The sequence below is a fragment of the Arthrobacter bambusae genome (genome assembly GCF_030812595.1).
In the GTDB taxonomy this organism is placed as follows: Bacteria; Actinomycetota; Actinomycetes; order Actinomycetales; family Micrococcaceae; genus Arthrobacter; species Arthrobacter bambusae_B.
In genome coordinates, this window is sequence record NZ_JAUSSZ010000004.1 from 1 (window position 1) to 230,686 (window position 230,686).

General features: G+C 62.7%; 206 protein-coding genes, 2 tRNA genes, 1 other RNA gene, 3 pseudogenes and 2 riboswitches (1 of these 214 cut by a window edge). Of the genes and pseudogenes, 93 read left to right on the top strand and 119 right to left on the bottom strand.

What is annotated here, in order from left to right; translation table 11 throughout:
* Nucleotides 1-341 precede the first annotated feature (341 nt).
* From J2S96_RS07140 to J2S96_RS07150, 3 genes are all read right to left on the bottom strand, one after another.
* Complete coding sequence (locus tag J2S96_RS07140; protein ID WP_306861324.1) at nt 342-770, bottom strand: HIT family protein; 429 nt, start codon at nt 768-770, stop codon at nt 342-344.
* On the bottom strand, nt 767-1,969 hold the full coding sequence (locus tag J2S96_RS07145; protein WP_306861326.1) for an NAD(P)-dependent alcohol dehydrogenase: 1,203 nt from the start codon (nt 1,967-1,969) through the stop codon (nt 767-769). Before J2S96_RS07145 ends, J2S96_RS07140 begins: the two co-directional genes overlap by 4 nt.
* Nucleotides 1,970-2,056: 87 nt before the next feature.
* Nucleotides 2,057-2,911 carry a sulfurtransferase gene (locus J2S96_RS07150; protein ID WP_306861328.1) on the bottom strand — a complete coding sequence of 285 codons (855 nt, stop codon included), beginning with the start codon at nt 2,909-2,911 and terminating at the stop codon, nt 2,057-2,059.
* 115 nt (nt 2,912-3,026) lie between these two features.
* Between J2S96_RS07150 and J2S96_RS07155 the strand changes: the two genes are divergently transcribed.
* Nucleotides 3,027-4,115, top strand: a complete 1,089-nt coding sequence (locus tag J2S96_RS07155) for a PLP-dependent cysteine synthase family protein (RefSeq protein ID WP_306861330.1) — start codon at nt 3,027-3,029, stop codon at nt 4,113-4,115.
* A 96-nt stretch (nt 4,116-4,211) separates the two neighbouring features.
* On the opposite strand, the gene J2S96_RS07160 is transcribed toward J2S96_RS07155, so the two are convergent.
* Nucleotides 4,212-4,868 carry an MBL fold metallo-hydrolase gene (locus J2S96_RS07160; RefSeq protein WP_306861332.1) on the bottom strand — a complete coding sequence of 219 codons (657 nt, stop codon included), beginning with the start codon at nt 4,866-4,868 and terminating at the stop codon, nt 4,212-4,214.
* 108 nt (nt 4,869-4,976) lie between these two features.
* Between J2S96_RS07160 and J2S96_RS07165 the strand changes: the two genes are divergently transcribed.
* Nucleotides 4,977-5,459, top strand: coding sequence for a Fur family transcriptional regulator (locus J2S96_RS07165; protein WP_306861752.1), 483 nt, complete (start codon nt 4,977-4,979; stop codon nt 5,457-5,459).
* On the opposite strand, the gene J2S96_RS07170 is transcribed toward J2S96_RS07165, so the two are convergent.
* The 5 genes from J2S96_RS07170 to J2S96_RS07190 form a co-directional block, all read right to left on the bottom strand.
* Nucleotides 5,456-6,373, bottom strand: coding sequence for a metal ABC transporter permease (locus tag J2S96_RS07170; RefSeq protein ID WP_306861334.1), 918 nt, complete (start codon nt 6,371-6,373; stop codon nt 5,456-5,458). The genes J2S96_RS07165 and J2S96_RS07170 overlap by 4 nt on opposite strands.
* Nucleotides 6,374-7,207, bottom strand: coding sequence for a metal ABC transporter ATP-binding protein (locus tag J2S96_RS07175; RefSeq protein ID WP_370873035.1), 834 nt, complete (start codon nt 7,205-7,207; stop codon nt 6,374-6,376).
* 122 nt (nt 7,208-7,329) lie between these two features.
* Complete coding sequence (locus J2S96_RS07180; protein WP_306861338.1) at nt 7,330-8,253, bottom strand: metal ABC transporter solute-binding protein, Zn/Mn family; 924 nt, start codon at nt 8,251-8,253, stop codon at nt 7,330-7,332.
* 167 nt (nt 8,254-8,420) lie between these two features.
* Nucleotides 8,421-9,491 (bottom strand): hemolysin family protein, encoded by a 1,071-nt coding sequence (locus J2S96_RS07185; RefSeq protein WP_306861340.1) that lies wholly within the window; start codon nt 9,489-9,491, stop codon nt 8,421-8,423.
* Nucleotides 9,488-10,945, bottom strand: coding sequence for a hemolysin family protein (locus tag J2S96_RS07190; protein ID WP_306861342.1), 1,458 nt, complete (start codon nt 10,943-10,945; stop codon nt 9,488-9,490). Before J2S96_RS07190 ends, J2S96_RS07185 begins: the two co-directional genes overlap by 4 nt.
* Nucleotides 10,946-11,489: 544 nt before the next feature.
* Here J2S96_RS07190 and J2S96_RS07195 point away from each other — a divergent pair.
* The 5 genes from J2S96_RS07195 (at nt 11,490) to J2S96_RS20170 (ending at nt 17,813) form a co-directional block, all read left to right on the top strand.
* A complete protein-coding gene (locus J2S96_RS07195; protein WP_306861344.1) occupies nt 11,490-15,302 on the top strand; it encodes a multifunctional oxoglutarate decarboxylase/oxoglutarate dehydrogenase thiamine pyrophosphate-binding subunit/dihydrolipoyllysine-residue succinyltransferase subunit in 3,813 nt (1,270 codons plus the stop codon).
* Between the two features lie 135 nt (nt 15,303-15,437).
* The gene (locus J2S96_RS07200) at nt 15,438-16,037 is read left to right on the top strand and encodes a GDSL-type esterase/lipase family protein (RefSeq protein WP_306861346.1); all 600 of its coding nucleotides are present in this window, start codon (nt 15,438-15,440) and stop codon (nt 16,035-16,037) included.
* Between the two features lie 106 nt (nt 16,038-16,143).
* Entirely contained in the window at nt 16,144-16,992 is an 849-nt protein-coding gene (locus J2S96_RS07205) for a DUF4097 family beta strand repeat-containing protein (RefSeq protein ID WP_306861348.1), read from the top strand.
* Nucleotides 16,992-17,606 (top strand): PadR family transcriptional regulator, encoded by a 615-nt coding sequence (locus tag J2S96_RS07210; protein WP_306861350.1) that lies wholly within the window; start codon nt 16,992-16,994, stop codon nt 17,604-17,606. The genes J2S96_RS07205 and J2S96_RS07210 overlap by 1 nt, the downstream gene beginning before the upstream one ends.
* Before the next feature lie 132 nt (nt 17,607-17,738).
* On the top strand, nt 17,739-17,813 hold the full coding sequence (locus J2S96_RS20170; RefSeq protein ID WP_369299106.1) for a 50S ribosomal protein bL37: 75 nt from the start codon (nt 17,739-17,741) through the stop codon (nt 17,811-17,813).
* A 95-nt stretch (nt 17,814-17,908) separates the two neighbouring features.
* Here J2S96_RS20170 and rsrA read toward each other — a convergent pair whose 3' ends face one another.
* Entirely contained in the window at nt 17,909-18,166 is a 258-nt protein-coding gene (rsrA, locus tag J2S96_RS07215) for a mycothiol system anti-sigma-R factor (RefSeq protein WP_306861353.1), read from the bottom strand.
* The gene (locus J2S96_RS07220; RefSeq protein WP_370873036.1) at nt 18,163-18,996 is read right to left on the bottom strand and encodes a sigma-70 family RNA polymerase sigma factor; all 834 of its coding nucleotides are present in this window, start codon (nt 18,994-18,996) and stop codon (nt 18,163-18,165) included. The genes rsrA and J2S96_RS07220 overlap by 4 nt, the downstream gene beginning before the upstream one ends.
* Nucleotides 18,997-19,225: 229 nt before the next feature.
* On the opposite strand from J2S96_RS07220, the gene J2S96_RS07225 reads away from it, so the two are divergent.
* The 7 genes from J2S96_RS07225 to J2S96_RS07255 all read left to right on the top strand — a co-directional run bounded on the left by J2S96_RS07225 (nt 19,226) and on the right by J2S96_RS07255 (nt 26,464).
* Nucleotides 19,226-19,741, top strand: a complete 516-nt coding sequence (locus J2S96_RS07225; protein WP_306861357.1) for a DoxX family protein — start codon at nt 19,226-19,228, stop codon at nt 19,739-19,741.
* Nucleotides 19,742-19,747: 6 nt separating this feature from the next.
* On the top strand, nt 19,748-21,157 hold the full coding sequence (gene aroA, locus J2S96_RS07230; RefSeq protein ID WP_306861359.1) for a 3-phosphoshikimate 1-carboxyvinyltransferase: 1,410 nt from the start codon (nt 19,748-19,750) through the stop codon (nt 21,155-21,157).
* A 2-nt stretch (nt 21,158-21,159) separates the two neighbouring features.
* A complete protein-coding gene (gene rsgA / locus J2S96_RS07235) occupies nt 21,160-22,275 on the top strand; it encodes a ribosome small subunit-dependent GTPase A (RefSeq protein WP_306861361.1) in 1,116 nt (371 codons plus the stop codon).
* A 71-nt stretch (nt 22,276-22,346) separates the two neighbouring features.
* Nucleotides 22,347-23,159 (top strand): histidinol-phosphatase, encoded by an 813-nt coding sequence (hisN, locus tag J2S96_RS07240; protein ID WP_306861363.1) that lies wholly within the window; start codon nt 22,347-22,349, stop codon nt 23,157-23,159.
* Nucleotides 23,160-23,320: 161 nt separating this feature from the next.
* A riboswitch (SAM riboswitch) is annotated at nt 23,321-23,433 on the top strand.
* A gap of 35 nt (nt 23,434-23,468) precedes the next feature.
* Nucleotides 23,469-24,893, top strand: coding sequence for an aminotransferase class V-fold PLP-dependent enzyme (locus tag J2S96_RS07245; protein WP_306861365.1), 1,425 nt, complete (start codon nt 23,469-23,471; stop codon nt 24,891-24,893).
* Between the two features lie 51 nt (nt 24,894-24,944).
* On the top strand, nt 24,945-25,721 hold the full coding sequence (locus J2S96_RS07250) for a class I SAM-dependent methyltransferase (RefSeq protein WP_306861367.1): 777 nt from the start codon (nt 24,945-24,947) through the stop codon (nt 25,719-25,721).
* A gap of 29 nt (nt 25,722-25,750) precedes the next feature.
* A complete protein-coding gene (locus J2S96_RS07255; RefSeq protein ID WP_306861370.1) occupies nt 25,751-26,464 on the top strand; it encodes a metal-dependent transcriptional regulator in 714 nt (237 codons plus the stop codon).
* Between the two features lie 54 nt (nt 26,465-26,518).
* On the opposite strand, the gene J2S96_RS07260 is transcribed toward J2S96_RS07255, so the two are convergent.
* Nucleotides 26,519-27,970: an MFS transporter gene (locus J2S96_RS07260; RefSeq protein WP_370873038.1), complete on the bottom strand. Its 1,452-nt coding sequence runs from the start codon at nt 27,968-27,970 to the stop codon at nt 26,519-26,521.
* A 74-nt stretch (nt 27,971-28,044) separates the two neighbouring features.
* Between J2S96_RS07260 and J2S96_RS07265 the strand changes: the two genes are divergently transcribed.
* Nucleotides 28,045-28,419, top strand: coding sequence for a hypothetical protein (locus J2S96_RS07265; RefSeq protein WP_306861374.1), 375 nt, complete (start codon nt 28,045-28,047; stop codon nt 28,417-28,419).
* 121 nt (nt 28,420-28,540) lie between these two features.
* Entirely contained in the window at nt 28,541-28,678 is a 138-nt protein-coding gene (locus J2S96_RS07270) for a hypothetical protein (RefSeq protein ID WP_306861376.1), read from the top strand.
* A gap of 65 nt (nt 28,679-28,743) precedes the next feature.
* Here J2S96_RS07270 and J2S96_RS07275 read toward each other — a convergent pair whose 3' ends face one another.
* Complete coding sequence (locus tag J2S96_RS07275; protein WP_306861378.1) at nt 28,744-29,742, bottom strand: S1C family serine protease; 999 nt, start codon at nt 29,740-29,742, stop codon at nt 28,744-28,746.
* 111 nt (nt 29,743-29,853) lie between these two features.
* Entirely contained in the window at nt 29,854-30,324 is a 471-nt protein-coding gene (locus J2S96_RS07280) for a MarR family winged helix-turn-helix transcriptional regulator (protein WP_306861380.1), read from the bottom strand.
* Nucleotides 30,325-30,447: 123 nt separating this feature from the next.
* Here J2S96_RS07280 and J2S96_RS07285 point away from each other — a divergent pair, with 123 nt between their 5' ends.
* From J2S96_RS07285 to menE, 6 genes are all read left to right on the top strand, one after another.
* The gene (locus tag J2S96_RS07285) at nt 30,448-31,389 is read left to right on the top strand and encodes an SDR family NAD(P)-dependent oxidoreductase (protein WP_306861381.1); all 942 of its coding nucleotides are present in this window, start codon (nt 30,448-30,450) and stop codon (nt 31,387-31,389) included.
* A 1-nt stretch (nt 31,390) separates the two neighbouring features.
* Nucleotides 31,391-32,284, top strand: a complete 894-nt coding sequence (locus J2S96_RS07290) for an amidohydrolase family protein (protein WP_306861383.1) — start codon at nt 31,391-31,393, stop codon at nt 32,282-32,284.
* Nucleotide 32,285: 1 nt separating this feature from the next.
* Nucleotides 32,286-33,509, top strand: a complete 1,224-nt coding sequence (locus tag J2S96_RS07295) for an acyl-CoA dehydrogenase family protein (protein ID WP_306861385.1) — start codon at nt 32,286-32,288, stop codon at nt 33,507-33,509.
* Nucleotides 33,510-33,549: 40 nt separating this feature from the next.
* Nucleotides 33,550-34,005: a MaoC family dehydratase gene (locus tag J2S96_RS07300; protein WP_306861387.1), complete on the top strand. Its 456-nt coding sequence runs from the start codon at nt 33,550-33,552 to the stop codon at nt 34,003-34,005.
* Nucleotides 34,006-34,066: 61 nt separating this feature from the next.
* Nucleotides 34,067-35,434, top strand: a complete 1,368-nt coding sequence (locus J2S96_RS07305; protein WP_306861389.1) for an MFS transporter — start codon at nt 34,067-34,069, stop codon at nt 35,432-35,434.
* 40 nt (nt 35,435-35,474) lie between these two features.
* Complete coding sequence (gene menE, locus J2S96_RS07310; protein WP_306861391.1) at nt 35,475-37,043, top strand: o-succinylbenzoate--CoA ligase; 1,569 nt, start codon at nt 35,475-35,477, stop codon at nt 37,041-37,043.
* Between the two features lie 803 nt (nt 37,044-37,846).
* On the opposite strand, the gene ssrA is transcribed toward menE, so the two are convergent.
* The 9 genes from ssrA to J2S96_RS07355 form a co-directional block, all read right to left on the bottom strand.
* Nucleotides 37,847-38,215, bottom strand: a transfer-messenger RNA (tmRNA) gene (gene ssrA / locus J2S96_RS07315).
* A 150-nt stretch (nt 38,216-38,365) separates the two neighbouring features.
* Nucleotides 38,366-38,836, bottom strand: a complete 471-nt coding sequence (gene smpB, locus J2S96_RS07320) for an SsrA-binding protein SmpB (protein ID WP_028264808.1) — start codon at nt 38,834-38,836, stop codon at nt 38,366-38,368.
* Between the two features lie 65 nt (nt 38,837-38,901).
* Nucleotides 38,902-40,329 carry a peptidoglycan DD-metalloendopeptidase family protein gene (locus tag J2S96_RS07325; RefSeq protein ID WP_370873039.1) on the bottom strand — a complete coding sequence of 476 codons (1,428 nt, stop codon included), beginning with the start codon at nt 40,327-40,329 and terminating at the stop codon, nt 38,902-38,904.
* A 2-nt stretch (nt 40,330-40,331) separates the two neighbouring features.
* Nucleotides 40,332-41,246 (bottom strand): permease-like cell division protein FtsX, encoded by a 915-nt coding sequence (ftsX, locus tag J2S96_RS07330; RefSeq protein WP_306861394.1) that lies wholly within the window; start codon nt 41,244-41,246, stop codon nt 40,332-40,334.
* Nucleotides 41,243-42,007 (bottom strand): cell division ATP-binding protein FtsE, encoded by a 765-nt coding sequence (ftsE, locus tag J2S96_RS07335; RefSeq protein WP_306861397.1) that lies wholly within the window; start codon nt 42,005-42,007, stop codon nt 41,243-41,245. The genes ftsX and ftsE overlap by 4 nt, the downstream gene beginning before the upstream one ends.
* Before the next feature lie 163 nt (nt 42,008-42,170).
* Nucleotides 42,171-43,286, bottom strand: coding sequence for a peptide chain release factor 2 (prfB, locus tag J2S96_RS07340; RefSeq protein WP_306861399.1), 1,116 nt, complete (start codon nt 43,284-43,286; stop codon nt 42,171-42,173).
* A 66-nt stretch (nt 43,287-43,352) separates the two neighbouring features.
* Nucleotides 43,353-43,763 (bottom strand): hypothetical protein, encoded by a 411-nt coding sequence (locus J2S96_RS07345; RefSeq protein WP_306861401.1) that lies wholly within the window; start codon nt 43,761-43,763, stop codon nt 43,353-43,355.
* A gap of 65 nt (nt 43,764-43,828) precedes the next feature.
* On the bottom strand, nt 43,829-44,311 hold the full coding sequence (locus J2S96_RS07350) for a hypothetical protein (RefSeq protein WP_306861404.1): 483 nt from the start codon (nt 44,309-44,311) through the stop codon (nt 43,829-43,831).
* The gene (locus J2S96_RS07355) at nt 44,292-44,693 is read right to left on the bottom strand and encodes a TadE family protein (RefSeq protein ID WP_306861756.1); all 402 of its coding nucleotides are present in this window, start codon (nt 44,691-44,693) and stop codon (nt 44,292-44,294) included. Before J2S96_RS07355 ends, J2S96_RS07350 begins: the two co-directional genes overlap by 20 nt.
* Nucleotides 44,694-44,888: 195 nt before the next feature.
* On the opposite strand from J2S96_RS07355, the gene J2S96_RS07360 reads away from it, so the two are divergent.
* From J2S96_RS07360 to J2S96_RS07375, 4 genes are all read left to right on the top strand, one after another.
* On the top strand, nt 44,889-46,370 hold the full coding sequence (locus J2S96_RS07360) for a recombinase family protein (protein ID WP_306861407.1): 1,482 nt from the start codon (nt 44,889-44,891) through the stop codon (nt 46,368-46,370).
* A gap of 177 nt (nt 46,371-46,547) precedes the next feature.
* Entirely contained in the window at nt 46,548-46,754 is a 207-nt protein-coding gene (locus tag J2S96_RS07365; protein WP_306861408.1) for a hypothetical protein, read from the top strand.
* Nucleotides 46,755-46,828: 74 nt separating this feature from the next.
* Nucleotides 46,829-48,226, top strand: a complete 1,398-nt coding sequence (locus J2S96_RS07370; protein ID WP_306861409.1) for an AAA family ATPase — start codon at nt 46,829-46,831, stop codon at nt 48,224-48,226.
* Between the two features lie 258 nt (nt 48,227-48,484).
* The gene (locus J2S96_RS07375; protein ID WP_306861411.1) at nt 48,485-48,892 is read left to right on the top strand and encodes a hypothetical protein; all 408 of its coding nucleotides are present in this window, start codon (nt 48,485-48,487) and stop codon (nt 48,890-48,892) included.
* 297 nt (nt 48,893-49,189) lie between these two features.
* Here J2S96_RS07375 and J2S96_RS07380 read toward each other — a convergent pair whose 3' ends face one another.
* Together J2S96_RS07380 and J2S96_RS07385 are read right to left on the bottom strand one after the other, a co-directional pair.
* Nucleotides 49,190-50,191, bottom strand: a complete 1,002-nt coding sequence (locus tag J2S96_RS07380) for a hypothetical protein (protein ID WP_306861413.1) — start codon at nt 50,189-50,191, stop codon at nt 49,190-49,192.
* Nucleotides 50,188-50,739 carry a restriction endonuclease gene (locus tag J2S96_RS07385; protein ID WP_306861415.1) on the bottom strand — a complete coding sequence of 184 codons (552 nt, stop codon included), beginning with the start codon at nt 50,737-50,739 and terminating at the stop codon, nt 50,188-50,190. The genes J2S96_RS07380 and J2S96_RS07385 overlap by 4 nt, the downstream gene beginning before the upstream one ends.
* 813 nt (nt 50,740-51,552) lie before the next feature.
* Here J2S96_RS07385 and J2S96_RS20175 point away from each other — a divergent pair.
* From J2S96_RS20175 to J2S96_RS07410, 3 genes are all read left to right on the top strand, one after another.
* Entirely contained in the window at nt 51,553-52,425 is an 873-nt protein-coding gene (locus tag J2S96_RS20175) for an ARPP-1 family domain-containing protein (RefSeq protein WP_370873045.1), read from the top strand.
* Between the two features lie 280 nt (nt 52,426-52,705).
* Entirely contained in the window at nt 52,706-53,431 is a 726-nt protein-coding gene (locus J2S96_RS07405; RefSeq protein WP_306861422.1) for an Ltp family lipoprotein, read from the top strand.
* A 236-nt stretch (nt 53,432-53,667) separates the two neighbouring features.
* On the top strand, nt 53,668-54,321 hold the full coding sequence (locus J2S96_RS07410) for a hypothetical protein (protein ID WP_306861424.1): 654 nt from the start codon (nt 53,668-53,670) through the stop codon (nt 54,319-54,321).
* 115 nt (nt 54,322-54,436) lie between these two features.
* On the opposite strand, the gene J2S96_RS07415 is transcribed toward J2S96_RS07410, so the two are convergent.
* Together J2S96_RS07415 and J2S96_RS07420 are read right to left on the bottom strand one after the other, a co-directional pair.
* On the bottom strand, nt 54,437-55,000 hold the full coding sequence (locus J2S96_RS07415; protein ID WP_306861426.1) for a recombinase family protein: 564 nt from the start codon (nt 54,998-55,000) through the stop codon (nt 54,437-54,439).
* A 1,497-nt stretch (nt 55,001-56,497) separates the two neighbouring features.
* Nucleotides 56,498-57,139, bottom strand: a complete 642-nt coding sequence (locus J2S96_RS07420) for a hypothetical protein (protein WP_306861428.1) — start codon at nt 57,137-57,139, stop codon at nt 56,498-56,500.
* Nucleotides 57,140-58,502: 1,363 nt separating this feature from the next.
* Between J2S96_RS07420 and J2S96_RS07425 the strand changes: the two genes are divergently transcribed.
* Nucleotides 58,503-58,841, top strand: coding sequence for a hypothetical protein (locus J2S96_RS07425; RefSeq protein WP_306861430.1), 339 nt, complete (start codon nt 58,503-58,505; stop codon nt 58,839-58,841).
* 199 nt (nt 58,842-59,040) lie between these two features.
* Entirely contained in the window at nt 59,041-59,730 is a 690-nt protein-coding gene (locus J2S96_RS07430) for a hypothetical protein (protein ID WP_306861432.1), read from the top strand.
* A gap of 107 nt (nt 59,731-59,837) precedes the next feature.
* Here the strand turns inward: J2S96_RS07430 and J2S96_RS07435 are convergent, their stop codons facing one another.
* The 6 genes and pseudogenes from J2S96_RS07435 to J2S96_RS07460 form a co-directional block, all read right to left on the bottom strand.
* Nucleotides 59,838-60,242, bottom strand: coding sequence for a hypothetical protein (locus J2S96_RS07435; RefSeq protein WP_306861434.1), 405 nt, complete (start codon nt 60,240-60,242; stop codon nt 59,838-59,840).
* Between the two features lie 159 nt (nt 60,243-60,401).
* The gene (locus J2S96_RS07440; protein WP_306861758.1) at nt 60,402-61,172 is read right to left on the bottom strand and encodes an Ltp family lipoprotein; all 771 of its coding nucleotides are present in this window, start codon (nt 61,170-61,172) and stop codon (nt 60,402-60,404) included.
* Between the two features lie 186 nt (nt 61,173-61,358).
* Nucleotides 61,359-61,670 (bottom strand): hypothetical protein, encoded by a 312-nt coding sequence (locus J2S96_RS07445; RefSeq protein WP_306861436.1) that lies wholly within the window; start codon nt 61,668-61,670, stop codon nt 61,359-61,361.
* A complete protein-coding gene (locus J2S96_RS07450; protein ID WP_306861437.1) occupies nt 61,670-62,608 on the bottom strand; it encodes a type II secretion system F family protein in 939 nt (312 codons plus the stop codon). Before J2S96_RS07450 ends, J2S96_RS07445 begins: the two co-directional genes overlap by 1 nt.
* Complete coding sequence (locus tag J2S96_RS07455; RefSeq protein ID WP_306861439.1) at nt 62,605-63,456, bottom strand: type II secretion system F family protein; 852 nt, start codon at nt 63,454-63,456, stop codon at nt 62,605-62,607. Before J2S96_RS07455 ends, J2S96_RS07450 begins: the two co-directional genes overlap by 4 nt.
* Nucleotides 63,456-63,707 (bottom strand): annotated as a pseudogene (locus J2S96_RS07460) (CpaF family protein); the annotation flags it as partial. The pseudogene J2S96_RS07460 and the gene J2S96_RS07455, both read right to left, overlap by 1 nt.
* A 316-nt stretch (nt 63,708-64,023) precedes the next feature.
* On the opposite strand from J2S96_RS07460, the gene J2S96_RS07465 reads away from it, so the two are divergent.
* The 10 genes and pseudogenes from J2S96_RS07465 to J2S96_RS20180 all read left to right on the top strand — a co-directional run.
* Entirely contained in the window at nt 64,024-64,557 is a 534-nt protein-coding gene (locus J2S96_RS07465; protein ID WP_306861442.1) for a hypothetical protein, read from the top strand.
* 19 nt (nt 64,558-64,576) lie between these two features.
* Complete coding sequence (locus J2S96_RS07470; protein WP_306861444.1) at nt 64,577-64,747, top strand: hypothetical protein; 171 nt, start codon at nt 64,577-64,579, stop codon at nt 64,745-64,747.
* Nucleotides 64,731-64,985, top strand: coding sequence for a hypothetical protein (locus J2S96_RS07475; protein WP_306861446.1), 255 nt, complete (start codon nt 64,731-64,733; stop codon nt 64,983-64,985). Before J2S96_RS07470 ends, J2S96_RS07475 begins: the two co-directional genes overlap by 17 nt.
* Nucleotides 64,986-65,233: 248 nt before the next feature.
* Complete coding sequence (locus J2S96_RS07480; RefSeq protein ID WP_306861448.1) at nt 65,234-65,710, top strand: hypothetical protein; 477 nt, start codon at nt 65,234-65,236, stop codon at nt 65,708-65,710.
* 70 nt (nt 65,711-65,780) lie between these two features.
* Nucleotides 65,781-66,137 (top strand): DUF2510 domain-containing protein, encoded by a 357-nt coding sequence (locus J2S96_RS07485; protein ID WP_306861450.1) that lies wholly within the window; start codon nt 65,781-65,783, stop codon nt 66,135-66,137.
* A gap of 19 nt (nt 66,138-66,156) precedes the next feature.
* On the top strand, nt 66,157-66,525 hold the full coding sequence (locus J2S96_RS07490; RefSeq protein ID WP_306861452.1) for a hypothetical protein: 369 nt from the start codon (nt 66,157-66,159) through the stop codon (nt 66,523-66,525).
* A gap of 171 nt (nt 66,526-66,696) precedes the next feature.
* Nucleotides 66,697-67,113 (top strand): hypothetical protein, encoded by a 417-nt coding sequence (locus J2S96_RS07495; RefSeq protein WP_306861454.1) that lies wholly within the window; start codon nt 66,697-66,699, stop codon nt 67,111-67,113.
* A gap of 64 nt (nt 67,114-67,177) precedes the next feature.
* Nucleotides 67,178-67,702, top strand: a complete 525-nt coding sequence (locus J2S96_RS07500; protein ID WP_306861456.1) for a hypothetical protein — start codon at nt 67,178-67,180, stop codon at nt 67,700-67,702.
* A 219-nt stretch (nt 67,703-67,921) separates the two neighbouring features.
* Nucleotides 67,922-68,179: a hypothetical protein gene (locus J2S96_RS07505; protein WP_306861459.1), complete on the top strand. Its 258-nt coding sequence runs from the start codon at nt 67,922-67,924 to the stop codon at nt 68,177-68,179.
* A 365-nt stretch (nt 68,180-68,544) separates the two neighbouring features.
* Nucleotides 68,545-68,634 (top strand): annotated as a pseudogene (locus J2S96_RS20180) (DUF2510 domain-containing protein); the annotation flags it as partial.
* A 140-nt stretch (nt 68,635-68,774) separates the two neighbouring features.
* On the opposite strand, the gene J2S96_RS07510 reads toward J2S96_RS20180, so the two are convergent.
* Nucleotides 68,775-68,945 (bottom strand): hypothetical protein, encoded by a 171-nt coding sequence (locus J2S96_RS07510; RefSeq protein ID WP_306861461.1) that lies wholly within the window; start codon nt 68,943-68,945, stop codon nt 68,775-68,777.
* Between the two features lie 40 nt (nt 68,946-68,985).
* Here J2S96_RS07510 and J2S96_RS07515 point away from each other — a divergent pair, with 40 nt between their 5' ends.
* A complete protein-coding gene (locus J2S96_RS07515; RefSeq protein WP_306861462.1) occupies nt 68,986-69,459 on the top strand; it encodes a hypothetical protein in 474 nt (157 codons plus the stop codon).
* Nucleotides 69,460-69,552: 93 nt separating this feature from the next.
* Here the strand turns inward: J2S96_RS07515 and J2S96_RS07520 are convergent, their stop codons facing one another.
* Nucleotides 69,553-70,218 (bottom strand): recombinase family protein, encoded by a 666-nt coding sequence (locus J2S96_RS07520; RefSeq protein ID WP_306861463.1) that lies wholly within the window; start codon nt 70,216-70,218, stop codon nt 69,553-69,555.
* Nucleotides 70,219-70,363: 145 nt separating this feature from the next.
* On the opposite strand from J2S96_RS07520, the gene J2S96_RS07525 reads away from it, so the two are divergent.
* A complete protein-coding gene (locus tag J2S96_RS07525) occupies nt 70,364-72,181 on the top strand; it encodes an AAA family ATPase (protein WP_306861464.1) in 1,818 nt (605 codons plus the stop codon).
* Between the two features lie 81 nt (nt 72,182-72,262).
* On the opposite strand, the gene J2S96_RS07530 is transcribed toward J2S96_RS07525, so the two are convergent.
* The 14 genes and pseudogenes from J2S96_RS07530 to J2S96_RS07595 form a co-directional block, all read right to left on the bottom strand.
* Nucleotides 72,263-72,502: a hypothetical protein gene (locus J2S96_RS07530; RefSeq protein ID WP_306861465.1), complete on the bottom strand. Its 240-nt coding sequence runs from the start codon at nt 72,500-72,502 to the stop codon at nt 72,263-72,265.
* A gap of 151 nt (nt 72,503-72,653) precedes the next feature.
* On the bottom strand, nt 72,654-72,941 hold the full coding sequence (locus tag J2S96_RS07535; protein ID WP_306861466.1) for a hypothetical protein: 288 nt from the start codon (nt 72,939-72,941) through the stop codon (nt 72,654-72,656).
* Nucleotides 72,942-72,952: 11 nt separating this feature from the next.
* Nucleotides 72,953-73,921: a hypothetical protein gene (locus J2S96_RS07540; protein WP_306861468.1), complete on the bottom strand. Its 969-nt coding sequence runs from the start codon at nt 73,919-73,921 to the stop codon at nt 72,953-72,955.
* Between the two features lie 85 nt (nt 73,922-74,006).
* On the bottom strand, nt 74,007-75,557 hold the full coding sequence (locus J2S96_RS07545) for a hypothetical protein (RefSeq protein ID WP_306861470.1): 1,551 nt from the start codon (nt 75,555-75,557) through the stop codon (nt 74,007-74,009).
* Nucleotides 75,554-75,922 (bottom strand): hypothetical protein, encoded by a 369-nt coding sequence (locus tag J2S96_RS07550; RefSeq protein ID WP_306861472.1) that lies wholly within the window; start codon nt 75,920-75,922, stop codon nt 75,554-75,556. The genes J2S96_RS07545 and J2S96_RS07550 overlap by 4 nt, the downstream gene beginning before the upstream one ends.
* Before the next feature lie 3 nt (nt 75,923-75,925).
* Nucleotides 75,926-76,324 (bottom strand): hypothetical protein, encoded by a 399-nt coding sequence (locus J2S96_RS07555; protein WP_306861474.1) that lies wholly within the window; start codon nt 76,322-76,324, stop codon nt 75,926-75,928.
* Entirely contained in the window at nt 76,321-76,569 is a 249-nt protein-coding gene (locus J2S96_RS07560; protein ID WP_306861476.1) for a hypothetical protein, read from the bottom strand. Before J2S96_RS07560 ends, J2S96_RS07555 begins: the two co-directional genes overlap by 4 nt.
* A gap of 147 nt (nt 76,570-76,716) precedes the next feature.
* Nucleotides 76,717-77,268, bottom strand: coding sequence for an HGGxSTG domain-containing protein (locus J2S96_RS07565; RefSeq protein ID WP_306861478.1), 552 nt, complete (start codon nt 77,266-77,268; stop codon nt 76,717-76,719).
* A gap of 44 nt (nt 77,269-77,312) precedes the next feature.
* Nucleotides 77,313-78,617, bottom strand: a complete 1,305-nt coding sequence (locus J2S96_RS07570) for a replicative DNA helicase (protein WP_306861480.1) — start codon at nt 78,615-78,617, stop codon at nt 77,313-77,315.
* The gene (locus tag J2S96_RS07575) at nt 78,614-79,426 is read right to left on the bottom strand and encodes a hypothetical protein (protein ID WP_306861482.1); all 813 of its coding nucleotides are present in this window, start codon (nt 79,424-79,426) and stop codon (nt 78,614-78,616) included. The genes J2S96_RS07570 and J2S96_RS07575 overlap by 4 nt, the downstream gene beginning before the upstream one ends.
* Nucleotides 79,419-79,697 carry a hypothetical protein gene (locus tag J2S96_RS07580; RefSeq protein ID WP_306861484.1) on the bottom strand — a complete coding sequence of 93 codons (279 nt, stop codon included), beginning with the start codon at nt 79,695-79,697 and terminating at the stop codon, nt 79,419-79,421. Before J2S96_RS07580 ends, J2S96_RS07575 begins: the two co-directional genes overlap by 8 nt.
* A 267-nt stretch (nt 79,698-79,964) precedes the next feature.
* Complete coding sequence (locus tag J2S96_RS07585) at nt 79,965-80,171, bottom strand: helix-turn-helix domain-containing protein (protein ID WP_306861485.1); 207 nt, start codon at nt 80,169-80,171, stop codon at nt 79,965-79,967.
* Nucleotides 80,172-80,517: 346 nt separating this feature from the next.
* A complete protein-coding gene (locus J2S96_RS07590; RefSeq protein WP_306861487.1) occupies nt 80,518-81,957 on the bottom strand; it encodes a recombinase family protein in 1,440 nt (479 codons plus the stop codon).
* A pseudogene (locus J2S96_RS07595) lies at nt 81,902-82,975 on the bottom strand (CpaF family protein); the annotation flags it as partial. The pseudogene J2S96_RS07595 and the gene J2S96_RS07590, both read right to left, overlap by 56 nt.
* Before the next feature lie 769 nt (nt 82,976-83,744).
* Here J2S96_RS07595 and J2S96_RS07600 point away from each other — a divergent pair.
* The 3 genes from J2S96_RS07600 (at nt 83,745) to J2S96_RS07610 (ending at nt 89,342) form a co-directional block, all read left to right on the top strand.
* On the top strand, nt 83,745-85,070 hold the full coding sequence (locus tag J2S96_RS07600; RefSeq protein WP_306861488.1) for an S-layer homology domain-containing protein: 1,326 nt from the start codon (nt 83,745-83,747) through the stop codon (nt 85,068-85,070).
* A gap of 348 nt (nt 85,071-85,418) precedes the next feature.
* Nucleotides 85,419-87,905, top strand: coding sequence for a lysozyme (locus J2S96_RS07605; RefSeq protein ID WP_306861490.1), 2,487 nt, complete (start codon nt 85,419-85,421; stop codon nt 87,903-87,905).
* Between the two features lie 249 nt (nt 87,906-88,154).
* Nucleotides 88,155-89,342 (top strand): lipopolysaccharide biosynthesis protein, encoded by a 1,188-nt coding sequence (locus J2S96_RS07610; RefSeq protein ID WP_306861492.1) that lies wholly within the window; start codon nt 88,155-88,157, stop codon nt 89,340-89,342.
* Here the strand turns inward: J2S96_RS07610 and J2S96_RS07615 are convergent, their stop codons facing one another.
* The 4 genes from J2S96_RS07615 to J2S96_RS07630 form a co-directional block, all read right to left on the bottom strand.
* Nucleotides 89,343-90,344: a glycosyltransferase gene (locus J2S96_RS07615; protein ID WP_306861494.1), complete on the bottom strand. Its 1,002-nt coding sequence runs from the start codon at nt 90,342-90,344 to the stop codon at nt 89,343-89,345. It lies immediately after the preceding gene.
* Nucleotides 90,345-90,356: 12 nt separating this feature from the next.
* Entirely contained in the window at nt 90,357-91,781 is a 1,425-nt protein-coding gene (locus tag J2S96_RS07620; RefSeq protein WP_306861496.1) for a bifunctional dTDP-4-dehydrorhamnose 3,5-epimerase family protein/NAD(P)-dependent oxidoreductase, read from the bottom strand.
* 3 nt (nt 91,782-91,784) lie between these two features.
* Nucleotides 91,785-92,783, bottom strand: a complete 999-nt coding sequence (gene rfbB, locus J2S96_RS07625) for a dTDP-glucose 4,6-dehydratase (protein ID WP_306861498.1) — start codon at nt 92,781-92,783, stop codon at nt 91,785-91,787.
* 68 nt (nt 92,784-92,851) lie between these two features.
* Entirely contained in the window at nt 92,852-93,610 is a 759-nt protein-coding gene (locus tag J2S96_RS07630) for a glycosyltransferase (protein WP_306861500.1), read from the bottom strand.
* Nucleotides 93,611-93,766: 156 nt separating this feature from the next.
* Between J2S96_RS07630 and J2S96_RS07635 the strand changes: the two genes are divergently transcribed.
* The 5 genes from J2S96_RS07635 to J2S96_RS07655 are packed head-to-tail and all read left to right on the top strand — an operon-like array spanning nt 93,767 to nt 97,907.
* Nucleotides 93,767-94,525 (top strand): glycosyltransferase family 2 protein, encoded by a 759-nt coding sequence (locus tag J2S96_RS07635; protein ID WP_306861502.1) that lies wholly within the window; start codon nt 93,767-93,769, stop codon nt 94,523-94,525.
* A gap of 1 nt (nt 94,526) precedes the next feature.
* Nucleotides 94,527-94,964 carry a DUF2304 domain-containing protein gene (locus tag J2S96_RS07640; RefSeq protein ID WP_306861504.1) on the top strand — a complete coding sequence of 146 codons (438 nt, stop codon included), beginning with the start codon at nt 94,527-94,529 and terminating at the stop codon, nt 94,962-94,964.
* Nucleotides 94,965-95,852, top strand: a complete 888-nt coding sequence (locus J2S96_RS07645; RefSeq protein ID WP_306861507.1) for a glycosyltransferase family 2 protein — start codon at nt 94,965-94,967, stop codon at nt 95,850-95,852.
* A gap of 20 nt (nt 95,853-95,872) precedes the next feature.
* Entirely contained in the window at nt 95,873-96,970 is a 1,098-nt protein-coding gene (locus J2S96_RS07650; RefSeq protein ID WP_306861509.1) for an NAD-dependent epimerase/dehydratase family protein, read from the top strand.
* Between the two features lie 16 nt (nt 96,971-96,986).
* Nucleotides 96,987-97,907 (top strand): glycosyltransferase, encoded by a 921-nt coding sequence (locus J2S96_RS07655; protein ID WP_306861511.1) that lies wholly within the window; start codon nt 96,987-96,989, stop codon nt 97,905-97,907.
* A gap of 26 nt (nt 97,908-97,933) precedes the next feature.
* On the opposite strand, the gene J2S96_RS07660 is transcribed toward J2S96_RS07655, so the two are convergent.
* Nucleotides 97,934-100,132 (bottom strand): acyltransferase family protein, encoded by a 2,199-nt coding sequence (locus J2S96_RS07660; protein ID WP_306861760.1) that lies wholly within the window; start codon nt 100,130-100,132, stop codon nt 97,934-97,936.
* 102 nt (nt 100,133-100,234) lie between these two features.
* Here J2S96_RS07660 and rfbA point away from each other — a divergent pair, with 102 nt between their 5' ends.
* On the top strand, nt 100,235-101,098 hold the full coding sequence (gene rfbA / locus J2S96_RS07665; protein ID WP_306861513.1) for a glucose-1-phosphate thymidylyltransferase RfbA: 864 nt from the start codon (nt 100,235-100,237) through the stop codon (nt 101,096-101,098).
* A gap of 91 nt (nt 101,099-101,189) precedes the next feature.
* The gene (locus J2S96_RS07670; protein ID WP_306861515.1) at nt 101,190-103,136 is read left to right on the top strand and encodes a DUF6541 family protein; all 1,947 of its coding nucleotides are present in this window, start codon (nt 101,190-101,192) and stop codon (nt 103,134-103,136) included.
* Nucleotides 103,137-103,345: 209 nt separating this feature from the next.
* On the opposite strand, the gene J2S96_RS07675 is transcribed toward J2S96_RS07670, so the two are convergent.
* Genes J2S96_RS07675 through glf form a run of 4 tightly spaced genes read right to left on the bottom strand, consistent with a single transcriptional unit; the run spans nt 103,346 to nt 108,181 of the window.
* Nucleotides 103,346-104,077 carry an ABC transporter ATP-binding protein gene (locus J2S96_RS07675; protein WP_269992734.1) on the bottom strand — a complete coding sequence of 244 codons (732 nt, stop codon included), beginning with the start codon at nt 104,075-104,077 and terminating at the stop codon, nt 103,346-103,348.
* Between the two features lie 2 nt (nt 104,078-104,079).
* Complete coding sequence (locus J2S96_RS07680; protein WP_306861518.1) at nt 104,080-104,973, bottom strand: ABC transporter permease; 894 nt, start codon at nt 104,971-104,973, stop codon at nt 104,080-104,082.
* Nucleotides 104,970-106,997 carry a glycosyltransferase gene (locus J2S96_RS07685; protein ID WP_306861520.1) on the bottom strand — a complete coding sequence of 676 codons (2,028 nt, stop codon included), beginning with the start codon at nt 106,995-106,997 and terminating at the stop codon, nt 104,970-104,972. Before J2S96_RS07685 ends, J2S96_RS07680 begins: the two co-directional genes overlap by 4 nt.
* Nucleotides 106,994-108,181 carry a UDP-galactopyranose mutase gene (gene glf, locus J2S96_RS07690; RefSeq protein WP_306861522.1) on the bottom strand — a complete coding sequence of 396 codons (1,188 nt, stop codon included), beginning with the start codon at nt 108,179-108,181 and terminating at the stop codon, nt 106,994-106,996. Before glf ends, J2S96_RS07685 begins: the two co-directional genes overlap by 4 nt.
* A 210-nt stretch (nt 108,182-108,391) precedes the next feature.
* On the opposite strand from glf, the gene J2S96_RS07695 reads away from it, so the two are divergent.
* Nucleotides 108,392-112,453 carry an FtsK/SpoIIIE domain-containing protein gene (locus J2S96_RS07695; protein WP_306861524.1) on the top strand — a complete coding sequence of 1,354 codons (4,062 nt, stop codon included), beginning with the start codon at nt 108,392-108,394 and terminating at the stop codon, nt 112,451-112,453.
* 25 nt (nt 112,454-112,478) lie between these two features.
* Here J2S96_RS07695 and J2S96_RS07700 read toward each other — a convergent pair whose 3' ends face one another.
* Nucleotides 112,479-112,865, bottom strand: a complete 387-nt coding sequence (locus tag J2S96_RS07700; RefSeq protein ID WP_306861762.1) for a hypothetical protein — start codon at nt 112,863-112,865, stop codon at nt 112,479-112,481.
* A gap of 336 nt (nt 112,866-113,201) precedes the next feature.
* On the opposite strand from J2S96_RS07700, the gene J2S96_RS07705 reads away from it, so the two are divergent.
* The gene (locus tag J2S96_RS07705; RefSeq protein ID WP_003804966.1) at nt 113,202-113,450 is read left to right on the top strand and encodes a WhiB family transcriptional regulator; all 249 of its coding nucleotides are present in this window, start codon (nt 113,202-113,204) and stop codon (nt 113,448-113,450) included.
* Nucleotides 113,451-113,598: 148 nt separating this feature from the next.
* Here J2S96_RS07705 and J2S96_RS07710 read toward each other — a convergent pair whose 3' ends face one another.
* Genes J2S96_RS07710 through J2S96_RS07725 form a run of 4 tightly spaced genes read right to left on the bottom strand, consistent with a single transcriptional unit; the run spans nt 113,599 to nt 121,960 of the window.
* On the bottom strand, nt 113,599-115,068 hold the full coding sequence (locus tag J2S96_RS07710; RefSeq protein WP_306861525.1) for a sensor histidine kinase: 1,470 nt from the start codon (nt 115,066-115,068) through the stop codon (nt 113,599-113,601).
* Nucleotides 115,069-115,100: 32 nt separating this feature from the next.
* Nucleotides 115,101-119,948, bottom strand: a complete 4,848-nt coding sequence (locus J2S96_RS07715) for an NAD-glutamate dehydrogenase (RefSeq protein ID WP_306861526.1) — start codon at nt 119,946-119,948, stop codon at nt 115,101-115,103.
* A gap of 57 nt (nt 119,949-120,005) precedes the next feature.
* The gene (locus J2S96_RS07720) at nt 120,006-121,319 is read right to left on the bottom strand and encodes an AAA family ATPase (RefSeq protein ID WP_306861527.1); all 1,314 of its coding nucleotides are present in this window, start codon (nt 121,317-121,319) and stop codon (nt 120,006-120,008) included.
* A complete protein-coding gene (locus J2S96_RS07725; protein ID WP_306861528.1) occupies nt 121,316-121,960 on the bottom strand; it encodes an SAF domain-containing protein in 645 nt (214 codons plus the stop codon). The genes J2S96_RS07720 and J2S96_RS07725 overlap by 4 nt, the downstream gene beginning before the upstream one ends.
* A 150-nt stretch (nt 121,961-122,110) precedes the next feature.
* On the opposite strand from J2S96_RS07725, the gene J2S96_RS07730 reads away from it, so the two are divergent.
* On the top strand, nt 122,111-122,326 hold the full coding sequence (locus tag J2S96_RS07730) for a helix-turn-helix domain-containing protein (protein ID WP_306861529.1): 216 nt from the start codon (nt 122,111-122,113) through the stop codon (nt 122,324-122,326).
* A gap of 47 nt (nt 122,327-122,373) precedes the next feature.
* Here the strand turns inward: J2S96_RS07730 and J2S96_RS07735 are convergent, their stop codons facing one another.
* Complete coding sequence (locus tag J2S96_RS07735) at nt 122,374-122,946, bottom strand: hypothetical protein (RefSeq protein ID WP_306861530.1); 573 nt, start codon at nt 122,944-122,946, stop codon at nt 122,374-122,376.
* A 213-nt stretch (nt 122,947-123,159) separates the two neighbouring features.
* Here J2S96_RS07735 and J2S96_RS07740 point away from each other — a divergent pair, with 213 nt between their 5' ends.
* Nucleotides 123,160-123,900 (top strand): LysM peptidoglycan-binding domain-containing protein, encoded by a 741-nt coding sequence (locus J2S96_RS07740; RefSeq protein WP_306861531.1) that lies wholly within the window; start codon nt 123,160-123,162, stop codon nt 123,898-123,900.
* 61 nt (nt 123,901-123,961) lie between these two features.
* On the top strand, nt 123,962-124,471 hold the full coding sequence (locus J2S96_RS07745; protein ID WP_306861532.1) for an Rv3235 family protein: 510 nt from the start codon (nt 123,962-123,964) through the stop codon (nt 124,469-124,471).
* A gap of 40 nt (nt 124,472-124,511) precedes the next feature.
* Here J2S96_RS07745 and secA read toward each other — a convergent pair whose 3' ends face one another.
* From secA to mtrA, 7 genes are all read right to left on the bottom strand, one after another.
* Entirely contained in the window at nt 124,512-127,256 is a 2,745-nt protein-coding gene (secA, locus tag J2S96_RS07750; protein ID WP_306861533.1) for a preprotein translocase subunit SecA, read from the bottom strand.
* Nucleotides 127,257-127,379: 123 nt separating this feature from the next.
* Nucleotides 127,380-128,621, bottom strand: coding sequence for a winged helix-turn-helix domain-containing protein (locus J2S96_RS07755; protein WP_306861534.1), 1,242 nt, complete (start codon nt 128,619-128,621; stop codon nt 127,380-127,382).
* A gap of 32 nt (nt 128,622-128,653) precedes the next feature.
* Entirely contained in the window at nt 128,654-129,379 is a 726-nt protein-coding gene (hpf, locus tag J2S96_RS07760) for a ribosome hibernation-promoting factor, HPF/YfiA family (protein ID WP_306861535.1), read from the bottom strand.
* 162 nt (nt 129,380-129,541) lie between these two features.
* Nucleotides 129,542-130,393 carry a ComF family protein gene (locus J2S96_RS07765; protein WP_306861537.1) on the bottom strand — a complete coding sequence of 284 codons (852 nt, stop codon included), beginning with the start codon at nt 130,391-130,393 and terminating at the stop codon, nt 129,542-129,544.
* Between the two features lie 154 nt (nt 130,394-130,547).
* Nucleotides 130,548-132,233: an LpqB family beta-propeller domain-containing protein gene (locus tag J2S96_RS07770; protein ID WP_306861764.1), complete on the bottom strand. Its 1,686-nt coding sequence runs from the start codon at nt 132,231-132,233 to the stop codon at nt 130,548-130,550.
* A 47-nt stretch (nt 132,234-132,280) separates the two neighbouring features.
* Entirely contained in the window at nt 132,281-134,146 is a 1,866-nt protein-coding gene (gene mtrB, locus J2S96_RS07775; RefSeq protein WP_306861766.1) for an MtrAB system histidine kinase MtrB, read from the bottom strand.
* Nucleotides 134,147-134,246: 100 nt separating this feature from the next.
* Nucleotides 134,247-134,921 (bottom strand): MtrAB system response regulator MtrA, encoded by a 675-nt coding sequence (mtrA, locus tag J2S96_RS07780; protein ID WP_059387541.1) that lies wholly within the window; start codon nt 134,919-134,921, stop codon nt 134,247-134,249.
* A 176-nt stretch (nt 134,922-135,097) separates the two neighbouring features.
* Between mtrA and J2S96_RS07785 the strand changes: the two genes are divergently transcribed.
* From J2S96_RS07785 to J2S96_RS07810, 6 genes are read left to right on the top strand one after another with little or no spacing between them, the layout of a single operon-like run.
* Nucleotides 135,098-136,381 carry a proline-rich domain-containing protein gene (locus J2S96_RS07785; RefSeq protein WP_306861538.1) on the top strand — a complete coding sequence of 428 codons (1,284 nt, stop codon included), beginning with the start codon at nt 135,098-135,100 and terminating at the stop codon, nt 136,379-136,381.
* Nucleotides 136,378-137,064, top strand: a complete 687-nt coding sequence (locus tag J2S96_RS07790) for a DUF4129 domain-containing protein (protein WP_306861540.1) — start codon at nt 136,378-136,380, stop codon at nt 137,062-137,064. The genes J2S96_RS07785 and J2S96_RS07790 overlap by 4 nt, the downstream gene beginning before the upstream one ends.
* Nucleotides 137,061-138,284, top strand: coding sequence for a DUF4350 domain-containing protein (locus J2S96_RS07795; protein WP_306861541.1), 1,224 nt, complete (start codon nt 137,061-137,063; stop codon nt 138,282-138,284). The genes J2S96_RS07790 and J2S96_RS07795 overlap by 4 nt, the downstream gene beginning before the upstream one ends.
* A gap of 26 nt (nt 138,285-138,310) precedes the next feature.
* Entirely contained in the window at nt 138,311-139,354 is a 1,044-nt protein-coding gene (locus tag J2S96_RS07800; protein ID WP_306861768.1) for an AAA family ATPase, read from the top strand.
* A 39-nt stretch (nt 139,355-139,393) separates the two neighbouring features.
* Nucleotides 139,394-140,686: a DUF58 domain-containing protein gene (locus J2S96_RS07805; RefSeq protein WP_306861543.1), complete on the top strand. Its 1,293-nt coding sequence runs from the start codon at nt 139,394-139,396 to the stop codon at nt 140,684-140,686.
* A 53-nt stretch (nt 140,687-140,739) separates the two neighbouring features.
* Complete coding sequence (locus J2S96_RS07810; RefSeq protein ID WP_306861545.1) at nt 140,740-141,474, top strand: DUF4166 domain-containing protein; 735 nt, start codon at nt 140,740-140,742, stop codon at nt 141,472-141,474.
* Nucleotides 141,475-141,522: 48 nt separating this feature from the next.
* On the opposite strand, the gene J2S96_RS07815 is transcribed toward J2S96_RS07810, so the two are convergent.
* The gene (locus tag J2S96_RS07815) at nt 141,523-142,578 is read right to left on the bottom strand and encodes a hypothetical protein (RefSeq protein WP_306861547.1); all 1,056 of its coding nucleotides are present in this window, start codon (nt 142,576-142,578) and stop codon (nt 141,523-141,525) included.
* A 4-nt stretch (nt 142,579-142,582) separates the two neighbouring features.
* Entirely contained in the window at nt 142,583-142,969 is a 387-nt protein-coding gene (locus J2S96_RS07820) for a chorismate mutase (RefSeq protein WP_306861549.1), read from the bottom strand.
* 78 nt (nt 142,970-143,047) lie between these two features.
* Between J2S96_RS07820 and J2S96_RS07825 the strand changes: the two genes are divergently transcribed.
* Nucleotides 143,048-143,707, top strand: coding sequence for an NADPH-dependent F420 reductase (locus J2S96_RS07825; protein ID WP_306861551.1), 660 nt, complete (start codon nt 143,048-143,050; stop codon nt 143,705-143,707).
* Between the two features lie 69 nt (nt 143,708-143,776).
* Here J2S96_RS07825 and J2S96_RS07830 read toward each other — a convergent pair whose 3' ends face one another.
* The 5 genes from J2S96_RS07830 to mnmA form a co-directional block, all read right to left on the bottom strand.
* On the bottom strand, nt 143,777-145,486 hold the full coding sequence (locus tag J2S96_RS07830; RefSeq protein ID WP_306861552.1) for an ABC transporter ATP-binding protein: 1,710 nt from the start codon (nt 145,484-145,486) through the stop codon (nt 143,777-143,779).
* Entirely contained in the window at nt 145,483-146,502 is a 1,020-nt protein-coding gene (locus J2S96_RS07835; protein WP_306861554.1) for an ABC transporter permease, read from the bottom strand. Before J2S96_RS07835 ends, J2S96_RS07830 begins: the two co-directional genes overlap by 4 nt.
* A 1-nt stretch (nt 146,503) precedes the next feature.
* Nucleotides 146,504-147,592 carry an ABC transporter permease gene (locus J2S96_RS07840; RefSeq protein ID WP_306861556.1) on the bottom strand — a complete coding sequence of 363 codons (1,089 nt, stop codon included), beginning with the start codon at nt 147,590-147,592 and terminating at the stop codon, nt 146,504-146,506.
* 114 nt (nt 147,593-147,706) lie between these two features.
* Entirely contained in the window at nt 147,707-149,335 is a 1,629-nt protein-coding gene (locus J2S96_RS07845) for an ABC transporter substrate-binding protein (RefSeq protein WP_306861558.1), read from the bottom strand.
* Between the two features lie 326 nt (nt 149,336-149,661).
* Nucleotides 149,662-150,801 carry a tRNA 2-thiouridine(34) synthase MnmA gene (gene mnmA, locus J2S96_RS07850; RefSeq protein ID WP_306861560.1) on the bottom strand — a complete coding sequence of 380 codons (1,140 nt, stop codon included), beginning with the start codon at nt 150,799-150,801 and terminating at the stop codon, nt 149,662-149,664.
* A gap of 223 nt (nt 150,802-151,024) precedes the next feature.
* Here mnmA and J2S96_RS07855 point away from each other — a divergent pair, with 223 nt between their 5' ends.
* Entirely contained in the window at nt 151,025-152,260 is a 1,236-nt protein-coding gene (locus J2S96_RS07855; RefSeq protein ID WP_306861562.1) for an NAD(P)/FAD-dependent oxidoreductase, read from the top strand.
* On the opposite strand, the gene J2S96_RS07860 is transcribed toward J2S96_RS07855, so the two are convergent.
* Both J2S96_RS07860 and J2S96_RS07865 read right to left on the bottom strand, forming a co-directional pair.
* Complete coding sequence (locus J2S96_RS07860) at nt 152,242-153,507, bottom strand: cysteine desulfurase family protein (protein ID WP_306861564.1); 1,266 nt, start codon at nt 153,505-153,507, stop codon at nt 152,242-152,244. The genes J2S96_RS07855 and J2S96_RS07860 overlap by 19 nt on opposite strands.
* Nucleotides 153,508-153,637: 130 nt before the next feature.
* Complete coding sequence (locus J2S96_RS07865) at nt 153,638-154,303, bottom strand: helix-turn-helix transcriptional regulator (protein ID WP_306861566.1); 666 nt, start codon at nt 154,301-154,303, stop codon at nt 153,638-153,640.
* 218 nt (nt 154,304-154,521) lie between these two features.
* Between J2S96_RS07865 and J2S96_RS07870 the strand changes: the two genes are divergently transcribed.
* The 5 genes from J2S96_RS07870 to J2S96_RS07890 all read left to right on the top strand — a co-directional run bounded on the left by J2S96_RS07870 (nt 154,522) and on the right by J2S96_RS07890 (nt 158,557).
* The gene (locus tag J2S96_RS07870; protein WP_306861568.1) at nt 154,522-155,484 is read left to right on the top strand and encodes a J domain-containing protein; all 963 of its coding nucleotides are present in this window, start codon (nt 154,522-154,524) and stop codon (nt 155,482-155,484) included.
* Nucleotides 155,485-155,528: 44 nt separating this feature from the next.
* The gene (locus J2S96_RS07875) at nt 155,529-155,996 is read left to right on the top strand and encodes a tRNA (cytidine(34)-2'-O)-methyltransferase (protein ID WP_306861570.1); all 468 of its coding nucleotides are present in this window, start codon (nt 155,529-155,531) and stop codon (nt 155,994-155,996) included.
* Between the two features lie 245 nt (nt 155,997-156,241).
* Nucleotides 156,242-156,838: an ECF RNA polymerase sigma factor SigK gene (gene sigK, locus J2S96_RS07880; protein ID WP_306861572.1), complete on the top strand. Its 597-nt coding sequence runs from the start codon at nt 156,242-156,244 to the stop codon at nt 156,836-156,838.
* 1 nt (nt 156,839) lies between these two features.
* Complete coding sequence (locus J2S96_RS07885) at nt 156,840-157,706, top strand: anti-sigma factor (protein WP_370873042.1); 867 nt, start codon at nt 156,840-156,842, stop codon at nt 157,704-157,706.
* Between the two features lie 89 nt (nt 157,707-157,795).
* Nucleotides 157,796-158,557, top strand: coding sequence for a MerR family transcriptional regulator (locus tag J2S96_RS07890; protein WP_306861574.1), 762 nt, complete (start codon nt 157,796-157,798; stop codon nt 158,555-158,557).
* 98 nt (nt 158,558-158,655) lie between these two features.
* On the opposite strand, the gene J2S96_RS07895 is transcribed toward J2S96_RS07890, so the two are convergent.
* From J2S96_RS07895 to J2S96_RS07920, 6 genes are all read right to left on the bottom strand, one after another.
* Nucleotides 158,656-160,029 carry a GntT/GntP/DsdX family permease gene (locus J2S96_RS07895; RefSeq protein ID WP_306861576.1) on the bottom strand — a complete coding sequence of 458 codons (1,374 nt, stop codon included), beginning with the start codon at nt 160,027-160,029 and terminating at the stop codon, nt 158,656-158,658.
* Complete coding sequence (locus J2S96_RS07900; RefSeq protein ID WP_306861577.1) at nt 160,026-160,571, bottom strand: gluconokinase; 546 nt, start codon at nt 160,569-160,571, stop codon at nt 160,026-160,028. Before J2S96_RS07900 ends, J2S96_RS07895 begins: the two co-directional genes overlap by 4 nt.
* A gap of 74 nt (nt 160,572-160,645) precedes the next feature.
* Complete coding sequence (locus J2S96_RS07905) at nt 160,646-161,425, bottom strand: PIG-L deacetylase family protein (protein WP_306861579.1); 780 nt, start codon at nt 161,423-161,425, stop codon at nt 160,646-160,648.
* A 5-nt stretch (nt 161,426-161,430) separates the two neighbouring features.
* Nucleotides 161,431-162,384, bottom strand: coding sequence for an electron transfer flavoprotein subunit alpha/FixB family protein (locus J2S96_RS07910; protein WP_306861581.1), 954 nt, complete (start codon nt 162,382-162,384; stop codon nt 161,431-161,433).
* Nucleotides 162,385-162,398: 14 nt separating this feature from the next.
* Nucleotides 162,399-163,199 (bottom strand): electron transfer flavoprotein subunit beta/FixA family protein, encoded by an 801-nt coding sequence (locus J2S96_RS07915; RefSeq protein ID WP_306861583.1) that lies wholly within the window; start codon nt 163,197-163,199, stop codon nt 162,399-162,401.
* Nucleotides 163,200-163,464: 265 nt separating this feature from the next.
* Nucleotides 163,465-165,153 (bottom strand): trypsin-like peptidase domain-containing protein, encoded by a 1,689-nt coding sequence (locus J2S96_RS07920; protein WP_306861585.1) that lies wholly within the window; start codon nt 165,151-165,153, stop codon nt 163,465-163,467.
* A gap of 331 nt (nt 165,154-165,484) precedes the next feature.
* On the opposite strand from J2S96_RS07920, the gene J2S96_RS07925 reads away from it, so the two are divergent.
* Nucleotides 165,485-167,530, top strand: a complete 2,046-nt coding sequence (locus J2S96_RS07925) for a TPM domain-containing protein (protein WP_306861587.1) — start codon at nt 165,485-165,487, stop codon at nt 167,528-167,530.
* Between the two features lie 99 nt (nt 167,531-167,629).
* Entirely contained in the window at nt 167,630-168,418 is a 789-nt protein-coding gene (locus J2S96_RS07930) for a PspA/IM30 family protein (RefSeq protein WP_306861589.1), read from the top strand.
* A gap of 106 nt (nt 168,419-168,524) precedes the next feature.
* Here J2S96_RS07930 and J2S96_RS07935 read toward each other — a convergent pair whose 3' ends face one another.
* From J2S96_RS07935 to J2S96_RS07975, 9 genes are all read right to left on the bottom strand, one after another.
* Nucleotides 168,525-169,661: an acyl-CoA dehydrogenase family protein gene (locus J2S96_RS07935; protein WP_306861591.1), complete on the bottom strand. Its 1,137-nt coding sequence runs from the start codon at nt 169,659-169,661 to the stop codon at nt 168,525-168,527.
* Between the two features lie 77 nt (nt 169,662-169,738).
* A complete protein-coding gene (locus J2S96_RS07940; protein ID WP_306861593.1) occupies nt 169,739-170,671 on the bottom strand; it encodes a cytochrome b/b6 domain-containing protein in 933 nt (310 codons plus the stop codon).
* 90 nt (nt 170,672-170,761) lie between these two features.
* A complete protein-coding gene (locus tag J2S96_RS07945) occupies nt 170,762-171,733 on the bottom strand; it encodes an electron transfer flavoprotein subunit alpha/FixB family protein (protein ID WP_306861595.1) in 972 nt (323 codons plus the stop codon).
* Between the two features lie 13 nt (nt 171,734-171,746).
* Nucleotides 171,747-172,514, bottom strand: a complete 768-nt coding sequence (locus J2S96_RS07950; RefSeq protein ID WP_306861597.1) for an electron transfer flavoprotein subunit beta/FixA family protein — start codon at nt 172,512-172,514, stop codon at nt 171,747-171,749.
* Nucleotides 172,515-172,752: 238 nt separating this feature from the next.
* Complete coding sequence (locus J2S96_RS07955; protein WP_306861598.1) at nt 172,753-173,049, bottom strand: hypothetical protein; 297 nt, start codon at nt 173,047-173,049, stop codon at nt 172,753-172,755.
* A gap of 458 nt (nt 173,050-173,507) precedes the next feature.
* Nucleotides 173,508-173,584, bottom strand: a tRNA-Met gene (locus J2S96_RS07960).
* 253 nt (nt 173,585-173,837) lie between these two features.
* Nucleotides 173,838-173,911: transfer RNA gene (locus J2S96_RS07965), tRNA-Met, on the bottom strand.
* 245 nt (nt 173,912-174,156) lie between these two features.
* The gene (locus J2S96_RS07970; protein WP_306861599.1) at nt 174,157-177,153 is read right to left on the bottom strand and encodes a UPF0182 family membrane protein; all 2,997 of its coding nucleotides are present in this window, start codon (nt 177,151-177,153) and stop codon (nt 174,157-174,159) included.
* A 133-nt stretch (nt 177,154-177,286) separates the two neighbouring features.
* The gene (locus tag J2S96_RS07975) at nt 177,287-178,495 is read right to left on the bottom strand and encodes a YlbL family protein (RefSeq protein ID WP_370873046.1); all 1,209 of its coding nucleotides are present in this window, start codon (nt 178,493-178,495) and stop codon (nt 177,287-177,289) included.
* A 223-nt stretch (nt 178,496-178,718) separates the two neighbouring features.
* Here J2S96_RS07975 and J2S96_RS07980 point away from each other — a divergent pair, with 223 nt between their 5' ends.
* Nucleotides 178,719-180,158, top strand: a complete 1,440-nt coding sequence (locus J2S96_RS07980; protein WP_306861601.1) for a zinc-dependent metalloprotease — start codon at nt 178,719-178,721, stop codon at nt 180,156-180,158.
* A 15-nt stretch (nt 180,159-180,173) separates the two neighbouring features.
* On the opposite strand, the gene J2S96_RS07985 is transcribed toward J2S96_RS07980, so the two are convergent.
* From J2S96_RS07985 to nudC, 3 genes are read right to left on the bottom strand one after another with little or no spacing between them, the layout of a single operon-like run.
* The gene (locus J2S96_RS07985) at nt 180,174-180,776 is read right to left on the bottom strand and encodes a M48 metallopeptidase family protein (protein WP_306861602.1); all 603 of its coding nucleotides are present in this window, start codon (nt 180,774-180,776) and stop codon (nt 180,174-180,176) included.
* A gap of 26 nt (nt 180,777-180,802) precedes the next feature.
* A complete protein-coding gene (locus tag J2S96_RS07990) occupies nt 180,803-182,935 on the bottom strand; it encodes an ATP-dependent DNA helicase UvrD2 (RefSeq protein ID WP_306861603.1) in 2,133 nt (710 codons plus the stop codon).
* Nucleotides 182,932-183,918, bottom strand: coding sequence for an NAD(+) diphosphatase (nudC, locus tag J2S96_RS07995; protein WP_306861604.1), 987 nt, complete (start codon nt 183,916-183,918; stop codon nt 182,932-182,934). Before nudC ends, J2S96_RS07990 begins: the two co-directional genes overlap by 4 nt.
* Nucleotides 183,919-184,061: 143 nt before the next feature.
* On the opposite strand from nudC, the gene J2S96_RS08000 reads away from it, so the two are divergent.
* Nucleotides 184,062-185,357, top strand: coding sequence for a macrolide 2'-phosphotransferase (locus J2S96_RS08000; RefSeq protein WP_306861605.1), 1,296 nt, complete (start codon nt 184,062-184,064; stop codon nt 185,355-185,357).
* Between the two features lie 11 nt (nt 185,358-185,368).
* Here J2S96_RS08000 and J2S96_RS08005 read toward each other — a convergent pair whose 3' ends face one another.
* From J2S96_RS08005 to J2S96_RS08015, 3 genes are all read right to left on the bottom strand, one after another.
* Nucleotides 185,369-188,917 (bottom strand): ATP-dependent helicase, encoded by a 3,549-nt coding sequence (locus tag J2S96_RS08005; RefSeq protein ID WP_306861606.1) that lies wholly within the window; start codon nt 188,915-188,917, stop codon nt 185,369-185,371.
* The gene (locus J2S96_RS08010; RefSeq protein WP_306861772.1) at nt 188,914-192,186 is read right to left on the bottom strand and encodes an ATP-dependent helicase; all 3,273 of its coding nucleotides are present in this window, start codon (nt 192,184-192,186) and stop codon (nt 188,914-188,916) included. Before J2S96_RS08010 ends, J2S96_RS08005 begins: the two co-directional genes overlap by 4 nt.
* Before the next feature lie 131 nt (nt 192,187-192,317).
* Complete coding sequence (locus J2S96_RS08015) at nt 192,318-192,734, bottom strand: MGMT family protein (RefSeq protein WP_306861607.1); 417 nt, start codon at nt 192,732-192,734, stop codon at nt 192,318-192,320.
* Nucleotides 192,735-192,822: 88 nt separating this feature from the next.
* On the opposite strand from J2S96_RS08015, the gene J2S96_RS08020 reads away from it, so the two are divergent.
* The 4 genes from J2S96_RS08020 (at nt 192,823) to J2S96_RS08035 (ending at nt 196,361) form a co-directional block, all read left to right on the top strand.
* Nucleotides 192,823-193,533, top strand: a complete 711-nt coding sequence (locus tag J2S96_RS08020) for a 3'-5' exonuclease (protein WP_306861608.1) — start codon at nt 192,823-192,825, stop codon at nt 193,531-193,533.
* A 354-nt stretch (nt 193,534-193,887) separates the two neighbouring features.
* Nucleotides 193,888-194,841: an ABC transporter substrate-binding protein gene (locus tag J2S96_RS08025; RefSeq protein ID WP_306861609.1), complete on the top strand. Its 954-nt coding sequence runs from the start codon at nt 193,888-193,890 to the stop codon at nt 194,839-194,841.
* A gap of 12 nt (nt 194,842-194,853) precedes the next feature.
* Complete coding sequence (locus tag J2S96_RS08030; RefSeq protein WP_306861610.1) at nt 194,854-195,627, top strand: amino acid ABC transporter permease; 774 nt, start codon at nt 194,854-194,856, stop codon at nt 195,625-195,627.
* Entirely contained in the window at nt 195,624-196,361 is a 738-nt protein-coding gene (locus J2S96_RS08035) for an amino acid ABC transporter ATP-binding protein (RefSeq protein WP_306861611.1), read from the top strand. The genes J2S96_RS08030 and J2S96_RS08035 overlap by 4 nt, the downstream gene beginning before the upstream one ends.
* A gap of 61 nt (nt 196,362-196,422) precedes the next feature.
* Here J2S96_RS08035 and J2S96_RS08040 read toward each other — a convergent pair whose 3' ends face one another.
* The 10 genes from J2S96_RS08040 to hemE all read right to left on the bottom strand — a co-directional run bounded on the left by J2S96_RS08040 (nt 196,423) and on the right by hemE (nt 207,780).
* Nucleotides 196,423-197,730, bottom strand: coding sequence for a glycoside hydrolase family 3 N-terminal domain-containing protein (locus J2S96_RS08040; RefSeq protein WP_306861612.1), 1,308 nt, complete (start codon nt 197,728-197,730; stop codon nt 196,423-196,425).
* Between the two features lie 62 nt (nt 197,731-197,792).
* Nucleotides 197,793-199,115, bottom strand: a complete 1,323-nt coding sequence (gene hemL / locus J2S96_RS08045) for a glutamate-1-semialdehyde 2,1-aminomutase (protein WP_306861613.1) — start codon at nt 199,113-199,115, stop codon at nt 197,793-197,795.
* Nucleotides 199,116-199,156: 41 nt separating this feature from the next.
* Nucleotides 199,157-200,233: an LLM class flavin-dependent oxidoreductase gene (locus J2S96_RS08050; protein WP_306861614.1), complete on the bottom strand. Its 1,077-nt coding sequence runs from the start codon at nt 200,231-200,233 to the stop codon at nt 199,157-199,159.
* Nucleotides 200,233-201,213: a porphobilinogen synthase gene (gene hemB, locus J2S96_RS08055; protein WP_306861615.1), complete on the bottom strand. Its 981-nt coding sequence runs from the start codon at nt 201,211-201,213 to the stop codon at nt 200,233-200,235. The genes J2S96_RS08050 and hemB overlap by 1 nt, the downstream gene beginning before the upstream one ends.
* Complete coding sequence (locus tag J2S96_RS08060) at nt 201,210-202,103, bottom strand: uroporphyrinogen-III synthase (RefSeq protein WP_306861616.1); 894 nt, start codon at nt 202,101-202,103, stop codon at nt 201,210-201,212. Before J2S96_RS08060 ends, hemB begins: the two co-directional genes overlap by 4 nt.
* Before the next feature lie 19 nt (nt 202,104-202,122).
* Entirely contained in the window at nt 202,123-203,124 is a 1,002-nt protein-coding gene (gene hemC / locus J2S96_RS08065) for a hydroxymethylbilane synthase (protein WP_306861617.1), read from the bottom strand.
* Nucleotides 203,121-204,296: a ferrochelatase gene (locus J2S96_RS08070; protein ID WP_306861774.1), complete on the bottom strand. Its 1,176-nt coding sequence runs from the start codon at nt 204,294-204,296 to the stop codon at nt 203,121-203,123. Before J2S96_RS08070 ends, hemC begins: the two co-directional genes overlap by 4 nt.
* 65 nt (nt 204,297-204,361) lie before the next feature.
* Nucleotides 204,362-205,063, bottom strand: coding sequence for a hydrogen peroxide-dependent heme synthase (hemQ, locus tag J2S96_RS08075; protein WP_306861618.1), 702 nt, complete (start codon nt 205,061-205,063; stop codon nt 204,362-204,364).
* A 72-nt stretch (nt 205,064-205,135) separates the two neighbouring features.
* A complete protein-coding gene (gene hemG / locus J2S96_RS08080) occupies nt 205,136-206,647 on the bottom strand; it encodes a protoporphyrinogen oxidase (protein ID WP_306861619.1) in 1,512 nt (503 codons plus the stop codon).
* A gap of 5 nt (nt 206,648-206,652) precedes the next feature.
* Nucleotides 206,653-207,780, bottom strand: coding sequence for a uroporphyrinogen decarboxylase (hemE, locus tag J2S96_RS08085; RefSeq protein ID WP_306861621.1), 1,128 nt, complete (start codon nt 207,778-207,780; stop codon nt 206,653-206,655).
* Nucleotides 207,781-207,928: 148 nt separating this feature from the next.
* Here hemE and J2S96_RS08090 point away from each other — a divergent pair, with 148 nt between their 5' ends.
* The gene (locus J2S96_RS08090; protein WP_306861623.1) at nt 207,929-209,254 is read left to right on the top strand and encodes a glutamyl-tRNA reductase; all 1,326 of its coding nucleotides are present in this window, start codon (nt 207,929-207,931) and stop codon (nt 209,252-209,254) included.
* A gap of 269 nt (nt 209,255-209,523) precedes the next feature.
* On the opposite strand, the gene J2S96_RS08095 is transcribed toward J2S96_RS08090, so the two are convergent.
* Nucleotides 209,524-210,501 carry an SDR family NAD(P)-dependent oxidoreductase gene (locus J2S96_RS08095; protein ID WP_306861624.1) on the bottom strand — a complete coding sequence of 326 codons (978 nt, stop codon included), beginning with the start codon at nt 210,499-210,501 and terminating at the stop codon, nt 209,524-209,526.
* Between the two features lie 49 nt (nt 210,502-210,550).
* Nucleotides 210,551-211,762, bottom strand: coding sequence for a molybdopterin-synthase adenylyltransferase MoeB (gene moeB, locus J2S96_RS08100; protein WP_306861626.1), 1,212 nt, complete (start codon nt 211,760-211,762; stop codon nt 210,551-210,553).
* Between the two features lie 85 nt (nt 211,763-211,847).
* Between moeB and J2S96_RS08105 the strand changes: the two genes are divergently transcribed.
* From J2S96_RS08105 to J2S96_RS08115, 3 genes are read left to right on the top strand one after another with little or no spacing between them, the layout of a single operon-like run.
* Nucleotides 211,848-212,516 carry a TetR/AcrR family transcriptional regulator gene (locus J2S96_RS08105; protein ID WP_370873043.1) on the top strand — a complete coding sequence of 223 codons (669 nt, stop codon included), beginning with the start codon at nt 211,848-211,850 and terminating at the stop codon, nt 212,514-212,516.
* A 50-nt stretch (nt 212,517-212,566) separates the two neighbouring features.
* A complete protein-coding gene (locus J2S96_RS08110; RefSeq protein ID WP_306861628.1) occupies nt 212,567-212,791 on the top strand; it encodes a DUF3107 domain-containing protein in 225 nt (74 codons plus the stop codon).
* Nucleotides 212,792-212,828: 37 nt separating this feature from the next.
* Nucleotides 212,829-213,131, top strand: a complete 303-nt coding sequence (locus J2S96_RS08115) for a hypothetical protein (protein ID WP_306861629.1) — start codon at nt 212,829-212,831, stop codon at nt 213,129-213,131.
* Between the two features lie 74 nt (nt 213,132-213,205).
* Here the strand turns inward: J2S96_RS08115 and J2S96_RS08120 are convergent, their stop codons facing one another.
* The 4 genes from J2S96_RS08120 to thiO all read right to left on the bottom strand — a co-directional run bounded on the left by J2S96_RS08120 (nt 213,206) and on the right by thiO (nt 215,963).
* Entirely contained in the window at nt 213,206-213,538 is a 333-nt protein-coding gene (locus tag J2S96_RS08120; RefSeq protein WP_306861631.1) for a 4a-hydroxytetrahydrobiopterin dehydratase, read from the bottom strand.
* 62 nt (nt 213,539-213,600) lie between these two features.
* Nucleotides 213,601-214,407: a thiazole synthase gene (locus tag J2S96_RS08125; protein WP_306861633.1), complete on the bottom strand. Its 807-nt coding sequence runs from the start codon at nt 214,405-214,407 to the stop codon at nt 213,601-213,603.
* A gap of 3 nt (nt 214,408-214,410) precedes the next feature.
* A complete protein-coding gene (gene thiS, locus J2S96_RS08130) occupies nt 214,411-214,647 on the bottom strand; it encodes a sulfur carrier protein ThiS (protein ID WP_306861635.1) in 237 nt (78 codons plus the stop codon).
* Complete coding sequence (thiO, locus tag J2S96_RS08135) at nt 214,644-215,963, bottom strand: glycine oxidase ThiO (protein ID WP_306861637.1); 1,320 nt, start codon at nt 215,961-215,963, stop codon at nt 214,644-214,646. Before thiO ends, thiS begins: the two co-directional genes overlap by 4 nt.
* Nucleotides 215,955-216,074: riboswitch (TPP riboswitch) on the bottom strand. Its footprint overlaps the gene before it by 9 nt.
* Before the next feature lie 26 nt (nt 216,075-216,100).
* Here thiO and thiE point away from each other — a divergent pair.
* From thiE to J2S96_RS08155, 4 genes are all read left to right on the top strand, one after another.
* Nucleotides 216,101-216,790: a thiamine phosphate synthase gene (thiE, locus tag J2S96_RS08140; protein WP_306861639.1), complete on the top strand. Its 690-nt coding sequence runs from the start codon at nt 216,101-216,103 to the stop codon at nt 216,788-216,790.
* 37 nt (nt 216,791-216,827) lie between these two features.
* Nucleotides 216,828-218,363, top strand: coding sequence for an RNB domain-containing ribonuclease (locus J2S96_RS08145; RefSeq protein ID WP_306861640.1), 1,536 nt, complete (start codon nt 216,828-216,830; stop codon nt 218,361-218,363).
* 288 nt (nt 218,364-218,651) lie between these two features.
* Nucleotides 218,652-220,361: a DEAD/DEAH box helicase gene (locus J2S96_RS08150; protein ID WP_306861643.1), complete on the top strand. Its 1,710-nt coding sequence runs from the start codon at nt 218,652-218,654 to the stop codon at nt 220,359-220,361.
* An 8-nt stretch (nt 220,362-220,369) separates the two neighbouring features.
* On the top strand, nt 220,370-221,260 hold the full coding sequence (locus J2S96_RS08155; RefSeq protein ID WP_306861645.1) for a DNA-methyltransferase: 891 nt from the start codon (nt 220,370-220,372) through the stop codon (nt 221,258-221,260).
* 11 nt (nt 221,261-221,271) lie between these two features.
* Here J2S96_RS08155 and J2S96_RS08160 read toward each other — a convergent pair whose 3' ends face one another.
* On the bottom strand, nt 221,272-222,117 hold the full coding sequence (locus tag J2S96_RS08160) for a PHP domain-containing protein (RefSeq protein WP_306861646.1): 846 nt from the start codon (nt 222,115-222,117) through the stop codon (nt 221,272-221,274).
* Nucleotides 222,118-222,197: 80 nt separating this feature from the next.
* On the opposite strand from J2S96_RS08160, the gene J2S96_RS08165 reads away from it, so the two are divergent.
* The 3 genes from J2S96_RS08165 (at nt 222,198) to J2S96_RS08175 (ending at nt 227,242) form a co-directional block, all read left to right on the top strand.
* Complete coding sequence (locus J2S96_RS08165; protein WP_306861650.1) at nt 222,198-223,781, top strand: aminopeptidase P family protein; 1,584 nt, start codon at nt 222,198-222,200, stop codon at nt 223,779-223,781.
* 238 nt (nt 223,782-224,019) lie between these two features.
* Nucleotides 224,020-224,802 carry an ABC transporter ATP-binding protein gene (locus tag J2S96_RS08170; protein WP_306861652.1) on the top strand — a complete coding sequence of 261 codons (783 nt, stop codon included), beginning with the start codon at nt 224,020-224,022 and terminating at the stop codon, nt 224,800-224,802.
* Nucleotides 224,759-227,242: an FtsX-like permease family protein gene (locus tag J2S96_RS08175; protein ID WP_306861654.1), complete on the top strand. Its 2,484-nt coding sequence runs from the start codon at nt 224,759-224,761 to the stop codon at nt 227,240-227,242. Before J2S96_RS08170 ends, J2S96_RS08175 begins: the two co-directional genes overlap by 44 nt.
* A 57-nt stretch (nt 227,243-227,299) precedes the next feature.
* Here J2S96_RS08175 and J2S96_RS08180 read toward each other — a convergent pair whose 3' ends face one another.
* Nucleotides 227,300-228,118 (bottom strand): general stress protein, encoded by an 819-nt coding sequence (locus J2S96_RS08180; RefSeq protein WP_306861656.1) that lies wholly within the window; start codon nt 228,116-228,118, stop codon nt 227,300-227,302.
* 76 nt (nt 228,119-228,194) lie between these two features.
* On the opposite strand from J2S96_RS08180, the gene J2S96_RS08185 reads away from it, so the two are divergent.
* The 3 genes in view from J2S96_RS08185 to J2S96_RS08195 are tightly spaced (at most 49 nt apart) and all read left to right on the top strand, a layout consistent with a single transcriptional unit that may run on beyond the window.
* Complete coding sequence (locus tag J2S96_RS08185; RefSeq protein ID WP_306861658.1) at nt 228,195-229,478, top strand: magnesium transporter MgtE N-terminal domain-containing protein; 1,284 nt, start codon at nt 228,195-228,197, stop codon at nt 229,476-229,478.
* 49 nt (nt 229,479-229,527) lie between these two features.
* A complete protein-coding gene (locus J2S96_RS08190) occupies nt 229,528-230,154 on the top strand; it encodes a DUF1003 domain-containing protein (protein ID WP_306861778.1) in 627 nt (208 codons plus the stop codon).
* Nucleotides 230,155-230,165: 11 nt separating this feature from the next.
* A protein-coding gene (locus tag J2S96_RS08195) for an Mrp/NBP35 family ATP-binding protein (protein WP_306861660.1) crosses the window boundary here: on the top strand, nt 230,166-230,686 show its 5' end (the start). 607 nt of this gene lie beyond the right edge of the window; the window shows 521 of its 1,128 coding nt (coding positions 1-521); its start codon is at nt 230,166-230,168; the stop codon falls past the right edge of the window.

Consider the following 230,686-nt stretch of genomic DNA (forward strand, 5'->3'; position numbering starts at 1 on the left):
CCTCGGCTGGAAAACACCCGCGCAAGCCCTCGAACAAATACTGGAAGAATCAGCAGCATAAAGGACGCGTTGCAACCACCACTTGAATCCGCCCCCAACGCCCGGTCACCAACAGAGCCCATTCCCCCAACGCCCGGTCACCAACAGAGCCCATTCCAGCCAAAGGTGGACGGTCGTTTGGAAAAACGCGCCCAAAGGTGGACGGGCGTTTGTGAAAACGCGCCCAAAGGTGGCCGGGCGTTTGGAAAAACGCGCCCAAAGGTGGCCGGGCGTTTGGAAAAACGCGCCCAAAGGTGGACGGGCGTTTGGAAAAATGCGCCCAAAGGTGGCCGGGCGTTTCCTCAATCCGCGGGAACGAACTCCCCGTGGCCTTCTTCCACAAGGCCGGCACGGAGCTTGGCCGCATTGGCGTCGAGCCGGGCAGGGTCCGGGTTGTGTTCCACGGTTCCGAAGTCGAAATCGGCCAAGGACGTTGCCGGGAACACGTGCACGTGGAAGTGCTCCACTTCGAATCCCACAACGGACAGGCCCGCCCGGGGTGCGCCGAAAGCCTTCACCTGGGCTTGTCCGATCCGCTGCGCAACGGCCATGACTTTGTTGAGGAGCTCAGGGGCGACGTCGGTCCAGCGATCCACCTCCTGGCGTGGCACCACAAGCGTGTGGCCGTCAGTGAGCGGAGCGATGGTCAGGAAAGCCACCACGTCGTTGTCCTTCCAGACAAAACGTCCGGGAATCTCGCCATTGATGATCTTGGTGAACAGGGTGCTCATACGTCTGCCTTTTCCGAAGCGGGCTGAAGGGTCTTGGTATCGAGGACGAAACGGTATTTGACGTCGCCGGCAACCATGCGGTCGTAGGCTTCATTGAGTTGCCTTGCAGTGACCACTTCGACGTCGCTGACTACGCCGTGTTCGGCGCAGAAGTCCAGCATTTCCTGGGTCTCGGCAATGCCGCCGATCAACGATCCTGCGTAGGAGAGCCTGCGCCGGATCAGCGCACCGGGGCTGACCGGCGGCATATCGGCCGGAGGGAGCCCCAACTGGAAGAGGGCACCGTTCAGCCGCAAGGTACGAAAGTAAGGGTTCAAGTCATGCGGCGCCGCCACCGTATCGATGATGACGTCGATGGAGCGGTTGGCGGCTTCCATGGCTTCGGGATCCTTCGAGAGGATCACGTCGTCGGCGCCAAGTTCTATGGCCGCCTCGAACTTGGCGTCCGAGGTTGTGAAGACCACTACGCGCGCGCCCATGGCCTTCGCGATCTTGACCGCCATGTGGCCCAGTCCGCCGAGCCCGACGACGCCCACCACGTCCCCCTCCTCGACGTCGAAGTAGCGCAGCGGCGAGTAGGTAGTGATGCCCGCGCACAGCAATGGCGCCGCCGCGGCCGGGTCAAGGCCCTCGGGCACGCGCAGCACAAAGCGGCGGTCAACCACCACTGAGGTGGAGTAACCGCCTTGGGTGATGGAGTTGGAGTTCCGGGGATCCCTCGCCCCGTAGGTGCCAACGTTTCCGCGTTCGCAGTACTGCTCCAGTCCTTCGAGGCAGCTATCGCACTCGCGGCAGGAATCCACCAAGCAGCCGACGCCCACCAGGTCTCCCGGCGCGAAGTCGTCGACGGCGGACCCCACGCTGCGGACCCGGCCGACGATTTCGTGGCCTGGGACGAGCGGATAGTTCTGGACTCCCCATTCGCCCCGCGTCGCGTGGACATCTGAGTGGCAGAGGCCGCAGAAATCGATCTCGATCTCGACGTCGTCTTCCTTGGGAACGCGGCGGGCCACGGTCAGCGGGACTAGGCCGCTGACCGCCGAAGTGGCGCCATACGCAGCCGCGAGTGGCGGCGCTCCCTGCGCAGCCGCGTGGGTTGACGGCGCGGTCGCGGGCGTTGACAGCGCGGCATCCGCTGTCTCGTCACTCACGACGAGCGGCTTGCCAAGGGGCGGAGGAACGGGGCGTCCGGGAGTCATGCCTCGACGCTACCCCCGCGAGCTGATCATTTGCCACTCTGCCGGCACTTCCCCGGCTGCACTGCAGCCAAGACTCACTGGCAAGACTCACTGGTCTGGGGAGCCGAGGGGCGCTTCTCCGGCGACGACGGGGTTGGAATCGAGCGAGGACCACTGTGAAAAGGAGCCCGGGAAGAGGGCTGCCCTGAATCCGGCGATTTCGAGGGCAGCGATCTCGTGGGCCGCCGTCACCCCGGAGCCGCAGTAGACGGCAACCTTGCTGTCCTCGTTGATGCCCAGGGCGGCAAATCTATCGCGAAGCCGGGATGCATGGAGGAACGTCCCGTCGGGTGCGAGGTTTCCGGTTGTGGGGGCGCTCAGCGCCCCGGGAATGTGTCCCGCCCGGGGATCGATGGGTTCGAATTCGCCGCGATAGCGCTCCCCGGCCCGTGCATCGAGAAGTATTCCATGGCCGTGCCAGTCGGCCGCCTCGTCCATGCTGATCGCATCCATGTGGCCGTGCCCAAGCACCACGTCGCCCGGGACCGGCGGTTGCTCGTCCTGCGCCAGCGGATATCCGGCCGCGCGCCAGGCGGCCAATCCGCCGTCGAGGAGGAAGACGGAATGGAAACCGGCGTCCCGGAGCAGCCACCACAACCGCGCCGCGGCGGTGCTGCCGCTGTCGTCGTACGCAACCACAGTGTCGCCGTCGTTGATTCCCCAGCCACGGGCGGACCTCTGCAGCGCAGCCGTGGAGGGCAACGGGTGCCTGCCCTGGCCCTCGGCCGTGGGGTCAGCGAGTTCGTTGTGCAGGTCCACGTAGACTGCGCCAGGAATGTGGGCTTGGCGGAAATGCGAATGACCGTGCGGATCGCCCAGCACCCAACGGACGTCGAGCAATACAGTCCGCTTGCCCGCATCCATGCGGTCCTTCAGCGCGGTGACGTTCATGATCGTGGCCATCAAATCTCCTTCGTTTTGCCGGGACTACCAAACGACGTCGAAGCTGCCGCCGTGCAGTTGCCAACCGGCTACCAGCCTATCCTTGGGCGGTGTCCGCCGCCGGTAGGCTGGATCGGTGAGCAATCTACGCAACCAGGACCGGGCATGGGCCAGCGAGGCAATCCGACGCATCGAAGCCGAGAACAACCGCTCGGCGGACACGCACCTCTACGCTGTGCCGCTCCCCGAACACTGGGGCGTCCAGCTTTATCTCAAGGACGAGTCCACGCACCGCTCGGGCAGCCTCAAGCATCGCTTGGCCCGGTCGCTCTTCCTCTATGGCCTGGTCAACGGCTGGATCACGGAAGGGACCACCATAGTCGAGGCTTCCAGCGGCAGCACCGCGGTGTCCGAGGCATACTTCGCCAGGCTGATCGGGCTTCCGTTCATCGCCGTGATGACCCGGACCACCAGCCCTGAAAAGATCGCGCTCATCGAAGAGTTCGGGGGCGCCTGCCTCCTGGTGGACCACGCCTCGGAGGTCTATGCAATGGCAGAGGACGTTGCCCGGACGTCCGGCGGCTACTACATGGACCAATTCACTTTCGCTGAACGCGCCACCGACTGGCGGGGCAACAACAACATCGCTGAATCCATCTTCGAGCAGCTCGCCCTCGAGGAGCATCCGGTGCCCGAGTGGATCGTGGTGGGCGCCGGCACCGGCGGAACCAGTGCGACCATCGGCCGGTACCTGCGGTACCACTGCCACCCGACCCGGCTGGCCGTGGTCGATCCCGAAAATTCCGCGTTCTATCCCGGCTGGCGCGACGGCGTCCCTGACTATTCAACGGGCATGCCGTCCAGGATCGAAGGCATTGGACGGCCGCGCATGGAGCCCAGCTTCGTCCCGGCCGTCATCGACACCATGATCCAGGTTCCCGATGCCGCCTCGGTGGCCGCCATGCGGCACCTCCGCCGGCTGGCAGGGCTGCACGCCGGGCCCTCCACGGGAACCAACCTTTGGGGTGTTTGCCAACTGGTCGCCGAGATGGTGGCCCAGGGGAAACGCGGCAGCATCGTGTCACTCATGTGCGACGCCGGCGACCGATACGCGGGGAGCTACTACAACCCGGACTGGATCGCCGAGCGTGGCTTGGATCCGGCCCCGTACGAGGCCGTGCTGGCTGACTTCTTCGAGACAGGCACATGGCCGGGCAGCGTTTAGGCGGCACGGAGACGGCGCAGCGGTTTAGGCAGCGCAGCGGTTTAAACGGCGCAGCGGTTTAGACAGCGCTGCGGTTTAGACGGCGCAGCGAACCGGCTAGACCTCCACCGATTCCCGCGGCGACAACCTCGCATAGCTGGTACCGTACTTCGCGCCGATCCGCGTCACGTGGCCTTCCACCAATCCGCGTCCGAGCTCGTTGAGCAGCCCATCGTGGACCGGGTAGGCCTTGGGAGCACGGACCGCGATCACGAAGTCAACCACTTCGCCCACCTTTGACCAAGGCGCGTGAATCGGCACCAACAGGGTTTGTACGGCAATGCCGTCAGGGACAACGAACGAGTCCCCGGGGTGGAAGACGTTTTCGTCCACGAGATAGCCGATGTTGGCCACGACCGGGATCTGCGGGTGGATGAGGGCGTGCTGCCCTCCGAAGGAACGGATCTCGAAGCCCCCGGCTTGAAAGGACGTGCCGGGTTCGACGGCGTGGATCCGCTCGCCGTCGTCGCCCGCTTTCGCAGCCAGCTCGGAGGCGACCCCCGAGGGCGCGTGCACCTGCAGTCCGGGGTTTTCCTTGAGGGCCCCGACGACGGCGTCGGCGTCCACATGGTCCGCGTGCTCATGGGTGATCAGCACCGCGTGGGCGCCTGCGAGGGCTTCCTCGGACTCGGAAAAAGTCCCCGGGTCGATCACCAGGATCTGGCTATCCTTTTGCAGTCGGACACAAGAATGGGTGAACTTGGTGAGCTTCATCCAGCCAGCCTAGGACGAGCCTTGAACGGTGTCCACGAGCCGATGTCCGGGCGCGGTCGGCTGGTAACCTTGGTATTTGCGATCATCCTTATCGAAATGAGTCCACGAATGTCACAGGGCGCCAATGCCGCCACGTCCGGGCCCGCGGCCCAGTCGCTTCCGGCTGCGAAGGATCCCGCCGTCAAGGAGCAGCGCGTCACGAAACAGCGGCTGGCCGTTAGCGCCGCCCTGGACCAACTGGACGATTTCGTGAGCACCCAGGAACTCTACCGATTGCTCCAGAACCAGGGCGTCTCGGTGTCCTTGGCCACGGCTTACCGCATTCTGCAGTCGCTTGCCGACGAGGGCCTTATCGATGTGCTTCGAAATGCCGATGGCGAAGCCGTCTACCGCCGCTGCGCTGTCACGGGCCACCACCACCATCTGCTGTGCCGCAATTGCGGCAAGGCCGTTGAGGTGGAGGCTCCGGCCGTTGAGACATGGGCGGCCCGGGTGGCTGCTGAAAACGGCTACACCGAAGTGGCGCACACGGTGGAGATTTTCGGTCTCTGCCCGGAGTGCGCTGCAAAGAAGGCCGCGGGCCGGCTCTAGCCTGCTACGGTCTGGTCTTCCACCGCTTGGCCCATGGCAGCGTGTGGACGGACTATCCGGCCGTTGATCCCCCGTTTGGCGCGTGCGCTGCCGATGATCCGGCACACCACATAGATCAGGAACGACAACGTGGTGACATACGGGCTGATGGGAATCCTGCTGCCAAGCGCCAGCAGGATTCCGCCCACAGTGGCAGTGATCGCGAAGAGCACGCTCAACAAGACCACGAGGCGCGGCGAAGTGGTCACCCGCAGGGCTGCAGCCGCGGGCGTGATGAGCAAGGCCAGCACCAGAAGCGCGCCGACTATCTGGATGGACAGGGCAACGCTGACGCCGAGCAGCACCATGAAGGCAATCGCCAAGCCACGGACGGGCACTCCCCTGGCTTCCGCCATTTCGGGGTCCACGCTGGCGAAGCTGAGCGGGCGCCATATTGCGGCCAGTGCGAGCATGACCACCACGGCCGTGCCCGCCAGGACCTGGAGCTGGACGGTGTCCACCGAAACGATCTGGCCGGTCAGAAGCCCGAACTTGTTGGCCGCGCGGCCTTGGTAGAGGGCCAGGAACAGGATGCCGAGGCCTAGCCCGAACGGCATGATGACGCCGATGATCGAATTCTTGTCCCGCGCGCGGACGCCCATGAGTCCCAGAAGAAGCGCAGCCGCAACGGATCCAGCGAGCGAACCGAAAATGATGTCCGCCCCGATGAGCAGGGCGAAGGAGGCGCCCGCGAAGGACAACTCGGAAATCCCGTGCACCGCGAAAGCAAGGTCCCGCTTCATGACAAAGGTGCCTATGAGGCCGCCGAGCAGGCCGAGGACGGCACCTGCCCAGATGGAATTCTGGACCAATGCGAGCAGCTCGCCATAGTTTTCGAAATTGAAGATGGTGTGCAGGATACTGCCGAGATCCATTTAGTGGCCTTCTTCTACACCGGCGTGGGCGTCGTCGTGGTAATGGGTTGTGGCGTCCGGAAGCCCGACGACCACGATCCTGCCGTTCGCGCGAATGACCTCGACGCGGCTGTTGTACAGCTCGGAGAGGACCTCGGTGGTCATGACTTCCTCCGGGGTTCCCACCCGGAACCTGCCGCCGGCGAGGTAGAGGACGCGGTCTACGTAGTCAATGACCGGGTTGATCTCGTGGGTCACGAACACCACGGCGCTGTTCCGTTCGTGGCATTGCTGGTTGATGAGGGAACTGACGGCCTGCTGGTGGTTCAGGTCCAACGACAGCAGTGGTTCGTCGCAAAGCAGCAGTTCAGGCTCCGTGGCAAGGGCTTGCGCTACACGGAGCCGCTGTTGCTCACCGCCGGACAATTGGCCAACCGGCACACGCGCGTAATCGCTCGCCCCGACGAGGTCCAGGAGGGTGTCGACGCGCTCGTTGACGGCGTTGGCCTTGATCCGCAGGCCCCAGCGGTGGCCGTCGATGCCAAGGGCAACCAAATCCCTGGCACGCAAGGGGGTATCCGGAGCAAAGGATTTCTGCTGCGGTATGTAGCCGATCTTCCGGCTGCCACGTTCCACGGGGTGTCCGGCCACGGTCGCCGTTCCCGAGTGGAGTTGCTGCAAACCCAGGAGGACTTTGAGGAAGCTGGTCTTGCCGCTGCCGTTGGGGCCGAGCACAGCGAAGAACTCGCCCGCCTGGATGTCCACGTCGAGGTCCTTCCAGAGTGCACGTTGGCCGAACTGGAGGCCCGCTCCGCGAAGGCTCACTACCGGTGTCAAAAAGTTTCCTCGATCCATGGGGGTTCGCAAAGCTATGTTGCTGGCGGCCTGCCCTTGGATGAACGGAGAGGGCCCCGCGGCCGCCCTGTCCATCTTAGGACGGCTGCGGAGTCCGCCTGGTCCGTCTTGCCTGTGGGCCGTTACTTTTTCAGCGCGGCAGCAACGTTGCCCACGTTGTCCGTCATCCAGCCGACGTAGTCCTTGCCTTCGGGAAGTGTCTCGGTAAAACCGATCACCGGAACACCGGCAGCGGTCGCCTCGGCCTTCAGCTTTTCCGTCTCGGCGCTGGCCGTCTGCTCGTTGTACGCCAGGAAGCGAACGGACTTCGAGGTAATCAGATCGCTTGTTTCCTTGACTGCAGCGGGCGGAACGTCAGAGCCGACCTCAATGGCGCGGCTGAATTCTTCGGGCGTCTTGTTCTCCAGGCCGGCGGCTTCAAGCAAATAGCCCGGGACGGGCTCGGTGATGGCCACCGGAGCGGAACCTTTGGAAGCCTTGATCCCGGCGACTTTGGCGCTGAGCCCGGTCAGGGAGGACTTGAACTTGCCGGCATTGGCCGTGAAGGTGTTGGCGTCGGCAGGGTCCAGGCTGCCGAGCTTCGCGGCAACGGCATCGGCCACTTTCGCCATCGCGTCGAAGTTGTACCAGACGTGCTCATTGAACCCTTCCGGCACCGCCGCGGGAGATGATCCGGTGCTCGCCGCGGGAAGGAGCCCGGAAACGTTGACGGCAGTGATGGTCTTGTCCGCCGCGATCTTGCCATCATCGGCCAGCTTGGCGAAAAAGTCGTCGTACCCGGCACCATTGTCGATCACCAGTTGGGCCTTGGAGACGGCCAGCTTGTCCTGGGTGCTTGCCTCGTAGGAGTGCGGATCCTGGCTCGTCTTGCTGATGATGGAGGTGACGGACACCTTCCCGCCTCCGACGGTCTTGGCGATGTCGCCATACACGCTGGTGGAGGCGACAACGTCGATCACCCCGGAGGAGGACGACGACGGCGCACTCGCGCCGGGTGCCGCGCATGCGGCAAGCAGGACGGCAACTGCCGCGCAGGCGGAAGGCACTACGGCAAACGAAAAACGGGCGGCGTTACGACGCACGGGGAACCTCGGATCTACTCACATGAGAATCAGGCACGATAGTTGGCCCTCTGAGTGTATCCGTAAATGGGAATGATTCCTATTTAGGATTCCGGCTGGCTCTTGCCGGCCCCTTGGGTGCCGGCAAGAGACTACGCCGTCTCCGGTTCGCCCAACCGCCGGATTCCCCGGGCCTGGGTGGCGTCCCGGATCTCGCCCACAAGCTGCTCGATGACGTCTTCCAGGAACAACACACCCAGCGTCGCGCCGCTTGTCCCCACAACCCGGCCGAGGTGCGAGCCAGTCCGCTGCATGACGGCCATGGCCTCTTCAATCTCATCCTCGGGCGCAAGGTTCACGAGGGACCGGACCCGGCTTTCCGCAATAGGATAGATGCGTCCTTCCTCGGGGATGGACAGCACGTCCTTGATATGCAGGTAACCGGTCAGCTCGCCGTCGTCGTCCAGCACAGGGAAACGGGAGAAACCGGTGCGGCTGACCGCTTTCTCGAGTTGCCGCGGCGTCGAACCCGGCTTGAGGGATACAACTTTGTCCAGCGGCACCATGATGTGCGCCACGGTGTGCTCGGAAAACTCCAGAGCGCCGCTCAGCAGGCCGGCGTCGTCGTCCACCAGTCCGTGGCGGGTCGATTCCTGAACGATCGACTGCACCTCTTCGAGGGTGAAGGAGGAGGTCACCTCATCTTTGGGTACAACCTTCATCAGGCGCAGGATGCGGTTAGCCAGCCAATTCAACGTCCAGATAACGGGTTTCACGAACCAGGCGACGTGTACCAAGGGCGGCGCCAGCAGCAAGGCAGCCTTGTCCGCGACGGAAACAGAGATGTTCTTGGGGACCATCTCACCGAAGGTCACATGCAAGAACGTCACCGCCAGCAAGGCAACCGCGAAGGCGATAACGTCTGCCAATTCGATGGGGACCCCCACGGACCCCAGCGGCGCTCCCAGCAAATGGTGGATGGCGGGCTCGGCCACGAGGAGAATCAGCAGGGAACACACAGTGATGCCCAACTGGGCACACGCCAGCATCAGCGAGACGTGTTCCATCGCATAAAGGGTGGTCTGCGCGCGCTTGGAACCGCGTTGGGCCAAGGGTTCAATCTGGCTGCGGCGGGCGGACATCACGGCAAACTCGGCGCCGACAAAGAAGGCGTTGCCGATCAACAGCACCACGAGCCACAGGATTCCGGCCCAGTCGCTCATGCCGCACGTCCTTTGTGACCGGTTTTGGCCACAGGGTTGCCAACGGCTTCCCCTGCCGAGCCGCCAGAGCCCTTACCCAGCCGCTTGCTGGCCTGCTTCCTGCTCTGCCATCCGCTGGCATCGCTTTCCGCGGTGCCTTCATCGTCATCGTCGGTCTCGGGCGGCGTCGGGTGAAAGCAAATGCGGTCGATCCGGCGGCCGTCCATTCGGGTGACGGCCAGGGTGCCGCCCCCGGCCTCGACCACGTCGCCAACCATCGCGATCCGTCCAAGCTGGCTCATCACGTAACCGCCCACGGTTTCGTAGGCGGGGTCGTCGGGAACCGCCAGGCCCGGGACCTGTTCGCTGACCTCGTCGGGACGCAACAGTCCAGGGAAGTACCAGTCCCCCGAGGCGCTTTGCAGCAACCCGGGGCGGACCTTGTCGTGTTCATCCGCCACTTCGCCGACGATTTCCTCCACGAGGTCCTCGAGGGTCGCGATCCCTGCGGTTCCGCCGTACTCATCAAGCACGACGGCGAGTTGCAGGTTGCCCTCGCGGAGTTCCAAAAGAAGGGCGTCAAGGTGAATGGTCTCGGGGACGCGCAGGACCTCGGACATGATGGCTCCGGCTTCCAGCCGGCTCCTGCGTTCCGGCGGGACGGACACGGCTTTCTTGATATGCACAACGCCGCGGATGTCGTCGGCCGATTCGCCGATGACCGGGAAACGCGAATATCCCGTGCGCCGGGCTGCTTCGATGATGTCCGATACCGGCTGATCCGCGTCGATCGTTTCCATGCGGATGCGCGGAGTCATGACGTCTGCCGCCGTCCGCGCCGAGAAGTTCAGGGTCCGGGCAACAAAGTTGGCTGTCCCGGCGTCAAGGGTTCCGAGCTCTGCCGAACGGCGAACCAGGGACGCCAGTTCGGATGGCGAGCGGGCGCCCGAGATTTCTTCCTTGGCCTCCAACCCCACGAGGTTGAGCACTTTGTTCGAAAAACCGTTGAGCACCACGATTGCGGGCTTGAACACGGCCGTGAACATCAGTTGCGGGCGCGCCAGCGCCCGGCCGAGCGGAAATGCCAAGGCCAACGCCAAGTTCTTGGGAACGAGTTCGCCGATCAGCATCGACAAGCCGGTGGCGAAGGTCATGGCCAGGATGAGGGACACTGACTGCGCCGCAGCTTCAGGCAGCCCTGCCGAGAGCAACGGCCCGTGCAAAAGGGAGCCGACGGATGGCTCCATGACGAAGCCCGTCAGCAAGGTAGTGAGGGTGATCCCCAATTGGCAGCTTGAGAGCTGGGTGGAGAGGGATTTCAGGCACCTGAGCAACGCCGCGGCGGCGTGGTCGCCGCCGTCGACCGCTCTTTGGACTGTCGCCTGGTCGAGTGCCACGAGCGAAAACTCGACGGCCACAAAGAAGCCAGTCCCCAAAATCAGGAGCACGCCGGCGAGGAGGAAAAGCCACTCCATCAGAGGCCGCCGGATTGCGCGAACGGCTTGAGAAGGGCGCCAGCAAGAATAAGGGCTGGTTGACCCGGCGGGGGTTGGTCGGACGCAGCGGATGAATGGTCCGCCGACCGGCCGGCCTGGAGCTCCGGGGTGCGATGGGCATGTGTACGGGCATTGCCGGCTCGGCGGGTGCGCTGCACGGAGATAGCCAAACGGCTTCCCCCGCAACTCCCAGGCCGGCACCTAGAATTACTGTCCATAAGAATCCAAGTCTACAGTCCGGCCGCGGCGCGGCTTCACGCGGCTTCACAGGCGTCGGCCGGGGCCTTGCGAGCCGCCAAACGACTGGAAAATCCCGCTCAAAAAGAGCCCCCTCCAGGCACGGAACCCAAGGCTTACGGCGATTGGCATGATTTAGGTCACCACTATTGGCAGATAGCCGCCGCTCGTCACTAGACTGGCTAGGGTCTGAGTTCGCGGGACCCAGACCCTGGCTCGCCTTTGCACCCCCTGCATTTCTCCGGGCCAGCTGGAAATCAACACTCACGGAAGAGGCGTATTTCAAGTGCCAGAGCAGCCCAGCCACCGTCTACCCGAGGAATTTGGCGGAAACGAGTGGCTCGTTGACGAACTGTACGAGCGGTACCAGCAGGACAGGAATTCGGTCGACGCCAAGTGGTGGCCGCTTTTCGAGTCCTTCGATACCGCTGACGGCACTTCTTCCAACGGAACCTCCGCAGCCCCTGCAAACCCTCCCACTCGCGAACTTCCTGTCGTGGCACAGGCCGCCGCACCGGCAACGACGCCGGTCGCGCCCGCAGCTGCCCCGGCAGCTGCTCCTGCCGCACCCGCTCCGGCTCCGGCTGCTCCCGCAGCACCGGTCAAGAAGGCCCCGGCCACTGTCGCCAAGGACGGCGCGCAGAAGCCATCCGACGGCAGCCAGTCCCAGCCGATCCCGGCTCAGCTTCCCAAGAGCACCAAGGCTCCCACTCCCCCGGAAGAGGACGTCGTCTCCATCCTTCGGGGTCCCGCCAAGGCCATTGCTTCCAACATGGTCACGAGCCTTGCGGTTCCCACCGCAACGAGCGTCAGGGCCGTTCCTGCCAAACTCCTGATCGACAACCGCGTTGTCATCAATTCCAACCTCGCCCGCGCCCGCGGCGGCAAGGTCTCCTTCACCCACCTCATCGGCTACGCAGTGGTTCGTGCCCTGTCCCAGTTCCCGTCGATGAACGTGTACTACGACGAAGTAGACGGCAAGCCCGTTGCCGTGCAGCCCGCACACGTCAACTTCGGCATCGCCATCGACATGCCGAAGCCGGACGGCACCCGCCTCCTGATGGTTCCCAACATCAAGAAGGCTGAGACCATGAACTTCGCGGAGTTCTGGCACACCTACGAAGACCTCATCAAGCGCGCGCGCAACGGAAAGCTGACGGCGGACGACCACGCGGGCACCACTGTTTCCCTGACAAACCCGGGCGGCATCGGTACCGTGCACTCCGTACCCCGGCTCTCCAAGGGCCAGGCCGCCATCATCGGCGTCGGAGCCCTCGACTACCCGGCTGAATGGCAGGGCGCCAGCGAGAAGATCATCGCCCAGAACGCCATCAGCAAGATCCTCACGCTGACGTCCACCTACGACCACCGCGTCATCCAAGGCGCCGGAAGCGGCGAGTTCCTCAAGCTCGTCCACCAGCTCCTCCTTGGTGCCCAGAACTTCTACGACGAGATCTTCGAAGCGCTGCGCATTCCTTACGAGCCCGTCCGTTGGAGCCCCGACCTCCAGGTGGACCCGGCCGACGAGATCAACAAGGTTGCCCGCATCCAGCAGCTGATCCACTCCTACCGGGTCCGTGGCCACCTCATGGCGGACACCAACCCCCTGGAGTACGTCCAGCGCAAGCACCCGGACCTAGACGTTCTGACGTATGGCCTCACCCTGTGGGACCTGGACCGCGAATGGCCCACCGGCGGCTTCGGCGGCAAGTCGATGCTCAAGTTCCGCGACATCCTCGGCGTTCTCCGCGACGCTTACTGCCGCACCACGGGCATTGAGTACATGCACATCCAGGAGCCCGAGGAACGCAAGTGGTTCCAGGACCAGGTGGAGCACCCGTACTCCAAGCCCAGCCGCGAAGAGCAGCTGCGCATCGTTTCCAAGCTCAACGCGGCAGAGGCCTTCGAGACCTTCCTGCAGACCAAGTTCGTGGGCCAGAAGCGCTTCTCCCTCGAAGGCGGCGAATCCCTGATCCCGCTGCTGGACACCATCATTTCGGACGCCGCCGACGACGGACTCGACGAAGTCGCGATCGGCATGGCCCACCGCGGCCGCCTCAACGTGCTCACCAACATCGCGGGCAAGACCTACGCCCAGGTGTTCCGCGAATTCGAAGGCACCCAGGACCCCCGCTCCGTGCAAGGCTCGGGCGACGTCAAGTACCACCTCGGCACCGAGGGCACCTTCCGTTCGGACAGCGGCAATGAGACCAAGGTCTACCTCGCCGCCAACCCGTCCCACCTTGAAGCGGTGGACTCGGTCCTGGAAGGCATCGTCCGGGCCAAGCAGGACCGGCTGGACCAGGGCGAGGCGTTCCCCGTGTTGCCCATCATGGTTCATGGCGACGCCGCCTTTGCCGGCCAGGGCGTTGTGGCGGAAACGCTCAACTTGTCCCAGCTGCGCGGTTACCGTACCGGTGGAACCATCCACATCATCGTGAACAACCAGGTCGGATTCACCACGGCACCGTCTTCGTCGCGTTCCTCGACGTACTCCACCGACGTCGCCAAGATGATCCAGGCCCCCATCTTCCATGTGAACGGTGACGATCCCGAGGCTGTAGTACGCATCGCGCAGCTGGCCTACGAGTTCCGCCAGCGCTTCCACAAGGACGTCATCGTGGACATGGTGTGCTACCGCCGCCGTGGACACAACGAAGGCGACGACCCTTCGATGACGCAGCCGCTCATGTACAACCTCATCGAAGCCAAGCGCTCCGTCCGCAAGCTCTACACGGAATCCCTCATCGGCCGCGGCGACATCACCGAGGACGAAGCCGAACAGTTGCTGCGCGACTACCAGGAACGCCTCGAGCGCGTCTTTGCGGAGACCCACGCCGCGCAGACTTCGCCCATCCCGATCATCACGGCGGACTCCGCCGCGGTTTCGGACATCGAGCGTCCCATTGCCCAGCAGTCAGACTTCGGCACCAACGCGCCGGCCACCACCGCCATTTCCGCGGAAATGCTCCAGAGGATCGGCCAGGCGCACCTCGATATTCCGGAGGGCTTCACGGTCCACTCCAAGCTCAAGCAACTCCTTGAGAAGCGTGAGCAGATGTCCCGCGAAGGCGGCATCGACTGGGGCTTCGGCGAGATCGCGGCCTTTGGTTCGCTCGTCATGGAGGGCGTACCCGTCCGACTCGCCGGCCAGGACTCGCGCCGCGGCACGTTCGTGCAGCGCCACGCCGTCTTCCACGACCGCGCCAACGGCCGCGAATGGATGCCGCTGGGCAACCTGAGCGAAAAGCAGGCCAAGCTGTGGATCTACGACTCCTTGTTGTCGGAATACGCAGCCATGGGCTTCGAATACGGCTACTCCGTGGAACGCCCGGACGCCTTGGTGCTGTGGGAAGCCCAGTTCGGTGACTTCGTCAACGGTGCACAGACCATCATTGACGAATTCATCTCCTCGGCGGAACAGAAGTGGGGCCAGCGCTCCTCGCTCGTACTCATGCTGCCGCACGGCTACGAGGGCCAAGGACCGGACCACTCGTCCGCACGCATCGAGCGCTTCCTGCAGCTTTGCGCCGAGGACAACATGATTGTGGCGAACCCCACCACGGCTGCCTCGCACTTCCACTTGCTGCGCCGGCAGGCCTACAGCCGTCCCCGCAAGCCGCTCATCATCTTCACCCCGAAGCAGCTTTTGCGCCTCAAGGGCGCGGCTTCTGCGGTGGAGGACTTCACCACGGGCGGCTTCAACCCGGTCATTGGCGAACACGAGCCGCTTCAGGCCCAGAACGTCGATCGCGTGATCTTGGTTTCCGGCCGTCTCTACTACGATCTGCTGTCGTACCGCCAGAAGTCCGGCGACACCTCGACCGCGATCATCCGCCTGGAACAGCTGTACCCGTTGCCCCAGGCCCAGATTGAGGCGGAACTGGCCAAGTACCCGAACGCCGACATCGTCTGGGCACAGGACGAGCCCGCCAACCAGGGTCCGTGGCCGTTCATCGGCTTGAATCTGCCGCAGGCACTGGACCGCAAGGTCCGGCTCGTTTCGCGTCCGGCATCGGCCTCCACCGCAGCCGGTTCCATGAAGCGCCACAGCGCCGAACAGGCTACGTTGCTCAAGCAGGTATTCGAACGCAAGTAAGACGGCGGCTGCCCGGCTGGAGGTTCAATACCCGCTTCCAGCCGGGCAGTTCTGTTTAATGGAACAAGTGCCCGGCGATCAAGCCGCCCGGCCGGGCACCGTGCAAGGACCGCAACGTTTGGTGAAGAGGTAACCGTGGAAGACAGGAAGCTGCGCATCGCAGCTGTTGGTGATGAACTACTCGCCGGGCTCGGTGATCCCAGGGCCTTGGGCTGGCTCGGAAGGGTTCTCGCGCGGACTCCCCAGGACGCCCTCCTTGTGGAGAGCTACTCTCTTCCCTGCCCCATGGAGGGCACGGAAGGCCTTGCGGGTCGCTGGCTCGACGAAGCCGGCAGGCGCTTCAGCAACGTCCACGAAAACCGACTCGTGATCGGGCTGTCCGGCCGTGATATCGAATTCGGTGTCTCCACAGCGCGCAGCCGCCTCAACCTGGCCAACATCCTGGACGGGGCATCCCAGAGCAACATCGAAGTATTCGTCGTCGGTCCGCCACCCACGCTGGACCCGGCCAAGAACCGCCGGATCGCGGAACTCAATGCCGCATTCGCAGACGTCACCACGCGACGCAACCACCATTACGTCGACACCTTCTCGCCGCTGCTCAACCACGAGCAATGGCGCACGGACCTCGCCGCCAATGGCGGCACCCCGGGCCAGGCGGGCTATGGGCTCATGGCCTGGCTCGTATTGCACCGCGGCTGGTTCCAGTGGCTGCGGATCGCCCAGCCGGAATAGCACAGCCTGGTTTTCCAAGGCCCCCTTTGCAGGACCCATTGCCACGACGCAATTCACGATATATCGTGACTTCCATACGCGATATATCGCATCCTCTGGAGGGGTCATGTCAGAAGAAAACTGGACCGTTACCGGCCCGCAGACCATCGACGTCGACGGCGTCCGCTCGCTCAAGCTGGGAATCGTCAAGGGCCGCTTCGACGTCGTGACGCACGATGAGGCCACCACCAGGATCGAAGTCTCGGAAATCGGCGGCGATCCGCTGGCTGTCAGCCTCGTTGACGGCCGCCTCGAAGTCCGCCACCAGCTGCACGGCCCGCAGGGTTGGTTCCGCAACCTGATGGGGACGGTCAACAACACCAGCCCCAATACCGTCGTCATCAGCATTGCGCTGCCTGCCGGCGTCGACGTCGAAGCAGGAACCGTGGGCGGTGACGGCATGGTGTCCGGCGTTACCGCCCATATCCGCCTCAGCACAGTCTCCGGTTCCGTCCTCGCGGACCGCACGCGGGGCGAGCTTCACGTCAACACCGTCAGCGGCGAGGTCATCGCCCGTAACCACGACGGCGTCATGACCGCCAAGAGCGTCTCAGGGGAAGTCACGGCTTCTGGCCGCTTCAAGAACATCCGGGCCAATACTGTCAGCGGCGACCTCAGCTTCGACCTCCACGGCTACACCCAGGACTTCGGAGCCAATTCAGTTTCAGGCGACCTCACCATCCGCCTCCCGCGTGACGTTGGCGTGGACATCGTGGCCAAAACGGCCAGTGGCACCGTGATGATCGATGACCAGCTTTACGCACAGTCAGGCGGCAGGGTCCAGACCATCGTCGGTCCCGACGAGCGGCTCATGGTGGCGCGCACAAATTCCGTTTCCGGAAAAACATCCATCATCCATGGCAGTGCGCCGACCCCCGGCACAACCCACTCAGTCCCCGGAGAAGAGGAAATCTGATGCCGCCCGTCTTTGCCCACGGTGCCCTCCGGCTCTATTTGCTGGCACTCCTGGAATCGGGCCCCAAGCACGGCTACGAGCTCATCAAGGCCCTCGGCGAACGCTTCGGCGGGACCTACTCGCCCAGTGCCGGAACCATCTACCCGCGCCTTGGCAAACTCGAGGAAGAAGGACTGGTTGCGACCAGCAGCGGCGGGCGCCGCACCAACTACTCCATCACTGCGGCGGGGCTCGCGGAACTGAACAGCCGGCGGCAGGAACTGGCCGACGTCGAGGAGAACATCTCCGCTTCCGTGCGGCGCTTGGCCGATGGCCTCCGGGAGGACATCCGCAGCAACATGCGCGGCTTGCGGGCAGACCTGGCCGCAACCGCCGAAGCCGCGCGCGCCAATGCGAAATCCCCGGAATTCCAGTCCTGGGCCGGAAGCTACTCTCCGGAGGGGCACCGCATCCTGAAGGAAGCCGAGATGATGGTCCAGTCCTTCCGCGATGACATCCGCGTGGAGCTGCGACAGTACGCCGGCTCCAAGTCCCTGACTCCGATCGCCCTTGAAACCGTCCGTACGGTCTTGGACCAGGCCAGGATCTCCATCCGGAATTCCCTGCGCGAGTAAGTCTGAAAATCCCGGCGGGCGCGGCTCTGCTCTTGCCTTAGGGCCCTGGCGGCACGGTTCGCGGGGCGGCCCCCGGATGTGGGAGACTGGAGGGCAGCTTTATTGAGTATCAAGAATCTAAGGAGGCCAGCTATGAGCAAGCGTGCACGTAAGCGTCGTGACCGTAAGCGCGGCGGCGCAAACCACGGCAAGCGTCCCAACACCTAAGCCAGCGGCTTAGCGTAAGACTTAATGCGGAGGGCCCCGGAAACCATATGGTTTCCGGGGCCCTTGCCGTTCAGACTCTCAGTCTTTTCAGGCTCTTAGACGTCCACGGAATTCATTGCGTGGATCCTGTCCAGGATCGAGTTCTTGAGATTCTCAGGAGCCGCTTCCGTACAGGAGCGCTTGACCACGGTGCGAATGACGCACTCAAGGTCGTATTGCGCGGTGCACTCGGGGCAGTCTTCCAGGTGCACTTTGATCTCTGCGATGTCTTCGCGGGTCAACGCCCCATCGAGGTACTCGTAGATACGCTGCATCCGAGCATCGTCGCAGTCGCCCAATCCTTGGCAGCTCATTTCCTTTTCTCCTGTTTTTTGCTTGTGGGCGCGCCCACGGCCTTTTCTTCCGCGCCGGCGCTGATTCCCCGTTCCGCGGCGTAGTCCGCCAGCAGATCACGCAACATTTTCCTGCCGCGGTGAAGCCGGGACATGACCGTCCCGATCGGGGTATTCATGATGTCTGATATTTCCTTGTATGCGAAGCCCTCGACGTCCGCGAAGTACACCGCCAGCCGGAATTCCTCCGGAATGGACTGCAGGGCGCTCTTCACGTCCGAGTCCGGCAAATGATCCAGAGCCTCCGCCTCCGCAGAGCGCAGCCCCGCGGACGTGTGGGATTCCGCCCGTGCCAGCTGCCAGTCTTCGATGGTGTCCGAATTCGACTGCAACGGTTCGCGCTGCCGCTTCCGGTAGAGGTTGATGTACGTGTTGGTCAGGATGCGGTACAGCCACGCTTTGAGGTTGGTACCCGGCTTGTACTGGTGGAAGGCCGAGAACGCCTTGGTGTAGGCCTCCTGCACCAGGTCCTCGGCGTCGGACGGATTCCTGGCCATGCGCATGGCAGCCGAATACAGCTGGTCGACATACTGCATGGCGTCGCGTTCGAAACGCGCGCGCCGTTGTTCGGGGGTCTCGTTTGCGAAGTCCACTGCAATCTCGACGTCGGCCTCGGCAGAAGCGTCGCCATCGGACTTTGCGTCCGTGACGTCGGTCGCTGCTTTGTACATGGCCGCTGCGGCCGGATCCATGGTGCTCATCGCATCCAAGTCTACTGTCACCATCCGCGAGTCCTTTGGCAGCTCCCGCCCAAGCGCCGAGTGTCCTTCGCGGTCCTTAACCAAGGCCAAAAAACCATCTCCACTCACATGCCGTGAACCAGCGCGGCACAACACACACGCCACACACACGCCACAATCCAAGGTCCGGCCCGTACCGCACCTTCTTCTGACAACGGCAAGCTCCGGGCAAATATTCCGCAAAGATGCAAGACTAGATCCGACTGCACCACCTGAACACCGCACCACTTGAACGCAACACCACTCGAACACCGTGGCAAGCCATCCAGGAGGCAAAAAGATGTCCCTCGTCCGTTTTCTCGCTAGGCCAATGTTGGGTTCCAGCTTCGTCATCCCAGGGCTGGACAAGCTCAAGAACGCGGATGACACGGCCAAGCAGCTCTCTCCGCTGCTCCGCCGCGCTTCCGAGTCCCTGCCTTTCCCGGCGGACGAGAAGATGCTGGCGCGAGTCATCGGCGGCACGCAGGTGGGAGCAGGCGCATTGCTCGCCCTTGGCAAATGTTCCCGCTTCTCGGCCACGCTGCTTGCCGGGATCTCGGTCCTGAACACCTTTGTTGAGTGGCGTTCTGCCGACATCAGCTCGAAGGAAGGCCGGCTCGCGCGTCGCGCCCAGTTGCTCAAGAACATTTCCCTGACGGGCGGAGTCCTGCTTGCCGCCGTCGACACCGCGGGCAAACCGAGCCTCGCTTGGCGCGCCGAACATCTCGCCATCGACGCCAAGAAGGCCACGAGCAAACAGTTCAAGAAGACAGACCGGGCCGTGCGCAAGGCCGTAGACAACGCAGTTGGAGCATAAGGAAGCATGCCAGGAACCCCCGCGACGCAGACCGACGATTCAGGGAGCACCACGGCCTCCGCACTCCCCCTGTGGCCGGCGCCCTTCGCCAGCCACCCTGTGGATGCCACGGTCACGGTTCCTGGTTCGAAGTCGCTGACCAACCGCTATCTGGTCCTGGCGGCATTGGCCAATGGCCCAAGCAGGTTGCGGGCACCCTTGCATTCGCGTGATTCCGCACTGATGGTGGAGGCCCTTCGCGGTCTTGGTGCCACCATCACCGAGGTCCCCGGCGATGGACACTACGGCCCGGATCTTGAAGTCACCCCTATCGATCCGGCGGCTGCCGCATCAGGGACAGCCATCGATTGTGGCCTGGCCGGCACGGTCATGCGCTTTGTTCCGCCGCTCGCGGCCCTCCGCAACGGTGCCTCGGTGTTCGACGGCGATCCGCACGCGCGCCAACGTCCCATGGGCACCATCATCGAGGCCCTCCGGACACTCGGAGTGGAAGTCAGCGCAGTGGACGGGGGAACGGCGAGCTCGCTGCCGTTCAAGGTGTCCGGCACAGGCTCCGTCCGCGGCGGCCACCTGGTGATTGATGCGAGCGCTTCGTCGCAGTTCGTCTCCGCCCTCCTGCTGGTCGGCGCCCGGTTCGTGGAGGGCCTCCACCTGGAGCACGTCGGCAAGCCCGTGCCGAGCCTGGACCACATCAACATGACCGTCTCGGTCCTGCGCGGCGTCGGAGTGCATGTGGATGACTCCGTGCCGAACCATTGGCGCGTGGCCCCCGGCACCATCCAGGCCTTCGACGAGAGGATCGAACAGGATCTCTCGAACGCGGGCCCCTTCCTCGCCGCGGCGCTTGCTACGAAAGGAACTGTCCGGATCCCCAACTGGCCGGCCAACACCACGCAAGTCGGTGACCTCTGGCGGGACATTCTTGCCACCATGGGTGCCACTGTCACGCTGGAGAACGGCACACTGACAGTCACTGGCGGTCCGGAGATCCTGGGCGCCGACTTCGACGAAACCAGCGAACTCGCCCCTACCGTAGCGGCATTGTGCGCCCTGGCCAGCGGCCCTTCCCGGCTCAGCGGCATCGCACATTTGCGTGGACACGAAACGGACAGGCTGGCAGCGCTCGTGGCCGAAATCAACCGGCTGGGCGGCGACGCCGAGGAAACCAGCGACGGCCTGGTGATCCGCCCGGCAACGCTGCACGCCGGCGTCGTGCATAGCTACGCCGACCACCGCATGGCTACCGCTGGTGCCATCCTTGGGCTCGCCGTCGAGGGTGTCCAGGTCGAAGACATCGCGACGACCTCCAAGACAATGCCCGAATTTCCGCAAATCTGGGCATCGATGCTCGGTGCCGGCACGGCGGGCGCGGACTCCGGCACTCCAGCAACCGGTTCTATGGAGACAAGCAACTGACGATGGCCCGCGACGCAAGCTCCTGGGATGAGTCCGATGTTCGGATCCGCCCCAACAAGAAGGGCACACGCCCCCGCACCAAGGACCGGCCCAGCCACGACGACGCCGTCATCGGGCGAATCATCACGGTCGACCGCGGGCGCTACACAGCGATCGTGGGCGAAAGCTCGGACAACGAACGCATTGTCGTTGCGGCCCGCGCGCGGGAACTCCGGCGCTCCCCCGTGGTTCCCGGTGACTTCGTGGCCCTCGTAGGCGACGTGTCCGGAGCCCCGGACACGCTCGCCCGCCTCGTGCGCGTCGAGGAGCGAAAAACCCTCCTGCGCCGAAGCGCCGATGACACGGATCCGATCGAACGGGCCGTCGTCGCCAACGCCGACCAGCTCGTTGTGGTGGTCGCGGCCGCCAACCCCGAGCCGCGGACCGGATTCATCGACCGCGCCTTGGTGGCAGCGTACGACGCCGGAATCGAGCCGCTGCTGCTCGTCACCAAAGCGGACGTCAAAGATCCAACGGAACTGCTCGCCAACTATGTGAGCCTGGGTTTCCCCATCATCATCAGCCGGACGGCCGACGCCGGGGCCTCGGGCATCGACGCCCGTTCCGACGACGGATTGTCCGCCCGCCTCGATGGCGACGCCGTCGGCCAGTTGCGGGACTACCTCGACGGCAAGGTCACCGTGCTCCTGGGCCATTCCGGCGTCGGGAAGTCCACCATGGTGAATGCACTCACTGGCGCCGAACGCGCTACGGGCGGGGTCAACGCGGTGACAGGGCGCGGACGGCACACCTCGTCCTCCGCCCTCGCCCTGAAGCTCAGCGACGCCCCTGGCGGCAGCTGGATCATCGATACCCCCGGCATCCGTTCCTTCGGCCTCGCCCATGTGAACCCGGACCGGATCCTGCATGCCTTCCCGGACCTGGAACCGGGAACGGAACAGTGCGAGCGGGGCTGCAAGCACGATGCCTCCGCTGTTCGATGCGGACTGGATTCGTGGGTCGCCGAAGGCCACGCCGGCGAGTCAGGCCCGGCCCGATTGGCCTCGTTGCGCCGGCTCCTTGGCGCGGACCCGCGCATGGAAGCACAAGAGGCGAAGGAACTGGGTACCGTCAACTGACGGCCAACTAACTGTGCCTCTTACCGTCCTACCTCCCCGGCTCACCAGCGAATAGGCGGTAGTTTGGAACCATGACCCAACCCGATTCGAGCTACAACGACGACCTGCGGCTGGCACATGTCCTGGCCGACTCCGTCGATTCCCTGACAATGGAGCGGTTCAAGGCACTGGACCTTCAGGTGGAGACGAAGCCAGACCTGAGCCCGGTTACCGATGCCGACAAGGCCGCCGAGGAAGCAATCCGCGGGCAGCTCTCCCGTTCCCGCCCCCGCGACGCCGTCCTCGGGGAGGAATTCGGCAGCACGGGCCACGGCTCACGGCGTTGGATCATCGATCCTATCGACGGGACGAAGAACTTTGTGCGTGGGGTACCCGTCTGGGCCACCCTGATCGCCCTCGTGGACGAGGGCGAGGTAGTTGTTGGACTCGTGAGCGCTCCGGCGCTCGGCAAGCGTTGGTGGGCGGCCAAGGGCTCAGGCGCCTACATGGGCCGTTCGCTGGCCGCAGCAACCCGGTTGAGGGTGTCCAACGTGTCCCGGCTTGAAGATGCCTCGCTCTCCTACTCCGAGCTCTCCGAGTGGAAGCAGCATGGTTCGCTGGACACCTTCCTTGGCCTCGAGAATGATGTCTGGCGCAGCCGCGCGTATGGTGACTTCTGGTCCTACTGCCTGGTGGCCGAAGGCGCGGTGGACATCGCCGCCGAGCCGGAACTCCAGGTGTACGACATGGCGGCCTTGGTCCCGATCGTGACCGAAGCCGGCGGACGCTTCACGTCCCTGGACGGCGCCGATGGTCCGTTCGGCGGAAACGCCGTCGCTACTAACTCGATCCTGCACTCAGAGGTACTCAAGAGGCTCAACCCCGAGCTCGACGACCTGCTCTAGCCCACCTCCTTCACTGAATAAACGACGGCGGACGCCCCCTTTTGGGGGCGTCCGCTCCTTTTTGTTCGGCAGAAGATGGATTCTTCAGCCTGTGTAATATTCCGCTTAACAATCGACGCTCGCATTGGAACCGGCCGTGCCCGTGTCCTAGTCTCTTTACAGGTCACGAGTGCCAGCGCGAAACCCCGGTTTGCTGGCCGGCAACCCTCCATCGCGGCGGGGTGCCCCGGGTGACGACCCGGCCGGTCCGGAACGGATGCGGCAAGCGCGGACCCCCTGTACGCAGGGGTCCCTCTTGAGTGAGGTCCCATGAGCACAGCCACATTTACTTCTCCTGCTCTTTCGCAGAACGACGAATCCGCACAGCAGCACGGTGAATCCCTGCCCCGCGCATTGCGCCCCCTGGCCGCGGTCACCGGCGCGGAGTTGCGGGCGCCACTGATCCAGGGCGGCCACGTCCGCTACGCCAACCTCGACTACGGCGCTTCCGCACCCGCCCTGACGGTGGTCTCCGCGTACCTTAACGAAATCCTGCCGTACTATGCGAGCGTCCACCGCGGCGCGGGCTATGCCTCCCAAATCAGCACTTCGGTCTACGAAAATGCCCGCAACATTGTCCGTGACTTCGTTGGCGGCAGGCCGGACGATTCCGTCATTTTCACGCGCAACACTACCGATTCCCTCAATCTTCTGGCCGGCTGCCTGGCGGTCGAACACGGCAAGCACAGCGGCGAAGTCCTTTACCTGGACATCGAGCACCACGCGAACCTGCTGCCGTGGCAAGGAGTCCCCCACCGAAGCATTGTTGCCGCGGACACGTTGTCCGAGACCGTGGCCAATGTCCGCACGGCACTTTCCCATGGGGGCGTCAACCTCCTGGCGGTCACCGGCGCGTCGAACGTGACCGGTGAGATCCTGCCCATTGGAGAACTCGCCGCCCTGGCCCACGAATTCGGGGCGCGGATTGTGGTGGACGCGGCCCAGCTTGCTCCGCACCGCCGTATCGACATCGCCGCCGCGGATGTTGATTACCTGGTGTTCTCAGGGCACAAGCTCTATGCGCCGTTCGGCGCCGGTGTCCTGGTGGGCCGTCCCGACTGGCTCGACGCCGGCACACCGCACCTGGCAGGAGGGGGCGCCGTCCGCGAGGCACGCCTTGATTCCGTCAGCTGGGCCACGGGCCCGGCCAGGCATGAGGGAGGCTCACCGAATGTGTTGGGCGCGGCCACCCTCGCCCGGGCCACACAAGTCATCGCCGGACTCGACCACGATGAATGGCACGCCCACGAGGCTGCCATCCGCACGCACCTGGTCGAGGGCCTCCAGCAGATCGACGGCGTGACCGTGCACCAGATCTTCAGCGACACCGATCCCCGGGACACCATCGGCGTCGTGAACTTCTCGCTCCAGGGCTACGACGCCGGGCTCGTTGCGGCCTATCTTGCGGCCGAGCACGGCATTGGCCTGCGGGACGGACGCTTTTGCGCCCACCCGCTGCTCAAGCGTCTTGGCCTTCCCTCCGGGTCCCTGCGCGCCAGTTTCGGCCTTGGGTCCCGTTTGGAGGACGCCACCCGGCTCATCGCGGGGATCAAGGCGCTCCAGAGCGACGGACTCGGCTGGGACTACGTGGTTGATGCCGGACGTTGGGTGCCGGCGAACGACCACCGCAGCTACCCGGAGTGGGCTCCCAACACCCCCGGGACCGCCGGCGCCGCTCCCTGCAGCACCGACTGATTGCGGTAGATTCGTAGGGTATTTTTTCCTCTCCTACGAAGGAGTTCCTGCGTGGCCCCGCGACCCATAGGCACGTCAACCGGCCCCAAGCTTTATGCGGAACGGCGCCTTGAACTCGGTCAGAGCTTCCAGGACGGCGGAGAACACTATGACCGTGTCCGGCCCGGCTACCCCGCGGATTCGGCTGACTGGCTGCTGCCGGAAGGCGCTCGGGACGCGGCAGACATCGGGGCCGGTACGGGAAAGTTCACGTCGCTCCTCCTTGAGCGCGGGCTCGCCGTGTCTGCCGTGGACCCCTCCATGGACATGCTTTCCCAGCTGCGCAAAACGTATCCACAAGTGATCGCCCTGGAGGGCACGGCCGAGGCAACCGGACTGGCGGACTCAGCATTCGACGTCGTCAGCGTTGCCCAAGCCTGGCACTGGTGCGATCCCCTCGCGGCGAGCACCGAGATCGCCCGGATCCTTCGCCCCCAAGGCGTTATCGGCTTGATCTGGAACCAGTTGGACACTTCAGTGCCCTGGGTCCATCGCCTGTCCCGCATCATGCATGCCGGCGATGTCCACAAGCCGGGCTTCCGGCCTGTCGTGGGGCCGGAGTTCACCGGCCTCGAAAGTCACGTGACGCGATGGGAGGATCCCGTGACTCCGGCGGACCTCCTCGAGCTCGTGAAGTCGCGCAGCTACTACCTGAGGGCAAACGACGCCATCCGCGCCAAGGTCACGGGCAATCTTCAGTGGTACCTCTTCGAGCATCTGGGGCACGCCGAGGGCGAGATCATCCCCTTGCCTTATCTGACCCAGAGCTGGCGGGCGCGGAAGGCCTGACAGGGCCGGTTCACGATAGGCTTGGAACCGTGAAGACCAGTGCGCCCTCCTCCTCGATCGAGGACTACGTCAAGGTCATCTATTCCTTCACGGAGTGGCAGGACAAACCCATCACGTCCTCGCAGCTCGCGCAGCGGCTGGGCGTCGCCAACTCATCCGTCTCGGAGATGGTCCGCAAGCTCAAGGACCAAGGCCTGGTTGACCACCAGCCGTACAGCGCCATTACTTTGACCCCCCAGGGAATGCAGCTTGCACTGGGCATGGTCCGCCGGCACCGCCTGATTGAGACCTATCTCGTGAGGGAACTGGGCTACAGCTGGGATGAAGTCCACGACGAGGCCGAGATGCTCGAGCACGCCGTCTCGGACACCTTCATCGATCGCATGGCCGCAAAGCTGGGCAACCCCGGTCGCGATCCCCACGGCGACCCCATCCCCGCTGCGGACGGTTCGGTGAGCCTGCCGCACGCACACCGGATGATCGAGCTCGACGACGGCCATTCCGGGAGGATCACCCGGATCAGCGACGAAAACCCGGAGCTGCTGCGGTACCTCGCTGCCGAGGAAATCGACCTCGATGCCAGCATCCAGGTGATTCGCCGCAAGCCGTTCGGCGGTGCGTTGGTGGTCCGGATCGGAAAAGGCCCGGGCAGCCGCGACTACGATCTTGCCGATGAGGTTGCCTCCGCGCTCTGGGTAGCCACGGACACCAAACACGAGGGGTGCGTCCTCGCGGAACGCTGAGGAAACTGTCGCTGGACCGCGTATTGGCAAGCGTGCGGCCTTGATAAACACTGCTCAGGCGCGCTGAGCAGCCGTTCCGCCGTCGTCGGACGCTGGACCTTCGGGAGTGTCCGCCGCCGGGGCGGCGAGCACCGGGTTCCGGATCCCGACGGCGGATGCCGCCGCCCCGAGGAAGAACAGCACGGCAGTGACCACCACGGCATTCATCAGACCTTGCCGGCTGAAGACCGGGCCGATGATGAGCCCGGCGAACGCGATGCAGATCAAGCCTGCGATACGGGCCACGGCGTTGTTCACAGCCGAACCGATCCCTGCCTCCTCCGTGGGTACCGCACCGAGGATGGCCGCAGTAAGGGGCGCCACCAAGGTGCTCAGGCCGATACCGAACACGATTTGCCCGGGCAGCACTTGTGTCCAATAGTTCAAGGGCTCCTGGACGGCCAAGGTCATGAGGAAACCGATTCCACAGATGAACGGTCCTGCCGTCATGAACCACCGAGGACCGTATTTGCCCGCCAATCCGCCGAAGAATGAGGCCGTGAGCATCAGGAGGACGGTCGCGGGGAGCAACGCGATCCCCGCCGTGGTGGCTTTCATGCCGCCCACTTGCTGCAAGTAGATGCCTACGGAGAAAAAGCCCAGCGACAGGGCGCCGTAGATGGCGAGCGTGGCGATGTTTCCCCAGCCGAAGTTTCGAATGCCGAAGAGCCTCAGGGGCAGCATCGGTTCCTCGGTCCGGGCTTCGTGGAGCAGGAAGAGAACCAGCCCGACGGCTCCGACGGCGAGCGGCATCCAGACCACCATGTTCCCCCAGCCCATGCGGCCTTGTTCGATGAAGGCGTAGACCGGGCCGCCGAGGCCCACCATGGCCAGGAACGCGCCGAGATAGTCGATCTTCTTGCTCGTGTCCGTGGCGGCATCGGACTTCCGCAACCCGGCGAGGATCGGCCAGACGGCTACGGCCGGAATTACGTTGATGAAGAAGATGACGCGCCAGGACAGCAGATCGACTGACGCGCCGCCGATCAGCGGCGCGACGATTGCGGCGGCGCTGGTCCATCCGGACCATTGGCCGATTGCCTTGGACTGCGCGGGCCCGGAGAAGAAAGTGACGATCATGGCGAGCGAACTCGGGACGAGCAAGGCACCGGCGATTCCCTGCAGGGCCCGCGATATCACCAGCACCTCCCCGTTCCAGGCGAGGCCGCACGTGATCGAGGTGAGGGTGAAGCCGGCGAGTCCCCATTCGAGGATGCGAGCGCGGCCGAAGTGGTCGGACAGCGATCCGGCAACCAGGATCAGCGCGCCAAGGGTCAAAAGGTAGGCATCCACCACCCATTGCTGGATGACAAGGCCGCCACCGAGTTCGCGGCCAATCGCCGGGAGCGCGAGGTTCACCACGAAGCCATCCAAAATGGCGATGAACGAGGCCACGATAGCCACAACAAGGACCCGCTTTTGCAGAGGGGTGCTTGGCAGCAGGGCAGCTGCGTCGGTCATGAGCACAGCTTACGCCTGCTTGAACCCCGCCGGCCGAGCTCCGGGCCGGTCCGGCCACGGCGAAAGTCCCGTATCGTTGAATGGTGATTAGCAGACGTGACGCCGCACTGGCCCTTGATATTTCGATGGAAATGGCCCAACGCCACGGCATCCCCTCCCGGCTTTCGAAAGCCGAGCTGAGCGAGCTGCAGGACAATCCACCGCAATGGCTCCTCCAATCCCGCGCCAACCGCACCGGCAAGCGTCCGGTGTGGGTGCACCTGAGCTGCGTGGTGTGCGGTTACACCGAGGCCGCGCGTCCCAAGAAGTGGTGGCCTGAGTTCACCTACGTTTTTTGTGGTCACCACCGGAACAGCGAGGTTCCAGGAGTCCTGCCCGGAGAGGTCCGGAGCGAGTACGAAGGGATCGGCTCGCGGTTCGTTGGCGTCGTGGACGTCCCGGCCTCAGACGCCTAGCTTCCCGGGCGCATCGCGGCCGGTTGATTTCGCCGGAAACAGGCGTAGCTTACAGAGAGAGGGCCTTTCAGGACCCTCTTTGCAGGATCTTCACGGAAGATCCGTAGTTAGGGAGCATGACATGCCTGACAAAGCGCCGCACCAGCACGAGAAGAAAAGTATGAAGTCCATCAAGGAGAAACGGGCAGTGAAACGTGCCAAGCACGAGTCCGACGCCGCGGCGGATCCGGTGGCCCATTTGAGGATGCGGAAGAAGTAGCAAAAAGCCGGAGCCGACTTGGCCCCGGCTTTTTGGCGGGCTGGTTCCGTCGCAGGCCCGGCTCCTCATGAATCCTCGTCGGTCATTTCGCTGGGCACGGCCACAATTGCGTGGATTTTGCCGTCGCGCAGGACGGTGAGGAGGAACGGTTCCCCGATGGCCTGCGAGAACAAGAGCTTTTGGAGGCTCTCGGCGCTGGAAACCGCCCGCGACTGCGCACTGAGGACCAGGTCTCCCGCGAGCAGTCCTGCCCGCTCGGCCGGAGATCCCGCGATGACTTCCACCACTCGCAGCGCTTCCTTCTGGCCTGTCCGGATCACCGCGCTCGCGTCCAGCGGAATCGGGGTGCTGACCAACCCGAGGTATGCCCGATGGACCCGGCCATCCTTGAGCAGGGCGGCGACGATCCGTTGAGTGGTGGCGTTGATGGGGACGGCGAGTCCGAGGCCCAGCCCGGCCAGTGCGGTGTTGATCCCTACAATCCGCCCCCTGGTGTCGGCCAAGGCTCCCCCGGAGTTGCCCGGGTTAAGCGCCGCGTCGGTTTGGATGACGTCCTCAATGACCCTGCTGTGCCGGCCCGACCTGACCGGGATGGAACGGCCCAGCCCGCTCACGACGCCCGCGGTCACTGATCCTGCCAGCCCCAACGGATTACCCACAGCGATCACCAATTGACCCACGCGCAGGGATTCCGCATTGCCCAGGGTGGCGGGCGGCGGCGTGTGGTGCCCGCGGACAATGGCGAGGTCGGACAAGGGATCCGCACCAACGAGTTCGACGTCGGTATGGGTTCCGTCGGCGAAGATCGCCCGCCCGGAACGGAGGCCGGAAACCACGTGGGCGTTGGTCAGCATATAGCCATCCCCCGTGAACACCACGGCGGAGCCGCTTCCAATCCTGACTTGGCCGTTCCTGCGGGCGCTGCTCATCTCCAAAGCCGCAACGTGCGGCGTGACTGTTTCCGCGACGTGCATCACTGTCCGCGAGTAGGCGTCCAATGCCTCGTCCTCCGACGGGGTGTCAGGGGTGTCCTCGGGAAAGGCTTGTTCCGGCAACGTACTCATCGTGCACCTCCTGTAACCGGTGGTGCCTATATCAACGAATGCGGTGCTGCGGTTAGTCCGTTCCGTCCTACGCCGTGGGTGAACTCCGTCACGCCGCTGATGACTGGGAAGCTAACCCCACAACGCTTTGCGCAGGAGTGCTTTGAGCTGGGCGGCTTCGGCGTCGTCCAGCGCCGCCAGCACTTCGGATTCCGCATCGCGGGCAGCAATGGCTGCTTGGGCGAGGAGTTCGCTTCCCTTCGACGTTGCAGTCACGGTCTTGGCCCGGCGGTCCTGATTCCCCGGCGCCCTGACCACGAGCTTGCGCTTTTCCAGTTCGTCCACCAAGGCGACGATTTGGCTGGGGTCCAGGCTGAGGAAGTCCGCCAACTCCCGCTGGGTTGGCTCCAGGCCGCTGTCGGCCAGGAGCAGCACTGAGTACGACCTCACTTTGAGGTCGAACTCAGCAAGCGCCCGGTTGTTCACGGCCGAGCCGCCGGCGTGGAGCTTGGCCAGAAGGAAACCCACGTCGTGGCTGATCGGAGCGGCGACCAGCCGGTCCTTCGTGGCAGTCCGCTGCTCGTCCTGCGTCTCGATCGTCATAACAAACTCCAATAATCTTCAAAATCAATCGTTGACATTTTCAACTATGCATATTTTCATGGATACAGAACAGCATCCCATGCCGAAGGCTTGGATGCACGGTGATCGAGCAAAGGAGCAGCGATGAGCCTGTCAGGAAAAGTAGCGATTGTCACCGGGAGCGGTCGGGGCCTGGGTCTGGCATACGCCCGGGAACTGGCCCGCCAGGGCGCGGCGGTGGTCATCAACGACGTCGACGCCGAGGTGGCCGGCGAAGCGGTCCGGACCATCGAGGCCGACGGCGGCCGGGCAGTCGCCGTCGTCGCTCCCGTAGGCAGCACCCAAGCAGCGAAACAGCTGGTGGAAGCGGCCGTTACGGAATTTGGCCGCCTGGACATCCTGGTCACCAACGCCGGCATCCTGCGGGACAAGAGCCTGCTGAAGATGACGGACGAGGACTTCGATCTTGTCATCAACGTCCACCTCCGTGGCACCTTCACATGCGCCCGCGAGGCATTCGCTTACTTCAAGGAGAACGGGATCGCCGGCCGCATCATCGCCATCGGCTCTCCCACCGGGCAGCGCGGCAACTTCGGCCAGAGCAACTACGCCGCTGCGAAGGCCGGAATCGTGGGCATGGTCCGGACCTGGGCACTGGAAATGAAGAAGGCCGGCGTCACTGCCAATGCCGTGATACCGGTTGCCGCCACGGCAATGACCAAGACCGTCCCGTACTTCCGGGCTGCGGTCGAGGCGGACGAGCGCGGCGAGGCCATGCCGCACTTCTTCCGCCATGAGCTCGGCTTCGGAACGGCCGACGACGTCGCCGGACTCATTGCCTTCCTCGCCTCGGACGCCGCGGCCGGCATTACCGGCCAGGCGATCGGCGCCGGCGGAGACCGCCTGCAGCTCTGGACCCACCCCGAAGCAGCAGCAACCGAATACCGCGAGGGCGGTTGGGGCTACCAGGATCTGCTGGAGAACTTCGGCCCGCTGTTCGGAGACAAGCTGCAAAGCGTCGGCGAGGAATTCCTGCCGTTGCCCGAGGAACTGCAGCCCGAAGCGGCTGCGGGACAGGTCCGCTGACATGGCCACGCAGCGTTACGAGCTGGGCATCGATCCCGCAAAGCTCGACGCGATCGACATGCACGTCCATCTCGAAGTGGACAGCTGCGGGCACGGCTCGCTTCCTGACGCGCTCACGGAAGCATCAGCCAAGTACTTCAAGGCCGAGGACCGCACGCCGTCGCTGGACCGGATCGCCGAGGTGTACCGCGAACTGGACATGGCCGCCGTCGTCTTCACCGTAGACGCACGGACCCAGCTCAAGCATGAGCCCAACAGCATCCCTGAACTCATCGCCGGGGCCGCCCGGAACAACGACGTCCTGATCCCGTTCGGGAGCGTGGACCCGCGCACCGGTGCCGAGGCCATCCAGGGCGCGAAGCACCAGGCGATCGACCTCGGCGCCCGCGGCTTCAAGTTCCATCCGAGCCTGCAGGGCTTCGACCCCTCCAGCGAACAGTTCTACCCCCTCTGGGAGACCCTGCAGGAACTGGGCCTCCCGGCCATTTTCCACACCGGCCAAAACGGCATGGGCGCCGGACTGCCCGGTGGGTACGGCATCAAACTGGGCTATTCCAACCCGCTCCTGCTGGACGCCGTAGCCGCTGACTTCCCCGAACTGCAGATCATCATGGCCCACCCCTCCGTGCCGTGGCAGGACGAGGCCAACTCGATCGCCATGCACAAAGCGAACGTGTTCATCGACCTCTCGGGATGGTCGCCGAAGTACTTCCCCGAGTCGCTCGTGAAGGCCTCGAACTCGTACCTGCAGGACAAGGTGCTCTTTGGCACGGACTTCCCGCTCATCACCCCGCAGAAGTGGCTGGCCGCGTTCGCCGAACTCCCGCTCAAGGAGGAGGTCCGGCCAAAGATCCTCAAGGACAACGCCGTGCGCCTGCTCGGGTTGGACGGCTGACATGAGCCTGGAGACCCACGTGGAGACAGGGGTGGCGGAGCGCCTCTACGACGTCTGCGACTACTACGACGCCGAGTCCCTCCTCACCGACGACGAACGCGGGGTCCTGGGCCGCCTGCGCGACTTCCTGGACCGCGAAGCGAAACCACTGTTGGCCGACTACTGGGAGCGCGGCGAGTTCCCTGCGCAGTTGGCCCGGCCACTCATCGATCTGGACCTGATGGAACCGGCGGAGCTGGCCATCCACGGTCCGGCACGGGGCATCTACCAAGGCTTCCGGATCTTCGAACTCGCCCGCACGGATGCTTCGCTGGCCACGTGGTACACGGCGCAAGCCGGCCTCTTCCGCACTGCGATCCGCGTCGGTGCTTCCGAGGAGCAGCAGCGCGAGTGGATGCCGCGCGTCGTCGACTTCTCGCTGAAAGGCGTGTTCTCGCTGACCGAACCCGAGCACGGCTCGGACATTGCCGGCGGTCTCTCTACTACGGCACGCTTTGAAGCAGACCACGACGGCGGAACCTGGGTCCTGGACGGCGCCAAGCGGTGGATCGGGGGCGCCTCAACCGCGGACGTGCTGTGCGTGTTCGCCCGCGACGTCGCGGACGGACAGGTCAAGGCGTTCCTCGTGGACCGCGAAGCGCCCGGAGTGACCTTGGAGAAGATCCACCGGAAGACGTCCTTGCGGATGATGCAGAACGCCCACATCACGCTCGATGGCGTCCGCGTCACTGAATCCATGCGCCTGCACAACGTCGGCTCCTTCAAGGACGTGGCGGCGATGCTCCGGGCCATGCGCTCCGACGTCGCCTGGATCGCCACCGGCATCCAGGCCGGCGCTTTCGAAGCGGCCCTTCGCTACGTCCGCGAGCGCCGGCAGTTCGGCCGCCCGCTTGGTTCCTTCCAGCTCGTGCAGGAGAAACTGGCCCGCATGCTTGGCAACCTCACGGCAAGCTTGTCCCTTGTGGTCAGGCTGAGCGAACAGCAGTCCTGCGGGGTCTACCGCGACCAGGACTCCGCGCTCGCCAAGATGCAAAGCTGCGTGGCCATGCGGGAAACAGTCGCCCTCGCCCGCGAGGTGGCAGGCGGCAACGGAATCACGCTTGAGAGTGATGTTGCCAGGTTCCACGCGGACGCCGAAGCGGTCTACTCCTACGAAGGAACACACGAAATCAATGCCCTGATCGTCGGGCGCGCCCTCACGGGGGAGAGCGCCTTCGCGCGCTAAGCCGCACTTTTCCACCCGCCACAATCACCAGGAGGCAACAATGCCCAATCTCGTCGTCGACTTCGACAAACTGCTCACCCTCGCCGGAACAGATCTCGGCGTCACCGAATACCGCGAAATCACCCAGGAACAGATCAACAAGTTCGCGGACGCAACCGGAGACGAGCAGTGGATCCACGTCAATCCGGAACGCGCCAAGGACGGCCCGTTCGGCGCCCCGATCGCCCACGGGTTCCTCACGCTCTCGCTCATCATCCCGTTCTGGGGCGAGCTGTTCGACGTCGAAGGCGTCACCACCAAAGTGAACTACGGCCTGGACAAGGTCCGTTTCACTTCCCCGGTCAAGGTGGGCGCGCGTATCCGCATGCAAGCCACCATTTCCGAAGTCACCGAAGTCAAGGGCGGCGCCCAGATCAAGGTGTCCAACACCATCGAAATCGAAGGCCAGGAACGCCCCGCCGTCGTGGCCGAATTCCTCGCCCGTTTCTACAAATAGCCGTTCCCCCAACAGCCTGCGTCCGCGGGCCCTCCCCCCACCTCTGCTTTAAGGAACAACGATGTCCCAAATATCGCAGCTTCAATCCATGGACGTGGCTACCAGGCGCAAGGAAGCACGCACCGTCATTGCTTCCAGCTACCTGGGCAGCACCATCGAGTACTACGACTTCCTGCTCTATGCCACAGCCGCGGCCGTGGTCTTCCCCAAGGTTTTCTTTTCGGGAATGGACGACTGGGTGGGCGTCGTTGCCGCCTACGGAACTTTCGCCGCGGGATATGTAGCGCGCCCGCTGGGTGGAATCATCTTCGGGCACTTCGGCGACAAGCTCGGACGCAAAGGAATGCTCATTGTGTCCATGTTGGTCATGGGCTTGGCATCCGCGCTGATTGGCCTGATACCCGGCGCCTCCGTGGCCGGACCTTGGGGTGCCGTGATGCTTGTTGTGCTCCGCGTTTTCCAGGGAATCGCGGTGGGCGGCGAGTGGGGCGGGGCCGCCCTGATGGCGTTGGAGCATTCCGAATCGGCCAAGCGCGGCTTCGCCGCGTCGTTCGTCAACGCGGGTGCGCCGTCGGGCGCCGTGCTGGGCACACTGATCATGGGCGCGTTCTCGGCCCTGCCAAACTCCCAGTTCCTCGCTTGGGGCTGGCGCGTTCCCTTCCTGCTCTCGTTTGTCCTGCTTGCGGTGGGCATGTTCGTCCGGCTCAAGGTTTCGGAGAGCCCGATCTTCAAAGCCGCCATCGAACAGGAAAGGGCTGCAAAACACGAAAGGACAGCCTCTGACGCGGACAAGCGGGCCACGACGAAGCCCGTCATCCCGCTCCTCCAGGTGCTGCGTCGGCCCAAGACCCTGGTTTTCACCATGCTCGCCGGAGCCGCCGGTTTTGCGCTCCAAGTGGTGCTGGCAACATTCGCAGTCACCTTCGCCGTCTCCAAAGGCGCCGACCGCCAGGGCGTGCTGTACGCCTTTGCCGCCGCTTCCTTCATTTCCATCGCCTTCGTGATCCTTGGCGGCAGGCTCTCCGACAAGCTGGGCCGCAGGCCCATCATGATCGGCGGGCTCGTACTCTTCATCGCCTATCTGGCACCGATGTTCCAGCTGCTGTCCTCGAACAACGTCTTCCTGGTCTTCGTCGCATTCACCGTCGGCCTGATGATCCACTCAACCCTCTTCGGGCCCCTCGCGGCATTCGTGTCTGAACAGTTCGGCACCACGTCCCGCTACACCGGAGCCTCGCTTGGTTACCAGCTCGCCACGCTTCTCGGTGCGGGTTTCACTCCGGGGATCGTGGCCCAGATTTTCAAGGACTCGGGCCAGAACACTGGCTCGGTGGTCCTCTACCTGGCCGGGATGTCCGTCGTCTCCATCATCTTCATCCTGTTGACCCGGGAACCGAAAAACAACGATTTGCAGGCCGTCCGGCCTTGAAGCCGGAAAAGGTCTAGCTTGGGAATAAGAAAGGACCGTCATGGAGAACTTTGGCATTGGTTCGTGGCTGCAGCGTCGCCGCCCGAAGTCCGGTAGCAAGATTGCCCTGATCTTCGGAGACCGCGAACTCAGCTACGAGGAATTTGCTGAACGATCGGACAGGCTGGCCAACGCTCTGAAAGCCGGGGGCGTCACCAAGGGCGACAGGGTGGCCTATCTCGGTGACAATCATCCCGCTTTCCTGGAAACGCTTATTGCCTGCGGTCAGCTCGGGGCGATCTTCCTACCCCTCAACACGCGATTGGCCCCGCCGGAGATCACCTTCCAGCTCGAGGACTGCGGCGCCGTCGTCCTGATCCACTCCGCGAACCTCAACGGCCTTGCGGCCAGCGGCGCGGAAGGCACGCGGGTGGGCCGGCGCATCGTCGTCGGCGATTCCCGCCCAGGCGAGAGCCCCGCTGCCCTGGCCACGGCCGGAAGCGAGATCCCGACGGCGGTGGAGGACTACGAAGAGGTCGTCGCGTCGGGGGCTTCCCGGCATCTGGACGAGGAAATCGGGCTCGATGACGGGGCCATGATCCTCTACACCTCCGGAACGACGGGACGCCCCAAAGGGGCGCTCCTGACCCATGGCAACATCACCTGGAACTGCATCAACGTGATTGTCGACTTCGATTTCTCTTCCGCCGATGTAGCGCTCATGATCTCGCCGATGTTCCACGTCGCTTCGCTCGACATGGGAGTATTGCCGACACTCCTCAAGGGCGGGACCGTCGTCCTGGAGTCGAGGTTTGATCCGCAACGCACCCTTGAGCTCATCGAACAGCACAGGGCCACCACCATTAGCGGTGTCCCCACCACCTACCAGATGCTCTGCGAGCATCCGGCCTGGCCGACGTCGGACCTTGGCTCCCTCAACAAACTGACCTGCGGAGGATCGGCAGTTCCCATGCGGGTCCTGGAGGCCTACGAAGCGCGCGGGCTGCGTTTCTCCAACGGCTACGGAATGACCGAAACAGCGCCGGGCGCCACTACTCTGCCCGCAGACAGGTCCCGTGACAAAGCGGGCTCGTCCGGGCTCCCGCACTTCTTCAGCGACGTCCGGATAGCCGACATCGCAGGCGGCGTTGCCGAACAGGGCGAGGTGGGCGAAATCCAGATCAAAGGTCCCAACGTGATCCACGAATACTGGAATCGGCCGGATGCCACGGCCGAGTCATACGCCGACGGCGGCTGGTTCAAGTCCGGCGACATGGGCTACAAGGATGCCGACGGATTCGTCTTCGTCTCGGACAGGCTCAAGGACATGATCATTTCGGGCGGCGAGAATATCTACCCTGTCGAGGTGGAACAAGCGATCAGCGAACTCGACGCCGTGGGCAGCGTGGCGGTCATCGGCGTGCCGGATGAGAAGTGGGGAGAGGTGCCCCGCGCCGTGGTGGTGCTCCGCGAGGGCGCCTTCTTGACCGAGGACGAACTCAAGGAGCACCTGGCTGGCAGACTGGCCCGCTACAAAATCCCCAAAACTGTGGTGTTCGTCGACGACATGCCTCGAACGGCCAGCGGAAAGATCCGCAAGAGCGAGCTTCGCCGAAGCACCGTTTCCTGAAGGATCCGTTGCTAAGTTGCCGAGACGTCGGGGCGGCGGGCGACGTGCCGCGGCGCGGCGCGGTGCCGCGGCGCGGCGCGGCAATTGGTTAACAACCATGAACGGGGGAAGGCGCGGGTGTTGCGTAGGTGTCCCTGAAAACAGGTATGGGGTACTCAAGAATGCAAGCGCCCGCAGTCCTATCGTGTCGGTCAGTGTTCATGCCCAAAACAGATGGGCGGAATGCCGCGACTGGGCCCGGACGGACGGGGCCGCGGCCAAGCAACAGGCAAGGAGCCGTGCTGAATGGAGGACCCACATTCCAAGAACCGGGGTCGGCGCATCGCCAACGCAAGCCAGCAGGAGAATGACTGACACTCCTTACCGGGCCTCCCCCGCCAGCCCAGGCCGGCGGAACGAGGGCCTCTTGTAGCAGAACGCAGCAACCAGCCGACGGGCTGAGATCGGGGCGAACGTGGACGGGCAACAATGGATTTGGGTCGTGATGGTCCTTATCGGAGCCGCACTGGTAGCCGCTGTGATGGTCTTTGGGCACCAGAAACGGAGGCAGGATCGCAACCCCGTTGCCAAACATCGCGACGGGCACCCCGGAAGCCCTCCTGACGGCGTCGCCAGCTCGGACGGCGAGCCGGCCGCCCGGAGCCCGAACCGCTGAGACCGCCCACGCCTGGACCAGCGAACCGTTGCACAGCGAACCGTTGCACAGGGCCACCAGCCCGGGCAACGAAAACACCCCGGTCCGAAGACCGGGGTGTCACCGATGACCCGCCTCATCCGTGAAGGATGTATCGACTCATCACAAAAAGTGGAGATGGGGGGAATTGAACCCCCGTCCGATGTCGTGTTGTCAGGGCTTCTCCGGGCGCAGTTCGCGTCGGATTTTCTCGGCCCCAGCTATCCTGCGAACAAGTAGCTGATCCGGGCCCAGTCATCTAAGAGTCCCGCTTGCCTCGATGACGAAGGCAAACAGCAGTGGCTATCTAAATGACGCCAGGATCCGGGGCGATAGCAACCTCGGGCTGACGGACTGTCTTACTGCTTAGGCAGCAAGAGCGAAGTCAGTGCGCTTAGAGTTGGCACTTATTGGTTTGCAGACAGCGTTTACGAGATAATTCTGCATCCTCGGCCCGCTTCACCTGTCGCGACTAACATCGTCGAAACCGATCATCCCCGTATTTTGTTATCAATCCCTGCAGAACGACGATCACTCGAAAGCAACCGCCCAAAACCTGCCGGGTTAATCATCATAACGCATCGCGGCACCCAAACATTCCTGGACACGATCCGGCGGCCGCTGCACGTGGAGGTGCGCTTCGCGAAACTCAGCGCCTGTTGCGCTCGCGCAGTTCACGCAGCGATTCGCGCTTGTCCTGCTGTTCGCGCAAGGTCTGCCGCTTGTCATAATCCTTCTTGCCTCGAGCCAACGCAATCTCCACCTTGGCTCGTCCATCCAGGAAGTAAAGCTGCAGGGGAACCACCGTCAACCCGGTTTCGCGGATCTTGCCGGAGATCTTGTTGAGTTCCTCGCGGTGTAGCAACAGCTTCCGACGGCGGCGCGCGGCATGGTTCGTCCAGCTCCCCTGGTTGTACTCAGGGATATGGATGCCCTCCATCCACAACTCGTCGTTGTAGAAAGTGCAGAACCCATCGACCATCGACGCATGGCCTTCGCGCAGGGACTTTACTTCCGTTCCCATGAGGGCAATGCCAGCCTCATAGGTATCCAATATGTGGTAGTCATGCCGAGCCTTGCGATTGGTGGCCACTACCTTACGGCCACTTTCCTTGGGCACGGTAGAACTCCTTGGTTGTCGAAGAATCACACTAGTCTACGCCAGCAGAACCCTTCTGGTGCGGACTACAGAAGGTTCATCGGGTCAACAGCCTGGCCATTCACCCAAGTTTCAAAGTGCACGTGGCAACCGGTGGAGTTACCTGTGGTGCCCGAATATGCAATGAGCTGACCCTGGCTTACCTGCTGTCCGGAAGAAACCACCACGCTGGTGTTGTGGTAGTAAATCGTGGTCAGGGTATCTCCGTTGATGACTCCGTGCGAGATCTTGACACGGTTGCCACCGCCATCGTTCCCCCAGCCTGCCGAAAATACAGTGCCGGCAGCGGCTGCGTACACGGGCGTTCCACAGGGGGCACCGAAGTCAATGCCCGTATGCATGTAGCCGCCCTGGCCGTAGAAATCGATGGTTCCCGGCGGTGTCGCGCGCCAACCGAAGCCTGAGGTGATCGGGATATTCGCGGGTACCGGGTGAATCAGGCCGAAGTTGCCGCGCGGGTTGCTCGCCGGCGGGACGAAAGGTTGCGGCGCTGCCTGGCCCTGTGCCTGCGCGGCTGCTGCAGCGGCCGCGGCCAGACGCTGCTGTTCAGCCAACCACGCCTCGCGAAGCTTGCGGTCCCGTTCGGCGATGTCCGCGGCGACTGCATCCTGTTGGGCCTTCACCTGCGCAAGCTGAGTCTGGATCCCGGGTTTGGCCGCCTGTAGCTGGCTATTGAGCCGGGTCGTGTCGGAAATAAGCTTGTCGACCTGCGCCTTCTTGGCAGCGGCATCATCGCGGGCTGCCTTTTCGCGCTCAAGTGCAGCGTCCGCTTTCGCCTTGAGGTCGCGGATCTCCTGTTCGACGGCGGCGAGCCGGGCTTGGGAGTTCACGTTCATGGCACTCTGCTGCGTCAGCTTTGTCATCGTGGCGTTCTGGCTACGCATCGCCTGGTTGGCCAGGTCCATTGTTTCCGTGAGGTTGCCGCCGTCGTTCGATCCGAACAGCAAGGCAACGTTCGTGGGAACGCCACCGGATTTATAAGCCTGCGCCGCAATCTGGCCGATGAGCTTCTTGGTGTCGGTGACCTTCTGCTTGTCGTTTTCCAGCTGCTGTGTGATCTGGGCTTTGCTCTGCTGGGCCAGATCAACGCGGGCAGCCAGGGCGTCAGCGTCCTTCACCGCGGTGGCGACCTTGCCTTGGGCGTCGAGGAGCGCCTGTTGGGCACCCGGAAGCTGTCCTTGGTAGACCACGAGGTCACCGGCCGCCTTGGCGATGTTGGCGTCAACGAATTCCAACGACTGCTGCACACGCGCCGATTCGGCGTTAAGGGCGGCTTGCTGGTCATCGAGGTTATCCGCGTGCGCCACGGACGCTGTTCCAAGGCTCGCAGCCAGCGCGATGGCAATCACGGAGCCGGTAACCTTGGCACGGCCACTCACCGTGCGCAGCTGCAAGGCAGCCTGGTGCATCCGGGGCATCGGCTGTCCTGTTCGCTCGGGATCAGTGGTCTTCATGGCTACACCTTGAGATATCGGCGGAGGGTCAGAAGCGAGGAGATCCCAGCCAGGCCGCCGCCCAATGCTATGAGGACCGGAGCGATAACGAGGACCTGGGTCGAAGAAATAAACGGAGTGTTCAGGAACTGCTGCGACAAGTCTCCGTTGAGCCAGAACTGCGCCACCAGCCACAGTGTACCGGAGGCCAGGACCGCACCCACGACGGCGGCGATGACGCCTTCGAGGATGAACGGCAATTGGATGACTGTCTTCGATGCTCCAACCAGGCGCATGATTCCTGTTTCCCGTCGCCTGCTGAACGCGGACAGCCTGATGGTTGTGGTGATGAGCAGGACTGCGCAGAAGATCATGACACCCGCGACCACCATCGCCGCCACGGAAGCGCCGTTCATCCACTCAAAGATCCGTTCAAGGACCTGGCGCTGGTCGCTGACCGATTCCACGCCGGGCTGGGACGAGAAAGTCTCACTGATGATCTGGTACTTCTGGGGGTCCTTCATGTTGATCCGGAAGGACGAAGGAAGCTGGTCCTGGGTTACAGAGTCAACAATCGGAGAGTTGGAGAACTGCTCCTTGAAGTGTTTGAACGCATCGGCTTGTGATTCGAATTGGTAATCGTTGATGTACTGCTTGACTGCCGGCGAGTCGAGCATCTTGGCCAGGTTGGCCTGCTGCTCCTTCGTGACCGCGCCTGAAGCACATCCTGTCGACGTCGAGGAGTCGCTGCAGAGGAAGATGGCAACCTGGACTTTGTCGTACCAGTACCCCTTCATCTGGTTGATCTGCATTTGCAGCATGCCGGCCGCGCCAACAAAGGTGAGGGAAACAAAGGTCACCAGGACCACGGAAATAACCATGGACAGGTTCCGGCGCAGGCCGCTGCCGATTTCGCCCAGGATAAAAGCAAGCCTCACTGCTGGACCCCCTGTGCGCGGTCGATTTCCGCATCGCTCGCGTCCTTCATTCGCCGGGACTCCCCGACCACCGGAATCATTGAGGTGTAGAGGGCACGCGCCTCATCACGGACCACAACTCCGTTCCGGAGCTCCACCACGCGCTTGCGCATCTCGTTCACAATGTCGTCGTCGTGCGTTGCCATGACCACGGTGGTGCCGTTCTGGTTGATCTTGTCGAGTACGCCCATGATGCCCATCGAGGTAATGGGGTCCAGGTTTCCGGTGGGTTCGTCCGCAAGGAGGATCCCGGGGCGGTTGACGACGGCGCGGGCGATGGCCACGCGCTGCTGCTCACCACCGGACAGCTCATGCGGCATGCGGCGTTCCTTGCCCTCAAGCCCGACAGTCTTCAGCACTTCCGGGACTGTCTCCCGGATGATGCTGCGGCTCTTGCCGATCACCTGCATGGCGAAGGCAACGTTGGCGAAGACATTCTTCTGTGGCAACAAGCGGAAGTCTTGGAAAACGACGCCGATTCCGCGGCGAAGCTTGGGCACTCGCCAGCTGGAGATATTGGCTACGTTCTGGCCTGCGACGTAGACCGAACCGGATGTCGCCCGGTCTTCCTTCAGAATGAGTCGTAGAAACGTCGACTTGCCGGAGCCCGAGGCCCCGACGAGGAAGGTGAATTCTCCACGGTCAATCTCAAGGTTGACAGCATCCAGCGCAGGACGGGCATTGGCGTCGTAAACCTTGGTGACATTCTCAAATCGGATCATGACTCTTCAGAACCCCGCCGGACATGCCACGTTCGGCCAGTCCAACCGCCAGCGCACGGGCTTTCGTTGGGGGAGGTTGAGCGCCGGCTCTTCGACTATACGCACGCTCCGCGACGGAATCCCGGGCTTGGGACGGTGTGTCGCCCAATCAGGGAAGGCGCCGTCACCCTTCGGCGTTGCGGTTGCCCGTGCGCCAGCGGATGCCGGCGTCGATGAAGTCGTCGATGTCGCCGTCGAACACCGCTGAGGTGTTGCCCACTTCGTGCTCGGTGCGCAAGTCCTTGACCATCTGGTAAGGATTGAGCACATACGAACGCATCTGGTCCCCCCACGATGCCTTCACGTCACCCGCGAGTGCCTTCTTCTCAGCGTCTTCCTGCTCCTTTTTCAGGAGGAGGAGCCGCGATTGGAGGACGCGCATTGCCGCTGCGCGGTTCTGCAGCTGGGACTTCTCATTCTGCATGGACACCACAATCCCCGAGGGGATGTGGGTCAGCCGTACGGCGGAGTCCGTAGTGTTGACGGATTGCCCGCCAGGACCGGAAGACCGGAAGACATCGACGCGGATCTCATTGTCCGGGATGTCGATCGAGTCGGTCTGCTCAATAAGCGGGATGACCTCGACGGCGGCAAAGGACGTTTGCCGGCGGCCCTGGTTGTCGAAGGGGCTGATTCGGACAAGCCGGTGCGTCCCGGCTTCGACACTGAGGGTACCGAACGCATAAGGCGCCTTGACCTCGAACGTAGCTGACTTAAGACCGGCCTCTTCAGCGTACGAAGTGTCCATGACGGTGGTCGGGTATCCATGGCGTTCCGCCCACCGCAGGTACATGCGCATGAGCATTTCGGCGAAGTCCGCAGCATCCACACCGCCGGCGCCCGCTCGAATCGTGACAACGGCTTCGCGTTCGTCGTATTCGCCCGAGAGCAAGGTCACCACTTCAAGTTCTTTGAGTGCCTTGCGGATGGAGTCGAGTTCCGTGGCGGCTTCCACCATGGAGGCGTCGTCGTCCTCGTCCTGGCCGAGCTCGACCAGGACCTCAAGATCGTCGATGCGGTCCGTCAGCCGGTTCAACCGTTCGAGTGCTGACTGGCGGTGGGACAACTTGGAGGTAATCACCTGGGCAGAGGCCGGATCGTCCCAGAGGTTCGGTTCACCGGCCCGCTCGCTCAGTTCTGCGATCTCTTCCTTGAGCTTCTCGACATCGGAAACCTGTTCGATGGAGCGGTAGATGGCGCGAAGTGCGCGGATTTCTGCGGGAAAGTCAATCTGAGCCATGGTTGTTCCAGAGTACGCCATCCATTGGTCGCCTCGGCACGGGTTTGGACGTATGACGCATGGTAACTAGCGGATGAGCCGGGACCGCGCAGTGGAACGGGCCTCGATCGGAACGCCAACGGGCAACAGGAAGCTGACCACGGGCGGATGGGCGACCGCGCTCAGCACCACTTCCGCCGTGGCGCTGTCCGGACTGCCGGTCCCCCGTGCGACGGCCAGTTGATCGAACCGTGAATGGGCGCCGTTTTGGCTGAGGTATGACTCGGCAACACTGCGAACCCGCTCGCTGTCCAGGACCGCAGACGGGGTTCCAGCACCGCTTTCCACCTGGCCAAGGGAATAGCTATCCGCGGCTGCCACCGAAGCTCCATCCGCCATGGAGAGGAGCTTCTTGTGTTCGATGTAGATGGCGGAGACCGCGGCGACGACCGTGGCCAGCAAAAATGCGATCACCACGTAGCCGATGGTCAAGACCATCAACTGGCCGCCTTCCTTGTCCGTCCCACGCGTCTGCGGTGCGCCCGCCATCGGAGGAAGGCATGTCATCGGAACCGTCCCGCGATTTGTGTGGCCGACGCGCTCAGGTTCGCAGCATCCAGGCTCAGAGCCTCTCCAAAAGGCACCATCGGCAACGGCACCGTGAGCTTGACCGTAACAGTGACCGCAGCCCCTCCAGACAAGCAATCCCCGCGGTCGCAGGCGATGTCCACAATTGCCTGCTCCGCGGCGTGGCCATAGTCGGCCAGGGTCAGAAGAGCGGCCTGTTCAGCAGCGACGCGTCCCTGTGATGTGTCCTTTTGCATGACATAGACCTTGGCGGCTTGGTCCGCGGCCCCCACGACGGCGAAGGAACCACCCTGGATTTGTCCGATCGTGACGATGAAATAGACCAAGGGAGCCATGAGCAGGAGGGAGAGCATGATGAACTCGACCACTGCACTTCCCTTTTCGGAGGCGGCCTGTTCGGAGGTGGCCTCCCTGAAGCGGACAAGCGCACCACCAAAATCAACCGGAAATCGCGGCATGCCCCCTCACCTCCAGCGCTGCACCGGTTCCTATCAACCCGATGACCGGCAAGGGGGCCCGGACTGCCACTTCCAAGGTGCGGATTCCTTGGAAACTGGCCTCCGACGTCGAGACGTCCCGTGCAAAGTCTGCGTTCAGCGCCGTTCTGATCAGGTCTGCGGTGCGCTCACGCGCATCGGCCGGTGTCCGGTCGGCGAGAGTGCCGTAGCGGGCTCCGGACGAGGCCGCGTCAATGAGGGTATTGCGCACGTGCAACACAAGAGTCAGTTGAATGACAGCGAGGAAGAACACCGTCAAGAGGCCGCCCACCAGCACAAAATCCACGACGGCGGAGCCCTGTTCATCGGCGGAGCCCCGTTCATCGTCGGGGCCGGCAATCATGCCACCGTCATCACCCGCTCCCCGGCCACGGAACGGCATGGGCTTACTTTCCGACCTTGCTCATTGCCTGGTTGAAAAGGCCCTCAAGCGCTGGTCCGGCCAGCGCAAGCAGGCCAGCGACAAGTGCGGCGGACATCAGGGTAATCATGACCCAGGCAGGGATATTTAGATACCCATCTGGGCTAAGGTATGGTCATGTCAACTACGACTGCAGCGATATACGCCAGACTCAGCCAAGACAAGCGCCAGGGCACTTCCGAGGAAGGCTCTAGCGTCAAGTCCCAGATCGAGGCATGCAAGCGCTACATCAGCGCTCAGGGATGGATTTTGGGCGAGATCTACCAAGATAACTCGATCAGTGCCACCACCGGAGCCGAGAGGCCAGCTTTTGAAAAGATGATCGAGGACGCACCCGCCGTCGTCGTCGCCTTCAAACAGGACCGCTTAAGCCGTAGCCTCATGGATACCCTACGCATCAAGGCCGCTGGCATCACCGGCCACATGTGCGATGGCGGAAGACTGGACTTCTCCAGCGCGGACTCTGAAATGCTTACGGTCATCCGGACAGCCGTAGACAGTGCGGAAGGCCGCAAGAAGGCAGAGCGCCAAAAGCTCGCCACCCTCCGCGACGCCAAGGCCGGAAAATACCGGGGCAGCATCCGTCCCTTTGGTCAGAAGCGCACTGGAGAATGGGTACCGGCTGAGGCCGAGGCCATACGGGAGGCCGCCAAACGGCTTGCCGAGGAGAAGCAGACCTTCTTTAAGACAGCTGAGATCTGGAACGCTGCCGGTCTGCTGACCCCCGCAACCGGCAAGCAGGGCGGAAAGATGTGGACTTCCGGCACAGTCCTGAACTTCTTCACGCGCCCCCGGCTCTTCGGCTACCAAGCCTATGAGGGAGAGCTATACGAGTTGAAGGGATGGACCCCTCTTTTGGACGAAGACACCTTCAACCAGATCCAGACCCTCATCGTAAAGAATCGCTCCGGTAAGCGCGGAGTCTCGGGAACACGCTCCGACATACACCTTCTGACTAATATCGCACGCTGCATCGACTGTGACCGTGGCATGAACACGGGACAGCGCGGAGGCCCGGGGAGTCCCAGGCTCTACAGGTGCCCAACGGTCAAGCATCAGTCCGTAGCCGCACCGCCGTTTGAAGATGCCGTCAGCCTCCATGCTCTGGATCTCCTGATGCACCATGACGACAGCAGGCAGGAAGCGGAGGAAGCATCAAATGCGCTAGCCGCTCTGATGAGTGAAAAGCGCGTCGCCGAATCCGAGCATGACAAATGGGTGGGCGAAGCTGCCGTTGCCGGACTAAGGCCCTCGATCATCGCCAAGAATGAGGAAGCCCACCGCCAGCGGATGACTGCCATGGATGATGAAATCCTCAGACTCAATCGCGACATGAAGGTTTCTATCTTTCAGCTTCCAGATACCACTGTCGACCGCTCCACGGACATGACCGAGCGGCATCTTTGCGGCTGGCGTTCGGTATCCATTGGGCAGCGCCGAGACCTCCTGAAGACACTGTTCGAGCGCGTGACCATCGAGCGCGCTGGACAGGGAAAGCGCTTCGATGCACAACGCATCAGCTACATTTACACTCCGCTGGGCCGGAAGTTGGTCGATCGTTGGGCCGAAGCGGAGGCAGAATTTTTGACGCTGCATTGATCCAGCAACTCAAAAGAATAACACCCGTCAGCCTACTGGCGGGTTTTTTTTGATCCCATTTCATGAAAAGCGCAGCTTATACCCCACATCATGAGAAGTCAACGCAGGGCTCGTTTTTTCAATGGTAGGATAGGCATATAACAATGCATGGGGCATTTTACATCTAAGGATACACATATGTCAAACACGCCAATAGGCCGCCCGCGCGGTTCCACCCGCTCAGCCCTTGAACGCTCCCGCCAGTCGCTAACCATGCGCCGCAACCGCTACGACGACCTCCCGCACAAGCACGAGAAGGAACGCAGAGCGGTACTCCTCTCCATACTGGAGGCCGAAGCGCTCGTTACACGTCTAGAGGCCGACGACCCGGAAGCCAAGGCCTAGAAAAGCAAATTCCCCGGTGTTGGTCCACCGGGGAATTCGGAAAGTAATCACTACTATTTTATCAGAAAGTAATCATGAAGTTGTCTGATTTCGAATCACTCAAGAGCCGATTTGTCCAGAATGATCCTTGGTTGGCTTCCGTCACTTCCGAGGACTGGGAAAAAGCTGGCCATGTCATCACGACCGTAGCCGGGAAGAACGACAACTCCCGCATGGCCGCAGCCGTGGCGCTACGCAATCAGGGCCTCCCCTGCTACTACGAGTGGAAGGGTGAGCTCCGTTTCTCCGGCGTCGACTTCGTTGAGGAGTACACGCCGGAACTCTCTCCGGAGGACCGTGCTGAAGAGCGGCGCCAGATCAAGGAAATGGAATACTGGAACGAGAACCCGAACCGCCTCAAATCCGTTGCTGACATGATGAAGACTCCTGAGATCCGGTGGATTGTTCAGGATAAGGTGCACGGCACCGGTCTATTTCAGATCTATGGTGCCTCATACACCGGCAAGACACTCCTAGTCCTTGACCTGGTCATGTCGTGGTGCGCAGGTCTTCCGGAATGGCAGGGATACCAGCTCAACAACAATGGCGCACCTCAGGATGCCCTCTACGTAGCCGCTGAAGGTGGAGCCGCCCTGTCCGTGCACGTGGATGCGTGGCTCAAGTACCACTCCGACGTTGACCCTTCGCAGCTTGCCGGTCTTCAGTTCCTCGACGGCGGCGAGGGCGACAACGTGTTCTTGTCCATCGAGACCAAGCGTCGCAGGGACGATGAACCGGAGGTCGACCATGCGGATTCATGGGAACGCCTCTTCAAGGAGGTGACGGACAAGGGGCTGTCCCCGACACTCGTTGTTTTCGATACACAGATCGATCTTGCTCCCGGCGTCGATGAGAACTCCAACACTGAAATGGTGGGTATCCTCCGTCAGGTCAAGCGGCTTGGTGACACTTACGGCTTCATGGCCATTGTTGTCCACCACACAGGCCACGATGGCAACAAGGCGCGTGGAGCATCCGGCATGATGGGCAAAGCAGACGCGCAGGCCAAGCTCAGCAGCATCGGCGAAAAGTCCGGCAAAGCCAAGCTCGAATGGATCAAAGTTAAGGGCCGTCCCGTGCCCCAGGACACGATCAGCTATGAAATCTCCGGGATCGCAAAGCTTCCGGATTTGGACTCGGAAGGGGCTGTCTGCATTCCGCTCGGCAAATACGCAGCGGCACACGCAGAGCTCGCAGTCAAGACCCCAACCCCCGAGATGCAACGCTCCATCATCGGCGCACTCGCTGAAGGCCCGCTCTCGATCCGTGCGCTCTCCGAGGCTGTGGACATCGACCGCAATACAAAGGTGTTCAAGGATGCCTTGGCATGGATGGCCGCCTCCGGCCACCTCACTCAGACCAAGGAGGGCCGTAAGACGATGGTCGGGTTGACCCCCTTTGCCGCGGCTCCGGAAGCGCCGGCCATTGACTAGGGCAGGATCCAACCATAGTCCAACCATAGAAGCCTCAATGCCTCAACTTCCCTAGATCTAGAGGTTTGCATGGTTGGCAACCATACATCCAACCATTCCCCAACCATAGAACCGGGCATGTAGATGGATGGTTGGTTTGGTTGGGGGGGCTTTAGCCCCAACCAATAACCAATCCTTCCAACCATTACCCATCGCATAACGACATAAGACGTACTGACGCAATGACGATCCAAGTAACCGCTAACAAAGGATCGCATCATGCGAGAAGCAACGATATACAACATGCTCGACCGCCAGAAGCTAGACGTCCACTTCCCCGACGGTGGGAAGTGGGTTCGGAGCTGGCTCAAGGAGGAACTGGGAATCAAGTCCGATTGGAGGCGAGACCCTAACACCGGCCTCGTCTGGTGGCAGATCACCAAGACCAAGCAGGAAGCCCTCACAGTCGCCCTACAGCGCCGATACGCCGGAGTGTGGCTCGTACGTCAGTACTCGGAAAAAGTCATCTGCACGGCGGCTTGCCAGGCCGCTAAGCGGGATGAATGCACCTGCTCCTGCGCAGGGGAGTTCCACCGTGGCGGCGGGGATTGGCAGTACGTGACAGACCAGTTCATGGTCAACAACGAAGTCAAGCAGGTTGTCCGTTACTACAAGGGCGCGTTATAACCCCCCCCCCCCCCCGAGACGCAGTTGGCGGCCATCCGGCAACCCTTCAGAGGGCGAAAGGGGCACGGCAAGGGTTGCCTCAGTGCGTTTGGACTCCATAACTCAGAGTATGCGGGGGACCCAATCGGCGAACCGTCGATTTCCCGACGAATGGTTCCAAGCTTCCTAGTTCCATGGGTTCCAAGTACCAAGCGTTTCAAGTACCACGGGAACCCCTATCGAACACGCCCCTCGACCGCGCCTCGCGCACTTCGTACTGGGACTTCATCTTCGAGCGCGGCAACGTTTGTGGGCAGGTTACCCGCAAGATTGTTTGACGAACGCATCTGCCTCAGCCATAGCCGCATCCGACACTGATTTTGCCGTGGCCAACCCGTCCTTCGACGCGGTGACGTTGTCGTTGATCGCCTGCTGGACAGGGGCAATAGCTGCGCTGACTTGCTGTTTTGTAGGAACGGTCCCCGTGTACCCTGGGTACGCTTGGAGTGCCGCTTGAAGGCTCCCGAAGTCGCTACTGAGCGTATCGATGTCGGTTTGCAGGGTCGATGCTATAGATGTAGCAGAATACTGGTTCGACTGAACGGTGTAGAAGTCAGACTGAACCGTGTACGCGTCAGATTGAGCCGTATATGCGCCCGAACAACGCGCGTACTTGTCGGACTCTGCCTTAGCCTTGCCCTCATCTGTACGCATGGTCGCAAGGTCGGTTTGCTGCTTTTGCAGAGCATTGGCAGGAGAGTTATCTCCAAAGCCCGAGGCTTTCTGTAGTTGATCCAGATCTCCATTAGTAGCCTGCGCAGCACGACTCACGGCGGCGTTGAGTTGCACCTGCCGAGCTGCCGCAGCTTGAGACGCCCTTGTATCGTTGGCCGATGTCTGTAGTTGCTGGACAGCAGCGTTATATACGCCCGTGTCTGACGGAGCGAAGGCCATGTTCTCAATTGCACCATCGGATCGCGGGAAATTCAGCGTCAAACCGTCGTTAGTGACGGAACCGCTCATGTTGGTTGAAAAGCCGAGTCCCTGGGCAAAGGTGAGTGTCAGGCTTTGGCCGTTCTCAGACCCTGTGAACGATCCGTGTTGTGTCTTGACATCTGGACCGTTCAGACCGGCAACATCAAGTGTTCCACTTAAGCTCTGGCCTGTAACAGTCAGCTGGATGAACGCTGCCCCATTGGCCGATTTGGATAGGTACCCCCGCGACGCGAGGCCCGAATTACCGCCGTCAGCACTTCGGCCGCTCGATCCACAGCCGGCCAACAACAAGACCAACGACGCGGCGACGATAACTCTCCTCATTGGGGACTCTTCGAGTGCACCAGCTGCTGCATGTAGGTGGTGAGCGTGGTTCCGTCCATCAGAGTAACCCCATGCTGCTTCGCCAGGGCACGTGCAGGTGCAGTGAACGAAGACGTTGTGACAAAGATGCCCTCGGCCGCACCGTAATGCGCGTGCCTCATTCCAATAAACGCCTGAACCTCGGGAGTACCTACTGAATGCCCTGGCCCCCAGCGCTTACATTGGCAAACGACCAGAAGACCCTGTGAGTTCTGGCAGGTTATATCGGCCATGAGGTCGCCAGCCTTACCAGAGACTTTGACTTCCCTATAGCCCAGCGAGGTTAATAGTGCACCGATCGCGTGCTCGAACTGAGTCGGGGTTAAGACTAGTAGCTCGCCGAGGTTGCGAGCGTGAAATCGAGCGCGCTCGATCCTCTTCCTGCGCCGCCAATACCAGAGACCGCCTACCGCAAACGCCAAGATCAGGATGAGGATGCCGAGCATTCCTGCCCCCTCGGGGTTGTTACTAACCCAAGCGACGAAAAGGATGACTCCAATAATGACCACGAGCCCTCCGAGTAGGCTCTGGTCGGCTTTACTCCGCTTCCGGCCTCGGGATCTTCTCGACGCCATTCAATAACCTCCGGGGATCAAGTCATTCACTGTAACCTGCGCGCCAGTCTAGCCCTAGAATGCCTCCGTCTTGGTTCTGGCAACAGATAAAGTCAGCCAGTTACACCCTTTTGCTTAAGACGATCAGTTAGTCGAGACGATCAGTTAGGCGCTGCGGCATGGTCGAGTAGGCATCAGGCCTGTCCTGAGTGTCTGCATGATCTGCCGCCTTCCTCAGGATGGTACTTGATTATCAGCCGCGATGGAGTCGGCGATAGAGACAAATCAACGGGCACCCCACAGCGGTTGAGCCCAAACCTTTGAACACTTGAAGTGAATACCATTCAAATCTCTATGGGTTCCAATCTCCACTGCCACCGTCTAGGAACTACCTGCCTGGAATCCCATGACTCACCGCGCGCCCTCACTGAATTTCGACCAATGGGCGTTCGGGCTACCCGCGGGAGGAAGGCGAACTGCGGCGGAACGACACCCGATTTTTACAAAACTTGCAACGGCGAACGCGAAGCATTTAAAAGAGCTAAATAGATTAATGCAATTAAATAGGGCATATCGCATCAATTTATGTTATAAATGTTTATGCGGAGAATTTGCGGATTCACAAAACAGCTATTTTGAAAGAAATATCGAGAAATACGTCCCGTTTGAACATTTTGCAATTTTTACAACACCGCTTCCCGTGAAAGGCAGCACATGACAATCCCTCAACTCCACATCGGTGCCGGCACGCAGCTCGGCTCCCTGACCATCTTTCCGGTATGGACCAATGCAAGTGGTCAGCTCGGGATCAGCACGGGAACCGGCAGCCAGCTTGAAGTGACAGAGCTTGCGTCGGGCCCCCAAGTCGGCAAGCTCAGCATCAGCAATCACGGCTCCAAGCCTGCACTACTGGTGGAAGGCGAGCTCTTGGAAGGGGGTCACCAACACCGGGTCTGTGCAGCCGATGTCATCCTTGGGGTCGGGGAACGCCGGGAAGTAGAAACCTTTTGCATTGAGCAGGGACGATGGGGTGGCAGCAGCTCTCACAGCCGCACTGCCCGCCGCGCTCCTCTCAGCGTCAGGGCAGAGCTCCACACTCCGGCGAAGGGCAACCGTCAGGGGCGGATATGGGAGCGCATTTCTCGACATCAGGGTGTCAGCGGATCATCCCCAACAGGCTCCTTGGTGGAGCTTCTGAACGCCAGCCGAAATAGGACGATCCCGCAACAGTTCCGCCTGCCACTCCCACTCGAAGGTCAGCGCGGAGTCATCCTTGGGCTTGAAGGAGAAGCTTTGATGATCGAAGTATTTGGGACACACTCGCTATTCTTGCGGCACTACGGTCAGTTGGCCGACGCGGTTGCCATGGATCTCCAGCTCTTCGCCACTGTGCCAGAGGCTGCCACGCCAGCCCAAGAGGTCCGACAGCTGGCAGCGACCCTGGGCGATCTTAGGATCGCGCCATTTGGCGACAACGTTTTTACGGTCCGTGACCACGAGACGCTCAAGAGCGAGTCTTTCTCTGCCCAGAACGGTTGCCAGACGGTTACCGGAATCAGAGTCGCGATCCGGAATCGAACGCCGCAGTTCGCTCACTTGTCCGTCTGGAACATGAAGCATCCCCGTATGGCTTCTATCTGACGTTGGTCCCGAGTCAGGTCCCCGTGATGCCCCAGAACCGCGCACATTCAGGGCTCTCGAGGCGCCCAGACGATAACGGCATTCCACAGAAAAATAACTCTCTTCCGACACGAAACTCTATAACCCGTAGTATTTGCCACGTGCCACACCGGCCACTATCGTCAAGTCTTAGTTGGGGGATCGTGTCAGACGAAATGAACTTGGGGTGCAGCCCAGGAGTCTTTTTCTCAGGGACAAGACCTCCTCTCGCATTCAAGTAGCAATCTAGACAGGATCCGCAATGACAGAAATCAACACTCAAATCGATAAGAAGAGTGCCAAGAGAAACGCCAAAGCCCAAGCAGCAGCTGACAAAGCCCACCGCAAGGCGTCCCGTCCGTGGTTCAAAAAGAAGCGCTTCCTTTTCCCACTGATTCTTTTGGTCATCATAATCATCGTGATCGCTGCTAACTCCGGCAAGAAGGACTCCGCAGCGACGAGCGCTGGGGCCACCTCGGCGGCGAGTGCACAAGCCGCTGGACCCGCTGCACCGAGCGGGACCGCTGCCCAGCTTCAGGCCCTGGCCGCAGCAAAGGGCTACCTGGATTCAGGTATCGGCTTCTCGCAGGCTTCGCTTATCAAGCAACTCACGTCGAGTGCTGGCAATGGGTTCGCGCAGGCCGACGCTCAGTGGGCTGTCGATCACTCCGGTGCAGACTGGAACGGACAGGCCCTCAAAGCGGCGAAAGGGTATCTGGCCTCCGGTATGGGCTTCTCCCAGGCTTCGCTTACCAAGCAGCTCACATCGAGTGCCGGTAACGAATTCACGGCGCCGCAGGCTGAGGCCGCTGTCGCCAACTCTGGTGCGGACTGGAATGCGGAGGCCGTCAAGGCGGCGAAGGGTTACATGTCCTCGGGCATGGGCTTCTCACGCCAGAGCCTGATCGCCCAGCTAACCAGCGCTGCCGGCAACCAGTTCACCGATGCGCAGGCCGGATACGCGGCCGATCAGGTAGGGCTGAAGTAACCGCCAGCCTCCTGCATATAACTAACGATCGCACCGCATCTTTGCAAACAATCGAAAATCGGAACGCGTAGTGCTTACCGGGCCTCCGAGAAGAACCGAAATTGAACTCTTCTTCTCGGAGGCTCTTTGCGTCTCAATGTCGGACCCGGGATGCTAGGCTCCTCCGTTATTGAATGGCTGCATGAGTTCGGGCAGGTCTATGCCCATGGTCACTGATTTTTAGATATAAAGGTTCCATGACAATTTCTTCTGTTGCTACCGTGTATCCGGCGCGCCCTTCTGAAACCGATATTCAGCTACTTCTCCAATACATCCGTCAAGAAGGAATAACTCCCCTTCTTGTGGGTGACGAATGGTCCCACATGGGAGCAGTAATCACCGACGCCTCACTACAGGCCGGCATTGGGTACAAGAACGTCGTGCTACCAAGAGTCCGTGCGCTGAGGCAGGCTTGGCCGGACGCCGACACCACCTCAGGCTTCGTTCAGCGCCTGGGCGGAGGGGACCTACCTTCGGTTCTTAATTGGAAAGGCCGGAAAAAACTGGCCATTATAGAAAATCTAGCTGCCGCATTGCAGGAACTTGGCATCGAGACAACCCAGGACCTGTACGCTGCCTACACAGATCCGGCCAAATCCGAGCCGTTGATCGCCCGCCTGAGGTCCATATCGGGCGTAAAGAACAAGACCGTGGACTATCTTGCGATGCTCGTAGGCATAGAAGAGCGCGTGGCGATTGATAGCCATTTGATTGCATTCGCGTCCGCCGCAGGTGTGGACGACATGGTGTATGAGCAATTAAGTGACATGTACATTGCCGCTGCTGCAAGGCTTGGCTGCACTCCCAGAGCCCTCGATTCAGCGGTTTGGAAGTATATGTCGGGCAAGTAATAGCTGCCAAACGCTGGCGCCTGACGGCGTCCGAGCCGCCCATTTCTGAGCACCTCGGCTCGTTTAGACCCACGCCACTAACTGCGGCTTTCAACGCCATACGTTTGTCCGGGACCTAGACCTGCACGTACCTGTAAACCGTTGCCCTGCTCAGGCCAAGTACCTGGGCTATCTCCTTCGAAGGGTGGCCCTCGGCGAACATCTTTTTGCAAAGAGTCATCTTCGCGTCCGTTGCTTTGCGGGGTCGTCCGCCCAGACGACCGCGCTCCCTCGCCGATTCGAGTCCCGCCTTGGTTCTCTCAACGATCTGGTCCCGTTCCAACTCTGCCAAGGCTCCCATGATGGTAATCATCGCTTTGCCCATCGGGCCCGTGGTGTCAATTCCGTCAGTCACTGAGCGGAAGGTGACTCCTAAGTCTTTGAACTCATCTACCAGGTCAAGCAAATTCCGAGTATTTCGCGCGATTCGATCCAGCTTCCAAACTACAACTTCATCGCCTTCCCGCACGTGCTCCAGCAATTTCCGAAGAGCTGGCCTTTCCGCCTTTGCGCCGCTCATTCCCTGGTCCTCAAAAATCTTGACGGCACCAGCTCCCTTCAGGGCATCGAGCTGGAGTTGAAGATTTTGATCCTGCGTACTGACACGGGCATAACCAATAACTGCCACAATTTCTCTCACATTCTCGTCTCAAAAAGCTATCATCTATGAATAGGTTATGATACGAGTTTTGATATTGTCAATTATCCAAATACAAGCCCAACGCATAATCGAAAAACTCCAGGCCTGAAATTCTCAATTAACCATCGTATATGAGATGGCAGGACGATGACCGCTTGATTCCTGAGCCTCTGGACCGCGATCCACAATGTCCGTCGACTTCGGGTCGGTATCCCAGATTGGGTGCGAAGAAAGAACCAGCGAATCACTGGTAACCGCCATCTGAACTGATAAGCGCCCCCCACTAAGCGGTTGATGTTTCGTCGCGCGCCGTTGCAGGGTCCAGACGGGCGGCCTCGAGTATGCCCCGGGCGAGCGCCGGAAAGTCCTTCGGCCGATAGTGCATCTCGGCGTGATGCCGTCCGCCTGGTTAATCTGGAAGGCCGGCAGGGGCTCGGCGATAGGGCGCCAAACAACCAGCACATCTTCAGGAGGTCCGTATCGAAGTGCTCGTGGGCGATGACCTTTCTCGGCATGGTTTCCGACCTCTGGGACGGCAATCGAAAAGTTTCCAGTCTGGTCAGAGTAGTGAAAGCCATAGGCTGCACCCAAGAACGTCCATGCCTGAGACGCAGGATCCGGTGCCGTGCAACCTCATCCAGCGCTGCAGTCACTTAGCTTAGGCATCCCGTTGACTACGTTGAAGATGCGAGGGATCATCCACTATGAATATCTCCGTGGAAGCGGCTTGGATCGCTTTACTGGGTGTGGTTGTTGCCACGATTTCCAGTGTGTCTGTTACCGCATGGGGTAACCGCCGCCAACGGGAGAACGAATTGGTCGTGTCCGCCCTGACACACCTAGTGGGCGGGTCCCAGGAACGCACGGCCGGTATCGCAGCCCTCACAGTTCTGAGTAGTAGACTGCCGCGGAGACGGTGGGCCAAATACACTCCAGCCGTGGGCCAGTTGTTATATAGCCAGCTCGTATATCTTCTTCTTCATGCTGGCAATCGTGGGCAGGCTCATGAAATTGCGAACATCATAGCGATGGCGGACTGGCTGCTCTCCGAGGGGACCTTCGGATTCGACGAAGCCCGTAAACGAGAACATTTGCTAGGGGCAATGGAGTCGTACACGAAGAATTGGCCACCTTTAATCAAGAATAAGGACGATCCCGAAAAACCCACAAAGCCAGACGATCGGTCAGTGTTTCTACTGCGGAACTTAATCTTGAGAACGTGGAGTGGGCCACTTAAAATTCCAGCCTCGGACTGGTTTGTGTCGCCTGACGTAATTGTGAATCCTCAAGAACCTAGTCCAGGTTCTTGATCAGTCTCGTCGTTGGATCATTTGCTAGACCCGAAGGTTTCTTCCATCTAGCTTTGGGAGTCAGCAATTGGACGCCGTTTTTCCGGATTTGTCAATAAGTCGAAATGCCTCGACCGTTAAACTTGAAGGAATCGGCAGTCAATCTTGGCTTCCCATAGTTGTTCTCGCTGCCCAGCAACAGTTAGACCTAATTCGATTGCTCGGGAATCATGACCGGCGGTTCCAGCGCAGGACACTTTAAAACCATCCAAACACCATGCCCCGTCTTCTCCGCAGTCATGTCAACGTAGTTAGCGTCAAGCACGGGGCTGGTCGCTCCCGTAGGAGACCGCACTTCCACCATATGTGCTCCTGAAAGCCCGTCCCGGAATTCTTGTAGGGACAGCAAGCGCTCCAAGCCTTTCCCCGAAGGAATATCTGGAGAACGCTCGGGGCTGGTCACGTCCCATTGTTGCCCTGGTGGATCGATAACCACCGAAAGCACGTCGCCAGTCCGGACGGTCGACACGGCAGCCGCAACCTGAAGCCCATCCCAGTACACGAGAATGCCGCGGACAGCCGAATGGCCATCAGACGCGAGTACCTCCAAGTATGCTGCTACCTCCCAGCAGTATTCCCGCCACTCTGCCCCTGCAAACTTCTCAATAGCCTTGTCCCCACCGAATAGTCGGACGGCGCTGTCGGGGATTTCGGCGATCTGTTTCAAATTCGCCCATACGGCATCGGGATTTCGATCAACAATATCGATTGAGGATATACGTCCCGTCTCTACAGCGGACGCAACAAGGCCGGCAGTGGAAAGATCTGTCATAGGAAGCGAATATCCCATGAGCACGACCTTGGAAGATCGTCGAAGTGAGCTGTGAGCACTCGACCATATCTCCCTGGTAACAGGATTGCCATAGTAACTAGACTTCAAAGCAGAAGGAGGGACAATGAACGTCTCCCTGCCAGGATGTCGCCAACTTCGCTCAGATTCCGAAACAGGCTTCGCTTCGCCGTATGAACCAGGTAAGCGACCCCGCTGAATTGTGGCTCCTGACATATCACCGGCAGTCCAGAACCAATTCAAAGATCCATGCAATTTGTGAAGTCGAAAGGTCTCCCACGGCGCTCGCCCCTGCATTTCTCCACTGGATTCCGGCGTCGCTGGCTTGGGCACGAAACGCAGCACCGATGCCCACGGCACTCCGCCTCGGTCGTCCAACGCCGGAAGTCGGTACGTATCAACGACGCACTCAACAAGGCAGTCATAGTTAAAGGTGATGACCGGCGATCTCTCCGAATGCCACAGATACACAAGGCGCCGCAGCCACACTGGCGCAGGTTCAGACAGAACCTGCATTTGACGCTCATTTAGACTGTCAGCAATTATTGGAACTGCGCCGGCGAAAATCGCACGTGCCGCCAGATTTTCGGCGGTAGTTCGATAAGGCTGATCCTCAGCGCGGCGAGAAAGCCAAACTTCAAAGTTCGGACGGGCTTGTCCCCCTGGTCCGACAGCTTTGCCCAACACATCGGGGTCTCTACGCACGCAGTCAGCGCCCAGCTCGTCTGTAATCGGCATGTGGCTGCTAACAGCCTTGGAAAACCCCGCACCCAGTATGAAACTCGTGGTTCCGCCCGGCACTTTCAGACGTCTCATCATTCTCCCCAGCGGCAGTCAGGCAGTAGAAAACCGGCTCGAAGCCAGCACCTAGATCATATGTGCCGAAGACCCAGAGTCTTGGAATGGTCGCCGCCGGAGTCATGCAGCCACGGTTGACAACTGTGTATGCTGTGTATTTTTTTGCAGAATCTGTCACGGAGCAAGCGCACTGCGACGCAGAAATGCGGGGAACGAATTGAGAATAGCGGCAACCGCAGCCAACCCTCCTGGCTCCCCGACGATCCTTCTCCTGTGGCAGGGCCTATCCTGTAGGTTTTGGGCATGGACGAGTTGATAAAGCAGGGTCAATGGTGGTGGCTACTCCTGCCGCTCGCAACCGCTGGGTTTGCGCTTGTTGGTAGCTGGCTGGGGTCGAAGCTTGGCAAGACGACAGAACATGAGCAATGGACTCGAACCGAGAAAATCAAGGTATACACAAGTTTTCTCCATGACTTGAATCCTATGTCTATGGGGACTTTCCTTGCTTCTTGTCAAAGAGCACACGGAGCAAGAAAGCTATGACGCCTCAAGGACGAGGGCATATATGAACATCATGCTGGTAGGGAGCGGCGAGGTATTGCACCACGCGGTAGACATGATCAACCTAACAAAGAAGCTGAGCGGTCTTATGCACGATCTTCCGCAGAAAATTGCAGATTCGATTGGGGAAGAAGAATTGGAACGCCTCAGCATAGAAGACGTCAAGCCACTTATCGTCCCTAAGGCCCTAGAAGCAATCGAAGCAATCGAAGCAATCCTGAACCAAATGCATGCGGTACACAAGGTCCTGACCAATGCCATGAGACAAGACCTTGGGCTCCCAAAGATCAAATTCGATGCACTCAATGTAGTAGGTTCGCTACCACTCACGGGGGGTGAATGATGGTTCGAGATGACAGTCAAGCCGCATCGACGCCGACTGATGGTGAGCGAAGATGGCATCCAGACCCTAGGCTAACCAACCCGCAACACAGCTGCTGGGAGGTCTATAGCGCAGAGCACGGAGCTTGGCCGCGCGAATAGTAGACCGAGCATCGAAGACCCTTCCAGAAATGGAAGGGTCTTCTGTGTATCTTGTCCCTATGGACGCGGAGACTATCCGATTGCTAATTACTGCTGGTACGGCCATCGTCGCCGGACTAGGCGGGGCCGGTGTAACCGCGGCAATCAATCGAAAGAACACCAAAGACACCCTCAACTCAACCCGTTCTGCCCAGTTTGAGCAATGGAGGCTAAGCCAGGAGCGGGACCGAGAGATATGGCTAAGGGACCAGAAACTGCAGGCGTATACAGACTTCATGTTGAAGGCTCAGTCGTTGCATGCCTCGCTTGACACGCTGAACTTTCGAACCGCGCCTCAGACTAATCCAAAAGAATTGATCGTCGAACGAGGCAAAGTCAAGATCCTCGGTTCGCCCTCGGTCAGATACACTGCCCGCGACCTCGACAATGCCCTCACATCTCTCTATGCTCACCACCGCCAAACCCACCTCGAATATTTTGCCGACGATGACGATGATCCTTCGGAGTCCGAGGCTGCAATGAGGCGAAGGCATGCACGCATAGGTAGGGCTTTCACCCGACAGCTGGAGTTGAACATGCGCTTTTCCAGTGTGTTGATCCTGTTCGTGGAAGAAGTCCGCAAAGACATAGGAACGCACACGCCCGATGACGAAGGTTTGAACTCCGGAAACCGTGCTCTGATCCGTTCCCCCGAGGAAGACGTGGAAAAAGAAGAACCTGAGATCGTGTTGGATGAAGAACTCGCCTGACGAGTGTCCTTGTTATGTACTTTTAGCCCATGGAATTCTGGATACCCCTCTTAGGCGGCGCACTGGGTGCCTCGCTCATCGGACGCGGCAGCCCGCGCTGCTGGAGGTTATTTGCAGCGAGTGAGAAGGTCTGTTCCCGCGGCCTTGAAGTCGTTCACGTCGGTCGAGAAGAGCGCCGTAATTAGGTTCTTGATCTCAGGGTCGGCCCGCTTGGCGATCTCTTTGATGTCGTCGCGAGCGGCTGCGACCTTGGCCATTCCAACGCTGTCTGACGCGTTACCGGTAGTAATGCCGACAACGTACTTTATGAGTGGCCCGTCTTCGGCCGGCCCGATCAGCTGCGTACAGGTCGCTTTCTCTGACACCGTAATGGTGCTGGGAACGGGGGTAGGAGTGGCCGTCGGCGAAGAGGAAGTCGTTGTTGAAGCGGCTTCGGGGGCCGCGGATGCCCCGCAGCCAGCCAAAGCCAAAGCTGAAGCCGCCAGGACGACAGCGAATACATCTGTTCTCATTTTTCCCTAGTTTGGATTTTAGGCGATCGATACGATTCGAATCGCACATTGAGGCTGGTATTAAAACGCGTGGCCACGGGCTTGTGACTGCGTGAATTAGTGGGATCATAACGCGTTGCGATTGGAATGCTTGGTAACAACTGGAACTGATCCTGACCGTCAGAGACCCGTCTGGCTCGCTCCGTATTCGGCCTGCTCCGGGGTGAAGCCCTCGTAAATCAGTTGGTCGACCAGCCCGCCGCGAGAGAAGGCGGTGAATTTGAGGTACTCCTTGGCGCTTTTGGCTGCCTGCACGTTCCAGTCGACTGTCACACGATCCACGGCCCAAGTCGCATCCTCGGTCGAATACTTCTCGTACTCCAGTTGCCCGATCAGGCCGGTCCGCGAGAAGGCGGAATAATTGAGGTATTGAGCAGCTGTCCTCAGTGCGTTCTGTTGACTGGCCGTCCCAGCCGCAGCTGCAGCGGCGCGCTGCTCCGCTGCAGCCTTGTCAGCGGCGGCCTTGTCAGCTGTCGCTTTGTCGGCCGCTGCTTTGTCAGCGGCGGCCTTGTTGGCGGCGGCCCTGTCGGCTTCGGCCTTGTCAGCGATGGCCTTGTCAGCGGCTTGCTGATCACCTTCGGAGCGGTCGACCGTAATCTGAATATCCCCGGTGTCAGTGACAGTCCCGGAAGCTGGTTGCGTTGAGACGACCCGCGCGGAGCCGTCCGGGAGGATAGACCACTTCTTTCCGTCCTTGCCGACAACGGTGACAAAGAAGCCCACGTCCGTAAGGGATCTACGAGCATCAGGGTACGACTTTCCCGCCACGTCAGGGACAGCGCGGGAGATCTTTGTGTGCGTTGGGGACGGTCTAGTCGACTGGGACGATTGTGATGCTTGGGGAGGCCCTCCCCCACAGCCAGTGAGCCCCAGGATGACTGCAGATGCCACGACGGCAGAGATGTAGCGTTTCAAGGGTCCCCCAACTTAAATATTCTGACGCGATGCGATGCGATGGCCTAACGATATCGCGTGCGTGAGGGTTCCTACTCCGGTGACACGCACTCGCCATCCGGGGACTCCCGGGGCGCCGGGCCTTTTGACCCCCGCCGCCACATTGGGCGCTGACGTGGGTATCTAAATATCCTTGGTCAGCCGGGGACGTCGCCCCGCTCGGGATGATCGTCGGCGAGGACCGAGCTTCGGTGCGGGGCCGTTCCAAGCGCTGATCCGGACGACAGAACAGTGCAGGCTTGCCACAGCAAAAGTCCCAAGACGGGCCAGCCTCGTCGTCCACGCTTGTTTATTTTGCCCATTTCGTTTTCCCCATTTCGTTTTCCCTATTCGGCGTGCAGGCATCCGTTGCGGATATCCGCGCAGTTCCTTGGATTTGGCATTCGAGCGAATGTCCAGGTGATCGAAGTGAATGCGCTCGTCGGTGATCGTCATCAGAAGCCAAGATCCAGCGCGGCCAAGCCCGGATAGACGGCAAAGATCACGGTGAGGGGCAGGACTCCGAACACCAGCGGCACCATCATGGCGATTTCCTTGCGGCCGGCGGCTTCCATCAGCTCCCGCTTGGCTGAATCGCGGACGTCCGCGGCTTGCGCCCGCAAGACATCGGCCAATGGAGTGCCGCGTTCGACGGCAACGACAATTCCATCCACGAATCGGACAAGCGGACCGAGGTCGGTGCGTCCTGAAAATTCGTGCAAGGCTTCGACCAAGGGCGTGCCGGCCCGCGTGGCGGCCAGTACCGAGGCAAACTCCCTCGCCAATTCGCCGCGGGCCGTGCGACACACTCGATCGAGGGCACCGCTGGCGCTCTCCCCCGCCCCTACCGCGAGCGCCATCAGTTCGGCAACACTGGGGAATTCCGCAAGCATCCGGCTTTCCCGCCGTTTGATCCGCACGCGCAGCATGTAGTCGCGGAAGAGAAACCCGCCGAGCGAACAAACCAAGACCCAGACGACCGCAAGCCCGGGACTGAAGCGTCCTCCGGCTGCACTCAAGACCACCACGACAACCGCCGCGGCAAAGCCCGCTGCCGCCCAGAGGAGCTGCTCTGCGCGGAAGTCGATCGCGGACTTTCCACAGCCGGCCTTCGCGAGCCTTTTGTTGAGCGAAGTGGTCCCGAGGTTGAACTTCGCCAGATAGCTGACGGCGTCCCGGAAGACCGGCCGCAGAATGCGTTCCAGAGGGCCGAACGGGGCGATGTCCTGCGGTGCGGACAGCAAACGCGATTCAAGGTTCTGGGACCTGAGTTGCGGGTCGATGCGCTCCGCAAAGGAAGTGGCCCGCATAATTGGCATGCGGACGAGGATGAGCCACAATCCGGCGCCCAGGAGTAATCCGCAGAACACAGTCGGAGCGGTCAGTGCCATCATCGGAGCACCCTTTCGTCTTCAGGAAGGGCGCCGATGCGCAGCATGATCCAGTAGCAGAGGCCCGATACCAGCAATCCGCCTCCCAGCAAGCTGACTCCGGCCGGGGAGTTGTAGGCCGCAACAGCTTCAGGCCTGCTGGCCAGCAGCATCAGGACGATCCACGGGGCGGCAACGGCCAGCCGCGCTCCATTGATGGTCCATGACTGTCGTGCCTCAAGCTCGCTGCGGGTCCTCGCGCTCTCACGAAGGAACTCGGCGAGAGTTCCCAGAAGCCGGCCGAGATCGGATCCGCCGACGTCGCGGGTCAGTCTGAGCGCCTCGATGATCCGGTCGGCGACGGGATCGGCCAAGCGCTCCTTCAGCTTGCTCAACGCTGAATCGAAATTGCCGCCGGAACGGTAATCCGCACCAAACTCGCGGAAGAGGGACCGCAGTTCATCGGGGCCCTTGTCACCGAGCTGGACAAGCGCCTCGGGAAGCGAGAGTCCCGCGCGGATTGCCGAGCGCAAATGGTCGACCACGTCGGGCCAGAGCTCCCTGAGCATGGTGGTCCGTTTGCGCGCCCGCCAGCTGACAATGGCCAAGGGAAGCCACGCACCAAACAGGCCGAAGCACGCTGCGATCGAAAAGGACGCTGTGGCGATGTAGATCGCCAGTGTGGTGAAAAGTCCCAACCCGAGGCACGAAGCGATGAATCCTCCACCACTGACCTTTTCGATCCCTGCCGTGAGCAACAAGGACTCAAGACGTTTCGGTCTGGGTTCCTTGGCTTCGAGCGGCTGCTCCCAAGTAGACCACCACACGAGGAACACGCCAAGCCCGAAGAGAACGCCCAGCACGGCCGCCATCAGCAGTGCTCCAGGAGCGCGGCGACATCAAAACCAGCCCGGGCAAATTTCTCGGTGGCGGGCATGGAATTCGAAATGGGTTGGAGCCTGCCGTCCTGGATCGCGAACACCTTGGACGACTCGATGATGCCGTTCTCCACGCGTCGACCCAATGAAAGGATCTCGGTGACCTGACGGCGTCCGTCCGCGTGGCGGCTGCAATGGACCACGAGATCGATGCAGGATGCGACTGTTGGAACCACGAAGGCACTTGCGCTTAATGTCGAAGCACAGCATGAATCGACGGTAAATACAGACCCGTAAGAGCTCAAGGCGAAGTTCGCCGGTAAGCATGCGCAGTTTGTCGGCATGTCCCGCACCTCTGGCAGGCCAATCGCACCAAATCGGACACACTAACTGGAAGGTCTAACCATGAACACTGGGGAAGTTCGCAGCCAATCCCGGAAGGACCGCAGTAGGCAAGCTCTCACGCCCCCACTAGGATTTGAGCCTGCCAACCCGGATGACTTCACCGACAGATTCGATGGTTGGGTTGGGCCGACCATCGTTGATCCGGAAGGCATGCCGATGGCCTCGGCTACCTGGACGCCAGAGGGTGAACTCAAGCGGTACATCAATGAGGACTTATTTCCGGATCCGGTCTGCCCGAGCGCTAGAGCGGTGCTGGTCTGGTTGGATGCTTTGATCAACGCGGCCGCGGATACGTGCCCTATCGAAGGTTGCACACGCCTGGTTTCCGAGCACGATCAGACGGGAACGCACGTCTTCCAAGGCCAGTGGATCGAGTCAAACAACGAGGCAGTGGGGCCGCTATTGAACATCAGCCCCACAAACGGCACCGCGAGCGCCGGCGCCCACGTTGAAATCCCGCTTGAGCTGTTCGAAAGTCTCGGCGCCACTGTTGCGACGGAGGCGGGCACGCTCAGTCTGCGCGGCTCGATCGATGCCATGGCTGAGATCTTCACCGCCTTGGCTGAAGCCAGCACGAAGGGCTCGGCTCTCCTTGCCGAGGGCAAGCTTCAGGCTCCGGCCCTTACTCCCAGAGCCGGTTATAGCCCTCGCCGCTACGTCCAAAGCGGCATGCCGGCGGAACGTCGTTGACGGCACGGCGCGATAGGCGATGACCGCGATAGCCGACTGCGAACCATCCGCGAGTACGCCAGACGGCGGCACTGAGGCGATCCGCACCGCGATCCAGGCCATTATTGACGCCGACCTCACGCTCACCGAAACCCGGGCCGCGATCTGGGCCCTCATCCCGAAGGAATACCACCATGTCAAACACCACTGATGAACCGAATGCCGGGGCTCCGCGCATTTACACGGCCCAGGAAATCGCCGACATACTCCAAATCAACATCCGCAAGGTCCGCGAAAACGCCAAGACTCGCAAGTGGCCCTCGCTCGACTTAGGCCAACGAAGCATCAGGTTCACTGAGCAGCACCTCCAGGCCATCTTGTCGCTTTCCGAGACCCCACCGCCCTCGCCGCCGTCATTGCGCCGCAGGACGCGCCGGCCTTCGATCTGACGACGACACGAGGGCGCTTAGCCCCTATCGGGCGCACGCCACTTACGATCAATCCGAGCAAACAAAAGCTCATTTCGAAATATGGGGGACCAAAAAACAAACGCAGCGCTCTCGACCGGGCGCGCTTCGCAATCGGCCAGCGGTAGCGCCGCGCCTAGCGAACACGCACTGGCGATCGATCTCAGCTCAGAAAAAGCATTTTCAACCCGTTTCATCAGACACAACTACATCCCATGGGGGACAGAGGCATGACAGAAAACAGCACCGCTCCGAAGACGCCGGCCGATCCGGCCCAGCCGATCTATCAGGCACCCGCCCAGTATGCCCCTTATCAACAGAAGCCGAGAGCCCCGAAAATCAGGAATTGGAAGAGATTCGCCCTTCCCGCGGCGCTGGTCATTGGCGGGATAGCCCTGGGTGCAGGTGTCGGGTTCGCAACTCGACCCGCCCCTGTGGTTGAAGTCCAGACTAATACCGAGACCAAAGACGTGAATGTAGACGTAACGCCCGCATCCTGCCTTGACGCGCTCGATCAGGCCGACAATGTCGTCTTGGACGATGCCAAGGCAATCGGCTTCATGAATGACGCTCTCAAGTCCGCGAGTAGATTGGACGCGGCCGGGATCACCAGCGCCAACGACGGATTGACTCCCCTCCTAGCAGACCAGACGGTCGTCTTGAAGAAGTACACATCGGCCAGGGATTCGTGCCGGGCCTCGAAGTAGAGCAAACGCTGCAAATCGTCTCATCCCGGGCCGTCACAGGCTCATTCACAAGAGAAAATGGGGAAACCTCATGAGCACACCCGCAGGTTGGTATCCGGACCCGTCCAGCGCGCCTCAGACGCGATACTGGGACGGTGATGTCTGGACGGATCAGACGCGACCTTTCGAGCCACCCGCAGCCCTTCCAGGGGGCAAGCAGATCTCCCCAAAAAAGCGCGGCAACGGGTGGATACGTGCCGGCATGATTGTTGGCGGACTTGGCGTAATCTTTGCCATCCTCGCCGCCGGCACAACGCACGTCGATGCCTACGGCAATAGCGTCCAAGGCGGTCCAACACTGGGAACTTTCCTCCTCATCATTCTTGGAGTCCTCCTGGCCGGAATTGGATTTTGTATCCGCATCCTTGCCGCGGTCGAGAAGCGCTAGGGCGATGAGAGGAAAGTCAATGAAAATGAGGAAGGTCGTTCCGGCAATGCTTGCGCTCGCGATGGTGACGGCGTGCGGGGGGCCGCAGAAAGATGCTACCTACGAGAACGCAACGAAGCTGCGTGAGGCGGTGACCGCATCTGGCGTGGAGTGCCCTGGGGACGCGGTGAAGCACGACGACAATTATGGCGAGGACTACATCAAGTGTTCGGAGACGCTGTCGCTGGCTGTCTATGGCAAGGACTCGGAGGCGGACCTGTCCAAGACTGTGCACGATCTCAGCAAGGACACTTACCTGATGGGTACGCGATGGATTATTCAGTCGGCCGATTCCTCGACACTGACCAAGCTGAAAGAAAAACTGGGCGGGACTCTGACGATTTCGTGATTCAAAGTCCTGCGACTTCTCATGGGCAACGATTCATTTCGCAATGACATGACCTAAGCCGCATGAGACGGAGAATCCTTCCGCCCATGGTGTTGGCGGTGCACTAGCCTTTGGTTTTTGAACTGCTGAATGTGCTTGTCAGCCATCGGAGGGTGTGATTTAGTCACGGGCATGGATGAAATCTTGCAGATTCCGGAAATGCACCTTCTTCAGAAGGTCGTCGTGGCCGACAACCCCGAATTCGTCGTCGAACTCGGGGGCCTGCGCTTTCGTGGATATTTCACGAGCTTGGAGATTTGGAACACGATGACCAGGGCGCACGTTCTGTTGCCTGCCACCTCTCTGAATCAGCTCAGTCTGTTAGGGCGACTCGTCGATCAGAATGGCGATGTCTCCGCATTCAAGGGTGGGAACGGTGGAAGCGACGGTTTCATGTCCTCGCAGGCGTTCACCATGGAGCCCATTAGGGATACGGCCACACGGGTGACGCTCCAGATGTGCGACTCCCAGAGGGATAAGTTAACCCCTTTCGAATCCATCAACGACTTCAACTTCCATGACATCGCGACGATCGACGTTCGGCTCTGACCAACGCGGCAAAACTAGAAGCCCTCGCGGCTTTGGACTAACCTCAAGGCGGTAGACGGGCAGTATGACGGACCCCTATGGCATCCCAGACAACATGTTTAGGTACGAGCTCGGAGAATTCCCGGCCCTTGTCGGTCGTGTTGTCATGGTGGCGGCGGTGGTCGAAATGAAGCTTGAACACCTCGTCATGTCGCTGAGTGGCCAACCGCAGGAGGCGCACGCAGGCAAGGGTGCCGGTTCGAGCGTCAAGTTGTGCAGACGATTACTAAGGGCTCGACGGTCTAGCTTCCCCGACGAATCAACCGTTTTCGCAGAACGGGTGGAACCGCTTCTAAACGATGTTGAAAGCGCGCTCTATCTGCGAAACGACGTCGTACACAGTAGCTGGCCCGTGCCAGGCAAGGGCTGGCGGAATCTGCCGGACAATCAGCGCGAGGCGCGGCAGTTAGGAGCAACCCCCGAATGGACCAAATGGGTCACCTTCGACGAGGCCAGGCTTGGCGATCTGCTGCTCGAGTTATGTGGGCTGGTTGACCGCCTGGCTGATGCAATTGCTCTGGCTGGGTCTTTGGAAGTCCAGCGACCATGAGACGTATCAGGCGGCGCCGCACTGCGCGCCCATCCTTGGTTACGCCATCGGCTGGCAGGTTTGAATCAATTCAGCCACGGGAATGGGCGATCTGGACCGTGTCGGCAGGCTTGCTCCGGCTATGAGCTAATAACATCGGAATGTTATTTATTTCAACCGATTTGGGGACATCTTTTGAACAAGCCCAAGGCTTCCGCATATCCAATCATTCTCGGTGTCGTGCTCCAATTCATCGGCATCGTCGTGTTGACCTTCTCGCTCCCGGCAAGTTTTAGCTACTACTCCGGAAGTAGCGCCATGGCCGGAGTTGTCATTGGCGTCATAGTCCTGCTGATTGGCTTGATCGCTCTGCTTGTGGGTATCGGCCGCGCAGCATCGGGGCTTGACTACCTTGTTTCCGTCGCTCCAGACCGACAAATGGGGCATGTTGCCCAAGGCGCCCCTTCGAGCGGGGACGCATCGAACGTTCCTTCGTAGTTCAAAGGCCAGGTCCAGCCCTCACCCTTCACTGGGTGGGGGCTGTTCTATGCACTTATCTATGGCAGGAATACGGACAACACGTTGAGTAGGATCGTGACGCAGAGGAGTGCCAACCCCCTTCCCGAACACGCCGGCGAAGTAGTCGAAGATGCTATCCGTAGCGACCCTTTGAATCGCTGGCTCAATCTTGGAGCTGGGCTAAAGGCGAGGGTGTCCTGGTGTCAGTCGTCGGTGCGACCATGACTTCATGGATCCGATCCGCAGCTCAAGAATTTCAGCAGCAGAGCGCATAAAAAGGTCTAGGATTCGAAGGACTGGTGAAGCCGGATCGTGACCGGCGCCAATGAGCCAAGGGGATGCAAATGAGCTCACCTGCAGGGTGGTATCCGGACCCGTCGGGACACCCGGCGCTTCGATATTGGGACGGCAGTCAATGGACTGAACATTCTCAGCCGTTTCCAAGCAATGGAACGCCAACTGCAACCGGTGGCCCACCAAGATCCAAACACAAGGGCCTGAAGATCGCCGGCCTCGGATGTCTTGGCCTCGTTGCCCTATTCATGATTGTCGGCGTGATTGGCGCGGCGCTGAGTTACTCGCCGACCGGAACGGGATCGAATAGTTCCGGACTTGACCCCGTTTCCGCAGCCGCCCCAAGCGCCTCGCCTCGGCCGTCGACATCGCCCTCGGTAGCTTCCACTACGCCGTCGCCGTCAGTCACCCCCCTGATCAGCCCCAGTCCGGTTGGGCCTTCGACGCCCATCCTCGTTCCGCCGTCTACCCCTGAAGCGCCGCCTTCAACAGTGACTTTGACTGCTTTTGGGGCCTTGGATGCGGACTGGGAGGCCCATCATCGCGCCGATCCGGACTTTCTTCCGGGTTCTGCATACGATGTCAGCCCAGACCTGCCCCCCATCGGACAATACGCCGGGGCTCGGTACACCCAGGTTGAACATATCGGCGGCCGGGTCTTGGTCTATGACATGACCGAGTACCCAGGAGCTGATAGCCAAGAAGCCACAGTTGCCGCCCTGAAGGAACTGCCAGGAGACGCAAAGCTTGTCTGGAGCCAGCAAAAGGACACCTGCATGCAATTGCAGTACCAGTCGGAGACCTTGGCCCGGACTCTAGGTCCACTCGATCCTGATGGCGGCGTCCTGGTTGAACTCACGACCTTTGACAACGCGAGGGGGTACTTCTATTCGCCATCGTCAGTAGGAAAGGCAATATTGTCAGGTCTGTTCGACGCAACGGCGGACACCTCGGGCGGCTGCTAACAAGAACGCCGGAAGCTGAGGCTGGCCGTGGTGGTTTACGTAGGCGATCCACTGGCCCCGCGTCATCCGAGCGGTGTCGATGCAGTCCCCCACTTACTTCGGGCCGAGCTGAGCCGCTGCCGAGCTACCAAGTACCTGCCGAACAGTCGAGGCGTACCACTTCCCGCCCGCAGCAGTGGGCACAGAGGCCATGTTGAGGTTGGCGGCTATCCTAGCAAGGGAGGCGCCGTTTTCGCGCTCAGAAACGATCTGGCGGACGGTGGCCTCGGGCAGCACGCTACGACGGCCCATGTGCTTGCCTGTCGTGGCCTTGATCTTCGCCATGCCATCCTTGGTACGTTCGGCGATCTTCTTGCGCTCCATCTCCGCAAAGGTGCACGTCACCTGAGCCATGGCAGCGCCGGTAATGGTGGAGGTATCAATGCCGAGGTCCAGGCAGATAAGCGCCCAACGCTGACGGCTGGCGGTCTCAAGGATCCCGGAGAAGTCTGCAACGCTGCGGGATAACCGGTCGAGCTTGGAAACTGCCAGCGCGTCAAAGGTGCCGGCCTTCAGGTCTGCGAGCGCCCGCGCCAACATCGGACGATTCTTGAGGCTCTTCGCCGACGCTGCATCTTCCCGGTAGATCGTGAGCGACCAGCCGTTTCGAATGGCTTCAGCCTCGAGAGCGGCAATCTGCACTTCCGGCCCGATGTCCTGCTTGCTCGTGCTGACTCGGATGTATCCGATGACCTTGAGGGCTGGATCTGCATTGCTCATGGTTCGATCTTACATAAAGGGTTCCCTTTATGTATAGAACCAAGTCCGATGTAATCACCAAGTTCGTGGGACAACGCGGACCTCTCCTGAACGCGGCAACCGAGGCCTCACGTCTAGCCCGCGGTTTGGCGGTAGATTCACAGGAATGAGCGCACAACAGTTTCGGCACGACGACCTACTCGCCTCTCTCGGGCTGGCGAGGGGTTCCGCTGAGAATCTGCGGGTGACGATCGACTCAGTCAGGTTGACGAGTGGTTCAGTCATAGAGTTCGAGGCTCAGGGAGTAACCGCAATCGCGGGTGGTAACAATTGCGGAAAGTCAACGCTCTTGACCCAAATCGCCGCCAAATTGACCCAGCCAAACGGAGAGCTCGTGCCCTCGCTTGTTGAAGAACTGAGACCCAGCGTCTCAGGTTCGCACAGCGACTTCCTCGACTGGCTGTGCGAACATGCTGTGCTGACGCCAAATCCTCAAAACCCACCGCTCTCGTCCTTTCTGCGAATGGGCGCGAGTATCGCCCTTAGCGAGTTCCAGTACTGGATAAACACGGGAGGTACGCAGCATCTGGACCTGCAGCGTGCGGCGTACTTTTTTGTGAGGCAGATGGGCGCTGGCGAGCGGAATGTGGCTGGCGCGGGCAGGAAATCGAATGTCCTCGAAGGACCGTCGCATCCTATGCACTACCTGGCAGAAAGCTCAGAGCTCATGGATGAGCTGAATCGCCTCACGCAGAAGATCCTTGGAATCGTCTTATCCCTTGATGACTTGAACCAAGTCATTCAGCTTCGTGTTGGGGCGACGGACGTTCCGTATCCGGCGAGGTTCGGCGATCCCTCCGAATATCAATCGACCCTAGATAGGTTGCCAAGGCTTGAAGATCAGGGCGACGGGATAAGGAGCCTGCTGGGGATCTTGATTCCTCTTATCACCGCCACGTACCCCATCTTCATCATTGACGAGCCGGAAGCGTTCCTGCATCCTCCGCAAGCTTTCGCGCTTGGGCAGGAACTGGGGAGGATTGCCAAGGAGAAAGGTGTGCAGGTCATCCTCGCCACGCATGACCGAAACCTACTAGCGGGTCTACTCAACTCATCTTCACCGCTCTCCGTCGTACGCATGGTGCGTACGGACGATTCCACGGTGGCACATCAGCTCCGGTCCAGTGACCTCAAGAAAGTTTGGGATGACCCGGTATTGAAATACAGCAACGTCTTAGACGGGCTATTCCACCAACTGGTCGTTCTAGCAGAGAACGAGCGCGACTGCCGGTTCTATGAAGCAGCACTTGACGTTTACTCCCCGACCGCCGATGACACCGTCCCCAAACGTACGCTGCCAGCAACAGACGTCCTCTTCGTGCCGACGTCGGGTACTGGAGGCATGCCGAAAGTCGCACGGGCTCTCAGGGCGCTCCAGGTTCCAGTATTGGCATGCCCGGACCTAGATGTTCTGGACAGCGAGTCCGTGGTTAAAAACATAGTCACCGCGTTAGGTTCAGAATGGGACGGCCTGCACGACGACTGGGTCGCGGTGACCGCGCCACTCAACTCTGCGGACACTTCGCAGCTCGTCAGCGAAGTGTTTCGAGATGTGAGCAAAGAAATTCAGAGAATTCTTCAGGACGACCCGATGGCAAAATACGAGGAAGAGAACAGGCGACGGATACGAGAGGCTCTTGGAGCCTCCCTTCGCCCTTGGGAGGAGGTGAAGAAGTATGGCTTGGATGCTCTCACGAGATTGTGCGGAAACCCCGAAGCTGTTAACCGGCTGGTGACCGGCCTTGCCGAACGGAGGCTCGTTGTCGTGCATGAGGGAGAACTAGAAAGCTTCGGTCATCGACTTGGGGTGAAAAAGGGAAAGGCTTGGCTTCCCGCAGCATTGCGTACGGACCTACAGTCCTCGCCGGAAGTCCAGGCTCACATTTCCCGAATCCTCAAGGCGGCCGAGCCGATTCTTGACTGAATTCCGCTCCATGCTCCCGACCGCCGGCGATCGCGATCAAGGTCGACTTTGCCTCAAGCCGCATCCATGCCCGAAAGGTGGTCAATGCCGGTCGCGGTCGGATGGGGACGACCGCAACTCCCAGCCAATTACAAAAGCTTCAATCAGGTTTCGCAGATGAACATCTCTAGCGCTCGCATCGTCCACTGGCAGCGCGTCCAGTACCCCGCGGAGTTTGATCACAACGTCGCCGACGTCTACGCCTTCCAAGATTCGAACAATCTTCGGGATCGAGAGGTTGCTCATGGTCTGATTGTCCTGCATGTCCGATGGGTTGTTCACTGTTGATCCTTCCGGCGTGGGCTGTTTCGGCACACCTGCTCGTGGACCAGTTCGGTGATCGTTGTCATCCAGGTCTCCGAGACAAGCCGAGTTACCGGGACGCAGAGATCGCATTGGCTTGGATAGATCATCGTCAGTGCTGTTTGCCCGGTCAAAGCCGATCACCGATCTTCAGTCCCTCGATGCCGTGCGTTTCGTTAACGGTGAACTCTGCATTGATCCCGTGAGCACGCAGCCACCTCATCTGACTCCTGATGAACTCGACTGCGAGAATCATCTGCCTCTTGGTCATCCCGCTCGGCTGCTGCTTCAAGACGGCGAGATGACTCTGAAATTCCTCCCACACGGCGTAGTGGTGGCCGAGGATCGCGGCTACCCATATCTCGTCCTGCTGGGAAGCTGGCATGACCGCATGGAGGTTTGCATCTTCATTGCTCAAGGTTGGATCTCCTATGGCTGGGCCTGGATCGTGTAGGGCAGCGGCGTCGGTTCGGGGCTTGGCGCTGCGGACGCTGGGACGTGCGCAGTTACGGGTGTGGCGGCCGGCGCTGTGTAGCCCGGCTTGAGTTGCGCCATGGCCGTTTCGAGTGCTGCCAGCCTCGCGTCCTGCTGCTTCACTACATCGAGCAGTGCCACGGCAACAAGGTCGTACCGGATGCCGTCGATTTTGCCGTCGAACCATGTCACGAGCTCAGGGCAGTGCTCGTGGACTTGTTCGGCGATGAGCCCGTATTCATTGGTTGGCGCCTGATTCGGCGCCTCCGGGATCCTGTCGTAAAGGACCGGGATCAGCTTCAGGACGTCGGCGGGGTCTGTGCGGTGCTCGCGGATGTTCTGCTTGTACTGCACCGAGGATGTGTTGCGGCCGAAGGAGAAGTTTGCATCGTTGCCGAGCCATGCGGCCACGAAGCTGGTCCCGCTGACGGTGTTGTTGTAGCCGGAGTTCGAGCCGATGGCGTCCGTTGACGCAGCCACCCGCGATGTGATGTCGCCGCCGGGGTGGGTGTGCGCGTCCGGAGCCCATTTCTGGTTGGTCGCGTTGTACGTGGAGGGGATGCCGGAGAGGGTGGCCCACGTACTGGTTTGTGCGCCGAGTTGAACCCATGTCGAGCCGACGAGGACTTCGGCGCCGTAGGTCCCCGCTGCAGTGTGCGCCAGGAGGCCATAGCGGGCGATTTCAGCCTCGGTCGAGTCATACATGATTAAGGCGCCATCCGTAGTCTCTAGTCGCGCTACCTCCGCTCCGGATGCGTTGAAGACATGCAGTCCGTCAATGTCCGTCGTGAGTCCCTTGCCACCATCTTGACCGGTGGAGGCGTTGAGCAGGATGGGCTGGGTGGAGAGGGCGGCGATCTGCCGCTGCGTGTTTTTGATGGTCTGAACCAAAGCGTGATTCATACCGTAAATGCCATTGACCATGTGCGGTTTTCCTTGGTGAAGTTGCGGGTTCGTCAGGAGGGTGAAGTGGCGCCGGAGGCGGCCTGCCTCCGGCGCCACTTGCGATCTAGGGGAGTGTCAGGGATGGCCGATAGGCGATGTCGGAGCACTTCATGGTGGCAAACTCGAACCCTGCTTGAGCGACCGGTCGGCAGTTCAGCGTGGCCCCGGATGTCACCTGATACTGGATTTTCACCGGCACTGTGATGTTGACTCGTGCGCGGGGAATGACGGCGTTCATGGCGACATTGACGGGCGTGCCGCTTGTGCCGGTGACAGCACCCATGTTGTAGTTGACCGTCACTGGCGATCCGGAGACTTCCGCCGTTGATTGGACCCTGAATTGATAGCGGGTAGTGGTGTCGCCGGAAGGTGTGAATACGCCCTTGAAGTCCACTTCAAAGTCAGTCCCGGTTGGATTCCAGACGGTGGAGAGCCCCGTCAGGTCCGCCCACGCTGATGCGGTTCCGGAGAAGTCCGCGGTGAGCTGCGCGATGACCGGCCGCGTTGGCTGCTGTGTCCCCTCCGTTGGTTGCACCGGTCGGTCTACTGGCTGCCAGACTGAGCCGTCCCAACGTTTACGGGTGGGCATCAGCGGTGTCGCGAGGATCCTTGCGCGGAGCGGTGAGCGGTTGTCTAGGCCGGTGAAAAACGCGTAGACCTGCCCGTTTGGGGCGTGCACGGCTTCAAAGTCGGCGGTCTGGTCGATCTCGTACTTGCCGCTGCGCCTGATGAACTGCTTGCCCTGGTCGAGCACCGTCCAGTTGTCAGAGCCGAGAGTGGGCGCGGTTGCCCGGAAGATCTCGGTGGGCAGGTTGCCGAACGAGCCGTAGCCTCCGTGATAGATCAGCGTCCACGCCCCATTTTCGCGGATGACCCACGGACCGCCAGCCATGGACCACTGAGCGCTGGGGTAGATCGAGGTCATACCCCCGATAAGCCGCGTGAACGCCCCAGTCAGGGATGACGAGCGGGATTGTGCGATCTGCCAGCGGGTAGCCGAGTCCTGGTACTCGATGAACATCACATATGTGCCGTCAGTGTCCTGCACAACGAAGGTGTTGCCGAAGTGCTGAGCGCCGGTTGGCATGTCCGCAAGGGCATGGCTCTGACCCACCATCGTCCAAACGGTCGGTGCCGATTTGTTGGCAGTGTAGACCTTGATCGTGTTGCCTGCTTGGTCGTTGCCGAAGCAGTACACAAGCCCGGCTGTCTGCCCCGGGTTCGGGTCGTAGACGGAGGCGTGGTTGATCTGGGCCACACCGTTGCCCGAGCCGACAACGGGACCCGTGGTGTATTTCGTCCAGTTCGCCAGCACTGTCGGGTCTGCGGTCAGTGGGCAGGACTGGTACCAGAGGCCGTTGCCTGCCGTGTAGAGCATGTTGAAGTTAGTGGCGTCCGTCCAGGTTGATGCTTCCTGGTTGGCGTCGCCGTCTGAGCCGCCAACGGTAGTGATGACCTTGCGGTCTACCGGGTTCGGGGAGACGCGAAGATCCGCCATCGCGGAGGAAAGCCATGTCTGCCCGACGACGGGGTTGGGCGGCGCGGTCGGTGTTGCAGCATAGGTGACGTTCTCGGGAGGCGTCCTTAGCGAGCCGCCCTGAATCAGCGATCTCATGCGTGCACCGTTCCTGTCACTACAAAATCGATCGCGGAAGCCGTGGATGCATATCCGGCGATAGCGTCGCCAGGTCCGAGCATCGCGCCGGAAAGAAGGTCCCGCAGGGAAAGGCTGTCATTCCCCGCCAGCGCGTAGGAATTGATGACGCGATGGGTTCCGTCCCCAATCGTGCCGCCTGACTGCACGAGCGACACCCACACGCTTACCACGCTTGCCGTGGTGTTGCAGATCGAGGCCGTAGCGATCTTTACTGACGTAGCTGCTGGAACGGTGTAGATCGCGGCGTCCGAAGTGCCAAGTTGCGCCGATTTGATGATTTGCGGGGAAATGCTCGCCGCGCCGAGGATGTTCTGACCGGACATGGCTTAGCCTCCGAAGACAATTGAGAGGGCAGCGGCGGTTCCGGCTGCTTGGGCGGGTGTTGCATAGGTGGCAGAAAGCGCCGCTTGGGTGGCGCTGCCGGGCCGGTTGATGTAGTTCGCGACGGCCTGGTCTTGCTGGAGTGCCGGTACCGTCCACGTGTAGGTGCGGGAGGCATCGGCGAGGGTGATGGACTCGAGTGAGGCGTGCTGGAACTGGGGGAACACACCGAAAGTGCCCGAGTTGAGGATGTTCCCGGGGATGGGATTCCCGAACGGGTCGGAGATGGTCAGGGGCGTGGTGAAGCCGGTGTCGGTGGTCGCATACGCCTGGAATGAGACGTTCTTGACGGGCTGCTTCCCAATGGGGTCATAGGCGACCATTGCCGGGTAGGTGAAGCTCATCGGGCTTCACCGCCCTCCGGGAATGCGAAGCCGGCTGCTGTAGCTCGGATCTTCAGGCGTCCGACGAAGTCGATCAGAGTGGCGATGCTTTCCGGCGTCGGCATGATTTCTCCGCGCTCCACGGATAGTGTGATCGCCTCCAAATCGGAAACGATCTGGTGGATTACGACTGCGCTGTAGTTCAGAGGAGTAGGCGCGATGCCGGCGCACTGCTCTGGGTTGAGGATGGTTTCGTTGTTGTTCACGGAAAGGGGTTCCTTTGTTGGGTGAGGTGAAGTTGTGGACTCATAAAAAAAGCCCCAGTTATGGGGCTCGTGACACGAAGCGGTGGGCGACGACCTAGGCTGAATACCAGCGAGGTACCGGCGAGCTGTTCGAAGCCGTGGAAGGTGTCATTTCACTTCCAGGGCGCGGAGCTCCTGGGGAACGACGATCGGGATAAGTGCCTGCTGCTCCGGCGACAGATTGAGCCGCTCGAAGATGGCCTTCAGGACTTGCACCACTAAGCCGGCCGTCCCCTCGGCGACCCGCAATCTCCGCTCTTCGAAGCCGGACTTGGTGAGCATGTCGAGAAACTTGGCTGCGCGGTCCATCGCCCTCTCGTAAAGGGCAACTTCCACGGCGAGTGATTCGACTCCGAGTTTGCTGGTGGTCGAGATGCTGGTGAGGGCGTTCACACGTGCGGCGCTGGCATTTTTGACCGCGAGCGCTTCATTCGCGAGTCTGGAAAGTTCTTCCAGCGGGGATTCAACGCCCGCAAAGCCCTCATGCGCCAGGATCGCTTGAGCCTCGGCTTCTACCGCCTCAGCGGCCTTCCTGCGGGCTGCTGCAGCCTTCACGGCTGGAGCCGATCCGCCGTGCATTCGGCACACGGTTCCACCGCTGATGGGCGGGTTTGAACATTGCTCACCGCTGCGGGCGGTGGCCTTGCATTGCGCTTGCATGGGGTCCTTCGTTGAATGGGGCGTGCATGGGGTCTGCGTGATCTTCATGCCGCCGCCCGCTGGGTCAGAGATGCGCCCTTGTCGAGTGCCATCGAGTAGTGGCCCCAGAAGTCGAGCTGGGCGACGTTGGTGGAGCCGTTTCGGTTCTTTGCAACGAGCATGGCGAGGTCGCCGCGCTTTTCGCCCATGATTTCCCGGTGGAGCAGGATCACGACGTCCGCGTCTTGCTCGACGGCTCCGGACTCGCGGAGGTCGGAGATCTTCGGCATCTGGTCATCCCGTTGTGTCGAGCCTCGGTTCAGCTGGGAGAGGGCCACGACGGGAATCTTCATGTCCATCGCCAGGATCTTCAGTTGCCGGGACATGTCGGCGACGAATTCGTGCCGGGGTCGCTTGTCGCCTGCCGGCTGGGACATCAATTGCAGGTAGTCCACGACCAGCCCGGCAAGAGGTTGCCTACGGTTCACGGATCTGGCGAAGCGTTTGATGTCTGTAATAGTCACGCCGGAGTTGTCGTCGACAAATAGAGGTACGTTCTGCCACGATGCCCGGCGGATACGGATCTTCTCCCAGTCCCCCGGAGTGAGGTCCCGTTCGATAAGGCGCCGCAGCTCAATGCGCAGGTCCGCGGAAACTGCCCGCATCTGCACGTCCACTTCGGACATCTCCAGCGACGAGAACGCCACCGAGCCCTTCGCCGTGAGCGCCTTGGCAAGCTGGAGGGCGATCACCGACTTGCCCACTGACGGTCGAGCCCCGATCACGTAGAGGCCGCCCGGGCGCAGGCCGCCGATGATCGAGTTCAGCGCCGCCCATGGGGTGGGGATGTAGTTGGGCTTCTCGTCCAGCTGCCCCAGCATGGCGTCGATCGTCTCGCCAAAGGACTGCACCGCCGACGTGGCGGCCTTGGATGTCGCATCGACTGCTTTCCGGGCGAGTTCCACAAGTTCGGACTCGTCGCCGGGCTGGTGGGCCATGGACGCAATCTGGTGCCCTGCCGTAGCAATCCGGCGGCGGATGGCCTGCTTCGCCACGATCTCCGCGTAATAGCCTGCATTGGACGCTGAGGGCGTCCCTGCGGCGATTTCGTGGAGCTGCGCGGGTCCTCCGATGTTCGCGAGCTCTCCGGCCCCTGTGAGGGAGCCTGAGACGGTCACGACGTCGATTGGCTCACCGCGGCTTTGCATGTCGAGGATAGCCCGGAAGATCGTTTCGTGCGCGGGCCGGTAGAAGTCCGCGCCGGTGATGATCTCCGATACATCCTGGATCGCATCCCGAGACAGCATCATCGCCCCGAGTACTGACCGTTCCGCCTCGAGGTCCTGCGGCGGTGTCATGAGCTCATTCATGCTTCCACCTGCATCCGGTGGAAGCTAGGGTCCCACGGGCTGTTGACCGGGATCTGCAACTGGCCCGACGGCTCGTCGTCCCAGCGGCCCTCGTTGAGCCATGTGGCCGCGTGCGGCGTGAACTTCTGATCCTTGCCGGCGACTTCCGTCCGGAGGGCTTCCACGCCCGACATGACCGTTTCGACATCGGTGAACTTCAGCGCCTTGGCGAATGCCTTCTGGGCGGCCGCCTTGCCTACTTTTCGCGGATATCCGGCCCAAAACGCATCAAAAGCGGTGGTCGAAGATGAGCTAAATATCTTCTTCTCTTCTCTTCTCTTCTCTGGCATCGCCGGAGCATCCTCCGAGCATTGCTCGCCGGATGCTTGTCCGATGCTCGCGGCATGCTCGGTAGCATGCTCAGTAGCATCCTCGGGCTTTGAATCGGCGGCCCAGCGTGCACGTGCCGCTTTCGTAGCCTTCTCGATACGCGTCTCTGCGGCCCGCGTGGTCCACATCGGGTTGTGTTCCTCGAAGTCGTGAATGTAGACCTCGCCAATGGGAACGGCTGCGGGGCATGTGTTGCAGTCGTGACCAGGGCGGTGCCACATTCCGGCGCTTGCGAGCAAGTCAGCGTCAGCCTGCGAAGCGAAGGATGCACGGACCATGACCTTCTCCTTTGCGAAGCCGTCGGTTACGTGCAGGCACGACGTGAGCACGCTGTGGATGTACAGGACTACCGCGCCGGCCGACTCGGCCAACACCTCCTGCACCTTCGGATTGCTGGTGAATCCGAGGTCCATCTGCGTCCACAAACGCTTGTCAGCCATGATTGGTCACCTCGATTTCTCCGAGGGCCGCCTGCCATGCTCTGGCGACGCTGGGGTGACCCTCGATGCTGTAAAGCAGATCTTCCCGCGCCCACTGGAGGCTCTCTTGGACGGGGGCTGGCGTGAGGTCGCCAACGATCAGACGTACAACGTCGCCCGGTCGAGCAAGCAGGAGTGCTTCGTCAGCGTGGCGCTGAAGCTCGCCTGCGTCGTATGTGTTGCGCCAGCGGAACGCCGTCACGTCGATGATCTGGACCGTGGAGAGAATCATGGGGTCACCGCCGAGTTGCGAACCGAACGTATGCGGCAAGGTACAATGACAGAAGTTTCAAGCATTGATTTTGAAGGCGTCCCGGCTGGCAGGCAGGGGCGCTTTCCCTTTGGCTTCATGGTTACGCTGCCCCCCGCTCAACGAAGGAGGTTGGGGGCCGGAGCAGGACCGCGATGCGGTTTATCTGGTCATCAGTAAGATCCGGAGCCTCCGCGACAACCCTCGAAACGTAAGCCGCAAACTTCTCCCGAGGGCGTGATTCTCGGATCATGCCTGTGCCTTCTCGTTGTTTTCAGCATCGTTGGGGATAGGTGCCAGGAGATCCTCGAGTTCGTTGATATCGACCCGGATCATCCGTGGGCCGACTCGGTATCCGGTGATGCGTCCGGCCGTTATATACCGTCGGATTGATTTCACGGAGACGTCGGCAATTTCGGCCGCGGCGGCTAGGCTGGCGAATTTGGGAGTGGTCAAAGGGGTTCCTTAAATCGAAAGGCCGCAACGGGCTCACGCCGAGAGGGCATGACCGATTACGGCCTTGGTTGTTTTGTTTGGGTGGGCTGCCGAGGTGGTCGGCGGGGAGTGCGCTCAAATTTGGGCACAAAAAAACCCGAGCGGTTTTACCGTTCGGGTTGCTGGCTTGAAGAGATCCTAATTACATACTTCAAGCGTGATTGTAAACAACTTGGCGTGTCAACGTGCAGGAGTCAACTTCTGACCGTGCGCGGCGCGATTTGGCAATAAAAAAACTCGACCGAGATTCCCGTTCGAGTCTTCCTGCTTCAGCATAAAAGACTCTAGGGGGTCAGCGGCACTGAAGTCAAGTCCTGTCCGCAATCGGGGCTCTTTGGTCGGTCCCATCGTTCCTCCATTCGATGCGGATCCTTTCCTCGTCAAAAGTTCGTGGCGCACTCTTGCGGACCGGATCTACGATGGGCACCATGAGCGCATCGATCACGGCCCGCTGACGCTCCAGTCCGGCGGATTCCCACCACGACCTCACGTCGTCGGACGCCGACGCGGGAACCAGGACAGACCGCGCCGCAGCCGCCAAGTCCAGATCAACCCCTTCCAGCTTGCTTTGAATACGGCTCGTGATAGCTTCCATTTGCTTTGCGGTGATCAAGCCGTCGGCGAAGCTGTTGGCGGCTGTGTCTAAGCGCGCCCGCAGCGCAACAGCTTCCTCCTGTAAGCGGTGCTGGTTACAGGAGTCGTATGGTCCGGCGAGCTTGGCAATAACGCCCGGCTGATCCAGCCTTCCCAGTACCGTCTCAGCAATGAGCTCCTCGACCGGCTGTGCTGTTTGGAAGGCATGGCCTTCACCCTTAGTTGGGCACTTGTAGTAGAACTTGGACCGGCCCGCGCCGCCGGCCCGGGATGATGTCTTCATGGCACTTCCGCATGTTCCACAGATCAGGAGTCCCGCTAGGAGATGCTTGACGCGGGAGTCAGTCTGTGTTCGGCGGGATGGGTTTGTGACAATGGCCCTAACGGTGTTCCATTCATCCTCCGAGATGATCGGAGGGAAGGTGGACTTGCCAACGATCTCGCCGCGGTAGGCCGATAACCCTGCATTTGTTGGCCGAAGGAGCATGTTCCTGACCGCTGTGGACGTCCACTTCTGCCCGCGCCGGGTGGGTATGCCGCGGGCATTTAGGTCGGTGACTATGGAGCCGATACTGGCGCCGCTGATGGTCGCTGTAATGGCCTTGCGGATCTCGGCGGCGTCATCTTCGACAATGACAGGGTCGCCGTTTTCCATCTTCCACCCGAACGGCACGGGTCCGCCGCTAAACGCCCCAGTCTGGGCAAGTTGAAGCTTCTTCCTCGTGATTCGCTCCGACTTGTGTTCGGATTCGTAGCGCGCCCACGCCCCGAGCGTGCGGGCCACGGCCCGACCCGATGGTGTGCTTAAGTCGATCTCCCCCGCCTTGACTGTTTGCGTCGTAATGCCCAGCTTTTCAGACACATCGATGTATTCCTCGAGCTCGCGAGGAGAGCGATGCAGGCGGTCGGTGTGCCAAGCAATGACACCTTGAATGGCGCCGGCCCTCATGGTCTCAAGGAGATCCCGGTACTGCGGCCGAACGCGGCCGCTGTAGGCGCTGATGTCGTTGTCTACGAATACCCGGGCGACTCTCCAACCTAGCTTGTGAGCTATTTCGCGACAGTCTTGCTCCTGACGCTGAACGCCCAGCCCCGCACCTTCCTGGTCTTTGGATATGCGGCAATAGATGGCTGCTCGAAAGTCTTCTGTCACAATCTAGACAATAGCGTATCCGTAGTGCCTTGACATCCAACGCACTCGAGATGTTCCCGCCAGCCAACAGTGGCAGGGTGCAGATCTTGGTCACGGCGTCATGGGCAGAGTTGGCATGGACGGTACACATGCCGGGCAGCCCGGAATTCAACGCGATCAGCATGTCCAGGCTTTCAGCTTCCCGGACTTCGCCCACCACAAGGCGATCCGGCCGCATTCGAAGGGCCTCCTTGACGAGCCGCCGTAAGGGGATTTCCCCTTGGCCCTCGAGGTTTTGCTGGCGGCACTGGAGGCCAACCACATCACGCAGCGGGAAGTGGAGTTCAAAGATCTCTTCGACTGTGATGACCCGTTCCCGGGAGCCGATGTTGGCCGCCAGGCAGTTGAGCATCGTGGTCTTTCCAGCCTGCGTGGCTCCTGAGACGAGAATGTTCAGGCCACTGGCCACCGCAGCTCCCAGGAACCGCGCTGATTCGGGCGTCAACGTCCCGAGCTCGACCAGATGCTCGAGGCGGGTCGCCTTGACCACGAATTTGCGGATATTCACCGCCCAATGGCGCCGAGTGATGTCGGGAATGACTACGTGGAGCCTGGAGCCGTCGGGTAGGGCCGCGTCCACAAAAGGTGACGAGAGGTCCAGCCTTCGCCCGGAACGCTTAAGCATCCGCTCAACAAGGTCGCGAACCTGCTGCCCGGTAAGGCTGATAGAGGTAAGTTCGGATTCGCCATTCCGGGCAACGTAAACCTCGTTGGGCGCGTTGAGCCAGATCTCTTCGATCGTGGGGTCGTCCAGAAACGGCTGGAGCGGCCCGAAGCCAGCAACGGCGTCGAACACGTACTTGCGCGCACTGTCCAAATGTCCAAGAGGAGGCAAAGGGCCAAGAAGTGCCCGCTCATCGTAGTCATTCACCGCAGCCTCGACGAGCCGGTGAACTTCAACTGTTTGACTCAGAGGGTCCAGTCCACGCCGACGAATCAGCTCACGGACTTCATCCTCGACAATGCGCAAAGCCTCCATTTTCCCCCAATGCAGCATGCGCCCAGGCGCTGCGGAAAACCTTCGACAAGGTTAAAAGTAGGGGAGTTACAACATGAGACCAAGCCAAATTGAGAGACCTGTGGATAATTATCTTATCCGCTAGTCACACCAGAAACACGTGAATCTCTAGCCACTCCAGAAGCCGAATATCCGTGCAAGGAAGGATCTCATGCCGACAACGCCGCGCGGTTACCCCCGTCGCCGTCGGTTCAGCAGTCTCCGCTTGGCGACCGGCGCTGCGCTCTTGATGCTGCTGACCGGGATAGTCACGCCCGCGCAAGCAGAAGAAAGCTCAACCGACTCCGCGCCTGGAACGTCGTCGGCAACAGTCTCGCCCCCTCAACCCACGCCGGCCGCCCAGACCATGGCGCGGTTGAAGGGTCACCGCCATTCGAAGGTATGCGGGGACGCGCCCCCCGGTTACGCCTCTTGTCACGCGGTAATCGACGATGAAGTCGCCGGTCCCCTCGCCGCCGGGCAGCTTCTTCCTGCCGGGTACGGACCTGCAGACCTGCAGTCCGCCTATAAGCTGCCCTCACTCACAGCCGGCACGGGCAGAACCGTAGCGATTGTCGATCCCTACGATGCACCGACTATCGAGGCTGATCTGGCCATCTACAGGTCCAGGTACGGACAGAGTCCGTGTACCTCAGCCTCAGGATGTTTCCGGAAAGTCGACCAGTCTGGCGGGAACTCTTTACCGCCCGTTGACGCGGCATGGGCGCAGGAAGCCTCCCTGGATGTGCAAATGGTTTCGGCGGCCTGTCCCAATTGCAACATCCTGCTCGTCGAGGCCAATTCCAATTCCCTCACGGATCTGGGTACCGCGGTCAATACCGCGGTCATTCTAGGTGCCAGTGCTGTATCGATGAGCTTCGGCGGCCCCGAGGTCGGCGGGATCACGCGATTCGACAGTGCTTACTTCAACCACCCCGGGATCCCCCTCGTAGCCAGCTCCGGCGACAACGGTTACGCGAACGCCACCGCCCCCGCCACGGTGAACTATCCGGCGTCGTCCCCCAACGTCGTCGCTGCTGGCGGCACCACCCTGAACCTCGACACAAGCAAAGTCCGGGGCTGGACCGAACGCGCTTGGGGGTCCACCGGTTCCGGCGCAGCCGGGCCAGGCAGCGGTTGCTCCGCCTACGAGCCGAAGCCGGCTTGGCAGCACGACCCAGGCTGTTCCAACCGCACTGTCGCCGATCTGGCCTCAGTTGCCGACCCGGGCACCGGCGTCGCCGTCTATGACAGTACCCCCAGCAACGGGATGAGTGGGTGGATGGTCTTCGGCGGAACCAGTGCTGCCGCCCCCGTCATCGCAGCCACCTACGCCCTCGCGGGCCCTGTCCCGTCGGGAGTCTCTCCCGCCCGACTTGCCTACAGCTCACCCTGGGCGCTGAATGACGTTGCGAACGGCGCGAACGGCACGTGCACCGTGCCTTATCTCTGCACGGCCGGCTACGGATACGACGGGCCAACCGGTCTCGGCACCGCGCAAGGTCTGACAGCGTTCACGGCTTCGACCCCGCCTTCATTCACCGATATCCCCGCCAGTTACCCCTTTTACACGGAAGTGACATGGATGGCCTACCAGGGGGTCACGACGGGCTATCCCGACGGTACGTTCCGCCCCGTCCAACCCGTAACCCGTGAGGCAATGGCCGCTTTCCTCTACCGACTCAAAGGAAGCCCGGCCTTCATCCCCCCGGTGATCTCGCCGTTCAGGGACATTGGGCCGCTTTCACCGTTCTACAAGGAGATCACCTGGCTGGCCAACACCGGCATCACCACCGGATACCCTGATGGCACCTACCGCCCCTTGGATCCCGTCAACCGTGACGCCATGGCTGCGTTCCTCTACCGGCTTGCCGGAAAACCCGCGTACAACGCGCCCGGCGTCTCACCGTTCACCGATCTCACGCCGACGAGCGCGTTCTACCTGGAAATCACCTGGCTCGCCTCCACCGGCATCACCACTGGATACCCGGACGGCACCTACCGGCCGCTGAACCCTGTCAACCGAGACGCCATGGCTGCGTTCATGTATCGCTACAGCGCCAAAATCGGACGTTGATTGCTCCCGCCAAGCGCGGCACGGTTCGACGGCGTCGCGGGTGGGAGATGGAACCAGACCGATACCAACGTTGGATTGGCCGTTGGATAACTGTTCAACCACTAGTCACACCAGCAACAGATAAAACTCTGGCCCCTCCTGCCCCCAAATGCTATGGTGTCCCGGTTAGGAGCTGGCTTTATGGTGCACTGCAGAAGTGTTCATTACTGGAGCTGTAGGCGAAGCTTTCACCATGTGCCCTCACAGAGCGGTACCTTGCCGGGATAGAAAATGAAACAAACCACCGCTGTAAAGGCATTCCGATTCCCTGCCACACGCGCTGGCGTCGCGCTAGGAGTCGCGCTTGGCTTGACTCTCACCGTCGCTGTGGCCACCCCATCGGAAAGTGCGACACCCCTTGCTTCAGCACAGACGCAGGCTGTAAAAGCAGGAACACCCGCGGGCACCAAGCCAGGCCTGTCTCCGACGGGTTCCAGCGACTCCCCCGGACCGTCCGCTCCGGCAAATGCGTCGGCTCCGCCGGCCGTCCCCAACGCACTGCCCGCGGCACCAGCCCCCACGCCGCCAGCCCCCGCGCCCCCACCGGTCGCCATGCCAGCAATGCCCGGCGGCGCTCCCATCGTCGGAGACGCGATGAAGCGCGCAATGCTCCAGGCGATTCCCAGCGGTGGAGCCGAAATGGGCCAGCGGTCCCCTCGGGTCCTGGCCAGCAAAAACCTTCCGTTGAGCGCGGCTCCCACCGGATCGCGCGCAGTGGCAGGACCGCTCGCCATGGCCGTCGACACCGGACACTGGTCTCCTTCAATAGGCGTAGCTGGGCAAGATGTCAGCGCATATCAAGGGAGCGTCGACTGGGCGTCCCAGTGGAACCAAGGCTCACGTTTCGCCTACGTCAAGGCCTCGGAGGGCAACTACTACACCAACGGGAATTTCGCTCAGCAATACGACGGCTCGCGCAGTGTCGGCATGATCCGTGGTGCTTATCACTTCGCCATTCCAAACTGGTCCTCGGGTGCTGACCAGGCGCGGTATTTCGTCGCCAACGGCGGGGGGTGGAGCCCGGACGGCTACACACTCCCCCCGGTCCTTGACATCGAATACAACCCCTATGAGGGTCAAACAATCGGCGGCTTCTACTTCGGCGATGTTTGCTATGGCATGTCGGGTGCCCAGATGAGCAGCTGGATAGCGGATTTCGGGAACACCGTGCAAGCCCTGACCGGCCGGTACCCCGTTATCTACAGCACCACCGATTGGTGGGCTCGATGCACAGGAAACTCGGCTTCCTTCAGTGCATACCCACTGTGGATTGCTTCCTACCCCTCTTCCCCGGGCAATTCGCCGGGTATTCTGCCGGCCAGCTGGAACGTCTTCAGCATGTGGCAGTACAGCAGTACGGGTCCGTTCCAAGGGGATTCGAACGTATGGAACGGCTCATACGCCTCGCTCGCGGTGTTTGCGGGTACGACGCCGCAAGGTTCGTTCGATAGCCTCACCGCTGCACGGACCGACACGGCCGCATCAATAAGCGTCAGCGGTTGGGCCGCGGACACGGCACTCCCCCAAAATACAACGGAAGCACACGCCTATGTCACGGCCCCGAATGGCTCCCAGCAGCTCTACAAAATCCCGGCAACAGGCTATAGACCCGATGTGAACCAAGTTCTGGGACTCGGTGACAACCATGGCTTTAGCCAACAAATCCCCGTTACTGTGTCGGGGAACTACCAGGTCTGCGTCTACGCCATCGGAAAATTCACCAACATTGGATTGGGATGCAAGACCGTTTCGGTCGTAGGAGCGGAACCGCCCGTCGGCAACCTGGAACAGGCCTACGAAATCCGCACGCCGGACAACGTGAGCTTCAGGGTCCGTGGATGGGCCGTGGACATGAGCAACACATCATCCACTGCGGCCGCTCACGCGTACCTTTACGCACCTGACGGTTCGACCACGCTCTATCAGATACCCGCGAATGCATATCGGCCTGACGTGAATAGTGTCTTGGGCATTGGAGGCAACCACGGGTTCCAGCAGGACATCAACATCACAAAAGCCGGCGCATACAGGATTTGCTTGTACACTGTGGGCCAGTATCTCCACTCGGACATGGGGTGCAAGTCCTTCACCATCGCTGCAGCAGCCATGCCGGTCGGGTCGCTTGACTCCGTTGACGTCAAGACGACCAGCACCACAGCCTCGCTGACAACGCGTGGCTGGGCCCTGGACTATGGAGACACCACCAGGCAAATTGCGGTGCACATCTACGTACAGGCGCCGGACGGCACCACCCAGCTGTACAAGACCACGGGCTCACAGCCGCGGACGGACGTGAACCAGGTCCTTCAAGTGCCCGGTGACCACGGATACCAGACTGACATACCGCTAAGCGCGCCGGGCGCGTACAGGGTTTGTTCCTGGGCCATCGCGCTTAGTCCCGTCGCTCCAGGAAACACCCTGCTCGGTTGCAAGTCCGTCACGGTCGGCGTCAGTGCCAAGCCGGTCGGGTATCTGGACTCGGTCAAGCTCTCGACGACGAACGGCGTCACGTCCATCACCGCCTCCGGCTGGGCCATGGACCCAACCACCAGTGCGTCAATTGAGGTGCATGTGTACGTGACGCAGCCAGACACCCTGCAGAAGTACTTCCCGATCATCGCCAATCTTCCAAGGCCCGATGTCAACGCCGCGCTGAAGACCACGGGAGATCATGGTTACTCGGTGTCGACAAACATCCTCCAGCGAGGCACGTACAGAGTGTGCGCGCATGGAATCGCCACGTCTCCCTTCTCCTTGGGAAACACGTTCCTGGGGTGCATGAACGTCACGTTCTAGTGCTGCGGCGGCCCCGTCGAGGGGCCGCCGTCGGGATGCGGCAGCTCGGGCTCAGTCTGTGAGGCGCCCTCGCCCAAGGTAAGATTCTGTTCGGCCAAAGAGCCGCGCCGATCGGCGAATCGCAATTACCGACACGAACGGGGAACATCCGTGGCTTTGAGGCCCGCTTCTGCTCTGCTGCGCCGATTCGGAGGCTTTGCAACGTCACTCTTGTTCTCAACTGCCGTAAATCTGCTGGCCATTCCCTTTGTGATATCGACTTTGGGTCCAGGGATATGGGGTGAACTGGCAGTAGCGCAGGCAACGGCGGCAATATTCGGTGTCGTCGTCGCGTTCGGGTGGGGAACCGTTGGCGCAGCCATGGTGGCCTCTGCTCCGGTATCAGGGCGCCCCCAACTGTTCTTGGATTCAGTTGTCAGCCGGGTGTACCTTTTCCTCTTCGCTGCGCCGGTGATGTTTGTCGTGCTCCTCCTCTTAACCCGGGTGGATCCACTTGCCGCTGCGGTCGCTTCGCTGGCCTACGTGATGCCGTTCCTCGGAGCCTCTTGGTATTTCATTGGCCAGGCAAAGCCGTGGTCGCTCCTGTTCTTTGATGTGCTCCCCCAGGGGCTAGGGGTCATCGCCGGTGTGGTTCTGCTGCAGTTCTTCCCGTACGCAATCGTGTTTGCCGGCAGCTTGCTTGCGTTTAATATCGCGGCCATTGTGGCGGGAGCCCTAGCGGCGATGAAGGGTCGGCATGAGACCCCGCTAAAAGCGAACTTGGGGTTTGTTCCCGCCATGCAGCGACTTCGGAATCAAAAGTTCGGCGTCATCGCGGCGGGCACAGGAACCATCAACAGCAACCTGCCGATGATCGCCGTCTCGCTCGTAGTTCCGCCAGCGGTCCCGCTCTATGCCCTCACGGACAAGTTGTTCAGATTTGCCGTAGCGGGGTTTGGGCCGGTGCTACAAGTCGTGCAGGGTTGGATACCGGAAGCCGGACGGTCCCGCAGCTTGGAACGCATACAGTTGGTGGCCAAGTTCGTTCCCGCTCTCGGGGCTCTGGGCGGCGTGCTTTTGGCGGTTCTGATCCCTTGGGCAAGCCCGATTTTTTCGCGCGGCGAGATCACCGTCGGATACGCGTTGAGCGTTCCGTTCGGCTTGATCTTCGCAGCAGTGTTGGTGGCCCAAGTGGTTGGCCTGGCATGTCTTATACCGCTGGGTGAAGGCGCCATCCTGGCAAAGTCGACGGCGTTTGGCGCAATTGTAAACGTGCCGCTGATGTTCGCCATGGGGGCGCTGTACGGCGGTCCGGGCGTGGCCTGGGCCGTCGGAGCGTCCGAAGTTGTCGTGGCGGCCTATCAAGTGCTGGCCGTAAGGCGGCACTTCAGGGAGCAGGCGCTGAAGCCGGTGCCTGAGTCCGTTGAGGATCCAGGCACCGGTCCAACGGCTCCCTAGTCAGCGTCGACGGGCTCCAAATCCGTTGACGAACAGCTCCGCCGGGGCACCCGCAACGAATTCCAAGACGCATGGCGCCGCGATGTCCCCCCTACGGAAGCCTGACCACAATACCCTCAGCGTCGGCCTCCACGCGTGGCCGCTGGAAAAGGCCGCAAGACCGGTCTCCACGTCGCTGGAATTGATGGCAACCCGGGCCTTCAGGCAGTCCATCATGGTCCGCCGCCACCCAAAGCTCAGGTCGTTCGATGTGCGCAGCATCGCCAGCAGGCTCTTGCTGCCATGGTATTTTTCCGACATCGACTCAAGGTGTCGCCATGATGACAGGATGCCTCGGTGGTCTTCCACCTCGCCAAGGACGTTGCCGCCATGTTGGACGTAGTCCTGCAGCACATCCTCAACCACCATGGCACCGCCGGTGGCGGCGGCGCACACTGCCAACCAATGGTCGTGGACCTGTGTGATGGTTTCCAGCCGCGGGAAGGGAAGTGCCAGATCGAGGAGTTCCCTACGGAACACACAGAGGCTGCCGGTCACCTGGTTCTGGGCAACCAGCGCTCCAAAGGGAACGTTCTTTCGGGCGGTTGAATCAGCCACCACCTCATTCCCGGGATTTCGGACGACCCGGGCCTGCCCCGAGACCAGCGCCGCATCATTTAGCTTTGGAATAAGCGTCTCGAGTTTGGAGGGGTACCAACGATCGTCCTGGTCCGCCAACGCCACCCATTGTGCTTCAGGGGGGACGGCCTGGACGACCCTCTCGAAGTTGCCGTAGAAACCGAGCCTTTCCGGGAATCCGAGAACCCGAAACCGGCTATCGTCGTTGAGCTCTGCCTTGACGAAATCGGCGATTTCCTGGTCGCCGCCATCAGCGGAGATCAAGCAGACAAAATCGGTGTGGCTTTGATCTTGGATGGAACGAAGCTGGATTCGGAAAAGATCCCAGTCAGGACGGTATGCGGCTAGTGCGACTACACCGAACGAGGAAGAGTCATAGACCATTTCAGTCAGTCGCTAGCCGATTACGCGGCTGGTTTCGAGGTAAGCGTCGAGAGCCTCCTTGGCGTTCCGCGGCTCGAATCCCGCCGCCCGGATCTTGCCCAGGTCCAAGACGCTGTTGAGCGGGCGGGGTGCGGCGGCCTTGCCGCGGAAGTATTCCTCGGTGGTGACGCCTGTGACGGAGTCCCGTGTCGCACCGCTGAGCTCGTAGACATCGGCGGCGATGTCAGCCCACGACTGCGGCTCACCCGCGTTGCTGAGGTTGTACGTGCCGTAGCTGGCACGGGAGTCAAGCAAGTGTTTGATTCCCGCGGCGATATCTTCGGTGAAGGTCAAGCGGCCGATCTGGTCGTTGACCACGGAGGGTTCAATCCCGCGTGCAGCGAGGGAGGCCATGGTGCGTACGAAATTGTTGCCCTCGCCAATGACCCAGCTGGTGCGCACGATGTAGTGCTTGGGAACGACGCTGACCACGGCGTCGCCGGCGGCCTTCGTCTGGCCGTACACGCCGAGCGGCGAGACAGGCTCGTCTTCACCATGTGTCTCGGCAGCACCGTCGAATACATAGTCCGAGGAGACATGCACCAGGGTCAGATCGTGCTCGACGGCGGTCCGGGCCAGGCGGGCGACGGCAGTGACGTTGGACTCCCAGGCAGCCTGGCGGCCTTCCGGGGTTTCCGCTGCGTCGACGGCGGTGTAAGCGGCCGCGTTGACGATGGCGGAGTAGTTCTTCCAGTTCTTACGCGCAATCGCATCCGGTGAAGTGAGGTCAAACTCAGCGCGGCCGGCAAACTCGACCGAGGCATCGCCGTCGTACAGTTCACGAAGCGCTTTGCCGAGCTGGCCGTTGGCACCCAGAACAAGCGTCTTTTTCGGGGCCATCGGACGCACGTCCGCCAGGCGCGGATGTGCTTTGTCTTTGTCCGAGAGCTCGGCGCGCTCCAGCGCGATGGGCCAGTCGATCGCCGCTGTCTCGTCGGCCAGGTTCAGGAAGGTGTACTGGCCCTGCGCGTCGGCGCTCCAGTGGTCGTTGACCAAGTAGGTGTACGCGGTGTTGTCTTCCAGGGTCTGGAAAGCGTTGCCCACGCCCCTGGGGATGAAAATAGCCTGGCTTGGATCCAACTCGGCGGTGAATACGGCACCGAAGGACGGCCCTTCGCGCAAGTCCACCCAAGCGCCGAAGATCTTGCCTGTGGCCACCGAGATGAATTTGTCCCAAGGTTCGGCGTGGATGCCGCGGGTGGTGCCGGCTTTTTCGTTGAAAGAGATGTTGTTCTGCACGGGCTTGAAGTCCGGAAGCCCCAGGGCCACCATCTTCTCGCGCTGCCAGTTCTCCTTGAACCAACCGCGGTTGTCGCCGTGGACGGGAAGTTCGTAAAGAACGACGCCGGGAATCGGCGTTTCGCGGGCACTCAGTTGCTTGGAAAACTCAATCGACATGGTCTACTGGCCCTGTTCCTTGTACTTGGCTTCGGTCTCGGCCTTCTGCGGACGCCACCAGGATTCGTTGTCGCGGTACCACTTGATGGTGTCTTCGATGCCGGCTTCGAAGTTCGAGAACTCGGGCTTCCAGTCCAGCTCGGTGCGCAGCTTCGTGGAATCGATTGCGTAACGGAGGTCATGGCCTGGCCTGTCCACCACGTGGTCGTATGCGTCGATGTCCTGGCCCATGTGGGTCAGGATCAGCTCCACGACATCCTTGTTGTTCTTCTCGCCGTCAGCCCCGATGAGGTAGGTCTCGCCGATCCGGCCCTTCTCGATGATCGCCAGGACTGCGGAAGAATGATCGTTCGCATGGATCCAGTCGCGTACGTTCTCGCCCTTGCCATAGAGCTTCGGGCGGATCCCGTCGATCACATTCGTGATCTGGCGCGGGATGAACTTTTCCACGTGTTGATAGGGGCCGTAGTTGTTCGAGCAGTTGCTGATGGTGGCCTGCAATCCGAAGGAGCGCACCCACGCGCGGACCAGCAGGTCCGAACCGGCCTTCGTCGAGGAGTAAGGGCTGGAGGGGTTGTAGGGGGTGTTCTCGGTGAACCGTTCCGGGTCATCGAGCTCCAGGTCGCCGTAGACCTCGTCGGTGGAGATGTGGTGGAAGCGCTTGTCGTGCTTCCGCGCGGCCTCGATCAGCGTGTACGTGCCGATGATGTTGGTGTCCAGGAACGGACGCGGGTCATGCAGGGAATTGTCGTTGTGGGACTCTGCGGCGTAATGGACCACGACGTCGGCCGACGCCACAAGGGGCTCGACGACGGACGGGTCCGCAATGTCTCCCTGGACGAACGTGAGCCGCTCGCTCGGCAGGTGCTTGATCGACTCCAGGTTCCCGGCGTAGGTGAGCTTGTCCAGCACCGTGACATGGTGGTCCGTGTTGGCAATGACGTAGTGGACAAAGTTTGAACCAATGAAGCCGGCGCCGCCGGTGACAAGGAGTTTCTGCATGCAGACAGCTTACCGGCTGAATTTCCCGGGCCCGGTGGCCGGCAGTGGGCTTACTACGGGTGCAGCCCTCAACGTTGCGATGCGAGGAACCGCCGTCGCGCCTCAAGCATTAGGCGAATCAAGACCACCCGTGCCGCGAGAATGACACGAAGGGACCTCCAGCCGCGAGGCGTTGCATTGTCCTCATGGAGTCGCCGAAGCAGGGTGCTGCGGTCCAGGTGCGTTATCGATCCCGATACATTGCCGACTATCGCCAGCCATAAGTCGTGCGATTCGCGAAGATACCCAGGGATCGGACTGAACAGCTCAAGGATGTCCCGGCGGAATGCCATGCCGCAGCCATAGTAGGCGCGATAGCCTACGAGGATTCCGAAGAGGTTGGCCAGGTGGCGCTGACTGTCCGCTGAATCCAGCTTGGGAATGCTTGGCCTTGGCCCCCCATTCAGGACGTCAAAGTTGCTGGCGACGACGGCGGACGTCGTCAAGGCCGTCAGCATGGAATCAACGCGGCCTGCTGTCCACACGTCATCCTGATCGGCCAGAAAGATGAACCTGCCTCGGCTCGCGAGGACTGCCTGCCCAAAGGACTTGACGTACCCTTGGTTGGTTTTCGCACGAATCAACCTGATGCGCGGATCGGCAAGAGCCAAGATCTTTGCGACCGTGTCATCCGTTGAAGCATCGTCGACAATGACCACCTCGTCATCCCCAGAGAGCTGGGAAAGGATCGATTCCAGCTGCTCGTGGATAAATTTTGCCCCCATGAACGTAGCCATGCAGACACTGACTCGGGTGCGCGGCGCGGAATCTTCTTCTGCGTAGTTCATGTCCCCACAGTTCAATCGTGTGAAATAGGTGTTTTGGCTGGCGATGGTTGTCGGCCGACCGCAGCACCATCTTAGGCGACGGTCACGGGCACCGCCCGGTCCTGCGCCAACGGTCCAGATGTCGTACAGACGGCAAATTGATATAGTTTGGACAACATGGAACCCTCCCCCACACCGCGCGTCTTGGTGATCATGCCTGCCTGGAACGAGGCTGAAGCCGTTGGCGACACCGTCCTCGAAGTGCTCGCAGCCAGTGACCACTATGACGTACTGGTGGTTAACGACGGCTCCACTGACGACACTGCCGCGATTGCCGAGCAGGCCGGCGCCACAGTGTTGAACCTTCCTTTCAACCTAGGCGTTGGAGGGGCGATGCGAGCCGGCTTCAAATATGCCCGCCGCCTAGGATACGAGAGAGTGATCCAAGTCGACTCGGACGGCCAGCACGACCCCCGCAGCATCGATGAGGTGTTAGCCGGACTGGAGCATGCGGACATCTGCATCGGGGCCCGCTTCGCCGATCGGGGGAACTACAAGGTAGGCGGCCCGCGCAAATGGGCCATGCAGTTCCTTGCGAAGGTCATCTCATCGCTCGCCAAAACTCGCCTGACCGATGTCACGAGCGGGTTCCGCGCGGCGAATGACCGCGCGATCAGCCAGTATTTGGACCACTACCCGGCGGAGTATCTCGGAGACACGATCGATTCCCTGGTCGTTGCAATTCGATCCGGGTGCACGGTAACGCAGGTGCCGGTGGAAATGAGGATCCGCCAGGGCGGAACTCCTAGCCATAATCCAGTCAAAGCAGCAGTCTATTTAGGAAGATCCGTCTTCGCGCTCCTCTTGGCCCTCACCCGGAAGCCCTCGAGAGCGCGCACGGCAGCACCCGGTCTTCCCGAAATCTCAGGAGTCTAGCGTGGCAAATCTCGCCGCTTTCCTGGTAGCGCTCGTTATTGTCGCGCTCGTCGTCGAAATGCTTCGCCGGAAAAAACTTCGCGAAAAGTACGCCGCGCTTTGGCTCCTTGTCGGTGGTGCCACACTTATCCTCGCGGCATTCCCAAGGCTGCTGAATATTGTCGCTGAGCTTGTCGGCGTCCAGCTGCCTTCAAACCTCCTTTTTGCTATGAGCATCCTCATGCTCCTTGGCGTGTGCCTGCACCTGTCCTGGGAAATCTCCGTCGTGGAGGACGAGACAAGGGCCCTTGCCGAGGAAGTGGCCATCCTGCGGACGCAGCTGGAATCGCTCGCTCAAGGCACCTCTTCCCGCGACGCAGGCACCCGCATGGCTGAGGCCAAGGCTGAGTCCCAAGCCATAGACCCGTTGCGAAATCCTACGGAAAGTTCAGACGCTTAAATGCCACTAGACATCTTTATCCCTTACTGGGGCGACCCTGACTACATGAAGGAGACCGTCTACAGCGTTCTCCGGCAGGACAACGAGGATTGGCTGCTGACAGTAGTCGACGACGCCTACCCCGGAACCGAAATCAGCGAGTTCATGGCGGGCATCGAGGACCATCGGGTCAAGTACATCCGCAAGGAACAGAACGCTGGCATTACTGAGAACTACCGGACCTGCGTCTCGCTTGCCACCCAGGAAGTGATGGTAATTCTCGGCTGCGACGATATCTTGCTGCCGAATTACGTGGACGTCATTCTCGCCGCCCATCGCAGCTTTCCTGACGCCGCTATCATCCAACCCGGGGTGGAAGTCATCGACGAGAAAGGGCAGCCCGTGCCCACCCTTGTCGATGTGGTGAAGCAAAGGATCATCAGGCCCAAAGGCGGTGGTCGGCAACTGATGGCCGGAGAGTCAATCGCGGCCAACCTCATGCACGGAGACTGGCTTTACTGGCCGTCCCTTGCCTTCCGCACGGACAAAATCCGACGGGTGGACTTCCGCGACGGCTTCCCGATCATCCAGGATCTCGCCTTGATCATGGACATGATCTTCAACGGCGATCAGCTACTTATCGATCCACAAGTTTGCTTCCAGTACCGCAGGCATTCAAACAGCGCATCTTCGACCAAACTCGTGGATGGCTCCCGCTTCGCCGGCGAACGGGAGTACTTCGAGGTGGCCGCAGCCCAAGCCGATGAACTCGGTTGGACGAAGGCGGCCCGGTCGGCAAAGCTCAGGCTAACCTCCCGCGCACACGCTGCAGCCCTCCTTCCCAAAGCGGCCGCAAGTCGCAACAACGCCGCCGTCAAGGCCCTCGTCCGACACACTTTCGGAAAATAAGTTCCGCTACGAAAGGTCCAATGGTGACTTCTGCAACTAGTCCTGTCCGCCCCGGCGGTACCGTCCTCGTCACGGGCGGCGCCGGCTTCATCGGCTGCGCTGTTTCCCCCGCACTTGTCGAAGCCTTCGACCGGGTAGTCGTTGTCGACAACCTGCATCCCCAAATCCACGCTTCCGGTGAGCGGCCCGCGGAACTGCATCCGAAAGCCGAGCTCGTCGTCGCCGACGTCGCCGATGCTGCAACCTGGGACACTGTCTTGGCGGATGTGACTCCCGACGTCGTGATCCACCTCGCCGCCGAAACCGGCACAGGCCAGTCCCTGGAAGAGTCGACCCGCCACACTCACGTCAATGTCGTAGGCACTTCCCAGCTTCTCGATGGCCTGAACCGCCACGGCAAGCTCCCGCGGCGGATCGTGCTGTCCTCGAGCCGTGCGGTCTACGGCGAAGGCGCCTGGGCAGACGCCGACGGCAAGTTGTTCTACCCTGGCCAACGCACCAGCCAGACCTTGGACAAGTCCCAGTGGGACTTCCCGGGCGCTACCCCGGTAGCCATGAAGGCGTCCGAAACGTTCCCCGCCCCCGTCAGCGTCTATGGGGCCACCAAGCTTGCCCAGGAGCACGTCCTGCAGGCCTGGGCAAAGTCCTATGGCGTCGAAACCGTCATTCTGCGGCTGCAGAATGTCTACGGCCCAGGCCAGTCGCTTATCAACCCCTACACGGGAATCATGAGCCTGTTCTGCAGGATGGCCATGGGGGGCAAGTCAATCCCCCTTTACGAAGACGGAGAGGTCCGCCGTGACTTCATCCTGATCGACGACGTCGCGTCGGCCATCGTCGCGGGGGCGGTCTCCTCCACCGTCCAGGGTGAGCCGATGGACATCGGTTCGGGCGAGTACCAGACCATCGGCACGGCTGCTCAGCTTATCGCCGCGCACTACAACGCCCCTGCACCCCACGTCACCGGCCAATACAGGCAGGGCGACGTCCGTCATGCATGGGCAGACGTCACGGCCGCGGCAGAGGTCCTCGGCTGGAAGCCGCAGTACAACCTGGCCCAAGGCATCGATCGCCTCGCTAACTGGATCGACGTCCAGCCCGACGTCCAGCCAGCCTGACGAGGACGGAAAGACGTTGTCTTCCACTGCCGCTATCGTTTCCCTGTATAACCCGTCCGAGGACGTGCTCGCCAACGCCGCGGCACTCCTCAAACAGGTGAACAGCGTGGTCGTAGTGGATGACGGTAGCCCCAATGACCCCACCAGAATCCTTAACGAACTGGCCGGGATGGGTTGCAACGTCGAGCGTCTCGCTGAAAACTCCGGAATTGCCGCCGCGCTGAACGCCGGCATTTCCGTCGCCCTTTCGGGGGCCGCTAAGCCAGACTACATCCTCACGATGGATCAGGACTCGCTGCTCGACGACGGCTATGTCGCCGCCCTGCTATCGGCGGCGACGGCCGCCTTTGCCGCTAATGTCCGCGTCGGCATGGTGGCGCCAGGTTCCGTCAGAGGGCTCCCTGTTCGACGCGGACCCGTCATGAACGGCATACAGCTGGGCGGCGAACCCATCCAGTCGGGACTCCTTGTACCAGTCCCGGTGATCGAGCGGCTAGGCATGTTTCAGTCCAGCCTTTTCATCGACGGAGTGGACAGCGAGTTTTACCTTAGGTGCGCCGCTGACGGACTGTGCGCTGTGATCGCTCCGGATGCGGCTCTGAACCACACACTGGGGAGTCCTGCCAGGGCCACGCTCTTTGGCCGGGAGCTGTCCTTCGCCGGCCACCCGCTGAATATCCGTACCGCGGCTGACTGGCGCTACTACTATCTCTTTCGGAACCGGATCCTCCTGTCGAGGCAATACGGCCGCCGATTTTTGCTCTGGACCGTGAAAGGGTTCATGGCGGACTACAGGCACCTTGCCATCGTTACCTTGTTTGCCCCGCATCGGCGAGTCCGACTGCACAACGCACTGCGTGGTGTCATAGACGGCTTGCGTGGCGTTTCCGGTCCACGGCGTGCCGCGAGTGCGATTCGTCCCCGCATCCGAAAATAGACACGATCGGCGCGAAGTTCGGACCGCTAACCCGTCGCAACTGGGTTGAGCACGTTTTTGATCAACGGGGCAAGTTCCTCCGATGCCAACGCACTTATGTGGTTGATGTCTGCGTACAGGGCCGTTCCGCCGATAAAGGCAGGACACCGTCCATCGACGCAAAACCAATCCTTCGTTGGAACGAAGACTGCGTTGGCACCGACGCTGGAAATCGCCCGGGCCTCGACTGCGCTCTGGTTGTCGAATTCAGGTTTTCTGACCGTAATGCAGTCGCCCGGAGTGCTGAACCTCGTGATGCACTGGCTCGGTTCGGCCTTGGCCGGGGCCGGGGCCTCCAACAAGACGTAGCGCGCACCAACCGACGTTACAAACTTCCCCATCTCACTGATGTTGTGCTGCCACTCGGCGTCCGCAGCAGCGCCTGTCGCCTTACTAGCCAAGTGCCCATCGTTTCGCAGGAATGACGACACCACCGTGTCGGGTCGAAGTCGCTTCATCTCGCCCTGAACCCAACTCTTGAACTTCACGCATTCCTCGGCCGATGCATCCGCTGCCGGCTGGACCAACGTCGGCGAACATGCGGCCACCGTGTAGATGTAAACCTTCCAGTCTCCGCCCTCCAGCGCCTTGCGGATCCCCGGCACAAAACTCATCGTCGTAGAGTCCCCGAAAACCATGAGGGTCCGTTTCGCGGACTCGGGCCCGTAGATGCAGCGCTTCGCGTTCACGATCACATCTTTGTCGTGCGCCAAAGGAGACAGAGTACCGCCCAGGCAGCCGTCCTTAATCCACTCAGTGGGTTTGGCCAGAGCACCATCGGGACCCATTTCGGCCGGGTTCGGCGTAAGTGTCGGCCACACGCTGGCCCCCAAAGCTGCTTTCAATTGTTCCTGGCGTCCGGAGACGGTTGCTGCAATTGAGTTCTGCTGGCCCGCGGCGTCAGACGTCGCCGGGCCAATGGTCGCCGATTGTTGACCGACGGTCGCAAATGCGATCAAAGGGGCACACACAACTATGGCGACGAAAGCCGCAGCACCTGCAATCGAGCGTCGACGTCGAGCAGGACCAGAGCGCTTAGGCAAAGACGCAGACCTCTGGAGCGAACCCCAAGGTGACTTTCGAATCGGATCCTCGACAAACTTGAACGATGCGATCGACAGTGCGGCCATTACTGCCACAGCGATTACGTAAAATCGTTTGGATTCAACCGGGACAAAGGCGACAAGCAGAACTATCACCGGGAAATGCCAAAGGTAAAGCGAGTAAGAGATTTTGCCGATGTACCGGCTGACGGGATTGGTCAGAACCCATGCGTGGCGATCATAGTGGCCATCATGGGCGCCAGTCCCGGCAAGGATGACCAAGCATGATCCGAGGACTGGGAACAGGGCAAATGGACCGGGAAACGGCGTTTCGGGCGTGATGAGCAGCACCGAAGACAACAGGACTGCCAAGCCCAGCCACAGCAAGGCGACGCGGATTTGCCGGACAAAACCCTCGAAGTTTGCGGTGAGAACTGCCAACAGAGCGCCTGCAGCCAGTTCCCATCCTCGGGCGAAGGTGGAAAAATAGGCAACCGTGTGACTTGTTTGCGTTTCCCAAAGCGAGAAAGCAAAAGACAACGCCAGGGGTAGCGCTATGACGACGGATAATATCGTCAGGGTTCCCCGGTTGTTTGCCTTCCAACGACGCGCAAGGAAGAGTGCGCCCAGGATGATCCACGGCCAGACAATATAGAACTGCTCTTCGACACCCAGGGACCAATAGTGTTGAAGAGGCGATACGGAGGAGCCCGAATTCATGTAATCGGTCCCAAGAATCGCGAATCGCCAGTTAGCTGAAAAAAGCAGTGCCCAGAATGTGTCTCCGGCGATGGCCGCGGCGCGTCCACCGTAGAAAATAATGTACGCCGCGGTCAAGGTTGCGCTAAGTACCAAAACGGCGGCCGGCAAAATGCGTTTTATTCGGCGAATATAGAACTGCTTAAAGGAAATCCGTCCAGTGTCCATGGCCTCCCGAAGGAGTATTCCGGAAATCAAATAGCCGGAAATGACGAAGAAGATATCCACGCCGACAAAGCCGCCTTGGGGCCAATGGACGAGGTGGTCCAGCACAACCGCTAGCACTGCAACTGCGCGGAGGCCTTCAATGTCCAGCCGGCGCTTGTGTCCCGAGGATTTCTGCCGCGCCCGAGTCGCAGTCCCGACAGCCGTTGCTGAAGACATATCTACTAATTCCACTCATCTCGGCTTCCAGGACCCGTTGATCTTACCAAGCAGACGACCTCTGGTTTGCCGTGGCGGGCCCTATACGGAAGGATTGAGCCCATGCGTGGAATAATCCTGGCCGGTGGAACTGGATCCCGGTTGCACCCGATCACCTTCGGTATCAGCAAGCAACTAGTTCCGGTCTACGACAAGCCAATGATCTACTACCCCTTGTCGACGCTCATTCTGGCTGGGATCCAGGACATCCTCATCATCACTACACCCCACGACGCGGAGCAGTTCCAGCGCCTCCTCGGCGACGGCTCGCAGTTCGGCATCAACCTCAGCTACGTTCAGCAGCCCTCCCCCGACGGACTGGCTCAGGCCTTCATCCTTGGCGCGGACCACATCGGAAACGACACCGTCGCTCTGGTCTTAGGCGACAATATCTTCTACGGCCAAGGGATGGGAACACAGTTGCGCCGGCACGCCAACATCGACGGCGGGGCAGTCTTCGGTTACTGGGTCGGCGACCCCAAGGCTTACGGTGTGGTGGAATTCGATAAGACCGGGAAGGCAATCTCCCTTGAGGAGAAGCCTGAAAAGCCGAAATCCCATTACGCCGTTCCGGGCCTGTACTTCTATGACAACGACGTCGTCGATATTGCCAAGAATCTGCAGCCGTCAGCACGAGGCGAGCTGGAAATAACCGATGTGAACCGCACATACCTCGACAGAGAAAAACTTCACGTCGAAATTCTCCCCCGCGGAACGGCGTGGCTTGATACCGGGACCTTCAACGACCTCAATGATGCGTCCAACTTCATCCGTACGGTAGAGAACCGTCAGGGCCTCAAGATCGGCGCGCCCGAGGAAATCGCTTGGCGCCAAGGCTTCCTGACTGACGACGAACTCCGGCAGCGGGCCGCTCCTCTGGTGAAGAGCGGGTACGGCCAATACTTGCTAGGACTCCTCGACGGCTAGGACCTCAAATTCAAAGGTCGTCGAACATCCTTAAGTTACAGGTGGAGTCCAATTGAGTTGGTATGCAACGCTTCCAGTTTTTCTTGCCAGCTTGGCGGTTCTCTTTGTTCCCGGGGGCTTGATCGCAGCATCGCTTGGCCTACGGGGTCTGACGTTCCTCGCAGTCACACCTGCGCTCAGCGTTTTCGTTGTCGCCGGCACCGCTATCGTCCTTCCTTATTTGGGGATCTCCTGGTCGTTGATGCCCGTCATCGTCGCTGCCGTCGTGTTCGCGGCTGTCTTGTTTGCGGCGAGCTATCTAACCCCGGACAAGCTCTCCTTAAGATTTGGACTAAACCTCAAGCGGCCCACAGCCACTGCATACGCCGCGATAATCGGTTTTTTGGTCGGCAGTATCTCCATAGCGTTCCAACTTCGTCAGGCCTTCGATCGGCCGGACAACATTTCCCAGACGTTTGACAACGTTTTCCACCTCAATGCAGTCCGCTACATCCTCGACACCGCCAATGGCTCGTCGCTGACTCTCACGAGCATGACCAATGGCGACAATCCGCCGTACTTCTACCCTGCGGCCTGGCATGACCTCGCATCCCTCGTAGTGCAGATCACCGACGCTCCAATCAGCGTCACGGCGAACGTCCTGAATATCTGCATTGCGGCAGTAGCCTGGCCCCTCGGTTGCATGTTCCTGACAAAGGTGGTCACCAAGGGAAATGGCTACGCCGTAGGTGCCGCGGGCCTCCTCGCGGCCGGGTTCAGCGCGTTCCCCCTATTGTTGTTGGATTTCGGCGTTCTGTACCCGAACTTCCTCGCACTTAGTATGCTTCCGGCGGCATTGGCTGGGGTCGCCGTATTTTTTAACGCCGGCAATGTCACGGGGATACCGTGCCTCGCTCGTTTTGTGCTCGCGCCGAGCCTTGCAGCTGGACTCGCGATTGCGCATCCGAATGGCCTGATGTCCCTCGTGGCTCTGTCTGCGCCCATCCTCCTCTTCAGCTACGGTCGGTATTGGGTACGTAAACATAAGCAAGGTGAGGGCTACAGAGGCGTCGCCCTTTTTGGAATCGCCTTGCTGCTCGCCTTCGCCATCATGGCCGTCATGTGGAAGCTGATCAGGCCGCCAGTGGAAGCGTCGGGCTGGCCGACCGTACAGACTGTGGGCCAGGCGGTCGGAGAGGTCGTTACGAACTCTCCAATGCGTCACAGTCCGGCTTGGGCGGTGAGTGCTTTGATGCTTTTAGGAATCGTGGTCGTGGCACGGCGACGGCATAACTTGTGGTTTCTAGGGTCATTTCTCGTCACGGCGGTACTGTTTGTCGTCGTCTCGGCGGGACCGGACCAGTGGTTCCGGAATCAATTGACCGGTGTCTGGTACAACGACAGCTACCGGCTTGCTGCCCTGCTGCCAATCGTGGCCGTGCCCCTCGCCGCGGTCGGTCTGGGTTGGCTCATCGGGCAGAGTCGACTTTGGTGGATCTCAGGACGAAGGACTGGACGCCGATGGTTCGTAACGCAGAACCGGGCTCGGGCGACCGGGGTCGTTGTGTTACCCCTGGTTCTGTTTGGGGCCGCTCTCGCGCTTCAAATGCCTCCGATCGGTGGCGAAATAGCTTCCGCCCACAAAATCTACGCAACGACACCCAACGCTCCCCTGGTGAGTAAAGACGAAATGGCTCTGCTTGAGGAGCTCGACAATTACGTTCCGCAAAACGCCACGATTGCGGCCAATCCTTGGAATGGCTCGGCGATGGCCTTCGCCCTGGCCGACAGAAACACAACATCCAAGCACACTCTTACGACGTATACACCTGCGGTCCTCGTGCTGAACGACCACCTCCGTGACGCCGCCGGCGACCCTGAGGTGTGCAAGGCGGTCCACGCGACCGGCGTCGGCTATGCATTGAATTTTGGGACTCAAGAGGTTCATGGAGAGAACCACGGATTCAAGGGACTCTTGATTGAAAACGGGACTCCGGGCTTCCAGCTTCTAGCGCAGGTCGGCGAGGCGAAGCTCTTCAAAGTGACTGCTTGCGGTTAGTTTGACAGCCCCCGGTCGCTAACGCCCCCCGCCGGAACGTCGCAGCCGCCAGCCGAGGGCCCCTCCTCGCAGCCACGCTGGAAGGCATTGACCGCGCTCGGCGCCGGGCCGGTTCCGACTGGCGGGCGCCAAGCTAGGACCCTGAGCCCCGAAATGCGCCGAGACGCCCCGCCAGCGGCGGGGCGTCTCGTGACTTTTGTGGGCGCTGCTTAGACTTGACTGCGGAGCTGAGCTACCGCGTCATCGATGGCTCCATCAAACACGACGTTCCCGTGCTTGAGAACGACGCCTCGATCGCAAATACGGGAAACGAGTTCAAGGTCGTGGCTGACCACGACGAGGGTTTTCCCCGCCGCAGAGAGCTCCTTGATCCTGGCGAGGCACTTACGCTGAAACGGCTCGTCTCCGACTGCCAGTATCTCGTCCACGAGGAAAACCTCGGGATCCGTGTGAACGGCGACTGAGAACGCAAGGCGAAGGTACATTCCGGAGGAATAGAACCTGACCTCCGTGTCGATGAACTCCCCGATCTCGGAAAACTCCACGATGGAGTCGAATTGTTCGTCGATCTGGGCTTCCGTCATGCCCAGGATCGCGCCATTCAGGTAGACGTTTTCCCGGCCCGACAGGTCATGATGAAACCCTGCGCCTACCTCGATCAGGCCTGCGACTCTACCTCGCGTCCGTACAGATCCACTGTCAGGCAACATGACGCCTGAAATGTGCTTGAGCAGCGTGGACTTGCCGGATCCATTCAAACCCAACAGCGCGACAGTCTCACCTTGCTGGATTTCAAGATCGACATCGTGAAGAGCATGGAACTTCTTCGAGATGTCGCCCTTGCGGCCGGTGACGAGCCAGACAATTGCCTCCTTCAGGGAGCGCGTATGCCTCAGCACGAACTGCTTATTTAGTTTCTGAACTTCAATTGCAACAGACATCGTCACAGCTCCTGCGCGAATCGGCCCTCAAGCCGGCGGAACGCCCACTGGCCGAGAATAAGAACTGCAAGGGAAACCACGATTCCCACGGGGACCCACAGGGGCAGAAGATTCGGCGGCATGGGGGCGGTTTCATCTGTGGTCGGAAGCCAGAAGGCATAATGGAATGCTTCGACGCCGATCGTAATGGGATTTGTCTGGTAGACGGCGTACCAGCTCGCGCCGAGTTTGCTCTGCACCATGGTCCAGGAGTACATGATGGGTGAAGTCCAAGTCGCAACCATCAGCAGCATGTCGACGATGTTCTCTGAGTCCCTGAAATAGACATTCGCAGAGCCAAAGAGGAGTCCTAAACCAGTAGCCAACATGGCTACGATTACGAAACCCGCAATGGCTGCGACGAGCTGCAGCAGGCTCGGGTGCCACCCGGCGAAGACGCAGGCGACAACCAGCACAATCAACTGCGGAATGAAATGTACGGCGGAAACCCAGACCGAGGCAACGGGGAAAAGCTCACGTGGCAGGTAGATCTTCTTGATAAGCCCACCGTTGCCCACAATGGAACGGGCTGCGTTGCTGAGCGCCTCGGTGAAAAAGTTGATCAGAACGATTCCGGAGAACAAGTACACGGCGTAGTTGGCCAAACCATCCGGGTTTCGAGCGCTCTTCTCGAGTCCCAGAAATACGCCCAAGGCAATGTAAAAGACGAGAAACTGGACGCCCGGCTTTACGTAGGACCAAAGAAGCCCAAGAACCGACCCCTTGTAGCGGATCTGCAGTTCCTTCCGAACAAGGAGTTTGAGCAGGAATCGCTGCCTGAACACGTCCGTGAGACCGCCCCCCACGCCCGGACGGACGAGCGGGGCGGTCTCGTTGAAATCACTCGCAGTTGTCACCCGTTGGCCTTTTCCTGCGGAGTCGTAGTGCTCACCGCGTCGAAAGTCTCGCGCCACGCCTGCTGCGACGTGAACTCGGGAAGGCTCCGGGAGTACTCTTCGGAAAGTTTTTCCCAGTCCTGGAGAAGTTGCTGGTGAAGCTTGATGCTGCGAGCCATCATTTTGCGGAAATGCTCAGGGTGGCGCTTGTACCAGGATGCACCGGTTCCGTCGGCGGACGAGACGATTGCGGAGTCCAACTGGGACAGCCGCCACCAGCGGGCATCCATAGCCGGAACGAGGGCCTCGGGGTGCTCCAGGGCTCCTGGCCGCACACCTTGCACCTGACGAATTCCTGCCGACGCAGCAGTCGCGAGGGCGGCGAAAATGGACTTCGGCGAAGAGGGCTTCTTTCCACGCTTAGGCGGCTTAACGCGCTTTACTTGCGGGAAGGTTGCTACCTCCTTTGTGATGCGGGCATCATCGAAGTCTGCGCGTCGTGCACGGATTTCGGGCAGCTTGGTCCGAATCGTCTGGTGCAAGTGCGACGGGCCCTTGAGTAGATCCTCAAGGGCATCCAAGCGAAGCTCGACCGCCGAGTACTGCATCGACAACAGGTGCTTGACGTCCACCATGAAACTCTGGCGCGGCAGGAATCCGCCCTTCTTGTAGGGCGAGTAGACCAGCGCTGCAAGCCAGCGGTTTCGCTGGTGGAAGTAGGCCTGCCAGTCGATAGTGTCATCCTTTTCAGTCCAAGGCATGTGCCAGACAGCAGCCCCCGGAAGGGTGACGGTCGGGTAGCCGTGGCGGCGGGCCCGAATGCCGTATTCGGCGTCGTCCCACTTGATGAATACAGGGAGGGAGAGTCCGATGTCGCGCAGGACACTGGTCGGGATCAAGCACATCCACCAGCCGTTGAAGTCCACATCGATCCGGCGATGCATCCACGGCGTCGTACGAAGGTTGCTCGCCGAAAAATCGTGCGCCTCTTTCGTGCTGTCGACCGCACCCCACTGGAACTTGTACTCGTTGACTTCTTCGCCGAAGCTGTGCATCACCGAGCGTTCATACAGGTTGAACATGTGACCGCCGACGATCGTCGGCTTTCGTGTGAAGTCAGCGAAGTTGATAGCGCGCAACACGCCCTCGGTCTCGATGATCACGTCATCGTCCAACAGAAGCACGTACTTGCTCCGGCCGTCCTCGACAGTCTCGTGCATGCCGCGGGCAAAACCACCCGAACCGCCGAGGTTTCCCTGCTCAATGAGTGCGAACTTGTCCCCGAGTCGAGCCGCGGCCTCTTCAAACCCTTCCTGGTCCCGCACCTTCTGCGTACCTTGGTCGGTGATCAGCAGCCGGTCCATCACGTCCAGGAGCTCAGGAGAGTCGGCGAATGTGGATAGGTGCTTGACGCAGAAGTCAGGGCGGTTGAAGGTGGTTACCGCTACCGTGGCGGTGCCTGCCTCGAATCCTTCAGGCTTCCGCACGGACCATTCGGCGCCAAGGAGTTTGACCTGCTGAGACGAAGCCACAAGGTCAAACCAGTACCAGCCGCCGTCGCCGAAGTTGGCCAGCGGCAGGACAACGTCCACCGGCTGTCCGGCGTCCACGCTGATGCTTTCCACCCTGTTCGAGGTGCCCCTCGCCGTGGACCGCAGAATCACAACCGTTGCCGGGGCATCGACAGCGACGGTAAGGCGCACGCTGGTGACATCAGTGTGGGCTCGCCAGTAGCTCGCGGGGAAGGCATTGAAATACGTGCCGAAGGAGAGGCGCCGGTAGGCCGGCAAATGCAGCTGGCGCCGGTTCTCGATGAAGTCCGAACGGATCTTCGCCCCGGTGGAAGTGACCGCCGTGACGCCCGAACCGGACTTGGAAGTCTGGGATTCTTCCGAGACAACCCGCTGAGCCGCGTTGAAGTCCAAGTACAGCGGAAGCGTGTCGGAGTCGCCATCCGTCGGAAAGACAACACGATGGACGGTTTGCCATTCGTCGCCCAGTACGGGCGTAACGCCCTGGTTCATGGGCTCTGTTGAAACGCTCATGCGTCCACTCCTCCACTTTCAATTTCTGTGCCGCTTTCGAAGTGCGGACGAATCTTGTTGTCAAACATGGACAGGGCAGAGCCGATGGCCATGTGCATATCGAGGTACTTGTAGGTGCCGAGACGCCCGCCGAACAGCACGTTCTTTTCCGCAGCCGCGAGATCGCGGTACTTCAGCAGCTTTTCGCGGTCATCCGGGGTGTTGATCGGGTAGTACGGCTCATCGCCGCTTTCGGCGAACCGGGAAAATTCACGCATGATGACGGTTTTCTCCGTCTGGTAGCCACGCTCCGGGTGGAAATGGCGTGGCTCGATGATCCGCGTGAACGGGACGTCGGCGTCGTTGTAGTTGACGACCGACGTTCCTTGGAAGTCCCCCATGTCCAGGACTTCTTCTTCGAAATCGATGGTGCGCCAGGACAGATCACCGGCGACAAAGTCGAAGTAGCGGTCCACGGGCCCCGTGTAGACGACGGGGATCTTGCCGACAACCTTGTTTTTCGAGTATTCATGCGACTCGTCAAAGAAGTCCGTGTTCAGGCGCACTTCGATGTTCGGGTTTTCGGCCATCTTCTCGATCCACGCCGTGTACCCGTTGGTGGGCAGGCCCTCGTACTTGTCGTTGAAGTAGCGGTTGTCGTAGTTGTACCTGACAGGAAGGCGCGAAATGATGCCCGCCGGTAGATCCTTGGGGTCTGTCTGCCACTGCTTGCCGGTGTAGTGCTTGATGAATGCTTCATACAGCGGGCGGCCGATCAGCTGGATGCCCTTGTCATTGAGATTCTGTGGATCGGTTCCGGCGAGTTCGCCAGCTTGTTCCTTGATCAAGTCCTGCGCTTGGCCAGGAGTCAGGTTGGCACGGAAGAACTGGTTGATCGTTGCCAGGTTGATGGGGAGGGAGTAGACCTCGCCCTTGTGCACGCCGTACACCTTGTGCACGTAGTTGGTGAACGTCGTGAACCGGTTGACATACTCCCAAACGCGCTCGTTCGAGGTGTGGAAGAGGTGTGCGCCATAACGGTGCACCTCGATTCCAGTCTGCTCTTCCGTTTCGCTGTATGCGTTGCCACCGATGTGGTGCCGGCGGTCAATGACAACAACCTTCAAGCCCAGCTCAGTGGCAGCCTGTTCTGCGATTGTCAGGCCAAAAAAGCCCGACCCGACGATGACGAGGTCAGCGGTCACAAATACTCCTGGTTCGAATGCGGGCAGCCTGATGATGTGCATTGGCTGCAGGTCAAGCCTACCCGAGATACCGCATCCAATTGCCGCTGCGCTCGTTCGCTACCCGGCGAACACAGCGTTATCCACATAGGCCAACCGGCCGGGAACACCCGCTCCACATCACAAATATCGTGGAGATCATCAGTCGCCCGAGCCGAAGGAGCGGACACGGTGACATTCCATTGCACCCTTGTCCGGGGCCCGTTTGCATTGCTGCACGGCGAACCCGTCGAGCTGGCTTTAGCCGCCGGCAACGGCACCCCTGGCGCCGTTGTCGAGGCTGCCGTCGCGGACGAGTTCGGCACGGGAAAACTGACAGTCGATGGGCTTCCACTCAGCGTTCTTACCGTGGGCTCTGCGCCACTCATGTCCGGAGCTGTGTTGGTCGACGGGGCCGGCTCGGAGGCGCGGGACGCCCCCGACGTCGAACGCCGTCCTGCGGCGTTGTCCTTGCTGGTGCACACCGGACCTGCCGCGGGCCTGGTAATTCCACTGGAACGTGGAAGCTACAGGATCGGCAGGAGCAAGGCGGATGTTTGCCTCCCGGATCCTGATGTTTCCCGTGTTCACGCCGTCCTGACGATCTCGGAGAAATCCGTCACCGTAACCGACCACGGTAGCGCGAACGGAACCATCGTGGATGGGCGCAAAGTCCGCTCCGCCACTCTCTCAACCGCCTCCAGGTTCCGATGTGGCGGCTCTGTCATGTCGGTGGTTTTCGGCGGTGGAGGATCGGGAACGGAGTTATTGGAGGAAGCAGGGCTGGGCATCGCAGAACCGCTCTCGGTGCAGCGGCGCAGTGATGCGGGCGGCCGCGCCCACGTTCTTCTCGCGGCCGGGCTTCCCTTTTTGCTGGGCGTTGGAATGGCCCTGGCCACCGGCATGTGGATGTTCCTCGGCTTCACCGCAATTTCTGCCATCGCGGTCCTGGCCCCGGCCATCTCGGGAAGACGCGACCGCCGCCTCCTGGCTGCCGCGATCGCCGCGGCTGTCGAACAAGACCGCGCCCGACGACGGCGGTGCTCGCCGTCCGCCGCGGAGCTCGCCCATGCCGTCCGCCCAGCTGCTCTCCCCTCAGGAGGGCACGGGCGAATGCAGGTGGCGCAGGCACCGGTGGGCTGCCACGATGTCTGGCTCAGACTTGGCACCACTCCGCAGAACGCCCGGGTTGCGCTCGATCCGGCTGACCCAGGATTCCAGCCACCGCCGTTGGGCCCGGTTCCGGTCCTTCTGGATCCCTCTATCCAGGCCGTTTCCTTCGCCGGACCAGAAGCCAAGGTGCAAGGAATGTTCAGATTTCTGCTCATGCAACTAGCGGCCTTTCCCAGCGCAAGCAATGTCCCTGTCCTCGTCCACGGACCGATCGCCCACTTGCCCTTGAGCGCCCGGTTCCTCCCCCGCGTCACCTTGACCACCGACCCCGCTTCAGCCGCGGCCGCCCTTTCCATGCTCGCGGAGGGACCCGGAGTACTGCTTCTGGTGGGACCCGAAAGCGACCCAGCCGTCGACCCACTCCGGCTAACGGCAATCGGATCCGGCTGGAGAATCTTCCAGCGCACGGCGAGAGGAGACAAAGGCGGCTCCACGGTCGAACTGTGGAACAAGCGGGCCGTCCTCCGCTCGCATCTTTCAGAAACGGAATTCGACCCCGACCTCGTCCCGCACCCGGTCTTCGACCGCTACTGCCGCTGGTTGGCAAGAGCGCCGCACCTGGCGACTGGAAGGGTCCCGCTGGTTCCCGCGAGCTGCCAGCTGGCCGAGCTGCTTCCCTATGAGCCCTCAATGATCACGGACCGCTGGAATGCATCTTCAATACGCGCAGGGCTATCCGCGGTCATCGGCAAGGGCGCCGACGGACCTCGGTCCCTGGACCTGGTTTCGGACGGCCCGCATCTCCTCGTTGCTGGAACCACGGGGTCTGGAAAGTCCGAACTTCTGCGCACGATCGTGTCGGCGATCTCGCTGACCCACAGCCCGGACAAGGTCAACTTCCTGTTCGTTGATTTCAAGGGAGGTTCGGGGCTCGGGCCATTGGTCGACCTCCCGCACTGCGCTGGAATGCTCACGGACCTCAGCGAACACGAGCTCGAACGTACGCTTTCGTCCCTACGCGCCGAAATTCGGAGGCGGGAAGCGATCCTTGCCAGGGCGGGCGTCCCTGATCTGCCCGCATACTGGGCCAAGGACGGAGGCGGGGCCGGACGGAAAAACCAATTTCCAGTGCTGGCCCGTTTAGTCCTTGTGATCGACGAATTCAGGATGCTCATTGACGACGCCCCGGATGCCCTGGCCGAATTGATGCGGATCGCCACCCTTGGCCGGTCCTTGGGCATCCACCTGATCATGGCAACGCAACGTCCGCAGGGCGCGCTGAATGCGGACATCCGGGCCAACGTCACCACCAGCATTGCTCTTCGCGTCCAGTCAGAGATGGAATCCCGGGACGTCATCAACTCTCCGGCAGCGGCATGGATTCCAGTATCGCTACCTGGCCGCGCCTACATGGTTCGTGGACTAGAGGATGTGGGCCCCTTTCAGTGCGCGACTCTCGCCGGCACTGAAACAACCCGGCCGCTGACGAAGGCCGGTACTCCGCCGGAAGCAGGGTCCCTCCGCTTTGGCGGTTGGACCGAAACTGCAGACACAGAGACCCATGGTTCGATTGTGTTGCCCACAGAAGCCGCGCGGCCCATCATCCAGGCGATCGTGCAGGCTTGGGGCTTTCAGGGAGGTCGACCGATCCGTAAACCTGTTGCACGTCCGCTTCCTGAGTCCATTTCGTTTAGCGATTCCTTCGGCATGCCGGCAATGCCCGCAATGACGCCAGTGACCGCAATGACAGGCAAGCACGCCGCAGCCAGAACGCCAGCAAGCCCGACAGCCTACCTCGGCTTGGCGGACTTGCCCACGCAGCAACGGGTTGCCGGCCTGTGCTGGACACCGATGGTCCACGGGAACCTGGGACTCGTTGGTCCTCCTGCAAGCGGAGTCGAAGATAGCTGCCGGGCAGCAGCGGCGGCGCTTGTTGGAGGTACCGAGGAACTCCACGTGTATGTCCTTGACGGGGACGGATCCTTCACCGATGTGGAAGCCCAGGGACGCGTAGGGGCAATAGCGTCCCTCCGGGACGTCAGAAGGGGCGTCCGCATCCTGGAGAGGCTCGCGGCTGAAATGTCGGCGCGGCAATCCCTCGGGACTGTCCTCGGGCTAGTTCCCCTTCTCGTGATCATTTCGAGCTGGGGTTCGTGGGTCTCCGAGTTGCGCGCCGGCCCGCTCGCCTGGGCCGAGGACCTTGTCCACGCCATGGTCCGCGATGGACCGAAGTCGGGACTGGCCGTTCTTGTCACGGGCGACCGCGAACTGGTTGCGTCGCGTATGTTTGCGTCAATCCCAAACCGCGCATATTTTCCCGCCGGGAGCACGGAAGAAGGGCGGTTGGCGTGGCCGCGTTTCGCGGAAATGAAGCCGCTGAGGGGCCGGGCTGTGGTGAGTGGCAACTTTATTGAAGTCGACGCTGCCGTCGGTCAGCTCGTGACACCGCCGCCGAACACGGCATGGCCGTACTGCGAGCCCCGTCAGCCTGCACGGCGCCCATTCCGGGTGGATCCCTTGCCGCAGTTCATTCGGGCTTCGGATCTCGCGGCGGACAGCCGGGCCGCACCCACTGCTGATTCCCGCGCTCGAGCGCCGGCGTCGGTACTGCTCGGGGTTGGAGGGGACGAACACGAACCTGTTTGGATCACGCTGCCGCGATCAGCCGTCTTCCTCACCGTCGGCACCCCCGGTTCCGGCAAATCGTCTTTGCTTACGGCACTGCGTCTCCTCAATCCAGGCCATCAGTGGCGGACAGCACCCCATGGGGTCGATCCTGATGCCTTTTGGACGGAATTCCACCGGGATGCACGCCGGAAGCTCGTGGGTGCAGCAGTCATCCCCCTGGTGGACGACGCCGACCGCCTGAGCAGCGAAACCGGCGTCCTCCTCGCTGAACTCCCCGCCATGGGTTTCACCGTGGTGGCAACTGCGGGGCACAGCCCGGCCCTCCCGCAGCGGACGCCTCTTGCTTCCCTGGCCCGTAACCACGGAAGTGGCATTCTCCTGGGGAATCGAGCGCCTAACGCCGGAGACTTCTTCGGCGTGCGCGTCGGGGTCGACCACGCGGCGCCGCCTGGTCGTGCTGTTCTGATCGATAACGGGGAAACACGGTGTCTCCAGATCGCAGCTCCAGACTGAGAAGATGCGCCGAAGCGAAGAACAGTCAGAGTGCGGCGCGGGATCCGCCCGTTCGGGACGCGAAGGCAATGACCCGCTTGTCGAACAAAAAGACAATCCCGGCGAGAGCCGGCACCAGCATGGCCAGGCCTTCGAGAACCAGCCCTCCGGTCAGGGTGGGAACCCCGATTGTCAGGGCAAATAGCTGGGCGACCAACGCAGGCGCCCGGGTCCAACGGTAGCCACGGAACAGGAAGTGCCCCACCGCGAACAACAAAGCAGAAAAGGCCAGCAGAAGCCCCAAGGTAAATACCGCTCCCCAGAACGAGGCCACCGGAGCCCCGGTCACCAGCTCATATATATACAGTGCGCCGGCGGCCAATAGTGCGAGCGCCTCCAGTACAACCACGATGGAAATAACGACGATTCCCACAGGACGCGTTGCAGGGCCAGCTCCGCCAGGGCTGCCGTGGCCGGTCCCTTGGCCGTCCTCGCCGGGAGCCGCATGGTCATGATCGGGGTTCAGAGGGGGTCTTGACACACTGGCACACTACCGGACATAGTCGAATACCTGTGAGTAGATCGGCAGCCAGTGTGATGCATCGCTCATGGTTTCAAACGCTTGAACCCCTTGTTTACATGGCGTTAACATGACACGCTTGACTCAGATGACCAAGGGGGCCCAATGGGTCCCCTTTCCTATGAAGCCTCTCGTGAATATTTTCACAAAAGGCTTAACTAGTACTCACGAATGGAGTGACTGATCAGCATGGATTGGCGTAACCGCGCAGCCTGCCTTGACAAGGACCCGGAGCTTTTCTTCCCAGTAGGCAACACCGGACCTGCGCTTCTCCAGATCGAGGAAGCGAAGAGTGTCTGCCGCCGCTGTCCCGTCGTGGACACATGCCTTCAGTGGGCCCTCGAATCGGGCCAGGACGCCGGCGTCTGGGGCGGTATGAGCGAAGACGAACGGCGCGCACTCAAGCGCCGCGCCGCCCGCGCACGCCGCGCTTCCTAAGGATCTGAGGCTGACAAGGTCCTGAGGCTGACAAAGCACAGCGCCTGAGGCAAGAGAACATACGAGGATGGCCCGGACCGAAAGGTCCGGGCCATCCTCGTATGTTCGATCCGCGGTTATCGACAGGGCTGGCTGCCTGGTGCCCGAGTCAGCTTCGCTCCAGGTTCAGGACAATCTCGACGGCGGTGCCACCGCCGTCGCGCGGCATCCACTGGATGCTGCCGCCCAACTCGCTCGTGACAAGTGTCCGCACGATCTGAAGGCCAAGACCCTCCGTATACGATCCCTCGGGCAATCCAACGCCGTCATCGGCGATCGTCACGGTCAGGAGTTCATCGCCCCGCTCCCCCTTGGAACGATCTGCCATCAGCCACACGGTTCCGGCCCGCCCCTCAAGGCCGTGCTCCACGGCATTCGTCACGAGCTCATTGATGACCAGCGCAAGCGGAGTCGCGAAGTCGCTCGGCAATTCGCCGAACAAGCCTGCCCGCTCAGTCCGGACGTGCTGCGAAGGGGACGCCACTTCTGCCGAGAGCCGGAACTGGCGTCCGATGAGTTCATCGAAATCAACGCTCTGCGTAAGCCCCTGCGAAAGCGTCTCGTGCACCAACGCAATCGTCGCCACTCGCCGCATTGCCTGTTCCAGTCCCTGCTTCGCCTCATCGCTGACCATTCGTCGCGACTGCATGCGCAGCAAAGCAGCCACCGTCTGCAGATTGTTTTTGACGCGGTGGTGGATTTCACGAATCGTGGCGTCCTTGGTCACCAGCTCGAGCTCACGGCGTCGCAGTTCGGACACGTCGCGGCACAAAACCAAGGCACCGAAGCGATGCTTCTCGTCGCGCAACGGAATCGCGCGCAACGACAGGCTGACACCGCGGGACTCAATTTCGCTCCGCCACGGCATTCGACCGGTCACCACCAGTGGCAACGTCTCGTCCACCATCCGCCGATCCTTGAGGAGTCCAGCGGTTACTTCCGCGAGCGAACGTCCTTCCAGGGTCTCCACTTCGCCGAGGCGACGGAATGCAGAGACGCCGTTCGGACTCGCGTACTGGACGATCCCATCGGCGTCGAGCCTGATGAGGCCGTCACCAACGCGGGGAGCGCCACGGCGGGAACCCGTCGGTGAAGCGAAGTCCGGCCATAGGCCCAGCGTGCCCATGCGGAGCAGGTCGTAGGCGCATTGCCTGTACGTAAGCTCCAGCCGTGACGGCATCCGTGAACTGGAAAGGTCCATGTGCGACGTGACGACGGCAAGGGTCCGTCCGTTCCTGACCATGGGCACCGCTTCGACCCGCAGGGCCATCTCGCTGCTCCAGCTCGTTTCGCTGGAGCGTTCGATGGAACGGCTGGACCACGCCTTGTCTACCAACGGTTGCAGGTCCGAACGGATCCCTTCCCCGACGAAATCCGCATGGAACACGGTGTGGCTCGTCGACGGCCTGACGTGTGCAAGCGCGATGTAGCCGAATTCAGGATGCGGAAACCATAGGGCCAAGTCCGCGAACGCCAGGTCGGCGACCATCTGCCAGTCGCCGACCAGGAGGTGCAGCCATTCGGCATCTCCAGGCCCGAAATCAGCGTGCTCCCTGATGGGGTCTGTAAAGATTGCCACTGCACCTCCATATGACGCCCGGGGTTGTTCCCCTAGCGTCGAACGATTGACCTCAAGAGCCTCAATGCTACCGACAGGGAAGCCATGTCGTCGGCCTCGAGCGCGTTGACCTCGTCAAACATGCTCTTCGCACGCCCCAACTGCTCGGCGTTGAGGTCCTCCCATGCCCGCAAACGGGCCTCGGCGTCGAGGCCGGCGTCGGTCGAATCGAGCACCGACGTCGTCATGTCCGCCACAGTCGAGTAGAGGTCGTCACGCAGGGCTGCACGGGCAAGCGCCTGCCAACGGTCATCGCGCGGAAGCGCGGTGATTCGCTCCAGCAGGGAATCGACGTGGAAGCGGTCGAACACCGTGTAATAGACGTGGCTGACCTCTTCCACGCGGGCCTGGCGGCTGTGCGTGATCTTGGCGATGTCCAAGAGCACGAAACTCTCGAACAGCTCGGCCCAGCGGTGGGACAACGTGTCGGGAAGGCCCCACGAGTGTGCCCTTTCAAGCCAAGCGGTGACGCGCTCTTTGTCGCTGCCCCGCAGGTATTCGAGGACCTTGGCCCGCATCGGATCCATCATCGGCTTGAATTCCGCGACGATCTCCGAGATCGGCTTCGAGGCGTTGCCTTGGCTGAGCAGCCACCGAACGGCCCGGTCCAGAAGTCTCCGGATATCGAGGTGGACGGTGCTCCAGTGTTCCGTGGGGAACGAAGCAGGCAGGGCATTGAGCTCCCGCACCATCGAGTCGAGTTCGTAGATCTCGCGGAGTGCGACGAATGCCTTGGCGACGGCGACCTCCGTAGCCGAAGTCTCCTCCATGGTGCGGAAGGCGAAGGTGATGCCACCCAGGTTGATCATGTCGTTGGCCACCACGGTTGCGATGATCTCGCGACGCAAGGGATGGGTGTCCAATTCGGCGTCGAACCGTTCGCGGAGCTGCTTCGGGAAGTAAGAGCGAATCGTCTTACGGAACCACGGATCATCCGCCAGATCGCTGTCCCGCAATGCCGAGCCCAATTCGATCTTGGCGTACGCGGAGAGGACAGACAGTTCCGGGGACGTCAGGCCCTGGCCCTGTTCCAACCGTTCACGAAGCGTCTCGGTGGTCGGCAGCGCTTCAAGATCCCGCTTGAGGTCGGCTGACTTCTCGAGCCAGTCCATCAGGCGCTCGTAGCTCGGGCTCCATTCGGCGACGCGGGCGCGGTCGTTGAGCAAAAGGATGTTCTGGTCAATGTTGTCTTCGAGGACGAGGCGCCCGACCTCGTCGGTCATGTCGGCGAGGAACGATGTGCGCTCGGAAGCGTCCAATTTCCCTGCGGCAACCATCCGGTCGACGAAGATCTTGATGTTGACCTCGTGGTCGGAGCAATCCACGCCGGCCGAATTGTCGATCGCATCGGTGTTGAGGATGACACCTTGCAATGCTGCCTCGATGCGTCCGCGCTGGGTCATTCCGAGGTTGCCGCCTTCGCCGACGACCTTGACGCGAAGCTCGCGCCCGTTCACGCGGATGACGTCGTTGGCCTTGTCACCCACTTCGGCGTTGGACTCGGTGCTGGCCTTGACGTACGTTCCGATCCCGCCGTTGTACAGCAGATCGGCCGGAGCCAGGAGGATCGCACGGAGAAGTTCCGGAGGACTCAGCTGAACCGTCCCGTCCGGCAGGCCGAGGGCCTTGCGGACCTCCGGCGAAATCGGAATCACCTTGGCCTGGCGGGGGAAGACGCCGCCGCCCGCGCTGATAAGCGAGCGGTCGTAGTCATCCCAGGAGGAGCGGGGCAGGTCGAAAAGACGCTGCCGCTCGTCGAAGGACGAAGCCGCATCCGGCGTCGGGTCCAGGAAGATGTGGCGGTGGTCGAAGGCGGCCAGCAGGCGGATGTGCTTGGAGAGAAGCATTCCATTGCCGAACACGTCACCGGACATGTCGCCGACGCCGACCACAGTGAATTCCTCAGTCTGTGTGTCGAGGTCCAGCTCGCTGAAGTGACGCTTGACCGACTCCCATGCGCCGCGGGCCGTAATGCCCATGGCCTTGTGATCGTATCCTACGGAGCCACCGGAGGCGAAGGCGTCCCCGAGCCAGAATCCATACTCTGCGGCCAAGCCGTTCGCAGTGTCGGAGAAGGTTGCCGTGCCCTTGTCCGCGGCGACCACCAGGTACGAATCGTCGTCGTCCTGACGGACAACGTCCGACGGCGGCACGATCTTCTCGCCGTCGGCCGTGGTTACAAGGTTGTCAGTGAGGTCGAGCAGGCCGCGGATGAAGGTCTTGTAGCTTTCGATGCCTTCAGCCATCCAAGCTGCGCGGTCAAGTGCCGGATCCGGAAGTTGCTTCGCGAAGAATCCTCCCTTGGCGCCGGTCGGCACGATCACAGCGTTCTTTACCGTCTGCGCCTTGACCAGCCCGAGGATCTCGGTCCGGAAGTCTTCACGGCGATCCGACCACCGCAAGCCGCCGCGGGCCACCTTGCCGAAACGCAAGTGCACGCCTTCAACGCGGGGCGAGTACACCCAGATCTCGTACTTTGGCCGCGGGAACGGCAGGCCTTCGATCGCGATCGGATCGAGCTTGAAGCTGACGTACGACTTGCCTTGGAAGTAGTTCGTGCGCAGCGTCGACTCAATGAGGTTGACGAAAGTCCGCAGGACCCGGTCGGCGTCGAGCGTGGCCACCTGGTCAATTGCTTCGGCCAGCGTGGCGCGGGCGCTCTCCTGGCGGGCCTGGCGAGCGGACTCTGCCGAAGAAGGATCAAAGCGGGCCCCGAAGAGATCAATCAGGCCGCGGGCAACCTCGGGGTTGGCCAGAAGGGTATCTGCAATGAACTCAAAGGAGTTGGTGTTTCCCATCTGGCGCATGTACTTCGCATATGCGCGAAGCATGACGACCTGCCGCCAGTGGATCCCTTCCTGAAGCACGAGCCGGTCGAAACTGTCGGATTCGACAGCGCCGGTCACCGCGGCGCTGAAGGAGTCGGCCAAGAGCTGTCCGGTAGATACGGGATCCACGCCCGCGGGGTATTTCAGGCCAAGGTCATAGAGGAAGAAGTCCCGGTGGTCGGCGGTCTCGATCTCGAAAGGTCGCTCATCGAGGACCTCAAGGCCAAGATTGTGGAAGTAGGGCAGGATCTGGCTCAGGCTCTTGGGTTCCAGGAGGTAGAGCTTGACGCGGGCATCTTCTTCGAGGAGCTCGCCGGCACCGTTGGGCAAGTAGACATGCACCCCGGGCGCTGCCTGGACGGCGTCCCGATCGGTTGTGGCGGCGTACTTCTCGAAACGCTCAATGTCCTTGAGTGCGTCCTCGACTTCGTAGTCCACGCGGTAGCCGGCGGGGAACGCGTCCGCCCATAGGGCGGACAGCCGCTCGGCGTCCAAACCGCTGGTGTTCTCACGGAGCACCTCCGCAATGCCTTCAGCCCACGACCGCGAAGCCCGGACAAGCCGCTTTTCGAGTTCACCGGCGTCGACGTCCCGGAGCTCCGCGTCCCGGGGCAGCCGGATACGGAAGAAAACCCTCGCGAGTGCTGACTCCGTGATCCGGGCCTCGAAGTCGATGCTCTCGGCTTCGAAGGTCTCGCGGAGTTCCTGCTCGATCCGCTGCCGGACGTTGGTGGTGTATCGGTCACGCGGCAGGTAGACCAAGGCCGACATGAACCGTCCGTAGATATCAGGGCGCAGGAAAAGCTTGGTTCGGCGCCGCTCTTGAAGCCGTTGAATACCCAAAGCCGTAGCTGTCAGGTCTTCGGCTTCGATCTGGAAGAGCTCGTCACGCGGATAGGTCTCGAGGATACCGACAAGGTCCTTGCCGGAATGGGAGTCCTGCGGGAAACCGGCCGAGCGAAGCACAGCGTCGACCTTTTCCCGGACGATGGGGATGTTCCTCACGGAACCGGTGTACGCGCTCGTGGCGAAGAGGCCGATGAATCGACGCTCGCCGTTGACGTTACCCGCCAGGTCAAAGCTCTTGACGCCGATGTAGTCCAGGTATGCGGGGCGGTGCACCGTGGACCGCGAGTTGGCTTTCGTGATGACCAAGGCACGCTTCTCGCGCGCTTTCCTGCGTCCGGCGTCGGTGAGGTGCTGGATTTGGTGCGGGTGGTCTCCGGCCCTCAAGAGTCCCAAGCCGCTCTCTTCGCGCAGCTCAAGAACGTCTTCACCGTTTTCGTTGATGAGGTCGTATTCCCGGTAGCCCAGGAACGTGAAGTTGCCGTTGTCCAACCAGCGCAGCAGATCCTGGGCTTGCCTGAGCTCCGCGATGTCCTCCGGGTGGGTCACCTTGTCCAGGGATGATGCCAGCTCAAGGGCCTTCGTGCGCATTTTGGGCCAGTCTTCGACGGCGGCGCGGACGTCGTTCAGGACGCGGTGGATTCCGTCCACGAGTTCCTGCTGGAAGTCGTCTGCGACCCTGTCAATCTCGACGGCGATCCAGGACTCCATGTGGGAGACGTTGTCGCCTTGCGAGATGAGATGGGCGATATTCGGCATTGCGGCGGTGTCACCGCTTGAGATGCCGATGTTTGATGGCACCCGGGCGATGTCGGACAGATCGCCCGTGCGGCGATCGCGCGAAACCACGAAGAGCGGATGCATGACAAGCCGGATAGCGCAGTTCTGCTGAACGAGTTCGGCATTCACCGAGTCCACCAGGAACGGCATGTCATCCGTGACGATGTAGAGGATGCTGCGGTCACCCTCGTTGGCAATCTTGACGTTGGCGGTGCCCGGCTGGCGGCTCTGTCCTGCTTCCCGGTGTGCCTCTGCCCTGGAGGTCAGCTGCTCGGCAGTGTATCCGCGGGCGTCCTCCTCTGCGAGATGCTCGTAGTAGTCTCCGAAGAACCCTTCCCGGACTACTGCAGGTTTAGAACGATCCTCCACGCTGGATCCTGACGACATCGACAAACGCCTCCATCACATCTCGATTGCTGCGTCTTTGCAGCCCACATGGCGAGCCTAACGCTTTAGCCCTCGCCTTGCTCTGGAATAAATGACAGAAGATTTGCCATTTTGCTGGACAGGTGAACAGACCATTTTGGCGATTGCGAGCCGCAAGGCAGATTCGGGCGCAGCTTCGAAGAGCACGGCACCGGACAACAAGGCGGCGTCGCACGCTCTAGGATCGGATGGAAGGAATACCTCGATTCCACGACCGGGGCCGTACCGTTCCCAGGCTTCGCGGAGCTCACGCTCTGGAGAGCGGCCCGCGGATGCTGCCCGGACCTTGTTCAAGACCACCAATGGAGTTGCGTGCGGGACGGCCCGCTCCAGTTCCGCGAGGCCACGCACGAGTCGCGGAACCCCGATGGCATCGGCCGCGCCCACGGCGTAAAGGGTGTCCGCCAGTTCGATACTGCGCAGGGTTGCTGCATTGCGTCGAGGGGCCATGGTGTCGAAGCTGAGTTCCTCGTCGGCTTCGAGGCAGAAACCTGCATCAACCACGACAACCTCCGCGATCTCCTTGGCGAGTCCAAGTACCGAGGAGAGCGCGGCTGCCCGGAGCTCCGCCCACCGGTCCGCGCGGGTGATGCCGGTGAGAACACGGAAACTGGTGGCTTTAGCGAAGACGGGCGCCGCGATCCGCTTGAGCGATCCGGCATCCAACAATCCCTGATCTGCCAGTCGACAAGACTGCGCCAGTCCGGCGGATTCGTCCAGCAAGCCCAGCGACGCCGCGACGCTGGGCCCATAGCTGTCTGCGTCGACAAGCATCACGGACTTGCCTTCAGCCGCCAGCTCTGCAGCAATGTTGACAGCCAAAAGAGTCCTCCCGGGCGCCCCGGTTGGACCCCAAACCGCGATGATCCGCCCATCCCCCGCAGGCACTTGTTCCGGTTCTTCCGCGGCATCGGTGGGACGCAGTTCTGCCGCGGTGTCCGCAAACCCCGAATCCCTCGGCTCCGCGCGTCGCCTTCCTTGCCCGGGCAGTTGGCCAACGGCGTCGGAGATCGTGGAAGCCAGCGTTGCCGAATCCACATCCAGCGCCGCTGTCACCACGCCTATGCTGCGCAGGCGGCTCTCCTCCCCCGCGTCATCGCTCAGGGCAACGACGGAGACTCCTGCGGCCGCCAGCCGCTCTATTAGCGATGCCGTCAGTTCCTCCGCACCCTCGGCTATGACCGCCGCACGCGCGAGGCCGCTTTGGCAAGCGGCCAGAAGTTCCGCGAGCTCGCCGCACCGACGCACTACCGTGACCGGCCCGTGGAGCCGCTCAAGTCCCCCGACCAAATCTTCCCGGGACTGCCCGACGGTGACGACGGGGATACTCACTGGCCGGCACCGCCCGGATTCCACACCACCGCAATCTTCGCTTTATTCGCCTGCGCTCCAAGAAGTTTCGGCATGTGCTCATCGTTTACGAGAACCAGGACCACCTTCTCCTTGGAGGCTCCGAGGGTGGAGGCGCCCTCTGTGACCTGGGAGATCTCTGCACCGGGCAACAGCAACTGTGGTGTGCCGAATCCGTTGCGCGCATCGGGGAGGGCTACCCAGACGTCAACGCGGGATCCCGCCACAGCTTGGGAAGGCAGCGATTCCTGGATCGCGATCGCCACCGGTTTGCGGTTAAGGGAATCTGCGGCTCCCAGGCTCTCCCGCGGAACGAGTTGGTTCTTGGCAATTCTTTGAACGGCAACTTTTCCTTCGGGCAGACCATCGGCCAGCGTCACGTAACTGGACTCAACGTCGTCAAGCCGCACTTTGACGATCGCAAGGTCGTCCTTGCTGATTCTCTGGCCCACGGCAATCGACTCGCTCGCTGCGTACACCTGAATGGTGCGGTCCGCGGATCCGACGAGGGCGACGACTCCGGCCAGCGAGGCCAGGACCAGGAGAATCCCCACGAAAAGTCGGGGGTCCCTCCATGACGGTTTCCTAAGCCGCGCTGCAGCGGCCACGGTAGCTACACCCATCCTGCTCCCCCAATTGAGTAGTCTGTCGGCGTCGACTTTCGGTGGCCTTTATTCTGACGGCAAGTGGGTCCTTCCGAAAGCTAAATGCCTCAAATGACGCCAACTGTGGATAACGCCGGCAAGCGGGCAGAACAGTGGCAAAATGGATGCATGCCCCGATTCCTCACTCTGGCTGATGTCGCCGAACAGCTTCAGATCAACTCCCCGCAGGCCTACGCTTTGGTGCGAAGCGGTGCGCTCAAGGCCATTCAAGTGGGTGGCAGGGGCCAGTGGCGCGTCGAAGAGAAGATGCTGGAGCAGTACATCGAGGAACGCTATGCCGAGGCCAGCAGGATCATCGAAGAGGCCAAGTCCAAGTCGTCCTGATCTCCGGACAACACCCCGGGTAGCGGCCGCGAAAGATGCTGGCTGGACTAGAGGTCCTGGCCCCGGAATGACCGCAGCGCGGCAAGTGAATGGAACGGAACTGTCTCCACAGCCGCGACATTGCCGGATCTCCGGAACTCGCCCGGCACCATGACGGCGAGATCAAAGTGGTCCTTGCCCACGCGATCAATGACGCCCCGCATCATCGGCTCCTCCCGCGCCGGTTCAAGCAGGTAAACTGCCAGTTCTGCCCTGTCGCGGGCCAACATTCGGAGGGCACTGGCCAAGCCAAGCCGCTCTGAGCCCTTCCCGTGGCCGGCGCGTGCCTGCCGGCCCAGACCCTGATATGTCAATGCGGCCGATACGGGCACCAACCACTGGTGCGGACCTACGTCCAGGACCAACGATTCGCTTCCAACATGGCTCAGCGTCCCGGACACCCGAGTGCCGGACCGAAGCTGGACATCAATCTTCTGGCCGACCGCTCCACGCAGCCGGGCGGATACCTCGATTCCGGCCATCTCCACTCGTGCGCGCTCTGAAATTTCGGATTCAAGGTCCAGCAGTCGTTCAGAGGCAAGTTGCGCCTCCATGTCTTCAAACAGAGCATCCCAACGCATTGCGTCAGCGTAAGCGGGCACCCCTCGATCGTCAATCTTTCTTGATCTAAGCCAAGTCCTAGACAAACGATATGCATTGCGATCAAACTGGTTTAAACATCACCAAAGTAAATCAAATTACATCAAAACGCATCCTATGCATCAACCGTATGCATCAACCGGGCAGGGGAACCCATGGAACGAACCGCCAGACCCGTTCGGAATGACGTTGCGATGGCGGCGACAATCCTGGTGCTCGCGCTTTTTCTCGCAGCCACGGGATTCATATTGATTGACCGATGGCACTCCGCGGCAGGACGCCTCCAGGCTCCCGCGTTCGAAGACCTTCTCGGACTCATCGCAACCGCCGCCGGCCTGGGGATCGTGGCCTGGTGGGTCGCCACGTTCCTTCTGGCGATCGCTTCCGCGCTGCTCCAGCAATCGGGTAATGAACGCTGCGCGAGCGCCACCGCCAAACTCAGCCCTGCCTTTATGCGCAGACTGGCTGTTGCCGTTCTGGGACTGAATCTTGCGGGGATTCCGCTGGGGAATGCCTCACCGGCACAGATCGACCCGGCGTGGAGCCCGGCGAACGGCTCGGCACCGTCCATCGGAATCTCGGCTCAGTGGGCACCTGGTTCCACTTATTCTCCCGGTGTCCCGGCACCGCTTGAGTCCGGCTCACCCGGGATCGACCCGCATTGGCAACCCCGCGCACCTGCTGCTGAGCCCGGGCTTCTGGGAACCAGGCCCCAGCGGGCCGCGGAACAGCCCGCCTCGCCGAGCCAGGACGAAGTGGTGGTGAGGCGTGGAGATTCGCTGTGGTCAATTGCCGCCCGGCAGCTAGGCCCCATCGCCAGCGACGTCGACGTTGCCCTCCACTGGCCAAAGTGGTACGCCGCAAACCGGGATGTCATCGGAGACGATCCGGGTCTCCTGTTCCCTGGCCAGGTCCTGCAACCACCGCCCAAGTAACTCCCACAAGACGAACTACCACCGTCCGCCGCCAACCAGCGATTCGTATCCGAGGAAGTCCATGTGCTCATTACCGGCCATCCACACCCTGCCCAATGCAATCCGGCTGGCGAGTTCGCCACCCGCTGCCCGAGCAACCGTGGTACCGAGCCCCAAGGCCCGGACGGGCGGGCCCTCAGGTGAGGGCCCGCCCTCTACCCGCAACACGCCTCAGCTCCTCAGCGTCGACGGTGAAATCCGCGCATTGGCCCGTAGTATCGCCCAGGCCGCGGTGGAAGTCCTGGCCGGCACCCGGCCGGTGCAGCAGCTCTCACGGACCCTCGACCCACGATGCCTCGCAGCGTTGCAACACCGGGCCGAACTGACCCGGGGCCATGCTGCCAGCGCCCAGGGCGGCCAGTCCAGGCTTCACCGAAGCCCCATGGTCCGCTCCGTGCATGTCTGCGCGGTGATGGACGGAGTGTACGAGGCCAGCCTGGTGGTGTCGGAGGAACTCCGCTCCCGCGCCGTCGCCATGAGGCTTGAAGCGAGCAACGGCGCGTGGAAAGTCACCGCACTCGAAATCGGCTGACGGCAGGTCCGTCAGCTACATTCGCCGGGCGATCGCAGTGTCAGCGGCGCTTCTTCTTGTTGGATGCGCGCTGCCTGCCATCTTCGGCAGCCTTGGCAGGATTGCCTGAGCGTCCCGAGGACCGGCCCTCAACGCGGGTCTGGGTCCCACCGTCTTCACCAGGTGCCGTGTACTGCAGTTGAACAGGCTTCTCCGGGGCTTCGAGACCGGCCGCGCGGATCTGCGGATCATGATGTTCCACGTGACCGCCCTCGGGGCTGCCGTCCACCACGACTACGTCTTCGGCAGGGGTTACTTCTACCTCCAGGTTGTAGAGGAAACCCACGCTCTCCTCGCGGATGGCCTCCATCATGCTCTGGAACATCGTGAAACCTTCACGCTGATACTCGACCAGCGGATCCCTCTGGGCCATGGCGCGCAGACCGATGCCCTCTTTGAGGTAATCCATCTCATAGAGGTGCTCCTGCCACTTGCGTCCAATGACGGAGAGGACAACCCTGCGCTCAAGCTCACGCATGTTCTCGGAGCCAATGGCTTCTTCCCGTTCCTTGTAAACGAGCTTCGCGTCCGAAAGGATCTCGTTTTTGAGGAATTCAACGGACACGCGGGATTTGCCGCCGGCCTCGTCAATGATGTCCTGGGCCGTCACGGTTACCGGGTAGAGCGTCTTGAGGTTGGTCCACAGTTGGTGGAAGTCCCAATCATCGCCGGTTCCATCCGCCGTCGCGGCATCTATCAGGGCGTTGATGGTGTCTTCCAGGAAGTACTGGACCTTTTCGTGCAGATCGTCGCCTTCAAGGATCCTGCGACGGTCGCCGTAGATGGCTTCACGCTGGCGGTTCAGGACGTCGTCGTACTTGAGGACGTTCTTGCGCTGCTCGGCGTTCCGCCCTTCGACCTGGCCCTGGGCCGAAGCGATCGCACGCGACACGAGCTTCGATTCGAGGGCAACGTCGTCCGGCACTGAGCTGTTCATGAGGCGCTCGGCGGCACCTGAATTGAAAAGCCTCATGAGGTCATCGGTCAGCGAGAGGTAGAAACGGGACTCCCCCGGGTCACCCTGGCGCCCCGAGCGGCCACGAAGCTGGTTGTCGATTCGACGGGATTCGTGGCGTTCCGTACCCAGGACGTACAGGCCGCCAAGTCCAAGCACTTCCTCATGCTCGTCCTTGACTGCCTGCTTGGCCGCCTCGAGTGCTTCCGGCCACGCGGCCTCGTATTCTTCGGAGTTCTCTTCGGGGTCCAGGCCCCGCTTTGCCAGTTCGGCGATGGCCGTGAACTCGGCGTTTCCGCCCAGCATGATGTCCGTACCGCGGCCGGCCATGTTGGTAGCGACCGTGACAGCACCCTTGCGCCCCGCCTGCGCCACAATGGCGGCCTCCCGCGCGTGGTTCTTTGCGTTCAGGACCTCGTGCCGGATGCCTTCCTTGGCCAACAGCTTGGCAAGGTATTCGCTCTTCTCCACGCTGGTGGTGCCCACGAGCACGGGTTGTCCTTTTTCGTGCCGTTCCGCGATGTCCTTCACGACGGCTTCGAACTTCACGATTTCGTTCTTGTACACAAGGTCCGACTGGTCGATGCGCTGCATGTCCCGGTTGGTGGGAATCGGAACCACGCCGAGTTTGTAGGTGCTCATGAACTCCGCTGCTTCGGTTTCAGCGGTACCGGTCATGCCCGAGAGCTTGGAGTACATGCGGAAGTAGTTCTGCAGCGTCACCGTGGCCAGGGTCTGGTTCTCAGCCTTGATCTCGACGTTTTCCTTCGCCTCGATCGCTTGGTGCATGCCCTCGTTGTAGCGCCGTCCGGCGAGGATACGCCCGGTGTGCTCGTCAACAATGAGGACTTCGCCGTCCAGGATGACGTAGTCCTTGTCCCGTTTGAAGAGCTCTTTGGCCTTGATCGCATTGTTCAAGAAGCCGATGAGCGGTGTGTTGGCGGATTCGTAGAGGTTCTGGATGCCGAGGTAGTCCTCGACCTTCTCGATGCCGGCTTCCAAAACGCCGACGGTGCGCTTTTTTTCGTCGACTTCGTAGTCGACCTCTGGCTGGAGGCGCTGCACGACCTTCGCGAACTCGCTGTACCAGCGGTTGGTGTCGCCCTGGGCCGGACCGGAAATGATGAGCGGGGTACGGGCTTCGTCGATAAGGATGGAGTCCACTTCGTCGACAATCGCGAAGTGGTGGCCGCGCTGCACAAGCTCGGACTTGTCCCACGCCATGTTGTCGCGCAAGTAATCGAAGCCGAATTCATTGTTGGTGCCATAGGTGATGTCTGCCGCGTACATTTGGCGGCGCACTTCAGGATCCTGGTTGGAGAGGATGCAACCACTGCTGAGGCCAAGGAAGCGGTAGACACGGCCCATGAGCTCGGACTGGTATTCGGCGAGGTAGTCGTTGACTGTAACGACGTGCACGCCCTTGCCGCTCAGGGCATTGAGGAAGGCGGGAGCGGTGGCCACGAGGGTCTTTCCTTCACCGGTCTTCATTTCGGCGATATTGCCGAGGTGAAGGGCGGCCCCACCCATGAGCTGGACATCGAAGTGGCGCATCCCCAGGGTGCGGGAAGAAGCTTCACGAACAGCTGCGAAAGCCTCCGGCAAGAGATCGTCCAGCTTCTCGCCGTCCTCGTGACGGGCGCGGAGCCTGTCCGTCTCCTCGCGCAATTCGGCGTCGGAGAAGGTCTTGAAAGAGTCTTCGAGGGCATTGATGGAATCGGCATAGGTCCGCAGTTGCCTCAGGGTTTTTTTGTCACCCGTGCGGAGAAGTTTTTCGATAAGTGATGCCACGTAAAGTTGCTCCCAGTCTCAAGCTGCCGAATTCTGGCGGTTTCAGTCTACGGGAGAGACCAACGCCCCGACGCCTGATTTCCCTGAGAGCGGAGTACCGCCCGCTGCGGGAGCTCCGGAATTTCAGTTGCGGGCCACTGCCGAGGCAAGCGCAGGCGAGAGATCGCCTATCGGCGACACGACAACGTCGTCGAGCCCCAGCCAGTCGGCCATGAGGCGAAGCTCAGCAGAAAGCTCGACGGCGGTGTCCGCCGGGGCGTCCGCTTCGGCGTGGGCAGCACGCACCAGAAGCTGCCTGCGCGCGCGGTCGGCCTTGAGGTCTACCCTCGCAACCACGGCGTCACGGAGAAGGAAGGGCAGCACGTAGTAGCCGAACTTGCGCTTTTCCGCCGGCGTGTAGATCTCGATCCGGTAATGGAAGCCGAACAACTCCTCAAGCCTTCTACGCTCAAAGACCAGTGAATCAAAGGGGCTGAGCAGGGCGCGGCCCGTGGCGGTCCGGGGAAGCCTGGCCTCCACATGCCGGTACAAGGCCCGGTCCCAGCCACGTACCGTGACCGGCTCGAGACGCCCGGTGGCTACGAGCCTTTCGACCGATGCTCCAGCTGCCTTTACCGGAGTCCGGAAATAATCGGCGAAACAGCGGATGGTTCCGATGCCATGGGCCTGGGCTGCGGCGTCGATCAGCCGGTCCATGGCCACCGCCGCCATGTCGGAGCCACCGAACGGGAGCAATCCTGCGCGGGCGGTGACGGCAGGCAATCCCGGCGGCAGAACCCGCGATGTGAGCGTGTACCGGCGCTCAAACTGCTCTGTCCTCGACGCGGCCGTCACGAGGCCCTCTTCAAACAAGTGCTCCAAAACCCTTTTGACCAGGTTCCAGTTCCAGCCCCAGTTATCGTGCTGCCGGTCTTCCTGGTGCCCCAGGTACGCGGTCAATTGAGCGGCGGTCATGGGGCGCCCGGATGCGAGCGCCCCGAGGATCCGGTTCGCCATGTCCTCCCGGACTCCCGGTTCCAAGTGGGCCGCGCCAACCCATGCACGGTTCTGCCAGAGCAGCAGGTCCTGGAAGTGTTCCGGGCGGATGAAGCTCGCCTCGTGCGCCCAGTACTCCATCATGCGCCGCGGACTCCGCCCGGCCATGGCATGAAGGATGCTTCGGTCGTAATTGCCTAGCCTTGAGAAGAATGGAAGGTAGTGACTGCGTGAGAGGACATTGACGGAGTCGATCTGCACCACTTGGAGGCGGGCAAAGGTGCGGCCCACCGTCCGTGAGGTCACGGGGCCGGTGGGCCGTTCCTTGTCCAATCCTTGGGCTGCCAATGCAATCCGCCGTGCCTGCGGGAGGCTCAGCGAAGCGGCCATGCCAGTCCTTTCATGGGAAATACGAATGCGGCCTAGGTTGTGGCGGCCTGGTCATTCGAGCGGTAGGCGTGGATCTTTTCCTCCACGGGTTCGTCTCCTGGTTCGCACGTGGAGTCCAGAGTGATGACTCCATAGGTCCAGCCACGGCGACGGTAGACAACCGACGGCGTGTTGGTTTCCTTGTCCACAAACAGGTAGAAATTGTGGCCCACCAATTCCATGTTGTCCACCGCGTCATCAAGGGTGAGCGAAGCGGCGGGGAAAACCTTGCGACGAATCAAGACGGGGGAATCACCGACCGGAATGTCGTTGTCGACATCGTAAGGCGAGGTCTCCACTTGTGGCGTCGTTGACTCCTGGTGGTTGCTGGCCTCGACGTAAATGGGTTCGCTCGCGCTGGCAGGCTCAAGCGTCGCAGTAGCCTCACGAACGGCTTTGGGGGTGTGGCGGCCGTGGTGGACCTTCTTGCGGTCCTTGGCCCTGCGGAGTCTTTCAAGCAGCTTGCTGTAGGCGAGATCAAAGGCGGCAAACTTGTCAGCGGCGCTCGCTTCGGCCCGGATCACAGGGCCCCGGCCCAGAACTGTCACTTCCACCGTGAGCTGGCCCGGTGTCTGGCGCGGGTTGGTTTCTTTTGAAACCTTCGCGTCAACCCTCTGGACTTTGTCCCCAAGCGATTCAATCTTTGAAATCTTCTCGCCGGCATACTCGCGGAAGCGATCCGAAACGGTCAGATTACGGCCGCTGATCATGAACTCCATGGTGCCCTCCAAACAACTCGGTGACACGATAAGGGCGCTTCTCGGGGGCTGATCTGACGGACAGTCGAGCCCCTTTCCGAGCCGCTATCGACAGGTACATCTGTTCTTGGTACCCATAACCGACGTTAGTTCATCGACACGGGTAATTCATCCTTTCGTCATTTATTTTTTGTTTGAGTCGATACGGGACTGAATGCTTGGTCCGCTCCTAGGAAGGTCGCCACCGGCTGGCGGCCGGATGGCTGCGAGGACGACCGCTCCACACACCACACCTCCGGCCGCGGACACTGCCCGGGCGGCTTCGGCGAGGGTGGCACCCGTGGTGAGGACGTCGTCGACGATAACGCAGGCCTTCCCCTCCAAGGAACGTTTGCGGAGCAGCCGAACGGTCATGGAGCCGCGCACACGGCGGGCGCGCTCACCGCGGCCCAAGCCTTTTTGCCCGCTTTCTGAAATGACAACCGGGCCTGGAATACTGTCGAACCTGGCCAGAAGTGCGCTGATGAGGGGCGGCCCTGCGAACGCGGGCGCCTTCTTCAACGCATCCGCCACGCGCAGGCCCGGGATAGCGTCCAGGCGCCGCAGGCGGGCAAGCAAGAGATGGACGGGGCTGAATCCACGACGCCGGAACGCCGCGTTGCTGCTGGGAACAGGCACAAGACAGATGTCTACGCGGTCTCCGACGGCGGACCGGATGGCTTTGCCCAGGGCCGGCGAGAGCACTGATGCGAGCCGTCCCTGGCCCAGGTGCTTGAAGGAAAGCAAGGCTTGGGCAAGTTCGTCCCGATAGTGTCCGCCTGCGACGACGGGCAGAATCACGGACCCATCCACGGTGAGCAGGGCCGGCGCCTGCCCTTCGGCGCGGAATGGACGGTTGCACAGAAGGCGCAACTGACGTGCGCAAGCGCCGCAGAGCGAGGAATCCTCGGAACCACAGCACACGCACTCCACGGGAGCCAGGACGGCGAGCAAGTCGACGAAGGCATCGTCGACACCCTGCGCGAACCTCGCCAATCGGGCGTGCGGCCCCAGCCGGGACGACGTCTAGGTCAGCGTCACGCGCCCGGCTGCGACTTTCAGTACCCATGCCCCAAGCATCCGGCTCCCCTCCCAGGGCCAACACCGCGCAAACGGGCTATGTGGAAAACCCGCACCTGGCCGAGGGCATCTAGCCCGGGAAGGAAGGATCCACCGGGCCCTTGAGTTGCAGTTCCCAGCCGTTCCCCACTCGTTGGAACACACCCGCCCCGGACTGTCCGAAAATCTGCTCGGGTCCGTTGCCCGCGCTGATGCTCGTCAGGTTAGGCCACGCAGGCAACAGCTGCGGCTGGCCCGAGGTCAAGGACAACAGTTCTGGAACCACATTCCCGGTTGACGAGGCTTTCATCACCGCGACCGTCGTGGAATTGACCCACACGCCTTGGTCAACGGGGGAGGAAGAAAACAACGTTGTGGGTGCGGTCAGATCCTTGGGCGTGCCGTCAGGATTGCGGACAATGCCGGTCACCTGCACCGATGACTTGCCGTTCATCTCAGAGATGACCAGCGCACGCGTCCCTTCACGGGATACCCGGAAGTCCCGCACCACGCGCCCTGCCAGCCACGCGGGCGTGATCGTCACGGTGGGGACGGGCTGGCCTTGAGGAATGTCCGACGGTTTGAACGCCACGACCTCTGTGGCACCGCTGGCTCCCGGACCTGCCGTCCAGACCCAATCCTGCGGGCTGAAGGAGGGATGGCTCAGCGTGCTCCTGGTTGTAAGTTGACGGGCAGGTTGGCCGGGAATCATCGAATACAAGGAGGTCCCGGCACCGTTGAGGAAGGCCACGGCCTGGGACGTCGGGGACTCGGCGGGGGCGCTCGGGTTCAGTGCGGCCACCGGCTGCATGTCCGGAAGGGCCGAGACCCTGTTGTTTTCGTAACGCACGAGTTCGTTGTTGCTGATGGCGATTTGTCGTGCCGGAGCGTTCTTCTCAAGGACAGGCGGCAGGACCGAACCGTTGTCCTCCACCCGGACCAGGTCCTGGTCAGCCCGCAGCTGGACGTTGACCACGTCCGGCTGGCTACGGAAGGTCAAGGCCAGTTGGTTTTGCATGCGCTGCCGGTCCTCGGCAGAGGCATCCACGAGTTCCTTCGCGGAAAGATCCACTTGGGCTGCTCCCGACACAACCGGCACCGACTCCCTCGCCAGCTTCATGCCGGAAGGAAAGGCGCTGACCACCGCCCCTTGGAGGTAAGGCGCGGGACCGTCGAGCAAGGCACTTGTCATTGCCTTGACGGTGTTTTTCTTGATGAACCACCGGACGTCCGGAACCGCATAGGTAAACGTGGGGTCATAGAAATAGATGGGCTGGGCCGCGTAGATGACTTTGAACGTCTCTTCCGGGATCGCGGTGCCGTCCGGGACCGACGAGATCCGCCACTCGCCGTCGACCTGTTCGAGCGTCACCGGAATTGTTTCGGTGGTTCCTTCCGGGAACTGCGTCGCAACGCCGTCGGCGTCAACTGAGTAGGCGAGGTCCAGCTGGTACTTGAACTCGTTTTCCACGCCGGTCTTGACGACGGTCGCCTTGCGGAAAACGAGCGTCCGTTTGTCGGACTTCCAGCTGACGGACAGCGCCTGCGTGAGATATTGCCGGGCCACCGCGTAGTCACCTTCGTAACCGCTGCCTGCACCATAGAAGTCTTCGATGATCGACTCCGGGGTGGCACCGGGGTGTGGTGGCGGAGGGAAGAAGACGGGAGCATTCGGGTTGCCCGCGCTCTCGTCCTTGCTCTTGCCTACCGGACCGGACCGCGGGATCTGCGCGCAGGAACTGAGGACCACCATGAGGGCGGCAAGAACGGCGATCATGGACCTCAACAGGTACCGGCGCCGGGCCAGAGAGGAGCGTCGGGAACTCAAGATACCGTCCCCCCTTGGGCATTGCCGGCGTCTTGGGCATTGCCGGCGTCGTCGCTGCCCGGCGGGGGCGTCGAAGGCGGCAGTGACCCGGCGTCCTCCGGCCCCGTATCCGCAGCGGAACCGCGTTCCGCGGGCGGATCGCCCGCATCCAAAACCAGCATCTGGCGCTCCGGAGCGGCACCCGGCAAATTGATGTCTGCGGGTTCAAGCTGCAGAGGTGACTTCACAATCGTGCCACCCTTCTTGAGAGGCAGGGTCAGCCGGAAGTTGGAACCTGCTCCCTTGCGGCCCCAGGCCTGCAACCAACCGTTGTGGAGTTTGGTGTCCTCCGCGGCGATCGAAAGGCCCAGTCCGCTGCCGCCAGTGGTCCGGGCACGCGCGGGATCGGCGCGCCAGAAACGGTCGAAGACCCGCGCGGCTTCCGCCGGGGTCATCCCGATCCCGAAGTCACGCACCGAGATGGCCACGGAGTCTTGGTTCGCTGCAACGGAAACGTGGACAGGTTTCCCCTCGCCATGTTCGAGGGCGTTGAGCAGCAGGTTCCGCAGGATGCGGTCGATCCTGCGGGCGTCCATCTCGACGATGATGCGCTTGTGGCGCGAGGCAAGGCGCACTTCGGAGCCGTACTCCGCGGCAACGGGCGAAGCGCCGTCGATGACATGGGACACGACTTGGAAGATGTCGGTCGGCTCCGCGTCCAGTACCGCGGCACCGGCGTCGAAGCGTGAGATCTCCAGAAGGTCCGAGAGCAACGACTGGAAACGCTCCACCTGGTTGTAGAGCAGTTCCGCGGAGCGCTTGTTGATGGGGTCGAAGTCGTCGCGGGCATCGAACAACACTTCCGCTGCCATCCGAACGGTGGTGAGCGGTGTCCGGAGTTCATGGGACACATCAGAGACGAACCTCTGCTGCATCTGGGACAACGTGGCCAGCTGCGTAATCTGCTCCTGAAGGCTCGCGGCCATGTGGTTGAAGGAGGCGCCGAGCCTGGCCACCTCGTCTTCGCCCTTGACCACCATCCGCTCCTGCAACTGGCCTGCGGCCAGCTTCTCGGAGACGACGGCGGCGTGGCTCACGGGACTCACGACGTTCCTGGTCACGTACCAGGCGATACCGCCGATCATCAGGATCAGAGCGGCGCCGCCGGCCCACAGCACATTCTGGATTTCGTCCAGGGTTTGTTGGGCGGTGTCCAGGTCATAGAGGAGATAGAGCTCATAGACCGTGCCGTTGAACGTGACCTTGTTGCCGACCGCGATGCCGGGGTGGTCCTGGTTGCCCACAGGGAACTCGGTGGAAGCCCAGTATTGGTCCTTGCCCGATTCCTGCACGGCCTTACGAAGAGCCGGAGGAATGACACGGACCGTCAACTGATCCGAGGCCCGCGATTCCACCCACCGGTTACGCGGCTTCGTTTGTTCGGGCATCGCTTCGAAGACGTAACGCCGCTGAATGACCGAGCCGTTGCCCTCCACCGCTTTCAGCGTGTCATAGACGAGGGTGATCACGCTGGATTGGTCGTTGGCTTGTGAACCGTCGAAGGTGTCCTGGACCTGCTTGACGTAGTAGCGGCTCTCTGATTCGGCTTGCTTCAAACGCTCCTGGAACAAGTTGTTCGCTATTTGGTTGGAGAGGTACGCGCCGACCACCGCAAAAGACACCATCGACAAAACGATCGTCACCGCGACGGTCCGGAATTCCAGGGACCGGCGCCAACGGCGCAGCAGGGCGCGCCACAAATACCGGATCCCCGGCCGGATGTGGCGGAGTCCGGTCACCACAAGGCGGGAGACACGCAGCGCGAGGATCAGGGCACGGCGCGTCCAAATGCGGGTGCGCTCCAGGATCCACGGGAGATTCAGTGCCCGGGCGTCCGTGTGTTCCGGGACAGGATGTCCCGGAACGGGATGTTTGACCTTGGTCGCGGCCTCGTGGTCAGTGCCGGGCTCGCCGGTGGAAGACTCAGGCGCCTGCTTTATATCCGACACCACGAACCGTCAATACAACTTCAGGAGCTTCCGGGTCACGCTCGATCTTGGACCGCAGCCGCTGGACATGGACATTGACCAAGCGGGTGTCGGCAGCGTGGCGGTAGCCCCAAACCTGCTCAAGGAGCAGTTCACGGGTGAAGACCTGCCAGGGCTTGCGGGCCAGGGCGACCAACAGATCGAACTCCAGGGGAGTCAGCGAAATCCGCTCTCCGCCGCGGGTGACCAAGTGGCCCGCAACGTCGATGGTGACGTCGGCAATCCGCAGGGTCTCGGGCGCCTTCTGGTCTCCCGGGCGCAGCCTGGCTCGGACCCGGGCCACGAGCTCGGCCGGTTTAAATGGCTTGGGCACGTAGTCGTCTGCGCCGGATTCGAGCCCGCGGACGACGTCGGAAGTGTCCGATTTGGCGGTGAGCATGACAATCGGAACGTCTGACTCCCCGCGGATCTGGCGGCACACTTCGATGCCATCCGATCCGGGCAGCATCAAGTCAAGCAGCACCAGATCTGGCTTCGAGGAACGGAAGACCTCCAGCGCTTGCCCGCCGTCCGCGCAAAAAACCGGGTCGAAGCCGTCGTTCCGCAGCACGATGCCGATCATTTCGGCCAGCGCTTCGTCGTCGTCTACTACCAGGATGCGTGCCTTCATAGTTATATATTCCCTTATCACCAAGCCTTTGTCCCGTTGAGCCCGATCACGGCATGGCGCGCTGCGGCCCGCAAGCGGTTGGGCTATGAGGCGCGGCTGCGGAACTATAGGCTGGTGCGAACGGCCCCTCTCGGGGTCCGTGCATTGCTGCGGACGCATCTCTTGGGGAGGAAAACGTGTCACAGCCAGACCCGGGCAACCGGCCTGAACAGGGACCGCAGCCGTGGGGCGGCCAGCCGCAATGGGGCGGCACGCCACAGCCCGGCCCTCAGCCGTGGGGCGGCCAACCACAATGGGGCGGCGCGCCACAGCCCGGCCCTCAGCCGTGGGGCGGCCAGCCGCAATGGGGCGCGCCGGTGGATCCGCGCTGGCCGGCTGGCGGTCCACCGCCCTATGGGCAGCCGCGCTATGTGGCTCCCCCGAAACCCGGAATCGTGCCGCTTCGTCCGCTCTTCTTCGGTGAAATCATGGACGGCGCTTTCCAGACCATCCGGCGGAACGCCAAAACGATGTTCGGTTCCGCCCTTATTGTCCAGGCAATCACCGGCGCATTGAGCGGGGTGGTCGAGATTGCCACGCTTGGGATGGCCCAACCTCCCGCAGGAGGATTCACGAGCCAGGACGAGGCGACGCAATACCTCAGCCCGCTCCTTGGCGCGACTGCCGGAATTATGGGAATTTCCCTGCTCGCCATGGTGCTTACGGCCATTCTTCAAGGGGTCATGGCCATCCCCGTCGCCAGATCGGCATTGAACCGGCCCACCGGGTTCAAGCAAATGTGGTCGCTGGCCCGCTCGCGCATCTGGCCGCTCGTCGGATTCGCATCCCTCCTCCTTGCCGGATCGTTGCTGTTCCTCCTCGTCCTGTTCTTACTAGCCGCCCTCATCGTGACTGGATCAGGGCCGGCCGGGGTGCTGTTGCTTCTCCCGTTGGGATTCGGCGCGCTGGTCGTATTTGCCTGGATCTACACCAAGCTCTTGGTGGCCCCGGCCGCAATCACCATAGAAGAACTTGGCGTCTTCGCCGGTCTTCATCGCTCGTGGACCCTTACCACCTGGAATTGGTGGCGGATCTTCGGAATCACGCTGCTGGTGTCCTTCATGGTGGGCATCATCGGGGAGGTAATCCAGATTCCCTTGCGCTTGGCGTCCGGTGGAATGACTTCCGTGTTCGCGCCCCACGCCGGTGCCGCCCAAGTGACCACGACGTCGATCGTCCTGCTGGTGGTTTCGCTGATCGTAGGGGCCCTCGTAGGCGCAGTCGGCTTCGCTTTCCAAACCTCCGTAGCAGCCCTGATCTACATGGACCTGAGGATGCGGCGCGACGGGCTGGACGTGGAGCTCCTGCGCCTTCTGGAAACCGGGGAAGATCCCGACGGCGTTCCAGGCCGCCGCCGGGCACGTCAAGCCGGTGCGCAATCGTGGCCGCCGGCAACCGGTCAGGGCTTCCCCACAGGATGATTCCGGCATCCGCAGCCTTCGCCTTTCTTTTCGCTGCCTCCGAGCCTCCCGTTGATCCGGACCGTGGGGAAGCCCAGCGCTGGGCGGTTGAGGAACTGTCCAAACGGCAGTACGCATCGGCCAGACCCAGCTGGATCGATCAGGTGTGGAACCAGTTCATCGACTGGCTCCGCTCCTTGAACGGCGGTTCCATCACCGGTCCGAACTTCAGCTTGCCGTTGATCGGCGCCTTGGCAGTGGTCCTCATTGTGGCCGCCGTGATACTCGTCCGGCCGAGGCTCAACGCCCGGAAGAAGACGTCGGCGGAAGTTTTCGATGGCGAGGCAACAGTCGACGCAGACGGCTTTCGCGCCCGTGCATCCGCCGCTGCAAGCCGTGAAGACTGGCCCTCGGCCGTCGTCGAGCAGTTCCGCGCTGTGGTTCGCTCCGCGGAGGACCGGGCGGTCATTGACATCCAGGCCGGCAGGACCGCGGACGAGGCGGCTGCCCAAATCGGGCGTGCCTTCGGGTCAGCCAGATCGCGGCTTGAGGAAGCAGCCAGGATTTTCGATGGCGTGAAATACGGGAAGGCAACCGCCACCGCTTCCGACCATGCTGCCGTGCTGGCCTTGGACAGTGATTTATCGGCCATGAAACCTGACTTCTCCGGGCAATCCGCCGACGGCATGGCGGTGCCGCGATGACAACCCGCCCCATCGCACCAGGTCCCATCGCACCAAACCCCATGACACCAGGCCCCGGCCAAGCAAAGGCACGAGGTCCGGCAGGCCGATTCCGGGACTGGGCGAGCCACCATGTGGCCTGGATCATTATCGGAGCCATCGTTGCGGTACTGGGCATTGTCACCTTGGCCCAGTCTTCCGCGAACACCGACAAGGCGCCCCTCTCTGCAAGCAATCCCGCACCGGACGGTGCCATGGCCGCGGCCGAAATCCTCAGGCGGCACGGAGTCACGGTCGTGGAATCCGATTCCTTCGCGGCCACGACTTCGCTGCTGGCGGGGAAACCACGCGCCACTGTCTTCCTGTATGACCGCAATGGCTATCTCGACTCGGCGCAGTTGCATAGCTTGCTGCAATCGGCCGGACGCGTGGTGGTCGTAGCCCCTGGCCACCGAACCCTGGCGGGACTAAGCAGCGAGATACATAACGCCGGAGTGGTTCCAGACAGCACGCCAACGTTGGAAGCGGGCTGCGTTCAGGCTGACGCGCTCGCCGCAGGTCGTGTCTCCGGCAAGGGCGCACTCCTTTACACCGGCGCCGAAGAGACCTGCTACAGGCCAAGCAGCAGCGACGGCGGGATCTACGCTGCCAGTGCGGACGGCCGGCTGGTGGTTCTCGGCAGCACGGCCCTGCTCAGCAACGACCTCCTGCAGGCAGAGGGCAATGCCGCCTTGGCCCTTCGAACCCTCGGGCCGACGCCGGACCTCGTCTGGTATCTCCCGGGGCTCGGAGACGTGCCAAGCGACGGCAAGCCGCCGACGCTGAATGATTTGGCGCCGCCGTGGGTTGGCTTCTTGGGATTGTGGTTGGCGGTGGTCGCGTTGCTCGCTGTGGTGTGGCAGGGCAGGCGGCTTGGTCCACTCGTGTTCGAGCCGCTGCCGGTAGTGGTCAAAGCTGTAGAAACCGCCGAAGGCCGCGCCCGCCTCTACCAGGATTCCCGCGCTTTCAGCCAGGCAGCCGATAACCTCCGGGCCGGCACCTTGACCAGGCTTGCCAAGCACTTCCGTCTGGGCCCCGACGCCGGAGCGAATGCCGTCCTCGATGCCGTGTCCCGAAAGATCAACCGGCCGGCACAGGAGCTGCGGATGCTGCTGCTGGACCACCGGCCACGCACGGAATCAGAACTGGTCCAATGGGCACAAAGCATTGAAAAACTCGAGCAGGAGGCAACGGCCCCATGAGCAATCACGCAATGAGCAACCACGCAATGAGCAACCAAGCAAACAGCTTCACCGACGGCAGCGATGGCTACTCCGGAGGCCCGGCGTCGAACGGTCCGCCAGCGCAAGCCCCCAGCCACTCCGACCCTGCCCGCAAGGCCCTGCTGGATGTCCGCCACGAGGTAGGCAAGGCCGTCGTCGGGCAGGATGCAACGGTGACGGGCATGCTCATAGCGCTGTTGTGCGGGGGGCACGTCTTGCTGGAAGGTGTACCGGGCGTTGCCAAGACCCTGCTGGTGAGGGCTTTGTCCACGGCACTGAGCCTGGATACGAAGCGCGTCCAGTTCACGCCGGACCTGATGCCCGGTGACGTCACCGGCTCGCTCGTCTACGACTCGCACACCTCCGAATTCACCTTCCGCGAAGGACCGGTATTCACCAACATCATGTTGGCGGACGAAATCAACCGAACGCCGCCCAAGACCCAGGCTTCGCTGCTGGAAGCCATGGAGGAGCGCCAGGTATCGGTGGATGGACTTTCCCGGCCCTTGCCGTCGCCGTTCATTGTGGCCGCCACGCAGAACCCGGTGGAGTACGAGGGCACGTATCCCCTGCCTGAGGCCCAGCTGGACCGCTTCCTCCTCAAGCTCTCCATGCCGTTGCCCGGACGGGCCGAAGAGATCGAGGTGGTCCGCAGGCATTCGGAAGGTTTTGATCCGCGCAACTTGCTGGCTGCGGGAGTCAGGCCGGTGGCGGGGGCCTCCGAACTCCAAAATGCGCGCGAGGCGGTGGCCGGAGTGACAGTGGCCCCCGAGATCCTCGGCTACATCGTGGACATCGTGCGGGCGACGCGTGCGGCGCCGTCGTTCCAGCTGGGGGTCTCCCCGCGTGGCGCCACAGCCCTGCTGAACACCTCACGTGCCTGGGCATGGCTGTCCGGACGCAACTTCGTCACCCCGGATGACGTCAAAGCACTCTCCCTGCCGTGTTTGCGGCACCGGGTCGGACTTCGTCCCGAAGCCCAAATGGACGGTGTGCACGTGGATGATGTCCTCGGCAGCATCCTGGCTTCTGTCCCGGTGCCCCGCTGATTGGCCGCGCTCATGACCCTTTACTTCAGGCGGTGTTGAATGGCGATCACAGGCCGCTTCGTGCTGCTGGTTTTCGCCGCATTGGCCCCGTTGGTACTGTTTCCTGCCTGGAACACGGTCCTTCTCACCACCGCCGTGCTGCTGGCTCTGGTTTTGGGCGACGTCTTGCTGGCCGCATCGCCTGCGAAGATCGGCCTGCAGCGGAAGGATCCGGGGAACGTTACCCTGCACTCTGAAACGGAATCCTTTTTGACGCTGGAAAACGGTAACCGGCGGACCTTCCGCGGGCTGGTGCGGGACGCCTGGCAGCCCTCCGCTGGAACGGTCACCCCGGTCCAGCGCGTCGAGATTCCGGCTGGGGAGCGGCGGCGGATGTCGGTGCGGCTGAGGCCCACACGACGGGGCGAGCTGACCGCACCGCACGTTACGCTGCGTTCGTTTGGCCCGCTTGGCCTGGCTGCCAGACAACGCACCGTGGCCCTTCCTGGCCGTCTGCGCGTGCTGCCGCCGTTCCATTCCAAGCGGCATTTGCCGTCCAAGCTCCGGAAATTGCGGGAGCTCGACGGCAAAGCGGCCGTGCAGATCCGCGGGGCCGGCACCGAATTCGATTCCCTCCGCGATTATGTCCGGGGCGACGACGTGCGCTCCATCGACTGGCGGGCAACCGCCCGGCGCACCGCCATCGTCGTCCGGACCTGGCGACCGGAACGGGACCGCCGCGTCGTGATCATGCTGGACACCTCGCGGACGGCGGCAGCCCGCATCGATGACGAGCCCCGCCTGGACACCGGCATGGAAGCGGCCCTCTTGCTGGCAGTGTTGGCCGAGCGGGGAGGCGACCGCGTGGACTTCTTCGCGTTCGACAGACGCGTCCGCGGGCGCGTCGATTCGGCGGCGAAAGACAATCTCCTCGGTTCCTTGGTCCAGGCAATGACTCCGCTTGAGGCGGAACTGATCGAGATGGACTGGGCCAGGATTCCGGCCGAGGTACGGGCCATTTCGGCGCACCGTTCCCTGGTGGTCCTGTTGACCTCACTCGACAGCGGCGCGCCCGAGGAAGGACTCATTCCCTTAGTGGCGCAACTGGTGCGGCAGCATGTAGTCCTGCTTGGATCGGTGCGGGACCCCTTGCTTGGGCGGATGAAGGAAAAGCGCACGACGGCGAGCCAGGTCTTCCGGGCCTCGGCCGCCGAACGCGCCCTGCTGGACCGCGAGGCCGTGAGCGCCCACTTGCGCCAGCTCGGGGCGGAAGTAGTCGACGCCGAGCCGTTGGAACTGCCGCCGCTCCTGGCGGATGCGTACATTCGTCTCAAGGCCGCGGGCCGCTTGTAGCCTGCCCAGGCGCCGAGTCCAGAAATCAACCATCCGAATCCGAGGAAAACCACATGAGCACACCCATCTACGAGTTGGCGCTGGGCGCTAAGTTCCGTCAGTTGCAGCCTGAGCTCCAGGACTATTTCTCGCTTGCCCCGGACTCCGGATCCTACGGAATCGGCGAGGGCGTGTTCGACGTAGTCGGTTGCCGGCAGAAGTGGCTCCGTCCGCTCCTGGCCACCGTTGCAAGTGAAGAGGCCTTCTTTCCCGAGTACGGCGAGCGGATCCCTTTCCGTATCGAAAATCATGCGCACCTTGACCCGTTCGGACGTTCCAGCCTTACGGCCCGGCGTGAGATTTTCTTTGCCGGGCGCACCCGGTTGTTCCATGACACCACTGTCGCGGAGACCACCAACGACGGCGGTACCCGCCTGGTCGACTACTTGGGCCGGTACCGCAGGCTCGCCACGGCATTAGACCTGGATGTCACACCGGAGGGGCGGCTTCGCGGGGTCTCGGGTGCCTCGCGGTTGTTCCTGGGTCCGCTGAGGCTCACCTTGCCGGCTTCCCTGGATGCGAAGGCCTACGCGGAGCAGTGGTGGGACGGGGCGGAAGGCAAGCATCGGATCCAGGTGAAGGTGCTTCAGGCACACGTGGGCCTGGTCCTGGTCTACGCGGGCTCCTTCGATTACCGTTTGGCGCCCTCGCTACCCCAGACGGATGGCGCCGCGGCTGCACGAAGCGCTACCGCCGCCGTCGGGCTCCCCCGCTATGCCGAGCCGGACCGCTGGGAACGGCGCGTCTAGGAACGGCGCGTCTTGGAAGGACCCGTCCGGGAAGTGCAGGACAGCAGGCTAGCCGAGCGCTAGCTGGTTCAGCCCGTCCGCAAGCCGGGTCAAGCGGCTCAGGACTTCTTTGGCGCCCGATGGCGAGAATCCTGCCAGCCCGTCGGACGGTGTGACGCGCAAGGCACCCAGGCTCGACGCCGACAGGCCGAGTTGGCGCCAAGGCCGCCAGACGTTGTCCACCAGTTCAGCGGTACGTGGCGCCTTTGACTGCGGATCCTCTGTTGGCAAAGCGCCGGCCCACAGTCGCTTGCCCGCTTCCACTGCGGTGGCAATCTGCTCCCATTGGCGCGTGGTAAGTGCTTTGAGTGGAAGGGCGACGCCATCGGCTCCTGAGGAGAGGATCTGCTGGATGGGGGCCTCGATTTCGGGAACCGAAATCACTGTCTCCGTCACTCCTGCGACCCGCAACGCGTCGATCACCAACCGCCAGGCTCCCGTGGCCTCTTCCGCCGGGATGGCGCGCAGGGTCCGGTAGCCGCTCGCGGTGGGAATGGTGCCGGCCAACACGGAAGCAATGTCCGGCTCGTCGATCTGGACCACTATTCCGGCACCAGGCACCGCGGCGCGGACGCGGGACACGTGCTCGGCGACTCCGGCGGCCAAGGACTCTGCAATGTCCCTGCGCGCTCCGTAATCGAGCAGGGCGCGTTCACCATTGTGCAAGTAGAGGCCCGCCGCAAGGCTCAGGGGGCCACGCAACTGGATTTTCAGTGCCTCGGCTGAGGTCTCTTCCGAGCCGGCGACGTCGGCCAGGACGTTGAGATCCGTGGCAAGGGCGGACTTGGCGCGCCGCAGGTCTTTGCCAGGACGGTCGACCAGGCGCCAGCCGTGCGGCTGCACATCGATGGCCAGCTCAACCAGGAGGGATGCCGTCCGGCCGAGGGCATCGGAGCCCACACCACGGTCCGGCAGCTCGGCGAGGAACGGCAAGTGGGGGCTGCCCAGTTCACCACGGATCACCCGTGCTGCCTCAGCAGGATCCGTTCCGGGCCAAGGACCCAACGCCGTGGCGGTGACTTGGTACTGCTCGGTTTCGGCGTACTGCTCGGTTTCGGCGGCCACGGGTTCAGGCCTGCGCAATGGAAGCCTGGTGGTCCTCGGCGATTGCCTCGTGGTGCCGGATGACCTCACTGATGATGAAATTCAGGAATTTCTCGGCGAAGGCAGGATCGAGGTGCGCTTCTTCGGCGAGACGGCGGAGCCGCGCAATCTGGGCGGACTCGCGTCCCGGGTCCCCTGCAGGCAGCTTGTGCGTCGCCTTGAGGACTCCCACCTTCTGGGTGGCCTTGAAGCGTTCCGCGAGGAGGAAGACGAGCGTGGCGTCGATGTTGTCGATGCTGGAGCGGATGGAGAGCAACTCGTCCATGACGGCCTGGTCCACGCGGCCGGCGAGGGAGCTGGCGGAAGGATCGAAGGAGTCGGCGTCGGGGAGGGCGTGGTTCTGCTCGGTCATTCCTCCAGTCTATGGTGTGCCGGGCCGGCCTTGAGGGGCAGAATGGGCATGTCCGCGCCGATGATAAGGAGAGCCCGAATGAGAATCGCAGTTCTTGGCACCGGAATGGTAGGGCATGCCCTCGCAAGCAAATTGGTGGCGGTAGGCCACGAGGTCATGATGGGATCCCGGGAGGCCGGCAATCCCAAGGGGACGGAGTGGGCGGCGCAGGCCGGACCGGGAGCGAGCTCCGGCTCCTTCGCGCAGGCGGCAGCCATGGCCGAGACCGTGGTCAACGCGACCCCGGGAACGGTCTCGCTTGCGGCATTGAGCGAGGCCGGCGAGGCAAACCTGGCGGGCAAGGTACTTGTGGATGTGTCCAATCCGCTGGACTTTTCGGCCGGATTTCCGCCGTCGCTCTCCGTCTGCAACACCGATAGCATCGCCGAAACCATCCAGCGTGCCTTCCCCGAGGCACGCGTCGTCAAGACCCTCAACACCCTGACTGCTCCCCTGATGGTTGATCCACTCAGGTTGGCCGACGGAGCCCATGACGTCTTCGTAGCGGGGAACGACGACGACGCGAAAGCCACCGTCGTCGGACTCCTGCGGGAGTTCGGCTGGCGTCCGGAACATATCCGCGACCTGGGCGGCCTCGAGGCCGCCCGAGGCCTGGAAATGTGGATGCCGCTATGGCTCCGGATCTTCATGGGCCAGCCGAAGGACAAGCTCTTCAACATCAGCATCGTGTCCGAATAGCCGTGGCGGAACGGACATGCCCGCCTTTCGTGGAGAAGGGCGGGCATGTCCGTTCTTGTGGCTGACGGGCTAGATGCCCAGCAGCGCGCGGTTCTCTTCGCGGCGTCGGGCCTGTTCCGCAGGATCCGGCACCGGCAGCGAGGCGATGAGCCTGCGGGTGTAGTCGTGCTGGGGAGCCCCCATAATCTGGCTGCCGATCCCCTGTTCCACGAGCTCACCCTTGTACAACACGCCCACCCAATGGGAGAGGATGTCCACGACGGCGAGGTCGTGGCTGATGAACAGCGCGGCAAAACCGAACTCTTCCTGGATGTCCTTGAACAGTTCCAGTACCTTTGCCTGCACGGATACGTCGAGGGCCGAGGTCGGCTCGTCGGCGATCAGGAGGCGCGGGTTGAGCGCGAGCGAACGTGCCAGCGACGCGCGCTGGCGCTGCCCGCCGGAGAGCTCGTGCGGGAAGCGTTCCGCGTACGACGCCGGCAGCTGCACCGATTCGAGCAGCTGCGCCACGCGCAGGCGTGCCTGGGCCGGGCTGGGGTGGGTATGGATGAGCAGCGGTTCCGCGACACACTCACCGATGGTCAGGTGAGGGTTGAACGAGGCGGCCGGGTCCTGGAAAACGAAGCCGATGTCCTTGCGCAGCGGCTTGAAGGTGTGCTCCTTGAAGCCCAGCATTTCGTAGCCAAGGACCTTGAGGCTGCCGCCGGTTGCCCTGTTGAGGCCCGCGATGGCCCGGCCGATGGTGGACTTGCCGGAACCGGACTCGCCAACCAGGCCAAAGACCTCATTCTCGGAGACCGTGAAACTGACGTTGTTCACGGCCTTGAACCCCGGCTTGCCGAGACGCCCTGGGTACTCGATGGTGAGGTTCTTGGCCTCAACCAGCACCTTCCCGGTCTGGTGCAACCGCTCGGTGGCCCCTTCGGACGCTGAGTTGCGCCCAAGGTGCGGTACGGCGGCCAGCAGCTTCTTGGTGTAGTCCTGCTTGGGCTCGGCGAACAGGACCCTGGAGGTGGCCTCTTCGACGACATCGCCTTGATACATAACCACGACGCGGTCGGCCAGGTCGGCCACGACGCCCATGTTGTGCGTAATGAGCACAATCGAGGTGCCGTACTTGTCCCGCAGGTCTCGGAGCAACTGGAGGATCTCGGCCTGGACAGTGACGTCCAGTGCCGTCGTCGGCTCGTCCGCCACGATCAAACCAGGGTTCAAGGCGAGCGCGGCCGCGATGACGACGCGTTGCTTCTGGCCTCCGGAAAGCTGGTGCGGATAGTAGTTGACACGGATTTCGGGATCGGGGATGCCCACCTTCCGCAGGGCTTCGGTGGCCCGCTTCTTGGCTTCCTTGGCCGAGATCCGGTGGCCGTCGGAGGCATGGGCCCGGATGCCTTCGGCGATCTGCCAGCCGACCGTGAACACCGGGTTCAGGGCCGTTGACGGTTCCTGGAAGACCATGGCGACGTCGCGGCCGCGGATCTTGCGCAGTTTTGAGGCACTGACACTGATGACGTTGTTGCCGTTGATCAGCACGGCTCCCGAGCTGATGGCAGTTTCAGGGAGGAGCCCCAGGATGGTCTTGGCCGTGACGGTCTTGCCGGAACCCGACTCGCCTACGATCGCCACCACTTCGCCGGCTTTGACCTCGAGGCTGACGTCCTTGACCGCGTGGACGTCGCCGCTGTCGGTGGCAAAGGTGACTTTGAGCCGTTCGATGTCCAGGACTGGCTGCCCGGAGGGCAGCGGCTGGTCCGAAATGTTGCCGATGTTGGTGGTCATGCCTTACCTGCTTCTGGGCTGCCTGTTTCCGGTTGGGGAGTTCCTGCCGCGGCCTTGGCGCGGGAAGCCTTGCCCCCGGCACGCTTGCGGCCGCGCAAGCGGGGATCGTTGAGATCGTTGATGCTCTCGCCGACCAAGGTCAGCCCCAGCACCGTGAGGACGATCGCGATACCGGGGAAGACGCCGGTCCACCAAATGCCGGAGGACGCGTCTGCCATGGCCTTGTTGAGGTCGAAGCCCCATTCTGCCGCCGAGGACGGTTCGATGCCGAAGCCCAGGAAGCCAAGGCCGGCAAGGGTCAGGATCGCTTCGGAGGCGTTCAGGGTGAACATCAGCGGAAGCGTCCTGGTGGCGTTCTTGAAGATGTGCCGGGTGATGATCCGGAGGCTGGACGCGCCCAGCACCATGGCAGATTCCACGAACGGCTCGGCCTTGAGTCTGATGGTTTCGGCCCGGATCACGCGGAAATACTGCGGAACGAACACCACAGTGATCGAGAAGGCGCAGGCGAGGATGCCGCCCCAGAAGCTCGACTGCCCACGGCTGATGACGATGGACATGACGATCGCCAGCAGCAGGGAAGGAAAGGCATAGATGGCATCTGCGATGACCACCAGCACCCGGTCCAGCCAGCCGCCGAAGTAGCCACTGAGCAGGCCCAGCGCCACGCCGAGGAAGATGGACATCGCCACGGCGACGACGATCACGGTGACGGCGGTCTGTGAACCCCACAGGACGCGCGAGAGGACGTCATAGCCGCCCACCGTGGTGCCGAGCAGGTGCTTGCTGCTGGGTGCCTCCTGGGTGGGGAACGAACCGGAAGCGTCACTAAGTTGGGAATAGCCGTACGGCGCGATGAACGGCGCAAGGACGGTGGAGAGGAGGAAGAGCCCGGTCAGCACAAGCCCGGTGATGAGCATGCCGCGCTGGAGGCCGACGCTCTTGTTGACGTGGGAAATGACGGGAAGTCCGGACAGGAAGGACTTCTTCCGTCCTGAAATTGTTGCAGTGCTCATGTCAGTACCTCACTCGCGGGTCGATCAGCGCGGCGACGACGTCCACGACGAAGTTGGTGATTGCGACGATGACGGCCAGCAGCACCACGATGCCCTGGACCGCCACGAAGTCCCTGGCGTTCAAGTACTGGACCAGCTGGTAGCCAAGTCCCTTCCATTCGAAGGTGGTCTCGGTGAGGACGGCGCCGCCGAGCATCAGCGCGATCTGCAGGCCCATGACGGTGATAATGGGGATCAGCGCCGGCTTGTAGGCGTGCTTGGTCACGAGCCGGAACTCGCTGACGCCGCGGGAACGGCCGGCCTCGACGTAATCCTTGCCCAGCGTTCCGATGACATTGGTCCGGACGAGGCGCAGGAAGACGCCGGCGGTCAGGAGACCCAGGGCAATAGCGGGAAGCACGGCGTGCGACACGACGTCGCCGAGTGCGTTGAAGTCGCCGCTGCGCAGGGCATCAAGCCAATAGATGCCGGAGGGGGCGGCCAGTTGGCCCATGGTCAGCTCGGTGCGGGTAGACACGCGCCCGGCAACTGGGAGCCAGCCGAGCCAAACGGAGAACGTCAGCTTGAGCAGGAGCCCGGAGAAAAAGACCGGAGTGGCGTAGCAGAGGATGGCGAAGCAGCGCAGGAAGGCGTCCGTCGCCTTGTCGCGCCGTTGCGCGGCGATCATGCCCAGCGGAATACCGACCGCGAGAGCCACGATCAGCGCGTTGATGGTCAGCTCCAGGGTGGCCGCGCCGAAGGTCGAAAGCATTTCGACGACGGGGCGCCGGTCCGTGATGGTGGTGCCGAAGTTACCGGTGACCAACTGGCCCAGGTATTCGAAGTACTGGAAGATGATCGGCCGGTCGTAACCGGCGTCGTGGATCCGCTGTGCCAGGACATCCGGAGGAAGGCGGCCGCCCTGTGCTGCGGTGATGGGGTCACCGATGACCCGCATGAGGAAGAAAACCAGAGTCACGAGGATGAAGATCGTGGGAATGATCAGGAAGAACCGGACCACGATGTACCTGCCCAGACCCCCGCCCGCTGATTTGCTCTTGGGAGCGACCGCGTCCGGTTCGACGTCGGGCACCTCTATTAGTGTTGTCATTGCTACCTAAAGTTCATTGCCCGCGGATCGCGCGGGTTTTTGCTCATATGTGAGGCAATCAGCAATAAGGGGAGGCAAAGCACCTGTTGGCACCCGCCTCCCCCTACCGGCTGCTTACTTTGAAATGGTTCCCAATCGGAACTTGAAGGAAGCGTCAAGCGTCTTGTCGACGCCGTTCACGCCCTTCGCCGAGATGGCAACCTGTGCACCCTGCAGCAGCGGCAACGTGGAAATGTCCTTTGCCAAAGCGTTCTGGGCGTCCTTGATGGTGGACTCGCGAGTCGACTTGTCCGTTGCGGTGAGCTGCTTGTTGATCAGGTCCGTCACGGCCGGGTCGTTGAAGTGGTTCTTCAAGAAGCCACCGTTCGGGAAGAACGGGGTCAGGTAGTTGTCCGGGTCGCTGAAGTCAGGGAACCAACCGAACTGGAACAGCGGGTACTCGTCCGCACGGCTGGCCTTGCTGTAGGTCACCCATTCGGTGGACTGCAGGTTCACCTTGAAGAGGCCCGACTTCTCGAGCTGGTCCTTGATCATGGCGTACTCGTCACCCGAGGACTTGCCGTAGTGGTCCGGGTTGTACTGGAGGTTCAGCGTCACGACATCCTTGACACCGGCGTCGGAAAGGACCTTCTTGGCCTTGTCCAGGCTCGGCTTTCCGTTGTCGCCATAGGCATCCTTGAACGACTCGTTGGCGCCCAGGAAGCCGCTGGGGACGTTGGAGTACAGCGGCAGGTATGTGCCCTTGTAGACCTGGTCCGCGATTGACTGGCGGTCAACGAGGTTGGCGATCGCCTGGCGCACGGCAAGTGCCTTCGCCGGGTCGGCGTCCGGCGCCTTGGCGCCAAACGGCATGGTGTTGAAGTTGAACGTGATGTAGCGGATCTCGCCGCCGGGACCAACGTTGACCTTGACCTTCGAGTCCTTCTTGAGGTCGTCGACGTCGGTGGCGCTGAGGCTTCGGTTCGCAACGTCGATGTTGCCCTGCTGGATGTCCAGCTTCATGTTTGTCGGCTCAGCGTAGTACTTGATCGTGGCGGCGTCGTTGGCCGGCTTGCCCAGGACACCCTGGTAGTCAGGGTAGGCCTTGAGGCTGATGAGTTCGTTCTTCTTGTAGCTGTCGATCGTGTACTGACCGTAGAACGCCTTGGCCTTGATGATGTCATCATCGGAAAGCAGTTTGTCGGCCGGGAAGACCTGGTGGTCGACAATCGGCGCGGCCGGGCTGCTGAGGATCTGCGGGAACGTCTGGTCGTTGGCGAGCTTCAGCTTGAAAACGACAGTGCTGGCGTCAGGGGCGGTGACGCTGTCCAGGTTTGCGAGCAAGCTTGCAGGACCCGCGGGGTCGTTGATCTTGAGCTGCCGGTCGAATGAAAACTTGACGTCGGCCGAGTCGAGCGTGTGGCCGTTGGCCCACTTGAGCCCGGGCTTCATCTTGACGGTGTACTCGGTAGGCGAGGTGAACGATGCCGACGCCGCGAGGTCCGGAACGGGTTCGGCACTTCCTGGCTTCGAGTTGAGCAGGAAGGAATAGACCTGGTTCATCACCATGAAGGAACCGTTGTCATACGAACCCGCGGGATCGAGTGCAGTCACCTTGTCGGTGGTGCCATAAGCGATGGGGCCGCTGGCCGCTGAGGAAGCTGAACCGCCGCCGCCCGCCGGGCCCGTGCAGGCCGTCAGAGCGAATACGGAGATGCCCGCGAACGCGATAACGCTGCGCAAGGCTTTTTTGTTCAATGCCATCAGTGAACTTTCTGTTCGATGGAAACGGCGAACTGCCGTGGGTAATTTTCTCGGAGCACATACTCCTGACTCCACGATTCAACCAGACGGTTTTTTGGTGAAACGTTTGATTTTGTGAGTTGAGACACAAAATTTACTTTTCTTTTGGCGTGAAGTCCGCTAGGAACGCTTCACAGTTCAGGCAGAACGGGGCACGAGAAATTTGTTAGCGCTAAAAAATGGCCGCGGAAACCCCAGGAGGAAGTCTCGGGGATTCCGCGGCAACACTACGCGGCGGTGCTGTCCGGCCGATCAGCGGACCGGCGCCAGCATTGCGTCTGGCGGGCCTAGAGCTCCGCGCGCTGAAGGGACCGGGCGGCGTCGATGGTTGCCTGGCCCAGGACGCGGGTGCCTTGGTACAGCACGATGGTCTGGCCTGGCGCGACCCCGCGGAGGGAATCGACAAGGGTCACTACGAGGCCTTCGCGCTCGACGCCGGCCTCGTCGACACGCCGTTCAACGGATGCCTTGGCGGGAACCGGGTCCCCGTGGGCGCGGACCTGCGCGTAGCAATCGAATTCGGCGCCGGTGGCAACCTCGGCAATAGGTAGTCCCGCCCAGGACACCTTGATTCCACGGATCTCGTCGATGGCCAGCAGGGCCTCGGGACCGACGACCACTTTGTTTTCCTTGGGCCGGATTTCCAGCACGAAGCGCGGCTTGCCGTCAGCGGCGGGAGTGCCGAGCTTGAGGCCGCGGCGCTGGCCTACGGTGAAGGCATTGGCCCCGGCGTGCTCCCCCACCTTGGTTCCGGCCTCGTCCACAATGTCGCCCGTGGACATGTCGATCTTCTCGGCGAGCCAGCCGGCGGTATCGCCGTCCGGGATGAAGCAGATGTCATGGCTGTCCGGCTTGTTCGCCACGGACAGGCCGCGGCGCTCGGCCTCTGCGCGGACCTCGGCCTTGGACGGAGTCTCCGCCAGCGGGAACATGGAGTGCTTGAGCTGTTCATGGGTCAGCACACCGAGCACGTAGCTTTGGTCCTTGGCCCAATCGGCCGCGCGGTGGAGTTCGGGATTGCCGTCCGCGTCCTGGATGACCTTGGCGTAGTGCCCCGTGCAGACCGCGTCGAAGCCCAGTGCGATGGCCTTCTCCAACAAAGCGGCAAACTTGATCCGCTCGTTGCAGCGCATGCAGGGATTGGGAGTGCGGCCGGCGGCGTACTCGTCGATGAAGTCTTGGACCACGTCTTCCTTGAAGCGTTCCGAGAAGTCCCAAACGTAGTACGGAATCCCCAGCACGTCGCAGGCCCGCCAAGCGTCGCGGGAGTCTTCGATGGTGCAGCAGCCGCGGCTGCCGGTGCGCAATGTTCCGGGCATGCGGGACAGCGCCAAGTGGACGCCGACGACGTCGTGCCCTGCCTCGACGGCGCGGGCGGCGGCAACGGCGGAGTCGACCCCGCCGCTCATGGCTGCAAGAACTCGCATGCTGGCTTTCTGTAGATGTTCAGGAGGAAGAGGTATGCGCCGAAGACACTAAGGGCGCCCCACTATTCTAGCGCCCGCGGGAATCCGCCCCAAAAATGCCTTGACCACCGTCGGGGTGGATTCTAAAGTCAAAACAAACAGTTTTAGATTGCGGCCGCGTAGGCGTTTGCGCACACGCAGCCTGGCCCCGCGAACGGACCCACTCCCCGCGAATCGAGTCACCATGGACACTGAACACATCCTTATTGCAGGTGGCGGCCTGGCTGGCGCCACGGCGGCCAAGACCCTGCGCTCGGAAGGTTTCCAGGGCCGCATCACCGTGGTTTGCGCCGAGAATGAACAACCCTACTTGCGTCCTCCCCTCTCCAAGGAGTTCCTCCTCGGCAAAGCCGGCGAGGATTCCGTCCCGGTGCTGGCGGCCGGCTGGTACCAGGAGAACGGGGTCGAACTCCTCCTGGGCGAGACGGTAGCCACCGCCGACCCCGGAGCCCACACGGTACAGCTGGGATCGGGAACCGAACTTCAGTTCAGCAAACTCCTGATCGCCACGGGGGCGCAGCCTCGCCGGCTTCCGCTCCCTGGTTCCGATCTTGCGGGGGTCACGACGTTCAGGACATTCAATGATTCGCGCAGGCTCAAGGAGGAACTGGCCCGCGGAGGCCGGAATGTTGTGATGATCGGCTCGGGTTGGATCGGCATGGAGCTTGCCGCGGCCGCGAGCATCTACGGCAACTCCGTGACGCTGCTGGGACTGGAGGACGTGCCGCTCAGCATGGCCATCGGCCCCGAACTGGGTGCTTTCTTCCGCAGCGTGCACGAAAAGCACGGCGTGCAGTTCCGGCTCCCCGCGAGCGCGGCGGAAATCACCGGTACCGGGAACAAGGCGAGCGCCGTCGTCACCAACTCCGGCGAGGTCCTTCCGGCCGACCTGGTGGTTATGGCCGTCGGCGTGGCTCCGGATACGGCGCTGGCCGAAGCCGCCGGGCTGGAGATCGGCAACGGCATCCTGGTGGACTCTTCGCTCCGGAGCAGCAGTCCGGACGTGTTCGCGGCAGGGGACGTCGCCAACGCCCTCCATCCTTTCACCGGCGACCACCACCGCAGCGAGCACTGGTCCAACGCCCTCAATGGTGGCAAGGTCGCGGCCAAAGCAATGCTGGGACAGGACGCGATGCTGGACGTGGTCCCGTATTTCTATACGGACCAGTTCGATGTCTCGATGGAGTACTGGGGATATCCCACGCTCGCGGCGGGGTCCGCGCCCGTCATCCGCGGCAGCTTGGCGGAAAACACCTTCCTCGCGTTCTGGCTACGGGACGGCGCCGTGGTGGCAGGCATGAGTGTCAACCAGCAGCGGGTACAGAAGCCGGTCAAGGCACTTATTTCGGGGCGCGTCCCGGTGGACGTGGACCGCTTGACTGATCCGGCCGTCCCGATTGATCAGTTGCTTCCCAACTGATCCCCTGCCGGGCCGCCGGCAGGGACGTTCCCGTGGTTACGGGCCGCCGTAGCGGCGGTTTGGATGCTGGACTCGTGGCCGGCCATTCCGGCGAGCTTCGCCCGGGCATAGGCGTCCGGGAGAGCCTTGAGCAGGGCGTCGACGTCGGCGTCGTTCGATGGGTGCCCCAGGCTGAAACGTTGCGCCCCGCGGGCGGTGTCCTCGTCCAACCCCATGGCCAGGAGGACGTGCGAGGGCCTGGGCACTCCCGCAGTGCAGGCGGAGCCGGTTGATGATTCGATGCCCGCGAGGTCCAGGAGGAACAGCAGGGAGTCCCCTTCGCAGCCCGGAAACGTAAAATGCGCGTTGCCGGGGAGCCTCGCGTCGCCGGTTGCTCCGCGTAGCACTGCCTCGGGGATGGCAGCCTTGACGCCGTCGATAATCCGGTCCCGCAAGGCGCCGATTCGCGCGCGCTCTGCAACCAGGTTTTGAGCCACCGACTCCGCCGCGGCGGCGAATGCCGCGATGGACGCAGTGTCCAGGGTTCCCGAACGGACGTCGCGCTCCTGCCCTCCCCCGTGCTGGACCGGAGTGACCTTGGTGGATCGCCCCAGGAAGAGGGCGCCGACGCCCACGGGTCCGCCGATCTTGTGGCTGGAGACCGACATCGCAGCGAGCCCGGATTCGCGGAAGCTCAGCGGAATCGAACCGAACGCCTGGACTGCGTCCGAGTGCACGGGGATGCCGTGGGCGGTGGCGATTTCCACGATCTCCTTGACGGGTTGGATGCTGCCCACCTCGTTGTTTGCCCACATGACGGTGACCAAGGCCACCGATTCAGGATCGCGTTCGATCTCCGCACGAACGGCGTCCAGCCGCACCACCCCTTGGGGATCGACGGGGAGCCAGACCGCTTCGGCGCCTTCGTGCCGTTCAAGCCATTCGACGGTGTCCTGTACCGCATGGTGCTCGACGGCGGAACAAAGGATCCGCTTGCGCCGGCCGTCTGCGTCGTGACGGGACCAATAGAGGCCCTTGACGGCGAGATTGTCAGCCTCGGTGCCTCCTGACGTGAAAATGAGTTCAGAAGGATGCGCCCCGGCCGCTGCCGCAATCGCCTCCCGCGCGTCTTCGACGGCTCGGCGGGCACGCCGTCCGGAGGCGTGCAGCGATGACGGATTGCCGGTCCGTGCCAACTCGCGGGTCATGGCAGTGAGGGCGACGGTGGCAAGGGGCGTGGTGGCGGCATGGTCCAGGTAAACAGGCACTACCCAAGTCTATCGAGCGAGGCGAATCCAGGCTCGGGCGGCGGGCGGGCCTTCGCGGGCGGTGCCTTCCCGGACGGGGCCTCCCTGGGCGGTGCCTTCCCGGACTGCTCGGCCACGTCCGCGGAACGGATCACGATGTCGGACGGATTCTCGCGCAACAATGGCCTTCACGGTTGTCATTTACGATCCGGTCCTCGGCGATTCCACACGCGGCAGCCGCGCCGCTCAGGAAGGCGCCGTTCAGGGCGCAGACGACGTCCGTGTGGCTGTCGGCCAGCCGGCGGAACGGGCAATTGACCAGGGAGTACCCGCCGTCGTCGTCAGCTTCCGGCCTGTACCCATAGTTTGCCAAGACATCACCGAAACGCGGCTCCGCCATTCCGGCTTCGCGGCCCCGGGCGTAGGCGGTTTCAAGGAGGGCTTCCCGGGGAGAGCCGCCCTTGGCCATTAAGTCCTCGATGGCGGTGGCCATCACTTCCCCGGCGAGGTCATAGTGGCGCTCCGGAACCGAGGCGCCGATCTCTTCCACGACGGGCGTATAGAGCTTCGCAGGGCGCCCGGAACCCGGACCGACCTTGCCCCCGAGCTTACGGAACTCAACACTCAAGAGCCCGTCGCGGACCAGCCGGTCCAGGTGGAAGGAGGCGGTGCTGCGGGGAAGTCCGAGGGCCAGCGCTGCGTCGTCGCGGCTGACCGCACCGCGCGCACCGCGGACGTGCTCGTACAAGCGGCGGCGGTTCCCGTCGTCGAGGGAGGCCAAAGCGGAGAGCCGCCGCAGCCAGGGGAGTCCGGTCATGCATTCAGCTTAACTCTAAAATCAACACTCATTGCTTAATCCCGGGTGAACCCTTCCGGGGCATGGACGGGCATGATCATGCCACCGGCAGCGGCGGGACCCGGGGAACTAAAGCGCGGGCCGCGGTCGTTTTCAAGGCGGGCTGGCTAGACTTGCCAAGATCGCCGCTCCACTCCGGTGCGGCGTGAATATTCAGTATCCCAGAGAAAGGCCCGTGGTTGGTTCAGGGCAGCAGTTCCCACTATCAGATCCTCCGGGTTCCCGTCACTGCGACGGACAAGGAGATCAAAGTGGCCTACCGGAAGGCTGCGCGGAACGCCCACCCGGACCACGGCGGGGACCCCGAAGTCTTTCGGCAGGTCACGCTCGCGTACGAAATACTGATCGATCCAAAGCGACGGGCGGAGTACGACCGCCGCTACGCGAGCGGCGCCACGGGCAGGACGAGCCCCTCCCCCACGCAAAGACCGGACTACGGCGGGGCCGGTGCTCCCGGATGGGAAGCCCGCACCAGCCCAGGGGTCCGCAGGCCGAACGCCCCTCGCAATACCGCCGGCGACGCCCCCGTCTATGTCCCGCCCTTCGATGATCCCCACGAGGTGCCCCTGCTCTCCAAGGGCGACGCCGCGTTGCAGATCCACGGGATTCCCCGGAAGCGTGGAATCTTCGGCGCTGAAGCCCGCATTCAGCGCGAAATGCGCACAGTCCAGCTCATCAGCCGCCAGATCCTGACTGCCATCCCCTCAGCCCGGCTCATCAACGGGCTCCGCTCCCCTTCGGACGACAGCCACATCGATCACGCGCTGCTTGCCGGCTACCGCTTGGCGCTGATCGGTTCCATGCTGCTGCCCAAGGGCGCCTATGCCTGGGACGGCGTGGCGCTCAAACACGGCGGCCGTTCAGTGCCACCGCCGCAACTCGAGCTGATTGTTCGCCACACGCAGGAGATCTTCCCGGAGCTGAATGTAACCGCTTGGGTAGTTGTCCATAGCCCGGACGGCAACCCGCACGAACCCGTCATCGACCACTACCGGTCGCGCACGGACGGGGCTATGGGCTCGGTGCAAATTGTCAACGCATCAGGGCTGGCCCGCGGACTCAAGCAGTTCCTGAGTTCAGGCCCGGTGCCCAATACCGTGGTTGTCCCGGTCCTGGCCCGGCTGCTGCGCGGCATGCACTGAGCCTGCAGGCGCAACCCTGCATATTCGCTGGCTAGGATTGATACGTGTTCCGTATCCTCTTCCACACCCCTGAAATCCCCGGCAACACGGGAAACGCCATCCGGCTCGCCGCCATCACCGGCGCTGAGCTCCACCTCGTGGAGCCACTGGGCTTCGACTTCTCCGACGCGAAGCTGCGCCGTGCGGGACTCGACTACCACGACCTCGCGGTGGTCACGGTGCACAAGGACATCGAGGCTGCCTGGGCGGTATTGCAGCCCGAACGCGTCTTCGCCTTTACCTCCGAGGGCGAATCCTCGTACACGGACATTGCCTACGAGGAGGGCGACGTCTTGCTGTTCGGTCCCGAGTCGGTCGGACTTCCGGACTGGCTGAAACAGGACCCGCACGTCACAGCCCGGGTCCGGCTCCCCATGTTGCCGTCGCTACGCTCACTGAACCTGGCCAACGCCGCCTCCATCGCGGTGTACGAGGCCTGGCGCCAGCACGGTTTTGCCGGGGCAAAGCTCTAGCCGGCAGGCCTGGCCGCCGGACTGTCGCCGACGTCACTTCCACGGATCACCCATCCAACGCCCGCCCTGCGCCGAATACCATTTACAGGCGCCAGAGCCTGGGCAGGCAGCTGGCCTGCGAAGCAAGGGACCCGCGGAGCGACGGGCCTGTGGAGCGACGTCCGGAAGGGGCGCAGGTGACTACTCTCAACACCCGCAGTGCTTCTGGTACTGCCAGGGTCGCCGGCAATCTATGCTGGACGGTGATGGATACACCGAATGCACAAGGCCCCGAGGCTCCCAGCCTGGTTGCCGGCTCGAATGCGCAGCTTGCGGAATTGCTGGGGTTGATGGCCGACGGCGACCGCGGCGCCTTCAGCGAGTTCTACCGGCTTACGGCGCGGAGGGTCTTCGGCATGGCCAAGCGCGTGTTGGTGGACGCCGGCTTGAGTGAAGATACCACCCAGGAAGTGTTCATCCAGGTCTGGCAGAACGCGGACAAATTCGATCCTGAGGCAGGCAGCGCGCTCGCGTGGCTCATGACCATCACCCACCGGCGTGCGATTGACCGCGTCCGCTCGGCCCAGTCCGCCACGGACCGCGAAGCGAAATACGGTGCCGCGAGCCAGCTCCTTGACCACGATTCGGTGGAAGAGGAAGCCAACAGCCGGCTCGAGGCCGAGGCCGTCACCCGTTGCCTTGGCACCCTCACCGAGACGCAATTGGAATCCGTGCGACTCGCCTACTACGGCGGCCTCACCTACCGGGAGGTTGCCGAACAACTCGGCGCCGCGATTCCGACCATCAAGTCCCGCATCCGCGATGGACTTCTCCGGCTCAAGACGTGCCTGGGGGTGAGCTGACATGACCGAACACGATGACAACAACCAGAACTTCGGGAAGGAAGGTTACCTCCGCAGGATGTTTGCCACCGATATAGCCACTGATCTCGCCGAAGGCCGGGTCCTGGAGCTTGCCGAGATCTACGCCCTCGATGCCTTGGACGAGGCCGAGCGGGCGGAAATCGACCGCTACATTGCCACCGCGCCGGAACGTTCGGCGTTCCTGGAGCGGGTCAGGCAGTCACGCGAAACACTCGCCACGTCTTTCGCCGACGAGGCCGATCCGCGGCCGGGGCTCCTGCAGGACATTCTGCGGCAGCTGCCGCAGCAACCGCGCGAGGCATCCGCGCCGTCATCGGTTCCCCAAGTTTCGGCTAGGCCTGCAACACCCGTTGCCCCCGGCGTCGTGGACCTCGCCGCCTCCCGGACCAGGCGGGATCGCCGACGTTTCGGCGGCGTCCGCGGTTGGGTTGCGGCCGCTGCGGCGGCGGCTGTGATTGCTCTTGGCGGTGTAGGAGTGGGCGTCTACGTAGCGGGGCAGAATGATCCCGTTAACCAAGTACTGCAGGCCGGCGATGTCCGGCAAGCCACCGTCGATGTCAACGGCGGCGGCACCGCCACGGTGTCCATCTCCAGCTCGAAGAACGCTGTGGTGGTCCGTATGAACGGAGTTCCGGCTCCCCCCGCCGGCAAGGTCTACCAGATGTGGCTCATTCCCAAGGACGGCTCCGATCCCGTATCCCAGGGACTCATGGATGCCCAGGCCTTGAGCCGTCCGGCGGTTGTCTCCGGCATTGCCAGTGCCGCGTCACTCGGCATCACGGTTGAGCCCGTAGGCGGCTCCAAGAAGCCGACGCTCCCGACGGTCGCCGCAGCTCCCCTCACGTAGCAGCGAGGGACCGCGGACAATGAGGGTCAACGAGCCCGGCTGGCGACGGTACTTGACCTTGACGTTGCGTCAACTTCTACGCTGGTTACATGAAGCAGGACGACCGCGGCACCTGGACCATTTCCGAACTGGCCAAGGCAAGCAAGGTTTCCTCGCGGACCTTGCGCCACTATGACCAGCTAGGTCTCTTGGAGCCTGCCCATACGGGGCGCAATGGCTACCGGTACTACGGCCAGCCTGAGCTGCTGCGCCTGCAGCGGATCCTCCTGCTTCGTGAACTTGGCCTTGGGCTCGAGACCATCGGCGAAGTTCTGGATGGCCAGGCCGACCCTGTGGAGGCACTTGCGGTGCACAGGAACTGGCTGCTGGCCGAGCGCGACCGCCTGGACCGCATGTCCCGGACGGTCGACGCCACTATCGCAGCACTACGTCAAGGAGAAGCCATGACCGCGGAGAACATTTTCAAGGATTTCGACAACAACCCCTACGAAGCCGAGGCACGGGAGCGTTGGGGTGATCGGGCCGTCGACGAGAGCAAGGCCCGCCACTCGGCGATGACAACGGCCCAAAAACAGGCCTTCATGGAGGAATACTCGGCGCTGAACCAGGATCTCGCCCGGTGCTTCGACGAGGCACTCCCGGCGGACCACCCGGACGTCCAGGCAGCCGTCGGCCGGCACTACAAGTGGATTTGTGCCAGTTGGACGCCCACCGCCGAATCCTACGTTGGCCTGGGACAGATGTATGTGGACGACCCACGGTTCACTGCCAATTACGACAAGGTCCGGACCGGGCTGGCGGCCTACCTGCTGGAGGGCATCAAGGTTTACGCAGCGGAAAAGCTCAGCTAGTCCCTTCCTCCGGAAAGTACGACGGCGGCCTGTCCCGAGGGGACTCCCCCAGGGGACAGGCCGCCGTCGTACTTTCGTACTGGCTGCTGGCAGTAGCGCTAAATGATCAGCGAGAGCACCATGATGAAGGCGAAGGCGACCACCGAGATGAGCGTCTCCATCACCGACCACGTCTTGAACGTCTGCCCGACCGTGAGCCCGAAGAGTTCCTTCACAAGCCAGAACCCTGCGTCGTTGACGTGGGACAGGAACAGCGAGCCGGCACCGATGGCCAACGCGAGCAGTGCGGCGTGCGTCGGGCTCAGGCTGCTCGCCAATGGAGCCACGATGCCCGCAGCCGTCACAGTGGCAACCGTTGCCGAGCCCGTGGCCAGGCGAAGCGCCACAGCCACAATGAAGCCCAGAATCAGCACGGACATGTGGGCACCTTCGGCCCATTTCTTGACCGCGTCGCCGACGCCGGCTCCGATCAGGGTCTGCTTGAAGCCACCGCCCGCGCCCACGATCAGCAGGATCGCGGCAATCGGTCCGAGGCTGCTGCCGAGCTTGGCGGTGATCTTGCTTCCGGTGAAGCCGACGGCGTAGCCGAAGGTCACCATGGCCGCGAGCACAGCCAGGGTCATCGCCACGAGCGGCTGGCCGACGAAGTCAAGGATCGTACGGATCATCGGAGCGTGGGCCGCGTCGGGCCAGACAATGTCCGCGATGGCCTTCAGGAGCATGAGTACCACGGGGAAAATGATGGTCAGCAGCGTGACGAGGAAGGTCGGCTGGCGCTTCACTTCGCTGAGGTCGACGGCGTGCTTGGTGTCGACGCCGCCGGCCACTGCCGGGGCATCCACGGGAACCCAGCGTGCGGCCAAACGGGAAAACAGCGGTCCGCAAATGATTACCGTGGGGACGGCAACCAAGAGTCCCAACGCGAGGGTGGTGCCCAGTTCAGCCTTCACAGCGCTGACGGCGATGAGTGGTCCGGGGTGCGGCGGGATCAAGCCGTGCAGCACGGACAGGCCGGCGAGCGCCGGGATAGCGATGCGCATGAGCTTCATCTGGGAGCGCTGGGTGACCAGGACGATCACCGGAAGCAGCAGGACGAGGCCGATCTCAAAGAACATCGGGAGGCCGATGATGACCGCAACCAAGGTGATCATCCAGACCACTTTGTTGCCCCTGGCCTTCTCAAGCAAGGTGTCAACCACGCGGTTCGCGCCGCCGGAGTCCGCGAGGAGCTTGCCCAGCATCGCGCCGAGGGCAATCAGGAGGCCGACTTCCTTGAGGACGCCTCCCACGCCGTCTTCGAAGTTGCTGACTACCTTGTCGAGCCCGACTCCGGACGCCAGGCCGACGAAGGCTGAGCCGAGTACCAGGGACAGGAAGGGGTGGACCTTGAATTTTGCGATCAACAGCACGATCAGCGCAATGCCGATCGCCGCGACCACGAGGAGTTGGGTATCGTGCCCAGTCCAGTTCACGCTACGTCTCCAATTGTGTGTGCCGGCTGTGCTTCGAGGCTGAGCCGTTCGATGATTTCTTCTGCCTCTTCGGCGGGGGAAGCAGAGACGCACAGCGAGATGTGGTTCTCGTCCTCGGTGGGCGCCTCCAGGGCTTCGAACTGGGACTCCAGCAGCGAGGCGGGCATGAAGTGCCCGTGACGCGAAGCCAGCCGGTCGGAAATCTTGTCCTTGCTCCCCTGAAGGAAGACGAACACGACACCCTCGCCGCGCAGGACGTCCCGGTACTGCTTTTTCAAGGCCGAGCACGTGATGATGCCGGGCTTACCTGCTGCGGTACGCTCCTTGATCCAATCGGCAATGATGTCCAGCCACGGCCAACGGTCCTCATCGCTGAGTGCGTGCCCCGCCTGCATCTTTGCAACGTTTGCTTCCGGGTGCAGGTCGTCGCCTTCGGCGAGGTCCCAACCCAGCCGGCCGGCCAACACGCCGGCCACTGTCGATTTACCGGAACCGGAGACGCCCATGATCACCAGTACCGGTTGTTGTGCAGTCTTCGCCATCAAAGTCTGCCTCTCTCAATTAAATATGATTTAAACGAAAGTAAGCATATGACAGAGATTACACATCAGCAATTTCAGAAACCGGCGATGGTTTGGGACCCGTTGACTTCCACCACATGGAACGCCTCGGCGGCGCGTCCCGCGGGCATACCGGCGCGGGAGGCATTGTGCCGGAGCATGCCCCGGACAGCCCGCTCCATGCCCTCCAGATCGGGGTGCTGGCTCGCGTGGATCCGGATGGCGGCCAGTTTCGCGTCGATGTGTTCAGTGACATCAACGAAATAGTTCTCGCGGGCTTCGGGACCGGCGAAGAGCCACAGCCACGGCAGTTTGAAGGCCTCGAGGCCGGCTTCAGCCAGTTCCGGATAGGCGAAAGGGTTCTCCAGCGCCGGGTACACCGCACGGGTCACGATCTCCCCCACGGCGAGGTGGTCGGGATGGCTCTTCTGGATCCTGTCCCAATTGCGTTCCGGGTGCATGGCCAGCACGATGTCGGGTCGGATTTCGCGGATGAGCTTCACCACTTGTTTGATCACCCCGTGCGTCGGTTCCAAGTAGCCGTCGCACTCATGGAGATAGTGCACATCCGTCACCCCGACGAGGGCGGCGGCTTGTCTCTGCTCCTCTGCGCGCATCGCAATGATCTCTTCGCGGTTGGCAGGATCGAAGCCTCCGGCGTCGCCGTCGGTCATGACGCAGTAGCTGACCTCGACGCCGGCAGCGGTCCAGGCAGCAATTGTCCCGGCTGCGCCAAAGTCGACGTCGTCCGGGTGGGCGGTAAAACAAAGCACCCGCTCAACGCGCTCCGTGGAGGCGTTGAACGGGCTCTTTGCTGACGTGGCGTCAGAAGACAAAGGGATCAGCCTTTCCGCTTTTTGATCTCATCCGTGGCTTGGGGAACAACTTTGAAGAGGTCGCCGACGATGCCGAAGTCCGCGATTTCGAAGATCGGCGATTCAGCATCCTTGTTGATCGCGACGATGACCTTGGAGGTCTGCATCCCGGCCTTCTGCTGGATCGCCCCGGAGATACCCGCCGAAATGTAGAGCTGCGGGGACACGGTCTTGCCCGTCTGGCCAACCTGGTAGTCATGGCCGATCCAGCCCGCATCCGTCGCGGCACGGGAAGCCCCCAGTGCACCGCCCAGCGCGTCGGCCAGTTCCTCCAAGGGGCCAAAGTCGCCGTCGACGCCGCGTCCACCTGCAACCACGATCCGGGCTTCAGTGAGCTCAGGACGGCCGCTGGCCGCCTTTTCCGTACGCCCGGTGACGCGGGCGGCGTTCGCGGTGGCATCGGCCGGGACATCGATAGTGACGGTTTCGGGCGTGCTTGCCGCGGCCGGGGCCACGACGTCGACACTGTTCGGCTTGACCGTGAGCACGGCGATGGAGGTCCGAGCCTTGGCCGTGGTGGTGTAGGAGCCGGCCAGGACCGACTTGTGGGCCGTGCCGTCTGCGTCGACCCCTACAACGTCGGTGATGACGCCGGCGTTGAGTTTCACGCCAAGACGGGCCGCGATTTCCTTGCCGTCCGCCGTGTTCTCCAACAGGACGGTCCCGGCCCCGGAGGCCTCGACTGCCGCCGCAAGATATGCGGCTTTCGGCGCAATCAGGAAGTCGTCAAGATCCGTCGCGGACGGGCGGTAAAGGGCCGAGGCGCCTTGCGCCCCAAGGGCGGCGACGACGTCGTCGTGCAGCTCGCCGTTAAGGGCGACCACCGCCTCCCCGAGGGAACGCGCGATGGTCAGGAGTTCCAGGCTGCTCTTCTTGAGGGCCGCGCCCGGGTTGTCAATGAATACAAGTGCTTTTGCCATGTGTCGGAATCCTCTTAGAGCAGCTTCTGGGCGGCCAGGAACTCAACCAGCTTGATGCCGGCGTCGCCTTCGTCGGTGATGATGGTGCCGGCAGTACGCGGCGGCCGTGCTTCAGCGGTCTCGACGGCAGTCAGCGAACCTGCCGCGCCCACCTGCGCGGCGTCGACGCCGATGTCGGCCAGCGTGAGTGCCGTGATTTTCTTCTTCTTGGCCGCAAGGATGCCCTTGAAGTTGGGGTATCGCGGCTCGTTGATCTGGTCCGTCACGGATACCAACGCGGGCAAGGTTGCCTCCACTGTGTCCGCGTGGGCATCACCGTCACGGCGCGCTACGACGTGTTCGCCGTTGACCTCCAGGGAGGACGCAAAAGTGACTTGCGGGAGTCCGAGCCGCTCAGCGAGTTGTGCCGGGACCAACGACGTTTCGCCGTCGGTCGAGGCCATGCCGGTCACCACGAGGTCCACGGGCGAGTCCGCGCCGAGATGGCGGATCGCAGCGGCGAGGGCAAGCGAGGTAGCGGCGGCGTCGGATCCTGCCAAGGCATCGTCGCTCAAGTGGGCTCCCGAGGAGGCGCCGATCTGCAAGGATTTCTTGACGGCGTTCACGGCACCGGCGGGACCCATGCTCAAGGCGATGACCTCATTGCCTGCCTTGGCACCCCCACGGGCTTCGCTCAGCTGCAGCGCAGCTTCAAGCGCATACTCGTCCAGTTCGGACAGAATGCTCTCGTCGCGGTCCACGGTGTTGCCTGGGCCGGTGAGGTGTCGGTCGAACTGCGCGTCCGGGACGTGCTTGACCAGAACAACAATCTTCAATGTATCTCCCACTGTGTTCGAGGCAGCCTTCCATACTCGGGAATGGCCAGCAACGGGGCGCATGGCCAAGAGTGCCCGGCATACGGGCTCGTCCTAGCTAAGCATATTGCGGGACAAGTCGGACAACACCGCGCACCCGCGTTAACTCCTGTTTCGTGGATCGCTCCCGCGGAGGGCAGCCGAGCAAATGTCGACGGCGGGCCGCACCGCTGTGGTGCCGCCCGCCGTCGTCCATTGCTAGCTGCCTGTCCAGTGCAGGCTGCTGCTACGGAGCTGCATCCAAGGTCACGTCGAGCTCCTGCGACTGGCCGCCGCGCTGGATGGTCACCTTGACCGTTGCACCTGCTGGCTGCTCGCGGACAGCTGCGGTGAGCTGCTCGGGATCGGTGATGTCCTTGCCTGCGAACTTCGTGACAACGTCGCCCACCCTGAGTCCGGCCTTCTCCGCGGCGGAGCCCGCCGTGACGGCTGCGACCTGTGCACCTACTGAGAACCCTGAGCCGCTTCCGGTGGCCGACTTAGGCTGCACGCTGACGCCGAACTGCCCGTGGGTGGCCTTGCCGTTCTTGATGAGTTCCTGCGCAATACGCTTCGCGTTGTTGATGGGGATGCTGAATCCCACACCAATGTTGCCGCTTGACGACGAAGAGGCACTGTTGCTGCCGGCAGAAGCGATCGCCACGTTCACGCCGATGACCTCGCCCTTGGTGTTGACGAGCGCTCCACCGGAGTTGCCCGGGTTGATCGGCGCGTCCGTCTGGATCACGTTGAGCGAAACGGAGCCCTGGCCGGCGCTGCTCTGGCTCTGGCCTCCGCCCGGAGGGGCGAACTGGAATCCGCCCTGGCCGCCGTTTTGCGAATTGTCGGAGCCGCCGTTGGGAACGGCCGAGGACGCCACGCTGATGGTGCGGTTGAGGGTGGACACGATGCCGTCGGTGACAGTGCCCGGCAGGCCAAGCGGAGCACCGATGGCGATTGCGTTGTCCCCTACGTTGAGCTTGCTGGAATCACCCAAGGTGGCCGGCACGAGGCCGGAGGCATTGTCCACCTTGATGATGGCGAGGTCCGACAGAGGGTCGGTGCCGACTACCGTCGCCTTGAGGACGCGTCCGTCGCTGAGCCGCACCTCAATCGCGGCGTTCGCGCTCGCACCGTCAAGGGTCACCACGTGCGTATTGGTCAGGATGTGGCCCTGGTCGTCGAGGATGATACCCGAACCGGTGCCGCCCTGGTTTCCGCTGGAGGCCATGATGGTCACGACGCTGGGCGTCGCTTTGGCAGCGGCTGCGGTGATGGCGTTGACATTGTCCGTGTTATTGACAATCACCGTTCCGGCCTGGCCGCTGCTGGACGCTACCGGTGTCCGGCTGCTGAGCAATTGATCGCTCGCGGCCACGACGCCTCCGCCCACGAGGCCGGCTGCGAGGATGCACGCTACCAAGGTGCCGACGCCGAAGGCCGGCTTGCGCTTGGGGTTGGCCGCCGGACCGCCCGGGTGGGCCGGGAACTGCTGCGTGGAATAGTGCTGTGCAGGATTCGGTCCGCCGTAGAAAGGCTGGTGCTGCGGGTAGGGGTGCTGCGGTCCCCCGCTGTGCTGGGGGCCGCTGTGCTGGGGGGCGCTGTGCTGGGCATGGATCTGCTCGGTAGCGTTTTCGGCCCGGCCCTGGCCCCAAGGTGCAGGCGCTCCGGGAGTCTGCGCCGCGTGGTGTGCCGTATATGCGGGCTGCGCTGAATATTCGGGCTTCGCCGGGTATTCGGGCTGCGCTGAGTATTCGGGCTTCGCCGGGTATTCGGGCTTCGCCGTGAAATCCTGACCCGGCTGGTATGCCGGCAGCGGGGCCGTAGGCTGGGAATTGGCTTGCTTGTCCGCTTCCGCCTTGCCGGTGCCGTCAGGACCATGGTTCTCGGGGCCATTGTTCTCAGGCGCGGCGCCCTGTGCTGGGTTCTCCGTCATGGGACTTCCTTTCTTCCTCGTCCCCTTAACTATCGTCGCTCTTGCTGGATCAAGAGTCGACGTTCGCTGGGAGCTTGCTGAACGCCGTCGTCGCAGCTGTCCGGCGCGCTTCCGTGGCACCGACTAGCCCCTCAACGTTGGGGAAGGGCAGATCTCTCCCCGTTTCGCTGGCGGCATATTTACCGCTGTGGACGCTCCAAAAGGTGCACCATAGTATCAAGTGGAATTGCCACAGCGACCTGCGGCTTGATAACCATGCGTGGGGGCGCTGATGCATTCTGTTTCGATTGCTCCGGCCCGGACCAATCGCAGACGTGCTGAAGGGTTGCACATGCGGTCAATGTTGAAACGTGTACTCGCCGTTATCGGTTTGGCTGGAGTGCTGGTTCTCCCGGCTGCTGGAGCCTGGGCAGCCGACCCGGTGACCATCCCGTCGGGCCAGAACATCACAGATGACGCCGGGGTCCTTCGCGACAAGGCCGCTGTTCAAAACGCCATCAAGTCCCTCTACGACGACCACAAGTTCAATCTGTATGTCGTGACCGAAAAGACCTTCACCAACCCGGCAACGCCCAGCGACTGGGGCAACGCCGTGGCAAAGAAGAAGTCGTTCGGCTCCACGGACGTCCTGCTGGCAATCGCCACGGACGACGGCAAAGTGAACATCACGCGCGGGCCCGGCAGCAAGATCACCGACTCCCAGCGTGACGACATCCTCAAGAACGCCGTCTTGGCGAACCTTGTCCAGGGCAAGAAGAACTACGACCAGGCCGTGATTGATGCCGCGAAGGCCATCGGGGACACCCAGAATTCCGGCGCGGGCACTGCCGTGCTGGTCGGTGCCGCCGTGGTTGCTGCTGGAGGCGTCGGCACGTACTTATACTTCCGCAACCGCCGCAAGAAGGGCACTGCCTCCGGTACAGGCTACGGCCCGCAGGCGGAACAGCTCGACCCACTGGCCTCCTTGAGCATCGCGGATCTGCGGCGCAAAGCCGGCTCCCTGCTTATCGAAGCTGATGACACCATCAAGTCAAGCGAGCAGGAACTCGGGTTCGCCCAGGCGCAATACGGCGATGCCGCCGTCGGGAACTTCACCAAGGCCTTGCAGGACGCGAAGAACCACATGAGCGAATCCTTCAAGCTGCAACAACAGCTCGATGACCACATCCCGGACACCGAAGAGCAGCAGCGCAGTTGGCTTGGTGAAATCATCCGACGCTCGGAGGCTGCCCTCGAATCGCTGCGCGAACAGAAGGCCGACTTCGATTCCCTGCGCGAACTTGAGAAGAACGCACCCCAGGCGTTGGCCACCGTTGCCGCCGGCGCCAACGACGCCGAGGCAAAGATCGGCAATGCGGATCAATCCCTCAATGGCCTGCGCGAGAAGTACGCAGACAGCGCACTTGCCCACGTGAGTGATAACATCACCCAGGCCAAGGACCGGCTCGCGTTTGTGCGGCACGCCGCAACCACGGCACAGGAAAAGCTCGCCGCGGGTGAGGGCAGCCTCGCCGCAGTGGCAGTCCGCGCCGCGGAAGAGGCACTGCACCAGACGAACGTGCTCATCGATGCCATCTCCAAGGTGGCAGCCAGCCTTGACGAAGCCCGGAACTCGCTCGAGGGTGCCGTGGCGGACACCACCCAGGACCTGGCACAGGCCAAAGCGATGATCCAGTCCGGCGAACACCCGGAACTGGCGGGCCCGGTGGCCGGAGTCGAAGCCGCGCTGGCGCAGGTCAATACTGAGCTTCAGGGCGGGAAGATCGATCCCGTCGCCACCTTGGACCGGGTGGAAAAAGCGCATCAAGCCTTGGACCAGTCCCTCACGGGAATCCGTGACCAGCAGGAACAGGCACGGCGTGCGCAGGCCGCGCTCCAGCAGACCATCATGGCCGCCCAGTCCCAGATCAGCGCTACCTCGGACTACATTGCGGCACGGCGCGGGGGCGTCGGCCCCGAAGCCCGTACCCGTTTGGCCGAAGCCCAACGGAACCTCGACTACGCCCTCTCCATTTCACGCAACGACCCCGTCACCGCGCTCACGTACGCCCAGCAGGCCCAGGCCCTCGCGGCACAAGCCGCACAACTGGCCCAGTCCGACGTCGATCAGTTCGGCGGCTTCGCCAACCAAGGCTACGGCCGTGGCGGCATGTTCGGAGGCGGAGGCAGCGGCGGTGGCCTCGGCGGAGCAATCCTCGGCGGCATCCTCATCAACTCCATCCTCCACGGAGGCGGAGGCGGCTGGGGCGGTGGAGACAACGACGGCGGAGGCGGCGGTGGCTTCTTCGGTGGCGACGGCGGAGGCGGAGGCTTCTTCGGCGGCGACGGCGGAGGCGGGGGCTGGGGCGGCGACTCCGGTGGAGACGGGAGCTTCTAGCTCAAAGACTAGGTGGGGACCAGTCTCCCACGTAGAAGCGGTACAACAACTGATCACTGGATTCAGTGGGCACCACTGAGCAGGACGAAAGGCAACACCATGGTTAAGCAGTCCATTTTCGGGCGGATCGCACAGCTCGCCAAGGCGAACATCAATGCCTTGCTCGACCAGGCTGAGGACCCGCAGAAGATGCTGGACCAAATGGTCCGCGACTACTCGAACAACATCGCCGAGGCAGAGTCCGCCGTGGCGCAGACCATCGGCAACCTCCGCATGCTCCAGGCTGACTACAACGAGGACCTCAAGAACGCCCAGGACTGGGGCAACAAGGCCCTCGCAGCCTCCCGAAAGGCAGACGAGTACCGTGCCGCCGGCAACTCCGCCGACGCCGTGAAGTTCGACAACCTTGCCAAGGTGGCCATCCAGCGGCAGATGTCGGCCGAGAACCAGGCCAAGGCGGCCGAGCCAAACATCGCATCCCAGTCGGAGGTCGTCGACAAGCTCAAGAGCGGTCTCGACCAAATGAAGGGCAAGCTCAACGAGCTTACGAGCAAGCGCAATGAACTCGTTGCCCGCTCCAAGACAGTTGCTGCACAGACCCAGGTGCACGACGCCCTCAAGAGCATCGACATCATGGACCCCACCAGCGAGGTGGGGCGGTTCGAAGAGAAGATCCGCCGTGAGGAGGCCAAGGTCCTCGGCCAGCAGGAGCTGGCGGCCTCCAGCCTGGACGCCCAGTTCAACCAGCTTGAAGACCTCGGAGAGCAGACGGAAATCGAGGCCCGCCTGGCGGCCTTGAAGTCAGGCGGCTCAAAGGCCGCGATCGGCACCGGTGCCACTGCTCCGGAGGATGACACCGTGGACGAGGCCGACTTCGACAAGCTCTAGGGCCCGCGGTGCAGACTCCCCCGGCGGCATCCGCCCGCCCCGATTGAGCCGCCAAACGAACGGCCGGGCCTCCTGGAGGCCCGGCCGTTCGTTCTTGACTCAGGCTTTAAGCCCCTACAGCGAGCCGTCCGACGATGAGTCTCATGATTTCGTTGCTGCCTTCCAGGATCTGGTGGACGCGCAGGTCCCGGGCAATCTTTTCGAGCCCGTATTCGGACAAGTAGCCGTAGCCGCCGTGCAGCTGGATGGCCTTGTTCGCCACGTTGAATCCAGCGTCGGTGGCCACTCGCTTGGCCATTGCGCACAACCGCACGGTGTCCGGGGCTCCACGGTCCAAGGCGTCGGCGGCCCGGAGAATCAAGGTCCTGGCAGTTTCGAGTTCCGTGTCCATGTCGGCGATATCAAACAGCAGGGACTGCTGGTTGATGAGCGGGCCACCAAAAGCCGAGCGTGACTTGAGATAGGCGATGGACTTCTCCAGGGCCGCCTGGCCACCTCCCAGGGAACAAGCGCCCATGTTGACCCGGCCTCCGTTGAGGCCCTTCATGGCGATGCCGAATCCGCTGCCTTCCTCGCCAAGCCGGTTCGCCACAGGGACCCGTACGTCCTCGAAAATGACCTGCCGGGTGGGCTGGGCGTTCCATCCCATTTTCTTCTCGTTCGGGCCGAAGGACAGGCCCGGCGCGTCCGCGGGCACAACGATTGCGGTGATGCCCTGGCTTCCCGTGTCCGCGGTCCGTGCCATGACCACATAGACGCTGGAAACTCCTGCGCCCGAAATGAACTGCTTGGTGCCGTTAAGAACGTAGCTGTCGCCGTCGAGCACTGCTCTGGTGCTCAGTGCGGCGGCGTCCGAGCCGGCTCCCGGCTCCGTGAGGCAATAGCTGCCCAGAGCCTCCATCGAGGCGAGCTGGGGCACCCATTTGGCCCGCTGCTCATTGTTGCCGAAAGCGTCGATCATCCACACCACCATGTTGTGGATCGAGATGTAGGCCGCGATGGTGGGGTCGGCCTTGGACAGCTCTTCAAAGATCAGCGCCGCATCCGTGCGGGAGAGTCCTGAGCCGCCGAACTCTTCCCGGACATAGATGCCTCCCATGCCGAGGGTGCCCGCTTCACGCAGGACATCCACGGGGAAATGCTTGGTCTCGTCCCATTTTGCGGCGTGCGGCGCGATGGCCGTTGTGGCGAAGTCGCGCACCATCTCGACCACCGCTTGCTGGTCCTCTGTGAGCTCAAACATTGGCACTCCTTTGCAGTTTTCCCAGTTCTCCGGGTTGTCCGGTGTTTCTGGCTATTCAGTGCGTTTAGCTAAGGCTTTTACTTGCTGACTTTGCCCATCAGCGAAGCGACAGGACGAAGGAAAAGCGGCCTCGCGAGGAACCACGCGCCCACGATCACCAGGAGGGATACGGCGAAAATGCCGAAACCAACCCAGTTGATATCGTCGCTGCCTCCATACATGTGGTTCAGGTTGCGCAGCGCCCCGGTAGCGAGGACAAGGGTGACGTGCACGATCGTAAAGAGCACGAAGTACACCATCACCGGGAAATGCACTGCCCGGGCCAGTTCGATGGGATAGAGCTTGTTCACCGTGCTCGCCTTCTTCGGCCAGGCAGACGATGTGCGCAGCCCGCTGATGATGGCAAGCGGGGCGGCGATGAAGACCGTGACGAAGTACGTCAGCAATTGCAGGGCGTTGTAGTTCACCCATCCGTCTTCAGTGGGCCAGTTCAACGATGCGTATTGAAGGGCTGCGGAAATGGCGTTCGGGAAGACGTCCCAGCTCGTCGGGATGATCCGCATCCATTGCCCGGTGGCAAAGATCACGATGACAAAGATGATGCCGTTCAACACCCAGAGGGCGTCCAGGGTCAAGTGGAACCACAGGTCCAGGCTGATCTTGGTCGGCGGATTCTTGGTCCGGATGAACCCCTTGTTGTTGCGGGTCCATTGGGCCGGCGGCCTCTTGGCCGTGCGGACCTGCCAACCGGATCGAACGATGAGCACCATGAAGAAGACATTCAGGAAGTGCTGCCATCCGAGCCATGCCGGGAAGCCTACGGGAGCGTTCTCCGGGAGGCGGGATGCGCCCGGGAACTCGTGCAAGAAGGACTGCACACCCGATAGGCCCGTCAACCATTTGGCCAACAAGACGATGAGCAAAAGTACGACCAGCACGCCCGGAACCACCCAGACGGGTTGGGACCATCTGCTCTTGGTTGCTGTCGACTTTTTGGCGGGGGTGGACATCTTCTCAGGCACCTCTCGGAAGAACTTGCAATCGTCGGACGCATCAAGCTAACAGGCTTTGGACCGAAGCTCCCAAAGCCTGTTACGCCGTCAGTTGGAACGGGCTTTGACGGCCTCGATGAGTTTCGGAACCACCGTGAAGACATCGCCCACAATTCCGAAGTCGGCCACCTCAAAAATGGGCGCGTCCTCGTCTTTGTTGATGGCCACAATGGTCTTGGCGGTCTGCATGCCGGCGCGGTGCTGGATGGCCCCGGATATTCCCAATGCGATGTACAGCTGTGGGGATACGCTCACACCGGTCTGGCCTACCTGGGCCGTCTGGGCAATGTACCCGGCGTCGACGGCGGCGCGGGACGCACCGACCGCCGCGCCCAGGGTGTCGGCGAGCTGTTCGACCAGCGCAAAGTTCTCCGACGAACCCAAGCCGCGCCCGCCTGAAACCACCGTAGTTGCAGTCCGCAGCTCGGGCCGGCCGGAGATTGCGGCATCGTCGTTGAACTGCTCGACGACGGCGGTACCCCCGGTTCCAGCTTCCAGGGAGACTGTGCTGACTTCCGGTGTGGCTGCCGGAGCCTGCCCTTCGATCGCTCCCTGCCTGATGGTGAGGATTGGCAGCGCGCCTTCCACCGCGGAATCGACGGTGTAGGCCCCGCCAAACACAGAATGCCGGGCAAGAACGGTTCCGTTGTCGCTGCGCACCTGCACGACGTCGGCAAGCACGCTCCCGCCGACCCGCACAGCAAGACGGGCGGCAGCTTCGCGGCCATCCACCGAGTTGGCGGTAAGGACGGCAGCCGGTTCATAGGCGTCGACGGCCCCGCTCAAGGCATCGACTGCAGGTGACACCAAAACAGCGCCGGCGGCAGCTGAGGCAGCCGAGTAGATCCTTGCCGCGCCCAGCTCACCAAGGCGCGCGACGTCGTCGTCCGCCAAAGGACCAGCCGAGACGACGACGGCGACCGGCGAGCCCAGCGTGGCAGCGGCAGCCAACAGCCCCCGGGCGGAAGCGGCGATCCCGCCCCGGTGGGAAACCTCAATAAGTGCCAAGACGTTCGACATTTCTTTTCCTCCCTCAGACCAGCCGGTTCGCAACGAGGAACTCGGCCAGTTCGTTGGCCGCGGTCCCATCATCGATGACTTTTCGTCCAGCTGCGCGCGGTGGCCGTTCAGCGACGGAGAGCACGACGGTGCGGCTTTGGCCGGCCGGGACGCCAAGTTCGGCGACAGTCAATGTAGTCACGGGTTTGCGTTTGGCCGTCAGGATGCCCTTGAAGTTGGGGAACCGGGCCTCCGGGAAACGTTCGGTCACGGTGAGGATGGCCGGCAGTCCGGCACGGACATTGAGGGTTCCGTCCTCGCCTTGGCGAACGCCGCGTACGCCGTCGTCGGCGATTTCCGCAGAGATCAATGATCCCAGCAACGGCAGCTGGAGATGTTCGGCGATCATGGCGGGCACGACGCCGGCGCGGCCATCCGTCGATTCGTTGCCGGCCATGACCACATCAAATCCGGTAGACCTCAACGCTGCGGCCAGCGTGGCGGCCGTTCGGCCGGTGTCGGCGCCGCTCAGGGAGTCGTCCACGATGTGAACCGCTGAATCGGCTCCCATGGAGAGAGTCTTGCGCAAGGCCTGCGCGGCGTCATCAGGGCCCATCGTCATCGCCACCACTTCGGTACCTTTGTTGGCATCCTTGATGCGCAACGCGGCTTCGAGGGCGCGCTCGTTGATTTCATCGACCACGGAGTCGGCTGCCCCACGGTCGAGCTGGCCCGTTTCCGGGTCGAGCTTCCGTTCCTCGGCCGTATCCGGCACCTGTTTGACGAGCACGACGATCTTCATTCAACAGCTCCCTCGATGCAAATGGCTGACGCTTGGAATCGAGAATACTAGGAACTCCTAGTATTTACCATGGAGCGGAGGAAGGAATGCTTGGAACTCCTATTGATTTCTCCGCGGGCCGGGGTTTCCGCCCGGGCACTGCCGGCAACTCTTCAATCACCCTGCCCGGCGGCGGGCATCAGGCTTTGGGCGGCCCAGCGTGGCGAATGCGGCGCCCACCTCGAGGAAGACGGACCTGTTAGAGCTCCGAGGACTTACTGTCCCTGGACGCGTTGCTCGTTCGCACCGCCAGCAACACGCTGACAAGCACCGCGAACGCCGTGATCACACAACTTCCGGCGAAGTTGGGCTGGAATTCCAGCGCCAATGCCCCGTTTTCGCTTCCGGCGGCCGCGGTAAAAAGGCCCGGGAGGGTCGCCCGGGAGCCCGTCCAAAAGGAGATCACACTCGTGGCCACGCAAAGAAAGAACGATAGTGCCAATCCCCCGGCCATTCCGCCGAAAGCCGCACCAACGATCTTCGAGATCTTGTTCATCGAAGCTCCTCAACTGACCGAGTTTCGCTGCCTGAAGGAACACCGCCCTCAGCAACGCAAGCCCAACGGCCTCCGCCCCAACAAAATAGCGCGGTATTCCACCTCTCAATGCTCGAAATAGCCAAAATCCGTGCAATTTTGCCCAAATTCAGTGTGTTTTTTGGGAATCCCAGTGTGCACAAAGGCACGTCTACGTGTGAAAAAACGTTTCACCCGGAGAGGGCCGGCGGAGCGGTCCACGCGCGTCCAAGATGGGCACCTCCAGCCGGCATTCGCGCGCCCGTTGGATTCTGCTGGATCATTCTCTTCGTTGCGGTTGCGGGTCCCGTGATTCCGCGGGCCCGGAATTTGTCTATTCGAATGATTGAGCAAAATCCGATATCCGCCCACAACATGAGAGCGGCCCACGAGGGTTAAACGAAAGAGTCCGCCTTCTCGGGCGGACTCTTTCGTTTAACTGGTTGCGGGGACAGGATTTGAACCTGTGACCTCTGGGTTATGAGCCCAGCGAGCTACCGAACTGCTCCACCCCGCGTCGCAGGATCAAGTCTACCGCACATTCCGGGACGGCCCTGACCAACCGTGTATGGGCTGCGGCACGTCGGGATCCAAGGTGCTCGACGCGCCGTCCTGACCTTCTTTGCCGAGAGAAAGCGCTTACGACACGGCGAGTTGCGTCATTTGGGGGCCAAGGAAGCCCAAAGAGGGTCAGGACGGACGTGACAAAGGAAAGGAAAACAAAAAAAGATCCGGCACAGTGTTTCCACTGTGCCGGACCTTTTCTCCAGTTGCGGGGACAGGATTTGAACCTGTGACCTCTGGGTTATGAGCCCAGCGAGCTACCGAACTGCTCCACCCCGCGTCGCAAGAACTACTTTACCTGCAGGTGAATGTCAGGCCAAATCCAGAAGACGTGACCTCCGTCTCCTCGGCCGGAAGCAGCCGCAGGTGGCCCACTGCCCGCACGCCGCCCGCAGCCCGGACGCCGCCCGCAGGCCCCCAGTCCCAGGCGTCGCCCCAAAGAGAAGACCGGGCCAGCCCTGCTCCTGGGCTGGCCCGGTCCAACGAATCACCAGCTAGGCCGACATCAGCCAGCTGGAGAATCGCCTACTTGCTCGGCGAAGGTGACGGCGAGGACGTCGGGTTCGCAGAAGGGCTGGCGCTTCCCGACGGAGCCGGAGTCACACCAAGCCGCGACTCGGCGTCGAGCGCTTTCTGTAATGCCGCCGACAGCAGGCTCTGCTGGGCGCCGTATCCGGCGAAGTCGCCCTTGGCCAGGGCAGCCTGGCCATCCTGGATGGCCTTGTTGGCTTGATCCAGCGCAGCCTTCAGCTGGGCCTTGGCGTCCGCTGCAGCCGGAGGTGTAGTAGCACCAGGCGGACTGGTGGTCTGGCCGTTATTGGCCGAGTCTCCTGCCGAAGCCCCGGAGTCACCGCCGAACAGAACCTTCAGCGCGGCATCCAAGGTAGAGGCAAAACCTACTTTGTCCCCGAACGCTACGAGGACTCGCTGAAGCGTCGGGTAGGACGTTTCACCGGTTGACTTCACGTATACCGGCTGCACGTACAGCAGGCCCCCGCCCACCGGCAATGTGAGGAGGTTGCCGTTGAGCACATCAGAGGCACCCTGCCTGAGCAGGTTAAGTTGCTGCGAGACATCAGGATCGGAGTTGAACTTGTTCTGGGCCTGACCCGGGCCGGGCACCTGGGTGTCGGTGGGCAACTGGAGCAATCGCAACTGGCCATACGAATCCGCCTTCACCCCCTTCTGGTTACCCGCATCGGAATCGGCCGCCAGGAAGCCATACAGGATGTTCCGGGCGTTCCCATTCACCACCTGCGGGATAAAGGACGAGGTCAGCTGGAACGCTGGCTTGGTCTGGCCGGGCATCTGCAGGGACAGATAGTACGGAGGCTGCCGGACCGGATCCGTGACCGTGGGATCGTTCGGCACGCTCCACGCATCGTTGTTCTGGTAGAAGCTGTCCGCATTGGTGACGTGATAGCGCCCAAGCAGCTCCTGCTGAACCTTGAAGAGGTCCTCCGGATACCGCACGTGGCTCATGAGCTGTCCGGACATCTCGGAGTACGGCTTGATGGTGCTCGGGAAGATCTTCTGCCACGACTTCAGGATGGGGTCCTGGTCGTCCCAGGCGTACAGCGTCACTGAGCCGTCATAAGCGTCAACCGTGGCCTTGACCGAGTTCCGGATGTAATTGACGCTGTTGTTCGGCAAAGCCGCAGTGCGTCCCGAAGTGGTCTGCGAGTCAGCTGTCGCGGTTTGCAGTTGCTGCTGCTGGGAGTACGGGAAGTACTGGCTGGTGGTGTACCCGTCCACAATCCACTTCACCCTGCCGTCCACCACCGCAGGATAGGCGCTGCCATCCACGGTCAGGTAGGGAGCGACCTTTTGAACGCGCTCGCGCGGGGTGCGGTCATAGAGAATCTGGGACTTCTCATTGACGCCGTCAGAAAGCAGGAGATCGGAGGACTGGAACTTGATGGAGTACAGGAGCTTGTTGAACCAGTTACCCACGCTGGGTCCACCGTTGCCGGTGAACGTGTACTGGGTTTCAGTCGTGCTGTCCGCGGCGGCCGGACGGTCTTGCTCGCGGTGCGGAGCGCCATCCGGGGCGCCGACGACCGAGTAGTCGGGCGAATCCAGGCCGAAGTAGATGCGGGGCTGGTAGCTCGTATCGCTGCCGAGGACACCCATCGACGGGATGCCGGACAACAGGAAGTCCGGCTTGCCGTCATTGGTGACCGTGTTGCCCTTGGCCGCCACGACGCCATAACCGTGCGTGTAGACGATATGCCGGTTGACCCAGGTCTGCTGGCTGGCGTTCAGCCCGTCCTGGTTCAACTCACGGACAGCGATCACGGTGTCCTGGGTCTTGCCGTCCACCGTGTAACGGTCGACGTTCAGGGCCTTGGGGAACTGGTAGTACGGGCGGTACTGCTCCAACTGCGAGAACGCAGAAGAGACGAGGTTCGGGTCCAACAGCCGGATGTTGGCGGTGGTCTGAGCATCCTTGGCAAGCGCTCCGGTTTTGGCGTCGGTAGTGGCGTTGTACGGCGAGACTTGGATCTTGTCCAAACCGTAGGCGGCCCGGGTCATCGAAATATTGCGATCGATGTACTTGTTTTCCAGCGTCTGCTCAGAGGGACGGACCTGGAATTGCTGGATAACCCACGGGTAGACGCCGCCCGCAAGGATGGACGTGATGATCAGCATGGCCGTGCCGATGACCGGCAGCCGCCAACGCCCGATTACGGCGGCCACAACGAAGAGGATAGCCACGAGCCCCGCGGCAACGGCCAGGATCGTCTGCGTGGGGATCACGGCGTTGACGTCGGTATACAGGGCGCCGGCCCAGTGCCCGCCTTGGTTTTGAACGGTGTTGTAGACGTTAAGCCAGAAGTTGACTCCAAGAAGCAGCAGGAAAACCGCCCCGGTCACGGCGAGGTGGATTTGGGCCGCACGGCTCGTGAAGATCCCGCGCTCCATGAGCCGGATGCTTCCGTAGAGATAGTGGGTGAGGATTCCGGCGATTCCGGCAATCACCACCACACTCATGAGGAAGCCCGTGACGAAGCCGAGGAACGGCAAGGTCATGAGATAGAAACTGATGTCCAGGCCAAATTGCGGATCGCTTTGGCCGAACGGTACCTGGTTGAAGAACAAGAGCACCGCTTGCCACTGGCTCGCGGCGGCGCTGCCGGCGAAGAAGCCGAACAGCACGGGGATGCCGATCATGACCACGCGACGCACGGGTTCAAGTTGGGCCTGGTACCGGTTCAGGTTGTCCCTGACGTCGGCATCCGGGGCATAGACCGGCCGCGCATGGTAGGCAACGCGGATGGCGTAAAAGACCGGTACGGACATCAGGAGGAAGCCCGCGAGGAAGATCAGGATCCGGGTAAGGTTCTCCCTGAAATAGACTTCGAAGAAGCCAAGCTGCTGATACCAGAGGACGTCTGTCCACACATTGGCGAAGAAAATGAACCCCACCACGACGACGGCGACAATGATCAAAGTTGGAGTGAGGGCACCCCGTCTGCGCTGCGGTCTTCCGGGCGGGCTGGTGCTGGCTGGACGGGACAAACTCGATACCTCATCGCTGGTCGTCAGTTAACGGTCATCAGTGCGTGTGTTCGTCGGCCCCGGTGCCGGGTGCTAATGGCGGAGGCCGTCACTAGTGCCACGAGTGGCAGTGGAGCTAAGTTCCATGATCAGTCTAGTTGTTGGAGCATGTCGGGAGGCGGGACACATCCTGGCCCGAGCCGAATCGTTCCACCGCTGATTTTGCATCCGCCAGAGTGTCCACTTTGACTACCTGTAGCCCGTCCGGAACATGCCCGACGACCTCGTCGCAATTCGCGGCAGGCGCGAGGAAAAAGGTGGCGCCGCCGTCGCGGGCGCCACGCATTTTCTGGGCGATTCCACCAATGGGTCCGACGGTGCCGTCCGGGGTAATGGTGCCCGTGCCGGCCACGTGCTTGCCACCCGTGAGGTCGCCCGGGGTAATGCTGTCGATGATGCCCAGCGCGAACATCATGCCGGCGCTTGGTCCGCCCACCTGGTCCAGGGAGATCTTGACGTCGAACGGGAACGTGAACTTGTACTTCAGCAGTACGCCCAGGATGTACTTGCCGTTTGAGCCCTTGCCCGGGGTGATGCTCACCGTTACCGGTTTGCCGTTCCGGTCGACGACGACGACGGCAGGCGCGCCCGCGCCGTCGGCCAGTGCGGTTTGCACGACGTTCAGCGACGTGATCGCCTTGCCGTTGATTGACGTAAAGACGTCCCCCGTCTGGAGTTTGCCTGCGGAGGCCGAGCCGTCGGACAAACCAGCGACTTCAAGCTTCTGCCCGAACGGAATGTTCTCTTCCTGGAGGGCCGACGCAACAGCATTCTCCTGGGAGGTAGTCATGGCAACCGCGCTTTCCTGTTCGGATTGCTGCTTGGTGACGCCCTTGGGATAGAGAAGTTCTTCGGGGTATACAGCCTTCGAACCGTCCAGCCAGGCCTGGAAGGCCTCGAAAATGTTGACCGGTCCGTTGGGGCCGCCGTTGATGTAGACGGTGGTCAGGTCCAGATTTCCCTTTGCGGGGTACGTCGGGTGCCCGGAGATGCTAATGACCGGTTTGTTGTGGTCCGTGCCCAAGGTGTTGAAGGTTGGACCGGGAGATTCCACGACGTAGGGAACAGGGAGAACGGCCGCGGCGATTCCCAACACGATGGTCAGGGCGCCGGAGACCAACATCGCGACATACCGCCCGTCGCGGCGCCGCGGCGGTTCGGGCGCACGGGAATGTTCCTGTCCCGGTTCCTGCGATGGTGAAGTCTCCCCCGCCGGGGAATCGCCCTGCGGCCTCGGGAGGTCCTGGGGGTTGGAGGTGCCAAGAGGCTGTCGCGGTTCCCCGGCAGCTCCGGGGTTCGGCAAACTAGTCAAGGAAAGGCCTCTCCGCGCCGGGGCATGCGTGCCCGACGCTACCGTTTCGCCCCCTCAGGTGGAGGCCAGTAAACATACCAACGATCCACCCTACTTGCTGTGCCCGCCAGACGTGCTTTGCCTAGAGCGAACGACGCGTTCCTGAGGCAGACAGCCCCCGGGCATCGAGGTACCTTGAAAGTGATCACCAGTCACACCGACGATCGGCGGCACCATGACTTCCAACCCCAATACCCCCTCCAATGGAGACGATTCACCCGTGGATCCCTTGGCGGAAATGCTGAAGAACCTGATGGGCGGGCAAGGCATGGGCAACATCGACCCCGCCGAATTGGCGAAGGCCGCAGGGCTGCCGAACGACCCCAACATGCTGCAGCAGATGTTCGCCCAGGTGCAGGCCATGATGAGCTCCACTTCCGAGGGCCCCGTCAACTGGCAGCTCGCCCACGAGAATGCCCGGCGTGTTGCCGCCGCCAGCACGGATCCGTCAGTGAATGCCTCGCAGGCGCGCGAAGTCGACGAAGCACTTCGGCTCGCGGAACTCTGGCTGGATCCGGTCACCGATCTTCAGGCGACGGGCCTCATCGGACGCGCTTGGTCCCGCGCTGAATGGGTCGAAGCCACCCTCGCAACGTGGAAGAGGCTCACCGAGCCGGTGGCCAACAGCATCGCCAATGCCCTGTCGGACGCGCTGACCCAGCAGATGCCGGAAGAAATGAAGGCAATGATGGGTGGCACCTCATCCATGTTGCAGAACATGGGCGGCGCCATCTTCGGCATGCAATTGGGCCAGGCTATTGGCGCCCTGTCCGCCGAGGTGGTCAGCTCTACGGACATCGGTGTTCCGCTCGCCGATCTCGAAATGGCGTTGCTCCCGGCCAATGTGGCGAAATTCGGCGAAGGCCTGAGCGTCCCCGAGAATGAGGTCCGGCTGTTCCTGGCCGTCCGCGAAGCCGCGCACGCCCGGCTCTTCGTGCAGGTTCCCTGGCTGCGAGGCCATCTCCTCGGCGCGATCGAAGCTTACGCCCGGGGCATCCACATCGACTTGTCCCGGGTCGAGGACCTCGCCCGGGATCTGGATCCAAGCAACCCAGAGGGCATTCAAGCAGCCCTCTCCCAAGGGGTATTCACGCCCGAGCGCACTCCAGAGCAATCAGCTGCCTTGGAGAAACTCGAAACGGCCCTGGCGCTCGTTGAAGGCTGGGTGGACGAACTCACGGCCGCAGCCACCGAGAACGTGCTGCCATCCGCCGTCGCACTTCGCGAGATGGTGCGCAGGCGCCGCGCAACGGGAGGCCCCGCGGAACACGCGTTCTCCTCGCTGGTGGGACTCGAGCTGCGCCCCCGGCGCCTGCGCGAAGCCGCCACGCTGTGGGCTGTGTTGAAGGAAGAACGCGGACTCGCCGGCCGCGATGCCATCTGGCAGCATCCCGATCTGCTGCCCACGGCGCAAGACCTCGACGACCCGGCCGGCTTCACCGAACGGCGCCGCCTCGCGGAAGCCAGCGACACCGAAGTGGACGATGCGCTGCAGAAGCTCCTCGAAGGGGGCTATGACGCTCCGAAGGATGAGGAGAACACAGAGGGCACCCCGGGGACGCCTGGTGACGGAGACACCCCTGACGGCACGGAATCCGGCGAGCCCAAAGCCTAGCGGCGCTTTGGACACCTAATCGGAGTCGGCGTCCCTGCCCCCGGCCGGGACGCCGATGCCTTCTTCATCCGGCCCAAGCCCCCGCGACGTCGCGAATGCGACGCCCTCCAGGAAGGCCTTGGCCCGCTGCGTTTCGGGGTATGCCTCCAGCAAGCGCCAAAACGCGGCGTTGTGCCCTGCCACGAGCAGATGCGCGAGTTCGTGGAGCAACACGTAGTCGATCACCCATTGCGGCATGGACCGGAGCTTGTCGGAAAGGCGGATACTCCCGTCCGCCGGGGTTGCCGACCCCCACCGTGACTTCTGGTTGCTCACCCAGCGGACCGACGTCGGGGCGGCACGCCCGCCCAAATACTTTGCGGAAAGTGCCGCGGCATGCCCGGCAAGGGCTGCGTCGCTCGCGGGCCTCCTCTTTCCGGCACCTTGGGCGCCCCTCTCACCCTGCCTCTTGAGCTTGTCCAGCATCCGCCGGACCCATTCGCTCTCTTGTGCCTTCGTGAAATGGGCCGGGATCGCGACGACTGCGTTCCCGTCCTCCCAGAAAGCCGCCACAGTATGCCGGCGGCGGGTCGAGCGACGAACGACGACGGGAGCGCCGTCGTCGGTGGTCAGCGGCATAGCGGGCTTTCCCCCAAGCCGCGGCACTAGGCAGACCCGTTCTCGACCAGGACTGCCAACACGGCTTCACCGTATTTTTCCAATTTGGAAGGCCCCACTCCGGCGAGACTTGCCAGTTCTTCAAGCGAAGCAGGCCGGGCCTCGGCGATGGCAGTCAACGTCGCATCCGTGAAGACCACGTAGGCGGGAACATCATTGCTCAAGGCCTCTTCCTTGCGCCATTGCCGCAAAGCCTCAAAGGTCTGTTCCTCGTACGTGGCCGGGCACTGGCTGCAGCGGCCCATTTTGCGTTCGGCGCCAGTGACGAGCATCGTGCCGCAGACCCTGCACGACGCCGGTGCTGCGGCCTTGCGCCGTGGCGTGGCGCGGCTGCGCGCGCTGGCTCCGAGCACCGAATCGGGCCGGAGACCGTCAAGGAATCGCGACGGCTTGCGGTTGGCACGGCCACCAGGCGTTCGGGCCGTGGACCAGGACAGATTCAGGTGCTCGCGTGCCCGCGTGATCCCGACATAGAGCAAGCGCCGTTCCTCGTCTACGCTCTCCGGAGTGTCTGCGAAGGAGATAGGCATCAGTCCCTCGCTCAAGCCCACCAGGAACACGGCATCCCACTCCAAGCCCTTCGCCGCGTGCAGCGAAGCGAGGGTCACGCCTTGGACCGTTGGAGCGTGCTGGGCCCCCGACCGCTCCTGGAGTTCGTTGACGAACTCCATCAACGTGAATTCCGGCCCGCGGCTGATAGCGAGTTCGTCCGCGAGTGCCACCAGCGCTGCCAGCGATTCCCAGCGTTCGCGGAGTGCGCCTCCGCTGTGCGGGGCGGAGTCCGTATAGCCGAGCGAAGCCACGATGTCGCGGACGAGTTGCCCGAGGGGCTCCTTCGCCGAATCCTCGGCTACGGCACGCGTGGCGGCGCGCAGCTGCAGGATGGCATTGCGGACTTCCTTGCGCGCGAAGAAGCGCTCCCCGCCTCGCAGCTGGTAGCCGATGCCTGCCGAAGCAAGAGCCTGTTCGTACGTTTCTGATTGGCCATTGGTGCGGAAGAGCACGGCAATCTCGCTCGCCTTGGTGCCGGCGTCGATCAACTCCCGGATCCGCCCCGCGACCACGGCCGCCTCGGCCTCGTCGTCAGGGCATTCCATGAACCGCGGTTCCGGTCCGGCCGGGCGCTGGGCCACCAGCTGCAGGGGCTTGGCCCAGGCTGCGTCGGCCACCGTTCCTCCACTGCGCCGGGAGCCCAGGAGATCGTTGGCCAGCTTCACTACCTGAGGCGTGGAGCGGTAGTCACGAACCAGTTTGACGACCGTCGCCGAAGGGTATTGACCCTTGAATCCCAGGAGATGTTGAGGAGAGGCTCCCGTGAAGGAGTAGATGGTCTGGCTGGCGTCGCCCACCACGCAGATTTCTTCGCGACCGCCAAGCCACAGCTCAAGCAGCCTCTGCTGCAGCGGGGAAACGTCCTGGTACTCGTCCACCACAAAGTGCCGGTACTGCTCGCGGACCGTAGCTGCCACCTTCGGGTCTTCCTGGAGGATGCCCACGGTGATCAACAGGACGTCCTCGAAGTCGATCACGTTGCGGTCCGTCTTCACATCCTCGTAGGACTGGAAAACCCGCGCGACGGCTGTGAGGTCGAAACCTCCAGGCGTGCCCCGGCCGTGCGCGTTCTCAAGGTAGTTGGCTGGTGTCAGCATTGAAACCTTGGCCCACTCGATCTCCGCCGCAAGGTCACGGATGGACGCCCGATCAGTACTCAGCCGGAGCCGCCGCGCGGCTTCGGCGATCATGTTCGCCTTATGGTCCAGCAGGTTTGGCAGGACACCGCCGATCGCCTGCGGCCAGAAGAACTGCAATTGCCTCAGCGCAGCGGCGTGGAAAGTGCGTGCTTGGACATTACCGACGCCAAGATCCCGCAGCCGGCTGCGCATCTCGGCGGCGGCCCGGGAGGTGAAAGTGACAGCAAGGAGCCGCTGGGGGCTGTACACCCCGGAATGGACACCGTAGGCAATGCGATGGGTGATAGCCCGCGTCTTTCCCGTACCCGCTCCGGCGAGGACGCACATGGGCCCTGTGAGGTTGCTCGCGACTTCCCGCTGCTCGGTATCCAGGCCGCCAAGAATCCGTTCCTCAAGGGAAAGGGTGTCGCTGAAAATCCCGTCGGTCACGGCTGGAGGTCCTCGATGACGCCGCCGTACCAGTGCTCGATCAAAGAACGCGCGATCGAAAGCCTCGTGGGGATCGTGATCTCACCGTTGAGCACGGCTGCCTGGAGTTCCGCGCGGCTGTACCAGCGTGCCCGGGTGACCTCGACGCCGTCGGGCCGGGCCTCGGCGTCGTCCGTTGTTGCGGTGAACCCGAGCATGAGCGAAGCCGGGAACGGCCACGATTGCGAGCCAAGGTACTGGCAAGCGGTGACCTGCACGCCTACCTCTTCCCCGATTTCGCGAACCACGGCCTGTTCGAGCGATTCCCCGGGTTCAACGAACCCGGCCAAGGTGGAGTAGTTCTTGGCATCGATCGGCCCTCCGCCTCCCAGGAGCAGCCTGCCGTCGGGTCCGACCACGGTGACGATGATGGCCGGGTCGGTCCTCGGATAGTGCTCCGATTTGTCCCGCGGGCACCTCCGAACCCAGCCGCTGGCTTCGATTTCCGTGGGAGTTCCGCACTGAGGGCAGTGGGTATGGGTGGCATGCCAATTGGAAATGGCACTGGCCTCAACAAACAAGGCCGTGTCCATGGCCCCGAGGCGGGAAGCAACCTCCCGGAATCCTGCCCACGAGCCATCGGCCGGAAGGCCCGCGGTGCCGGGCGGGACCGGCTCGGCGGGCACGAAGAGGACGAGGGGCGTTTGCTCCGGAACAGACGAAGCGGCAAGGGTCCGACCGAGATAAATCGCAGTGGGGCGGCCGCTGGCCGCCCGGAGGGAATCGAAGAGCGGTGCGGCGTCCCCCAGCCACAGCTCGTCACCGACTACGAGCGCTTGGCGCTGAGACAACACCATGGCCTTGGCCGAACCGGAGGAGATCAACTCGTCAAGCATGCCCGGGTTCAGGCGTTCAGCAGATCCGCGGTCAACCATGGCAGGGCGCACCGGAAGAACAGTATCGATAAGGTGGTTTGCCGGCGCCTGGAACTCGGTGAAACTCATGTACCTACCGTACTGACTCGCACCGACAATTGACATTTGGAGCCATCGGCGACGCACGGCCTCGAATGCTGTTTTCCAGCCGATCTGAAGACTCGCCGCACTGCATCGCCGCCAGAGGCGCATGTCAATCTACCGTGGAAGGCGTGAGAAGAACACCGTTCGAACTGGCCGCTGTAGCTACTGCGGCGGTGCCCGGCCTGACGCCAACGGCCGCCGCCTCCGCCCCGGATGATGCCGCCGATTTCGATTCGGCGCTTCTGCTGGATTCAGAGGGCAAGCGCTGGCGCGTCCGTTCGCCACGCCACCCGGAAGCCAGCGCCCGGTTGGAAACCGAATTCATGATTCTGCGGGCTTTCGCGCCGGCGATACGGGCCGAGTTGCCTTTCCTGATGCCCACCGTGGCCGGAACGGTTCGCCAAGGCGCCCTGAGCACATTTGTCTACGCCCATTTGGCGGGAGCCACGCGCAGCATCGAAGAGTTGTCGGGCTGCAGTGAGGCCTTGGCCAAGGAGATAGGTGCGGCGCTCGCTGCCGTACACGACCTCCCCCAATCGCTCGTCAACAACGCCGATCTTCCCAGCTACACCGCCAACGAATTCCGCCAGCGCAAGTTGAACGAGCTGGACCAGGCCGCCACTACCGGCAAGATTCCGCCGGCCCTGCTGCGTCGCTGGGAGCATGCACTGGAGGACGTGGTGCTGTGGCGCTTCAATCCGTGCGTGGTGCACGGCGATCTCCATGAAGACAATTTGCTGATCGACGGCGACAGCGTGACGGCCCTGACGGGGTGGACCGATCTGCGCATCGGCGATCCAGCCGATGACTTCGCCTGGCTCGTGGCGTCGAACGAACAGAACTTCGTGGAGTCCGTCATGCGGCACTACACGCAAGCCCGACGGGATACTCCTGACAGCCACCTGCTGCGGCGCTCGGCACTTCTTGCCGAATTCGCCCTGGCGCAGTATCTCGTCAAAGCCTTGGCAGCCGGTCACGCCGAGATGACCGCAGAAGCAGAGGCGATGCTCAAGTCCCTCGCCGACGACATCGAGGAGCAAAACGCGTTGGCAGCCGAGGAGTCGGCTGCCGCCGCGGAGCGCGCCGCCGCGGATGGGGTTGCAGCACCGGGAGTCGGCGTCGCTTCGGAAGCCACGGCCTCTGATGGCGGCCCAGCCAAGCCCACAGTGAGTGTCACAACCATCCCGGAGACGGCCCGCGAAGATCATCCCGAAGGCCGTCCGGAAACGGCCAGCGCAACGCCGTCGGTCACTGTCGAACCCGTGGAAGAAGCCGCTGCGGACGAAGCAATCGAGGAGCCTGCGGGAGAACCGGCCGACGCGAGCGACCCGACGCCGGAGGCGGCGTCTGAATCGGACGACACCTCGACGACGGCCCTCCCGGTAGTAGAGTCCACCCCGCTGCAGGACGCCAAGGACCATTAGCCCGTCCTGGCTTAGTTGCCCTCCAAGCGGTTCCGTGTGCCGAGCGCGGAAGCGATGACCTTCTCCAGCTCTTCGCCCGTGCCCAGGTCGTGGGGCCTCACGACAGCGTCATCGGCAACGTAGTAGAACGCCGCACTGACTTGCTCCAGCGGCACATTTTTAAGGCGCGCCCATGCCAGCCGGTAGACGGCCAACTGCACGGCGCGGGTCTTGAGCTGCCTGCCCGCCGGGCGCTTGCCCGTCTTCCAGTCGACCAGTTCCCATGTGCCGTCCGCACCGCGGAAGACAGCGTCTATCCGTCCGCGCACCACGACGTCCCCGATCCGCGTTTCCACGGGAACTTCGACGAAGGCCGGGGAACGGTGTGCCCATTCTGAATTGCTGAACGTCGCGACCATCTCATCAAGCCCATAGGCTTCGTCGATGTGGGAGTCAGAGCCGGGCGCTTCCTCGAGATCCAGCATGCCTGTGGTTCCGAAGTACTCCTCCACCCAGGAATGGAACGCAGTACCTTTGCGTGCCGAGATCCCGGGTTGCCGAGGCACGGGTCGCCGGAGTTGGGCCAGCACCGCAGTTGGATCATCTCCCAGGTCGACGAACATGGATGCCGAGATGTGCCCGGGCAAATGAACGTCCTGGACGGGTTTCCGCCGCAGTTGCCGTTCCAACAACAATTCCGCTTCGGCTGCCCAGCCGGCGGCGGCCCCGTGGAGGGAGTTCGGCGAGCCATCGATGACCAGCGGAGAATCCGCCCGCAGTCCCTCAATGGCGTCCCTGACCCTGATGGCTGCCGTCTCCATGGCGGCCCGGCGACCCGGGACCAAGCGGAGCCGTTTCCCCGTGCGTGGGTCGCTCGGTCCCTCGAGCGGGTCGTAGGGGAAGATTGCCACCTCCGTCCCGACGGTCAGGGGACTCTCGGTGGGCAGCGCATCTTCGCTGAGCGACTGGGGGTGTATGGCCGCGGCCGACGCTCCACGGGCATCGGCGCCTCCCTCACCGGCAAGGGATGCCAGCTCAGAAAGGAAGGGTGACGTCTCGGCGATCCCTGCCCGGGAACCATTCCACGCGGCGCTCGATGCCCACAGGACGAACTTTGCGCGGGTATAGGCCACATACGCGAGTCGCCGCTCTTCAGCCTCACCGTGGTGCTGGACCTCCGATTTGAAGTCCTTTTCGGCATCAAGCCACCCCTTTTGGTCCGGCTGCTCCAGATCCCATTGAGGGAGGTCCGCCCGGTCGCCACGGAGGGGCCATGGAAGCGCTGCAGCACCGCTGCTCCATCGGGAGTCCCGGCTACTCGGGAACGCCCCGGCGTTGAGACCGGGAACAAAGACAACGTCCCATTCCAGGCCTTTGGACGCGTGCACCGTTAGCAATTGCACGGCCTCGTGGTTCACCTCGGCGTCGGCCATGTCCAGTCCGTCTTCTTCTGATGCGGCCGCTTCAAGCCATCCCAGAAAAGCCAGTAGATCCACACGCTGCGAAGTCTGCAGGAAACCCGCCGCGGCATCATGGAATGCGTCCAGGTTCCGTCGAGCCTGGTGGATACTCGTCCCGGGCTTCGCCGCGACTTCAATATCAAGCAGCATGGCACGTTCCACCTCGCCGATCAGCGTGGTCAGGTCATCTCCGATGAAGCCCCGCAGGTTCCGAAGCTCCGCGGACAGCCGGCCAAGCCGGTCCAAGGCCGCTGCGCTGAGGGAGCGCCCGTGGCCGGAGGTCCACCCCGGGCGTGGCAGGAAGTCCAAGGCCTCCACCAGGCTGGCAGCGTCGGTGATGTCGCTCTCCACGACCACCTCCATAGGGCTTTCGTCCGCACTCGACGCTAAGGCGCCGTCTCCCGCAATGCCGTCTCCCGCGCCGCCGTGGGATCGCCGCCGGGCCAGGAACCGGGACCAGTCGCTGAAGGCCATCAGGTCAGCAGTTCCAATCCTCCAGCGGGCGCCGGCCAGCAAACGCATCAGGGCATCCGAACGGCCGGGATCGGCGAGGACCCGCAGCTCAGCCACAAGATCCACTACTTCAGGGGTGTCGAGGAGCCCGCCGAGGCCGACGATTTCGTACGGAATCCCCTGGACCTCGAATTCCCGCCGCAAGCACTCCATCTGCGCCCGACGGCGGCAGAGTACTGCCATGGTGGGAGAAACCGGCGTACCGTCGGCCGCGGTTTCAAAGACTGTGCGCCGGTAGCGGCGGACGTCCCGCCCGATCGCTGCGGCTTCGTCTTCGTCCGTGGCAAAACGTCCGAGAACGACGTTGCCGTCCACTGCTGCCGGGCTCGGCTGCAAGGGAGGTACCGCCACGGAGCTCTCTTCGGTCCTGGCGCCCGGGGCTCCCTCATGCGCGGCGGCTTTGTTGAGGGGTGCAGAAATGACATTGGCAGCGGCCAGAATGTTGCGCCCGTTCCGCCAGGCAGTGGTCAGGTACGAGGTGGGTGCGGTGGCAAGGGACGCCCTTCCAAAGCCGTCTTCCACCCGGACGGGAAATTCCTGGACAAAGTGGAATAGCTGGCCGGCCGAGGCACCCCTGAACCCATAGATGGATTGGTTGGGGTCCCCGACCGCCGTCACGGCGTGCCCGCCGCCGAACAGGCGGGAGAACAGGACCAATTGGGCGTGCGAGGTGTCTTGGAATTCATCCAGCAACACGACCTTGTAGCGGGCGCGCTCTGTGGAGGCCGCCAAGGGTATGTCCTGGGCAATCTTCGCAGCGAGCGCAACGAGGTCTCCGAAGTCGAGGACACCGCGAGTTCTCTTGGCCTCCTGGTAACGCCCTACCATGTCCGCGACGCTGGCCCTGGTCCGCAACATGGCGCCGAGATCGCCGGCAGCTTGGGTCGGGTTCTTTTTCGCCGCAGACATATAGGGCAATTGCGCGAATTCGGACACGCGATCCAATAGCCACCGTTGGACCTCGGCGGGTTCACGCAAGTGTTCGGCACACTCGCCGGCCAACTGCATCACGGCGTTGACCAACGTGGACTTGGCAGCGGTGAAGTGCTCATAGTCGCCGTCGTACGCTTCGACCACTTCGCTCGCAAGCTGCCAGGCCTGGGCGCCGCCGAGCAGCACGACATCCCGCTCTATGCCCAGGCGCAGGCCGTAGTCGGACACGATGCCGCTGGCATAGGAGTGGTAGGTGGACACCTTGGGTTCAAGCTCATCTGAGCCTGCAACACCCTCCGGGAAGTTGTATTGCCCGTTGTCCGAGGAAGCGATGCGCTGCAGGGTAGCCAGTTTCGCGCGGATACGGCTGGCCAGTTCTCCTGCCGCCTTACGGGTGAAGGTGACGCCAAGGACCTCTTCGGGGCGAACCCAGCCGTTCGCAACAAGCCACACCACCCGGTCCGCCATGGTTGCGGTCTTCCCGGACCCGGCGCCGGCGATGACCAGCCGGGGGGTCAAAGGTGAGGCGATAATGGCGGATTGCTCTTCCGTGGGACGGTTCTTTTCGCCCAGGATGCCGGCCAATTCGCCGGGCGAGAATCGAGGTTCCGGCAATACCGCGGCGCCGTCGGCGGCTTCTCCGGGACCGATTCCGGCGAGTGTCTGGACGGTCATTCAGTGACCTGCTTTCCCCTGGCGCATAGCGGGCAAATATCGGGCAGTCGGCAGCCGTGGCCTCCGTGGCTGCCTTTTGAGGGATCGTGACGTGCTTCGAAGCTTGCCCCGGCCATGAGCACAGCGGCCTCGCTCACAAGGTCCTGCGCCCAGTTATCTCCCGGGTCCAGGGGCTCCTGCACCTGGACCGCCGGCGTCTTCGTCTTGGTCCCCAGCTGCGCCAGCACCGCACCACCAGGAACTGATCCTGGAACGGTTTCCTGGAACGCCCCGTGCAACACGGCAGCTTGATACGCGCCCAACTGGGGGTGCCTGGCGAGTTCGGCTTTGCCGGGCTGGCGTTTGCCCGTCTTGAGGTCCACAATCACCAGCCTGCCCTCCGCATCTATTTCCAAACGATCCACTTGACCCCGAAGCACGGCGTTCCGGACAGCGCCGGCATCCTCGGCACCGTCCAGCCGCACCTCCGGGAGGGGAACCTCGAAGTCAGTTTCGACGCCTACGAGGCTCCGGCCCTCGCTCCGCATGACGAGGACGTATTGGGCGAGTTTCCGGACCATCTGCTCCGCACGTTGGAAGTCCAGCCTGCCCTCCCAGTTGTCCTTCATGCCAAGCGTCGGCCAGCGACGCACGAGCTCCGCGACATACTCGGCGCCGGAAGCATCGGGCAACTCCTGGGCAATCGCATGCACCAGGGTGCCCAGGCTGCGGGCAAAGTCGGTGGCGGCCTCTCCCCCGGCCGCCTGGACAAACCAGTCCAGCGGCGATTTGTGCACGCTTTCCACCTTCGAAGGAGAAACAAACACCGTGCCCTGCCCTGGGACCACCGGTGCTTCGCTGCTAAGTGGTGCCAGCCCCCACCAGGAGTCCGGATGCGCGCCTGGCACTGCGGGATCCGCGGTGGCGAGGTGTGCCAGCACACGCGCAGCTTCCGCGGCTTCCTCGGCCACGCCCGGCCGCACAAGCGCGGCGTCATCCGGCTGAACGCGCTGCCTCAGCTCGGCCACCAAGGCGCGCAGCGTCATGGGCCGGCCAACTGGCGTGTACTCGCGCCGGTACTGACCCTGTTCCAAAGGGGCCACGTAGTCGAGAAACGCCGACTGCTGCTCGTCCTCGGAAGAAACCGCCGTGCAAATGAGAACTTCCCGGGCACGCGAAACGGCCGTCGAGAAGCTGCGCAGTTCGTCGTAGCGGATATCCCGCAGCCGGCTGAGGGGGCCGCGCTGCAAGGCGTGTTCAACCCCATGCTCCACGGCATCGGCAAACAAAGTACTGCCAAGGAGTTCACCCCGGAGCCTCGTGTTGGGCCAGACGCCCTCCTGCAGGCCAGCGACGATGACCACGGCCCACTCCCGCCCGGCCGCGCTGGCTGGCGTCATGAGCTCCACCGCTTCCTCCAACTGGGCCCTGGCGGCAAGTGTGTCCATGGGGAGTTCCTGGCTGAGCAGGTACTCCAGGAACTGTTCGGGACCTGAGCCGGGAAGCTGGTCGACGTAGCGCTCGGCCGTGTGGAACAGGGCCATCATGGCGTCAAGGTCCCGGTCCGCACGGGCGCCGGACGCGCCGCCGTCGAGCGCCATTTCCGTCCAGCGCGAAGCCAGCCCGGTGGCTTGCCACAACGCCCACAACACGGTCTCGGCGTTGGCTCCTGGTTCGGCGGCGGCAAGCCGACCCGCCGCGATCATGCGGGCCAGGCGCCGTGCCGAGCCGCCCTCGATGCCCAAGGACCCCAATGCCCCCGGCTCCAGCAACGCTTCGACGAGCAGCGCGTCGCTGGACCGTCCGCCACCGCCCAACAGCTCCTCCCTGCGCAGGGATTGCCGCAGGCGGCGCAACTCGATGGCGGTAGCACCGCCGATCCTCGAGGTGAGAAGGGAAACCGCAGACTCCGGCGTCAGCTTGGCGGCGTCCAGCACCACTCCGTACACCTCAAGCAGGGGACGGACAGCCACTTCGTCGCGGACGGCGGAATCAGCGACAGGAACACGGACGGGTATTCCTTGACCGCTCAAGTAGCGTTGCAATTGCGCCAATTGCCCACCGTTGCGCACGATCACTGCGATGTCCCCGAACTCGTGGTTCTCGCGCAGCTGGGCTTCAAGGATGCGCTGTGCCACGTAGCGCAACTCGTGCACTGTGGAGGGAAGGACATGTCCTTCCACACGGCCGGCGGCCTGCCGACTTCCGGAACGCGCCTCCGCGGCCGGTGCGGGCAGCGGGTCCAGGCGCCTGGCCATTTGCCCTCCGGCACGCTGCGAAATGCGCGCAGCCACGCCTGTCCACGCTTTCGCGATATCGGGAAGGTGGCGGTGGGTATGGCGCAGGGGAAGCTCCTGCACAGTGCCATGGCCCCCTGGGGATGTGCCTCCGAGCAGCCGGGGCAGCTCGGCGACGAGGTCGGGCCGGGCGCCGCGGAACCCTTGGACGACGGTATCCGGGGAGAACGCCACCAAGACATCCTTTCCTTCCGCGATGTCCGCAAGCAACTCGAACACGGCAGGGTTTGCCTCCTGGACGTCGTCCACCAGGATCAACTGCAACCGCTCGCGCTCTGCCTCCAGGAATCCGGGTGAGTCCTGGAAGATCTGGCGCGCCGCGGTGATGATTCCTGCGGGATCAAAGGCTTCCGGCATGCGAAGGTCCAGGACGTCGCGGTACTCCGAATAGAGGTCCGCGGCAGCAATCCAGTCAGGTCTGCCGCATTCGTAGGCAAGCGCCCTGAGGTCTTCGGCGGTGCGGCCGGATTCGATGATCCGGTCGAAGAGTTGCCGGATCTCCTGCCGGAATCCGCGAGTAGGCAACGCTGCGGACAGGTCCTTCGGCCAAGGAAGTCCAAACCCCGGCCGGGCGTGCCCCTCGAGCAGCTCCTTGATGATGAGGTCCTGCTCCGGCCCCGAGAGCAACTTGGGCGGCCGCTGCAGCGGCAGGATGCCCTCCGCCTTGGCTCGCCGGATCAGATCGAAAGCGTAGGACGCCCAGGTTCGCGCCGGCGTCGTACTCAAGCTGCGGTCCAGCCGCCCCGTAAAGGTGTCCCGCAGCGCCGACGCCGCATGCCGGCCAGGTGCCAGGATCAGGATCCGTTCCGGGTCAACGCCGTCACGCTCAACGCGCCGCACGGCGGCTTCCACCAGTACAGTCGACTTCCCGGTGCCCGGCGCGCCCGGCACCAGGACCGGCCCGGATCCGAGCGGGAGCCCGACGACGGCGGCTTGGTCGGCGGACAACTCCGGGGCAGCGTAGTGGACCTCGCGGGGCGGAAGCAGGCGCAACCGGGAGGACGACTGCCTCGACTGTGCCTGCCGCGGTTCCTGCGTTTTTTCCTGTGTTGTTTCCTGTGTTGTTTCCTGTGTTGTTTCCTGTGTTGTTTTTTCCTGCGGTGCTTGAGGCGTCGGTGTTGGACTCACACTGTCATTTCATCATCGGGCACAGACAATTTATGGAGCTGGCGTTCGAGTTGCTCAGAGATCGTATCGATGCTGTCGAAGTCCCGGTCCGTCGGAGCCCACCGGGCCAAAGGCAGGTCCACCCGCCAGCGGCCTTCGCCTGTCCGCATGTATTCCTTGTAGGCGCCGTGCAGCGGCGTTCCCTCGTCCAGATAGTGGCGCAGCGCTTCCGGCTCAAGGCCCGGAGGAGCCTCACCGCTTGCACGCAGAACGCGCCACCAAGCCACAGTGCTCCCATGGTGGCTCATGACGGATCCGATCTGCCGGGGACCGCCCGAGCCCAGGAGCTCGGCGACATCCCCATATGACACGGCAACACCGGGCGGCATGAGATCCACGACGGCAAGCACCGCCGTCACAAACTCCATCCGCATGCCACCAGCCTATCGGCATGGGCCGCCGGATCGGCGCGGAAGGAGTGTCGGTCCGGATCTTGTCGTAGGGCGCCGGTAGCGTTGAAGCATGAGTTCCTGGAACACCCTCCCCCGCGCCGCGTTCGACCTTGAGACCACGGGACGGAACTCCCGTTCCGCCCGGATCGTCACTGCTTCGGTCACGGTGGTGGGCGATGACGGCGCCGTCATCAAGGAACTCGAATGGTTGGCGGATCCTGGTGTGGAGATTCCCTTGGAGGCCAGCGAGATCCACGGCATCACCACGGAAAAGGCGAGGGCCGAGGGCCGCCCGGCTTCAGAAGTCACGCGCGAAGTTGCTGCCGCGCTCCAGGAACTTTTCGACGACGGAGTGCCCGTCATTGCGTTCAATGCCAGCTATGACTTCACGGTCTTGGCGGCAGAATCCGCCCGCTACGGGGTGCCGCAGCTGAGCCGTTTCCCCGTGCTTGACCCCTACGTCATGAACAAGCAGGTCGACCGTTACCGCAAGGGCAAGCGGACCCTGACCGCGCTGTGCGAAGAGTACGGCGTAAACCTCGAGAACGCCCACACCTCCGCCGCTGACGCCCTCGCGACCCTGCGCGTCCTGGATGCCATGGCGGGCAAATTCCCGAAGCTGCAGATGCCCGCTTCCAAGCTGCACCAGCTCCAGGTGGATTGGGCTGCCGCACAGGCCGCCGATTTCCAGACGTACCTGCGCCGGACCAAACCAACAGCCGTCATTGAAGGCAATTGGCCGGTTCTTCCCCCCGAAGATGCCAGCCGCGGAGACTTCTAGGCGCGAGGCTTTCACGGCGTCGTCCACGGACCGGACGCTTCCCGAGCGCCCGCATGATGGGACGCACGTCACATAGCACTGGTTGCCTGAACGGGAGCTGGACGTCAGTCATGAATTCCCCCCGATGCCGGAGGGCTCGTCACTTTCAGTGGTAATTTCCCTCAGCTAGTGAATTTAATTCGGAGTTCCGGGGAATCGAGCGTCTTTTTGCCGTCAATTTCTCGCTGAATACGCGAATGACATAATTAAGTTTGGCGGGTTGAGTTCTGATATTGCAGCCCAAGCCAGCTTTGGCTGCGTTCCCCGCCCGTCTCGATACGAACGCGTTGTTCCCCGATGAAAGTGATTTGCTTGATGAAAATCAAAGCCCTGAAGTGGTTCTCTGCCGTCCCCGTGGCTGCAGTTCTCGCCGTCTCGCTTGCCGCCTGCGGCGGCGGAGCCGCCAGCACCGGCAGCGCCTCGCCGACCGACGCCCTCCAAGGCAGCGACCAGAAGACGCTGGACAAGTACACCACCAAGGACGTTACTCCGCTGGACAAGATCGACAAGTCCAAGCTGGGTCTCATCACCGACGGAACCCTGCGCGTCGGCACCCTCTCTGACGCGCCGCCTAACATTTTCATCGACCCCTCGGGCAAGTTCACCGGCTATGACAATGAGCTCCTGCGCGCCGTAGGCGCCAAGCTGGGCCTCAAGGTCGAATTCGCCTCCACCGACTTCTCCGCGCTGCTCTCCCAGGTCAAGAACAAGCAGTTCGACGTCGGATCCTCCTCGATCTCCACCACGGACAAGCGCCGCGAGACGGTCGGCTTCACCAATGGCTACGACTTCGGCTACATGGCCGTCGTGACCAAGACCGACTCCAAGGTCAAGGGCTTCGCGGACCTCAAGGCCGACACCCGCATCGGCGTGGTCCAGGGCACGGTCCAGGACGACTACGTCACCAACACCCTCAAGCTGGAGCCTGTCCGCTTCCCCGACTACAACACGGTTTACGCCAACGTGAAGAGCGGCCAGGTTGACGCCTGGGTCGCCCCGTCCCAGCAGGCAACGGGACAGGTCAAGGACGGCGACAACACCAAGATCGCCGAAAAGGTCGTCAACACGCAGAACTTCACCGCCTGGGCCGTGAACAAGGACAACCAGCCCCTGATCGACGCCCTCAACTCCGGCCTTGACGCCGTGATCGCAGACGGCACCTGGACCAAGCTGACGGCCGAGTGGTACAAGGACCGCCCCACCACGGCGGAGCAGACACCGCAGGGCTGGAAGCCGGGTAGCAAGGCCGTCCAGATCCCGGCCAAGTAACCTAGGCGTTCCATGGATCTCCAGGAAATCCTCAAGCAACTCGGCGAGACCTTCCTCGATTGGAAGGCGATAGGCGAAGTCATCCCCAAGATGTTCGCGGTGGGCTTGCCGAACACCCTCGTCCTGGCCATCGCGTCCGGCGTCATCGGAACTGTGCTCGGCATGGTTCTCGCCCTGATGGGGATCTCCCGGAATCCGGTGGCCCGGTGGATAGCGCGTGTGTACACCGATATCCTGCGCGGGCTGCCGCCCGTCCTCACCATACTCGTGATTGGCCTTGGCTTCGGCCCGATCATCCGGCAGCTGAGCGGCTCCACGAGCCCGTACCCGCTCGCCGTCGCGGCGCTCTCCCTGATGTCGGCAGCGTACATCGGCGAGATCTTCCGCTCCGGTATCCAGAGCGTCGACAAGGGTCAGCTTGAGGCAACCCGTGCCTTGGGGTTCGGCTACGGCCCTGCCATGCGGCTGGTGGTCGTTCCCCAGGGCGTCCGGCGGGTTCTGCCGGCCCTGGTCAACCAGTTCATTGCGTTGATCAAAGAGTCGTCACTGGTCTTCGTCCTGGGCCTGCTGGCCTCGGAGCGCGAGATCTTCCAGATCGGCAAGGATGCGGCCTCCACCAGCGGGAACCTGTCGCCTTATGTAGCGGCGGCAATCTTCTACTTGGCGCTGACCATTCCGTTGACGCATTTCGTGAACTGGATTGACCGCCGCCTGAGGACCGGACGGCCGGAGAAGAAAGAACCCGACGAGGCAGCTGCCGTCGTCGGGAAGGGAGCCCAAGCATGAGCGAGTTCGTTTCAGGAACCCTGACTGCGAAGAACATCCACCTGTCCTTCGGGTCCAACCGTGTCCTGCGCGGCATCGACCTGCACGTCGAGAAGGGCACCACGGCTTCCGTGATCGGCCCTTCCGGTTCGGGGAAATCCACGCTCCTGCGGGTCATGAACCGGCTGATCGAACCCGAACAGGGCGACATTTTGCTCGATGGCCGTTCGGTGCTCAAGGACAATCCGGATGAACTGCGCCGGCGGATCGGGATGGTTTTCCAGCAGTTCAACCTGTTCCCGCACAAGACAGTCGCGGAAAATGTCTCGCTCGCACTCCGGAAACTCCGCGGCATGTCCAAGGAGCAGGCGCGGGAGGATGCACTGGCCCAACTGGACCTCGTGGGACTCAAGCACAAGGCGGACGCCCGGCCGGCCAATCTTTCCGGCGGCCAGCAGCAGCGGGTGGCCATTGCCCGCGCGCTTGCCATGAAGCCAGAGGTCATGTTCTTCGACGAGGCAACATCGGCCTTGGACCCTGAGCTGGTCAAGGGCGTGCTCGCGCTCATGACGGATCTGGCTAAGGGCGGAATGACCATGGTGGTGGTAACCCACGAAATGGGCTTCTCGAGGAACGTTTCCGACACCGTGACGTTCATGGATGGCGGCGTCGTCGTCGAGACCGGATCGCCGGAACAACTCTTTACCGAGCCCCGCACCGAGCGCCTGAAGGGCTTTCTTTCGGACGTGCTCTAGCGCAGGCGCTAGGAAATCCCCGGCTTCCGGACTCCGGAAGCCGGGGATTTTTCGTGCCGGGCTACTTCCCGGCTTTCACTCGAAGAACAGTCAATGCCGCGGCATCCACTGATTTGCGGAAGCCAGGATCGCTCTGCGCCCGCTGCAGGACATGGGCGTACATTGCGGGAACTGAAGCAGGGTCTGCGCACAGGACCATGGTTCCGCCCGCGCCGATGAAATTCGTTGCCCTGTCCCCCACGCTCCATGGTGAAAGTTGCACGGCGTTGCACAAGTCATCGGACACGATGATCCCGGTGAATCCCGCGTCCGTCCGCAACATAGTGCGCATGATTATGGATGAAAACGGCGCCACGTGGTCCGGATCGATCTTGTCGTAGTAGGCGTTGGAAATCATGACCCACCGCAGTCCGGCGTCGATCGCAGCCTTGAACGGCATCAGGTAAGGATCCGTGCGGGTTGTTTCGGTGTCGTGGACATTCGCGCTGACGTCAGTGTTCAGGCTTACACGCCCCATTCCCGGAAAGTGCTTGGCCACCGGGGCCACCCCGGCGTCCCGCAGTCCGGCCGCCATGGCGATCCCGTGTGCGGACACAGTAGCCGGGGTGAAACCGTATTCGCGCTTGAACGCACCAATGGGCTTATTCGAGGAAGCAAACTCGGGGCCGGGAACCGTATCCAGTACAGGCCCCAGATCAACGTTCACTCCGGCCTGCAGGAGCTCGGACCCCCAGTTCCGGGCGTCGGCGCGTAGTTGATCGGGATTCACGTTGCCCTGGTCCAAGGCCGCAGGAAGGGGCGAGAACCCCGGTCCGTTGAGGACTTGGACGGCGCCGCCTTCTTGATCGGTCCCGACGGACAGCGGCAACCCACTGCTTGAGGCCGGGGAAATGGCCGCCCTCAGTCTTGCCACGACTGATGCCGTCCCCGCAACCCCCGCCTGGCTGCGACCGGCCAGGTAGATGTTGCCCACGTGGTTGTTCAAGAGATCAGCCACGGTGCCCGCATCGCTTCCGTCAGCCTTGGCTGCCACCATGAACAACTGACCGACCCTTTGTTCCAGGGTCAGGTCCGCGAGCCGTTGTTCCGGCGTCGGGTGGGGAGGCGGGGGTAGCTCAGGCCGGGGCTGCCCAGAAGAAGCAGCCGGCGATCCAGCCGGCGGGGACGTGGGAACCTCCGGCATGGGAGCGGCCTGTGGGGTACCTGACGCCCGGGAGGGGCCGCCAGCGGCCCTGACCGCTGGGTCAGGGGTGTCGGCATGCGCAATTCCGGTAAATGCCCCCGCCATCAGGGCGAAGAGAATGAGCAGTGAAATTCTGGACGGCTTGAGCAGAAGAATCATCGCCTTGTCGACTCGATCGTTGCCCACAGCCTGCTCCCGCTCCAGGAGGCGCGTCTAGGGAGCAGGCTGTGAACATCGGAAATGCGCCGTTACACGGCGGTGGCTTCAGCGGCCGCCTTGGCTGCCGCGGGCAGCGCATCGAAGATCCGGTTCATGGCGGCGTCGTCATGGGCAGCGGACAGGAACCAGGCTTCGAAGACCGACGGCGGCAGGTAGACGCCGGAGTCCAGCATGGAGTGGAAGAACGGCGCATAACGGAAGGCCTCTTGGGCCTGCGCGTCGGCGTAGTTGTGGACGCCGCTGGCCGAAGTGCCGAAGGCCACGGAGAAGAGGTTCCCCGCGCGCTGGATCGAGTGGTCTACTCCGGCTGCGTCCAGCGCGGATGAGAGCGCTGCCGAGAGTTCCAGCGAGCGGGCATCCACAAAGCTGTAGACCTCCGGGGTCGCGAGTGTCAGCGTGGCAACGCCGGCGGCCATCGCCACCGGGTTCCCGGACAAGGTTCCGGCCTGGTACACCGGGCCCACGGGCGCGAGGTAATCCATGACGTCGGCGCGGCCGCCGAGTGCCGCCGTCGGCATGCCTCCGCCGATGACTTTGCCGAAGGTCAGCAAGTCGGGCATCCAGCCTTCCTGGGCGCCGGTGAGGCCCCAATAGCCCGCGTAGCCGGTGCGGAAGCCCGTGAGCACCTCGTCCAGGATCAACAGCGCACCGTGCTCGCGGGTGATGCGGGACAGCCCTTCGTTGAAGCCTTCGTTCGGCGTGACGACGCCCATGTTCGCAGGTGCGGCTTCGGTGATGACGGCCGCGATGTTGTTGCCGTGGGCAGCGAATGCGGCCTCCACCGCGCCGAGGTCGTTGTACGGCAGGACGAGGGTTTCAGCAGCGGCAGCTTCAGTGACCCCGGCGGAGCCGGGCAGCGCCATGGTCGCAAGTCCCGAGCCGGCCGCGGCGAGGAGCCCATCGAGGTGGCCGTGGTAGCAGCCGGCGAACTTCACGATCAGGTTGCGGCCAGTGAAACCGCGGGCCAAGCGTACGGCGGTCATGGTGGCCTCGGTGCCCGTGGACACCATGCGGATCCGTTCGACGGCGGACACGCGCTCCTTGACGATCGCTGCAAGGTTTGCCTCGTCGGGCGTGGAAGCGCCGAAGGACAAGCCGCGGTCGACGGCGGCATGGACGGCTTCGAGCACGGCAGGGTGCGCATGCCCCAGCAGCGCCGGACCCCATGAGCAGACGAGATCGACGTATTCGCGGCCATCCGCATCGGTCAGGTAGGGACCCTGCGCCGAAACCATGAACTTCGGGGTGCCGCCGACGGATCCGAAGGCGCGCACCGGCGAGTTGACGCCGCCGGGCATCAGGGAACGGGCGCGGTCGAAGAGGAGGTCGGATGCAGGGGTGTTTGAAGTCATGGTGTCCATTCTTTCAGGGATTGGAGGTGGTTCAGGCGTGTTCAGTCGCCGGCGAGCAGCTCAGAGACCAAGGGCGCCACCAAAGTGCCGAAGAGTTCGATGCAACGCATCATGGATTCGTGGGGCAGCGTCCCGTTGCTGTATTTGAGGTCGAAACGGTCAACGCCGAGGTTCTGCTTGAGCAAGACGATCTTCCGGGCGACCGTTTCCGGGGAGCCGACATAGAGGGCCCCGGTGGGTCCGCACATGGCGTCGAACTCTCCCCTGGTTGCCGGTCCCCAACCGCGTTCGGCGCCGATGCGGTTGCGCTGGGCCAGCCAATGCGGGAAGAGCTCCTCCCGCGCCTGCTCATCGGTTGGAGCAACATAGCCGGGCGAGTGCGTGGCGATCTGCTGCATGGGGTGTCCGTATTTCCCCATGGCCTCGCGATAGAGCTCCACGAGCGGCGCAAAGCGGTGCGGTTCCCCGCCGATGATGGCGAAGATGATCGGATAGCCGTACTGGGCGCAACGCAGCACCGACTCAGGCGTACCGCCCACCCCGATCCACGTTGGAAGCAAATGGTGTTCCAGCGGTGGAAAGACGCTCATTCCGTGCACGTTTGGCCTGGTGCGGCCTTCCCAATGCACGGGTTTCTGGGCCCGGACCTTGTCGAAGAGTTCCAGCTTTTCCTCGAACAAGACTTCGTAGTCCGCCAGGTCGAGCCCGAACAGGGGGAATGATTCCACGAAGGAACCGCGGCCCAACATCACTTCCGCACGACCATTGGAGAGCGCGTCAACGGTGGAGAATCGTTGGAAAACCCTGATGGGGTCATCGGAGCTGAGCACAGTGACCGCCGAACCGAGCTTGATCTGCGATGTCCGTGCCGCCGCGGCAGCGAGGAACACCTCCGGCGCAGAGACAGCGAAGTCACGCCGGTGGTGCTCCCCCACCCCGAAGGCATGAAGCCCGACGGCGTCCGCCAGTTCCGCTTCCGCCAGCAGCTCCCGCAATACCCGGGCGTGCGGTTTCGGGTTGCCGTCGACGTCCACCCCGGCGTCACCGAACGTGTTCAGTCCGAGGAGGATCTTCCCGGGACCGACCGGAGCCGTGGGAGTGGAAGCCGGATCGCTCATCAGGACTCCTTGAGCCAGCGGGCAAGCTCGGACGCCCAGTACGTCAGCACCATGTCGGCGCCTGCCCGTTTGATGCCGAGCACGGATTCTGTGATGGCGCCGCGGCGGTCGATCCAGCCGTTCGCGGCAGCCGCTTCGATCATGGCGTATTCACCGGAGATTTGGTAGGCCGCCACGGGAACCGGGCTCATGGCGGCGACGTCGGCCAGGATATCGAGGTAGCTCATGGCGGGCTTGACCATCACCATGTCCGCGCCCTCTTCGAGGTCGAGTTCCACCTCGATGATGGCCTCGCGGCGGTTCGACGCGTCCATCTGGTAGGTGCGGCGGTCGCCTTTGAGCTGCGAATCAACGGCCTCGCGGAAGGGCCCGTAGAAGGCGGAGGCGTACTTGGCCGCATAGGCCAAGAGCGCGGTGTTCCGGTGTCCCGCTGCTTCCAGCGCTTGCCGGATGACGGCGATCTGGCCATCCATCATGCCGGATGGCCCCAGGACGTGGGCACCGGCGTCGGCCTGCGCCACAGCCATCTGTGCATAGATTTCCAAGGTCGCGTCGTTGTCCACATAGCCGTTGGCGTCGAGGACACCGCAATGGCCGTGGTCCGTGAATTCGTCCAGGCATACGTCGCCCATGACCACGAGGTCATCGCCCACCTCGGCGCGGACGTCCCGGATGGCCTTGTTCAACACGCCGTCGGGATCCAGGGACGCCGTGCCACGGGCATCGCGGACCTCGGGGACACCGAAAAGCATGATGCCGCTGACACCGAGTTCCACGGCTTCTGCAGCCGCGCGCTTGAGCGAGTCGGTGGTGTGCTGCACAACTCCGGGCATGGAGCTGATCGGGGCCGGCTCGCTGAGTCCTTCGCGAATGAAGGCCGGCAGGATGAGGTCCGCCGGGGCCAGGCGGTGTTCGGCGGTCATGCGTCGCATGGCGGGTGTGGTGCGGAGCCGGCGGGGCCGGTGGTTTGGAAAGCTCAACTTTCGTTCCCTTCGGTTGCGAATACGGTGCGTAGGGCGGCCACGATGCCGGCGGGTGTGGGTTCCTTGGCGGTTGCCGCCACCGGAAGTCCGAGCGCGGCAGCCTCTGCCGCCGTCGAGCGCCCGATCGCGATGAAGCGGCAGTCTTCCAGCGGTGCCAGCGAAGCCTGGATGCGGCGGGCCGCGCTGGGCGAGGCTGCGACGACGGCGTGGAGGCGGCCGCGGGCAAGTTCGGCCCTTGCGGCTTCCGGGGTGAGCTGCGGCGCCCCGGATCCGTCCCCGGGTTGCCAGCCGTTCGCCGCTGCAAGGGTGGCAGTCAGACGCCGCTCGGCAACCGCCGGGTAATCCACGGTGTGGTAAGCCGTTACTGCCTGGACCACTGCGCCCTTGGCTTCGATCCCTGCCGCCAACACGTCGTCGGCGATGTCCGCTTGCGGCAAGAATACGCTGGCCGGGCCTGCGGGCCAGACCGAGACCAGTCCGGCGGCCGACTGGACATCGTCCGGCGCGAGGTCCACGGGGATGCCTTCCGCTTCGAGGACTCTCCGGCTCGACGGCCCGATCGTCGCAACCCTGACTGACTCAGGAATAATTCCCCTCAAGTCCAAGCGGCGCTCGGCTGCTTTTTCCTTCAGGGCGCGCACGGTAGTGATGCTGCTGACCACCAGCCAGCCATACGCTCCCGCGCGCAGCGCGTCCAATGCGACCTCGAGGGAATGCTGGTCGCGGGCACGCTCGAAGTCGATCAAGGGCAACAGGAGCGGCTCCGCACCTGCTCCGCGCAGGGCGTTGACAAGCGGGGCCGCACGATCCGGGCTGCGCGTCACAAGGACCCGGGCGCCTTCCAGTGCCCGGGCTTCCCCCGACTTCACTGCGCTGTGCCGTCCCATGGTCTCCTGTTGGCTCCGGTTATCGGGAAGCGGCAAGATCTGTGATGTCCGCAGCGCCTGCGGCAAGCAGGAGCTCGGCGACTTCGATGCCCAGCAAGGTGGCGCCCACCTCAGTGAGTCCGTCGGTGGCCTTTTTCTCGCGCACGGACTTGCTCCCATCCACGGCGCAGACAACGGCTTCCAGGTACAGCATGCTGCCCTTGCGGTAAGCGTAGGCTCCCACGGGCGCGGCACAGCCGGCTTCCAGCCGTGCCAGCACGGCGCGCTCGGCGGTGACCGCCAGCCGGGTGTCTTCATCGTTCAAAGCGGCCAAGGCCTGGGCGAGTACACCTTGGGAACCCTCGGCCGGTCCGGGCTGTCCGGGTGCGTCAGCCGTGCGGCACTCGATCGCGAGTGAACCCTGTCCGGGGGCAGGAAGCATGACGTCGGTCCCAAAGAACTCTGTCACGACGTCGAGCCTGCTGATCCGTTCCAGGCCCGCCGCGGCGAGCACGACGGCGTCAAGGTCGCCGCTCTTTCCGGGAACCAGCGCTTCGGGCGCATTGCCGGCGAGCCCGGGAACGCGGCCCAGCCGGGTGTCCACATTGCCGCGGATGTCCACCACGTCGAGATCCGGACGGGCGGCGCGCAGCTGGGCAGCGCGGCGCGGCGATCCGGTGCCGACCTTTGCGCCGGCCGGAAGGTCCGCCAACTTGAGCCCGTCACGGGCGCACAAAGCATCGCGGACGTCGACGCGTTTGGGCGTTGCGGCAATCGTGAGTCCCGGTGCCGCACCTGTCGGGAGGTCCTTCAGCGAGTGCACAGCCACGTCGCACGCGTTCTCCAACAACGCGTCGCGGAGGGCGGCGACGAATACTCCGGTGCCGCCCATCTGGGACAGGGAACCCGTCCGGACATCCCCTTCGGTCTTGATGTGCACCAGTTCAACGGGAAAACCGCCGACGGCGGCCAGCTGGTCCGCTGCCTGCTGGCTCTGGGTGAGGGCGAGCTTGCTCGCCCTGGTACCGATCCGAACGGTCATTTCGCGCTGTCTCCTACGGGGTAGGCATCATGTCCGGTGCCGACCGTGGTGTCCGCACCCGCAATCGTGGGCTTCTCTCCGCGGAAGTTGGCGCAGCAGCCCGGACGGCAAATGTCATACCAAGGCCCCAGCCCGGTCATGGCGGGGCGATCGGCGATGTTGTTCTCCACTGTCCGCTCACAGATGAGGTCCACCAAGCCGGAAACGAACTTGCGGTGGGTTCCCGGGGTGGGCACCCGGGTCGCGGCGAGCCCGAGGTTCTTGCACGTTTCGAGGGCCTCGGTGTCGAGGTCCCAGGCGACTTCCATGTGGTCGGAGACGAAGCCAAGGGGAACGATCACGACGCCTTTTATCCCCTGCCCGGCCAGTTCCTCAATGGCATCGTTGATGTCCGGCTCAAGCCACGGGACATGCGGGGCGCCCGAGCGGGACTGGTACACCAAGGACCACGGCGCGGTGAGCCCGGATTCGGCTTCGACTCGCCGAACCACCTCGGCGCCGGCGGCCAAGTGTTGGGCCACATATGCCGAGCCCTGCTCGAACTCGCGGGGCTCGGCGTCCGAGCGCCCTGCGGCTTCGGCGTCACGGGTCGGAATGGAGTGCGTTGCAAACAGGATGTGGACCGGGGCGTCCTGGAGGCCGGCCGCTGCCAGTTTCCCCTTGACCTCGGCAAGTCCTGCAGCCGTTCCTTCCACGAAGGGTTCGACGAAGCCTGGGTGGTCGAAGTACTGGCGGACCTTGTCCACCTCGAGTTTGCCGTCAAGGCCGGTTTCCGTCAGCGCGATGCCGATGTCCTCGCGGTATTGCCGGCAGCTGGAGTAGCAGGAGTAGGCACTGGTGGTGACCATCAGCAGCTTGCGGTGGCCCGCGTCGTAGGCGTCCTGGAGAGTCTGCGGAATGTAGGGATCCCAGTTGCGGTTTCCCCACAGCACAGGCAGGCTGATGCCCCGGGCTGCGAGTTCCGCCTCGATGGCAGCCTTCAGGTTCCTGTTTTGCTCGTTGATGGGGCTGATGCCGCCAAACGCGCGGTAGTGGTGGGACACCTCTTCCAGACGCTCGTCCGGGATGCCGCGGCCACGGGTGACATTGCGCAGGAAGGGAATGACGTCGTCCTGGCCCTCGGGGCCGCCGAAGGAGGCGAGGAGGACGGCGTCGTACTCCTTGGGAGCCATGCGTCCGGCCTCGGTGACGTCATTGACCTCGGTGAGGCTGGCCGGCCCGGTGGAGTGGCGGCCGCTCACGCGAGAACCTCGGCGATCTCGGCGGCGGTGACGCGGCGGCCGGTGTAGAACGGGATTTCCTCGCGCACGTGGTTGCGGGCATCGGTGGCACGCAGGTGGCGCATGAGGTCCACCAGGTCAACGAGCTCGGGTGCTTCCAATCCGAGGATCCATTCCCAGTCCCCCAAAGCGAAGGAGGATACGGTGTTGGAGATGACCTGGGGGAAGTCGCGGCCCAGCATGCCGTGATCGCGCAGCATCTTTCCACGCTCTTCGGCGGGCAGGATGTACCACTCGTAGGAGCGGACGAACGGGTAAACGCACAGCCAGGTGCTGGGCTCGACGCCGCGGGCGTAGGCCGGGACGTGGTTCTTGGCGAATTCGGCTTCGCGGTGGACGCCCATGGCGGACCAGACAATCTCGGTGCCTGCGAACAGGGCGCTGCGGCGGATGTCACGGACGGCCTGCTGCAGGGCCTCGGGCTTGGCTCCGTGGAGCCACACCATGATGTCGGCGTCGGAGCGCATCGCGGAGACATCGTAGCTTCCACGAAGGACAACGCCGTCCTCGGAAAGCTTGGCAGCCAGCTGCTCGAAATCCTGGACAGCGTCGGCGCTGCGCATGACATCGCCCGACCGCTTGAACACGGTCCACAGCGTGAAGAACTGCTCTTCGGATTCGGCAGTTTTAGTGACAGATTCGGCGGAAGTGTGGCTCATGGTACAAGTCTGCCCCGTGGATGCCGCTAAGTCGAAATGCACCACTTCTACAATGCGTAGAAGTGGTGCATTTCACAAGATCGCGCCGATTTGCGCGGAAGTGTCGGCGACCACCGCAGCCAGGCCGTTTCCGGCGAGCCAGCCACCCACAACAGACAAGCCTTCGGCTTCGGCGCAGATACGGCGCACCTCGGCGACGCGCTGTTTGTGACCGACTGCGGCGAACGGCAGGGCGCCCGCCCAACGGACAACATCCCAATCGAGCACGTCTTCACGCACAATAGGAACGGTCAGCAAGGTCGAGGCATCGCGGAGCGCAGCCTCAAACAGGGCATCATCGTCTTGCACGGCGACGGATCGTGCGGCCGCTGATTCACGGGCGTCCACACCCTCGCCCCGCCCGTAGGACAAGCGCAGCACGTGCGTGCCGGGGCCGGCCTCTTCCGCCAGCCAGTCCCACTTTGCCGTGGCATGGGTGAGCGCTTTCGCCTCGATCCCCTCGGTTTGAGGCGCCACGAGAATACCTGTGCCGCGGGGACGCCGGTCCAGTTCGGGCACGTCCACCACCAAGGTCACCAGGCTCACCATGGGTCCCGCGGCGGGACGCAGCGCGGACAATTCCGGAATCCCCACCTCGAGCAGCCCGATGGCGGCCGGACCGTCGAGCGCCACCACCAGCCGTCCGGCGTCGTACGTTTTGCCCGCAGCAGTGGCTTGCCAGCCGTTAACGGTGCGGGCGATCGAATCCACGTGCGCGCCGGAAACGAGGGCGACGCCCTGCGAACGCAGCTCCGCGACGATGGCGGAGACAAGGGTGTTCATTCCGCCTATCAAGCCGCCGACGGCGGATCCCGCTTTCGCAGTCCCGCTACTGTTTTCGCTCGAAGCCGGCCGTGGAGCGGCCTTGCGTTGGCTGGCTACCGCCGCCGCCAACGAACCCTGCTGACGCAGTGCCGCACGCAGGCCCGGGGCCACCATGTCGACGTCGAGGAGCCCTGGATCTGCGGAGTGCACCCCTCCGACGACGGGTGCCACGAGTCGTTCGAGCACCCGCTTGCCCATCCGCGCCCGGACCAATGAGGAGACGCTGGCGACCTTGGCGGAGGTGCCCAGCGATGCGGGCAGGTAGCGGTCAAGCGAGGCCCGCAAGGACCCTGCGAAGCCCAAGGAACGCCGGACCTCGGGGTCCCAGGGGTTCGCCGGAATTCCGAGTACTCCGGTTTTGGGCAGTTCCTGCGGGCCGTCGGGCAACTGAACCCAGGCACCTCCGGGATGGGGCGCGACGATGTTGCCTCCGAGCCCGAGATCGCGGGCCAGATCGGCCACCGCGGTGGAGCGCGTCGCGAAGGACTCCGCTCCGCTGTCCAGCGTGAGGCCGCCAACAATGTGGCTTCCCACGCAACCGCCCCACGCATCGCTCGCTTCGAGCACCGTAACCGCGAATCCCGCCGTGGCCAGTCCCCGTGCCGCGAGCAGGCCGGACATGCCGCCGCCAACGACGACGGCGGCCGGGCCGGCAGATGAATCTGCGGGAATTACGTGTTCGGGCTGTGCGTGTTCGGACTTTGCGTGTGCCCCGCGCATGCTCGCTAACCTGCCGGGATCGAGTGGATGAGTTCCACTACCCGGGTCAGGACAGCGGGGTCCGTTTCGGGCGGCACGCCGTGGCCGAGGTTCAGGACGTGGCCCGGGGCCGCGGAACCGGCCTCGATGACCGCGCGCACATGGGCCTCCAGGACTTCCCAAGGGGCCGAAAGAAGGGCGGGATCGATGTTGCCCTGCAAGGGCACCGTGCCACCCAGTCGCCGGTTTGCCTCGTCAAGCGGCAGCCGGTAGTCGACGCCTACGACATCCACGCCGACGTCGCGCATCGCGACAAGCAACTCGGACGTTCCAGTTCCGAAGTGGACCAGCGGCGCGCCAAGCTGGCGGACGTGGTCAAGGGCGCGGGTCGAGGCGGGGGCGACGTACTTGGCGTAGTCGGCCAGGCCAAGGGATCCGGCCCAGGAGTCGAACAGTTGCCCTGCGGAGGCACCTGCTTCCAATTGCGCCCGCAGGAACATGCCGGAGGCGTCGGCTGCCCAGTTGGCGAGGGCGGTCCAGGTTTCCGGATCTGCGTGCATCATGGTGCGCGGACCGAGGTGATCGCGGGACGGCTTGCCTTCCACCATGTACGCGGCGAGCGTGAACGGTGCACCGGCGAAGCCGATCAGGGGCGTCGTCCCGAGCTCGGCCACCGTCAGGCGCACGGCCTCGCGGATCGGTTCGAGCGCTTCCCACGTCAACTGCGGCAAGGCGGCTACGTCCGCGGCGGTGCGGACAGGCCTGTCCAGGACGGGACCGACGCCGGGGACGATGTCCACGCCGACGCCTGCCAACTTGAGGGGGATGACGATGTCGGAAAAGAAGATGGCTGCATCGACGTCGTGGCGGCGAACCGGCTGCAATGTGATCTCGGAAGCGAGCTCGGGACGCAGGCAAGAGTCCAGCATCGCCACGCCTTCACGGACTTTGAGGTATTCCGGCAATGAGCGGCCGGCCTGTCGCATGAACCACACAGGGCGGCGGGACGGCTTGCCTCCGCGGTAAGCCTGGATCAGCGGGGAGTCTGCGGTGCGGCCATCCATCAGCGGGTGGCCTGCGTCAAGGCCCGAGGCGGCGGTGCCGGAAATGTCGTCGGCCGACACGGAATGAGGCAGTGCGGAACTGGAAGTCATGCCTTTGATTGTGCCGAAAATCGGTGTCAAAAGATAACGACAGCCTGTCCCCCGTTTTGCAGGGTGACGGCCGTCACTACCGGCAGTGCGGAGAAGCACTGGCTCGCATTGTTCTACATGGCGCCGAAAAAGCTATGATTGCTTTGCTGTGGTTCTTTTCTCATTGGTGGCTACACACGCCGACATCGATCTCGAGACCGTCGCTCAATTGAGCAACGGTTCATCTGAGGTTGCCTCGTCCGCTTTGGCCGATTCCCAACTTGTTTCCGGCGCCGTGGTCCTGGCCACCTGCAACCGCTACGAAATCTACGGCGAAACGCCGCATGTCGAGAACCTCGAAGCCGCCCGTTCGGCGCTCGTCACGCAGATCAGTGGCCTGAGCGGACTCAACGAGCAACTCGTTTCGCGCGCCTTCAGCACCCGTACCGGCCCTGAGGTCAGCAAACACCTCTTCGCCGTCAGCTCCGGACTGGACTCCGCCGTCGTCGGCGAACGCGAAATTGCCGGCCAAGTGCGCCGCGCCCTCATCACCGCACAGCACGAGGGAACCGCGAGCCCGGGCCTGGTCCGCTTGTTCCAGGCCGCTTCCAAGACGGCCAAGGACGTCGGGGCACAGACCGCCCTCGGCTCGAGGGGCATGTCGATCGTTTCAGTGGCACTGGACCTGGCCACCGATCTCTCTGAGAATCCCGACTGGAGCACCAAGAAGGTAGTTGTCTTCGGGACCGGGGCGTACGCCGGAGCCACCATGTCGCTGCTACGCGATCGCGGCTGCACCGACGTCTCCGTTTACTCGTCGTCCGGCCGGGCCGAGACTTTCGTGGCGACGCGCGGCGGAACCGCGCTCGACGCCGAAACCCTTCCCGCCGCCGTCGCCGCCGCCGACGTCATGATCGGTTGCAGCGGATCGGACACCCGCGTCGAGGCCGCAGAGCTCGCGAAGGTTCGCGCGTTGTCCCCCCAAACGCTCATCGCGATCGACCTCGCGCTCACCCATGACTTCGACCCGGCAGTGGGCGAGCTCGACGGCGTCGAACTCCTGACGCTCGAATCCGTACGGCTCGCAGCACCCCAGGAACAAGCGGAGTCGCTGGCACAGGCGAGCACTATTGTTTCCGGTGCGGCAGAGGCGTTCGAGCAGGAGCGCGAGGCGCGGTCCGTCGATTCGGCCATTGTCGCGCTGCGTCGGCACACCATGAACGTGCTCGACGCCGAGATGGAGAAAGTCCGGGCCCGGCACGGCTGCACCGCTGCGGCCGAAGAGGTTGAGTTCGCGCTCCGCCGCATGGTCAAGCAATTGCTCCACATCCCCACCGTCCGCGCACGCGAACTCGCTGCCAATGGGCAGCAAGACGATTATGTGGCAGCCCTTGAGGCCCTGTATGGCATCCAGGTGGAGCAGCCGGCTGCGCCACCCGCAGCCGCCTGCCCCGTCGACCACCAACAGCTACCCCAGCAGGCTGAAAGCGCCTAGCACCCGCTACCCTGTCTTCTGCGCACCTGCCCGGGATCCGCTGCCCACTCCCACCCCGAGCATGCCCACCCCTGACCACCAGCACTGGACATAACAGCAATATGTCCAACCCTGAGAACCAACGAGGGGCATGTCCAATTTCGTGACACTCAACCGCCGCCGAGCATGCCCACCCCTGACCACCAGCACTGGACATAACAGCAATATGTCCAGCCCTGAGAACCAACGAGGGGCATGTCCCTTGGTGGCGGGCGCGGAACCGCGTAGTCCTATGCGAAGGCGTTGACGCCCGTCATTTCCGCAGACACTGCCCATAGCCTTGTTGCTGCTTCGGGATCCACCGCGTGCGCATCCACTCCCTGGTACCGGGCGAGCGGCGAGGCGGGGTCGGTGGGCTTGGCGATATCGCAGTCTTCGCAATACACCCCGCCCATGCCTTCCAATGCCGGCGACGTCGCTGCCCATGTGGACGTGGCAGCTCCCTGTTCCGGAGTCTTGAAACCCTCCCGCACGTTGCCCGCGTCGTCCATCCAGCCCGCCGCGACCATCTCTTCGCGGGGCAGGTAGCGCTGGAGCTCGGTCATGATGCCGCCGGGGTGGACGGCGAACGCCCGCACCCCCGAGGAGCGGCCCAGGCGGTCAAGCTCGACGGCGAACAGCGCGTTGGCCGTCTTTGCCTGGCCGTAAGCCTTCCATTTGTCGTAGCCGTTCTCGAAATTGATGTCCTCGAAACGGATGGGCGAGAGTTTGTGCCCGGTGGAGGACAAGGACACGACGCGGGCCGACCCGGCAGCAGCCAGGGCGGGCCACAGAGAGTTGGCAAGCGTGAAGTGGCCCAAGTGGTTGGTGGCGAACTGGGATTCCCAGCCCGGACCCACGCGTTGTTCCGGGCTGGCCATGATGGCCGCATTGTTGACCAGGATGTCCAGGGTCGGGTTCGATGCCAGGAAGCATGCCGAGAAATCCTTCACCCCGTCCTGGTCGGCCAGGTCCAAGGCCTCCACGGTTACTTGCTCAGGCCCCAGCCCGGCCGCGGCGAGGACTTCCTTCGCGTGCTCGGGTCGCCGGGCGGGCACCGTGACCCGGGCTCCGGCAGAGGACAGGGCCCGCACCGTTTCCAGGCCCAGCCCGGAGTAGCCACCCGTGACAACAGCTGTCTTGCCGCGCAGATCCACTCCCGCCACAACGTCCGATGCCGAGGAGCCGTGGCCGAAACCCGATCCGATGGGGTGTTGCGGTGTAGTCATGGATTCCTCGCTCATATCAGGCCCTTTCGTGCGTATCGTTGTTGAGGTTTCAGTAAACCGGCTTGCCCGGCTCGACGTCGCGCACCCACGCCAGGATCCCGCCGTCGAGGTGGCTGACGCGGGTGTAGCCGGCACGCTGGGCTGCCGCGAGCACCGCCGCGGAACGGGTGCCGCCCTTGCAGTGGAACACGATCTCCTTGTCTTGCGGCAGTTCCGTCCAGGCCTCCCCCGCCAGGATGCGTCCCTGCGGGATGAGCACCGAACCGTCGATGCTCACAATCTCGTGTTCGCCGATCTCGCGGACATCCACCAGTTCAAAGTCGCGTTCCCCCGCCGCGCGGGCATCGAGCATTCCGGACAGTTCGGTGGCCGTGACGGTAGGAACCGAGTCGCCTGGGGGCGCCGGGGTGATGCCGCAGAAAGCTTCGTAGTCGGTCAATTCGGTAATCGCTTGGGCTTCCGGGTCTTTCGAAACCTTGATTTCACGCCAGCTGCCGCCGAGCGCGTCAAAGAGCGCCACGCGCCCCAGCATGGAGCGCCCGACGCCGGTGATCAGCTTGACTGCCTCCGTCACCATGAGCGAGCCGACAGCGGCGCACAGCATGCCGAACACTCCACCTTCGCCGCAGGAGGGGACCGAACCGGCAGGAGGGGCCTCCGGGTAGAGATCGCGGTAGCTGGGTCCGTGCTTCTCCCAGAACACGCTGACCTGGCCGTCGAAGCGGAAGATCGATCCCCAGACGTACGGTTTGCCGAGAATCGCGGCAGCATCGTTGACGAGGTATCTGGTGGCAAAGTTGTCTGCGCCATCCAGGATGAGGTCATACCCCGAGAAAATCTCCAAAGCGTTGGAGGAGTCGAGGCGCACGTTGTGCAGTTGCACGTTGACGAGGGGATTGAGTTCCTTGATGGCGTCCCGTGCCGATTCGATTTTCGGCCGTCCCACATCGCCCACCCCGTGGATGATCTGGCGCTGCAGGTTGCTGAGGTCGACGTCGTCGTCGTCCACGATTCCGAGGGTCCCCACCCCGGCCGCGGCGAGGTACAGCAACGCCGGAGAGCCGAGTCCGCCTGCCCCGATCACAAGGACTTTCGCATTCTTGAGCCGACGCTGACCGGCCGCTCCGATTTCGGGAATAATGAGGTGGCGCGAGTACCGTTCCACTTCTTCGGTGGTCAGTTCCGCGGCCGGTTCCACGAGTGGCGGCAGTGCGGAAGAGGGAGAGCGCGGCGACGTTTGGGCGGCAAAAAGAGTGGCCATACTCCAAAGTATGCCTGCCGCTGCCGCCCGGTCATATTACTGCACAGTATTGTGGTCATAACTGCAAAGGAAAGGCGGCAGACAAGTGGCTGAGAGCGCACGAATCAAACACGAGGCAGAGGTCAGGCAAGAGGCCAAGCAGGATCGGGCCGCTTCGCCACGTTCGGCCAGGCTGCCACGCGATGAGCGCCGGGCCCAGCTCTTGAATGCCGCTTTGGAAGTCTTCGTGGCCAACGGCTTCCATGGTGCTGCCATGGACGAAATCGCCGAGACTGCCCATGTCAGCAAGCCTGTGCTGTATCAACACTTCCCGTCCAAGCGGGAGCTCTACATGGCCCTCCTCGACAGCCACCTGGCCACGCTCACGGAACTGATGCTCACGGCGCTTAACTCGACATCGGACAACAAGGAACGCGTCCAGGCCGTCATGCGCGCCTACTACCGTTTCATTGCGGCCGACGACCAAGCGCACCGGCTCGTCTTCGAATCCGATCTCATCAATGATCCGGACGTCAGCTCGCGGCTGGAGACTTTCAACCGCACCTTCGCCGACGCGGTCGCGAAGGTCATCGCCGAAGACACCAAGTTGCCCCCGCTGGAGGCCCAGCTGCTGGGCCGCGGCCTGGCCGGAATGGCGCAGGTCAGCGCCCGCTATTGGCTCGAAACCGACGGCGATTTGGACCTCGATGTAGCCAGCGATCTGATCTACCGTTTAGCTTGGCGCGGAATCAGTCGCTTCCCGAAAGAGTCCTAGACTACAAATAGAGGACTAAGTAATTTCTTGATTGGCTGGGAGGCCCCCCTGTGGAAGTAAAGATCGGCATTCAGAACGTTGGCCGTGAGATCGCGCTTGAGTCCGCTCTCGATGCCGAGTCTGTTGCCAAGATCGTGAGCGAGGCCATCGCCAACGGCACGGACCTGCGCTTGACCGACGAAAAGGGGCGCCAGGTGATCGTTCCCGGCAACGTCCTCGGATACGTGGAAATCGGCGCTGAGGAAGTTCGTCGGGTCGGCTTCGGCGCTCTGTAAGCTTTCACCCCAGAACACCAGCGAGCGAGGAGTCCGCATGCTCTCACTTGTCATCGTGGCGCTAGCCACCATCGCCTCAGGATTCGTCGTCTGGGGAACGGACAAACACCGTGGCACGTACGGAATCACCCTCCCCGCTGGCGTTTCCGTGGCCGTCGCCATGCTGAGTTGGATGATCTTCATCCAACTTGGCTTTGGCTACCTGCCTGGCGTTACATGGATCCCTTGGGTCGCGCCCATCATCCTGGGCACGGCGGCGGCCGTGGCGGCCTCGTACGTCCTGGGCCGGCGTCGGACCCGGCACGACATCGCCCAGTTGACCGCGGCCTTGCGGCTCTAGCGACTTGCGGCCCTAGCGACTTGCGGCCCTAACATCTTGCGGCTCTAGCGAGCCGTCCAGTCGAGCAGTTCAGTTCAGGGCATGGCTTCGGGTTCAGCCACTGCCCCGATGTGCGCGGCTGCCTCGCCAGCGCTCATGGCCGCCCGGACGTCACGCCGCGTTACCCCACTCCCGGCGTCATGGGAGGTGTACCGGATGAGCACCCGATTGTACCGCCAGTCCAGGTCCGGGTGGTGCTTCTGCTGTTCGGCGATGCGACCGACCGCAGCGATCAGTTCCAGTGCGGCGGAGGACGTCGGGCATTTGTAGACGGTGACGAGGCTTCCCTGGCGGAAGCGCCAGTCCGGCAGCTCCGCCAAGGCATCGTCGATCGCGGATCCCTTAAGAATGTCATCCTTGCCGGCCATCGGTGGCTCCTTCACGGACGTGGATTCTTCGCAGGACCCTCCCAAACAGCCAGCGTTAGCCGCTAGAGGAACTCAGCCCGGCCTTCCATGGCCGAGGATGCCAGCGCATGTTCCCGGCGTGGAATGCGGCCTGCCTGCTTCGCCAGCCTACCGGCGATGACAGCGTGTTTGAAGGCCTCCCCCATCTGCACCGGGTTCTGCGCACGGGTCACCGCCGTAGCCAGCAGCACGGCGTCGCAGCCGAGCTCCATGGCAAGCGCGGCATCGGACGCGGTGCCGATGCCGGCGTCGAGCACCACCGGCACCGAAGCGCGGGACACAATCAGCTCGATGTTGTGGGGATTCAGGATGCCCAATCCCGTGCCGATGGGCGCGCCCAAGGGCATCACCGCTGCGGCGCCGAGGTTTTCCAATCGAAGCGCCAGCACGGGGTCGTCGTTGGTGTAGGCGAAAACCTTGAAGCCGCGGTCCACGAGTTTCTCCGTTGCATCCACCAACTCCACGGCGTCGGGCAACAGCGTCTGTTCGTCGGCGATGACCTCGAGCTTCACCCAATCGGTCTCCAAGGCTTCCCGGGCAAGCTCGGCCGTCAGGACAGCATCCTTGGCGGTGAAACAGCCGGCGGTATTGGGCAGGACCCGGATGCCATGGTCAACGAGCAACTGGAACAGCGAGCCTGTTTCCGCGGGTGAGTAGCGCCGCATGGCGACGGTGGTGAGTTCGGTGCCGGAGGCCAGCAGGGCCGCGCCAAGGCCGTCAAGGCTCGGGGCTCCGCCGGTCCCCATGATCAGGCGCGAGCCGAACTCGACACCGTCGATCACCAAGGCGTCGGTCTGGGTGCTTGCTGTTTGGGTGCTTGCAGTAGTCACGTTTCAGCCTCCTTGTACTGCGGTGACGATTTCGAGTTCGTCGCCTTCTGCGAGCGCGGTGGCAGCCCACTGGCTGCGCGGCACCACTTCGGAATTGCGTGCGACGGCGACGCCGATCTTGCGTCCGTCGGCCGCTTGGCCACTGGAGTCTACAACGCGTCCCGTGATGTGGCTGACGACGGTGGTCACAGACGCGTCGTCGCTTAGCGTGTGGTCTGCGCCGTTCAATTTGATGTTCATGCCTGGTCCTTCGGATGGGAATCTAGGGTTGCGGCCTGGGGGCTACCGGTCAGTGAGGCCCAAGCCGCGGAAAGCGGGCGCGAGAAGCGGTCCGGGCGGAATTTGTCCCACCGGGGATCGGCGGTGCCATCCATGAGTCCGACGCAGATTTTCGCGGCGGCTGGAGTGAGGAGCACGCCATGGCGGAAAAACCCGCTGGCTACGATGAGGCCGGGCACGGTCCCTTCGCGTCCTTCCACACGACCGAGGAGCGGTGCATTGTCCGGAGTGCCCGGCCGGGCACGGGCAGTTGCTTCCAGGAGCTCGAGTTCGGCAACAGCCGGGACAAGAACCTGGGCGTCCCGGAGCAACTGGTACACGCCACCGGCCGATACCGGATTGGCCGCTCCACCGGACGCCGACAAGCCGTCTTCGCGTTGCGTTGCCCCGATCACCACGGTCCCGTCGTCGCGGGGAACGACGTACACGGGAACTCCACGCACCATTCCGCGGACCGTGGCAGTGACGAGGGGTTGCAGGTGGTCCGGGACGCGCAGCCGCAGGATGTCGCCGTACACGGGACGCAACGGTAGCGACAATCCATCCGGCAGGCCGGTCAAGCGGGCGGCACCCAGTCCGTTGGCAACCACGGTTTCCGTGGCGAGCACCTTGATGCCGGAGCCGAGCCGCACCCCGACGACGCGCCCGTCCTCCCACAGGAGGCCCGCCGCAGTGTCCTCGACCGCAAAACCGCCGCCGGCCCCTTCAATCCAGCTGGAATCGGCGGGCTCGTGGTCTGCCAGCGCGCCGAGAATCGCGGCCGAAAGCCGGCGCGGATCCACTTGGTGGTCGCCCGGAATGTCGAACGCGCAGGAAATCTGCGGGCTCAGCAGCGGCTCACGCTCCCGGGCCTCGCGCAACGGCACCGATTCCACGTCCAGGCCGTTGGCGAGCTGGACGTCCCGGAGGTCCGCGAGCGCGCGGCGGTCCGCAGCATCCGCTCCGACGGCGAGGGTCGGCGTCGTGCGGTAACCCGTGCTGCGTCCAGTGCCTGAGCCGGTCACATTTCGTTCGAAGCCCGGCCACAACGCCGACGATTCGAGCATGAGCTCCAGGAGGTCCTCTTCCTGGTAGTGCAGTTCGCTGACGGGCGCCAACATCCCTGCCGCCGCGAAAGTAGCGCCGCTTGCCGGTGCGGGGTCGATGAGGGCAACCGAGCGGCCGGACCTTCGTGCTTCCCACGCGATGCCGAGGCCAACGACGCCGCCCCCGATCACCGCGACATCCGCGTGCAGGGGCTCGTTAGCGGGTTCGCGATGAGTGTTTACTTCGTCCATGGAGTCCTTCCCTACGCCGGTATTAGCCGGATCAGGTCAAGCGGTCGGCGCTGAAGCCCTCTCAGCCGCGCGGCGATTGTGACTGCCGCCGCGGCTCCCGCGGTACCACCCCAGTTTAGAGGAACTACTCTGTTTCCATGACCCAGCATGATGTCCACACCACCGCCCGCCTGTACCTCTGCACCGACGCCCGCAAGCACCAGGGTGATTTCGAGGAGTTTGTCGATGCCGCGTTCGAGGGCGGCGTGGACATCATCCAGCTGCGCGACAAGACGATTGAAGCGGCAGAGGAACTGGAGCTCCTGGAGATCCTGCAATCCGCGGCGCACCGCCACGGCCGCCTCTGGGCGGTCAACGACCGCGCCGACATCGCGTCCCTCTCCGGTGCACCCGTATTCCATATCGGCCAAAAGGACATTCCGCTTCGCTCAGCGCGCAAGCTGCTCCACGACCCCACGATTATCGGGCTCTCCACGCACACGCCGGATCAGGTTGACGCAGCCATCGCCGCCTCGCCCGGGCGCAGCGGCCTGGACTACTTCTGCGTCGGGCCCGTATGGGCCACGCCCACCAAGCCGGGACGCTCCGCCGTCGGGCTCGGCTTGGTGAAGTACGCCGCCGACGCCGTGAGGCGGGCCAACGAGGAGACAGTCGGCGGTGTTGTGCTCCCCTGGTTTGCGATCGGCGGCATCGATCTTGGCAACGTGGAAGAGGTAGTGCAGGCCGGCGCCAGCCGCATCGTGGTGGTACGCGCCATCACTGAGGCGGAGGATCCGACCGCAGCTGCCCGGGCACTCCTTGCCGCCTTGGACGCTGCGGCGGCCTAGCGAGACGCCGGGAGATTTTGGAGTTACCCTGACTTTCGTGTCACACCAGCGGATAGCCCCGAACGTCAGTGAGACGTCGAACCACCTCGCGGAAGCGCTGGCGGCGCTTCGGATTGAACTCGAGCTGCCCGCAGGCTATCCCGCTGAAGCGCTGCGCGATGCCGAAGCCGCGGTTTCCGGACACACCCTGCCGACGCTGGACCTCACGGATGTCCCCTTCATCACGATCGACCCGGCCTCTTCCACGGATCTGGACCAGGCTCTCTTCATTGAGCGGTCCGGCGAGGGTTACAGGGTTCTCTACGCCATCTCCGACGTGCCCTCCTTTGTGCCCCCGGGAGGAGCGCTCGACGCCGAGACCCGCCACCGCGGGCAAACCTACTATGCCCCGGACGGCCGCATACCGCTGCACCCCGAGATCATCAGCGAGCAAGCCGGAAGCCTGCTGGCCGGCCAGACTTGCGGCGCGTTCGTCTGGGACTTCGAGCTCGATGCCCAGGCGGAGTTCAGCACCGTCTCCGTCCGGAGGGCGAGCGTACGCAGCCGGGCCAAGCTCAACTACAAAGGCGTGCAGGCGGAAATCGATTCCGGAACGGCTGATCCCGTCCTCCAGCTACTCAAGGAGGTCGGGGTCAAGCGGGTGGAGCTCGAGCGCCGCCGCGGCGGCGCAAGCCTTAACATGCCTGAGCAGGAAATCGTCCAGCTGCCCGACGGCGAAGGCTACCGGATCGTCGCAGCTCCCTCGCTGCCGGTTGAGGACTGGAACGCACAGATTTCGCTCATGACCGGGATGGCCGCCGCCCAATTGATGCTCGACGGCAAGGTGGGAATCCTGCGCACCATGCCCGCGCCCGATGAGCGCTCGTTGCTGCATTTCAAACGGCAAGCAGGGGCACTCGGCAAGCCCTGGACCGAGGGGACCAGCTATGGCGAGTACCTGCGCACCCTCGATGCCAAGGACCCCCGGCAACTGGCCATCCTTCACTCCGCGGGGTTGCTTTTCCGTGGTGCCGGCTACACGCCTTTCGACGGCGAGGTGCCGGGCAGCGTGATGCAGTCAGCCATCGGGGCGCCGTATGCCCACACCACCGCGCCATTGCGCCGGTTGGTGGATCGTTTTGTCCTGGTCATCTGCGACGCACTGAGCAATGGAACACAGATCCCTGCATGGGCCCGGAATGCTTTGCCGAGCCTGCCGGAGATCATGGCGTCATCGGACCAGCTTGCCGCCAGAATGGAGCGCATGGCCCTGGACACCGTGCAGGCTGCCCTTCTCGTGAACCACATCGGCCAGGAATTCGACGCCGTGGTGATTTCCGGATCGAAGCCCGCCAAGAACAACGGAAACGGAAACGGCAACAGCAACGGCACCGGCAACAACGGCAGGGGCAATGGCAACGGGAACGGGAACGGGAACGGAGCCTCGCACGGCCCCTACGGCGTCGTCCAGATCGCCGAACCCGCGGTCACCGCTCGTTGCGACGGCGAAATGGAGTCGGGCACGAAGGTCCGCGTGAGACTGCTTGACGCGGACATTGCCACCCGCCAAATCACCTTCGAACTGCTCCCGTAGCGGACCCCGTTCGCAGGGCCGGGCGCGCGATCCGGGGTTTATGGCCCCCAGACGCTAGACTGGGTGGGTAGTAATGGATGCCCGGTCGTTGATTCAGTTAATTTTTTGACATCAACAAGCCCGCCCCTACGCGATCTTGAGATACACCAGCTGGTCACCAGTGCCAGTATTTAGATAGCCCGCGATCGGCTTCCACTGGATTTGCTTGCGCCCATTCGTGCTCCGGAACGGCCCTGCCACAACCGTTGAGCACGCGGCGCAGCCCAAATGAATAAGGAAAACTCCACTGTGAGTGAATTGCACACCCATGAAGTCCTGACAGACGGCACCGAGACGATCGAACCCGAGGAAACCATCTCCTCGAACGAAACACCCCACGAGATCGCAGAAAAGTCCTTCGCCGACTACAACGTCCGCGCCGACATTGTTGAGTCCCTCGCCGACGCCGGAATCACCCATCCCTTCCCCATCCAGTCAATGACCCTCCCGGTCGCCCTGGGCGGTCACGACATCATCGGCCAGGCCAAGACCGGTACCGGAAAGACCCTCGGCTTCGGCATTCCGGCGCTGCAGCGCGTCGTCGGACCGGACGACGCCGGCTACGACAAGCTCGCTGTCCCGGGTGCGCCCCAGGCCCTCGTGATTGTTCCTACCCGCGAACTCGCCGTTCAGGTGGCCAACGACCTCCAGACGGCATCGAGGAAGCGCAACGCCCGCATCGCCACCATCTATGGCGGCCGCGCTTACGAGCCCCAGATCGAAGCCCTGCACAAGGGCGTCGAGGTTGTTGTCGGCACGCCCGGCCGTTTGATCGACCTCTACAAGCAGAGGCACCTGAACCTCAAGAACGTTCGCATGGTGATTCTGGACGAGGCCGACGAGATGCTCGACCTGGGCTTCCTTCCGGACGTCGAGACCCTGATCGCCGCCACGCCAGCGGTCCGCCAGACCCTGCTCTTTTCTGCGACGATGCCGGGCCCTGTCATCGCCATGGCCCGCCGCTACATGACCCAGCCCACGCACATCCGTGCTGCCGACCCGGACGACGAGGGCCTGACCAAGCGCGACATCCGGCAGCTCATCTACCGTGCCCACAGCATGGACAAGGTCGAGGTCGTCGCCCGCATCCTGCAGGCCCGCGGCCGCGGCCGGACCATCATCTTCACCAAGACCAAGCGCACCGCCGCCAAGGTTGCCGAGGAACTCGTGGACCGCGGCTTCGCAGCCGCCGCAATCCACGGTGACCTGGGCCAGGGCGCCCGCGAGCAGGCACTCCGCGCCTTCCGCAACAACAAGGTGGACGTCCTCGTGGCCACCGATGTCGCCGCCCGTGGCATCGACGTCGATGACGTCACTCACGTGATCAACTACCAGTGCGTCGAAGACGAAAAGATCTACTTGCACCGCGTTGGCCGCACCGGCCGTGCAGGCAACAAGGGCACGGCCGTGACCTTCGTCGACTGGGACGACATGCCGCGCTGGGGCCTGATCAACAAGGCGCTCGGCCTAAGCTACCCGGAGCCCGTGGAAACATACTCCTCCTCGCCGCACCTCTTCGAGGATCTGGACATCCCCGCGGGCACCAAGGGCCGCCTGCCCCGCGACAAGCGCACCCTCGCGGGCGTCGACGCCGAGGTCCTGGAAGACCTGGGCGAGACCGGCAAGAAGAACTCCCGTTCCGGCGGCGATTCCGGGCGTGGACGCACGGGCCGCGATGCCCGTCGTGAAGGTGGCCGCCGCGGTACGAACTCCAGCGATGCTCCGTCCCGCGAAGGAGAGGGTGAGGGCGGACGCAACCGCACCCGCCGCCGTCGTACGTCCCAAGGCGAAGCAGCACCCGCAGAAGCCGCTACCCGGTCCGCCGAGTCCCGGTCCAACGAGCCGCAGTCCGGCGAGGGCGCGGACAAGCCTTCCCGCGCACGCCGTTCCCGCACCCGCCGCCGCAACGGCGAAGTGGTCTCCACTTCGGGTGCGTCCGGCGAGAGCACCGAGGCTTAACGGCCTCAATGACTGACATTGTTTGGGCGCCGGACGGCAGCAATTTGGTGGTTCACGCGGATAACGCGGATTTCCTCCCGACGCTGCCGGACGGCGCCTTCACACTGATTTACGTGGACCCGCCCTTCAACACGGGCCGGGTCCAAAGCCGCCAGGAAATGCGCATGGTCCGCAACGCCGATGGCGACGGCGATCGGCTCGGCTTCAAGGGTCGCTCATATGACACCATCAAGGGCGCCCTGCACAGCTACGACGACGCCTTCAGCGACTACTGGTCCTTCTTGGAACCCCGGCTTGTGGAAGCCTGGCGCCTGCTCGCCGACGACGGGACACTGTACCTGCATCTCGACTACCGCGAGGTGCACTACGCGAAGGTCATGCTGGACTCGATCTTCGGCCGGGAGTGTTTCCTAAACGAGATCATCTGGGCCTACGATTACGGCGCCCGCGCCAAGAACCGCTGGCCCACCAAGCACGACAACATCCTCGTGTACGTCAAGAACCCCGCAAAGTACCACTTCGACAACGCCGAGGTTGACCGTGAGCCGTACATGGCGCCTGGCCTCGTGACGCCGGCCAAACGCGAACTCGGCAAGCTTCCCACGGACGTTTGGTGGCACACCATCGTTTCCCCGACCGGCAGGGAAAAGACCGGCTACCCAACGCAAAAGCCGGAAGGACTCGTCCGACGGATCGTCACCGCATCCAGCCGGCCAGGAGACTGGTGCCTCGATTTCTTCGCCGGCTCGGGCACGCTCGGCTCAGTCGCGGCGAAACTCGAGCGCAGGTTCGTATGCGTGGACCAGAACGCCCCGGCTATCGACGTGATGCGCAAGCGCTTGGACGGCAAGGCCACCTTTCTACCCCAACTGACCCGCCCTGGGAGCCAGACGGGCTGAGGGGACGTCCGTCAGCGGACCACGGAACTTCCCGTGCCCAACTCCTCGATCCGGGCCAGGACATCGGGGGACGTCAGGTTCTCCCCGAGCAGATTGGGCTTGCCGGTACCGTGGTAATCGGACGAACCGGTCATGAACAAACCGTGCTCGGCAGCCAGGCGCCGCAGGAACACGCGGCCTTCCTCGGGATTGTCGCGGTGCTCCACTTCCAGCCCCAGGAGGCCGGCATCGATCATTTCCCGGTAAGTCCGTTCTCCGACCACGCGGCCGCGGGCCGAAGCCACCGGATGCGCGAAGACGGGGACACCGCCCGCCGCCCGGACAAGCTTGACGGCGAGCGCCGGGTCCGGCGCATAGTGCTGCACGAAGTACCGCGAGTGTGAAGTCAGGATCGCGGTGAACGCCTCGGAGCGGCTCCCCACCGCACCGGCCGCCACGAGGGCGTCGGCGATGTGGGGGCGCCCCACGGTGGCACCCGGAGCCACATGATGGATGACATCGTCCCAGCTCAAGGGGTAATCCTCGGCCAGTAGCGTGACCATGCGCTTGGCCCGGATGAGCCTCGCGTCTTTTGCCTTCGTAATTTCCTCTAGCAGGCCGGGATGGCCGGGATCATGGAGATAGCTCAGCAGGTGGACGCTGATCCCTTCCTGGGTCCTGCACGAAATCTCCATCCCGGGGACGAAAGCTACCCCGAATTCGAGCGCGGCGGCGGAAGCCTGATCCCATCCGTCGGTGGAGTCGTGGTCCGTCAAAGCCACCACGTCCAGACCCGCAGCAGACGCGGAAGCGATCACTCCCGCGGGAGCTTCGGTCCCGTCGGAAACATTGGAGTGCGCGTGCAGATCGATCTTCACTTTCCAAGCGTATTTGATCAGGGACGGCTTGGACCGTTTCGGCGTTGGCCTAGTGTCGACCTTGATGGGACTATGGGACGGTGAACGATGCAGATAACACCCAAAACGGTGAAACCACAGCCTCCCAGCCACTGGAGGAGCGCGTCAACAACCGCTCCCAGCGGCCCACATCCGATGCCTTCAAGGCGTTCATGGCCAGCAACTGGGCGCCCGCGCCGCAGGTGACCCCTGCGCGTGACGCCGTCGCAGACCACGCCGCCACGCGTCGTCGGGCCATCTCCGAGAAGTTCCCGGGCCTGCGCCTCGTCATCCCGGCCGGCCCCCTCAAGGTCCGCTCGAACGATACCGACTACCGCTTCCGCCCCCACTCCGCGTTCGCCCACCTCACGGGCCTGGGCCTGGACCACGAGCCCGATGCCGTGCTGGTCCTTGAACCCGTCGAGGAGGGAACCGGCGACGACGGCGGCAACCACCTCGCGACGCTCTACTTCCGCCCCCTGGCCGGCCGGGACACGGAGCAGTTCTACGCTGACTCGCGTTCCGGTGAGTTCTGGATCGGCGCGCGCCCGACGCTCGCCGAGTTCGAAGCGCGCCTTGGGCTCAGGACGGCGCACGTGGACGAACTCGAAATGGCCATCACCAAGAACGTGGGTGCCCCGGAAATCGGCGGCATCGCCGTCCGCCTGGTCCGCAAAGTTGACGAGAACATCGATGCCCTCGTGGACACCGCCCGCTACAACACGGCCAAGGACCCGGAGAACCTGGACCTCGGTGAACTCGATGCCCTCGACGAACTGCTCAGCGAGGCGCTCTCCGAGTTGCGCTTGCTCAAGGACGCCTGGGAAATCGAGCAGATGAAGATCGCAGTGTCTGCGACGGTGGAGGGTTTCGCCGACGTCGTTCGGGCTCTTCCCCGCGCCATGACCCACCACCGCGGCGAACGCGTCGTCGAAGGCGCTTTCTTCGCGCGGGCCCGTGAGGAAGGGAACGAACTTGGCTACGACACCATCGCGGCCGCCGGAAACAACGCGACGGTCCTGCACTGGACCCGGAACACGGGCAAGGTCAACGCCGGGGAACTGCTGCTGTTGGACGCAGGCGTGGAGGCAGATTCGCTCTACACAGCAGACGTCACGCGCACCATTCCCGCCAACGGAAAGTTCTCGGACGTCCAGCGCAAGGTCTACGAAGCGGTACTTGACGCCGCCGACGCCGGATTCGCGGCAGCCCAGCCCGGCGTGAAGTTCCGCGACATCCACACCGCCGCCACCACGGTCCTCGCGGAGCGCCTCGCAGAGTGGGGCCTGCTCCCGGTCTCCGTGGAGGAAGCCATCAGTCCTGAAGGCCAGCAGCACCGCCGGTGGATGCCGCACGGCACGAGCCACCACCTTGGGTTGGACGTCCACGACTGTGCGCAGGCCAAGCGTGAGCTCTACCTGGACGGCGTACTCACCGAGGGCATGGTGTTCACCATCGAACCCGGGCTCTACTTCAAGGAGGAAGACCTCGCCATTCCGGCGGAGTACCGCGGAATCGGCGTCCGGATCGAGGACGACATCCTGATGACCGCGGACGGTCCCGTCAACCTCAGCGCCGCCCTCCCCCGCAAGGCCGACGACGTCGAGTCCTGGATGGCGGGCATCTACCAGGAAGCCGAAGCCTAGGCACTGCGGCAAAATCACTGCGGCAAACACAAGAGGAGGGCTACCGGAGCGATCCGGTAGCCCTCCTCTTTTGCTTTGGAGATGGCCCGCAAACACGTAGACGCCGCCCACCGACCACTTAATTTCGGGTTTTTCACACTGAGATTTGGCGTTTTGACCACTGAGATTGACGAAATCCACACGGAGACGCCCGTCCGCGCTTATACCCTGCACCTATGCGTTCTGGGGCCGTCGAGACATGAGCATTGTCCATCTTCCCGCAATTTGCCTCAAAAACGTTCGTCGCCAGTATGACGACGGTGCCGGAAACAAGAAAACTGCGCTGGACATTGCCGAATTGAAGATCCAGCCTGGTGAACTCGTGGCTGTCATTGGACCATCCGGCTCCGGCAAGTCAACACTTCTTCAATTGGTCGGAGGACTCGATTCGCCAACTGCGGGAAGTATCGACGTAGCAGGGCTCCGGATTTCAGGCATGGACGAAAAGCAGAAGACAATCTTCCGACGTGAGAATGTTGGATTCATTTTCCAGGCATTCCATCTTGTTCCAAGCATGACGGTGGTGGAGAACGCCGCATTGTCGTCGATTGTCGCCGGTCAAGGAGGCTTTCATTGGCGGGCAGATGCGCTGGTGCTGCTCGATCAGCTGGGACTGTTGGAATATGCCGACCGGTTTCCTGATCAACTATCAGGTGGGCAACGCCAGCGGGTCGCCGTAGCCCGGGCGCTATTCGGGGCTCCCAGCGTCGTCTTAGCCGATGAGCCGACAGGAAGTCTCGACTCCGGGAACAGGGATATTGTCCTCCGTCTGATTCGCGACGCGATCGGAGTCGGTCTTCGCACGAGTGGGCTGATCGTCACCCATGATCCGTATGCCGCGAGTTACGCCGACCGGATCATCGCGCTGCGGGACGGGAAGATCGTTGGTCAACTTGACCTGACCCTCAACGGACCGCCTCAGGAGGGAGAGTCTCACCATGATGAGCGCGTTCGCTCGTGGTTTGCGGCAACTTCGCTTTGATTTTCCCCGCTACGGAGTAGCCGCGGTTGCGCTGGTATTCGGCGTTGCGCTCATTTTCGGCACCGTGCTCACGTCGAAGAGCATCAACGACCAGCTGTCGCAAGGAGTCGGTTCGCTGTCAGGCATAGGTGACGTCGCGGTGGTCCCTGCTATCCCGGGGACCACGGTCCCGGAGAGCGCAGGAAGGGCCGTCGCGGATCTCCCTGGCGTTGCGACGCCAATCCCGACTCTGGCGCGGAATACAAGCGTTCGGCCCACGGGAACCGATGGCGCCGGCCATCCTCTGACGATTACGGGCTACCCCACCACGTTCAACACAGAGCTTCAACGCATGAGGCCGGAGCTACGGGGCGGGCTTCCTGCCGCAAACAAGCCCGAGGCCCTGGTTCCGTCTGATGTAGCTTCGCGCTTAGGCGTAGACGTGGGCGATTGGCTGGTGGTCGCGTCGAGCGGCGGGACCACTCAACTGCGGGTCGCAGGCGTGTTCAACGGCAGGATTCTTGGTCCGCTGGCGTACGACAACATCTTTGTCGACTTGGCGTATGCCCAGACGATGTTCAACCAACAGGGCCAAGTATCAAGGGCGGACATCCAGCTGGTAGCAGGCCACTCCGCGGAACGCTGGCAGAGCGAATACTCGTCCAGTCTGCCCCCTCAGTTCAAAGTACAGGACACTTCTGCACTCAGTTCGTCCCTTGGTCCGCTCATCGCTGTTGTTTCCCTCATCTTGATGATCGCTTCCTGCACCGTCCTCGGAATCTCGGTCCTCCTATCGGCAACGGCCTTCCAATCCGTCGTGAATGCCCGCCGGCTCTCCTACGGAGTCATGAGAGCCGTCGGCGCCCGCGGCTCCTGGCTGGCGGGCGCTGTCTTGTGCGAGGCCCTGATGCTCACGTTCGCGTGTTCATTGCTCGGGTTGGGGCTTGGCTTTGGCGTCAGCTGGGTCCTCAACCAAGGCCTATCATCGATCGGCAACATACCTCCAGCAGCCGTGGCGGCAGAACTTTGGCAAGTTCTGCTTGCCATCCTGAGCGGGGTCGCCGCCGGCTGCGCCGGGGCAGTGCGGGCCATAATCAAAGTGCTGCGTCAGGCACCTCTCACGGCTATTTCACCTGAAGCCGCGGACCGCAGGTCAGGGCAGAGACTCCATGCCGCGGTCGGCGTGACGCTCCTCGCGTTGGGAGCCGCCAGCTACTGGCTTGACCCGGTCATTGTGAAGCTCGTTGGATTCGTCTTGTCGTTGGCCGCGGCGGGATTGCTTGCCCCGCTGATTCTCGAGGCCACCGCCACGCTGGAGATCTTTAAACGGTGGACGGCCAAGGCTGCGGCCCAGCGACTGCGCAAACACGCATCGCTCGACTCCACCACGGCCATCATGGGCATTGTCGTCTGCCTTGGGGCCGCCCTTGTGATCGGAGTCGGCTCGGTAAGGAGTGCGATGATGGAGCAGATTGCCCGCCAATTCGGAGCCGACATTCAAATATCCTCCACGACTCCTATCACGGAAAAACTAGACGAACGCCTTGAGTCCATCGAAATGATCGGCAAGGTTTCAGACACAGTTTGGGATCGCGGAGCATTGCAGTTCCAAGGGACCTCGAGCAACGTGGCAATCCTTGCCGTCGATCCAAACAGTTATTTCGCCACGGCACAACTTCCGTGGCGGCGTGGAAGCGACGGGACTGCGCCTGTTGCCTTGGAAAAGGGAGGCGCGGTCATCATTCCTGAAGCTTTAGCCGCGAGTCACGATATTTCCTTGGGCGACACCATCCGACTGGATCGGGCAGGCAAGACACTCTCGCTTCGACTCGTCGGGACGTATGCGTCCTTGGCAACAGGGAACCAAGTGGTGATGAGTCGCGACGAGGCAGCAGAACTCGGCATTTCCGGATCCAATGGCTGGAATGTAGAAGCGAGGCCGGGTGTCGACGTCACAGCGCTCCGGAATACGATCGCTGATTCGGTTGCCGACATCCCTGGGGTCTCGGTGATCACGGCCGCCAAAATGAAGGAGCGCGCAGAATCAGAGCTCGGCTCCTACACGGGAGCCGCATTCGGCATCGTTGTGCTTGCGCTCAGTCTCGGCGCAGTCAGCGCGGCTGGCCTGTTCTCAGTCGGCGTCGCTCGTCGGGAGAAAGAGTTCGGGATGTTGCGCGCGATTGGTGCCACCCGCGGCGACATCATGAGGCTCGTAACCCTTGACGCGATCTTGATCGGAATTGCGGCGCTTGCTTCAGGACTCCTCGTTGGTCAGTTCGCTGGCTGGGTACTAACCCAGCTAGTCGCCGGGGCGCTCGGAGTGGCGCTGAGCCCGCCTGTGCCCGTCCTCGCGTTCGGTGGAATCGCAATCGTCACCCTGGCGGCGTTATCGCTCGCAGCGATAGGACCGGGCCGCCGGGCGGCTCGAATACAGCCCGTGGCGGCACTGAAGACTGACTGATGCTCGGCACAGGAGGAGGAACGAATATGGGGTTCCGGCTGTGCGGCCCACTAACAGTTACTGCTTGGCCGGGTCCTCGCCGTTCGCGGCTTCTTCGCCGGTCCCGGGTTCGTTCACTCGGACACCGTACTGCGGGCGTCCGTCGGGCAGGTCCGGGTAGCGGACGCCGCTGGTTGGCCGCGCGGCCGCTGGCGGGGTATCCGCGGCAGGTTGGGCGGCGTCGGCCGCCCCCTGTCCGGCTTCAGGACCACGCTGGCCGTAGGGATCCTGCCAAGACGCCGGGCGCTCGGGAGCCCCGCCCTGGTGTGCACCGGGATGGGCCGGCGGGTTCCGGTAGTCCTGCGGGGTGTATGCCTGCGGGGGCCGGCCGAAAGCCGCCTCCGAGGGATTCATTGGCAACTGGTGAAGGAGGCGGCGCGCTTCATGGGCTGCCTCCAACGCGACAATGACGTCGTAGTTCGTCGCAACCACCTGGCTGGTGGAGGTGAAGTCCCGCTTGCCTCGCTGCGCGGCGTAAGTGACAATCCCAAAGAGCATGAAGAATGCCGCGCCCATGAGGACCGAGGTCACAATCGAGAAGGGACCGCCGGCCGGCGTAAAGAAGGACAGCATGACGCCCACGAACAAGCCGAACCACATACCGCTCAAGGCGCCGGACAAAGCAACCCGCGGGTAACTGAGCCGCCCCGTGACCCGCTCCACCATTTTCAGGTCGTTTCCGACGATGGAGACATGCTGGACGGGGAACTGCTGGTCGGCAAGGTAATCCACCGCCTTTTGGGCATCGAGATAGGAAGTGTAAGAGCCCACGGTGTCGCCCTTGGGGACGCTCCGGGATTCCTCCGTGGCCTTGGGGGCACCGAAAATGTTCGCCATACCCCCATTCTGTCCCATACACATGTGAACCGGCTGGAATTCAGCTAAAAGAGAGCAGACTCGGTAGCCTGTAAGGGTGAGCACAAATCCTTCACGCGTCTTTGTTGCGCGCCTGCTCGGCCTCGACGTTTTCGACCCCGTGGGCGATCGGCTGGGCCGGCTGCGCGATGTCGTGGTGCTCTCGCGCGGCTTGCGCGGGGCCCCGCATGCAGTGGGCATCGTCGTCGAGGTCCCCGGCAAGAAGCGGGTATTCGTTCCCATGACCCGGCTGACGTCGATGGACCAGGCCCAGATCATCTGCACCGGCCTGGTCAATCTGCGGCGCTTCCAGCAACGCGGTGCCGAGCAGCTGGTGGTCGGCGAGCTCTTTGACCGCAAGGTAACCCTCAAGGACGGCAGCGGCGACGCCATAATCGAAGACATCGCCCTGGACCAGCAGCGCAACGGTGAATGGCTGGTCTCCAAGCTTTTCGTTCGACGCGGCACGTCCACCTCAAGGCTTCGGGGGCTGCGCCGTGGCCACACCCTGCTGGTGGACTGGGCGGAGACATTGCAGGGCTCCGCAAACGATCCCCAGGGTGCGAGCCACTTCGTTGCCACCCACGAGGACCTCAAACCGGCCGACTTCGCGGACGCACTCCAGGAGATGTCGGACAAGCGACGGATCGAAGTAGCCAGCGAGCTGCAGGACGAACGCCTCGCAGACGTGCTCCAGGAATTGCCTGAAGAAGACCAGGTGACGCTCCTGTCCGCTTTGGACAACGAACGCGCGGCCGACGTGCTGGAAGAAATGGACCCGGACGACGCCGCAGACCTGTTGGCGGACCTGCCGTCCGCCAAAGCCGAGGAACTGCTGCTCCTCATGGAGCCCGACGAGGCCGACGACGTCCGCAGGCTCCTGCAGTATGACGAAGACACTGCCGGCGGGCTCATGACCCCCGTGCCCGTTATTCTTCCCCCGGAAGCCACAGTCGCCGAAGCGCTCGCCCACGTGCGCAGCGAGGAGCTCTCCCCCGCGCTGGCCTCGGCGATCTTCATCTGCCGCCCGCCGTTGGAGACCCCCACGGGGCGGTTCCTCGGCGTCGTGCATATCCAGCAATTGCTCCGCAGTGCCCCGCCCGAACAGCTGGGAAGCATCGTGGACAAGAACCTGGAGCCGGTTTCCGATCACGCCAGCGTCAGCGAGGTCAGCCACACCATGGCCTCCTACAACCTCAACTCCCTCCCGGTCGTCAATAGCGCCGGTCGCCTAGTAGGGGCGGTGACTGTTGATGACCTCTTGGACCACTTGCTTCCGGACGACTGGCGAACCCACGACGACGGAGCCCCGATCAGGAAACTAGGAGGCCGAATTGGCTGAGAAGCCCACCAGCGGCGGACTGGACACCCCGCTCGAGCTGCGCTCCCGCATGCTCCCGAGTTTCAGCAGCGACCCCGATGCCTTCGGCCGCTTTGCCGAGCGCTTCGCCCGCTACATGGGCACGGCGAATTTCCTTTTCTACATGACGATCTTCGTGGTCGTCTGGATAGCGATCAACGTCATTGGCTTGTTCGGCTTCCAATGGGATCCCTACCCATTCATCCTCCTCAATCTTTTTTTCTCCACCCAGGCCTCCTACGCCGCTCCCCTGATCCTGTTGGCACAGAACCGCCAGGACGACAGGGACCGCGTGACGATCGAGCAGGACCGCGCACGTGACGAGCGCAACCTGGCTGACACCGAATACCTGACGCGTGAGGTCGCGGCCCTTCGCATCGCCTTGCGTGAGGTAGCCACGAGGGACTACGTGCGTGCCGAACTCCGCTCGCTGCTGTCGGATCTGCTTGACGCCCAGGAGGAAATGGGCACGAACAATCGCGATGGCTCGAATAACGGCGATAAGACCAAGGACAAGCGCGACAAACAGCGCAATCCCAAGACCCAGCAAATCCCGAAAGTCCACCCAGCGCACTCCAGCGCCACTGAAGCAGAATCCGGACTCTCGACAGTCGGCACTTCGCCGAGCACAGGTTCCCCCACCCAGCCCGAAAGCTGAATGCACACCCCATGAGCACCCCATCCGCCGAGGCCCTCAACGCTGCCTTGGCAACCGTCATCGATCCCGAACTCCGCCGTCCCATCACTGAATTGGGAATGCTGGATTCGGTAGAGGCCAATCCGGACGGAACCGTCCGGGTTGCCGTGCTGCTGACCATCGCAGGATGCCCCCTCCGTGAGACCATCACGGCCGACGCCACCGCCGCCCTTGCCCGGGTTCCGGGCGTGACAGGCGTCGAGGTCGAGCTCAAGGTCATGACGCAGCCCCAACGCGACGCCCTCAAGGAACGCTTGCGGGGCGCTGGCGGCCAACGCGGAATCCCTTTCAACGAACCCGGCTCGCTGACAAAGGTTTTCGCCGTGGCCAGCGGCAAGGGTGGTGTGGGGAAGTCCTCGGTGACGGTCAACCTTGCGTGCGCCCTTGCAGCGCAGGGCCTGCGTGTAGGAATCGTCGACGCCGATGTCCACGGCTTCTCCGTGCCGGGTCTCATGGGAATCACGCAGCAGCCCACGCGGGTGGACGACATGAT

What these genes read in the sequence shown, in the direction of transcription:
- J2S96_RS07645 (WP_306861507.1), top strand. Translation starts at nt 94,965, where the DNA reads ATGCCACTAGACATCTTTATCCCTTACTGGGGCGACCCTGACTACATG.
- J2S96_RS07185 (WP_306861340.1), bottom strand. Translation starts at nt 9,491, where the DNA reads ATGAGCGACTGGGCCGGAATCCTGTGGCTCGTGGTGCTGTTGATCGGC.
- J2S96_RS08155 (WP_306861645.1), top strand. Translation starts at nt 220,370, where the DNA reads ATGACTGACATTGTTTGGGCGCCGGACGGCAGCAATTTGGTGGTTCAC.
- sigK (WP_306861572.1), top strand. Translation starts at nt 156,242, where the DNA reads ATGGATACACCGAATGCACAAGGCCCCGAGGCTCCCAGCCTGGTTGCC.
- J2S96_RS07370 (WP_306861409.1), top strand. Translation starts at nt 46,829, where the DNA reads ATGAAGTTGTCTGATTTCGAATCACTCAAGAGCCGATTTGTCCAGAAT.
- J2S96_RS07520 (WP_306861463.1), bottom strand. Translation starts at nt 70,218, where the DNA reads ATGAGCAATGCAGATCCAGCCCTCAAGGTCATCGGATACATCCGAGTC.
- J2S96_RS07490 (WP_306861452.1), top strand. Translation starts at nt 66,157, where the DNA reads ATGAAAATGAGGAAGGTCGTTCCGGCAATGCTTGCGCTCGCGATGGTG.
- J2S96_RS07455 (WP_306861439.1), bottom strand. Translation starts at nt 63,456, where the DNA reads ATGGCGGCCGTGCTGGGCGTTCTCTTCGGGCTTGGCGTGTTCCTCGTG.
- J2S96_RS07410 (WP_306861424.1), top strand. Translation starts at nt 53,668, where the DNA reads ATGACAATTTCTTCTGTTGCTACCGTGTATCCGGCGCGCCCTTCTGAA.
- J2S96_RS07350 (WP_306861404.1), bottom strand. Translation starts at nt 44,311, where the DNA reads ATGCCGCGATTTCCGGTTGATTTTGGTGGTGCGCTTGTCCGCTTCAGG.
- J2S96_RS07545 (WP_306861470.1), bottom strand. Translation starts at nt 75,557, where the DNA reads ATGAGATCGCTGATTCAGGGCGGCTCGCTAAGGACGCCTCCCGAGAAC.
- J2S96_RS08180 (WP_306861656.1), bottom strand. Translation starts at nt 228,118, where the DNA reads ATGGCGAACATTTTCGGTGCCCCCAAGGCCACGGAGGAATCCCGGAGC.
- J2S96_RS07630 (WP_306861500.1), bottom strand. Translation starts at nt 93,610, where the DNA reads ATGAACTACGCAGAAGAAGATTCCGCGCCGCGCACCCGAGTCAGTGTC.
- rsrA (WP_306861353.1), bottom strand. Translation starts at nt 18,166, where the DNA reads ATGAGCTGCCAAGGATTGGGCGACTGCGACGATGCTCGGATGCAGCGT.
- hemL (WP_306861613.1), bottom strand. Translation starts at nt 199,115, where the DNA reads ATGACTTCAAACACCCCTGCATCCGACCTCCTCTTCGACCGCGCCCGT.
- J2S96_RS07735 (WP_306861530.1), bottom strand. Translation starts at nt 122,946, where the DNA reads ATGCGTTGGGATGCTCTGTTTGAAGACATGGAGGCGCAACTTGCCTCT.
- J2S96_RS07480 (WP_306861448.1), top strand. Translation starts at nt 65,234, where the DNA reads ATGACAGAAAACAGCACCGCTCCGAAGACGCCGGCCGATCCGGCCCAG.
- rfbA (WP_306861513.1), top strand. Translation starts at nt 100,235, where the DNA reads ATGCGTGGAATAATCCTGGCCGGTGGAACTGGATCCCGGTTGCACCCG.
- J2S96_RS07145 (WP_306861326.1), bottom strand. Translation starts at nt 1,969, where the DNA reads ATGACTCCCGGACGCCCCGTTCCTCCGCCCCTTGGCAAGCCGCTCGTC.
- J2S96_RS07800 (WP_306861768.1), top strand. Translation starts at nt 138,311, where the DNA reads ATGAGCAACCAAGCAAACAGCTTCACCGACGGCAGCGATGGCTACTCC.
- J2S96_RS07580 (WP_306861484.1), bottom strand. Translation starts at nt 79,697, where the DNA reads ATGATTCTCTCCACGGTCCAGATCATCGACGTGACGGCGTTCCGCTGG.
- J2S96_RS08035 (WP_306861611.1), top strand. Translation starts at nt 195,624, where the DNA reads ATGAGCGAGTTCGTTTCAGGAACCCTGACTGCGAAGAACATCCACCTG.
- J2S96_RS07445 (WP_306861436.1), bottom strand. Translation starts at nt 61,670, where the DNA reads ATGACGATCACCGACGAGCGCATTCACTTCGATCACCTGGACATTCGC.
- J2S96_RS08120 (WP_306861631.1), bottom strand. Translation starts at nt 213,538, where the DNA reads ATGGCCGGCAAGGATGACATTCTTAAGGGATCCGCGATCGACGATGCC.
- J2S96_RS07770 (WP_306861764.1), bottom strand. Translation starts at nt 132,233, where the DNA reads ATGATCGCCGTTCTTGCCGCCCTCATGGTGGTCCTCAGTTCCTGCGCG.
- J2S96_RS07820 (WP_306861549.1), bottom strand. Translation starts at nt 142,969, where the DNA reads ATGACCGAGCAGAACCACGCCCTCCCCGACGCCGACTCCTTCGATCCT.
- J2S96_RS07940 (WP_306861593.1), bottom strand. Translation starts at nt 170,671, where the DNA reads ATGTCCACCCCCGCCAAAAAGTCGACAGCAACCAAGAGCAGATGGTCC.
- J2S96_RS07620 (WP_306861496.1), bottom strand. Translation starts at nt 91,781, where the DNA reads ATGTCGATTGAGTTTTCCAAGCAACTGAGTGCCCGCGAAACGCCGATT.
- J2S96_RS07300 (WP_306861387.1), top strand. Translation starts at nt 33,550, where the DNA reads ATGCCCAATCTCGTCGTCGACTTCGACAAACTGCTCACCCTCGCCGGA.
- J2S96_RS07420 (WP_306861428.1), bottom strand. Translation starts at nt 57,139, where the DNA reads ATGGGATATTCGCTTCCTATGACAGATCTTTCCACTGCCGGCCTTGTT.
- J2S96_RS07790 (WP_306861540.1), top strand. Translation starts at nt 136,378, where the DNA reads ATGATTCCGGCATCCGCAGCCTTCGCCTTTCTTTTCGCTGCCTCCGAG.
- J2S96_RS07910 (WP_306861581.1), bottom strand. Translation starts at nt 162,384, where the DNA reads ATGGCAAAAGCACTTGTATTCATTGACAACCCGGGCGCGGCCCTCAAG.
- prfB (WP_306861399.1), bottom strand. Translation starts at nt 43,286, where the DNA reads ATGGCTCAGATTGACTTTCCCGCAGAAATCCGCGCACTTCGCGCCATC.
- J2S96_RS07305 (WP_306861389.1), top strand. Translation starts at nt 34,067, where the DNA reads ATGTCCCAAATATCGCAGCTTCAATCCATGGACGTGGCTACCAGGCGC.
- J2S96_RS07635 (WP_306861502.1), top strand. Translation starts at nt 93,767, where the DNA reads ATGGAACCCTCCCCCACACCGCGCGTCTTGGTGATCATGCCTGCCTGG.
- J2S96_RS07170 (WP_306861334.1), bottom strand. Translation starts at nt 6,373, where the DNA reads ATGGATCTCGGCAGTATCCTGCACACCATCTTCAATTTCGAAAACTAT.
- J2S96_RS07795 (WP_306861541.1), top strand. Translation starts at nt 137,061, where the DNA reads ATGACAACCCGCCCCATCGCACCAGGTCCCATCGCACCAAACCCCATG.
- J2S96_RS07660 (WP_306861760.1), bottom strand. Translation starts at nt 100,132, where the DNA reads ATGTCTTCAGCAACGGCTGTCGGGACTGCGACTCGGGCGCGGCAGAAA.
- J2S96_RS07150 (WP_306861328.1), bottom strand. Translation starts at nt 2,911, where the DNA reads ATGGCCACGATCATGAACGTCACCGCGCTGAAGGACCGCATGGATGCG.
- hemG (WP_306861619.1), bottom strand. Translation starts at nt 206,647, where the DNA reads ATGCGCGGGGCACACGCAAAGTCCGAACACGCACAGCCCGAACACGTA.
- J2S96_RS07685 (WP_306861520.1), bottom strand. Translation starts at nt 106,997, where the DNA reads ATGAGCGTTTCAACAGAGCCCATGAACCAGGGCGTTACGCCCGTACTG.
- J2S96_RS08015 (WP_306861607.1), bottom strand. Translation starts at nt 192,734, where the DNA reads ATGCGGATGGAGTTTGTGACGGCGGTGCTTGCCGTCGTGGATCTCATG.
- J2S96_RS07275 (WP_306861378.1), bottom strand. Translation starts at nt 29,742, where the DNA reads ATGAGTACGTTGCCGGAACAAGCCTTTCCCGAGGACACCCCTGACACC.
- aroA (WP_306861359.1), top strand. Translation starts at nt 19,748, where the DNA reads ATGCCAGGAACCCCCGCGACGCAGACCGACGATTCAGGGAGCACCACG.
- J2S96_RS07930 (WP_306861589.1), top strand. Translation starts at nt 167,630, where the DNA reads ATGGTTAAGCAGTCCATTTTCGGGCGGATCGCACAGCTCGCCAAGGCG.
- J2S96_RS08095 (WP_306861624.1), bottom strand. Translation starts at nt 210,501, where the DNA reads ATGACTACACCGCAACACCCCATCGGATCGGGTTTCGGCCACGGCTCC.
- J2S96_RS07565 (WP_306861478.1), bottom strand. Translation starts at nt 77,268, where the DNA reads ATGCAAGCGCAATGCAAGGCCACCGCCCGCAGCGGTGAGCAATGTTCA.
- J2S96_RS07140 (WP_306861324.1), bottom strand. Translation starts at nt 770, where the DNA reads ATGAGCACCCTGTTCACCAAGATCATCAATGGCGAGATTCCCGGACGT.
- J2S96_RS07430 (WP_306861432.1), top strand. Translation starts at nt 59,041, where the DNA reads ATGGACGCGGAGACTATCCGATTGCTAATTACTGCTGGTACGGCCATC.
- J2S96_RS07495 (WP_306861454.1), top strand. Translation starts at nt 66,697, where the DNA reads ATGGATGAAATCTTGCAGATTCCGGAAATGCACCTTCTTCAGAAGGTC.
- J2S96_RS07475 (WP_306861446.1), top strand. Translation starts at nt 64,731, where the DNA reads ATGTCAAACACCACTGATGAACCGAATGCCGGGGCTCCGCGCATTTAC.
- ftsE (WP_306861397.1), bottom strand. Translation starts at nt 42,007, where the DNA reads ATGATCCGATTTGAGAATGTCACCAAGGTTTACGACGCCAATGCCCGT.
- J2S96_RS07675 (WP_269992734.1), bottom strand. Translation starts at nt 104,077, where the DNA reads ATGTCTGTTGCAATTGAAGTTCAGAAACTAAATAAGCAGTTCGTGCTG.
- J2S96_RS07920 (WP_306861585.1), bottom strand. Translation starts at nt 165,153, where the DNA reads ATGACGGAGAACCCAGCACAGGGCGCCGCGCCTGAGAACAATGGCCCC.
- J2S96_RS07525 (WP_306861464.1), top strand. Translation starts at nt 70,364, where the DNA reads ATGAGCGCACAACAGTTTCGGCACGACGACCTACTCGCCTCTCTCGGG.
- J2S96_RS07380 (WP_306861413.1), bottom strand. Translation starts at nt 50,191, where the DNA reads ATGAGGAGAGTTATCGTCGCCGCGTCGTTGGTCTTGTTGTTGGCCGGC.
- J2S96_RS07865 (WP_306861566.1), bottom strand. Translation starts at nt 154,303, where the DNA reads ATGACCGGACTCCCCTGGCTGCGGCGGCTCTCCGCTTTGGCCTCCCTC.
- J2S96_RS07465 (WP_306861442.1), top strand. Translation starts at nt 64,024, where the DNA reads ATGGCCTCGGCTACCTGGACGCCAGAGGGTGAACTCAAGCGGTACATC.
- J2S96_RS07405 (WP_306861422.1), top strand. Translation starts at nt 52,706, where the DNA reads ATGACAGAAATCAACACTCAAATCGATAAGAAGAGTGCCAAGAGAAAC.
- J2S96_RS08190 (WP_306861778.1), top strand. Translation starts at nt 229,528, where the DNA reads ATGCTCCCGAGTTTCAGCAGCGACCCCGATGCCTTCGGCCGCTTTGCC.
- J2S96_RS07830 (WP_306861552.1), bottom strand. Translation starts at nt 145,486, where the DNA reads ATGACCACCAACATCGGCAACATTTCGGACCAGCCGCTGCCCTCCGGG.
- J2S96_RS08050 (WP_306861614.1), bottom strand. Translation starts at nt 200,233, where the DNA reads ATGAGCGATCCGGCTTCCACTCCCACGGCTCCGGTCGGTCCCGGGAAG.
- J2S96_RS07425 (WP_306861430.1), top strand. Translation starts at nt 58,503, where the DNA reads ATGAACATCATGCTGGTAGGGAGCGGCGAGGTATTGCACCACGCGGTA.
- J2S96_RS07900 (WP_306861577.1), bottom strand. Translation starts at nt 160,571, where the DNA reads ATGGCGAAGACTGCACAACAACCGGTACTGGTGATCATGGGCGTCTCC.
- J2S96_RS07890 (WP_306861574.1), top strand. Translation starts at nt 157,796, where the DNA reads ATGAAGCAGGACGACCGCGGCACCTGGACCATTTCCGAACTGGCCAAG.
- thiO (WP_306861637.1), bottom strand. Translation starts at nt 215,963, where the DNA reads ATGGACGAAGTAAACACTCATCGCGAACCCGCTAACGAGCCCCTGCAC.
- J2S96_RS07345 (WP_306861401.1), bottom strand. Translation starts at nt 43,763, where the DNA reads ATGGTCTTGACCATCGGCTACGTGGTGATCGCATTTTTGCTGGCCACG.
- J2S96_RS07615 (WP_306861494.1), bottom strand. Translation starts at nt 90,344, where the DNA reads ATGGTCTATGACTCTTCCTCGTTCGGTGTAGTCGCACTAGCCGCATAC.
- rfbB (WP_306861498.1), bottom strand. Translation starts at nt 92,783, where the DNA reads ATGCAGAAACTCCTTGTCACCGGCGGCGCCGGCTTCATTGGTTCAAAC.
- J2S96_RS07570 (WP_306861480.1), bottom strand. Translation starts at nt 78,617, where the DNA reads ATGAATGAGCTCATGACACCGCCGCAGGACCTCGAGGCGGAACGGTCA.
- J2S96_RS07980 (WP_306861601.1), top strand. Translation starts at nt 178,719, where the DNA reads ATGACTTCCAACCCCAATACCCCCTCCAATGGAGACGATTCACCCGTG.
- J2S96_RS07290 (WP_306861383.1), top strand. Translation starts at nt 31,391, where the DNA reads ATGGCCACGCAGCGTTACGAGCTGGGCATCGATCCCGCAAAGCTCGAC.
- J2S96_RS07835 (WP_306861554.1), bottom strand. Translation starts at nt 146,502, where the DNA reads ATGAGCACTGCAACAATTTCAGGACGGAAGAAGTCCTTCCTGTCCGGA.
- J2S96_RS08005 (WP_306861606.1), bottom strand. Translation starts at nt 188,917, where the DNA reads ATGACCGTCCAGACACTCGCCGGAATCGGTCCCGGAGAAGCCGCCGAC.
- thiE (WP_306861639.1), top strand. Translation starts at nt 216,101, where the DNA reads ATGACCCAGCATGATGTCCACACCACCGCCCGCCTGTACCTCTGCACC.
- J2S96_RS08115 (WP_306861629.1), top strand. Translation starts at nt 212,829, where the DNA reads ATGCTCTCACTTGTCATCGTGGCGCTAGCCACCATCGCCTCAGGATTC.
- J2S96_RS08020 (WP_306861608.1), top strand. Translation starts at nt 192,823, where the DNA reads ATGAGTTCCTGGAACACCCTCCCCCGCGCCGCGTTCGACCTTGAGACC.
- J2S96_RS07555 (WP_306861474.1), bottom strand. Translation starts at nt 76,324, where the DNA reads ATGAGCTTCACCTACCCGGCAATGGTCGCCTATGACCCCATTGGGAAG.
- J2S96_RS07375 (WP_306861411.1), top strand. Translation starts at nt 48,485, where the DNA reads ATGCGAGAAGCAACGATATACAACATGCTCGACCGCCAGAAGCTAGAC.
- J2S96_RS07740 (WP_306861531.1), top strand. Translation starts at nt 123,160, where the DNA reads ATGGCGGCGACAATCCTGGTGCTCGCGCTTTTTCTCGCAGCCACGGGA.
- hemC (WP_306861617.1), bottom strand. Translation starts at nt 203,124, where the DNA reads ATGACCGTTCGGATCGGTACCAGGGCGAGCAAGCTCGCCCTCACCCAG.
- J2S96_RS07540 (WP_306861468.1), bottom strand. Translation starts at nt 73,921, where the DNA reads ATGGTCAATGGCATTTACGGTATGAATCACGCTTTGGTTCAGACCATC.
- J2S96_RS08025 (WP_306861609.1), top strand. Translation starts at nt 193,888, where the DNA reads ATGAAAATCAAAGCCCTGAAGTGGTTCTCTGCCGTCCCCGTGGCTGCA.
- J2S96_RS07805 (WP_306861543.1), top strand. Translation starts at nt 139,394, where the DNA reads ATGGCGATCACAGGCCGCTTCGTGCTGCTGGTTTTCGCCGCATTGGCC.
- J2S96_RS07745 (WP_306861532.1), top strand. Translation starts at nt 123,962, where the DNA reads ATGTGCTCATTACCGGCCATCCACACCCTGCCCAATGCAATCCGGCTG.
- J2S96_RS07925 (WP_306861587.1), top strand. Translation starts at nt 165,485, where the DNA reads ATGCGGTCAATGTTGAAACGTGTACTCGCCGTTATCGGTTTGGCTGGA.
- J2S96_RS07500 (WP_306861456.1), top strand. Translation starts at nt 67,178, where the DNA reads ATGACGGACCCCTATGGCATCCCAGACAACATGTTTAGGTACGAGCTC.
- J2S96_RS07935 (WP_306861591.1), bottom strand. Translation starts at nt 169,661, where the DNA reads ATGTTTGAGCTCACAGAGGACCAGCAAGCGGTGGTCGAGATGGTGCGC.
- J2S96_RS07575 (WP_306861482.1), bottom strand. Translation starts at nt 79,426, where the DNA reads ATGGCTGACAAGCGTTTGTGGACGCAGATGGACCTCGGATTCACCAGC.
- J2S96_RS07470 (WP_306861444.1), top strand. Translation starts at nt 64,577, where the DNA reads ATGACCGCGATAGCCGACTGCGAACCATCCGCGAGTACGCCAGACGGC.
- hpf (WP_306861535.1), bottom strand. Translation starts at nt 129,379, where the DNA reads ATGGAGTTCATGATCAGCGGCCGTAATCTGACCGTTTCGGATCGCTTC.
- J2S96_RS07845 (WP_306861558.1), bottom strand. Translation starts at nt 149,335, where the DNA reads ATGGCATTGAACAAAAAAGCCTTGCGCAGCGTTATCGCGTTCGCGGGC.
- J2S96_RS07485 (WP_306861450.1), top strand. Translation starts at nt 65,781, where the DNA reads ATGAGCACACCCGCAGGTTGGTATCCGGACCCGTCCAGCGCGCCTCAG.
- J2S96_RS08030 (WP_306861610.1), top strand. Translation starts at nt 194,854, where the DNA reads ATGGATCTCCAGGAAATCCTCAAGCAACTCGGCGAGACCTTCCTCGAT.
- J2S96_RS07270 (WP_306861376.1), top strand. Translation starts at nt 28,541, where the DNA reads ATGCCTGACAAAGCGCCGCACCAGCACGAGAAGAAAAGTATGAAGTCC.
- J2S96_RS07325 (WP_370873039.1), bottom strand. Translation starts at nt 40,329, where the DNA reads ATGAAGACCACTGATCCCGAGCGAACAGGACAGCCGATGCCCCGGATG.
- nudC (WP_306861604.1), bottom strand. Translation starts at nt 183,918, where the DNA reads ATGAGTTTCACCGAGTTCCAGGCGCCGGCAAACCACCTTATCGATACT.
- J2S96_RS07855 (WP_306861562.1), top strand. Translation starts at nt 151,025, where the DNA reads ATGGACACTGAACACATCCTTATTGCAGGTGGCGGCCTGGCTGGCGCC.
- J2S96_RS07985 (WP_306861602.1), bottom strand. Translation starts at nt 180,776, where the DNA reads ATGCCGCTGACCACCGACGACGGCGCTCCCGTCGTCGTTCGTCGCTCG.
- J2S96_RS07225 (WP_306861357.1), top strand. Translation starts at nt 19,226, where the DNA reads ATGTCCCTCGTCCGTTTTCTCGCTAGGCCAATGTTGGGTTCCAGCTTC.
- J2S96_RS07705 (WP_003804966.1), top strand. Translation starts at nt 113,202, where the DNA reads ATGGATTGGCGTAACCGCGCAGCCTGCCTTGACAAGGACCCGGAGCTT.
- menE (WP_306861391.1), top strand. Translation starts at nt 35,475, where the DNA reads ATGGAGAACTTTGGCATTGGTTCGTGGCTGCAGCGTCGCCGCCCGAAG.
- J2S96_RS07945 (WP_306861595.1), bottom strand. Translation starts at nt 171,733, where the DNA reads ATGTCGAACGTCTTGGCACTTATTGAGGTTTCCCACCGGGGCGGGATC.
- J2S96_RS07650 (WP_306861509.1), top strand. Translation starts at nt 95,873, where the DNA reads ATGGTGACTTCTGCAACTAGTCCTGTCCGCCCCGGCGGTACCGTCCTC.
- J2S96_RS07435 (WP_306861434.1), bottom strand. Translation starts at nt 60,242, where the DNA reads ATGAGAACAGATGTATTCGCTGTCGTCCTGGCGGCTTCAGCTTTGGCT.
- J2S96_RS07730 (WP_306861529.1), top strand. Translation starts at nt 122,111, where the DNA reads ATGCCCCGATTCCTCACTCTGGCTGATGTCGCCGAACAGCTTCAGATC.
- thiS (WP_306861635.1), bottom strand. Translation starts at nt 214,647, where the DNA reads ATGAACATCAAATTGAACGGCGCAGACCACACGCTAAGCGACGACGCG.
- J2S96_RS07715 (WP_306861526.1), bottom strand. Translation starts at nt 119,948, where the DNA reads ATGTCGTCAGGATCCAGCGTGGAGGATCGTTCTAAACCTGCAGTAGTC.
- J2S96_RS07210 (WP_306861350.1), top strand. Translation starts at nt 16,992, where the DNA reads ATGCCGCCCGTCTTTGCCCACGGTGCCCTCCGGCTCTATTTGCTGGCA.
- J2S96_RS07450 (WP_306861437.1), bottom strand. Translation starts at nt 62,608, where the DNA reads ATGATGGCACTGACCGCTCCGACTGTGTTCTGCGGATTACTCCTGGGC.
- J2S96_RS07265 (WP_306861374.1), top strand. Translation starts at nt 28,045, where the DNA reads ATGGTGATTAGCAGACGTGACGCCGCACTGGCCCTTGATATTTCGATG.
- J2S96_RS07755 (WP_306861534.1), bottom strand. Translation starts at nt 128,621, where the DNA reads ATGGCCGCTTCGCTGAGCCTCCCGCAGGCACGGCGGATTGCATTGGCA.
- J2S96_RS07245 (WP_306861365.1), top strand. Translation starts at nt 23,469, where the DNA reads ATGAGCACAGCCACATTTACTTCTCCTGCTCTTTCGCAGAACGACGAA.
- mnmA (WP_306861560.1), bottom strand. Translation starts at nt 150,801, where the DNA reads ATGCGAGTTCTTGCAGCCATGAGCGGCGGGGTCGACTCCGCCGTTGCC.
- J2S96_RS07840 (WP_306861556.1), bottom strand. Translation starts at nt 147,592, where the DNA reads ATGACAACACTAATAGAGGTGCCCGACGTCGAACCGGACGCGGTCGCT.
- J2S96_RS07355 (WP_306861756.1), bottom strand. Translation starts at nt 44,693, where the DNA reads ATGATTGCCGGCCCCGACGATGAACGGGGCTCCGCCGATGAACAGGGC.
- J2S96_RS08060 (WP_306861616.1), bottom strand. Translation starts at nt 202,103, where the DNA reads ATGGGACGGCACAGCGCAGTGAAGTCGGGGGAAGCCCGGGCACTGGAA.
- moeB (WP_306861626.1), bottom strand. Translation starts at nt 211,762, where the DNA reads ATGGCCACTCTTTTTGCCGCCCAAACGTCGCCGCGCTCTCCCTCTTCC.
- J2S96_RS08070 (WP_306861774.1), bottom strand. Translation starts at nt 204,296, where the DNA reads ATGGCTCCCAAGGAGTACGACGCCGTCCTCCTCGCCTCCTTCGGCGGC.
- hemE (WP_306861621.1), bottom strand. Translation starts at nt 207,780, where the DNA reads ATGACTTCCAGTTCCGCACTGCCTCATTCCGTGTCGGCCGACGACATT.
- J2S96_RS07190 (WP_306861342.1), bottom strand. Translation starts at nt 10,945, where the DNA reads ATGGAGTGGCTTTTCCTCCTCGCCGGCGTGCTCCTGATTTTGGGGACT.
- hisN (WP_306861363.1), top strand. Translation starts at nt 22,347, where the DNA reads ATGACCCAACCCGATTCGAGCTACAACGACGACCTGCGGCTGGCACAT.
- J2S96_RS07725 (WP_306861528.1), bottom strand. Translation starts at nt 121,960, where the DNA reads ATGGGTGTAGCTACCGTGGCCGCTGCAGCGCGGCTTAGGAAACCGTCA.
- J2S96_RS08170 (WP_306861652.1), top strand. Translation starts at nt 224,020, where the DNA reads ATGAGCATTGTCCATCTTCCCGCAATTTGCCTCAAAAACGTTCGTCGC.
- J2S96_RS07550 (WP_306861472.1), bottom strand. Translation starts at nt 75,922, where the DNA reads ATGTCCGGTCAGAACATCCTCGGCGCGGCGAGCATTTCCCCGCAAATC.
- J2S96_RS07205 (WP_306861348.1), top strand. Translation starts at nt 16,144, where the DNA reads ATGTCAGAAGAAAACTGGACCGTTACCGGCCCGCAGACCATCGACGTC.
- J2S96_RS07825 (WP_306861551.1), top strand. Translation starts at nt 143,048, where the DNA reads ATGAGAATCGCAGTTCTTGGCACCGGAATGGTAGGGCATGCCCTCGCA.
- J2S96_RS07285 (WP_306861381.1), top strand. Translation starts at nt 30,448, where the DNA reads ATGAGCCTGTCAGGAAAAGTAGCGATTGTCACCGGGAGCGGTCGGGGC.
- J2S96_RS07955 (WP_306861598.1), bottom strand. Translation starts at nt 173,049, where the DNA reads ATGAACAAGATCTCGAAGATCGTTGGTGCGGCTTTCGGCGGAATGGCC.
- J2S96_RS07810 (WP_306861545.1), top strand. Translation starts at nt 140,740, where the DNA reads ATGAGCACACCCATCTACGAGTTGGCGCTGGGCGCTAAGTTCCGTCAG.
- J2S96_RS07885 (WP_370873042.1), top strand. Translation starts at nt 156,840, where the DNA reads ATGACCGAACACGATGACAACAACCAGAACTTCGGGAAGGAAGGTTAC.
- J2S96_RS07295 (WP_306861385.1), top strand. Translation starts at nt 32,286, where the DNA reads ATGAGCCTGGAGACCCACGTGGAGACAGGGGTGGCGGAGCGCCTCTAC.
- J2S96_RS08175 (WP_306861654.1), top strand. Translation starts at nt 224,759, where the DNA reads ATGATGAGCGCGTTCGCTCGTGGTTTGCGGCAACTTCGCTTTGATTTT.
- J2S96_RS07600 (WP_306861488.1), top strand. Translation starts at nt 83,745, where the DNA reads ATGGTTTCGGCGGCCTGTCCCAATTGCAACATCCTGCTCGTCGAGGCC.
- J2S96_RS07950 (WP_306861597.1), bottom strand. Translation starts at nt 172,514, where the DNA reads ATGAAGATCGTCGTGCTCGTCAAACAGGTGCCGGATACGGCCGAGGAA.
- J2S96_RS07280 (WP_306861380.1), bottom strand. Translation starts at nt 30,324, where the DNA reads ATGACGATCGAGACGCAGGACGAGCAGCGGACTGCCACGAAGGACCGG.
- J2S96_RS07165 (WP_306861752.1), top strand. Translation starts at nt 4,977, where the DNA reads ATGTCACAGGGCGCCAATGCCGCCACGTCCGGGCCCGCGGCCCAGTCG.
- J2S96_RS07360 (WP_306861407.1), top strand. Translation starts at nt 44,889, where the DNA reads ATGTCAACTACGACTGCAGCGATATACGCCAGACTCAGCCAAGACAAG.
- J2S96_RS07175 (WP_370873035.1), bottom strand. Translation starts at nt 7,207, where the DNA reads ATGGATCGAGGAAACTTTTTGACACCGGTAGTGAGCCTTCGCGGAGCG.
- J2S96_RS07160 (WP_306861332.1), bottom strand. Translation starts at nt 4,868, where the DNA reads ATGAAGCTCACCAAGTTCACCCATTCTTGTGTCCGACTGCAAAAGGAT.
- hemQ (WP_306861618.1), bottom strand. Translation starts at nt 205,063, where the DNA reads ATGAGCCACACTTCCGCCGAATCTGTCACTAAAACTGCCGAATCCGAA.
- J2S96_RS07365 (WP_306861408.1), top strand. Translation starts at nt 46,548, where the DNA reads ATGTCAAACACGCCAATAGGCCGCCCGCGCGGTTCCACCCGCTCAGCC.
- J2S96_RS07510 (WP_306861461.1), bottom strand. Translation starts at nt 68,945, where the DNA reads ATGGGCGTCGAAGGCCCAACCGGACTGGGGCTGATCAGGGGGGTGACT.
- rsgA (WP_306861361.1), top strand. Translation starts at nt 21,160, where the DNA reads ATGGCCCGCGACGCAAGCTCCTGGGATGAGTCCGATGTTCGGATCCGC.
- mtrA (WP_059387541.1), bottom strand. Translation starts at nt 134,921, where the DNA reads ATGAAGGCACGCATCCTGGTAGTAGACGACGACGAAGCGCTGGCCGAA.